Consider the following 230,686-nt stretch of genomic DNA (forward strand, 5'->3'; position numbering starts at 1 on the left):
CGACGAGCTGCGCGGGCTGATCCACCAGGGCGCCGGCGAGCAGGCCTTGAAGGCCGCCGCACGCCGCGCCGGCATGTTCAGCATGCGTGAGGATGGCGAACGCTGGGTACGCAGCGGCGCCACCGCCCCCGAAGAAATCCTGCGCGTAACACGGGACGCCTGATGAACCGATACCGCTACGAAGCCGCCGACGCCAGCGGCAAGCTGGAGTCCGGGCACCTTGAGGCAGACAGCCAGAGCGGCGCGTTTGCCCACCTGCGCAGCCGTGGCCTGACGGCCTTGCGGGTGCAGGTCGAGAACAACAGCGAGCGTGCCGGCGGTGGCGGCCGGTTCAGCGCCAAGCTCTCGGACAATGACCTGGCCTGGGCCACGCGCCAGCTGGCGAGCCTGCTCGGTGCGAGCCTGCCACTGGAGGCCGCGTTGAGCGCCACGGTGGAGCAAGCCGAGAAAAAACACATTGCCCAGACCTTGAGCGCGGTGCGCGCCGATGTGCGCAGCGGCATGCGCCTGGCCGATGCGTTGGCCGCCCGGCCCCGGGACTTTCCGTCGATCTATCGGGCGCTGATCGCGGCGGGGGAGGAGTCCGGCGACCTGGCCCAGGTCATGGAGCGCCTCGCCGACTACATCGAGGAACGCAATAACCTGCGGGGCAAGATCCTCACGGCGTTTATCTACCCGGGCGTGGTGGGGCTGGTGTCCATCGGCATTGTGATTTTCCTGCTCAGCTACGTGGTGCCGCAGGTGGTCAGTGCGTTTTCCCAGGCTCGCCAGGACCTGCCGGGGCTGACGTTGGCGATGCTCAATGCGAGTGACTTTATCCGCGCCTGGGGCTGGCTGTGTTTTGCCGGGATCGTGGGTGGTTTCTGGAGCTGGCGCCTGTACCTGCGCAACCCCGTGGCACGGTTGAGCTGGCACAGCCGGGTGTTGCGCCTGCCGTTGATCGGGCGTTTTGTACTGGGCCTCAACACCGCGCGGTTTGCCTCGACCCTGGCGATTCTCGGCGGGGCGGGCGTGCCGTTGTTGCGCGCCCTGGAAGCGGCGCGCCAGACCTTGTCCAACGACCGCTTGAGCCAGTGTGTCAGCGACGCGACGGCCAAGGTGCGCGAGGGCGTCAACCTGGCTCCTGCGCTGGCGGTGGAAAAGGTCTTTCCGCCCGTGCTGATCCACCTGATCGCCAGCGGCGAAAAAACCGGCTCGCTGCCGCCAATGCTCGAGCGCGCGGCGCAAACCCTGTCGCGGGATATCGAGCGTCGGGCGATGGGCATGACGGCGTTGCTTGAGCCACTGATGATCGTGGTGATGGGGGCCGTGGTGTTGGTCATCGTCATGGCCGTGCTGCTGCCGATCATCGAAATCAACCAACTGGTGACCTGACTGCTGACGAAACGCGATCAAAAATGTGGGAGCGGGCTTGCTCGCGAAAGCGGTGGATCAGGCGCGACATGTGTTGACTGACACACCGCTTTCGCGAGCAAGCCCGCTCCCACATTTGAACTGCGTTTCTTCAAGACTATTTTCGCGCGCCCGACACGCGGGTCCCAACCTCGGGTTCCTCATTCTGTCATCTGCCCAACCCCACCACACGGCCCGTAACGCCTCCAGCCCGGTCCTCGAAATCCGCGCTGAAACCTCGCTGTCACCTCACCCCCAAACCGCTCAAAAGTGTGACCAAAACACCCGAGAATCTTTTTAAAAATCAAGCCGTTCCTCCCGAGGTTTTTTCCTTTAGCTGTCATCGGATGCTGCGAAATTTCATACCCATGGCCTCACCCCTGGGTACCCCCCGGAACACAGCCCGGGACCGAAGCCATAGCGTCATCTACCCCAACGTACAAACACGACGAAAGGAGCTTCTTCATGTTTAAGCGCAACGTTCTCGCGGTATCCATGACCCTCGCTGCACTGTGCTCGGCCCAGGCTGCCATGGCAGACATCAACGGCGGCGGCGCCACCCTGCCACAACCGCTGTACCAGACCTCCGGCGTATTGACCGCCGGTTTCGCCCCGTACATCGGCGTGGGCAGCGGCAAGGGCAAACTGGCGTTCCTGAACAACGACTACAGCCAGTTCGGCACCGGCACCAAGAACGTTCACTGGGCGGGCAGCGACTCGAAGCTGACCTCGACTGAACTGTCCACCTACGCCTCCACCAAACAAGCGACCTGGGGCAAGCTGATTCAAGTGCCTTCGGTCGCCACTTCGGTTGCCATTCCATTCAACAAGGCCGGTACCAACGCAGTTGACCTGAGCGTTGATCAACTGTGCGGCGTGTTCTCGGGCCGCATCACCACCTGGAACCAACTCCCGGCTACCGGTCGCACCGGTAACATCGTGGTGGTTTACCGTAACGAAGCCAGCGGCACCACCGAGCTGTTCACCCGTTTCCTGGCGGCCAAGTGCGTCAATGAGTCCAAGAAATTTGTGGTCACCACCAACTTCGCGGACAGCTTCGGCGTGCCACCAGGCGCCGTGCCTGCCGTGACCAGCCAAGGCGTGATGACCGCGCTGAACGCCGGTGATGGTCGCATCACCTACATGAGCCCGGACTATGCCGCGCCTACCTTGGCTGGCCTGGATGACGCCACCAAAGTGGCCAAGGTTGCCGGTGTTTCTCCAGCCCCTGATAACGTTTCCGCCGCCATCGCTGCTGTGCCCGTACCGGCTGCTGCCAACGTCGCCAACCAGAACGCCTGGGTTCCGGTGTTTGCTGCCGCCGCCGATGCCAACGATCCAAGCGTCGTGCCTTACCCAAGCAGCGGTTATCCGATCCTGGGCTTCACCAACCTGATCTTCAGCCAGTGCTACGCCGACGCCACCCAGACCTCGCAAGTGCGTGCGTTCTTCACCCGTCACTTCGGTGCCAGCGCCTTGAACAGCAACGACAACGCGATCAAGGCCAACCGCTTCGTGCCACTGCCAGCTGCCTGGAAAGCCGCGATCACCAGCAACTTCGTTACCGCAACCAGCGCGCTGAGCATCGGCAAGTCTGATGTCTGCAACGCCATCGGTCGTCCGCTGTAACCCACGCTTTTACCGACCGGCAACACCCGATCAGCAACGGCCTGTGCCGTTGCTGATTTTTGCGTTTGCGGCTCGGCTATCAGCCTTACATGAACTTTCCATGACAGAAGTTCAGTCCCGCCCCTCGCCAACCGCCTAACTCCCATACGTGACGCACGTCGCCAGTTCCCCATGGGCAAAAAAAAGAAGGAAGCTTCCTGATGGTCCGCTGCAAACCACCGGTCAACCTGAATGCCCAAGGCCCTGGCGGCCAGACGATCCTGCGCCTCAAACCCCTGGCCCAGGCGATTGCCTTGTTCATGGTGGCAGGCAGCGCCCACGCGGCGACAGCGTTCAGCTCCGGCTGGTTTGCCGACAAGGGTGCCTCCCAGGCGGCGACAGCGGCCCGCCTCAACGGGGCGCAGGTGCCGGGGATTCCGTCGTTGAATCAGCAGGCGCGGGCGAACCAGCAGTTGTCACGTTCCATCAGCACGCTCAACAACAGTGTCGCGGCGATTGCGGCCCAGCAGGCCGCCCAGGCCGCTGGCCGGCAAGCGGCGCTCGGCCAGGTCTCGACGATTCCCGACGGCCTCGGCAAGGGCGGCTTGCAGGTGGACAACAGCCTGACTCAGGGCTGGACCAACGCCAAGGGCCCGACCCAGAGCCAGTCCGGTGGCAAGACCACGGTGACCATCGAGCAGACCGCCGACAAGGCGATCCTCAACTGGGAAACCTTCAACGTCGGACGCAACACCACGGTCGATTTCCAGCAGCAATCGAATTGGGCCGTGCTCAACCGTGTCAACGACCCCAACGCGCGCCCCAGCGAAATCCAGGGCCAGATCAACGCCCCTGGCACAGTGATGATCATGAACCGCAACGGGGTGATCTTCAGCGGCAGCAGCCAGGTCAATGTGCGCAACCTGGTGGCGGCCGCCGCCGCCATCACCGATGACCAATTCACCCAACGCGGGATCTATGTGGATGCCAACGGCACCCAGCCGACTTTCACCGACGCGGCGGGCAAGGTCGAGGTGCAGCGCGGCGCGTTGATCCAGACTCACAACCCGGCCACCTCTACCGACGCCGGTGGCTACGCCCTGCTGCTCGGCTCGGAGGTCGAGAACGCCGGCAGCATCATCACCGCCAGGGGCCAGGCCACCCTGGCCGCCGGCGACAGTTTTTATATCCGCAAGGGCGTCGGCACCACCGGCAACGACCGCTCCACCACCCGTGGCAATGAAGTGGCCACCAGCCTCAAGGCCGGCAGCACGTCGGGCAAGGTCAGCAACAGCGGCCTGATCATGGCGTCGACCGGCGACATCACCCTCACCGGGCACCAGGTGCAGCAGAACGGCGTGGCCCTGGCCAGCACTTCGGTGGATACCCGTGGCACGATTCACTTGCTCAACGCCGCCAGCGATGCCACCGGCAGCGTGACCCTAAGCGAGGGCAGCACCACGGCGATCCTGCTGGACGCCAGCGGCAGCACCGCCCTCAACAGCCAGAAGGACAACGGCCTGATCAAGCTCGACGGCTTGCCTGCCAACCTGATCACCGGCCAGTTCAACAACCTCAGCGCGGTGGCCGACCGCACTGACCAGTCGCGGATCGAGATCGTCAGCGGCGGCACTGTGGATTTGCGCAAAGGCTCGATCACCCTGGCCACCGGCGGCCAGGTGGCGGTCAGTGCCGGCCAGCGCAGCCTGGTGCGTGACGGCGCGATGATCGACGTGTCCGGCGCGATTGGCGTCAAGGTGGCGATGGAAGCCAACAACATCAAGATCAACGTGCAGGGCAACGAACAGCGCGACGCGCCCGCCAACCGTGACGGCGGGCAATTGATCAACAATGACGTGTGGGTCGACCTGCGGGACCTGGTGTTCGTCCCGGCCGGCACCAACGGCTATGCGACGGACCGCTGGTACACCGCCGGCGGGCTGCTGGAAGTCGGCGGTTACCTGGGCACCCAGGGCCACTCGGTCGGCGAGTGGATGGCCCAGGGCGGCACTGTGACGTTCACCGGCAAGGACGTGGTGACCCAGCAGGGTGCCCAGGTCAATCTGTCGGGCGGCACCGTCGATGTGCAGGCCGGCTACATCCGCCAGACCTGGCTCAAGGGGCCTGACGGCCAGCTCTATGAGCTGTCGAAAGCCCCCGGGGACATTCTCTACGCGGGGATCTACAAGGGCTTTGAAGACACCAGCGTCCGCTGGGGCCGCAGCGATTTCTACTACAACCCGCTGGTGGCCCAGCAAAGCCGCTACGAGGCGGGCTACACCGTGGGCCGCGACGCCGGCAAGCTGGTGGTGGGCACCACCAACGCGGTGCTGGAAGGCCAGTTGATCAGCGATGTATTCCAGGGCGATCGCCAGACCCAGGCACCGAATATCAACCTTGATGGTTATCAGCAGTCACAGCAGGCCATGGCCCAGCGGGCGCAGTTGATCATTGGCCAGTACACGCCGGTGTACAACAAGGCCACCGGCACCTTGCGCTACGCCTTGACCCCGACCATCGACCAGGTGCTGATCGAGAGCAGCACGCAAAAAATCGCCGACGGCCTGGACCTCGCCACCGCGCTGCCGACCGAACGCCAGGGCAAACTGGTGCTCGACAGTGACCAGCTCAATGGCTACCGGTTGGGCGCGATCAAGGTCGGCGCAAAGCAGCAGATTGACGTCAATGGCGCACTCAAGGTGGCTGACGGCGGCGACATCACCCTGTTCGGCCCCGTGGTTTCAGTCAATGCCAACCTCACGGCCCACGGCGGCAGCATCAACGCGGGCAACCTGCTGAACCAGGTCGACCTCAATCGCTCCAATGTCGTTGGCGATGTGATTCTGCCGGGCATCGGCCGGCTCGATGTGGCCGCCGGAGTCAAGCTGGACAGTTCCGGGCGCTGGAATAATCTGGCGCTGGACCCTTCGGCCACTGACGGGGTGGCGTATATCAACGGTGGCAAGGTGTCGTTGCGCAGCTCCGGCGACGTGAACCTCGCGGCGGGCAGCCTGGTGGAAACGTCGTCCGGGGCAACCATCGGCCTGGATGGCAAAGTCCGGGGCGGCAAGGGCGGCGACGTGACCGTGGGCGCACTGGGGGCTTTGGACCTGGGCGCCGCGATTCGCGGCTATGGCGTCAGCGCAGGCGGCACCCTGACCTTGCAGGCCAACAAGGTGCAGATCGGCCAGAGCCCGCAGGCGCCGGATGCCAAGACCTTGCAGTTGGCCGGGGATTTTTTCAACAAGGGTTTTTCGGCCTATGACATCACCGGCAACGAAGGATTGCTGGTCGCCGATGGTACTCAGGTGGATGTGAACGTGCCGGCCTACCGGCTCTCGGAGCAGGCCGCCACGACGCCGGGTGGCGGCGATGCGGCCAGCGTGATGGAGCGCTGGACCCCGCCGCTTTACCAGGAAGACGCCAGCAAGGGCGTACTCGGCCAACGCCGTGGCGCCAGCCTGACCCTTTCCGCCGGCCACCTGGAGTCGCCTGCCGAGCAACTGCCGACAACCGCGCTGGTGGTCGGCCAGGGCGCGGTGATCAGCGTCGACCCGGGCCAGTCGATCAACCTGCGCAGCATCGGCCAACTGACGGTCGACGGCACGCTCAATGCCTGGGGTGGCAGCGTCAACCTGAACGGCCTGACCACGCGCGCGTTCGAGCCGGCCAACGCGGTTGGCCACGGCCGCTCCATCTGGCTGGGTGAAAACGCACTGATCGATGTCGCCGCCCGGGCCGCGACCGCCGTGGACAATCGTGGAAGCCAATACGGGTTGGTCCGTGACGGCGGCACGATCAGCATCGGTGGCGAGATCAACCTGAGCACCGGCACGGTCACTGCCAGCGACCTGTTTGTGGTGGTACGCGAGGGCGCCCGGCTGGACGCGTCGGGCACGCAAGCGGTGTTGGATGTGCCGGGGCAGGGCGCAACCCGGGTGGCCAGCAATGGCGGCAGCATCAGCCTGGCGTCCAACAATGGCTTGTACCTGGACGGCAGTCTGGTGGCCCGGGCCGGCGGTGCCGGCGCAGCGGGCGGCAGCCTGAACGTAGCGCTGGACAGCCCGTATTACACCAAGAGCAGTGTCACGGATCGCGTGCTGAAGGTGCGTGAATTGGTGCTCGGCCAGACCCATCAGGCCCACACGCTCGCCGGCACCGCCGCCGACGCGGCCGACAGCCTGGAATACGGCCACGCTCGCCTGGGCGTCGACCAGGTCAGTGCGGGCGGCTTCGACAACCTGGCATTGATGAGCAACGGCCTGTTGAGTTTCGACGGCGATGTGTCCTTGAACATGGGCCAGAGCCTGCGCCTGTACAGCGGTGCCTTCAACCTCAGTGAGGGCGCGGCAGCCAATGCCCGGGTGAATCTGTCGGCACCGTCTCTGCTGCTGTCCGGCATGGATTCGCCGGCCCGGGAGTTCTACGTGAACCCGGTGTCGGTGTTGCCGTTACCCTCGCTGCGCGCCACCGAGGCGCAGTTCAATGCCAGCGGCAGCTTGATCGATGTGCGCGGCAGCGTGTTGTTTGGCAGCAAGGGCAAACTGCGCCAGGCCGACGACAGCCTGGTCGGCCTTGAGCGTCGCGGCTTTGATCAGGTCAACCTGACCAGCCAGGGCGATCTGCGCTTCCTGGCGGGTGCGAACCCGGACGGCGTGGCCTTGAGGGTCAGCACCCAGTTATTGACCCAGGGCGACATGACCTTGCGGGCGGCGCAGTTGTATCCGGCCACGGAGGTCGGTGCGCGGGTCATTGCCGGCTACCTGAGCGAATTCAACAGCCTCAACATCACGTTCGACCCGCTGCGCACCCTGACCATTGGCCGTACCGGCAACACGGATGCCGCGGTGCCTTACTCGGCATTCGGGCGCCTGCAACTGGGCGCCGCGACGGTGCGGCAGGGCGGTGTGGTGCGGGCGCCCCTGGGGTTGATCGATATCGGCAGCATGGGCAGCAGCCAGGTGCAATTGCTGCCGGGCAGCGTGACGTCGGTGAGCGGCAGGGGCCTGGTGCTGCCGTATGGCGGCACCCTGGACGGGCAGGTCTATAAGTACAACGGCAAGACCGTGACGTTTGTCGGCCAGGGCGGGCTGGTCAACCAGGACGCGGAACTCAGCGTCGGGGTGATTCTCGGCGGCCAGTCGGTGCAGGTGCAGCCTGAGGCTACCCTGGATCTGTCGGGCGGCGGCGAATTGCTGGGGGCCGGTTTCGTTTCCGGGCGCGGAGGCTCTACGGATGCGCGCTACAGCCCACTGGTGCAGTTTGGTGCCAATGGCGGTTTTGTGTTGCCGGGCCTGGGCACCAACCCGATTTACGCCATCGTGCCCGGGGTACAGCCCGGCGCGGCACCGGTGGCGCCGGAGAAGGGCGCAGTCGATCCGTTGGTGGGCCAGCAGGTCACCATCGGCGCCGGAGTGCCGGGGCTGCCGGCGGGCACTTATACCCTGATGCCGTCCACCTACGCCTTGATGCCCGGCGCTTTCCGCGTCGAGATCAACGGCCTGGCGGGTCTCGGCAGTGATGCCGCCACCCAGCGCATGCGCAATGGCTCCTGGTCCACCGCCGGGCGCTTGTCCATCGCCAACACCGGGATCGGCAACAGCGTTGCCAGCCAGTTGATTTTGACCTCGGCCGATACCTTGCGTCGCTATTCCCAATACAACGAAACCAGCTACGCCCAGTTCGCCATGGCCGACGCTGCGAAACAGGGCGTGCCACGCCCGATGCTCGCCGTCGACGCCAAGACCCTGAAACTGGCCTTGCGGCCAGGGGGCGGCGCTGATGCGTTTTCGTTCCAGGGCATAGGCCGTTTTGAGGCCGCGGCGGGTGGCTATGGCGGCGCGGTGGCGGTGATTGATCCAGGCAAGCTTGGTATTGAAGTCGTCGCGGCGGGCAGTTCCGCAACCAGCGGTTTTTCCGGCATTACCTTCAACGATGACAGCCTCAACGCCTTGGGAGCCTCGCGTTTGATGGTGGGGGGGATGACGGCAGTTACGTATGGCCAGTCCGGGAATTACATCGTCCTGGCGGGCGGTACGAGTCGGGCCAACAGCACCGTCACGCTTCGGGAAGGTGTGACGCTCGCAGCGCCGGAAGTCTTTTTGTTGAGTGACACCAACGCGATCGTCCTGGAGCAGGGCGCATCCATCAACACCATCGGCTGTGGCAAAGCCAGCTACGACGCTCGTGACGGTTTTATCTACAAAGTCACCAATATGCTGGCGGCGTCCAACGGCTTGCTCAATGTCATTGCATTCAATACGACGGTGCCCAGCGGCGGGATCAGCATCGGTGTGTGTGACACGGGCCTGTGCAGCGGGCAAACCGGGCTGTACTCCGAAGGCAGCATCGTGGCGTTGACCAACAATACCTTCCAGTTGGGCGACCAGGTGCGCTACGGCACCCGTCATCTCAACCTGGGGGTCAACACCATTAACCTCGGCAGCGCCCAAGCCCTGGCCGCTGCCGCTGCGGCCAATCAGTTGCCGGCCGGCCTGACACTCACCCAGGCGCTTCTTGATCGCCTGCTCAAAGGTGATTCACAGTTCGGTGCGCCGGCCCTGGAAACCCTGCAGCTCTCGGCGCGGGACAGTTTCAACTTCTACGGCAGTACCTCCCTGGACACCTATGACCCACTGACGGGTAAGTCGCGGCTGAGCAACCTGATGCTCTCCACTCCGGCGATCTACGGTGCCGGTGGCGCTGGCGACGTGGCCAACATTCATACCGCCAACCTGATCTGGCAGGGCGCGACCACCCCACCGGGCTCGGTGATCGCCGGCGGGGCGGGCACTGGCAGCGGGCGCCTGGATATCAACGCCGAGCGTATTGAGTTCGGCTACGGCGCCTTTGCCCAGACCAACACCGTGAGCAGTTTCGATCGCCTGGCTTTGGGCTTTGCCAGCGTGAACCTCAATGCCAGCGAGCGCATTACCGCCAACCACAAGGGCAGCCTCTCGGTGTATCAGAGCCAGGGCGCCTATGACCCGGTGAAGGGCTTCCAGTACAGCGGCGGCGACCTGAATATCCTCACCCCGCTGATGACCGGCGAAGCCGGTTCGATGAACCGCATGACCGCAGGTGGGGCGATTGATATTGCAGCGTCCGCGGGGGCGCGTGGCAAGGCCGACGGCCAGGGCGCCGAACTGTCCCTGCAAGGCGACAGCATTCGCCTGGCCACGGCGGTAGTGCTGCCCAGCGGCAAAGTCAGCCTGGGCGCCCGGGGTGATGTGGTGCTGACGGATGCAGCGTTGATCGACGTGGCCGGTCGCGCCACTGTGTTCAACGATGTGACCCAGTACGGCGCGGGCGGCACGGTGCTGCTGGACAGCCGCAGCGGCAACATACTGCAGGCTGCCGGCTCGACCATCGACCTCTCGGCCAAAAACAACCAGGCCGGCAAACTGCGGGCGGTTGCGGTGGACGCGGCGGGCGGTATCGTCGACCTGCAAGGCACGATCCTCGCCGGCAGCAGTGGCTATTACGATGCGGGCGGGACCACGATGCCTTATGAGGCCGGTACCGTGGAAATCCAGGCCCAGCGCCTGGGCAGCAGCGGTTCACTGGACCAGCAGTTCGCCGACCTCAACCAGCGCCTGAATCAAGGCCAGGTGTTCGGCACACGCAGCTTCCAACTCAAGCAGGGCGACTTGACCATCGGCAATGGCCTCAAGGCCGGCACCGTCAACGTCTCCGTGGACAACGGCAGCCTGCGGGTCACCGGCCTGGTGGACGCCAGTGGCGAGCGCGTCGGCAGCATCAACCTGGCCGGCAAGCACGGCCTGACGCTGGACGGCGGCGCGGTACTCGACGCCCATGGCAGCAAGCTGCGGGTGGACAGCTACGGCAAGATCATCGACTCGCCCAACCGGGCCATGGTGGTGCTCGGCTCCGGCACCGGTCAACTGACGCTGGCCGATGGCGCACGCATCGACCTGCGTCACGGCACCGAGGCGGTCCAGGGCAATGACGGGCGCAACCGCGGCACCCTGGAACTGAATGCACCACGGCTGATCAACGTCGATGGCACCAGCAACGACATCAACATCGATGCCCATGGCCGCCTGACGATCCAGGGCGCGCGCTCGATCACCCTCAACGGCATGATCAGCTATGACGATGCGCCACTGGTCACCGATCCGACGGCCAGCGGGCGGCCTTACCAACAGATCGACCAGGCCTACCTGGATGGCAAGCATGTGCTGAGCACGGCCTTTATCAACGGTGCATTGCTCAACCAGAACCTGCTGCAAAACAAACTCGCCGGGCTTAACAATGCAACCTACGCCGATGCGTTCCACCTGCGCCCGGGCGTGGAAATCGTCAGCAAGACCGCGGACGGTGACCTGGTGGTGCAGGGCGATCTGGACCTGTCCGGCTACCGCTACGCCAGCCTCAACCCCAACAGCCAGAAAACCTCGGTGTATGGCTCCGGTGAGTCGGGCAGCCTGACCCTGCGCGCCGGTGGCGACCTGAATATTTACGGCAGCATCAACGACGGTTTTGCACCGCCACCACAGACCGTCGATGACAAGGGCTGGGTGTTGTTGCCGGGTATCGACTTTACCGGGGGCACGATCATCGTGCCGGGTAACGGCATCACCCTGGCGGACGGCACGACCTTCCCGGCGGGCACCGTGCTCAACTACGACCTGCCGATCAAGGCCGTGGGCGTGGCCGCCGGTACGCGCTTGCCGACCCGGGCGACGCTGAACCAGGACCTGACGCTGCCTGCCGGTTCGGTACTGGCCGCAGCAGTGTTCGACAGCGCGGGCAATGTGCTGTTTGCCGCAGGCACGTTATTGAGCCAGGCACACACCCTGGCGGCCGGCTCACAGCTGGACGCCGGCAGCCTGCTGACCCAGGACACCCGGCTCGGGGCGCTGACCTGGCCCAAAGGGGTGCCGTTGCCGACGAACTACGAGGCGCTTAACCCGACGCAAAACTACGTGACCCTCAATGGCGACATACCGCTGCCGCGCGGCGCGTTGATTCCTTCCGGCACCAACGTCAAGTTGCCGGGCGGGGCTGAGTCGGTGGCGTTGCGCCCGGAAGTGGCGGGGCGCCAGGGCAAGCTGTGGGCCCTCTCGCCGATGCTGGCAGAAGGTTCGCAATCCTGGTCGCTGCGGTTGGTTGCAGGTGCTGACACCGAGGCGGCCGACAGCCGCATCCTGCAAGCCCATCCGCGCAGCGGCGACCTGCGTTTGGCTGACAGCCACTACGGCATGTTTGCCAAGGAGATGCCCGCCAAGGGCAAGTTGACCTGGACCGCCTTCGCGGTGGAGGACTTTGCGGCCAATGGGGTGGTGGTCAAGGAAGGCGACCCGATCGACCAAAAGATCCTCGATGATTTCGGGCTGGGTTCGATTGATGATTTCTGTGGGGGCAATCCGGCGTACTGCGCCGTGAAAGTTGGCTATGTCTGGACCGAATTCGGCGCCAAGGACCTGGCGGACAACGGGATTATCGTCACCGTCGGAACGCCGATCGAGCAAAGCATCCTGGACCAGTTCGGTATCCCTTCCATCGATGAGTTCTGTGCAAGCTCGCCCGCCTACTGCCAGGCCCAAAGCGGCAAAGAGTATGCGGCGACCCCCTCCAGCAGCCGTTTCAGTGTGATTCGCACCGGTACGGGCGACCTCGAACTGCTCAGCGCCGGCAACTTGAGCATGGACTCCCTGTATGGGGTCTACACCGCCGGTACATCGTCCACTGCAACCGGTGCCGGTGACCCCTACAACCAGCCCAAGGCGCTGAACAGCGCGAAGACGGTGCTGAACGATACCAACAGTTATTTTGAACAGTTCGTCAACGGCTCATCTGACAGCCTGTACCGTGCCTGGTACCCGGAGGCAGGGGGGAATTTGAGCGTGAACGTGGGGGGCAACCTGACGGGGAATATCCTGGGAGGCGTCTTCAACCCAAGTCGGCCCAACCCCTTGGATAACGGCATCGACTCCGCCGATGTGGCCAACTGGCTGTGGCGCCAGGGCAGCGGCACGGTGAACACCGGCGGGCAGGCGCAGCCGACGGCCTGGTGGATCAATTTCGGTAGCTATACCGCCAACGCCTCCAAGGCTGATGCGTTCGTCGGGTTTACCGGTTTCGGCACCCTCGGCGGCGGTGACGTGGATGTACAGGTAGGCGGAGATGCCGGTGTGCTTCGGCGCATGGACGGCAACCCAATGTCGGCCTCTGCCAACCCGCGCAGCCAGGGGCTGGTGCTGGCGGTCGGCAGTACCGGGCGGGTTGCCGGTGATGGCAGCCTGCAGTTGACGGGCGGTGGTGATTTACGGGTGCGTATCGGTGGCGCCCTGAACCCTGGCAGCGTGGTTGATGTAAACGATCAGAACGGCCAGTTGGTGAATATCCGGGGCAATGTCCAACTGCAAAGTGCGACCACGGGCCGGATCGACCTGACCTACGGCAGCAACAGCTCTGAGCAGAGCCCGGGCGAAACCCGCGCATTCGATCCGTTCCAGGCGACCCGTGGCCGGGCAGTGGGGGGCATCACCCTGGTGCCGGGGGATGCCACATTCAACCTGACCACATTGGGTGACCTGGTGCTGCAGCAAGTGATTGACCCGGGCCGTGTCGTCCTGCTGAACAACTCATCGTTTACCCGTGGCGGGACGAGTGGGACCGGCGAAAGTTGGTTCTCGTTATGGACCGGGCACACGGCAATCGACCTGTTTTCAGCGGGGGGCAACTTGACGCCATCTGTCTCCGCCGCAGCGTCCGACCTGGCAACTGTCTACCCATCGATCGTTCGAGCGACGGCGGCTGGCGGCAGTATTTATTACGGAAGCGCCGTCCTGGGGTACCAAGCCGATACGAGTCCGATAAATGCCTTGGTGCTCGCCCCCGGTGCCAGCAGCCAGTTGCAATTCCTGGCCCATGACTCGATTTATGCGGGCGGTATGTTTGTCACGCCTTCCGGGGCCGACCCCAGCATCATGGCCACACCTTGGCGGCCGGCGTTCGTCGGGACCATTGATGGTCAGGTGGTTGCCGATGGCAACAATCTGTCGGAGAACGGTAGCTCGTCGGGTTCCATTCCGCGTCCTTTGTTTGCCTTTGGCTCCGCCACGGCGTCGGCAGCCGCTTACGCGCCAACGGAACCGGCGCGGTTCTATGCCTTGACCGGCGATCTGGTGGGGGTCAGCAGCGGCCGGACCCTGACGTTCAATTCTTCCCCCACGTTTTTGCATTCGGGGCAGACCTGGTACGAGGGCAACGGGCCGGTTTGGATGATGGCGGGGCGAGACATTGTCAGCAGTGGCAGCCGTTTTAATACGGCCCCCGGTGCGGTCAGCGAGCAGTCGACCGGCAACCTGTTCATCCACAACAACCCCACTGACATCTCCATCGTCTCCGCCGGGCGCGACATTCTGTACAGCAACTTCCAGGTTGCCGGTCCTGGCCTGCTGGAAGTGACGGCGGGCGGCAATATCCTGATGTCCGGGCGTGACCCGGCGAAGGGCGGCGAAGTCAGCATCACCAGCCTGGGCCCGGTGGTCGCGGGCGACAACCGCCCTGGCGCAGGCATCGTCATGCAAGCTGGCGTCGGCCCCAACGGCCCGGATTACCGGCGCTTTGTCGAGGCCTACCTGGACCCGGCCAACCTCGTCCAGCCAGGCGAAGCCCTGTCGATCCAGGGCGGCAAGGTCGCCAAGACCTATGAGAACGAACTGGTCACCTGGCTCGCCGAGCGCTTCGGTTTCGTCGGCACCCGCGAGCAGGCCCGCGCGGTTTACGCCGCACTGCCCGCTGAACAGCAACGGGTGTTCGCCCGTGATGTGTACTTCGCCGAACTCAAGGCCGCCGGCCGTGAGTACAACGCGGTGGGCGGTGTGCGCCAGGGCAGCTATGTACGGGGGCGTGCGGCGATTGCCGCGCTGTTCCCGGACAAGGACGTGGCCGGCAACCCGATCACCTACAAGGGCGATATCACGTTGTTCGGCGGCTCCGGTGTACACACCAATTTCGGTGGCTCGATCCAGATGCTCACCCCGGGCGGTGGGCAGACCTTCGGCATCGAAGGCGCGGCACCGCCGTCCACCGCCGGTGTGATCACCCAGGGCGCCGGCGATATCCAGCTGTATTCCATGGGCAGCATCCTGCTGGGCCAGAGCCGCATCATGACCACCTTCGGCGGCTCGATCATGGGCTGGTCCGGCGAGGGCGACATCAACGCCGGTCGCGGATCCAAGACCACCGTGGTGTACACGCCGCCCAAGCGTGTCTACGACAACTGGGGCAACGTGACCCTGTCGCCGGCGGTGCCGAGCACCGGGGCGGGGATTGCCACCTTGAACCCGATTCCCGAAGTGCCGGCCGGAGACATCGACCTGATCGCCCCGCTGGGCACCATCGATGCGGGTGAAGCGGGGATTCGGGTCTCGGGCAACATCAACATTGCCGCGTTGCGCGTCGTTAATGCCGCCAACATCCAGACCCAGGGCAAGTCGTCCGGGGTGCCGGTGTCGGCGGCGGTAAACACCGGGGCCATGACCTCGGCGAGCGCAGCCGGTGCGGCGGCGTCCCAGGCGGCGGAAGATGCCGCGCGCAGCCAGCAGGCGGCGGCCAAACAGGGCCGGGCGTCGATTGTCACAGTGGAAGTGTTGAGCTTTGGCAGCGAGCCAGTTGAGCGCAAGCCGGAGGATGGGCAGAAGACCTCGGGCTACAACCCCGACAGCCCGGTGCAGGTGCTCGGCGCCGGACCGTTGAGTGACCAGGCGCGGGCGCGGTTGACGGATGAGGAGCGCCAGCAGATCAGCTTGTAGTTTTAGAAAAGGACCTCTCGTTGTATTTGGGGCGATCATTGATCGCCCCTTTTTTTCGTCTTGGGGCCCCGGCTTTCCCCGGTGGATGGTGGCGCGGTCGAGCCGGTAGTCACTGAGGCCGGGATGAGTGATATCTCGGCCACCAAGTGCGAGCTCTATCACCCTGATCTGTCAGGCCAGGAGCTGGAGGCGATTAAAAGTACGAAGCGCTCAGCATTGGAAACCTACAGCGTTTCACAACTTTGGTCGGTGGCATGGACTGAGTAAATTGGTCAGGCGCTTCGCTCGTGAATTATTCAGCCAGTTGTTTGAATTGCCTCGCCAACTCCAACACGACTCGGCCGCTATTCGCGGTGGGCACCAAATGGGTAAAGGGAATATCGATCATCCGGTTCTCCCGCACCGCCCGCAAACGCGACAGCACCGGGTCGGTGGTCAGCAACTGACGTTTGCGGCTGGCCGGTGACCACAGCGCATCTGCCAGCAAAATCACATCCGGGTCACTCATCAGCAGGGTTTCGCTGCTCACGGTGACGCGGTATTGGTTGATCCCGGCAAATAAATTGCGCGCACCAGCAGCCGCCACCAACGTGGTGACAAAACCACGCCGACCCTCGCTGTCCAACCCGTTGACCTCACTGTCCAGGTAAAACACCGACAGCGGTTTACCCTCACCAGCCAGCGCCTGGGCACTGGCCAGGTCGGCGTCCATGGCATCGCTCAACGCCCGCGCCCGTGGCTGTTTATGCACCAGGGCGGCAAGGGTGAACAGGTCGTTGCGGATATGCCCGAAGTAATCCAGCGAATGCCCGTCGCACGCCGACTCCAGCAAGTACGACCCAACCCCGTTGCCTGCCAACCCTGTGCGGGAGGTGACACCAGTGCCAAAGGCAGTGGCGAATCCACCGACCACCAGATCCGGTTTCTGCGCATAGAGCACTTCGCTGGACGGGTACTTGGGCGCAATCACCGGCACGCCGAAATACTCGCCGTGTCGGTGGGCCACACCGTTGTCATCCAGATACGCCACGCCCACCAAGGCCGGGCCGACATCCAGCGCCAACAGCAGGTCTGCGGCATGCTGGTTGAGGGCCACGATGCGCGAAGGCGGTGAGTGGGCGGCGGTCCAATCCTGGTTGCAGTTGCGAAAGCTGTCGGCCAATACCGATGGCGCGCAGAGCAGGGCGCCCAGCAGCAGCCACGAGGCCTTCATGGGCGCTCCTTGATCAGCAGATCCTCGACGACTTCGCCGCCCACCAGATGCACCTCCACCAGCCGTTGCACATCGTCTTTGTTGTGCACGCCGTACCAGCAAGTGTCCGGGTACACCGTCACGATCGGCCCCAGGTTGCACGGGAACTGGCAGTGGGTGCGGGTCAACAGTACGCCGCCAGGCATTTCGATGCAGTCGTGTTGCAGCAGGTGGCGGCGCAGGGTTTTCCACAGTTGCAGCGCGCCACGCTGCGTACAGCGTGGGCCAGTGCACAGGAACACGTGACGGGCGTGGTCAGGCACATGGGACCAGTCCGGATGAGTTTCCACGGGCGTACTCATCAGAAGCGATACGTGTAGCGTACTTCGGAGGTGAACGGCCGCCCGAGGTTGTCGACGTTGCTGGCGCGGCTGGTGACGTAATCGCGGTCGAACAGGTTCTCTACCAGCAGGCTCACGCGGTGTTGGTGGGCGTTGTCGAGATAGCGATAGGCGTCGGCATCCACCACGGTGTAGTTGCCGTATTCGACCTTTTTCGAGCTGACGATATCGCCGATGTAACGCACGGCGGTGCCGGCGCCCCACAGGCGGTCCGCCGATTCATAGCCGACCCGCGAGCGGGCGAAGAAGCCCGGGATATCGTTGATGGTGACACCCGCACGGGACTCGGTGAGGTTGCGGGTCATGTCGGCCTGCACGCTCCATTGTTCATTGAGCTGCAGCTTGGCGTCGGCCTCGAAACCACGCATCTGGATCTGCCCCTGGCCGTTGACCCACTGGATATCGTCCAGGGTGATCAGGTCGGTGATCTTGCGTTTGAACAGCGTGACGCTGGCGCTGAAGTCCCGGGCCAGCAGGCTGCCCTTGTAGTCGACGCCCAGTTCGGCGTTGCGGCTCTTCTCCGGCTTGAGGTTGCGGTTGCCTTTCTCATCGTCTTCGTTGACGAACAGTTGCTCGGCATTCGGCAGTTTGTAGGCAGTGCCGTATTGGCCGCGCAGGGCCCAGTTGTCGTTGAGGTCGTAGAGCGAAGTGAGCATGCCGACGGTGGCGCTGTCGCCGCCGCTCATGGCTTCGTGGCGTACGCCGATGCTCGGGTGCCAGTTCGGCAGGGCTTCGATATTCGGGCGCAGTTGGGTGTACAGCGCGTGGGCCTGGGCCTTGTTGTCGTCGATGATCAATACATCGTCCTGGCCCTTGAACCACTGGTTATCGGACCCGAATACCAGCACGTGCTCGCCGGGCAGTACGGCCTTGCCTTCGGCCTGCACGCCCCAGTCGGTGAAGCCCCAGTAGTCGTTGTGGTTGATGGCCCGGGTGCCGCCGCCTTCGATATTGTTGATGCGGGTATAGCGCGTGTCCCAATCGTTGATATGCCCTTTGACGAAGTAGCTCAGGCGCTCGTTGAGGGTTTGCTCGAAGGTGGCCGTGGCGATTTGTTGTACGCGGTCGTTGGTGGTCTTGTGGTTGTCCACCGGCCGGGCGAAATCGAGGTTGGCGTCGGCGTACTGGTAAAACAGCTCAAGGCGCGTGTCATCGCCAAACGACTGGATCGCCTTGGTGCCGAAGGTGGTGACTTCGTAGGAGCGTTTCTTGTCGCTTACGTTTTTCATGTCGCGGTTGCGAAACGGCTGGTAGCCCTCGGAGACGTTGCGGCTGACGTAGGCCAGCAAGCCGAGGTCGCCAAAACCGTTGTTGAAGATCTTCTCGACCCGGGCATCGCCGGTGGTGCCGCCGAAGGTGTCTGCGCCCAGGTTCACCTCGCCGGACGCCTCGCGGGTTTGCGGGCTGCGGGTAACGATGTTGATCACCCCCGACACCGCCTGGGTGCCGAACAGCAGGCTCTGGCCACCCTTGAGCACTTCGATGCGCTCGATGGCGTTGGCGGGCAGGGTGTCCAGGTACAGGCCGCCGTACAGGCGGTTGTTCAGGCGCACGCCGTCCAGCAGGATCAGCGTGTCGTCGTTGCGCCCACCCAGCAGGGAATAAGTGCCGTAGTCGAACGGGCCATTCTTGGGTGCCACGTACAGGCCGGGGATGAACATCTGCATCACGCGCGACACATCGGCGGCGGGGCCGGCGCGTTCGATCTGTTCGCGGGTGACGATCTCGACCTTGCTGCCGTACTGGGCCATGTCGGCCACGGTGGTGGATTCCACCGACGGTGCGGAAATGATCTGCTGCTTGAGCTCAAGGGGAGGGTCGTCGGCCAGCAGCAGGGGGCTGAACAGGCAGCCGAGCAGCAGGCTGAGCACGGAAGTATTGTAAGGTCGAATCATAGTCTTCTCGGAAAAGTATCTTTCGCGAAAAGCACGCACGAGTAGGCACCGAGCACACGCCAATACCGGCCCATGCCCGCCCACCGCAGGATTTTGCCAAACAGAATTCCAGGCCGGTCTCCGGGCTCACGCGTATGGACACCTTCACCTTCCCATGGCGCGCAGGCCACAGTGGTGTGTCGAAGGGGTCACGCGTCTACCGTTGCGGGGGCAGCACCGGACTGGCTCGAAAAGAGCGGCACCGGTTTCCCGTTTCACCCCATGCACGGCGGCATGAGGCACCTGAAACAGGCCGGCATCTGAACATTCGAAAGACCGTTCGTCAACTTGGCGGGGACTTTTCTGGTGGCTGCATGGGAAGCGACTGACGGATATTGCCAGAAAATTCCCACAGGAGTACAAATGTACTCCATGACGAATCTAACGCCCCGCCGTACCGCCATCCTGACCTTTATCCGCGACCGTATCGCGCAGCAAGGCCAGTCCCCCAGCCTCGCCGAGATCGCCGAGGCGTTCGGCTTTGCCTCCCGCAGCGTGGCGCGCAAGCATGTGCTGGCGCTGACCGAGGGCGGCTTTATCGAGGTCAACCCCAACCAGGCGCGCGGCATCCGCCTGCTCAATCAACCGGCGCGGCCGGAGCTGCTGGATATTCCGGTGCTCGGCCGGGTGGCCGCCGGTTTGCCCATTGGCGCCGATGCCGAAGTGCACAACCGTCTATTGCTCGACCCGGGCATGTTCGCGAAAACCCCGGATTACCTGCTGCGGGTGCAGGGCGATTCGATGATCGAAGACGGCATCCTCGATGGCGACCTGGTAGGCGTACGCCGCAGTGCCGAGGCCTTGAACGGGCAGATCGTGGTAGCGCGCCTGGACGGTGAAGTCACCATCAAACGTTTCGAACACGTGGGCGAGCGCGTGCGCCTGCTGGCGCGCAACCCCGCCTATCAACCCATCGTGGTGCGGCCCGATCAGGACCTGGCCATCGAAGGGGTGTTCTGCGGCCTGGTGAGGCAAGGCTGATGGGCGCCGTCGTTGCACTGGACTCGCTGTTCAATGGCGGCCGGGTCTGGAAAGGCCGGCCCGCCGCGCCGCCGGCCAGCTTCCATCCCACCGGGCTTGCGGCCCTGGATGCGGTGCTGCCCAGCGGTGGCTGGCCGGAAGCGGCGTTGAGCGAAATCCTGATGGCCAAGGAGGGCGTGGGCGAGTTGCAGTTGGTGTGGCCGACCCTGGCACGGTTGGCGGCGGCCGGTGAGCGCATCGTGCTGGTGGCGCCGCCCTACACGCCGTACCCCCACGCCTGGCAAAACGCCGGGGTGGATGTGCGCCAGCTGTCAGTGATCCAGGCCGATGAACGCGATGCCTTGTGGGCAGTGGAGCAATGCCTGCGTTCCGGCAGTTGTGGCGCGGTGCTGTGCTGGCCGCGCAGGGCCGATGACCGCGCCTTGCGCCGCTTGCAGGTGGCGGCGGAAACCGGCCAGACCCTGGCCTTCGCCTGGCGCTCCTTGAGCGAGGCCATCAACCCGTCACCGGCCGCCTTGCGCCTGGCGGTTGAGGCGAGCCCGGCGCAGGTGCGGGTGCTCAAGTGCCGGGGTGGCCTGGCCCATCCCGCGCCCATTGCGCTTGGGCACTGAGGTTGGCATGCGCTGGGTGTGTATTGTGTTCCCGCAATTGGCGCTGGACGGGGTGCTGCGTTCGCGCCCCGAACCGGACCAGCCGTTGGCCCTGCTGGCCGGCACGCCGCAGCGGCGGGTGCTGCAAACCGTCAATGACGCCGCGCGCAAACTCGGCCTGCGCCCCGGCCAATCCCTGACGGCAGCCCATGCCTTGACCAAGGCGTTTGCCTGCGCCGAATACGACCCGGCGCAGATCGAATACTGGCAACAGTTTCTCGCCGCCTGGGCCTACCGTTTCAGCTCCCAGGTCAGCGTGTTCTACCCACGGGCGTTGCTGTTCGAGATCGAGTCGAGCCTGGGCCTGTTCGGGCCGTGGCCGTTGCTCGAAGCGCGCTTGCGCAAGGAGCTGACCGAACTGGGGTTTCGTCACCGCATCGTCGCCGCGCCGAACCCGGCGGCGGCGCGGATATTGGCGAATGTCTACGACGGCCTGGCCGTGGCCGATGAGCAATACCTGCAACACGCCCTGGCACCGATCCCCATCGACCGCGCCGGCCTCGACCCGCAAGCTGCCAGCGCATTGTCGCGCATGGGCTTGCGCACCCTGGCCCAGGTGCAGGCGTTGCCTCGGCATACCCTGGCCCGGCGCTTCGACGCTGCGCTGCTCAAGCACCTAGATGCACTGTGCGGCCAACGGCCCCTGGCGCTGGCGTTCTACCAGCCGCCGGACCGGTTTGATGTGCGCATCGAGCTGAATTTTGATGTGTTGTCCCACCAGGCCTTGCTGTTTCCCTTGCGCCGTTTGACTGGCGACCTGTCGGCGTTCCTGTGTGGCCGCGACAGTGGCGTGCAGCGTTTTGACCTGCACCTGGAGCACGCGGCCGAGCCCGACAGCGTGATCAAGGTCGGCCTGCTCAGCGCCGAGCGTGACGCGGCGATGCTGTTCGAACTGGCCCGTGGGCGCCTGGAGCAAGTGCAAGTCACCTCGCCGGTGCGCGGCTTTCGCCTGGTGGCCGAGGACCTGCCGGTGTTTGTGCCCCAGCGCCAGGACCTGTTCGACGAGCGCCCGCAGCAAACCCTGCCGTGGGAACAACTGCGCGAACGCCTGCGGGCGCGGCTGGGGGATGAAGCGGTGCAAGGCCTGCGGTTTCACGCCGATCACCGCCCCGAATGCGCCTGGCAAGCCGGCGCCGACACTCGCCCGTGCACCCCCTCAAATAACGTGCAACGCCCGGGCTGGTTGCTGCATGAACCGACGCCTCTGGCCGAGCAAGGTCTACACATCCTGATGGGCCCGGAACGCATCGAGTCCGGCTGGTGGGATGGCGCCGATGTGCGCCGCGATTACTACCTGGTGCGCACCCGCGCCGGCCAGCAGGGCTGGGCTTACCGCACCGTGGGCGAAAGCGGCACGCTGTGGCTGCAAGGCTGGTTTGCATGAAGTACGCGGAGCTGCACTGCCTGTCCAACTTCAGTTTCCAGCGGGGCGCCTCCAGTGCCCGCGAGCTGTTTGAACGGGCCAGGCAGCAGGGTTACGAGGCGCTGGCCATCACCGATGAATGCACCTTGTCGGGCATCGTCCGTGCCTGGCAGGCGGCCAAGGAAGTCGGGTTGCCGCTGATTATCGGCAGCGAGATGCGCCTGGAAAACGGCCCCAAGCTGGTGCTGCTGGTGGAGAACCTGGAAGGCTATCAACACCTGTGCCGGCTGATCACCATCGCCCGTCGCCGTGCGGAAAAAGGTCACTACCGGTTGCTGCAGGAAGACTTCACCGCGGTACACGGCTTGCTCGCGTTATGGATGGTCGAAGACACCGATACCCAGGCCCATATCCAATGGCTGTGCAGCACCTTCACCGATCGCCTGTGGCTGGCGGTGGAACTGCATTGCGGCCAGAACGATGCCCGTCACCTTGAGCAACGCCTGAACCTGGCCGCCAGCCTGCACCTGCCGGCGGTGGCCTGCGGCGATGTGCATATGCATGTGCGCGGTCGCCGTGCGTTGCAAGACACCATGACCGCAATCCGTCACCACGTCCCGGTGGCCGAAGCCGGCGCGCGCCTGCATCCCAATGGTGAACGGCACTTGCGCAGCCTCGATGCATTGGCCGCGCTGTACCCGGCGCACTTGCTGGAAGAGTCCCTGAACATTGCCCGGCGTTGCACCTTTGACCTCGGCCAATTGCGCTATCAATACCCCAGGGAGTTGGTACCTGAAGGCCAGGATGCAAAATCCTGGTTACGCACCTTGACCGAGCAAGGCATCGCCCAGCGTTGGCCGAAAGGGGTCGACGCCAAGACCCTCCAGCAGATCAATAACGAACTGGAACTGATCAGCGACCTCGGCTACGAAAGCTACTTCCTCACCGTACACGACATTGTGCGCTTCGCCCGCAGCCGTTCGATCCTGTGCCAGGGCCGCGGCTCGGCGGCCAACTCGGCGGTGTGTTTTGCCCTGGGCATCACCGAGATCGACCCGAGCCTGATGAACATGCTGTTCGAGCGCTTCCTGTCTCGCGAACGCAACGAGCCGCCGGACATCGACGTGGACTTCGAGCACGAACGCCGCGAAGAAGTGCTGCAATACGTCTTCCAGCGCTACGGGCGTACCCGCGCCGCGTTGACGGCGGTGGTCAGCAGCTACCACGGCGCCGGCGCGGTGCGCGACGTGGCCAAGGCCCTCGGGTTGCCGCCGGATCAGGTCAACGCCCTGGCCGACTGTTGTGGGCGCTGGAGCGACGAAGCACCGCCCCTGGAACGCCTGCGCGAAGGTGGTTTCGACCCCGACAGCCCGGTGCTGCGCCGGGTGCTCACACTCACTCAGCAACTGATCGGCTTCCCCCGGCACCTGTCCCAGCACCCCGGCGGCTTCGTGATTTCCGAACACCCGCTGGACACCCTGGTGCCGGTGGAAAATGCGGCCATGGCCGAGCGCACCATCATCCAGTGGGACAAGGACGACCTCGACGCCGTGGGCCTGCTCAAGGTGGACATCCTCGCGCTGGGCATGCTCAGTGCGATTCGCCGCTGCTTCGACCTGCTGCGCCGCCATCGCAACCGGGACCTGAGCCTGGCTTCGGTGCCCAAGGAAGATGCGGCAACCTACGCGATGATCAGCAAGGCCGACACTATCGGCGTGTTCCAGATTGAGTCGCGGGCGCAGATGTCGATGTTGCCCCGCCTGCGACCGGAAAAATTCTACGACCTGGTCATTGAGGTCGCCATCGTGCGGCCGGGGCCCATCCAGGGTGGCATGGTGCATCCGTACCTGCGGCGGCGGAACAAGGAGGAAGAAACCACCTACCCATCGCCGGAACTCAAGTCCGTACTGGAACGCACCCTGGGCATCCCGCTGTTCCAGGAACAGGTCATGCAGATCGCCATGGTCGCCGCCGATTACACCCCCGGCGAAGCCGACCAACTGCGCCGTTCCATGGCCGCCTGGAAACGCCACGGCGGCCTCGAACCCCATCAGCAACGCCTGCGCACCGGCATGCTGAAAAACGGCTACAGCGAAGCCTTCGCCGCGCAGATCTTCGAGCAGATCAAGGGCTTTGGCAGCTACGGTTTTCCCGAGTCCCATGCCGCCAGTTTCGCCTTGCTGACCTATGCCAGTTGCTGGCTCAAATGCCATGAACCGGCAGCGTTTGCCTGCGCCCTGATCAACAGCTGGCCCATGGGCTTCTACAGCCCGGACCAGATCCTGCAGGACGCCCGTCGCCATCATTTGCAGATCCGCCCGGTGGATGTGCAGGCCAGTGACTGGGATTGCAGCCTTGAGCCGATCGAAGGCCAGCAACCGGCGATTCGCATGGGCTTGCGCATGATCTCCGGGTTTCGCGAAGAGGACGGCCGGCGTATCGAAACGGCGCGCCAGGCCCGGGCGTTTTTTGATATTGCCGACTTGGGCGAGCGTGCCCAATTGGACACTCGCGCCCAGGAACTGCTGGCGGATGCCGGTGCCTTGCGCGGCCTGGCCGGGCATCGGCACCGGGCGCGTTGGGAGGTGGCCGGGGTGCAGAAACAACTGGGCCTGTTTGCCGGTATCGCCAGCCCGGAAGAGGCGGTGGTGGAGCTGCCGCAACCGACAGTCGGCGAAGATTTGTATGCCGACTACGCCAGCGTCGGCACCACCCTGGGCCCACACCCGTTGGCGCTGTTGCGCGATGAACTGCGCGCGCGGCGTTGCCGCAGTTCCAGGGAATTGCTGCAGGTTGAGCATGGCCGCAACGTCAGCGTCGCCGGCCTGGTCACCGGTCGACAACGCCCTGGCACGGCCAGCGGCGTTACCTTTGTCACCCTGGAAGATGAGTTCGGCAATATCAATGTGGTGGTCTGGCGCGATCTGGCCGAGCGCCAACGCCAGGCGCTGGTGGGCTCGCGGTTGCTCAAGGTGGATGGCCGCTGGGAAGCGGTGGGGGAGGTTCGGCACCTGATCGCCGGGCGCTTGACCGACCTGACCCCGTTGCTGTCGGGCATCAGTGTGCGCAGCCGGGACTTTCGCTGAGCCGGCCCTTGCTCCTTCCTGCCGGCATAAGCAATATGCGATGAAACCAACCGCCGCTGCCGGGCTCAAAGTTTTCATCGCCGCCCACCTTTTATCTTTTGCAGAGCCGACCGATGCAGTTTTTATCCAATACCCACGGCTGTGAGGGTTGGGCTGGGGAAATGGCCCAGAGGATTCGTGCTTTCGATTGGTCCACCACCGACCTCGGCCCGATGAATGCCTGGCCCTCCAGCCTGACCAGCGCCGTGCAGATGATGCTGGCATCGCCCATGCCCATGGTGATGCTGTGGGGGCACGCCGGTTACATGATCTACAACGACAGCTATTCGGTATTTGCCGGCGGTCGCCACCCTTATCTGCTGGGTGCGCCGGTGGAACTGGGCTGGCCGGAAGTCGCCGACTTCAACCGCAATGTGGTCGACACCTGCCTGGCTGGCGGCACCTTGTCCTACCGCAACCTGCCCCTGGAACTGTTGCGCGACGGCCGCCCGGAAGAAGTCTGGATGGACCTGTATTACAGCCCCGTGGCCGGTGACGACCAACGACCGGCCGGGGTCCTGGCGATTGTAGTGGAGACCACCGAACATATGATCTCCGAGCGCCTGCGCCAGGAACTCACCCACAACCTGGAGCAGCGCGTGGCCGCGGAGGTGCAAGCCCGTTCCGCCGCCGAGGAACAGTTGCGCCAATCACAGAAGCTGGAAGCCATTGGCGGCCTGACCGGCGGCGTGGCCCACGACTTCAATAACCTGCTGCAAGTGGTCTCCGGCAACCTGCACCTGCTGGCCCGGCATGAACCGGACAACCCCCAGGTGCAGCGCCGGGTCAGCGCCGCCATCGCGGCAGTGGAACGTGGGGCCAAACTGACCTCGCAACTGCTGGCCTTCGCCCGTCGCCAGCCATTGTCACCGGCGGTGTACAACCCGCTGCGCATCTATGAAGGCCTGGGCGAGCTGCTGCAGCGGGCGCTGGGAGAAACCATCCACATTGATGTGCAACTGCCCCAGGATCCGTGGTGCATTAACGTCGACCGCAACCAACTGGAAAACGCGCTGCTCAACCTGGCGATCAATGCCCGGGATGCCATGAAAGGCGAGGGGGTGATCCGGATCACCGGCGAAAACATTATCCTCAACCCTCCGGATTGCGCCGGTAAAAGCATCAACCCCGGTGAATACGTGCGCCTGGCCGTCGCCGACAGCGGCGCCAGCATGTCAGCGACGATCCTGGCACGGGCCTTCGAACCGTTTTTCACCACCAAGCCGAATGGCCACGGTACCGGCCTGGGCCTGAGCATGGTGTTCGGGTTCGTGCGCCAAAGTGGCGGGCATGTTGAGGTCGAGAGCGTGGAGGGCAGCGGTACCGTGGTGCAGATGTATTTCCCGCGCAACCTGGGAGAGCCGGAAAACCACGATGCGCCCGTCGAGCTCACACAACCCACCGGCGGCCATGAGACGATCCTGGTGGTTGAGGACAACGAAGGCGTACGCGCGGCCGCGGTGGAATTGCTCGAACAATCCGGCTACACCGTGCTCACCGCCGAAGACGGCGACCGGGCCATGCTGATGCTCCAGGCCGGCCTGCAACCGGACCTGATCTTCACCGACGTGGTGATGCCGGGCCGGGTCAAAAGCACCGACCTGGCCGAGTGGGCGCGCAGGCAAGTGCCGGCGATAGCGGTGCTGTTTACCTCCGGGCATACCCGCGACATTCTTTCCAGCAACCACCTGCTGGGCAACGACATTCACCTGCTGAGCAAACCCTATGGCCCGGATGACTTGGCGCAACGGGTGCGCTCGGTACTGACCTCCCGAATGATGTGACGAATGAAGATCCAGCCAGCAACACCAAACCACTGTGGGAGCCGGGCTTGCCCGCGATGGCGGAGTGTCAGGCACCCCATCCGGTAACTGGCACACCGTCATCGCGGGCAAGCCCGGCTCCCACAGTTGATCTTCACTGCCTTGAACACACCGATAAGGTTACCCATGACTTCCCAGCGCAACCTGCCACCAGACACCTCACTCACCACCCAACGCCCTGGCTTCGTGCGGGTACGAGGTGCCCGGGAACACAACCTGCGCAACGTCGACGTGGACATCCCCCGCGACGCCCTGGTGGTGTTCACCGGCGTGTCAGGCTCCGGCAAGTCCTCGCTGGCATTCTCCACCGTCTACGCCGAAGCTCAGCGCCGCTACTTCGAATCCGTGGCGCCCTACGCCCGCCGCCTGATCGACCAGGTCGGCGTACCGGACGTCGACGCCATCGAAGGCCTGCCGCCCGCCGTGGCCCTGCAACAACAGCGCGGTACACCCAGCACACGTTCATCAGTGGGCAGCGTCACCACCTTGTCCAGCCTGATCCGCATGCTCTACTCCCGCGCCGGCAGTTACCCGGCGGGGCAACCGATGCTCTACGCCGAAGACTTTTCCCCCAACCTGCCCCAGGGCGCCTGCCCGCAATGCCACGGCCTGGGCCGCGTGTACGAAGTGACCGAAGCCCTGATGGTGCCCGATCCTTCCCTCACCATCCGCCAACGCGCGGTGGCGTCCTGGCCACTGGCGTGGCAAGGCCAGAACCAGCGCGACATCCTCGTCACCCTGGGCTACGACGTCGACATCCCGTGGCGCGACCTGCCGAAAAAGCAGCGCGACTGGATCCTCTTCACCGAAGAAACCCCCACCGTCCCGGTGTATGCCGGCTTCACACCCGCCCAAACCCGCGACGCCCTCAAACGCAAACTCGAACCCAGCTACCAGGGCACCTTCACCGGCGCCCGGCGCTACATCCTGCACACCTTCACCCACTCCCAAAGCGCCCTGATGAAAAAGCGCGTGTCGCAGTTCATGCAAGGCAGCCCGTGCCCGCTGTGCGAAGGCAAACGCCTGAACAAGGCCGCGCTGTCGGTGAAATTTGCCGGCGTGGACATTGGCGAACTGTCGCAAATGTCTCTGCTGCAACTCGCCGAACTGCTGCGACCGGTGGCCGAAGGGCAGGGCGATAAAAAGCTCTCCGTGGAAAAACGCCTGGCCGCCCAACGCATCGCCCAGGACCTGCTCGAACGCGTCAGCACCCTGACCGACCTCGGCCTCGGCTACCTGGCCCTTGAGCGCAGCACACCAACCCTGTCCTCCGGTGAACTGCAACGCCTGCGCCTGGCCACCCAGCTGGGCTCGCAACTGTTCGGCGTGATCTACGTACTCGACGAACCCTCCGCCGGCCTGCACCCTGCCGACGGCGAAGCCCTGTTCGCCGCCCTCGACCGCCTGAAGGCCGCCGGCAACTCGCTGTTCGTGGTGGAACACGACCTCGAAACCATGCGCCGCGCCGACTGGCTGATCGACGTCGGCCCGGCTGCCGGCGAGCACGGCGGCCAGGTCCTGTACAGCGGCCCACCCGCCGGCCTCGCACAGATTGAAGCCTCGCAAACCCGCGAATACCTGTTCGCCGAAAAGCGCCCCGTCAGCCAACCACCGCGCCAACCCACCGGCTGGCTGAGCCTGGAAGGCGTCACGCGCAACAACCTCAACGACCTCAGCGTGGACTTTCCCCTGGGCTGCTTCACCGCCGTCACCGGCATTTCCGGCTCGGGCAAATCCAGCCTCGTCAGCCAGGCGCTGTTGGAACTGGTAGGCGCAGGCCTGGGCCGCGTGGTGGAAACCGAAGACGAACCCAGCCTCGAAGACGACGCCCCGCAAACCAGCGGCGGCCGTATCAGCGGCGGGCTGGAACACATCCGCCGCCTGGTGCAGGTGGACCAGAAACCCATTGGCCGCACACCGCGCTCCAACCTCGCGACCTACACCGGCCTGTTCGACAACGTACGCAAACTATTCGCCGCCACACCCGCGGCGAAAAAGCGGAATTACGACGTCGGGCAATTCTCCTTCAACGTCGCCAAAGGCCGCTGCCCGAACTGCGAAGGCGAGGGGTTTGTCAGCGTTGAATTGCTGTTCATGCCCAGCGTGTACGCGCCATGCCCGACGTGCCACGGCGCGCGGTACAACCCGGAAACGTTAGCGATCAAGTGGGAAGGGCTGACCATCGCCCAGGTGCTGGGGCTGACGGTTGAACAGGCGGTAGAGGTATTTGCCGAAGAGCCGGGTGTGCTGCGCTCGCTGCAAGTGCTGCGGGATATTGGCTTGGGTTATTTGCGCCTTGGCCAGCCGGCGACCGAGTTGTCAGGCGGGGAGGCGCAGCGCATCAAGCTGGCGACCGAGCTGCAACGCAATGCCCGGGGCGCGACGTTGTATGTGCTGGATGAACCGACGACCGGGCTGCATCCGCGGGATGTGGATCGGTTGTTGAGCCAGTTGAATCATCTGGTGGAGGCGGGGCACACGGTGATTGTGGTAGAGCATGAAATGCGCGTGGTGGCCCAGAGTGATTGGGTGATTGATATTGGGCCGGGGGCTGGGGACAGAGGCGGGAAGGTGGTGGTGAGCGGGACGCCGCAGAAGGTGGCGAAGAGTAAGGGGAGCCGGACTGCGCCGTTTTTGGGGCGGGAGTTGGGCTGAGTTTTGCTCGACATGCGCCAGGTTCGCCGGCAGCTTCGTGATTGCCCGAGCGTTCGGTAGGCTGCCCCGATTTTTTCTGATTTCCCCATCTTGTGAATAAATGGCCCTATGAGATACGTCGAAAATGGATCTTTTATCGATCCATTTCTCTTCTTATAGTCGACCAACGCCCCAAGCAATTAACAGCGGTCATTAGTTCTGCTGTGGGGTTAGGTTTCTCATTTGCGGAAGTTGATATGAATTATAAAAACGGCTCTATCGGTATCGGGGTGTCTGCACTTTTAGTGCTGTCAGTTCTGCGTTTATCCACTAACCAACCCCCAACCCGGGAAGAGTTTGTAAAGTATCCATCTCTCCGGCAGAAGTGGTTCACGATATGCGACGCTCGCAGCAACCTTGCCGAGCTCAATGATGAAGGCTGCAAGCATTTACGCGAATGGCAGGCGGCCACCAAATTTCCCGTACTGGACAATTTGATGAATCAAAACCTGGGTAAATAGCTGGCGGCCATATGACTTTTTCAGTTGGCTGGAGCATCCAGCTGAAATCCGGAAGTCATCATCGCCCCCTACCTGCGCCCCTCAATGCTGCGCACCAACGCCCCAAAAAGCTCACCCCGCGGCATCTTGCTCAAGGGAATATTCGCCTTCTCGAACCACTCCCGATCCGCCTCTGGGTGCGGGCCGCTCAGCACCACTACCCCGTTTTCATAGGTGTAACGCGCTGCCGCCACATCACCATTCCGGTAGGTCGCAATGGTTGAAGAAGGCGAGGTCGCGTCAGGCTTGGGGAAGTAAGGCCCATCCTGATAAAAGACGCTATCGGCTTTCCCATCCCACACAACCTGCACCGCCGCGTCCGCAATGCCCGCGACCTCAAACCCAGGCCTGCCCGCCTCTGAATCAAGGTCGTAGGGTATCAGGCCAAAGTTGCTGTCGTCGGCCAGATAAGCACCCATACAAAGCCCCAGGTAGCGCCCACCCTGGGCGACAAAGTCACGAATGGCCTGCACCCGCGCATCCCCCAAACTATCAAGCGCCGCAGGGATGTCCTGACCGCCACCCGGTTGAACGTAGAGGTCATAACGAGCGAGGCTTTGCGGCGTGATGTCGATCGATTCATCGGCACCTACAAAGTCAATCTGCGCATTCGGGCGGACGCGCAGCAGGGCTGTTTTGACATTCTCTGAACATCCCTCGCAGCCCGCCGGGCCTCGGTAGATAGCGACATGGGCGATGGGGGTTGCGGCGTGCACTGAGGAAGGAAGCAGTGTGAAAAACGCAAAAAGCGTCGCGGCGATGGCGTGCAGATTCATGGTTGTAGAGTCGTCTTAGAGCTGATTGGGTCCGATCGGACTTTGTGATTCGAAGCCTAAAGCCAATAGCCAGTTGAAGGAGTTAACATTTGTAAATCGGCTAGGAACAATCGGGGTTGATGATCGCAACGACGGTTTTCCCATTCATATTTATGGGTTTTCCTTTAGTGCATAAATATCGAAGAGAGCGTTTCTTCCATTTTCAATCCCCGGAATTTTTCAGGCTGTTTGAGTCAGCTCTCGGCCATGCGCGAATGCCATCGGCCAATATCACACACTCAAGTATCGACTATGCTTGGAGCGATTCAGCCCTGTACCTGAAGGATCTAAACAATGGGGTACCTTGTCGTTGCGCACGCGATGAATGTGAAGCCGGAGTTAGAACCACTTTCTACGTTGCCGGTGAGCATTGGTTGGTCATTGCACCAGGATGAAAACGCCACGTCGTTCTACTTAGACACGTTCAAGGCTGGCGAAGAACGGAAATGGCCCTTTACGTCTATGCCACCCATCAAGGATGTACCGCTTGAGCTTCCTCAAGAATTGGCAGCGCTATCGCGGATATACAAAGTGCTTAGGGATGCTCAGCTAGCCGACTACTTCAAGAGAGCTTTCCTGAATGTGAATTTAGCGCTGAGTAAAAGCCTTCAATTACACGTTTGCAGCTTTTGCACGGATGACGACGGGCTGGATTTTGTGTGTGTATCGTCGAATGGTGAACTGCAAAGACTGCGTTGCGTTTGCGGTGATCTGGATATCACCTACGAGCTTGGGACGGTCATGATCCAGCCGCTTCTGATAGATGGGGTTGAAGGCACCGACGCAAGTGGTCTGCATGACCCAGAGAACGGCATTCACGTCTTGAGTCGGAATATAACGCCCTCATCGTTACTGCATGCGGTGGCTTCAGCAGAAACCACTCGCTTTCTACAAGCAGAAAGCCCCCCTCTGGGTCTAGGTAGCTTCGATGGTCTGGACGTCGCACCGGTAAAGATTGCTGGCTCTAAGATCGCCTCGCTGAAGCCTGAGGTGGTTGCTCAGAAAGCGTGGTGGAGGCGGTGGTAGTTGTATCGACGACTTCGACCCAAGCCAGGAGGTTTTCCGGGGAAAAGTAGCCAATTATCAGCATCGAAAAATTGGGGCCGATAATGGGGGCCAGTTTTCAAGAAGCTACCCGTCATGATGGGCTGCAATCGGCCAGAAGCAGTCGGTCGCGATCAGAAAGGTTTGACGACAACGAGTCGCTCTCGCACTCTGTTTATAACCCATTCATTCATCAGGTTCCCGCATGTCATTAGCGACCGTAGTGCTGCTCGACTCCTGGCCACAGCCAAGTACGTCGCCTGAACCAGTGGTGTTCGCCACGGACACGCAACTATGTTTACGGTATTACACCACCGGAGAAGAAATAGCTGTGGTTCATTTTCCGCTAGTAAAGAAAATCCAATTCGGTTCGCCAAACGACGAAGCTTTGGGCGGCCATCCGCTCATTGGACTTGGCCTAAAGCATTACCAAATTCATCGAATAGATAATTCGCCTTGGTTAGCAGAGCTTGAGCAAAGGAACGCCATTCATCCTCGACACGACAAACAGCGGTTCATGAAAGATGCTATCCACTATGTCTTTACGTTTCAGGACTCTACCTTGGAATGCATCGTAATCGAGGGGGCGTTCTGGCATCCCAAAGTGCAAGTCTTTACCTCGGAGCAGGAGGCAAAGGATGGCTGGCGCACACTGGTGAATGACGTGGGTGCATTAACCCAATAGTCAGGAGCGGATGGCTGCGTTGGGTCGGTAGCTGACGCTCATGAACGACCTCTTTCGACCCTAAGCCGCCATTCCAGGTGCCTAAGAGGCCAGGGACGATTTAGGCTTCAATCTAGACTCTGGGATAGGCGCCCCGGGACGTGGGTCGATCATCGTCATCATAAGGATCTGGGGCTTGATTGAGAGCAATAGAATCATCAGGATCAGGTAGCATCGGTCTCGTCTGTGGAGCATTTGGACTCACAGGCCGAAACCAACTGCTGAAGGCTAACGCTTCCTCTTGAAGAAAATGCTCAATCCGCTTTTGCTGAATAGCGTTCAAGTAGCCCCCAGCAAAGCCTCGTCCCAGGGAGCGGAGTAGTAAGTCGAGCTTCTTGGGATCCGGTTCATCGAAAATCCCCACGCTCTTGGTCCGTAAATCAGCATCATCAATCCATTGCTCAAGATTGCCTCAGTACGAATCGCAGAGAAAATTCGCGCGAGTCGTGTGGTTTTATCGCCACCAGCGGGGATGCTTTTCAACCAGTCAAAAAGTGTTGTGTGCTTTGGATAGTCTGGGTACGCGAGTATCAACATAGTAACTTTGCAATAATAACGTATTGGATAAAAAACAAGAAAACTATAAATCTTGCTTAGGCTCTATCGGACTGCGCAGCCTTTTAGTTCGTCCTAAGGCATCCCATTCAATAAGCTGCACGTACTTTTTTCGTACCGAATAAAAACAGAGCTCCGCACCATCGAGATGCTTCATTGATGGAGGAGGCTTTTCGCCCTGAATCAAAACAGCGATTGTCTCCTCAGGCTTTGAAAATGCTCGTGGTGCAGACTGTATACGAACATGAATTAACTTTGTTTCCGCTCTGCATGCATCGATAGCGGCCTGTCTCTCAGGAGACAATGCGCTAGCGTACAGAGAAAACAATGTGCTTGTTCCCAAAAGCACAGTGACAATTAAAAGCTTAATCATGACCCCACCTATTTATTGTATCTTCACCAAAAAACTAATAGAGCTTCCAGGGAGCCAAGGTATCCTATCTGCATACAACACTGCAACTCGAATTCATGAACGTTACCCTTAAGCCGCTATAAAAAACATTCGACGCATAAAAATCAAATAAATCACAATGCTGGCCTGGCCATAGATACAAAAAATCTTCAATTGTAATGCAATCGCAAGCATGTGGACATAATACTGCAACATATCCAACAGTAAGGTTGAAGAGTGCGATAGGAATCCGCAGCAAGCTGCCATTAAGATAGTTAGTCATTTAGGGATCTTGGTATTTGGAACCGCTATGTCGATTATGGAAGATCAAGCGAAGTTATTTAGAAAAGAATCTCTACCCAACACATTAGAAAATACGAGCGTCGCAGCAAGATCCGAAAGGATTGGCAGTATTAAGCCATGGGCAGCTTCGATAGCTTTAATGCTATGTGTTTTTTTTATTTTGTTGCAACCCTATACTAGAAGAGTAGACGTAAATTTTATCACAATAGCACTGTCTGGAAAGCAGCGTGTTGAGGCTACATCAGAAGGTGTGATATCTGAGATATTTGTGGAGCAGGGAGACTTCGTTCATCGAGGGCAAAAACTAATAGCCTACACACGAGAGCAATTCGGACGGAGCGGTTCTACCAATCTTCAAAAAAGAAATCTTCTTAGTCAAAATCTTATACAGCTAAATGAATTGTCTGTAAAAAACTCCCAGAACTATCAAATTAGTATAGAAAAGCTAGGGCTCCAATCTAAATTTTCGGAATTACGGGCCGCTGAGTTGGAGGCCCGAGTGCATGGCTTAGTCAGTGCGCGGAAAATTCTAGAATCAAAAATTGTGGTAGGTAATCATTTGCTGGCTGAGGGCGCTGTAGCCGAAAGTTATATTCAGGATCTTAAAGATAAAGTCTTGAATATCGACAATTTATCTTATTATGCAAAACAAAACTTGATAAAGGAGCAGCAGTTTCTCTCTGAAGCTCCCAACCTGGCAAAGCAATATAAAAATGAACTAGAAATTCAGATCAACCACAATAGATCTGAGGCTATAGAGATTGAACGAGAGCTGATTGATATTGAAAGCCAAATCTTATCATATATTGTCGCCGATTTTGATGGCGTCGTCGCGGCAGTGAGTGCTTCAAAGGGAAGTAGCATCAGGAAATCGGACAGCCTTATTGTGGTTGAAGCAGAAAAAGGAGAACCGACTGCACGTATTTTAATACCTAAGCAAGCAGCTGCATTAGCTAATCTCGGACAGAAAGTCACTCTGCGATATGATGCTTACCCGTTTACAAAATTCGGAACAGCTCAGGCGGAAATAATACAAATTGATAATACAGTAACCAGCACGAAAGACGTATTGCGTACGCTAGGTTTGCAAGCCGAAGAGCCCGGTTATTTAGCGACTATAAAGATAATTGAATCTAGCAACTCGAATCTGGAGATAGACTACCAAAAAGACGGACTTACCGGTCGAGCCTCAGTAATGCTTGAAGAGCACTCTCTTATCAGATGGATATTTGACCCATTGATAAATTCTGTAGTACAGGCGGGGCAAGGAAAACTAAATGAATATTAAAAATTTTCAGCTCATACGCCAGCAAGAACAATCTGAATGCGGATTGGCATGTGTAGCAATGATCTGCGAGCACTATGGAGTAGACATTTCACTTAACTCCCTGCGTGCTGACTTTGCAACAGGGGGACGCGGAATAAATTTAAAGAACTTGTCAGATTTGTTATCTAAGATTGGTTTCAGGTACCGACATCTAAGGCTTGAGTTGGAACAAGTTCGTACGTTAGAGTTGCCATGCATTCTTCACTGGCGCATGAATCATTTTGTTGTGCTTACAAAGGCAAGTAAAAATAGATTCACAATTTATGATCCTGCCGAGGGCGTTTATCGGTTTAACAGAAGTGAGTTTTCAGCAAGTTTTACTGGTATAGCTACTGAGCTTTTTTACACAGCAGATTGTAAGTTGGCTTCAGGCTCAGCCCGTAAGGTAGGCATATTTCAGCCCGGGCTCAAACGTGATAAATCGTTGCTGATTTACGTGTTACCCATAGTAATAGAGCTCCTTACGCTAGCATCACCTTTTTATATTCAGCTAGCAGTGGATCAGGTAATGGAGAGCAATGACCAAAACCTTATGTTCGTTATTGCGATGTTATTTGGTGCATTATGCTGTATTCAATATCTGCTCCAAACAATCCATCTAAAAAACACTGTCAACACGGCAAGGTCATTAGCAGACTCTTTAGGATATGAAACGTTTCAGAAAGCCGTTAGCTTGCCCGTTTCGTTTTTTTCAACGAGGACATCGAACAACATAATTTCGAAGTTCACGTCCCTTCTAGCTATTGTAAGTTTTGAACACAAATATCGTAGTACGGCACTTGTAGCTGCATGGCTGATTGTCGCAGCTCTGATAGTATCATCAATTATCTCAATCCACTTAGCGCTGTGCACAGCTGCATTCGGGATTGTGTATGGGGTGAGTGTAGTATTTATCTCGAAAAACCAACGACATGCGTTGCGGCAGAAGAGCAAGATGAAAACTCGCTCAGATAATATAGTCCTAGACACGATACGGAATATAAAGCAGATACAGTCTGCCAGGGTTCAGGAAGAAAGCAAAGAAAGGTTCTTCGCGAATTATTCTAGTTATAACTATTATGATGCAACCGCCCAAAGCATCACACTAAAAAGCGTAGGGTTGCTAAATTTGTTATTGAATCTGCATAGGATTTTCGTCGTTGTGATAGCTGCAGGCCAAATATCCAATGGCTCCCTAAGCATCGGTGGGATTTTTGCATATTTGCTTATTAGCTCAAGGTTCTTCGTTAATCTGAGTTCCATTTCTAACTACTTCATCCACAAGCACGAAAATCAGTATCATCTGGACAATCTTGAAGATTTATATAGTTACCCAGCTGAAGTGACTCAATTTAGAAGGCGCATCAGGCTTGAGAAACCCGATATCGCATTGAAAGATGTTTGCTTTAGGCATTCACCTTCAACGAAATGGATTATGTACAATTGCGATATCTCGATAAGGTACGGTGAAAAAATCTTACTTCGAGGAAAGTCGGGGGGAGGCAAAAGCACACTAATCTCTTTATTAAGCGGAAATTTAAAGGCAAATTCCGGGAAACAAATGTTAAGCGGTTTCCTGCTCGAAGAAACAGGTCCCGATTCATTTCGATCTCATTTTTCCATCATGATGCAAGACGATCAGATCGTATCGGGCACTATACTGGACAATATAATATATTCACGTTCGAACATAAGCTTTGACAATGTATTTAGTGCAGCAGAAGCGGCGTGTATTCATGATGATATTATTACAATGCCTATGGGTTATAACACTCTTCTTTCGGGGGCCGCTAATATTTTATCTGCGGGGCAAAAACAAAGAATATTATTAGCAAGAGCACTGGCCGAAGACGCGCCTGTGCTAATGCTTGACGAGGCAACTAGCAATTTGGATTTAGATAGTAAAAAAAACATACTGAAACACATATTAAACCTTGATAAAACTGTAATAGTTATCTCTCATGATGACCTAGAAGATAATTTCAGTCGCGTGATCGATCTAGATGCCCTAAATAGACTTTAACCTGGTGGGCAATTTCTATTGTGGCCTTCAATCTATAGATACTTAATTCATCAATATACGGCGAGGAGGTAAAAACCAAATATACTCAGATGGAATATCAATTTTAATTTATATATTACGTGAGGATATAAAGATGCGTGAATTGACAGCAGAAGAACTCATTTTGGTATCTGGGGGTGATGATACCAACGGAGCGGATGAAAATTGGGGGGATGATATATCTCACGATCCAGGTGAACATCCAGATGACGGCATGGCGCACGATCCTGGGGACGTGTCCCCGGGGGACACCGTTAGCTTTTGACTCAAATGCATGGCTCACTGCAGTGAGCCATGCATCGGTTCAGAGATTGTCTTATTCTAGATGGCTCCTAAGCTATTGGTCTGTGGATTTAGATATTATTAGTTTTCTGTCTTGCATTGCAGTAGACGATAAGGAGTGGATAAGTAGCAACTCAACTTTCCAAACGAACAATTATTGTAATAGTGTTTCTCAAGGCCAAGTCAAAAACGGAGGTAGAACATATCTGTTTTATCTTTCCAGTGGAGCATGCAAAAAAGTGATTATTCGTACTTTAAATACCATTGCATGGAAACCTTTGGACCCCAACTCAGTTAATTGGGACGCGTTGGGCAGTTTGCCTTTGTTACTACATGCAGCGGAAGTCCTACCTTTAGCTAGATCCGCAAAATGGCCCGATTCGCTTGAAGTCGCAAAATCAGTAGCAGTCTGCCAAGACTATAGCTTTGAGCACTATCTGAGCAAATATTATGCTGATAGAAATCATACAGAGTACCCATCGATGCGGGCTGTCGAGGAAAAGAAAATCCTAACTGTCTTGCCCCACTTAAGTTCTGATTACCTTAATAAAAACTGCTCTTTACAATTAATAGATACTATTCTAGCCATAGCCTCAGAACTATCTGGTGCTGCTTCTGAAATTCGCGCTGTGGACGTTTATACTAATTCAGATAGTCATCATGTTCGAATTAAATACCCTTCGCCTGAAAGTATACCAAGCACTCTGAAATCAATACAAAAGTGCATTGATAATTGGAGGGGGTCGCGGTTGCTATTAGCTATCATGGTATCGATCTCTTTTGTCGCATGCCATCCATTTATCGATTGTAATGGAAGAATCTCAAGGATTTTATTTAACTATATTTGTGGTTTAAAAGGGGATGCATACATCCCGTTAGCAGAAATTAACTTTTTTTCCCGAGGAGGATATGAGATCCGACTTCGGAAAGCTGTAATGTTCGGAAGCTGGGTTGAAATTGTTGAATATTTTAGTGCAGTTATCTGCTTGGGTGAAAAAAATTCTGAGCTAGAGCAACATGTGTGATCTATCGCTCAAATAATGGCCTGCTATTGTTTTTCAGTGGTGATAGATATCTGGATTTTAACTGGCGGATTTTACATGAATTTTAGGGCGCACACTTATCTGCTCTCCATTTTTTTAGTATGTCTTTGTGCAGGCGCGAAAGGTGAGATATTACCGGAACCTATAAAGTCGCCGAGTGACAGAAATAACTACCGGTCGATACGGTTACAGAATAACATTATCGCTTTACTTGTGAATGATCATGCTGCAACTAAGTCAGCTATTGCGATAACAGTAAATGCAGGTAGCGATCAGGACCCTGAGTCTCTACCAGGATTGGCGCACCTTACCGAGCATATGGTCTTTTTAGGCAGTAGGCGCTACCCTGATCCTAATGGAATCTCCAAATTAATGGGCCTTGTTGGAGGCACTTTTAACGCTAAAACCAATAGGCAATATACAGATTATTATTTTCATGTTCCAGCACCAGCGCTACCCGTAGCAATGGCCCATCTGGCTGCTGCTCTGAGTGAGCCATTATTTGATAGAACATACGTTGAGTCTGAACGAAAGGCTATTGATGCAGAATATCGGATGCTCTCAGACAATGAAAAATTTCGTTTTCTGGAAGCAGTTGGCAATGCCGTTAGTCCGCGTCATTCTTGGGCGCGCTTTCGAATCGGGAACTTAAAAACGTTAGGTGGTGATTCCGAGAAAATCGCAAGTGAAGTCGCAAGGTTTCACAAGCTCTACTATTCTTCGGAAAGGATAAAATTAGTTGTAAGCGGGCCCCAGTCTCTAGATGAGCTTCAGCATTTAGTCGAGCATAATTTTCTGAGCTTCAATAGTGGCTTAAATTTGCCCACACCCGATCATATCGACTTGTGGAAAAAAAATGCCGAGCCGCTAATCGTACATGTGCAGCCAAAAGATTCACGGAACAAGCTAACGTTAATTCTTACTGTTCGAAATGAGGCCGGAGATGAGTTCAGCAAGCCGCTTAACTTTATACTCTCATTGCTCAATGCAAAAAACGAGGGGGGCTTGCAATCTCAGCTACAGAGACATGGGTTGGCGAAACAGGTTAGTGTTAACGTGATGGAGTGGCGCAAAAATCAATCTATAATAGGTGTCCATATCGAGATGGCTGCCGGTGCTCCTCCAGAAATTAGCGCTATCAAAGAGGCTATCTATGACTCCATTGAGTTAGTTCGAACGGCTGGTTTAGATCGTTGGAGATATGATGAGCTCGCTGCTTTGAGCAAGCAACGTTTTTTGTATAAAGAGAAAAAGCCCCCCTTGGCTATGGCTAGGTCATTAGTAAGCAATATGCGCCGCTATGAACCTGAGGACTGGTTGTATGGGCCGTTTCGAATGAATGGTATCGCCCCCCAAAGGATTGATTCTTTGTTGTCGGATATGGCCTCTAGCAATACTCTGTTGGTATGGGAGTCGCAGGCCGCTCCGACCGATCACGTCTCTAAATGGCTAGATGTACCTTACAGTATCCAACAAGACACCACGTTGCCTAGTCATACTCAAATCTACACATTTTCTCTTCCTAAAAAAAATCCGTTCCTTGTGGATGATTTGAATCTGGTTGACGTTAACGAATCTGAACCGCTGTCAATTTTTAATAAATCTGGAACCCGAGTTTGGTATCGCCCCGAAAAAGAGTTCAATATGCCGATGACTGCATGGAGAATTTCTATAAAAAGTAATTCTGAAGTGGGCCTGGAGGACCATGTAAATCTTGCATTGCTTATAACTTGGCTGAATTACCGTATGCAAAATGTTCTTCAACAGGCATCTTACGCAGGTTTGTTCGGTGAAATAAAAATAGCTGAGCAGGGTATCGAGGTGGGCCTACATGGTTTGCGTCAGCACCAGGATCTGCTCCTGCAGGAGGTGTTGCGGACGTTAATGAATGAGCCAATAAATCGTCATGAGTTCAATACTGTCGTGGCTCGTATGGAGCGGTATTGGAGGTCTCAAGAGAGTAAGATGCCTTTAGCTGCTGCAAATGATGCTCTGCGAATTGCAATATACCCCGAAAACTGGCCATCTAATGAAAGCCTTTCTGAACTCAATAAAGCCTCGATAGACAGTTTTAATCGCTGGCGTGATAGATGGCTAGAAGATATACATTCAGATGCCCTAGTTGTAGGCAATTTATCCTTGGATACCGCCCAAAAAACAGGGTCTATGATTCATGAGGTTTTGAAAACCACAGCACGGACCCGCTATTTTGTTTACTCCGGCCCTCGCACTTTAGACGAAAATTTACCGCCCATTCGTGTCCGTTCATCATCTCACGATAGCGTACTTATTACATATGTGCCTTTTTCGAGCAGTACGCTCAGCGCGCAGGCCCATTCAATGCTGATCAGTCAATTTGTTGCTAGCCGTTTTTTTCAAAAGATAAGAACCCAGCAGCAAATAGGTTATGCGGTTTCTGCATATCCGAGCAGTGACTGGCGTAAACCAGCCTTAATATTATCAATACAGTCTAGCAATTATGGAAGTGGCGATATCCAGTCTAAAGTTTTGGAATTCCTTGCTTCGCTAGATAGAGAGTTTTGTGAATTGGATGACACACAGCTCAACAAGTTGAAAAGCGGGGCATCTAATAAATTGAAACTTGATCACGGTGGGTTAATGGAAATGACTGAGGGTTACTGGGCGGACATATCACGACTAGACTACAGTTTTAGCACGCGCCAAGAGCTTCTTGAAGTTGTTAATAAAGCAACTGTTACTGACATTCGTTCAGCTTGGAAAAACCTGATTTCCGGACCGAAGCTATGGATAACACTAGATCCAAACCGAGCCTCTAACTCTCGGCCGGTTGGAGTCGACCCATAGCCTATGACATCGTGCCCGTGACCTTAAATGTAAACGCCGTATTCAATCTGCCCCCAGCAGTTCGTGGACCGAACACCTGGTTTCGTAGGCATGCGACGGCAGCTTTTGGCCGATAGCAGCCGGTCGTTCCGTAGGCTGCACGCCATCTGTGAGCTGGCAGTATCGGCCCGAGGAGGGGAGATCAAAGTTGATCCAGACGCGGCCATTTGCATGTGGAACAGCAGGATCAGTCATGTGATTGCCCTTATCGGCTCGTACTGTCCGCCTTCAATCGTCAATTGTCCTGGTTCCAACCGGGACGTGCTTAACCACCATTAGCCCGGTTGAACTGCCAACGCGTGGAACGACCCGCTATGCCGGCAAGTCTACCTGTTGAATCGCCCCGGGTTTCGTAGACACCTCCATGCCTTAAAATGAGGCCCATTAGGAGGTGCCATGAGCAACCAGCGTTATCCCGAAGAGTTCAAAATCCAGGCGGTCAACCAAGTGACCGAAAAGCAGCTTCCTGTCTCGGAGGTGGCTGCCCGATTGGGTGTGTCCGTGCACAGCCTCTACGCCTGGATTAAGCGCTACACCAAGCCCCAAGAGCAGCGCGTTCAGGAGGACGATCAGAGTGCCGAGCTTCGCCGTCTACGTGCTGAGCTAAAGCGGGTGACGGAGGAGCGAGACATCTTAAAAAAGGCCGCCGCGTACTTTGCCAAGGAGTGCGGCTGAAGTACGCCTTTATTAAGCAGCTTGCGGGTGACTACTCCATTCGACGTCTTTGTCTGACGCTGAAGGTTCATCCCAGCGGCTACTACGCATGGCTATCCGAACCAAAATCTGCGCGAACCAAGGATGATCAACGACTGCTCGGTTTGATCAAGCATTCCTGGCTGGAAAGCGGTGGTGTTTATGGTTATCGCAAGATCCATGATGACCTGCGCGAGGTCGGCGAGAGCTGTGGCCGCCATCGGGTGGCTAGGTTAATGCGCCTTGAGGGTTTGCGTTCTCAAACTGGGTATCGGCGACGCCCAGGAAAATCTGGCGGCAAACCAGCGGTTGCCTCACCAAATTTATTGAAGCGCCAGTTCGATGTCAGAGAGCCCAACAAAGTCTGGGTCACCGACATCACCTACATCCGAACATATGAAGGCTGGCTGTATTTGGCCGTGGTGCTCGATCTGTTTTCACGCCAAGTCGTTGGCTGGTCAATGAAGTCACAAATGACGAGCGACTTGGCCATCGATGCACTGCTAATGGCGGTGTGGAGGCGTAAGCCGAAGCAGGAAGTAATGATTCACTCTGATCAGGGCAGCCAGTACAGCAGCTCTGATTGGCGCAGCTTTTTAAAGGCCAACAACCTGGTCGCCAGCATGAGCCGTCGAGGTAACTGCCACGACAACGCCGTAGCTGAGAGTTTTTTCCAGCTGCTGAAACGGGAACGAATCAAGAGAAAAATCTACACCACGCGGCAAGATGCTCGTGGGGATGTATTCGATTACATCGAGATGTTTTACAACCCAAAACGACGTCATGGTTTCAACAATCAACTGTCACCGGTAGAGTTTGAAAAGCGTTACACAGCGAGCTTGGAGAGTGTCTAGAAAACCCGGGGCGATTCACTGTATCTACTCATGGGTAAGGTACAGCGCAATGGATAAGACAATCACCGTCGATCAACTAGCGACCACCGACCTTGGATCAATCAACGAAATATGGCTTGGCGAGACGCATACCCAGCTATGCCTATGGCGTGGCGAACAGGTCTTCACCCACGAGATGATGAGCGAGGGCACCCACGATCAGAATGTCCAACGCCTGTGCTTGCAGTTGGTCAACCCTGACGATCAAACCGCCGTAGCCAGCGTCGAGGTAATTGTGCGCGAACGGCTGAAAAAAATGGGGAAGGAGGGCGAGTTTTATCCCGCAGAGGAGGCTGATACTCATCAATAAGAAGATGAGTATCGGCCATTTATGGGGAGTCAATCCAAGGCCTGTGCTAGATGAGCAAGCCCCGCGCTACAACACTGGCGATGAAGACCTACAAGCACGGGTTTGCGCAGTCGCACAGGCGATCTCCGGTCGGACGCATTTGTAGCTCCGTTATGTGGAATGAGCTCCGTGCGCAGTAAAAACTGAATAGCCCCTGATTTCATAGACGCGTTCCAGTGTTTGCGGCCACATCAGGTCCTGTCTGGCCGCGTGAGCGTCATGCAAGCGTCCACAAGTAAATCCTGAAACTGTGGCTGCATCTCGACGTTGGACACGGTGAGGATATAACCGTCCGCATCAATGCCACGAGTTTGGAGTCGTTCCATGAAGCCGTGCGTGAGTTGTTGCGCGCCCAATTCATCGGGATAACCGCCACGGCGATGGCCCCGACCATCACCAAGGCGAGTGACGGGTCCCAGGCCCCGGTCACTGTGCCGTGATCTCGATCTGTGGCAAGACGCTAAACAGCCCCCGCAGCAATGGCGCAATCACCAGGCCAAGCAGAAACAACGCTTTCTCGCCCCAGCCCTCACTGCCAAACCGCATCACGCTGCCCAGCAAGCCGCTGATACCTGCGACAACTTGATCCAATCAATGCTCATTCTGCAGTTCCTGCACAGGAGAGTGGGTGAGGGCTGTTGATCAGCGAACCATCATAACCATCCGGGCGGGTCGGGGTCTGCGCAAGTCAGATTTTGCTGCCGCCCCCCATGGAATGGGTGAAGCCCTGCTTCCAGTACTAAAGGAGGTGTCAATGCCCGCTAAAGGACCATTTCGGTCTGACGCCATAGGTTTAGGCTCAGCTTTGTGATCGTCAACGATGACAACAAGACGCGCCGCATCACCTGCGAGATGAGTAGAAAACCTCACTGACTCCCGTGTCTCCATAATAAAAAGAGGATTTATCATGAGTAGCACCTTCTTCATTCCTTCCGTGAACATGATGGGCATTGGCAGCCTCGACGAGGCGATGCTCGCAATCCGCAAGTACGGGTTCCGCAAAGCCTTGATCGTCACCGATGCCGGCCTGGCCAAAGCCGGCGTGGCGGCCAAGGTCGCCGGCCTGTTGGCCCAGCAAGACATCGACTCCACCCTGTTTGATGGCGCCAAACCGAATCCGACCGTCAGCAACGTGGAAAAGGGCCTTGAGCTGCTGGCCCGCAGCGACTGTGATTTCATTATTTCCCTGGGCGGCGGTTCACCCCATGACTGCGCCAAAGGCATTGCCCTGTGCGCCGCCAACGGTGGGCACATCAGCGACTACGAAGGCGTCGACCAATCCGCCAAGCCACAAATGCCACTGATCGCCATCAACACCACCGCCGGCACGGCGAGTGAAATGACCCGTTTCTGCATCATCACCGACGAAGTCCGCCACGTGAAAATGGCCATCGTCGACCGCAACGTCACCCCCCTGTTATCCGTCAACGACCCCTCGCTGATGGCCGCCATGCCCAAAGGCCTGACCGCCGCCACCGGCATGGACGCACTGACCCACGCCGTCGAAGCCTACGTGTCGACGGCGGCCACACCGATCACTGATGCCTGCGCACTCAAAGCCATCGAATTGATCTCGGCCAACCTGCGCACCGCCGTTGCCCAGGGTGACAACATGACCGCCCGGGAAAACATGGCCTACGCGCAATTTCTTGCCGGCATGGCCTTCAACAATGCTTCGCTGGGTTACGTGCACGCCATGGCGCACCAACTGGGCGGTTTCTACGACCTGCCTCACGGCGTGTGCAACGCGATCCTGCTGCCCCATGTGTCGAGCTTCAACGCCAGCGTATGTCCGGCCCGGTTTAAGGATATCGCTCATGCGATGGGGGTTGAGACTCAGCAACTGGATGCGGAGAAGGGCGCTGCGGCGGCTATCACGGCCATCCGTAAACTGTCTGCGGATGTGGGGATTCCGAGTGGGCTTGTTGAGCTGGGTGTGAAGGCTGACGATATTCCGACCCTGGCAACCAATGCCATGAAAGATGCCTGCGGCTTTACCAATCCGCGTCCTGCCAATCAGGATGAGATTGAGCAGATTTTTCATACGGCGATGTGATTGATGTGAAGTGATGCTGGAGAGAACGCCCCGCCTTTGGTTGAAGTGCGGGGTGTTTTGGTTTTGTTCGCCGATAGGGTTGGAGTGGCTCACTGGCTTGGCTGGAAGTGGTCTGTCATGAGCGGCTACTGTCGGCCATTAGTCCATGCGCTGCATGGAACCGGTCATCTGGGCGATTTCCGCCAGTTGGTGGCGCGCGCCTTTTTTGAAGGTGCCGCTGGCGTGAGCCAGCTCCTGACCCAGTTGGCCGAGGCCGTGGGAGTCGCGGGCGACGCCGTCGATCAGGCCGGTGATCTGGGTCAGAAAGTGATCGAAACGGGTGGCAAGGGAGACATGCACTTTTTCCGGACTGCCCTTGACGGCCTCACCGCTGAACTGCGTGGTGACGGCGAGCATTTTTTCGAGCATTTCCTGGCTTTCTACCGCTTCTGTCTGGCTGTGCACCGCGAGGTAGAGCAGGGCGACCGTCTCCATCACCACGTAGAACGCGTGGACGAAAATCATGCTCCAGCCGCCGTGATGCTCCATCACAAACACCGGGAAACCCTGGTGCTGCAAGGCATGAAACACCACGTGGTGTACCGCGATGGTGACAGCGGCCACCAGGATAGGCAGCCAGTCGCGGTAGAACGTCAGCACCGCCAGCAGCGCGAAGATACCGAAGTGCGATTCGATGACACCCTGGGCCTGGTTGATGTGCAACGCCGCCATGACCATCAGGCCGACGCCAAGGGCGCAACGCATCAGGCGGGTGCCGCCGATGACGCGATAGGCCAGGGTCAGCACCACGCTGGTGCCGCCGCCTATGAAAAGCGCTTGAAGCAGCGTGTCGTGCCAGAACGCCAGGCCCAGGGAGAAGAGGGTCATCAGCCAGATCAGGGCGAGCATGATGCGGTCGGCTTTGCGGTAGTGCTCGATGAAACGGGCTTGGGCAGGCATTCACTCGTACTCCATGTGGACGGGCCGGGGTGAGGCAAGCTTGCGACGTGCCATACGAGCATGCGGGGAGCGAATCGGGTGTAGGGGAGCGGGGGTTGATTGATGGTAGGAGGTTATCGGCGTTTTTGGGTGGGGCTTTAGGGGGGATAAGCCAGAAGCTGCTTGTTACGAGGGGCAGCAATCGGCTTGCAGCCGGTCGCGCCCGACGCAGTCGATCAAAATCATCTGCTCATTCACGGTTTGAGGGGGCGGGAAAAATTCAGACGCCTTGAAGGTCGATGACTCAGCTCTTGTAGAGTAACGCCTCAACTACAACGCCAAACGCTGACGAATGTTCACGGCGATTGGGGTAGTAGAGATGGTAACCGGCAAAGGGTTGGCACCAATCTTCCAACACCCGCACAAGGCTACCGTCGGCAAGCTCCTTCGCCACCATGTCCTCTGGCAGGAAAGCCAAGCCACATCCCGCCACGGCCGCACGCAGAATGGGCACGCTGCTGTTGAATGTCCATTGGCCTTCGACGCGGGCCTTGAGTTCGTGGCCATCCTTTTCGAAATCCCATTGCATCAGGCTGCCGTGAGTCGGCAGGCGCAGGTTGATGCAGTTGTGCGCCGCCAGATCTCTCGGTTCCATCGGGTAAGGCCGCTGCTGGAAATACTGCGGTGAGCCGACAACGGCGATGCGTAACGATGGCCCGATCGGCACGGCGATCATGTCCTTGGCCACCTGATCACCCAGTCGAACACCAGCGTCATAGCGCTGCGCGACGATGTCGGCGAGGGCGTAATCGACGGTGATTTCGACCTTGATGTCCGGGTAGTCGGGCAGCACCTTCAGCAGCTTCGGCCAGAGAATATTGTTCGCCGCATGCTCGGACGCCTGAATCCGCACATTGCCGGCGGGGGTATCGCGAAACTCGCTGACTGCCGCCAGCTCCAGTTCAATTTCTTCAAAGCGCGGCGCCATCGCTTGATACAGGCGTTGGCCCGCCTCCGTTGGTGAAACACTGCGTGTAGTCCGCGTCAGCAAGCGCACGCCCAGCCGGGTTTCCAGTGCCCGCAGAGTGTGGCTCAGCGCTGACTGCGAAACGCCCAGTTGCGCGGCAGCACGGGTAAAACTGCCTTCGCGGGTGATGACCACGAAGGCTTGCAGGTCGTTGAGATTGGGGCGGGACATTTGATGAAAACCTCTCATGAGGAGCGCGTGATTATTCCATGAAAGCAGGTCGCGCACGGATGCGCGACCCTTGGTGCGCTGATCACAAGGTGCGTGAGTAAAAATCCGTCAGTTTGTCGATCGCCGCATCGACATAACGCGGCACCCAGTAGGTTTCAATGTGGGTGGCGCCATCGAGGATGAACACTTCCTTGTCGGTGGTGCCGGTGGCTTTGGGGAACGCATCCTGAGTCATGTACAGGCTGTCGGCCTTGCTGCCGGCGATCATCAGCAACGGTTGATTGATCAACTCGATATGGTCGGTGGCGTCGAAACGCATCAGGTCAATAAGGCTGCTGGTGGTGTATTTGAAGGTCGAGTTCGGGTGCGCGTGGGTTTTCCAGTAGTACTCATAACCTTGGCGATACAGTTCGAAAGGCAGTTTGGCAATCTGCTCATCGGTGAGGTTGGCATCCCCCGAATACAGCACCGCGCCCCGCGCTGCTTCTTGCGCGCGGGCTGCTGATGCCTGTTGCAAACGTTGCTGGATGCTGTCCATTTGCGAGTCGTTGTAGCCGTTGCGGCGTACTCGACCCGAGTTGAACATGCTCACCGTTGCCAGGGATTTGAAGCGTTTGTCGGTTTGCGCCGCCGCCAACGAATAACCACCGCCGCCACAAATGCCGAGCAGGCCCAGACGATTGTCATCCACGCCAGCGAACTGGCTGATGAAATCGGCCATGCCGTGAATGTCTTCGATGCGATACGCCGGTTTATCGATGCTGCGCGGCTGACCACCGCTGGCGCCCTGATAGGCCGCATCGGCCGTGATGGTGATGTAGCCCTGTTCGGCGAGGCGCTGGGCATACAGACCGGCGACTTGCTCCTTTACGCCGCCATTTGGATGCGCAACCACCACGGTCGGGTAGGTCTTCTTCGCGTCGTAGTTGGCAGGCGTGTAGACGTTGGCGGCGATGTCCAGACCGTTGAGCTTATAGCTGACCGGGTGGATGTTGACCCTGCCCGGTTCGTTGCGGGTGATCGCGCCGTCGTAGGCGAGGGTGAATGGGTTCTTCTTGTAGTCGGCGGCCAAGGCTTCGCCTGCCGAGAGGCCGACCAATGCCGACATGAACGTGGCTTTGAGGGTGTTCTTCACGTGAAGCTCCTGAGCAAAAAAAGGACGGCAGTTGCGAAAGTATTTGGGTCAGTCCAGCTGTTTTTCTTTGAGGAACTGCGCGACCAGGTCAGCGATCTGCACGTTGTTCAGATCCGACATGGGGAAATGGGTATTGCCGTGAATGCCAATCTCCGGCAGGTGTATCAGTCGCACATCACCGCCATGGCGATTGACCGCGTCACGCCAGAGCCGGGCCATTTTCAGGCGTGCGCGCCAACTGTCCTGAGCGGGCAGATCGACTGCCTGTTCCGGGATGTTGTCGCCGTACAGGATCAGAATCGGAATGCGCGTCAGTGCCATGAATTGCTCCATCGGCACCGCTGCGCCTTGCACCGTGTCGAACGCGCTGGGGATCGGCGCCGGCACTTCACCGTCAGCAAACACGAAACTGCTGCCCGGTTCGAACGCCACGATGGCTTTGACCTTGTCGTTCTTGATCGCCGTCAACCAGCCCGGCCCGCCGCCCTGAGAATGGGTAAACAGGATGCCGGGGCCGATTTTGTCGAACAGCGCCGACACACCATCGGAGACCACGCCCATGTCAAACGGCCCGGTGTTCGGTGTCATAGCCCTGAAAAACTGCTCGCGGGTCTGGGCGTCCTGTGCCACTTGCACGCCGTTGAAGTAGCGGGGCCAAAGGCCGATACGGAACTGGTTGAACCACAGTTGTTCGTCCGGCACAGGCTTGATGGTAGTCTCGACCATGCTGCGCCCGGCATCACCACGCCGGGGTTGATCGATCAGATAGACGCCGTAGTGGCGGCGCAGAAAGATGTTCTGAAAACCCTCGCGACCATCGGCGGTGGTTTCCCAGGTCTTGGAAAACTGACCTGCGCCGTGCCACATGACGATGGGCAGTTTTCGCGCGTCCACCGGGATTTGATAGAAGGCGTAGGCGTGGTCACCGTGGTAGGTCTGACCGTTGGGCGTCATCGGTTGGCGCGGGTTGAAGGTGCCCGGTGCCGTGGTCATCGTTCCGCCGGCGGCGAAGCTGCCTTGTTTCTGGATCAGCAGCGGGCCTTCGGAGTGGTTCGCGCAGGCCGCCAACAGGCTCAACAGCATGACGCTCAGCAGACGTTTTGCAGTTCTCATGTCACTTCCTCGACGCCGCGAGGGCTTGGACCAGCGCTGCGTTGGCCCGCTCGGCAGTCTGTGCATCGCCATGCTTTTTCAGCAGTTCGGTGACTAGGTGCAACTGTGCTGCGCTGAGCCCGACGCGCAGGCTCGCCGCCATGTGCGAGCGCAACTGAGGCTCGACCCCCGGCGTCGCTGCCAGCGCTCCGACAGTCGCCAATTCGCGACTTTGCCAGTCGAGGTTGTCGCGCTCGAAGATGTCGCCGAACAGGTGCGTTTGCAGGAACTGGTTGATCACTGGGGCGAACTCGAACACCGGGCCTTTGACCGGGGCGCCGGAGATTTTCGTTTGATTCGCCGTACCCGCTGCCAATAGCTCATCCCCCACCGGTATCACCCGGCTCGGCTCACGCCCCGGCGCATCGTCAAGGCCGCGTTGTTTGCGCGCCTGCACCACGGTCATCAATTCATTCAAGGCGTTGAGGCTGCGCGGGAAGCCGACGTAGGCGTAGAGCTGCACGAGGACTTCGCGGGTTTCGCTAATGGTCAGGCCGGCATCAAGCCCTTGGTTGAGCGCCGTGTTGAGGTTGGGCATGTCGCTGGTCGCCATGAACGCCGCGATCAGTGGAATGGCTTGTTGCTGGCTCGACAAGCGGGCTGCGCTGGCGGGTGTGCTGGTCATGGTGGGCGAAGCCTCGGCTGCTTGAGTGGTGACGCTGAACATCGCCCCGACGCTCAGGCAGAGCGCCATGAGTGTGGGGAGGGCAGTGCGGTTGCGGGTGTCAGTGATCATCGTGAAGGGCTCCATCCATTGCGGGGCGCTGCGGTGTTGCTGGATCGTAAGGAGGATGGTTGTGGCGATTAACCCCGAAATAGCGCATGGACTCATGAGCAGAACTCATGAGTCGACGTGCGATAACCGCTGGAATCCCGGTGCGGGCAGGTTGTTACGGGGCATTGAGGTTACGTGGCGGTTCGCCGCGAACGTGCCGGTCGAGCAGCTTCGACACATTCCGTAACTTTATTGGCCGGCGTATTGCGCCTCCGAGACCTGCTCCGCCCAGGTGACGGTCTTGCCATCCTCGGCTTCAGCGATGGCGATGTGGGTCATGCCGTTGCTGGCCGTGGCGCCGTGCCAGTGACGGGTGTTCGGTGGAATCCAGACAGTGTCGCCCGGATGGATCTCCTGACGCGCGCCACCCTCTTGCTGCACATAGCCGACGCCGGCAGTGACGATCAGCGTTTGTCCCAGCGGATGGGTGTGCCACGCCGTGCGTGCGCCGGGTTCGAAGGTCACCGTGCCGCCACCGATGCGCGCGGGCGCTTCACCTTTGAACAGGCCATCGACGCGTACAGAGCCGGTAAAGTTTTCCGCTGCGCCCTTGATCGAAGGCTGGGATCCGTTCGGCGTAACGCGGATTTCGCTGGCGGCCTGGGACTCTGCCGCCATCAGTGACAAAGCAACGAGTGGCGCAATCAATCGGTTCATCGGATGAGTTCTCCGGTCAGACAGAGAAAGCGACGCCGCACATGGCGCCGCGTCGGGCAGACTCAGAGTCCGGTCATTTTCAGTGCCGACTCCGGCAGACGTTCGCCGTGCACCCGAATCTGTGCCATCTGTTCGTTGATCACGCGCAGATCGTCGCCGTTCAATTGCAGCTCGACCGCGCCCAGGTTTTCTTCCAGGCGATGCTGTTTGGTCGTGCCCGGTATCGGCACAATCCACGGTTTCTGTGCGAGCAACCAGGCCAGTGCCACTTGCGCCGGCGTGGCGTGTTTGCGTTGCGCGACGGCTTTCACCACATCGACCAACGCCAGATTGGCCCTGCGCGCTTCAGGGGAAAAGCGCGGGACGAAATTGCGGAAATCGCTCGCGTCGAACTGCGTGTTCTCGTCGATCTGACCGGTGAGGAAACCGGCGCCCAGCGGGCTGAACGGTACGAAGCCGATCCGCAGTTCTTCCAGCACGGCTAGCAGTTCCAGCTCCGGGCCACGCCAGAACAGCGAATATTCGCTTTGCACCGCCGTGACCGGTTGCACCGCGTGGGCCCGGCGAATGGTTTCCACACCCGCTTCAGAAAGGCCGAAATGCTTGACCTTGCCCTCGGCGATCAGATCCTTGACGGTGCCGGCCACGTCTTCGATGGGCACCTGGGGATCAACGCGGTGCTGATAAAACAGGTCGATGCAATCGGTGCGCAGACGCTTCAACGCCGCTTCGGCCACGGCGCGTATATGCTCCGGGCGGCTGTTGGTGCCGCCGCCACGTGCGCCGGTGATCAGGTCGATATCGAAACCGAACTTGGTGGCGATGACGACCTGCTCGCGGATCGGCTGCAAGGCCTCCCCCAGCAGCTCTTCATTGGCGAACGGGCCATACGCTTCGGCGGTGTCGAACAAGGTGACGCCTTGCTCGTGGGCCGAACGAATCAGCTTGATCATGCTGGCTTGGTCGGCTGCCGGCCCGTAGGCCGACGTCATGCTCATGCAGCCAAGACCCAAGGCGGACACTTCCAGGCCATTACCCAACGTGCGGATTTTCATGGAGTTACTCCGTACAGAATTCGATTAGTGCGTGAGAGGGTGATCTTTCAGCCAGCCGTTCACGCGTTCCATGGTCTTGCGCTCCTGCTCACCCTCCATCACAAAACCTTCCAGCACTTTGGCCTTCGGCGCATGCTTGACCAGCACACGGCGGCTGTTGCCCAGGCCATATCCACCATGGGTGTTGAAGGGGATGAGGGTCTTGCCGGTCAGATCGTGGGCGCTGAGGAATGCGCGCACGATCGGCGGGGCGGTTTCACCCCAGATCGGAAAGCCGAGATAGATCGTGTCGTAGTCGCTGAGGGCGTGAACCGTGTTTTGCAGCTCGGGTTCGAAGCCACTGTCACGTTCCTGGCGCGCCTGTTCCACGGTTTGCAGATAGTCCTCGGGGTAGGCGTGGACGGGGCGAATCTCGAACAGATCGGCACCCAGTCCACGCTGGATCAGCCCGGCGACCACGCGGGTATTGCCCGAGCGCGAGAAATACGCGACCAGAATCCGCGAGCCCGAACGCGGTGTTTCACTGGCGCCTTGCGCGTCGGCGAGCGACAGCAGCGGGGCGCTGGCCAGTGCGGCGATGACCGTGCGCCGCAGCGGATCGTGATCGGTACTCATCGACCGACGCGCGCCTTGAGAGCCTCGGGATAGCGCTCGCCTTCGATGCGGATCTGCGCCAGCGCGGTATCAATGGCCTTGAGTTCGGCAGCGTCGAGGGTGATGTTCGCGCCGCCGAGGTTTTCTTCCAGGCGATGCAGTTTGGTCGTGCCCGGAATCGGCACAATCCACGGTGCCTGCGCGAGCAGCCAGGCCAGCGCGATCTGGGCCGGTGTCGCTTGTTTCTGCGCAGCAATCTGACGGATCAACACCACCAGACCCTGATTTGCCTGCAGCGCCGACTGGCTGAAACGCGGGACGATGCTGCGGAAGTCGTCACTGCCATAAGTGGAATCGGCCGACACCGTGCCGGTGAGAAAGCCTTTACCCAATGGACTGAACGGTACGAAGCCGATGCCCAGCTCCCAAAGGGTCGGCAGGATTTCCAGCTCAGGCTCGCGCCACCACAGCGAGTATTCGCTTTGCAGCGCCGTGACCGGCTGTACCGCATGGGCGCGACGAATGGTTTGCGCGCCTGCCTCCGACAGGCCGAAGTGCTTGACCTTTCCTTCGCTAATCAGGTCTTTCACCGCCCCGGCAACGTCCTCAATCGGCACGTCCGGATCGACGCGGTGTTGGTAGAGCAAATCGATGTAATCGGTCTTCAGTCGACGCAACGAACCCTCGACGGCTATTCGAATACGTTCGGGCCGGCTGTCCAGAGCCTGTTTTGTATTGTCGGTGCCGACGGCGAAGCCGAATTTTGTAGCGATCACAACCTGGTCGCGAACTGGCGCCAGCGCCTCGCCGACTACTTGTTCATTGATATAGGGGCCGTAGAATTCGGCGGTATCGAAGAATGTGACACCTCGTTCAACGGCTGAGCGGATCAGTGCGATGGCTTGTTCGGTATCCGTGGCCGGGCCATAGCCATGGCTCAGACCCATGCAGCCGAGGCCGAGGGCGGATACTTCGAGTGAACTGTTGCCGAGTGTGCGTTTGTGCATGTCGATCTCCCGTTGGGCGTGGGGAGACAGTAAGCGCGCTAACGACTGAGGACTAGACGGGTAAATCGGCAAGGCTTCATGAGGTTTGCTCATCAGTCCCGGAAGAGGGGCGGTGGCGACTGTCGAATGAAGGCTTGCCTCACGGTAGGCCATCACCGCTCGTACACAAAAAATCTGACACTCTCTTGATCGTTCGCTTTTGGCTGTTCTCTGCCGATCAAGGTTACAGCCTGTGATGGTCAGCTGCGCCGGCGGTATACTGGAGGGATTCCAATATACCCCGCGCCTCGCGCCCAGGCAGACCAGGGACGGTTGAATGATCCGCATCAGAACCAATTTGGCTCCTCGATGGAATCGGCAGATCCGAGAAGCCACCACGCCTCTGACAGTGCTGTCCCCCTACATCACAGAAAACAGCACGCTTAAGCTCTTGGCCAACAAGCAAGCAACGTTTTACACACGGTTCGAGGTAAGGGACTTCGTCTGTATGGCGTCAACAATCGCTGCCTTCAAGCTGTTGCTCATCAACAAGTGCACGATTTACGAGGTGAAGGACCTTCATGCGAAAGTCATCATGGACGAGGCTGACTTCGTCACACTTGGCAGCCAGAACCTTACCTTCAGGGGGGCCTCGAAAAATAAGGAGTTGAGTGTTTGTTTCGATAACAGTAAAGCCAATTCTTGTGAGCGAGTTCGGAGCGTGGTCAATGATTGGATTGACGACCCGGATCTGGAATTGATCGACTGGGCCAGGGTGTTGCGGATGGAGAAGGATGTTCGCTTAGCCAAAAAGGCTTTCGAAGAATTCAACGAAGCGATGTCCAAGATTCAGGGTAAAGCCGATACCTACCAAGCCAAGCGAGTCCAGGTTGCTCGGGATCAGCAGGAACAAGAGAGAGCTGCACGAAAGGCTAAGAACCTAGCTGCAATTGGTGCTGCCGTTCGGTCTGGCGCACCTTCCGGCACGAAATACACCGGAACAGTAAAGCCATCTGAGGGCTCTGCACGACTGAAATTTGATGCGAAGGTTGACCTGCTCCAGTGGACCAGGAAGAACGGCATCGTGCTCCCCCGGATGATTAAGTCGAGCCGTTGCCTATGCGTGCTCAATCAACAGAAGGTCGGCTGGGCAAGGCTTGCGAGCCAACAAATCACGAAATTCGCTCAAAGCATGACCATTGGTGGGATTCTGCCTAAACCGTTCGATCGGGTGGATGTGACACTCTCCGTCACCCCAAAAGATCTTGCTCGGGCGCCTTCCGACACGACTCTTGTTGCCATCTTGAAGAACGAGAACGGGACCGAACTGTGCATGGTCCCGGTTCTCGACTCAATCGACGAGATCAGCGTTCTCGACACGCTAGGACCCAAGCGAAAGCCGTCGGGTAAAAAGCTCAAGCCAATCGAGCAGCTCAGAACCGATCTGAAGAGGTGGATTGATAGCAATAGGGCTGACTTTGAAAGCCTACTGAGCCGCCACATCACCAGTACTACCCCTCTGAAGAAACGGCTCGATGGGGTCAACGCGGATGTGTTTTTTGAGGGAATGGATACGGTGGTCGATGTGACAATGGTCTTTAAAGGGCGCAACGGTACAAAGCCCATTCTTGTCGCGACCACCAGAAGCTGAAATCCCACACCTGCCTGACATCAGTGGAGTGTCCGTTTGGAGTCGAAAACGGCGTTTCGTAATGGCGGCAAATGGCCTGAAACCGCTATTGAGCGCAGCATGAGCGGCGACTTACTCAACTAAAGCGGCATCGTCGTCGCTGAGCCGCCGTAGATGCCTACAGCGCCTCGGCGATCAGTCGATTGAGCTAGTTGAGTAGCCTGGACAGCGTCCGGTTTCAGCTAGACGGCACCTCCCGATCCATCAACTTACCCATCAACATCACCCCCAACTCACTGAGTTGATGAATAGCCAACGCCACATCACGGTCTTTCCCGCTCAGCTCGTCCGACAGATCAAGCAGCAACGCGCTGACCGAGGCAAAGGTTTCATAGCTATTGGTGATCAAACTTTCACTGCTGGCATCAGCAGCCACACTGAACAGCGCACCCGACGGCGGGGCGGTTTTGGCGGAGGAGGGATTGAGATAGTGATCCAAGGCACGTTGCGCGGCTTGGTTGAGTTTCAAATCGGGAGATCCCGGAGGATTCGGCGTTACCTTGAACATATCAGTAGTTTTCCTGAGCAGGGCCCTCACCACGTCGCTACTAAACGAAATGGGGTGGCGGCTGTACGCAGGTTAGTAGACCGGGGAAACTACAAAAGCCGGCGCGTCCGAAGACGCCCTGCGCACAGCCACCATCAAGCACAGACAAGAAGGTCTGATAGATGCTGCTTATGCACTTGCAGTTAACCTCGGGCTACTAAACCCGATCACTGAGGTTTCAGCGACCGAGCAACCTTAGAGACGCCAACCCAGGTGCACAAGCCGGCGGATTCTGCCGCAACTGTAGGCAATGGAGCAAGGTGCGGTGCTCACTGCCTCCAGCCACGGGACTGAATTCAATCAGTCCCGTTTTCCTCGATTAAGCAGGCTGGGCCGCCAGGCTATTACTCACCTTGCGCCCCAACACCAGCACCGTCACAAACCCGGCGCCCACCAACGCGGTCGCCAAACTCAACAGCACCGAAGTGCCCATCTTGTCGACGATCTGCCCGCCAAAGAACGAGCCCACGGCAATGATCACCTGAAACAACGCGACGAACAGCGGCATGCCACGCTCCACATCCTTGGGCGCAACCACAAACATCCAGATACTCGCACACGCCGGGAAGGCACCGAAAGCAAAGCCCCACAGTGCGATCAGCATTACTGCGCCGCTCATGCCGGTGGCGAAGTAGGGGAACAGGGCGGTGCTGGTGCCGATCATCAGCGCCACCAGCAGCAAGGTGTGGCGCACGCTGCGGTTGGCGGCAAAGCCGGCGAAGACGTTGCCCATTACGCCGGCCACGCCGTAGAGCAGCAGCAGGGAGCCAATGGTCGGGCCGTCGAAGCCGGAGCTGTTTTTGAAGAACGGCGCGACGTAGGTGTACGCGGCAAAGTGGGCCAGGCCGATCAGCAATACGGCGATCAAGCCAACCCGTGCTTGTGGGTTGATGAACAGGGCCGGCAGGTCGGCGATGCGAATGGCTTTTTCCGGTTCGAGGCGGGGCAGCAGGAACATCTGCGCCAGCAGTACCGGGATGCCCACCAGCGCGGTGACGAGGAAGGTCATGCGCCAGCCCATCAGGCCGCTCAGCCAGGTGCCGACGGGTACGCCGAGCACGGTGGCCAGGGTCACGCCCATCATGATGATCGAGGTGGCTTTCGCGACGCCCACGCCCTTGGGCGCCAGGCGGCCGCTGAGGGCGATGGCGGTGGCCCAGAAGCCGCCGATGCTGATGCCCAGCAGGACGCGGCCGAACAGCAGCAGGCTGAAGTCGCTGGCGTAGGCCACCACCATGTTGGCGATGATCATGATCAGGGTCAGGCCGATCAGCAGGTAGCGACGGTCCATGGCGCCAATGCCCACCGACAGCAACGGGGCGGCGAGGGCGGCCATGATGCCGGGCAGGGTGACCATCAGCCCGGCGTGGCCGGCGCTGATGCCGAGGTCGGCGGCGACGTCGTTGAGTACGCCTACCGGCAGGAACTCGCTGGTGACCAGGGCGAAGGCGCCCACGGCCACCGAGAGAATCGCCAGCCACTGCTGCAGGACGGTTTGTTGATTATGTTCGGGGAGGCCGCTAGGGGCCCGGCTTGCGCTTGGCATGGTGTTGGGTTCCGGGAGGAGATTTCGCCTGCGGACAGACGGGAGGGAGAAAGTGGAGGCGATTATAGGAATGGGTTTTGGTAAGCCAATAGGCGACCGGTTCGATAGTAATCATCAGTCTCGTTGATAAGACTGCCTGCGTAGAGCGTTTTCTTCCGTGTAGACCCTCTCGATTGCCCATGGCCCGACTCCGCGCGTAATCCGGCCCGATCCCGCGCGCCAGAAAAAATCCCCCGCTGCATCCTGAGCCTAGGCATGTCGGTTTTTGCTGATGTGCCGAAGCGTTTCAAGGCCGATCAAACAATAATAAAGAGGTGCTTATGCCCGTGCTTCATTGCTCTTCATCCCTGGTTGAACGCAGCGCGCTTCACGTGTTGGTGTGTGCGTCGACACTTGCGCTGTCGTTGACCGCCTGCGCGGCCACCCCGGATCCCGCGAAGCCTTATCCCCATGCACAGGAACCGATCGGCGACGTGCAGGCCATCTATGACGGCAGGCTCAGCGAGGACTTGGCGGTCACTACCTTCCGTAATACCGACCGATTGTTCCCGACGCGCACGATCAAGGCGGGCGGCCATCCGTTCCCGTTACCTCGTAGCAGCCAGCCACTTGGGCCGGTTGCCTTTGACTATAAAGGCAAGCATTACAGCCTCGATGACTACGTGGCGATCAACCGGGTAACCGGGCTGTTGGTGCTCAAGGACGGCAAGATCGTTGATGAGCGTTATGAAAAAGGCAACACCGCCGACACCCGGTGGATGTCGATGTCGGTGGCCAAGTCCATCACCTCGACGCTCGTAGGCGCGGCGCTGCAGGACGGCTCCATCAAGAGCCTGGATAACAAGGTCACCCGTTATTTACCCGCGTTGGCCGATAGCGGTTACGACCAGGTCACCGTGCGCCAGATCCTGTCCATGCGCTCCGGGATCAAGTGGAACGAGCAATACACGGACCCTACCTCGGACGAGCGCCACTTGATCAAACTGCGTAGTGAACAAGTGCCCGGGTCGCTCCTCAAGTTCATGGCCAGCCTGCCCACCGCCGCGCCGCCTGGCACTCGCACCAACTACAGCACCGGTGAAACTCAAGTGTTGGGGCAACTGGTGAGCGCTGCGGTGGGCAAGCCACTGACGCAATACCTGAGCGAGAAGATCTGGGCGCCTTACGGCATGCAAACCGATGCCAAGTGGTGGCTCGACGGCCTCAATGGCAATGAAGTGGGCGGCAGCGGTATCAGCGCGACGCTTGAGGATTACGGGCGTTTTGGGCAGTTCGTGCTCAGCGGCGGCAAGGCCGGTGGGCAGCCAGTATTGCCTGAAGGTTGGTTGAGTTTTGCCAGCGCGACTACGGGTTCAGATGCGGCGTACGGTGACTTTGCGTCCATGTGGTGGCCAGGTTGGACCGACGCCTCCAAAGCGGATAAAGCCTTTACGGCGGCCGGTACGTTTGGTCAGTACCTCTACATCAATCCGACCAGGAATGTGGTGATCGTGGTGTGGCAGGCGCAGACCAAACCCACGGGTGGCAAGGTGATCGACGATATGTTTGCCTTTGATGCGGTTGCCAAAGCGCTTCAATAACCGCGAAGTACCTGTGGCGAGGGAGCTTGCTCCCGCTGGACTGCGCAGCAGGCCCATTTTTTGGGGCCGCTGCGCGGCCCAGCGGGAGCAAGCTCCCTCGCCACAGGTTATGGGCTACTCAGGTAGTGTGTACCTCACATCGCCGCCCGCAACGACCGTGGTGAAAGCCCATAATGTGACTTGAACCTCACCGCAAACCGTGACGCCGACGCATACCCGCACGCACTGGAAATCTCCCCGATGGAATCCCTGGAGGTTTGCAGCTGTTGCAACGCCGCCCCCAGCCGAACATTTTCCAGGATGGCCCTGAAGCTCGCATCCTCATTGGCCAGCTGCCGACGCAACGTCGATTCCCCCAGATTCAACTGCTGCGCGACCGTGGCAACGGTCCAGTCCCTGGACAGGTTGCTGCCGATCAACCGCTGCACGCGTTCACTCAAGGGGTCGTTGCGATCCATCAGCAACGGTCCCGCCTGGCCGGCCAGGCACAGGCAGAGCAACACGGCCTCGCCATAGTGGGTGCACAGGGCCGACGGGGCGCCGGTGCTCAGTGCGGTCAGCAGTTGGTCCCAGGCTTGTCGGGTCTGTTTGTCCAGGCGTACGCACAGGTCGGCATGCATGCTGCCCTTGAACTGCGCGCCATACCGGGCAACGAAGTTACGCAACACCGGCACCGGAAACGACACCACGTCGGCGATGTAGTCACCCTGGGCACCGGGAAAGTTGGTCACCCCAAGCTCGCGGCCCGCCGGCAGTAGAATCAGGTGTTGTGGGCCGGCGCGCATTTCGCGCTCATCCCACTGCATCAGTTTTTGCCCCTGGCGCACGCGGCACAGGGCGCTCATGAAGATCGGCACGCGTTGCAGGGTATGGTGTTGCCGGGCCCTGATCACGCAGCTTTCGATGATGCTTTCCCGGTGCCGCAGACCTTCGTGAACATCCATCGTGACTAGCGTCCGTAAGGGGCCGTGATTGTGGCCTTGGCCAAGCTGTTGGCATTGAGCATGTAGCCGACCAGGGCGCCGCTGGATTGATTGTCGATCGGCAGGGTGGTGACTTTCAACGCCCACACGGTGAATTGATAGCGATGCGGTTTATCACCCACGGGCGGGCAAGCGCCGCCGAAGCCGGGTTGGCCGTAGTCCGTGCGGCCTTGCACTGCCCCGGCCGGCAGGTGGGTGCCGACATTGCTCGGCAGGCTGGAGACGGTGACGGGCAGGTTCACCACCGTCCAGTGCCACCAGCCGCTGCCGGTCGGGGCGTCGGGATCGTAGACGGTGATGGCGAAGCTTTTGGTGCCCGCCGGGGCGTTGGCCCAGGACAGGGCAGGGGAGGTGTTGCCGCCGCTGCAGCCGAAGCCGTTGAATTCCTGCAGGTGCGTCAGCGGGCGTTGGTCGGCAATGTCCGGGCTGTTGAGTGAGAAGCTGGCGGCGTGTCCGCTGGCGGCCATGAACAGGGTAATCGCGGGGGCAAGTGCTTTGAGTTTCATCGCGGTGGTGTCCAGGCGTGGTTTGAGCCTTGATCCTAAACAGCGCAGGGGCACGGCACTGCGCCGAAGCGCTCGATGATTGTGCCGAAACGCTCTGCCCACTAAGGCTGAACCCTCAGCGTCCGGATGATGAACGCATGCAGGCTATTGACCGCCTTGGACCCGCGGGACGCCCGGCTACGCAGAATCGAAACCTCCATGGGCTCAATGCTGCCCAAACCGTGCTCGTCACCGAGTACCTGAAGCGAATCCTGCACGGTGCATTGAGTGATCGCGGCAATCGCGAGCCCGCCCTCGACGGCGGCCACCTGGCCGGCAAGGCTGGAGCTGTTGTACACCACCTTGAATTCGCGCCCTTGCTGGGTGAGTGCGTTCACCGCATACCGCCGGGCGAGGCTTGCGCTTTCGTAGACGGCGATGGGGATCGGGTCGCGCCGCCACAGTTCGAACTGGGGTGAGCCTACCCACACCATGGGCTCCTTGAACAGGAAGGTGCCGCTTTGGGGCGAGTCCCGAGACACCAGCGCCAGGTCAAGATCGCCGCTGCGCAACTGTGGGATCAGCGTGGTCGACTGTTCACAGGTCAGTTCGATTTCCACACCGGCGTAGCGCGGCGAATAGCGTTTGAGCAGCGGCGTGAGGTACCGGGCCGCGTAGTCTTCGGCAACGCCAAGGCGGATGCGCCCGGTCAGCTCTTCACCGTGAAACGCCGCCTGGGTTTCAGCGTGCAGGGCGAGCATGCGCCGGGCGTAGCTCAGCAGCGTCTGGCCATCGGCAGTCAGTTGCAGGTGCCTCGGGCCGCGACTCAAGAGCTGTCGTCCAAGGGCGGCTTCGAGTTTCTTCATCTGCATGCTGACGGCGGACTGCGAGCGGTTGACCTCGTGGGCGGCGCCAGACAACGAGCCGGCATCCACCACGGCCACAAAGCATTTGAGCCAATCGAGTTGCAAATCGCTGGCGGGCATCGCGCTGACCTCTATTCGTTAATCGAATGGCTAAGGCCTGAATTATGCGCTTTTCATGGACGCTTGTTCACCCGCAACATTCTGCCTTGAACCAACACCTTCTGGATCGGATCCATGCCCTTTGATACCTGGTTGCTTTACCTGGTCACCTGCTTCGGCATCGCGGTGGTGCCAGGGCCCAATGCGTTATTGGCGCTGACCCACGGTGCGCTTCACGGCAGCCGCAAAACGCTGTTCACCATCAGCGGCGGCGTGCTCGGTTTTGCGATTGTGCTGGCGCTGTGTGCGTTGGGGTTGGGTGCGCTGATCCAGGCGTCGGCCAGCCTGTTCACGGCCTTGAAGGTGGCGGGTGGGCTGTACCTGATCTGGCTGGGCTTCGGGCTGTGGCGGGCGGCACCGGTCAGCCTTGAGGCGACCGGCACTACCAGCTCGCGGAGCTGGCCGCTGTTCCGCCAGGGGCTGGTATCGGCGATCTCGAACCCCAAGGCCTTGCTGCTGTTCACCGCGTTTATTCCACCGTTCCTGGACCCGCACCGGAGCATCGTTGCGCAGACGCTCACCATCGCCCTGACCTACGCCGTGGTGGAGTTCATCGTCGAGTACCTGGTGGCCAGCGCCGCGCACCGGGTACGGCCCTGGCTGGCGCGAACCGGGCGCCGATTCAATAAAGTCTGCGGCGGGTTTTTTGTGCTGTTCGGGTTGGCCCTGCCTATCCATGCCTGAGGGCACATCCCCGCGGCTTAGGGATGTTCGATCACCATCACCGCCGTGGTATCCGCCTCAAGTGCTTCGAACACATGGGGCGCATTCGCCAGGTAGCTGATGTAGTCGCCGGCGTGCAGCAGCACAGGCGCACCGGCCGGGCCGATATTCGCGCTGCCGCTGCACAGCAGCACGTGCTCGACGGTGCCGGCAGGGTGGGGCTGCGACAGGCGCACTTCGCCCGGCTGTACCTTTAGCCGGTAGATATCGCGACGCACGCCCGCCGGGCAATCCGCAAGCAGTGTGGCCGCGTAGTGGCCGGTTTCGGTATAGGTGGTCAGGCCCTCGTTGGCGCGAATTACCCGCAGGTGTTGCTGGGGTTGTTCGAAGAACCGCGTCACCTGCAAGCCCATCGCCGTGGCCAACGACCACAGGGTCTCGATGCTGGGGTTGCCGATGCCGGACTCCAGCTGGGACAAGGTCGACTTCGCCACGCCTGCGCGTTTTGCCAGTTCAGTCAATGAAAGCCCCGCAGCCTGGCGTTCGCGCTTGATCGACAGGGCCAGCAGGTCGATTCGGCTTGGATTGAGATTGTTCGTTATGTCGGTCATTTGTTCTTCAAATCATCCATAAATGGGTTGACGCTTTGTCGTCGGGTGTTCAGCATAGCAATCATTCGTTCATTATAAAAACCGAGTGTCGAATGATCTGGTGCGTGTTCCACCTCTGCGACTATTGGCCGTGGCTGCTCTGGCGGGCGCTCTCCTACGACCTTGAAGGGTGGCGCAGCCTGCTGGTGGCGACGCAATTGGCGCAGCAACATTGCCGGGGACTATTCTGCGGGCCGCTATGATTCCTTTTCGCCATCCTTCGGGATCGGGCTATGATCGCCCAATCCGAACCAGACGCTCCCCAGACCTATGCCCGTTGACCTGCAAGCCCTCTATCCCAAACTGATCCACTTGATGCTGGATACGGTGTTCGTGGTCGACAGTGAAAATCAGATCGTGTTTGTGAGTGATGCCTGCGAAGCGCTGCTGGGGTACCGCGCCGAGGAACTGACCGGCACCCTGATCACCCACTACATGCACCCTGAAGACCTGGCCCGCACCCGGGCGTCGATTGTGCGGGTCATGAATGGCAAGCCCCACGTCGACTTCCGCAACCGCTATATCCGCAAGGATGGCAGTGTGGTGCACATTCTGTGGGCGGCCTTCTGGTCCGAGGAAGTGGGGGCGCGGATCGGTGTTGCGCGGGACGTAACCGCCCTGACGCAGGCGGAGGAAGAGCTGCGTTTCCTCGCCCATCACGACCCGTTGACGGCCCTCACCAATCGCTCGCTGTTCAATGACCGGTTGGACGAGGCCCTGCAAGCCGCTCACCACCACAAAAGTCCTCTGGCCTTGCTGTTTCTGGACGTGAATGACTTCAAGGCCATCAATGATGTGCACGGGCATGCCGTGGGCGACCGCGTGCTTTGCGTGATTGCACGACGGTTGGAAGGGTGTGTGCGTGAGAGCGACCTGGTAGCCCGGATGGGTGGGGATGAATTCACCGTGCTGCTGACGGATATTCAGTCACCGGAAGCCGTGTCGGCCAAAGTGCAGCAGATAGTTGCGGTGATGACCCAGCCCCTGAGCGCTGAGTTTGGCGCGGTCAAGATGCCGTCCTGCAGTATCGGCGTAGCGTTTTACCCGGCGGATGGAGCAGATGCCGACAGCCTGCTCAGCCACGCGGATGGCGAGATGTACCGGGTTAAAAGGCAGCGGTTTGCAACCGATTAACGCTGCTGGAAAGCAATCTTCAGCCCCAATCCCATGAACAACGTCCCAATGATCTTCCCCTCCCAACGGCGCAGCCTTGAAAGGCCCACCATCCATTGGCTCAACGGACGAATCGCCAGCGAAATCAGCGTGGTGTACACCGCACTGAGCCCCGAGAAGATCAACCCCAACACCGCGAACTGCGCCAGGGAAGAACCCGATTCCGGGTGAATGAATTGCGGCAGGAAGGCCAGGAAGAAAATCGCGGTTTTCGGGTTCAGCACTTCGGCAACCACCGCCTGGAAATACGCCTGGGTCGAGGTCACGGTGGGCAGGTCTTTGCGCGTGGTGGCGCCAGGCTTGGCCATGAAGGCGCGTACGCCCAGGTAGATCAGGTAACAGGCGCCGACGATTTTGACCACGTTAAACGCCACGGCCGAGGTCATCAGGATGGCCGACAGGCCGAGCGCCGCGCACAGCGTATGGATCAGGTCGCCCGAGGCCACCCCCAGCCCGGTGGCAATCCCGACCTTGCGCCCACCCTGGAGGGTGCGGGTGATCACCAGCAGCACGGCTGGGCCGGGAATCAGGAAAAGGCCGATGACCACGGCGACATACGTCAGGATGGGGGCGAGTTCGAACATGCTGTGTTATCTCAATGCCGGATGCGTCCTACAGTAATCCTCATCCCGGGGATTAACGCAATACAGATGAACACCCGCCGGAACCGCCTGGCCTTTTACTTCGCGAACGCGTATGCGCCACCCTGTTCCAGCGCCTTGCGATACGCCGGCCGTTCCTGAAAGCGTTGCACCCACGCCGCCACATTCGGGTAGGCCTGCAGCTTGCCCTGAGCCCGGGCGATTTCGCCGATGAAGCTCATCTGGATATCCGCGCCGGTCAATTCGTCACCCACCAGGTACGGTGTGAGCCCCAGTGCGTTGTCCAGATAACCCAGGTAGTTCGCCACCTCGGATTCGATACGTGGGTGCAATGGCGCACCCGCGTCACCCAGGCGCCCGACGTACAGGTTGAGCATCAGTGGCAGCATGGCCGAACCTTCGGCGAAGTGCAGCCATTGCACGTATTCGTCATAGGTTGCAGTGGCCGGATCCGGTTGCAGGCGGCCGTTGCCATGGCGGCGAATCAGGTAGTCGATGATGGCGCCGGACTCGATCACCACGTGGGGACCGTCTTGAATCACCGGTGATTTGCCCAGGGCATTGATCGCCTTGAGTTCAGGGGGCGCGAGGTTGGTTTTCGGGTCGCGCTGGTAGCGCTTGAGCTCGTAGGGCAGGCCGAGTTCTTCGAGCAGCCACAGGATACGTTGCGAACGGGAGTTGTTGAGGTGGTGGACGATGATCATGGTGGCTCCGCTGGGCGAGAATAGAGGCGTATAGGGACAGACCGCGGTGGCGCTGTGGAGTGCCGTGAATTAAATCTGCTTCGATAAAGGCATGAAAGATGGATAATCACGCCGGCAAGCACTGATTACACACCGGATAGAAAACATGAATCGTCAAAAAAAACTACAGCAGCTGTTCAAGGCCAAGGCCAAAAAGGCCAGCGCCAAATTGGCACCGGCCAAAAAGGATAAATACATCAGCAAGGCAGACCGATTGAAGCTGGCTGCCGAGTCCGGTGATGAGCCTGTTGTTACCTCTGAGAGCTGATCCAGAAGGCCTAAGCATTACCTGATAGGGAATCGACGGAAAAACCATGAACACTGCTCAACTCGCGATTCAGCACTACATACTCGCCAAGGACGGCAACCGCCCGCATTTGCTCAGCCGGGCGTTTGTTCCCGAGGCAATCCTGGACATGGTGGTGCGCACCGGGTCCATCTCGTTTCCGCCCCACGTCGAAGGGGTGGGCGGCATCGGCGATGTGCTGGTAAGGCGGTTCGGGCAGACCTTTGAAAACGTCTATACGTTTTGCCTGGGGCAGCCACCGCAGGCGGGGGCCAAAACCTATCAGTGCAAATGGCTGGTGGGGATGTCCGACAAAAACTCCGGCGAAGCCCGGGTTGGGTGTGGGGTGTATGAGTGGCAGTTCAGTGTTGAGTCGGGGCTTGTTGAAAAGCTCACCATCACTATCGAGCATATGAAGACGCTGCCCGCTGCGGATTTGGGGAGCGTCATGAAGTGGGTGTCAGGTCTGAGTTACCCATGGTGCAACTCGGAAGCAGCAGTGAGCGATGCTCCCGATATTGACGCGATGGGCGAGGTGATCCAGTACCTCACTGTCTGACGGCGACTCAATGCGCATCAACGGCACCAGCAACACGGCCACAACAAAACACACAGTGATGATCACGAGCGCGTCTTCGCTGCAGGCTTGGCGGCTGAAACGGGCTTGCCAGCCCTTGGATCAACGGGTTTTGAAGTGACAGCCAGCGCTGTTACCGGTTGTACGGTGAGTTCGACACCGATTGCGGTCATCAGCTTCCTTATGGTCTCAAATCGCGTTTTCGAGCCGGCTTTCAGCACCTTATAAAGGCTTTCACGATTGACCCCCGCATCCTTGGCGACCTTATTTACGCCTTTGGCTTTTGCGACCTCGGCCAACGCATGAATAAGGCCCTCGGTATCACCGGTTTTCAGACTTTCAGCCAAATAGGCCGCCATTGCTTCCGGGCTATCGAGAAAGCGCGAGGCTTCGTAATGAGTCGTACCCGTCGTGTCGAGGCTGAGGATTGGCATCTCCTCGGGATTGAATTTATCGCTCATATCATTTACCTCTCAGGCCAGCGAGTATTGCTTTAGCTTTTTGTATGCCCCGTTTTTGATCCGTTTTATCGCTCCCGCTGAGCATCAAGTACTCTGCGATTCCCGAGCGCACATAGTAAATTCTGTAGCCCGGGCCAACAAAAACACGCATTTCGCTCATCCCATCGCCAACCGATTCGCAATCACCAAAGTTGCCCGCTCCGGCACGATCCAGTCGGGTCAGAATTGCCGCTTTTCCCTGAGTGTCCTTCATACGTTTAAGCCAGCTCTCGAACTCGGGTGTTTGGTGGATCTCGTATATTTTTTTCTTGTTGATCATAGTTCCATTTGTAGCTAGATGGCTACATCTTGTCGACGCGAGGTTGAGTACAGGTAAAGGGGTATTCAGCGCCTGGGCAACCTTAGAGAGGTGCCTCCCAGATGCACAAGCTGGCAAATTCCGACGCGACTGTAGGCAATGGAGCCGGGTGCTGTACTCACAGCCTCAAACGTTGTGACAAGTCCTCTCTAATGCGCATCCGCCGTCGGCTGCTTCGGCGGTTGCACCTTGCGCATCAACGGCACCAGCAACACGGCGACGACGAAGCACACCATGATCATCAGGAATGCGTCCGCATAGGTCAGCGTTTGCGCCTCGCGCCAGGTCAGCGCCCACAGCTGACTCAGCGCGAACTGGCTCGAATCCAGACTGTTTTGCCCCAGCAACTGGGCATTCCCTGAAAGCTGGTCAAGCCAGACATTCATCGACTCGTTCCGGATGTTCAGGTGCTCGGCCAGGCGCAGGAAGTGCAGGTTGGTGCGGTCATTGAGCACCGTGGCGCAGGCGGCGATGCCGATGGCGCCGCCGAGGTTGCGCATCAGGTTGAACAGGCCCGAGGCGAGCTTCAGGCGGTCGGGGGCCAGTGCGCCGAGGGTCAGGGTGACCACCGGCGGCACTGCCATTTGTTGAGCAAACCCGCGTATGGCCTGGGGCAGCAGCAGCTCCTTGGCGCCCCAGTCGTGGGTGATGGGGGAGAAGTCCCACATCGACAGGGCGAACAGCGATAACCCGAACATCAAAATCCAGCGCAGGTCGAAACGATTGGCCAGCAAGGCGTACACCGGGATCGCCAGCAACTGGAACACCCCCGTGGAAAACACCGCCAGGCCGATATCCAGCGAGCCGTACCCGCGCACCCGCCCGAGAAACAGCGGCGTGAGGTAGATGGTGGCGAAAATGCCGATGCCGGTGATAAATGAAAACAGGCAGCCCAGGGCGAAGTTCCTGTCCCGAAGCGCGCGCAGGTCGACGATCGGCTCCTTGATTTCCAGGCAGCGCCAGATAAACAGCCCGCCGCTGATGGCGGCTATCCAGGCCGTGGTCGAGATGGTGCTGTCGCTGAACCAGTTCCAGCGCGGGCCCTCTTCAAGGGTGTATTCCAGGCAGCCGAGAAACACCGCCATCAACGCCATGCCGATATAGTCGGCGCCCTTGAGCAATGACGGGTTGGGGCGGTCGACCTTGACCAGCATCGGCACCGCAAAGGTCACGAACAGGCCGGGCAGCAGGTTGATGTAGAACAGCCAGTGCCAGGAGGAAATGTCGGTGATCCAACCGCCCACGGCCGGGCCCAATGTGGGTGCCAGGGACGCGATGGCGCCGATGGTGGAGGCGGCGATCACCCGCTGCTTGCCGTTGAAGTACATGAACGCGGTGGTGAATACCAACGGAATCATCGAGCCCCCCAGGAACCCCTGCAAGGCGCGAAACGCGATCATGCTCTGGATGTTCCAGGCCATCGCGCACAGCAGGCTGGTCAAGGTGAACCCGGCCGCCGACGCCGCGAACAGCCAGCGCGTGCTCATCACCCGGGAGAGCCAGCCTGACATGGGGATCACGATGATTTCCGCGATCAGGTAGGCGGTCTGCACCCACGCCGTATCGTCCGCGCCGGCAGACAACCCGCCGCCGATGTCCTTGAGGGAGGCGGAGACGATCTGGATGTCGATCAAGGCGATGAACATGCCCACGCACATGGTGGCGAAGGCCGCGACCTTTTGTGCGGTGCTGAGGGCGGGCAACGGGCTGTTCATAGCTGGGCCTTGAGGGCGCTGGCCTGGTCCTCGAACGCCTCATCGGTGTTGACCTTCGCCATCACCGACAGGCCCGGGCGCAGGGCGCCGAAGTCGGCGTCATTGCTGTCGAGGCGCACGCGCACCGGCACTCGCTGCACGATCTTGGTGAAGTTGCCGGTGGCGTTTTCCGGCGGCAGCACACTGAATTGCGCCCCGGTGGCAGGGGCCAGGCTCTCGATGTGCCCGTGGAATTCACGGCCGGGGAGGATGTCGGCGCGGATGCTCACGCTTTGCCCGACCTGCAGGCGCCCCAATTGGTCTTCCTTGAAGTTGGCATCCACCCACAACCCCTTGGCGGGCACCACCGAGATCAGTTGGCTGCCGGCCGCGGCGTAGGCACCGACCCGGGCGCGGCGGTTGCCCACGTAACCATCCACCGGTGCCCGCAGTTCGGTATAGCTGATGTTCAACTGCGCCTGGTCGCGTTCGGCTTGGGCCTGTTGCAGCGCTGCGCGGGCCTGGTCGCGCTGGGTTTCAATCACGTCGATTTGCCGACGCGCCGCCATCAACCCGGCCTGTGCCCGGGAGTGGTCGGCGCGGGCGGTCTTCCATACGGCGCTGACCCGCTGTGCGCTTTCGACCGATACGGCCTGGCTGCGCACCAGGTTCTGGTAACGCGTTTGATCGTCGCCGGCCCGTTGTGCTTCGGCATCGGTGGCGTCGATCTGTGCCTTGGCCTGGTTGATCACCGCCAGTTGCAGTTGTTCGGTGGCGTCGAGGTTGGCGAGCGAGGCCTGTTGCGCGGCCACGGCGCCGTCGGCCTTGGCCAGGGCCGTGCGGTAGTCGCGCACATCAATGCGCGCCAGCACGTCGCCGGCCCGTACGAACTGGTTGTCCTGCACCGTCACTTCGCTGATGTAGCCCGGCACTTTGGCGCTGATCACCGTCACATCCGCCCCGACATAGGCGTCGTCGGTGTCTTCGATAAACCGGCTGACCAGCCACCAGTGGCTGGCGTACCACACGCCGCCCGCCACGGCCAGGGTCAGCAGCCCCAGGCGCAAAACCTGTTTGCGCCGGGATGGTTGGGTGGGTTCGGGCACAGCGCTGACTGGAGCGTCCATGACGAAATGACCTCGTTGAGTATTAGTGGGGGAAGGGGCTGACCAACTGGTCTTTTTCGGCGTAGGCCCGGCCGGTTCGTGCGCGCCACAGGGTCAGCGGTTCGGCATCGGCGCTGACATGTACGCGGTGGCCCGCACGGGTGATGGGGTTGCCGGTGTTGGCATCCATCAACGCCAGCACCACCGGGCGCCCGGTGGCCTCATCGGCGAGAAACACCTTGGTCGAGCCCTCGGCATGCCGCGCGCCCCAGGCCATCAGCGTGAGGATGACCTGGCGCAAGTCCCGGCCCGCTTCGGTGAGGTGGTACTCATGGCGCGGCGGGTTGTCCTGGTACGGGCGCCGTTCCAGCAAGCCGCCGGCCACCAACGCATTCAGGCGGCGGGTCAGGGTGTTCGAGGCGATCCCGAGGCTCTGCAGGAACTCGTCGAAACGGCGCAGCCCGTAGAACGCATCACGCAGGATCAACAGGCTCCAACCATCACCGATGTGCTCCAGGGCACGGGCGACCGGGCAGGACATGGGTTGGAAGCTGGCTTTCTTCATGAGGGACTCCGGGAACTGTTGCTAAATATTACGCAAGTAATATTGCACAGTGGATTTCATAATGAAAGTCACTAGTTGAAATTTTTTGCAGCGATGGATGGCGGCCAGGCAGACGCAAAAAAGCCCCGGGATTCGGGGCTTTTCAGAGGGGAGGGTGTAGGGGGGCGTTTAAGCGCGGCTGTCTTTATGCCTGCGCCGGTTCCTGGCAGATACGTGAACCTGCGCGCCGCGAGCGCCAGCCAAGGCCTAGCACCATCAGCAAACCCAGGGCCGCCATGATCGCGCCAGCCAGCGAAATGGCCGGGTAGCCCAGCCCTGCGTTGATCACTGCTCCCCCCAGCGCCGCGCCAATGGCGTTACCGAAGTTGAACGCACCGATGTTCATCGCCGAGGCCAGGTTGGGCGCATCCTTGGCGGCTTCCATCACGCGCATCTGCAGGGGAGGTACCAGCGCAAAGCTGGCGGCGCCCCACAGCAGGATCGACAAGGCGGCGGGCAGCGGCCATTGCATGAGCACAGAGAAGGCCAGCAGCACGGCAATCAGGACCACGAGCGACGTTATCAGGGTGCGGTCCACCGAACGGTCCGCAGACTTGCCGCCCCAGACGTTGCCGAGGGTCAGGCCGATCCCGAACAGCACGAGCATTGCAGTGACGAAGTTGGTCGAGGCGTGGGTGACATCCCGCAGAATCGGCGCGATATAGGTAAACACCGTGAACATGGCGCTGGACCCCACCACGGTCAACGCCAGCGCTGCCAGTACCGGCCCGCGGCCCAGTACGCGGATTTCGGCCATCAGGCTTGCCCCTTTTGGAGCGGGCGTATTCGGTAGCGCCCACCACAGGGCCACCATCACGAACGCCCCGAGCCCGCTGATGCCCCAGAACGCCGTACGCCAGCCGAAGTTCTCGCCGAACCAGGTTGCCAGGGGCACGCCACCGATGGTCGCCAGGGTCAGCCCGAGGAACATCGCGGCGACGGCCCCCGCGCGTTTGTCGGGCGCCACCACACTCGCTGCCACGATGGAGCCGATGCCGAAGAATGCCCCGTGATTCAGCGATGTCACCAACCGGGCGACCATCAGGGTCTGGTAGTCGGTGGCCAGGGCTGACAGCAGATTACCCAGGGTGAAAATGGCCATCAGGCCCACCAGCAGATAACGGCGCGCCACCCTGGCTGTCGCGAGGGTCATGATCGGGGCGCCGATCAGCACGCCCATGGCATAGGCGCTGACCAGCAGCCCGGCGGCGGGAATGGAAACACCGAGGTCGGCGGCGATCCCGGGCAACATGCCCATGGGGGCAAACTCGGTGACCCCGATGCCGAAGGCGCCGATGGACAGTGCTACAAGGGGTGGGTTGATACGCATAGGTGACTCCTCATCTTTGTATCAAATGCTACAATCACGACTTTTCAGGCGGTAGCCATCGGCGGGGCACTACAGCTTTGCGTGGAGATCACAAGTGGACATAGGCGGTCGGTCGGGGGAGATGGCGGTGTTCGCCATGGTCGCGGAGCAGGGCAGCCTCTCGGGGGCGGCTCGGGTGCTGGGCCTCACGCCGTCATCCATCAGCCGCATCATCACCCGCATCGAGGGGCGCATAGGCACCCGCCTGCTGCTGCGCACCACCCGGGCGATCACGCTCACCGCCGAAGGCGAAGCGTATTTGCGCGGCGCCCGGCGGATCCTGGCGGACATGGCCGAAGTCGAGGATGCGATCACCGACCAGGGCGCGCCACGGGGGCGGCTGAGGGTCAGCGCGGCGCTCGCACACGGGCGGCTGTCGATCGTGCCGCTGGTTGCCGCGTTCAGCGCGCGCTACCCGGCCATCGTGGTTGAGTTGCGGCTGGAGGATGAGGTGGTGGATATCCTGGGCGGGCAAGCGGACGTTGCAATCCGCTTCGGTCAATTGGCCGACAGCCCCTTGACCGCTCGCCTTATCGGCTCCATCGGCGAGGTCATAGTCGCTTCCCCGGACTACCTGGCGCGTCACGGCACGCCGCAGGTGCCGCAGGATTTGCTCAACCACAACTGCCTGCGTTTCAACTTCCGCCGGGCAGCGCCCGACTGGCCGTTTCGCGTGGACGGGCGCGATTTTTCGCTGCAGGTGTCGGGTACGATCGAGGGTAACAGCGGGGAGGTATTGTCCCAGCTGGCCAAGCTGGGTGCCGGCATCGCGCGCATTGGCGCATTCAGCGTGGCTGATGACCTGGCCAGCGGTGATCTGGTGCCGTTGCTTGAAGCGTACAACCCCGGAGACCAGGAGCCGATTCACGCGGTGTTCGTCGGCGGCGCGGCGATGCCTGCGCGGGTCAGGGCATTTGTCGACTTTCTGGTGGAACACCACCCGGCGTGACCGCCACTGACACCACGGGCCGCTCCCCCTGACGCAATCCTCTTGAATACTTGCCTAATCCTGCGATCTTGCCCACCCCTGCATAGCGCCTTGATGAACCAGGGTCTAAAGTCATTCCCATCGCCCGCTAGACTAGTCAAACCACGCGCGCGCGAACCAGACGGGCCATCGATGCCCAGCGGCGAGGCCCCGTCTTGCCGTCTAAAAATACTAAAAAATGCAACACCAACCGATGATCAGCGGGTGAGCCATGGAATTACGAATTAACCAGCAGACCCACCAAGTCGACGCCGAACCCGACACGCCCCTGCTCTGGGTCATCCGCGACAACCTGGGCATGACCGGCACCAAATACGGCTGCGGCCTGGCGCAATGCGGTGCGTGTTCGGTGCTTGTGGACGGCAATGTCGTGCGTTCCTGCGTCACGCCCGTTTCCGGCGTGGTCGGCCGCGAAATCACCACCATCGAAGCCATCGAGTCCGATGACGTCGGCAAGCGGGTCGTCGCCACCTGGGTCGAATACCAGGTCGCCCAATGCGGCTACTGCCAATCCGGCCAGGTAATGGCGGCCACCGCGCTGCTCAAGCACACGCCCAAGCCCAGTGATGCACAAATCGAGGCCGCCATGGTCAACCTCTGTCGCTGTGGCACCTATAACGCCATTCATGCCGCCGTGCATGACCTTGCGCAGAAGGGAGAGGCCTGATGAACATTCGCATTGATCCCACTGCGCTGCCCTTGGTCGCGGCGCTGACTGACCCGGTGAACCTGTCCCGCCGTCGCTTCCTGGCCAGTACGGCCGTGGGCGCGCTGGTGATCGGTTTTGGCCTGCCGTTGGGGTCTGGCCGAGTGCAGGCGGCCACCGCCGCGGCCACCGCCGAACGCGGTACGCAGGTGCCGGCCTTCCTGGAGATTCGCCCGGACAACACGATTCGTTTGCTCAGCCCGTTTATCGAAGGCGGCCAGGGCACGTTCACCGCGATGGCGCAGATTGTCGGCGAGGAGTTGGACGCCGACCCGGCCACGTTCCTGGTTGAGTGTGCCCCGCCCGGTGAAGCCTTTGTGGTGATGGAGAACGGCATGCGCATCACCGGCGGCAGTATGTCGGTGCGGATGAGTTACCCCACGATGCGCCGGCTGGGTGCGCTGGCCCGGGCGATGTTGCTGGAGGCCGGGGCGCAGGCGCTGAAGGTACCGGTGAGCGAGCTGTCGACCGAGCCGGGCAAGGTGGTACACGCGGCGTCCGGGCGTTCCCTTGCGTATGGCGAGTTGGCCGGGCGGGCGATGGACCTGCCGGTACCGGATGTGTCCAGTGTGAAGCTGCGCGACCCAAGCCAGTTCCGTTGGATCGGCAAGCCGGTGAAGCGTCTTGATGCGTATGACAAGTCCACCGGCAAGGCGCTGTACAGCATTGATATGAAGGTCGACGGCATGCTCCATGCCGCCGTGCAGCATGCGCCCCGGCTCGGCATGACCGTGGGCAGCCTGCGCAACGAAGACCAGGTCAAGGCCATGCCGGGCGTGCATTCGGTGCATCGCCTGCCCGGTGCGGTGGCGGTGGTGGCCGAGCGTTGGTGGCATGCCAAGCGTGCGGTGGAGTCGATTCAGGTCGACTGGCTGGAGCCGACGGCTGATTCCAAGGTGCGCGGGATGCCGAAGGACTTTTCCAGCGACGAGCATTTCAAGCGCCTGGCCGCAGAAACCGGCCCGGCCCGTGATGATGAGAACGAGGGCGACGTGGCCGGCACGCTGGCCAATGCCAAGACCAGGGTCGAGGCCACTTACCACAACCAGTACCTGCACCATGCCCAGTTGGAGCCGCCTTCGGCGCTGGCGCGCTTCAACCCTGACGGTTCGCTGGAGATCTGGCTGCCGAATCAGGCGCAGGACATGTTCCTGGCCGATATCGCCAAGCGCACCGGCCTGGCCCCGGAGCGGATTACCCTGCATTCGCCGTTGTTGGGTGGTTTTTTCGGGCGGCACTTCCTGTATGACTCGGCCAGTCCTTATCCGCAGGCCATCGAGTTGGCCAAGGCGGTGGGGCGCCCGGTGAAGTTGATCTGGAGCCGCGAAGAAGAATTCCTGCGGGATGTGCTGCGCCCGGTCGCAGCGGTGAATTTCCGTGGGGCGCTGGACAGCGACGGCTGGCCGGTGGCGATTGAAGCGGTGAGTGCCACGGAGGGGCCAACCGAGGCCCTGGCGGGGAAGCAGGGCGAGAAGCTCGACCCGACGGCCCTTGAGGGACTGTCCGGCAAGTCCTATGCGATTCCCAACAAGCGTATCGCGCAGATCTATGTGAAGGGCCCGGTGATGCTGGGCTACTGGCGTTCGGTGGGCAATTCGCTGAATGACTTTTTCTACGAATCCTTCCTGGATGAACTGGCCGACAAGGGGGGCAAGGACCCGTTCGAGTTGCGCCTGCATCTGTTGCGGGATAACCAGCGGCTGACCACCCTGCTGAAGGCGGTGGGCGAGTTGTCGGGTGGCTGGAAACGTGGGCCGTTTGTTGCCGAGGACGGCAGCAAGCGCGCACGCGGGGTGGCGATGGCGTCACCGTTCGGCACCCAGACGGCGGTGATTGCCGAGGTGTCGATCGAGAACGGCCAGGTCAAGGTGCACGACATCTGGCAGGCAATCGACCCGGGCAGCATCGTCAACCCGGCGATTGTCGAGGCGCAGGTGAATGGGGCGGTGTCGCTGGGCTTGTCCCAGGTGCTGTTGGAGGAAGCGGTGTATGTGGACGGCTTGCCTCGGGCGCGTAACTACGATTTGTACCCGGTGCTGCCGCCTTCGCGGATGGCCCGGGTGCACGTGCGCGTGATCGAGAGCGGGGAAAAAATGGGCGGTATTGGCGAACCGCCGCTGCCCGCCGTGGCGCCTGCCGTGGCCAACGCCGTCGCGGCGTTGACCGGGCAGCGCGTTCGCAGCATGCCGTTAAGCCGCCACTCCTTCACCTGACCGGGGCCTGAGCACTTATGAACAACCGTCGATTCGCAAGAACCGTTGGCTGGCTGGCGCTGCCGTGCCTGGTCGCCGCAGGCCTGCTGGCCTGGTATGTCACCCGCGAGCCTGTCTCGCCGCTGGGGGCCGAGCCCGTCGCCACGGACCCGGCGCTGGTCGCCCGAGGCGAGTATGTCGCCCGGCTCAGCGACTGTGTGGCGTGCCACAGCGTGCCCAACGGCAAGCCCTTTGCCGGTGGCCTGGAAATGGCCACGCCGCTGGGGGCGATCCACGCCACCAACGTCACGCCAGACCCGGAAACCGGTATTGGCAGCTACAGCCTCGCCGACTTCGACCGCGCGGTGCGCCAGGGTGTCGCGCCGGGTGGGCGCCGCCTGTATCCGGCGATGCCGTACCCGTCCTATGCCAAGCTCAGCGACGATGATGTGCGCGCCCTGTACGCGTTCTTCATGAAGGGCGTGGCGCCGGTGCAGCAGGCCAATATCAAGAGTTCGATCCCGTGGCCATTGAATATGCGGTGGCCGATCGCGCTGTGGAACGGCGTGTTTACCGACAGCAAGCCGTATGTCGCGAAGGCCGGGAAGGATGAACTGTGGAACCGGGGGGCCTACATCGTGCAGGGCCCGGGGCATTGCGGCAGTTGCCACACGCCACGGGGCCTGGCCTTCAACGAAAAGGCTCTGGATGAAAGTGGCAAGCCGTACCTGGCCGGTGGCTTGCTCGACGGCTGGTACGCACCGAGCCTGCGGGATGATCCCAACACCGGCCTGGGGCGCTGGAGCGAGCCGGAAGTGGTGCAGTTCCTCAAGACCGGTCGCAACAAACATGCGGTGGTTTATGGCTCGATGACCGAGGCGTTCAACAACTCCACGCAGTTCATGAGCGACGATGACCTGGCGGCGATTGCGCGCTATCTGCGGTCATTGCCGGGCGACGAGCAGCGCGACGGTGCGGCCTGGCAGTATCAGGCGGTGTCGGCTGCGCAACGCCTGGATGCGCCGGGTGCGCATACCTATGTGACCCGCTGCGCCTCGTGCCACGGGCTGGAAGGCAAAGGGCAACCGGACTGGATGCCGCCGCTGGCGGGCGCCACCTCCGCACTGGCCAAGGAGGACGCCTCGGCGATCAACATCACCCTCAATGGCTCGCAGCGCGTAGTGGCGGCCAATGTGGCGGACGCTTATCGCATGCCGGCGTTCCGTGAGCAGTTGTCGGACCAGGAGATTGCTGAAGTGCTGACGTTTGTGCGCGGCACCTGGGGCAATCAGGGTGGGGCGGTGGATGCCAAGGCGGTGGGCAAGTTGCGTGAGCACACGGGCCCGGCGAGCAGCAGCCCGATCATTCTGCAAATGCGCTGAGGGAAATGCGCCTTGTGAGGGAGGCGCTTTGTGTAGGAACTGCTTTATGTGGGAGCGGGCTTGCTCGCGAAGGCGGTGTGTCAGTGAAGAACTTGCTGACTGACACACCGCCTTCGCGAGCAAGCCCGCTCCCACATTTTCAGGCGCGTTTCGGCAGCTTCCAGTTGGGTCGGATGAAGTGGCAGGTGTAGCCATTCGGAATCCGCTCCAGGTAATCCTGATGCTCCGGCTCCGCTTCCCAGAACGGCCCCGCCGGTTCGATTTCCGTCACGACACGGCCTGGCCACAACCCCGAGGCATCCACATCCGCTGCGGTGTCTTCAGCGATGTCGCGTTGCTGTTCGCTCAGGTAATAAATCGCCGAACGGTAGCTGGGGCCCAGGTCGTTGCCCTGGCGGTTGGGCGTGCTGGGGTCGTGGATCTGGAAAAAGAACTCGAGGATCTGCCGGTAAGTGATCACCGTCGGGTCGAAGACGATCTCGATGGCTTCGGCATGGTTGCCGTGGTTGCGATACGTGGCATTCGGCACATCGCCGCCGGTGTAGCCGACCCGCGTGTGCAGCACGCCGGGGTAGCGGCGCAGCAGGTCTTGCATGCCCCAGAAGCAGCCGCCGGCGAGCAGGGCGGTTTCGGTCGGGTTGGTCATGGTCTGTGCTTCCCCTTGTTGGATACCTCGCTAGTTATGGGGGCAGGTTGGACGATTCCAAGGTCGACGGGCGCGCCTTCGATCGGCTTCGTCCGCGTTGCCCGCAGCGCCATCAACAGCGCCAACACGGGTGCCAGGGTAAACAGCGCGAACAGCCAGCGCGCGGCATGGGCGATGCCGCCATTGCCCGCCACTTCATTGATGCCCGCCATGTTCGAGATCACCCCCGCCAGCGCCGCGCCCATGGCCATGGCGAACAGTTGCAGGGTGGTGATCGACGAAGCGGCCGTGTCCTTGTCCTGTTCCGAAGCCACTTGCAGGATGCGCGTCAGCAGGTGCGGCCAACCCAGGCCGATGCCGAACCCCACCAGGAACAGCCCCAGGCAGATAGGGGCCAGCAATGTCCATTCGCCCTGGCTGGCGATGGGCGTAGTGATCGCCAGCATCATCAAGCCCGCCACGATAAACAATGGCCCCGCGATGATGGCGCGATGTGGACCGCGGCCGGTCCAGCCGGAGCTGATGATTTCCGAGACCGTCCAGCCGGCCGCCATCAGCGCGGCCATGTAACCGGCGATCAGCGGCGACTGGCCATGCAAGTGCTGCAGAAAGTACGGCATGAAGATCTCGCTGCTCATGCCGATCACCAACAGGCAGGTGGTCGCATAAAGCGCGCAGAGCGGGGTGCTGAACTTCAATGCATCCCGGGGCAAAAGACGCACGGTGGCGCTGGACTCCTTGCGGATCAACAGCACCACCAGCACGACGCAGGTGGCGATACCCAACAGGTTCCAGCTCGGCAGCGCCGAGACGCTGCCGGCACACACCGCCAGCACCGCGCCCGCCAGCAGCACCAGTTGCGGCACCGGCAAACGAGCGGTGGCGGTCGCCGTGGTGTCGCGCGGGGGCAGGGCGCGGCTGGTGAGTACCATGTACGCCAGGCTCACCGGCACCATCGAGCCGAAGGCCAGGCGCCACGCGTCCATCTCGGCAAACACGCCACCCACCGCCGGCCCGACGAGCGTCGCCACGCCCCACATCCCCGACACCAGTGCCATTGCGCGCGGCCACAGGCGCTCTTCGAACACCAGTTGGATCATCGAGTAACACAGGGCCAGCAAGACCCCGCCGCCCAGCCCCTGGATGGAGCGCCCCGCGAGCATCACCGGCATGTTCGGCGCCAGGGCACAGATCAGCACGCCTACCATGAACACCAGTGTGGCCAGCGCATACGCCAGCCGTGGACCGGTGCGTTGCAACAGCTTGGAGGTGAGGGCGGAACCGAGGATCGAGGCCACCACGTACAGTGTGGTGCTCCACGCATAAAGCGCCAGGCCGCCGATTTCGGCCACCACCGACGGCAGGATGGTGGTGGCGATATAGGTGTTGGTGGCATACAGCGCGATGCCGCCTGAAAGGGCAATGGAGCGCGTGGCGTTCTTGCCGCTAAGCAACTCGCCCCAACTGCTGTCTTGGGTTTGCATCAACGATTCCTTGTAATGCGTTCGCGGTATGGAAGCCGGCGAAGGGCATAAGCGCCAGGCTTGAGGTAATTAACCAAGCAATTGCTTTTAATATTGCGTTGAGGCGAATTATTTTGCAAGGAATGACTTGTCAGGTGGCTGAGTCGCTATGGCAGCCGAGGCAGAGCGTGAGGCGCGCGGTTTCCCACGGCCGGCAGCACTTCACACCATCAGTTTTCGGCTGAACTTGGTTTCCATCACGATATGCGAAGCGGTGTGCGCCACCCCTTTGATCATGTTGATCCTGATGAGCTCGGCATTGAGTTCGCTCAGGGTGGCGGTGGCCAGGTGAATGATGAAATCGGATTCCCCCGAGACCGCGTAAACGGCCTGCACCGCTTCCATCCTGCGCAGCGAGGTCATCACATCGGTGTAGCTCTTGTTGGTGCAGGAGGTCATGGTAAAGCAGGTCACCGTCTGCTGAAGCCGGTCCTGGTCGATGCGCACGCTGTAGCCGGTGATGACGCCGGCCTTTTCCAGGCGGGTAATCCGCTCCTGCACCGCAGAGCGCGAGACCCCGAGCTTGCGGGCCAATGACGCGGTGGGTTCGCGTGCGTTGGCTTGCAGCAGGCCAAGCAATTGCCTGTCCTTGTCGGTGAGGTTAAACAGTGGACCGGGATTCTGCGTATCCATGGACACGTCCTTGACCCTCGCTGGGGTTCAGTTTTTATGAGTCGCCCTGTGTTGCGAGCGCTTTTCCTGAAACATATCCATCATTTTCAGGCCGGCGTAAACCGTTTGTGCGGCCGCCGGGCCCAGGGGGCCGCCATTCCATTCCAGGCCGTAGGCATCGAACAGGCGGTAGCGATCGGTTTCGCCGCAGATCGCCTCGGCGATGACGCGTGCGCCGATCGGCGCGGTGTTCATACCATGGCCACCAAATGATGTACACGCCCACAATCCCTGCCCCAGCGGGCCAATGTGCGGCATCTTGTGCCGCGCATAACCCATCAACCCGGACCAGGCCTTGTCGATCCTGATGCCGCGCAATTGCGGATAAACGTCGAGGATATCCTGCGTCAGCAATTGCCCCAGGCGTTTCTCATCCTGCAGGTTGCGCGTGGTAATGCGGCCGCCCCAGAGCAGGCGGTCGCCCTCGACGATGCGGTAATAGTCCGAGGCCCGGCGGTTATCGCCCACGGCATCGGAGGTACAGACCGCCTCGGCCAGGCGATCGCCCAGGTGCTCGGTCAGCACTGCATAGGTCGCGATCGGCAGGAAGGCGCGGCGTAATTTGCCGAACTCAGGCCCCCCATAGCCGCCGCAGCAGTACACCACGTGGGCACAATCGACAGTGCCCTGATCGGTGATGACCCGGTGTCGCCCGTTGCGGCTTTCGACGGCGGTCATGGGCGAGCGTTCATGGATTTTGCCACCACTTTGCTCGATCAGTCGGGCCAGGCCGAGGCAATAGTTCAAGGGGTGGAAGTGAAAGCCATGGTTGTCGCGCAGCGCCTGGAAATACCGCTCGGTCTTGAGCTTTTCGCGCACCGCCTGGCGATCCAGGTAGTCGAGGTGAAAGTCGAAATCCGCGGCCATTTTGTCCCGCACGCGCTGCAGGTTGTCGCCATCTTCGTAGCGCACCACACTCAGTTTTCCCGGGGTTGGCGTGCAGCCGGGCAACTGATGATGGGCGATCATGCCCCGAACAATCTCGACGCCTTCAAGCGACAGTTTGAACAGCGCGGCGGCCGTCGGTTTGCCGCAGCGTCGCTCGATGGCGGCCAACCCTTCGGACCAGCCCTGGAGCACGAAGCCACCGTTGCGCCCCGACGCTCCCCAGGCCACGCGACCGGCATCCAGCAGCACCACCGACTGCCCGCGGGAGACCAGCTCCCACGCCGTGCTCAGCCCCGCCAGCCCGGCGCCGATCACGCACACATCGGCCCGGGCGTTGCCACACAGCGCCTGGCGTTCAGTCGTGTCGCGCATCGTGGCGGTGTAGTAATTGTTGTTATAGGTGTACATGAAGTCGGTCGTCCTTTTTTCGCGGCGCAGGCATACAGCGCGCCGCATCGGGGACGGGGCGCCTGTACGGCCTGTGAGGGTTTTTACTGCACCTGGGTGAGGTCGGCGCCGTACCATTTCTCTGACAATTGCTTGAGCGTGCCGTCGGCTTTCATGTCGGCGACGATCTTGGTCAGCGCGCTGTTGAACGCCTCATCGCCCTTGTCCACGGCGATGGCCAGGGGTTCGTAGTAGGCGGGTTTGCCTTCCACCCTGACGATGGGGTAGCCATTCTTGACGGCGGCGACGATGGTGGGCAGGGCGGACAGGGTTGCGTTCAGGCGCACCCCGTCCCCCATGCGCAGGTCATCCAGCGGGCCCATGCTGTCGCCGTACGTGCGAACCTCGCCGGGGGTGACTTCGTAAGTGAAAGGCGGCACATCGGCGGCGTCGATCTTGAGGCGGCGGTTGATATAGTCCTCCGAAGTCGTACCGGCTTCGACGCCGATGATCTTGCCGTTCAGGTCCGCCACTTTGGTCTCGGCCGCGTCCTTGTGCACCGCGAATACATACGGCGTGTAGTAGTAGATCGCGGGGAAGTCGAGCACCCGGGTGCGCTCGGTGGTCGGGGTCATGGAGCCGACCGACAGGTCCCAGCGGCTCGACCAGCGCCCGGCGGTGATGATCCCGTATTCGGGCGTCACGAAGTCGACTTTGCTGCCCAGGCGTTTGCCGATTTCGCTGGCGACGTCGATATCGAAGCCTTGCAGCTTATTGTCCGGGCCCAGGAACGATTGCGGTGGCCAGTTGGCCGAGGTGGCCACCTTGATCACCTTGGTTTCATGGATGCGGTCGAGGGTCGAGCCCGCCCAGGCCGCGCCTGTGAGGCTGGTGAGGGCGGTGGCGACAGCGGCTGCGGTGAAGAAGCGAGTGAACGAGATCATGGGTAAGCCTCCAGTATCTTGAGTGCGGTGCCTGTTGTTTTTATCGGTGACTTCGCAAGGTTCGACGGTGCTGCTCAGTGGCTGAGAATCTGCGACAGGAATTCCCGGGCACGCTCGTGCTGCGGGTTGTCAAAAAACTCGGTGGGTTTGGCTTGCTCGATGATGCAGCCCTGGTCCATGAAGATGATCCGGTCGGCCACCCGCCGGGCGAATCCCATCTCGTGGGTGACGCAGACCATGGTGATGCCGTCCTGGGCCAGTTCGCCCATCACGTCCAGCACTTCCTTGACCATCTCGGGGTCAAGGGCCGACGTGGGCTCGTCGAACAGCATGATGCGCGGGCGCATGCACAAGGCCCGGGCAATGGCGACGCGCTGCTGCTGGCCGCCCGAGAGCTGGCTGGGGTATTTGTCGGCCTGGTTCCCGATGCGCACTCGGTCCAGGTATTCATAGGCCAGCTCGCGGGCCTGGGGCTCGCTGAGCTTGCTCACCAGACGCGGTCCTACCATGAGGTTCTCCAGCACCGTCATGTGCGGGAACAGGTTGAACTGCTGGAACACCATGCCGACCTGGCGCCGTATGCCCGCCACGCAGGCGGCATCACGGGTCAACTCGGTGCCCTCGATGAACACGTGGCCTTTCTGGAAGTCTTCCAGCAGGTTCAGGCAGCGAATCAACGTGGACTTGCCGGAGCCCGACGGCCCGCAGACCACCACGATTTCACCGCTGGCAATGTGCAGGTCGATGCCCTTGAGCACATAAAAATCGCCATACCATTTGTGCATGTCCTGGATCGATATTGCAGGGTATGGAGCAGGGACTATTGAGGGCTGATTCATCGTCATGCTCCTGGTTCAGCGATGGGCGCGGTTGAAGTGCTTTTCCAGGCGGGCCTGGACGGTTTCCAGCACGATCGACAGCAGCCAATACAGCACGGCGGCGGTGATCAGCATTTCCAGGTGCCGGAACTCGGCGCGTCCCTGGGTTCGTGCCAGGAACATCAGCTCCCAGACGCCGATCACCGACACCAGCGAACTGTCCTTGAGCATCGAGATGAACTGGTTGCCCGTTGGCGGAATGATCAAGCGCATGGACTGCGGGAGAATCACCCGGGTCATCGTCTGGAACGGGTTCAGGCCAATCGCCCGCGAGGCTTCCCACTGGCCCCGCGAGATGCTGCTGATACCGGCGCGGAAGATCTCCGTCATGTAGGCGCCATAACACAGCGAGAGCGCCAGGATCCCGGCTGGAACCGCGCCGACGACATAGCCGAGCTGGGGAATGCCCAGGTAAATCAGATAGATCTGGATCAGCAGCGGAACACCGCGGAAAAACGAGGTGTAGAAGCTCGCAATCGCAATCGCGAAGCCGTTGGAAGACAAGCGCGCGGTGGCGCCCAGCAGCGCCAGGACGAACGCAATCGCAATCGAAATCGCCGACACGTAGACGGTGGTGAACACCCCCTGGGTGATCATGAAGCCGATTTTGGTCGCGATGAAACTGTAGGAAAGGTTGAAGGTGTCGAAGAACAACAGGAACAGCACCAGCAACTCGCACCAGACCGTGATGATCTGCGCGCGTAAGGGAAAGCGGCCAAGGATGAACAGGTTCAGCACCACCGTCAGGGTGAACGTGCCGCCCACTGCAATATCTCGTGCCAGTGGTGCCTTCAGGTCGAGAACGATGGGGCCCATCAAGTGGGAGAGGCGGCCTTCACCGACGCCGCAGGCGAGCGTGATGATGAAAATCACCACGGCCACCGCGCCCATGAATACCGCGCTGTCCGTCATGCGAGTCTTGACGATATGGTCTCTGTACATGGCTTACACGCCCCGGGGTGAGCCCCTTTATTGTTGTAAGCCCATTATGGGTTGACGAAATGCCGGGCGGCACCCTGCGGATTGTTGGGATTTGCGGTTTTTATGAGCGTATGAGGGGAGGGGAGCCGTACATATGCCGGACGGAGTCATCAGGCTTTCGCCAGCAATCATTTCGCGCCAGACTCATGGGCATTCATCGCCCCAAGGTAGCCACCATGATTTCCCATGTGTTTTTAGGTACAGGTGATTTTGATCGGGCTTTTGCTTTCTATTCGAAGGTGATGGCTGAGTTGGGCCTCAGGTTGAAATTTTGCGATGCGGATAAACCGTGGGCCGGTTGGGTGGCTGAAACCGAACCTCGCCCGATCTTCGTCATTGGGGCGCCATTTGATGGCAACCCGAGTGCACCCGGGAATGGGCAGATGGTGGGGCTACTTGCGCCCAGTCGGGAAGCGGTTAGAAGAAGTTATAGAGCGGCGTTGGCGCTCGGCGGGATATGTGAAGGAGAGCCTGGATTAAGGCCTCACTACCACCCCGATTATTACGGCGCGTATTTTCGAGATACTGATGGCAACAAGCTGTGCGTGTGCTGCCATGATCCACAAGCAAATTACCCTCGGTGAGGGTGAGTTGAACGAGCAAAAGCTGAGGCTGGGAACGCTGAACAGGGCTGAGGGCGTTGGGGCGGGTTTGGAACTGGGATTGAGGTAGTGATCCATGGCGCGCTGGGCGGCCTGGTGGAGTTTTGGATCGGAAGTTCCCGGAGGATTAGGGGTAACCTTGAACATTGTCTGGATGCTCCATTTTGGCCCCCGCCTTATCGCCACTAAACGAAAGGTGGCAGCTGTGTGCAGGTTAGTAGAGCGGATATTCCAGACAAAACCGGCGCGCCCGAGGGCGCCCTGCACACAGCCACCATTAAGCACAGACAAAGACGTCTGACAGATGATGCTTATGCACATTGCCTAGAATACTTCGGGCTACTAAACCCGATCACTGAGGTTTCAGCGACCGAGCAACCTCAGAGCCCCATACCCAAGCGCACAAGCCGGCGGATTCTGACGCAACTGTAGGCAATGGGGCAAGGCACCTCACGGCTTGCTATAGGCCATGTACTCATTCTGCAAGACAATATGGTCGGCCACGTACTTCGCATCATGCCAAACCCCGTAGATAAACGAAGACGCGCGGTTCACCAGGTTCGGCAAACCCAAAAAGTAAATCCCGCTTTCCGCCGAAATCCCGCGCTTATGGAAAGGCTCACCTTTCTCGTCGAACGCATTCACTTTCAACCAACTGAAATCAAAACTGAAACCCGTGGCCCACAGAATCGTGGTCACACCAGCCTCAGCCAAATCCAGGCTCAGGATCGGATTCACCAGGCACTCCGGGTCAGCCAACAATTCCCACGCTTCCGACTCCGGCTCAAACGGCAGGCCGTTCTGCTCGATATAGGCGTCGGCATCCCGCAGCACATCAAAGTAGGCACGGTCACCTTCAGCCACGTTAGCCGCCAGGCCGGGCTCAAACTCCATCACGCCTTCATTCCACGACCGAGTAACACCCACCAGCGTAATGCCCATGTGCGCCAGGCGGCGGAAGTCGACGGTCTTGCCGCCTTCATAGCCACTGACGGCAAACGCCACATGCTTCTTCTTCGGCTGGATTTTGACCTCGTCCCACAAGCCCAGCGCGCCCAGCCACCAGCAGTAATCACGGCCACGATACGAGCGAGGAGGGCGATAGTGTTCGCCCACCGAGAGGTACACGGTCTTGCCGGCCTTTTGCAGTTCCTCGGCAATTTGTGAACCCGATGCGCCAGCGCCCACCACCAACACAGCACCCTCGGCCAACTGGCCGGGATTCTTGTAGGCCGAGGAGTGCAGCTGTTGAACCGTGGCGTGTGCGGGCACCAGATTCGGAATGGACGGACGTTGAAACGGGCCTGTCGCCGCAACAACGTTGGTGGCCTCGATCACACCCGCCGAGGTGGTCACCTTGAACCCGGGGCGACCCACGTGGCGTTCCACTTGCTGCACTTCAACCCCGGTGCGCACCGGAGCCTTCAGCATGTTCACGTACTCTTCAAAGTAGGCCGCCATGCGCTCTTTCGGCGGGAAGCTCTCGGGGGAAATGCCTTCGAATTTCATGCCGGGAAAACGGTCGTGCCAGGCCGGGCCGTTGGCGACCAGCGAGTCCCAGCGCTCGGACCGCCAGCGCTCGGCGATGCGGTTACGCTCCAGCACGATGTGCGGCACGCCCATGAGTGACAGATGCTCGCTCATGGCGACCCCCGCCTGGCCTGCGCCCACCACCAGGGTGTTGATCTTTTCAACTGACATGTGAGCTTCCTAAAGATAAGCGACCATCGACCGGTATCAGTGTGATCAAGCAACCGCCAGCCGGAAATTATGCTTTTTGAACGTAGAGGTTAGGCAAAACCAAAGCCCTTCAATCGGCCTCCAGCAGCTCGGCCACCGCCGTCAGGGCCAGGCGGTAGCCCAGCGCGCCGAGGCCTGCGATCACGCCGGTGGCGGCTTTGGACACATAGGAGTGATGACGGAAAGCCTCGCGCTTCCAGATGTTGCTCATGTGCGCTTCGATGATCGGGCCGTCGAACGCCAGCAGCGCATCGAGAATCGGCACCGAGCTGTAGGTCAGGCCGGCGGCGTTGATGATCACCGCGTCGGCGTTGAGCCGGGCCTCCTGAATCCAGTCCACCAGCACCCCTTCATGGTTGCTCTGGCGAAAATCCAGGGTCAGGCCCAGTTCGATCGCGTGGCGCTGGCAGCACGCTTCGATGCTGGCGAAGCTTTCGCTGCCGTAGGTGCCGTTCTTGTCCAGACCGTACAGGTTGGCGTTGGGGCCGTTGAGGAAATACACAGTGCGGGGCATGGCAAGCTCCAGGTGGCTCATGGTTGCTGGTTGGGGTTCCAGTCATCCGGCACCACCGCAATCACATCGATCTCCATCAACCACTCCGGCTGGCCCAGACCCGAAATCACCAGGCCGGTGGAGATCGGGAACACGCCCTTGAGCCATTTGCCGACCTCCTGGTACACCGGTTCGCGGTAGCGCGGGTCGATCAGGTAGGTGGTGGTCTTCACGATGTGCGACAAATCGGAACCGGCTTCCTCCAGCAGTTGCTTGACGTTTTTCATTGCCTGTTCGGCTTGCGCGCGCGGGTCGCCGAGGCCGATCAGGTTGCCGTCGAAGTCCGTGCCGATCTGGCCACGTACATAAATGGTATTGCCGGCGCGCACGGCCTGGCACAGGTCGTTGTCCAGCGCCTGGTTGGGGTAGGTCTGCTTGGTGTTGAACATGCGGATACGGGTATGGGTGGGCATTGCTGGCAACTCATGAGGCGCGGAATAAATCCAGCTTCACATTGGCCTCGCCCGCGCGAAACCAGCATTTGCGCGAGGTAATGCTTAGGCAAAACCGAAGCGCCATCCGCCGGCGTCAGCGTCGGGCTAAAACAGCAATCGGCATGAACCATGCAACGCTGTGTTTGAGGCAGGCGGCGCCGGCTTGGCGTCAGCTTATTGATGATGTGGAGGCGTGATGCTCAGTCGTATTACCCAGCGCCAACTGGAATATTTCGTGGCTTCCGGTGAGGCAGGCAGCATCAGTGCGGCGTCTGAGCGCATTCATGTGTCGTCGCCGTCTATCTCGGCTGCGATCACCCACATGGAGGCCGAGTTGGGCATCCAGCTGTTTGTGCGGCATCACGCCCAGGGCATTTCCCTCACGGCAGTGGGGCGCCAGGTGATGCAGGAGGCCAAGCTGATCCTGGAGCAGATGACCAACCTCTACACCATCGCTTCCGAGTCGCTGAACACCGTGCGCGGACCGCTGCGGGTGGGTTGCCTGGAGTGGCTGGCGCCGATGATCACCCCTGAGCTGGTGTTTGGTTTTGGCCGCGCGTTTCCAGGTGTACGCCTCACGCAAGTGGAGGGCAACCACGAGGAAATGCTGGAAAAACTGCGCAGCGCCGAGATCGATATCGCCCTGACCTACGACCTGGTGACCAGTGACGACATCGACTTCCAGCCGCTGGCGCAATTACCGCCGTATGTGATGGTGGGTGAGTACCACCCGCTCGCAAGCCTGTCGGCGGTGAGCATGCTCGACCTTGAGGATTACCCGGTGGTGCTGCTGGACACGCCCTGGAGTCGGGAATATTTCCTCAGCTTCTTTATGCAGGCCGGTACCACACCGAACATCATCATGCGCTCCAGCAACCTTGAAACCGTGCGCTCGATGGTTGCCAATGGCATCGGCTATTCCTTCGCGAATGCCCGGCCCAAAGCCAATCTTTCCCAGGACGGCAAGCGCTTGATCCGCCTGCGCTTGTCCGGCCCGCACCGGCCCATGCAGCTGGGCTATGCCACGGCGAGCAATACCCAATTGTCCCGCGTGGTGTCGGCGTTTGCCGAGCGTTGCCGCATGTTCGTTTCAGACCAGTACATCCCGGGCATGGCGGCCCCGAGCTTTTTTGATGCCCATGCGGTGCGCACCCTGAACGGCGCGGGCTGAGCCGCGTGCTTTCCTGCTTTTCTGTGGGAGCTGGCTTGCCTGCGATGCAGGCACCTCGGTCTTCCAGGTACACCGGGGCGATGCTATCGCAGGCAAGCCAGCTCCCACAGGGGATCGCGTTTGCTTCGCACCAAGATGTGGCGCTGATTGCCTGATGGGCGAGGTGTCGCCCCATTAAGAGACAGGCTGTTTTACCAGTCCAGTCGTCACCCAGGGAACGGTGACGCTGCGTAGGTTCTCCCTACCCAATAGGCCGGCTTTTACGAATTGACCCCAAGGGCCTCTCCCCACGAATCTCAGTCCATCGGTGCAGATCAGGGTTCGACCTTCACGTTGAGCATTCGGTGGGCATTTTCATTTTTTTGTCGAGCACAGTGACGATGACTTTCAACTGGAATTACATGTTTGGTTTGCTGGCCGATGCCGAGTTCTGGCGGGCGACATGGACGGTCATCCAGCTCAGTTCGTTGACATGGGTCCTGAGTATCGCGCTGGGCTTCCTGCTGGCCCTGGCCAAGCAGTCAAAGCACGCGCTGATTAGCCTGCCGGCGCGTGGCTATATCTGGTTGTTCCGCAGCCTGCCGCTGCTGGTGCTGCTGATCTTCATCTACAACCTGCCACAGGCGATTCCCGCCACGTCGGTGATTCTGGCGGACCCGTTCTGGGCCGGCCTGCTGGCGCTGGTGATCTGCGAAACCGCCTATGTCGCTGAGATTCACCGGGGCGGCCTGCTGTCGATTCCCAAAGGTCAGGGCGAGGCCGCGCGGGCACTGGGGCTGAAGTTTTTCGGGATCCAGTGGCGGGTGGTGATCCCGCAGGCATTGCGGGTGGCGCTGCCGTCGCTGGCCAACGAATACATCTCCATCGTCAAGCTGACCTCGTTGGTGTCGGTGATTTCGCTGACCGAGATCCTGATGGTCGGCCAGCGCCTGTATTCGCAGAATTTCCTGGTGATCGAGACGATGGCGGCGGTGGCTTTTTTCTACGTGTTCATCGTCACGGTGTTCGACTTCCTGCTCAAACGGCTCGAGCGTTTTCTCGACGTCAATCAACGCAACGTGTCCCGGGTACCTGATGCCGAGGTGCTGGCGCTGGCGACCCGACAGCACGTCGCCCTGCAACGCCCTGTCAGTACCGAAGGCCCGGCGCTGCAGGCCAGCCGGCTGCACAAGGCCTACAACGATGTAGAGGTACTGGGCTCGGTCAACCTGCAGATCCAGCCCGGCGAAGTAGTGTCGGTGATCGGGCCTTCGGGCTCCGGAAAAACCACCCTGATTCGCCTGCTCAACGGTCTTGAGCAACTGGACAACGGCGAGATCCAGATCAACGGCCAACCCTTTATTCACCTGAACAAAGTCGGCGCGCAGAAGCCGCAGTATGTCGAGCACGCCGAGCATCGCCTGAACATCGGCATGGTGTTCCAGAGCTTCAATCTATTCCCGCATCTGAGCGTGCTCGACAACTTGCTGATGGCGCCGAAGTACCACCACCTCGGCAAGCTGGATGAGCTGAAGCAACAAGCCTACGCGCTGCTGCACAAGGTCGGCATGCTCGATCACGCCTGGAAGTACCCGCATCAGCTTTCCGGTGGCCAACAGCAGCGCGTGGCCATCGCCCGCGCCCTGATGATGCGCCCGCAAATCATGCTGTTTGACGAGCCCACCTCGGCCCTGGACCCGGAAAAAGTCAACGAAGTCCTGCAGGTCATCGAGGCCCTGGCCCAGGAAGGCATCACCATGGTGATCGTCACCCATGAGATGAATTTCGCGTTCAAGGTCTCCGACCGGATCGTGTTCATGGAGAGAGGCCGTGTGGTGTGCGACGACACGCCGCAGGCGCTGCGCAGCGGCGAAAACCCACGTGTGGAGGCGTTCCTCAAGGACGTCTCGCTGGCGTAACTCCTTTAACGTTCGAGCGACAAGAGAGCCACAACATGATCGAGCAAGCGCAAATTGAACAGTTTCACCGGGACGGTTTTCTGGTGGTGCAAGACGTGCTGTCGGCTGAAGAAGTCGCCGCGTTGCAGCACGACTTCGACCAGTGGGTAGAAGACAGCCGCAGCCACGAACAGGGCTGGGGTGAAACGGCAGATGGCCGTGCGCGTTTCGACCTGGAAGGCGACCATCGCCCGGATCATCCCTCGCTGCGCCGAGTGAGTTCGCCCACCGAAATTTCGCCGGCATACCAGCGTGTGGCGTTGCATTCGCGGATGGCAGCGATCTCCGCGCAACTGATCGGGGGCGGCGGCACGCGTTTTCATCACAGCAAGATCAACTCGAAACTGCCCCACACCGCCACGCAGGTGAAGTGGCACCAGGACTTCCTGTTCACGCCCCACAGCAATGACGACATCGTCACGGCCTTGCTGATGGTCAGTGAAGTCACACCGCAGAATGGCCCGTTGAATGTGATTCCCGGCAGCCACAAAGGCCCGTTGTGGTCCCACTGGCGCGACCAGCGTTTCACCGGTTCGGTGGACGACACGGTGGTCGACGACCTGTGCCACGACCCGGTCGCCTGTTATGGCCCGGCCGGTTCCGTGTGCTTCATGCACACCCGTCTTTTGCACGCTTCAAGCCCTAACGAGACCGAACTGCCGCGCACCCTGTTCATCAGCGTCTACGCCGCTGAAGACGCGCTTCCATTCGGCGAAAACCCGCTGCCCAGCGCGCACGCCGGCCTGATAGTGGCCGGTGAAGAAAGTGGGCTGGTGCGTTCCACGGAAAACCACCTGCGCTTGCCGCAGAAGCCCCGTGGCGCCTCTTTCTTTGTGCAACAGGCCGGCCAGGATTCAGTCACTGCCTAACCTTCTTCTCACCTTGCAGGGTATTACCATGACAGCGTTTCAGATGATTGCTCGCCCTATTGCCGTGTGCCTGCTGGGCGCTGCGGTTGCAATGACGTCGTTGGCGGCTTCGGCTTTCCAGAAAGACGGGAAAATCGTCGCAGGTTCCGATGTGACCTTCTTTCCCTATGAATACATGGATAACAACAAGCCCGCCGGCTTTGATATCGAATTCATGGATGGCCTGGCCAAGACCATGGGGCGCACCGTCGAGACCCTCGACACGCGCTTTCCCAACCTGATCACCGGCCTGCAGGCGGGGCGATTCGACGTGACCAACTCTTCGATGTACATCACCGCCGAACGGGTGAAAGTCATCGATATGATTCCCTACCTGAAAAGCGGTGAGTCGATCCTGACGCTCAAGGGCAGCGACTTCCAGCCCAAGACCCCTGAAGAGTTCTGCGGCCACAAGATCGGCTCTATGGGCGCCACCTCCTGGCTGGCGCAGATGCACAAGCTGTCGGATGAGTACTGTGTGAAGAAAGGGCTGAAGCCGATCGCGATCAGCGAGTACAGTACCGACCCGCAAACCACCCAGGCCTTGCTGGCTCATGCTGTTGAAGCGCAGATCACCGATGCGGCCGTGGCCCGTGGCGCAGTGGAAAAACTCGGCGGGCGCGTGGTGATTTCTTCCGATACCTTGATCTACCCGGTGTTGAACGGCTTTGGTGTGAAGAAGGGCAATGACGAGGTCAAGAACGCCTTGATCGAAGGCATCAAGAAGTTCAGCGCCACCCCTGAATACGCCGCCTTGCTCAAGAAATACAACTTCCAGGCGCCTACCGATGCCGACATCGCCGAGCTGATGCCGAAGTCCTGACCGGAAACTGTTCACTTAAGGAACACGCCATACCTGTGGCGAGCGAGCTTGCTCACTACAGATTATGGGGTACTTGTCCTGCGGAGAAAGCTACATGGCGTTATCACTTGAAGAGCAAACCCGCATCGACCTGGCGGCAACTTTCCGCATCGTTGCGCACCTTGGCATGCATGAGGCAGTGGCCAACCATTTCAGCGCGGCGGTGTCGGCCGACGGCAAACAGTTCCTGCTCAACCCGAAGTGGAAGCACTTCTCGCGTATCCGCGCCAGTGACATGCTGCTGTTGAATGCCGACGACGCCGGCGGTGCCGATCATCCGGAGGTAGACGCTACCGCCTGGTCGATCCACGGGCAGATTCACCGGCTGTTGCCGCAAACCCGCGCCGTGCTGCACCTGCACCCGGTGTACACCACGGCGGTAGCCTGCCTGGCCAAGCCGCATATCCCTGCGATCGACCAGAACACCGCGCGCTATTTCAATCGCGTGGCGGTGGACGAGCTGTACGGTGGCATGGCCGACACCGAGGCCGAGGGCGAGCGCCTCGCCGGTTTGCTGGATGGCAAGAGCCGCTTGTTGATGGGCAACCATGGGGTGATGGTCACAGCCACCTCCATCGGCGAGGCATTCGATGATATCTGGACCCTGGAGCGCGCCTGCCAGATCCTCGTCACGGCGTGGTCCACCGGCCAGCCGCTGCGGATACTGTCTGACGAAGTGGCTGAAAAGACCGCGCGGGGATGGGAAGGCATCACGGATTTCTCGCAACGGCATTTTGAAGAAATGAAGCAGTTGATGATCGACGCCGACCCTTCGTTGCTCGACTGATTTCACCCCTCACAGGCAGGAACCCCCATGACCTTTTCGGTTGTCGCCCGCTGTGCCGAAACCGGCCAGTTGGGTATCGCTATCAGCTCGTCGAGCATTGCCGTGGGCGCCCGTTGCCCGTGGCTGCGCCCCGGCGTGGGCGCGGTGGCGTCGCAGAACATCACGTTGCCGGCCCTCGGCCCGCAAACCCTGGACCTTTTGGCCCAGGGCATGGCCCCGAGCGAGGCGCTGGCCACCGCGCTCACCCCGCAGAGCCGTAGCGAATATCGCCAGGTGACAGTGATCGATAGCACTGGCCGAACCGCACACTTCAGCGGCGCGCAGACCCTGGGCATCCACCACGCGGTCAGCGGCGAGCAATGCGTGGCGGCAGGGAACATGCTGGCGAATACCGGTGTGATCGAAGCCATGGTGCGCGCCTTCGAAGATACGCCCGGGCATCTCGCCGACCGGTTGCTCGCCTCCATGCAGGCGGGGGCGGCGGGAGGCGGCGAGGCGGGGCCAGTACATTCTGCCGCGCTGGTGGTGGTCGGTGACCACCTGTGGCCCATCGTCAACCTGCGGGTGGACTGGGCCGACGTGGATCCGATCGGCACCCTGGACCAACTCTGGCAGGCCTATCGCGGGCAAATGCAGGACTATATCGACCGCGCCATCAACCCGCAAAGCGCCCCTGGCTACGCGGTGCCGGGAGATGACCGATGAGCCGCAGCCGTGACCTGCTGGCGCACCTGGTCAGCTTTGACACCACCAGCCGCGAATCCAACCTCGCCCTGATCGACTTCGTGCGCAACTACTTGCAGCACCATGGCGTGAGCTGTGAATTGTTGTTCAACGAGCAAAAGAGCAAAGCCAATCTGTTGGCCACCATAGGTCCGGCGGAGGTGCCCGGTATCGTGCTTTCGGGCCATACCGACGTAGTACCTGTAGACGGTCAGTGCTGGAGCGTTGCGCCGTTTGAACTGACCGAGAAGGATGGCAAGCTGTACGGGCGTGGCACCGCCGACATGAAGGGCTACCTCGCCTGCGTGCTGGCCAGCGTACCGGCGCTGGTGCAGGCACCGCTGCGCATGCCGGTGCATATCGCGCTGTCTTACGATGAAGAGGTGGGCTGCCTGGGCGTGGGGTCGCTGATCGAAGCGTTCCATGCAAAAACCGTCAAGCCGTTACTGTGCGTGATCGGCGAACCGACCGAACTCAAGCCGGTGCTGGGCCACAAGGGCAAGCTGGCGATGCGTTGCGAGGTACATGGCGCGGCGTGCCATTCGGCGTATGCGCCGTCGGGTGTGAACGCCATCGAATATGCCGCGCTGTTGATCATCGAACTGGGCCGGCTCGGTGAAGAACTCAAGGCGCCGCAACATCACGACGGGAGTTTTGATCCGCCGTTCTCCACCGTGCAAACCGGCATGATTGCCGGTGGCAACGCCCTGAATATCGTCCCGCAAAACTGCAGCTTCGACTTCGAAGTGCGCTCACTGCCCGCACAGAATCTCTGGCACGTCGCGGACCAACTGCGGGGTTACGCCGAGCACACCTTATTGCCCGCGATGCAGGCGGTGAGCGGGCAGTGTGCAATCCACTTCAGTGAGCTGTCGAGTTACCCAGGGTTGTCGACATCAGCGCAGAGCCAGGCGGCTGAATGGGTTGCCGACTTCTGTGGCTCTCAGGCATACGGCACAGTGGCGTTCGGCAGCGAAGGCGGGCTGTTTGATCAGGCGGGCATTCCCACCGTGGTATGTGGACCGGGCAGCATGGACCAGGGGCACAAGCCTGACGAGTTCATCAGCGTTGCGCAGCTTGAGGCCTGTGACCGGATGCTGGAGAAAGTGTTGGTGTTTGCCAGTCGGCAATCCTGATTCAGCAAGCACCCATCCTGTGGAGAAGGAACTTGTTCCCGTTGGGCTTCGAAGCAGCCCTAAACCCTGCAATCGATATCGACCTGACGGACTACCAGTGCCTGTTTTGGGGCCGCTTCGCAGCCCAGCGGGAGCAAGCTCCCTCGCCACAGGTTGTCGGCCGCCCTCACGCTTGCGGTATTGGTCAGACGGTTACCGTTCTGCCACCTGCGCTGAGTGCTTTCGCCCCATTTTCGCGCACGGCACAGCGTGTTTTGCACGACGTCCCGCCTATCCAGCGGGCCCGACAACAGCGGTCCGTTTCTTGCTAGAGCCAGCTTAATCAATGACATGGCATTTTGCCGTCAATCATTTCAAAGCTTGATTCGCCGCACAGGCGAGTGGTTCTAGGAGTAGTCGGACATGCAAAGTGTGTTGTCGCCAGGTATCCGCCTGCTCGGACGTTTTGGATTCGCGCGCAAGTTCCAGATCCTGTTTTTCCTGTTCATGCTGCCCCTGGCGGGCAGCCTGTGGATGATCGCGCAGGAGTACCGCACCAAGCTGACGGTGATTTCCAATGAGCAATCCGGGGTGCGCGAACTGCTGGCGCTGGATGCCCTGGACGCCCAACTGACCGCCCAGCGCAACCTGGCGGCGCGCTGGAAAGCCGCCGACATCCTCCACGACCAGACACCCGCGGCCAAGGCGGCCATGACTGCGGTCGATACCAATTTCCCGCTGATCCTGCAAAGCGTGCAGGCCCTGGGCGAGGCCCTCAAAGTCCAGAACGCCCGCCCGGACACCCTTGCACGTTTTGAGGCATTGCAAGCCTCGGTCACCGGCATGGATTCCCAACCCCTGCGCACCGTGGGCTGGTGGCCGGATGGTTATGACCGCTTCACGTCTGCGCTGAGCGCGATGCAAACCCTGCGCGAACAGATCACTATGGACACCGGGTTGATCCTCGATCCGTGGCTTGAAACCTATTTGCTGATGCAGATTTCCACCCAGCAAACCCCCGACCTGATCGAGCGTATCGGGCGTATGGCGAGCGTCGGGCAGTCATCCATCGCATCGGGGCAGTTCACCCTGCAAAGCCGTTTGCAGATGCGTGATTTGCGCGGTCGCATCGGCGATGCAAGGGACCAGTTGGTCAAGGCCGCCGCATCCCTCAAGGCCAAGCAATACCCGGGGCTGCAAACCTGGATCGCGCCATACGACGACAGCTTGCAACTGCTGGACAACGAACTGAAGACCCTGGACGAAGGCGTGTTCGGCGGCACCATCAAGCTCGATACCACCGGCTTCGAACGCAGTGTGGATGGCATGCTTGGCGCCCTCGGCGCGTTGCGTAAACAGTCGCTGACCTCGCTGGACGCGCGCCTGGGTTACTACCGCGACAGCTCGCTCAAGCAATTCATCCCGGTGGCGGTGACGTTCAGCGTGCTGGCCCTGGCAGCCCTGTACCTGTTCGTGTGCTTGCAGGCATCGATTCGCCGCAGTGCCAGCAGCATCACCACCCTGGCCGAATCCCTGCGTGACGGTAATCTGTGCGTTGAAGTGGCGGTGGAAGGGCGCGATGAACTGGCGGCCATCAGCACGGCGCTCAACGTGGCGGTGGTGCAGTTGCGCACCAGCCTGCTGGGGGTCAATCACGAGACGCAGCAGTTGGGCTCTGCGGTGCTGACACTCAATTCGCAATCGGGCAGCACGCTGACCGAAGTGGAAGACCAGCAACAGCAGATCAGCCAGATTGCAGCGGCCGCCACACAGTTGGCCGCGACCTCCATGGGCGTCGCCAAGAGCTGCGAGCAGGCCTCCGGCAGCGCGCAGAAAACCCGGCAGATTGCCGAGGACAGCAGCCGCGACAGCCAGCGCACCACCGCGAGTATCCAGCAACTCAACCAGCGCTTGACCGACACCTCCGATGCATTGGAGCGCGTCAGCCAGCAGGGCCAGCAGATCCAGTCGGTGGTTGACACCATTCGGGGTATCGCCGAGCAGACCAACCTGCTGGCGCTGAACGCTGCCATCGAGGCTGCGCGGGCCGGTGAACAGGGGCGGGGATTTGCGGTGGTAGCCGATGAAGTGCGCAGCCTGTCGCAACGGACCCAGGCCTCCACGGCGCAGATCGCCGGCACGGTCGACAGTTTGCGCGCGACGGTGAGCCAGGCGGTCACCCTGATGGGCGTGGCCTGTGAGCAGGCGGTGACCGATGCCGAGTCCGTCACGGGCCTGGGTCATCGCCTGGGGGAGATCGCCAGCGCGGTGCAGAGCGTCACTGACACCCTGGCGCAGATCGCCACGGCGGTTGAGGAACAGGCAGCGACGGCGGATGAAGTGAGCGGCAATATCCAGCAGGTTGACCAGGCCGCCGGGCGCTTGCTCGACGGCGCGCGGGCGGTGAACCAGGCGGCGGATATGTTGAGCAAGGGCAGCCGGGCGTTGAGCGACAACACGGCGCGGTTCCAGCTGGGTTGAGGGGCGGCCTACAGCGCAATGGATAGATGTTCTATCATGAGCATCTATTCATAAACGGTGAAGCAATGCCATGAGAGACCTGCCACCCACCTCGACATTGCGCGCCTTTGAGGTTGCCACACGCCACGCAACCTTCACTTCGGCTTCAGAAGAGTTGCATGTCACCCAGAGTGCCGTCAGCCATCAGCTCAAACACCTTGAAGAACTCTGGGGGTTGCAGTTGTTCCAGCGGGGCAAGTCACTCAGCCTGACGCCTGCCGGAGCAGCCCTTGCGCCGATCGTGCGCGAGTTTTTCATGAACCTTGAGGCGACACTCGCGGACCTGCGCGAGCAAAAGGGCAGGGTCCGGCTCAAGGTCAGTACCACCTATTCCTTCGCGCTGAAATGGCTGCTGCCCCGATTGCCGAGCCTGGCCCAACGGCACCCTGAAATATTGGTCACCCTCGACTCCAGCGACAAGATCATCAACTTTTCAAGCGCGGAGGCTGATGTTGCGATCCGCCTGGGCAACGGGAATTACCCGGCGCTGTACTCGGAGTTCCTGTTCCGCGAGCAGATTTTTCCGGTGGCCAGTCCCGATCTGTTGAAACGCTTTGGCCGGCCACACACACCCGCCGAATTGCTGCGCTATCCCTTGCTGATGCGCGACGGCGCCGACCTGGTGCCGAAGTGGGAAGTATGGTTCCAGCACGTCGGGCTCGCGATTGCGCCGCTCAAGGAAAGTGTCAGGTTTGCGGACACCAACATGACGATCGAGGCGGCTTTGCTCGGCCAGGGCATTGCATTGGCGCGCAGTGGGCATGTGGAGTCAGAGCTGAGCGATGGCAGCCTGGTGAGGCTGTTCGATGTGCCGTTCCCGTCACCGGTCGCTTATTACTTTGTCTGCCCCAAAGGCATCGAGTCCCAGCCGCATATCGTCAGCTTTCGTGATTGGCTGATGCAGGAAGCCGTAAACGCCGGACTGGCTTACGAATAAAGCATGAGGATTTGCTCATTCTTCAATGAGCAGACTTCGCTTCAGTTAAGGCGCCGGTTTGCTTAGGATGGGCGCATGCCTTATCCCATTATTCTCTTGGTCCTCTTCGCTGCCTTACTGCACGCCAGTTGGAATGCGCTGCTGCGTGGCGGCGCCGACCGGCTCTGGTCGATGACGGTGATGTGCCTGGCGGTCGCTATCGCCAGTGGCGGCGTTGCGGTGTTCCTGAACCCTCCGGCGCCAGCCAGCTGGTTTTATGTGGTGCTGTCAGCGGTGCTGCACGTGGGCTACAACCTGTTCCTGGTGCGCAGCTACAAAGTCGGAGACCTGGGGCAGACCTATCCGATTTCACGGGGCTCCTCGCCGGTGCTGATCACTTTGGGTGCCGCCGTGTTTGCCGGGGAGAGTGTCTCGGCCAGCTCGCTTCTGGGCATTGCCCTGGTGTCGGGCGGCATCATTTCCCTGGCGTTCAGGGGGCGCCGGCTCGCCGTTCCCAGCCTGCCATACGCCCTGGGCACCGGCTGTTTCATTGCCGCCTACAGCGTGACAGACGGCATCGGCGCGCGCCTGTCGGGTGCGCCGATGGCCTACACGGTATGGATGTGCGCCTTGTGGGGCGTGTTGATGCCGGCGGTGTATATCGGCCTGCGGGGCCCGAAAAGTCTGTTCAGCCTGCGGCCCGGGTTTTTCACGGCCTTCGCCGGTGGGCTGGTGTCGCTCCTGGCCTACGGAATCATTATCTATGCCATGGCCGGTGCGCCCATGGGCGCGGTCTCGGCCTTGCGCGAGACCAGCGTGCTGTTTGCGGCACTGATCGGCTATTTCTTCCTGGGCGAGACACTGACGGTCCGCAAGGTGCTGGCGTGCGTGGTGATTGCCACGGGCACCATCCTGATCGGCTGACAGCAGGCAAAGCATTTTCCACCACCACATGAAGGTTCGCGCAATGGATACCGTCCCGCAGGCACCGCTGATTCTGATAACAGGTGGAAGTCGTGGCGTTGGCGCCGCCACCGCGCGGCTGGCCGCCGCACAAGGTTATGACGTGGCGATCAGCTTCGTTTCCGATGAGTCTGCCGCCCTCGCGGTGGTGGCGGATGTAGAAGCGGCAGGGCGCCGGGCGTTGGCCGTACGCGCGGACAGCGCAGACCCGGAGCAGGTCGTCCAGTTATTTGCGGCGATAGATCGGACGTTCGGGCGCATCGATGTGCTGGTTAACAACGCCGGGATCAACGCGTTGCAGTCCCGGGTCGAAGACTTGCCGTTCGAGCGGATGCAGCGGATTTTCGCGGTCAACGCGATCGGGCCGATGCTGTGTGCCCAGCAAGCGGTGAAGCGCATGTCGTTTCGTCACCAGGGGCGGGGTGGTGCCGTGATCAATATCTCGTCGGCATCCGCCCGACTGGGCAGCCCCAACGAATATGTCGACTACGCCGCATCTAAGGGGGCTCTCGAGACCTTCACCATCGGGTTTGCCAAGGAAGTGGCCAGGGAGGGAATACGCGTCAACTGCATCCGCCCGGGGCATATCTACACCGACATTCACGCCAGTGGCGGGGAGCCAGGGCGGGTTGATCGCGTGAAGGATTCGATCCCCATGGGCCGCGGCGGTCAGCCTGAAGAAGTGGCTCGGGCGATCCTGTGGCTGGCAGGCGCCGAGGCGTCCTTCATCACCGGTACGTTCCTGGATGTCACCGGCGGGAAATGAGCAGCAGGGCGCGGCCTACCGAGGTTTCCCTCGGTAGGCCGCGCCCGGCATGCATGCACTGGGTCAGCTGTTGAGCCTGACTTGCTCCTTCGCCAGCTTCACCACATTCTCCAGGGTAAAGCCGAACTGGGCCTGCAACTTGGCCAAGGGTGCCGAGGCGCCAAAGCTGTTCATCACCACCTTGGCCCCGGTCTGCCCGACGTAGCGGTCCCAACCCAACGGGCCGGCCTGTTCCACCACCAGTCGTGCCTTCACTGCGGGTGGCAGCACGCTGTCGCGGTAGGCCTGGTCCTGTTCTTCGAACAGTTCCCAGCTCGGCATCGACACCACTTGCGCCGCCACGCCTTCAGTCTTCAGTTGCTCATAGGCTTCCACCGCCAGGCTGACTTCACTGCCGGTGGCCATCAGGATCACCTGGGGCTTATCGGCGCCGGCCAGCACATAAGCACCACGGGATGTACCCGTCGCCGCTGCGTATTTCGTGCGGTCCAGGGTCGGCAGGTTCTGCCGCGACAGCACCACGCAGGTCGGCCGATGGGTCTGGGCCAGGGCGATCTTCCAGGCTTCCAGGGTTTCATTCGCGTCGCCCGGGCGCAGGGTCAGCAAACCCGGGGTGGCCCGCAGTTGGGTCAGGTGTTCGATGGGCTGGTGAGTGGGGCCGTCTTCGCCGACACCAATCGAGTCATGGGTAAACACGAACACCACCGGCAGTTCCATGATCGCCGCGAGACGAATCGGCGGTTTCATGTAGTCGCTGAACACCAGGAAGGTCGAGGTGTAGGGCCGCAGGTATGACAGCGCCATGCCGTTGGCAATCGCGCCCATGGCATGTTCACGAATGCCGAAGTGCAGGTTGCGCCCGCCGTAGTTCTCGGCGCTGAAGCGCCCGGCGTCGTCGAACGTCAGGTTGGTCTTGGTGGACGGCGACAAGTCTGCCGAGCCCCCCAGCAGCCACGGGATCTGCTTGGCAAACGCATTCAACACCTCGCCCCCGGCGGCACGGCTGGCGACGCCCTTAGCATCAGTGGCAAAGCTCGGCAGTTGCTCCTGCCAATGCTCGGGCATCTCGCCGGCACGCATGCGGCGCAGTTCATCGGCCAGTTCCGGTTCGTACTGTTCGAGATGGGACAGGGTTTCGGTCCATTGCTCATACAGCGGCTTGCTGCGCTTGAGCAGTGCATCCCGCAGGACCGTGCGCGCTTCATCCGGCACCAGGAAGCTTGAGTCTTCGGGCCAGCCGTACGCGGCTTTGGTCAGGCGGATTTCTTCTTCGCCCAAAGGCTCGCCATGGGCCGACGCGGTGTTGTGCTTGTGGGGCGAGCCATAGCCGATCACGCTGTCGACCACGATCAGCGTCGGTGCCCCAGTGTTTTTCTGGAACGTGCTCAGCGCGTCGCTCAGGGCCAGCAGGTTGTTCGCATCGGTGACGTGCAAGGTGTGCCAGCCATAAGCCTGGAAACGCTTGATCACGTCTTCGCTGAAGGCCAGTTCAGTGTGGCCTTCGATGCTGATGGTGTTGTTGTCGTAGATCCAGCACAGGTTCTCCAGCTTCAAGTGCCCGGCGATGGACGCGGCTTCGCTGCTGATGCCTTCCATCATGTCGCCGTCGCCGCACAGGGTGTAGACGTTGTAGTCGAACAGCACCTGGTCGTCACGGTTGAAACGCTTGGCCAGCCAACGCTCGGCCATGGCCATGCCGACGCTGTTGGCGCACCCCTGGCCGAGGGGGCCGGTGGTGGTTTCCACACCGGTGGTCATGCGGTATTCGGGGTGGCCGGGGGTTTTGGAGCTCATCTGCCGGAACTGCTTGATGTCGTCCAGGCTGATGGCCGGTTGGCCGGAGCGCTTGCCGTGGGCATCAATCTCCACCACACCGGCCAGGTGCAGCAGCGAATACAACAGCATCGAGGCATGGCCCACCGACAATACGAAACGGTCACGGTTGGGCCAGTCGGGGTGCTCGGGGTGATAACGCAGGAAGCGGCTCCACAAGGTGTAACCGACGGGCGCCAGGCCCATGGGCGTGCCGGGGTGGCCGGAGTTGGCCTTTTGCACAGCGTCCATGGCGAGGGTACGAATGGTGTTGATGCACTGGGTGTCGACAGCGTTGGCAGCGTGATTCATGGAACCTGTTCTCCATCGGGTGACGATCTACAGTGGAGGGCAGCGTGCGCCAAAGGTTTTATGAAATCGTCTGCCCCGCGACGAACGGGGACGCAAACGCGACAGGTTGATCTCAAACATGACAAGAGCCCGCCGGATGGGCTAGCTTCAAGGGGTATTCAGTCAATGATCAACTTGCGGAGGTACTCCATGCCAGTGAAACACGACCTGTATCAGGACCTGGGTTTGAGCAAGGAAGCTATTCATGAACGCAGGGCGAGCGATAACCGATTGGATTCGCTGCTCCACCAATACGACAGCGCCGACAAGGAGGTGCTGGAGCTTGAGTCCTCAAGCGGCGGTGACGAGGAGCTGGAGAAGCTGAAGAAGAAACGCCTGTTGATCAAAGACAAGATCGTCGAGCAACTGGAGAAAGCGACGGCCAAGTAGAAGATTTGTTCAGAATTGCCCGAAAGACAGCAGCACCGCCGCTGCCTATCATGCCAACCGTTCGCCCGGCACTGGGGCTCTTAGACGGCGCATGGAATGCGCTGTGGCCGGGCGAACTCTCTCTTTCAAGCCAGCAGCGCGCGCTTGCATTCGTCAATCGAGCGCTGCTGGGTTTCACCGTACAACTTCAACTCGTCGATAGTCTGGCGACCCAAGGCCTTTTCAAACTCGGCCTGGTTGGAGTTGGCCGCGTAGTGACTCTGCGCCGCATCCCCCAGGTTCGACTGGAAAATCCCCGCCGCACTCACCGGCAGAAAATCTTCGTACACCAACGGCTCCACGTCCACGTGGCCGGCGGCGATCAGTTCGTCCAGGGTTTTAAACTTGTCCTGGGCGGCCAAGCCTTTCTCGGTTACGAAGTAGCGGAAGTACGCCAGCTCCTGCTCACGCATCTGCTGGTAATTATCGGGAAACGCCTGGAAGTGCTGCTCCATCAATTCGGTGTAGCGCCCGGCATTGGCCTCATTCGGAAACGCGCCCAATTCATCCCGTGCGGCATTCAGCAATTGGTCGTACAGCGCGCGGCCCTTGGGGGTCAGCGCCACGCCGCGTTGTTCGATTTCACCAAAGCGCGCGCTGTGGCTGCCCTTGGCATCGGTAAAGGCAATGGCTTCATCCAGGGCCTTGAAGCTGGTCTGGCGCAGCAGGATCGGGCACTGGCGGCGGGGCGGGCCTTCGATCACGGCCTTGGGGGTGATGCCTTTGCCGGGCATCGCGGCCTGCACCTGGTCGATGTCCAGGGTGCGCGGTGTCAGGTGGTTGATGTGCGGGCCCTTGAAGGCGACCACGTCGGCGATCAGCCGGTGCTGGTCGCTCAGTTGCTGGTATTGCGCGGCCGTGACGGTGGCGGTGTGGTGCCAGCGGAAGGTTTCCAGGGCTTGCTGGATAAACTCTTCGGCATGGGCGACGTCGAGGCCGCCGTCGGCTTCGGCTTGCTGGATCAACTCAAGGGCGCGTGGGGTGAAGATCGAACGCTTGGCCAGGGCTGACTGGGCGAAGGCCCGCAGTTCCGGGTTTTCGATCAGCTCCAGGCGCAGCAGCGAAGTGAACACCCGGAAGGGGCTGGTTTGCAGGGCGCTTTCATGCACGGCGCGAAAGGCGGTGGAGTGCACCGGTACCCCGGCCGGCGTGAGGTCGTAATAGCCCACCGGCTGCATGCCCATCACCGCAAACAGGCGGCTGATGGTGGCCAGTTCTTCAGCGGTGCCCAGGCGGATGGCGCCGTGGCGCTCCCTGTCCAGGCGCTGGATTTCCCCGGTGCGCTTCAGTTGGTGCGCCAGCGCGGTGTCGGTTTCCAGCACCCGGGCATTGGTCTCGGCCACCAGTTCCATCAGTGCGCCATACAGCGGCACTTCATCACGGTACATGTCGGACATGGCTTTGGAGAAGCCTTTGCGAATCTCGTCAGGGCTGACGGTGGGCATAGAAAAATTCCTGGCGGCTATAGAGAGGAAAAGCACGGATGCCTGATTTTGTTGGGCCTGCCGGCGCCTTGCAAACGAAGATTCCTCTGGACTTCATTCTGCAAATGAATGAGCTGGATGACGCCAGCTTCACGTGCATCTCACCGTATAAGGGCTCTACACTGGCCGTCACCTCTGAACGCGACGGAAGACTCGATGACGGCACAGCCTGCGACGAACATTCTGGAAACGATTGAAGGCCAGCGCCTGGCCAAGCCTGACGGCGAGCGCTGGCGTGACTGGGGCCCCTACCTGAGCGAGCGGCAATGGGGCACGGTGCGCGAAGACTACAGCGCCGACGGCGATGCCTGGCGCTACTTCCCCCACGAACATGCCCGCAGCCGCGCCTACCGCTGGGGCGAGGATGGCCTGGCGGGCTTCAGCGACAAGGCCCAGCGCTGGTGCCTGGGCCTGGCGCTGTGGAACGAGCGCGACGCGATCATCAAGGAACGCCTGTTCGGCCTGAACAACGCCGAGGGCAACCACGGCGAAGACGTCAAGGAACTGTACTTTTTCGTCGATGGCGTGCCGAGCCATGCCTACATGCGCATGCTCTACAAATACCCTCACGCGGCCTTTCCCTACGATGACCTGATCACCGAGAACGCCCGCCGTGGCCTTGGAGATGCCGAATACGAGATCCTCGATACCGGGGTTTTCGAAGACAACCGCTATTGCGATGTCACCGTCGAATACGCCAAGCACCAGCCCGATGATGTGTTCATGCGCATTACCGTGCACAACCGTTCGGACCAATCCACACGCCTGCAGGTGTTGCCGCACCTGTGGGCGCGCAACGACTGGAGTTGGACCCACGATGCGCCCAGGCCCGAGTTGCGCCTGGAGGGCGAACAGGTGGTGGCGCGGCACCATGAGCTGTTCGATCGCCACCTCAGTGCCTGGGGCCAGGACGGGGTGGAATGGCTGTTCTGCGAGAACGAAACCAACTACCCCAGGCTGGACGGGCAACCGGCGCCGGGGCCGTTCAAGGACGGGATCAACGACTATGTGACTACGGGCCTGGAATCGGCGATTCGCCGGGATTCGGGCACGAAAGTGGCCGCGCGTTTCATCCTGGAACTGGCGGGCCAGGAAAGCAAAACCCTGTACCTGCGCTTCGCCCCGGCGGAGGCGCCGTGGATCAATGCGCGCAAGCTGTTCGAAGAACGCCGTCAGGAGACTGATGATTTCTACGCGGCGCTGCAGCAGGACATCGCCGATGAAGACGCACGCAACGTGCAGCGCCAGGCTCTGGCGGGGTTGTTGTGGTCCAAGCAGCTGTACTACTTCGACGTGAATCAATGGCTCGACGGCGATCCGGCCCAGCCCGCGCCGCCGCCCGAGCGTTTGCATATCCGCAATACCCATTGGCGGCACTTGTCGAATTTCGACATTCTCTCGATGCCCGACACCTGGGAATATCCGTGGTATGCCTCCTGGGACCAGGGGTTCCAGGCGGTGGCCGTTGCCCTGATCGACCCCGGTTACGCCAAGCAGCAACTGTTGCTGTTGGTGAAAGACCGCTTCATGCACCCCAACGGTCAGTTGCCGGCCTACGAGTGGCGTTTTGACGACGCCAACCCGCCGGTGCATGCCTGGGCCAGTTGGCGGGTGTATCAGCAGGACAAGGCGCTGAATGGCGTGGGCGACATGGATTTCCTGGAGCGGATCTTCCACAAGCTGCTGCTGAATTTTTCCTGGTGGGTTAACCGTAAGGACGCCGAGGGCCGCAACCTGTTCCAGGGCGGATTTCTTGGGCTGGACAACATTGCGCTGTTCGATCGCTCGGCTGATTTGCCGCCGGGTTATCAGTTGGACCAGGCGGACGGCACAGCGTGGGTTGCGGCGTACGCGCTGGACCTGATGCGTATCGGTCTGGAGTTGGCCAAGCGCAATGTCGTGTATGTGGATATCGCGGTGAAGTTCTTTGAGCACTTCCTGTACATCGCCGGGGCGATCAACCGCGTTGACGATGGCGCTGACGGCTTGTGGGATGAGCAGGATCAGTTTTTCTATGACGTGCTGCATCGTCCGGGCGGTGAAAGTGAGCCGGTGCGGCTGCGTTCTATCGTCGGCCTGATGCCGCTGTTTGCGGTGCTGGTGCTGGAGCAGCGCGAGCATGAAGGGCTGGAGGGGCTGCGCGAGCGGTTGCTGGGGTTTATGAAGCATCGGCCGGACCTGGCCAAGTTGGTGTCGCGCTGGAACGAGCCGGGGCAGGGGAATCGGCTGTTGCTGGCGTTGTTGCGGGGTGAGCGAACCAAGGATTTGCTGCGGCGCATGCTGGATGAGTCTGAGTTTCTCTCGACGTTTGGTGTGCGGTCGCTGTCGAAAGCGTTTGCCGAAGAGCCGCTGGCGCTGAAGATGAATGGCAATACGCTGTGTGCCCGTTATGAGCCGGCAGAGTCGGATTCGCGGTTGTATGGGGGTAACTCCAACTGGCGTGGGCCCTTGTGGATGCCGGTCAATTACATGCTGATTGAGTCGCTGCGGGAGTTTCATCGGTACTACGCGGATAATTTCTCGGTGGAGTATCCGGCGGGGAGTGGGTATCTGGCGTCGCTGGAGGAGGTTGCCGATGGGCTCAGTCAGCGGTTGACGCGTTTGTTTCTGAGGGATGAGAACGGTTCGAGGCCGTCGATGGTGGGGTATGCACAGTTGGAGGCGGACCCGGCGAGCCGCGACCTGGTGTTGTTCCATGAGTATTTTCATGGCGAGACCGGGCGGGGGTTGGGGGCTTCGCATCAGACAGGGTGGAGTGCGTTGGTGGCGCTGTTGTTGCAGCCAAAAACCTGAAAACAGCACAATCAAAATGTGGGAGCGGGCTTGCTCGCGATAGCGGTGGGTCAGCCAACAAATCCTGCGCTGATACACCGCTTTCGCGAGCAAGCCCGCTCCCACACGGGTCTTGCCAGGGTTGCCCTGATCAGGCCGGGAACAGCTCGCTCAATTTCATGGCCAGCATCATGTCGCCTTCAGTGCGCAGTTTGCCGCCCATGAATGCCTGCATGCCGTCGGTTTCGCCGCTGACGATGCCTTTCATGGTGTCGCCGTCCATCACCAGGGTGACTTGGGCGTCCGGGTTTTCACCTTCCAGCAGTTCGCAGGTGTTGTTTTTCACAACCAGCGAGAAGTTCTGGGTGTCGTCGATACGGAAACCGAACACCAGGTCCAGGCCGTCGGCAGCGGCTGGGTTGAATTTGGCTTTCATTGCTTCTACGGCTTTAGCTACGTCAGTCATGGTTTCGATCCTTTTATGGTGAGTCCAGTGACCTTGGGGTCACGGTTGGCCGCAATTCATCGGAAAGTGATGAGCTGCGGCGCCTTCAACAGTTGCAAGTGGGTATGGCTGTTGAAGGAAGCCAGTGCCACCTCGCGACCACGGAATTTCAGCTGGTTGAGCGAGGTGTTAACAATTTGCCAGTTCAGTTCGAAGGCCTGTGCGGCAGGCATTCGGGTAATCAGGTGGAGCAGGGCCGTGATGGTGCCGCCGGAGGTGAACACGGCGATCTTGTCACGGTTGTCGGCGGCTTCGAGGATGCGTTGCAGGCCACCCTGGACACGTTCGACAAATCCCAGCCAGCTTTCCAGGCCCGGCGGGTCGTAGGTGCCGGCCAGCCAGCGTTCGATGATCAGGGAAAAGATGCGCTGGAATTCGCCACGGTTTTGCGCGGCGTTGCGCAGGATATGCAGGGCTTCGGGTTCGCTGTGCAGCAAGTCCGGGAGCAGGGCGCGGATGATCGCCTCGGCGTCGAACTCGTTGAACGCGCTGTCGATTTCCAGCGTGGGTACCGGCAGGCCGAGGGCGCTGTATTGTTCGAAGGCGGCGGTGGCGGTGTGCTGCTGGCGGCGCAGGTCGCCCGACACGCAGCGGTCGAAGCCCAGGCCCAGTTCCGCCAGGTGGCGGCCCAGCACTTGCGCCTGTTGCACACCGATGGGCGACAGCACGTCGTAGTCGTCTGCACCGAAGGAGGCCTGGCCATGTCGAATCAGGTAAATGCTGCCCACGTCCGTTTTCCCGGTACGTTGAAAGTCTGGCGAGGTTATGAGGATGCCGGGAAGCTGTCAATGAAAAAACATACGCTTGTTTTAAAAGGTCGTTAGAGGCCCGCTGCTGGCGGTTTGATCACTGGCCCCATGGCGGTGGCGTCGGTATGCTTGGACAATCCGCGCCTGGCGCACTGCACTTGTAAGGAGTCACATGGATTTTCTGGCCGAGTACGCTACTTTCCTGGCTAAAACCGTCACCCTGGTCGTCGCCATCCTGGTGGTGCTGATCAGTTTCGCCGCACTGCGCAGCAAAGGCCGCCGCAAAGCTGCCGGCCAGTTGCAGGTCAGCAAGCTCAATGACTTCTACAAGGGTTTGCGTGAGCGCCTGGAGCAGACCCTGCTCGACAAGGACCAGCTCAAGGCCCTGCGCAAGTCTGAAGGCAAGGCCGAAAAGAAGAAGGGCAAGAAGAAGCCAGAAGCCAAGCCACGGGTGTTCGTGCTGGATTTCGACGGCGACATCAAGGCCTCGGCCACCGAAAGCCTGCGCCATGAAATCACGGCACTGCTGAGCCTGGCCACACCCAAGGACGAAGTGGTGCTGCGCCTTGAAAGCGGCGGCGGCATGGTTCACAGCTACGGCCTGGCGTCGTCGCAACTGGCGCGTATCCGCGAGGCGGGCGTGCCGTTGACCGTGTGCATCGACAAGGTCGCGGCCAGCGGCGGCTACATGATGGCGTGCATCGGCGAGAAGATCATCAGCGCACCGTTTGCCATCCTTGGCTCGATTGGCGTGGTGGCGCAGTTGCCCAACGTCAACCGCCTGCTGAAGAAGCACGACATCGACTTCGAAGTGCTGACCGCCGGTGAATACAAACGCACCCTGACCGTGTTTGGCGAAAACACCGAGAAGGGCCGCGAGAAGTTCCAGGAAGACCTGGACATCACCCATCAACTGTTCAAGAACTTCGTGTCGCGCTACCGCCCGCAGCTGGCGATTGATGACGTGGCCACCGGCGAAGTCTGGCTGGGTGTCGCGGCGCTGGACAAGCAACTGGTGGACCAGCTGCAAACCAGCGACGAATACCTGGCGACCAAGGCCAAGACCGCCGAGGTGTTCCACCTGCACTATGCCGAGCGTAAAAGCCTGCAGGAGCGGGTGGGCCTGGCGGCCAGCGGTTCGGTAGACCGGGTGCTGCTGACTTGGTGGAGTCGCCTGACCCAGCAGCGTTTCTGGTAACCCTTCAACTGACTGTCGAAGATCAAAATGTGGGAGCGGCGGTGCGACGATTCGACTTGCTCGCGAATGCGGTGGATCAGTCACAGATGTATTGACTGATCCACCGCATTCGCGAGCAAGCCCGCTCCCACATTGGGTCGTGGTGGTCGCATTATCGAGTCAGTAAAGAGACCTGCGGCACCGCCGGTATGGGGTGCCGCATCAACGAGCCCACCACCAGCGCCCCCAGCAAACCCAACAACCCCGCCACCCACAACACCACGCTGAACCCACCGACAAACGCCTGCCGCGCCAGTGGCTGCACCGTGTCCCGCGCGGACTCGGGCAGCAACGCCATGGCCGCCGGCATATCGCCAGCCACTACCCGTGAAGCAATCCCTGCCGCCTGTTCCTGCCACTGGGAGCCGATGCTCGTGTGCAGCAACTGTTCGCTATGGCTGCTCAACAACGCCCCATACACCCCGATCGCCAACATGATCGCGCTGAAGCGCATGGTGGTGCTCATGCCCGACGCCATCCCCGCGCGGTCCCGTGGCACGCAGGCCATGATGTTTTTCTGCGTATCGCCATTGAGCAATCCCGCGCCGGCCCCCGTGACGGCAATCGCCAGGGCGAACGGCAGATAGCCGCCGATATTGACCGCCCAGGCACTCAGCAGGTTGCCGCACCCCACCAACGCCAGCCCCGTCGCCATCAGAGTGGCCGGGGCAAAGCGGCCGGCCAGGCGTGCGCCTATCCGCGGACAAATCAACATGGTCAAGGCAAACGGCAACATGCCCAGCCCGGAGGCAATCGCGGAGAAGCCCAGGCCGTTTTGCAGGTAGAACGGCAGCAGCGTCATCATCACCTGGGCACAGCCGGCGTAGGCGAACATCCCCAGCAGTGCGCCGATAAAGCGCGGGTGCCTGAACAGTTGCAGGTCGACCATGGGCCGCTGTTGCAGGCGTTCGGCGAGTACAAAAACACCCAGCAACGCAGCGCCTCCCAGCAGCCGTGCATAAGTCAGCGGGTTGTCCCAGCCGATACGGTTGGCTTCGATCAAACCCCAGATCAGGCACAGCAGGCTGGCACTGAAACTCAGGCTGCCCCAAGGGTCGAGCCTTGCAGCCTGGGCATCGCGGGATTCCGGAATCGCGCGCAGCACCAGTCCCATCAGCACCAGGCCGACCGGCAAATTCAGATAGAAAATCCAGCGCCAGCCCAGGTATTGGGTAATCAACCCGCCGAGGGTCGGCGCGGCGGTCATCGCCACGCCCATGCACGCGCCCCAGAAGGCCCAGGCCTTGGCGCGTTCCACTTCGTCATGGAAGGTATGGCCGATGGAGGCCAGGGCCGAGGTCAGCAGCAGCGCTGCGCCGACACCTTTGACGGCGCGAGCGATATCCAGGAACAACGCATTCGGCGCCGCACCGCAGCCGAGGGAGGCGAGGATGAAAATACCCAGGCCCCAGACCAGGGTCTTCTTGCGGCCAAAGCGGTCGGCAATGCTTCCGGCCGGCAATAACAGGGCGGCGAAGGCCAGCATATAAGCGCTGACCACCCATTCGATATCGGCAAAATTCGCCCCCAGGTCCCGGGCGATGCTCGGCAGGGTCACGGCGACGATATTGGTGTCGAGCACGATCAGCGAACAGACCCCGGAGGCGGTCAGCAGCGTCAGGCGCGGGCTGACCTTGCTCATGGCTGCACCGAAGCCACCGCCGCGAGGGCGATCTCGTCATCGTGGGCCGGAGTATCTGCGCTGATGCCGATGGCGCCCACTACCTGGCCTTCAAGGATGATTGGCTGGGCGCCCTTCATCATCAACAGGCCGGCGGTGATGGCTGCCGGGCGGCCATTGTTGATGGCGTTTTCCAGGTCCCCGGACGGCCGCTTGAAGAGCGCTGAAGTGCGCGCCTTGCCTTGGGCCAGCTCGATACCGGCCACCACGGGAGCGCCATCCATGCGCAGCGTCAGGATCGGCCAGCCACCGTCATCGACGATGGCCACGGCGCAGGGCCAGCCCTTGTCGGCGGCGACCTTGCGCGCGTGTGCGGCGATCTGCTGGGCCGTTGCCAGGCTCAGGATTGCCTTGTGGGCAATGCTTGCGGGGGCTTCTGCGGCCAGCGCTGCGGGCACGGTGCAAAGACCGGCAAGCACCAGGACCAATGATTTGACGAGCATGGGAAAGCCTCTCTACTGTGAACGTACCGCGAGCTTATCCCCGGCAGGTGGCGTCCTTGTTAGGCGCCATACAGAACTTCATTACCTTTGAGCTAATCCTGTGATGGAAATACGTCATTTCCGCTACTTCCTGGCGGTTGCCCGGCAACGCAATTTCACCCGTGCTGCCGAACAGCTGGGTATCGCGCCGCCGACCCTGAGCCGGCAGATCCAGGACATGGAAACCACCCTCGGTACGCGCTTGTTTATCCGCCGCCAGCGCGAGGTCAGCCTGACCGAGGCGGGCGCGGCCTTGCTGATCGAGGCAGAGGCCACCGTGCGCCAGTTCGAGTTTGCCCAACGCAATGCCCAGCGCGCCGGGCGTGGCGAGATCGGTCATATCGAGCTGGGTTATGTGGCGTCGGCGGTGTATTCGGGGTTGTTGCAGCGCCAGGTGCAGTCGTTCTGCGCGGACTGCCCGGACGTGAGCCTCAGCGTGCGCGAGAGTCCCATGGCGGTGTTGCCGGGGTTGGTGGCGGAGGGGCGTTTCGACATTGGTTACATTCGTTCGCCGATGACCTTGCCTGATGGGGTCGAAGCGGTGCGGTTGAGCAGTGAAGGGTTTGTGCTGGCGTTGCCCCAGGATTCGTGGCTGCTGGGGTTGAAGGCAATCAGTTGCGAGCATCTGCAGAACGAGACGTTTATCTTGCCCGAGCAGATCAGCGGCACGCTGCACGTGGCAGCGCAGGGTGGTTATGCGCCGCGCCTGGGGCCGCAGCCGGGTGGGTTGGTGGCGGTGATTGCGTTGGTGTCACTGGGGCAGGGCGTGGCGGTGGTGCCGGAGTCGGTGGTGGGGCATGTGAGCTTGCCGAATGTCGTGTACCGCAGCATTGAAGGCAGCGAGGCGTCGTCCTGGTTGTCGCTGATTTACCGGCGCTTTGAAAAGGCGCCGGCGGTGGCGCGGTATATAGAGCAGGTGAAGCAGGTAGCCAGTTTGAAGGTTTGATCGCGGCGGGTTAGGTGCTTGACGGGTTAATTGTGTTGCTGCCTTCGCGAGCAAGCCCGCTCCCACCTTCGACGGCATTCCAAAGATGGAATTCGGTCGAAGGTGGGAGCGGGCTTGCTCGCGAAGGGGTCATTTCAAGCACTGCACCAACCGCGGTTGAACCGAATCCGCCAATCGCGTCAGTATCAAGCAGCACGATACCGCTCCGGCATCCAGTACACCCAGTGAGCGCTCGCCCAGGCGGCTGGCGCGGCCGATTTTTGCCACCAGGTCCCTGGTGGAATCCCGCCCCCGCGAAGCAGCACTTTTCATCGCCTCCAGCGCATCGCTGAATGACGCTCCTGACCCATGGGCCTGTTCAAACGCCTCCACCGCCGGAATCAAGGTGTCCATCAAACACTTGTCACCCACGCCGGCTTCGGTGATGTCCTGCAATGAGGTCAGCCCGCCCCGCAGCAAATGGGCAAAGGTCGCCGCGTCAATCTGTTCGCTGCCGCGCACCTCATCCGCCATGCCGATAAACAGGCTGCCATACAACGGCCCCATGGAGCCGCCGATGCCTTCCATCAGGCTCAGTGTCAACTCATCCAGGGCTTCGGCCAGGGTCAGCTGGCGGCCTTCAATCGTGCGCCCGCAATGGGCAAATCCCTTGGCCATGTTGATGCCGTGGTCGCCATCGCCAATGGCGCCGTCGACTTCGCTCAGGTATTCGCGGTTGGCAACGATCACGCTGACCAGGTCGGCGACGATGGCGCTGCCGTCGTGGGTGGAGAAATGCTGGCTCATGGTTTATTCCGCCTGGGTCATGCCGATGGAGCGGCAGGGTTGGTCGATCAGGGATTTCAGCTCGGCGTCCAGGCCCAGCAAGGTCAGGGTCACGCCCATCATTTCCAGGGAGGTGAAGTAGTTGCCCACGTAGCAGCGGTGAATCTTCAAGCCCCTAGCTTGCAGCTGACGTTCAACCTCGGCGTAGAAAATGTAAAGTTCCATCACCGGCGTCGCACCCAGGCCCGAGACCAGCACCACCACGCTGTCGTCCTGGCTGAAGTCGCGGTCGGCGAGGATCGGCGCGAGCATGCGGGCCGCCATGGCCTCGGCGGATTCGATCGGGATGACTTCAATGCCAGGCTCGCCGTGATGGCCGATGCCCAACTCCATCTGCCCGTCGGGAATCTGGAAGTTCGGCTTGCCCACCGCTGCGATGGTGCAGGGCGTGAGGCCGATGCCGATGGAGCGGCAGTTGTCGACTGTCTTCTGGGCAACACGAATCACCCCGTCCAGGTCGTAATGCTGGGCCGCGGCCGCACCGCCGACCTTCCACATGAAGATCTCGCCTGCCACGCCGCGACGCTTGGCGATGTCGGCCTTGGGCGCCGAGGCCACGTCGTCGTTGGCGACCACGGTGCGGATGCGCATGTCCTTGCTGGCGGCCATCTTCATCGCCAGCTTCACGTTCATGTTGTCGCCGGCATAGTTGCCGTACAGGCACGCCACCCCGGCGCCGTGGTCGGCGGCGCGGAAGGCGTCGAAGAAGCTTTTGGCGGTGGGCGACGAGAAGATTTCGCCGACGGCCACGGCGTCCACCAGGCCCGGGCCGACATAGCCGAGGAACGCCGGTTCATGGCCGGAACCGCCGCCGGTCACGATGCCCACCCGGCCCTGTGGTGACGGCTTGGCCTTGCCGATCACCCGGGGATTGGTTTCGTATTGGCGCAGCTCGGGGTGCGCGACCAGAATACCCCGCAGCATGTCCTCGACCACCTGGTCCGGATCGTTTATCACTCGATTCATAACGCGGTTTCCTGTGTTCTTGTTCTTGGTGTGGGAGCCGGGGGCTTTTGTGGGAGCTGGCTTGCCTGCGATTGCATCGGCTCGGTGTCACAGACAGACCGAGGCGTCTGCATCGCAGGCAAGCCAGCTCCCACAAAAAGCCTAAGCCCGGCGCCCGCAGGGTTTTGTGTTATTGGGCCAATCAGGGTTCCAGGACGACTTTAAGCGACTTGTCCCCGCGCTCCATCACCGCAAACGCTTCCTTGAAGTCCGCCAGGGCAAACTTGTGGGTCACCACGTCGCGCATGTCGATCTTGCGGTTGCCGATAAAGTCGATGGCGCGCGGGTACATGTAGGGGCCGAGGTGCGAGCCCAGCACGTCCAGTTCCTTGCGGTCACCGATGATTGACCAGTCCACCGTGGCCTCGTCGTTGAACACGCTGAATTCCACGAAGCGCCCCAGCTTGCGCAACATCGCCAGGCCCTGGTTCACCGCCTTGTGGTGCCCGGTGGCTTCGATGTAAATGTCGCAACCGTAGCCGTCGGTGATCTCGCGAATCTTCGCCATCACGTCGACTTCAGCCGGGTTCCACACTTCATCCGCACCCATGCGCAGGGCGAGGGCAGCGCGTTCGGGTTTCATGTCGAGCACGATGAGTTTTTTCGGGTTGCGCATGCGCACCGCACCGATGATCCCCAGGCCCAGGGTGCCGGCGCCGGCCACCACCACGATGTCGTCGAAATCCACATTCGCCCGTTCCGCCGCGTGCAGCGAACAGGCCAGGGGTTCGATCAGGATGGCTTCGTCCGGGGCAATCGAGTCCGGTACTTTGTGGATGATGCCTTCCTTGGTGAAGATCATGTACTGGGCCATGGCGCCCTGGACGTTGTTCTGGAAGCCATACAAGTCGTGTTTCTGGCACATCCAGTACTGGCCGTGGTTGCAGAAGCGGCAGCCCCAGCACGGCACGATCTGTTCGGAAATCACCCGGTCGCCGACCTTCACCCCGCGCTTTTCCGCGCCGGGGCCGAGGGCGACCACGCGGCAGACAAACTCGTGGCCGGGAATCATCGGCGGCTTCACGTAGCGCGGCTGCTCGGCGTCGCCCCAGAACGAGGGCGCGCCGCGGTAGGTCTTGATGTCGCCCATGCAGATGCCGCACAGCTCGACCTTGGTGAGGATCTCGTCGGGGCCGGGCGTCGGCACGTTGACGGTCTCCAGGCGATAGTCTTCGGGGCCGTGACAGACCACGGCCTGCATGGTTTTCGGAATGACGGGGGACAGTTGTTCGGCAGTGCGTTCGGTAACGGTAGACATGACGATAAACCTCACGACAAAAGATCAATTACTGGATGCTGTAGCCGCCGTCGATCACCACGTTTTCCCCGGTGATCATCTGTGCGGCGTCGCTGAGCAGGTACAACGCCAGCCCGGCGATTTCTTCCGGCTGGGCAAAGCGGCCCGCCGGGATCTGCAATTTGGCCCGTTCCCCCAGCTCGCCCGCCCAGGCCTTTTTACCGAGGGCGGTTTCGACGATGGTCGGGGAGATGGCGTTGACGTTGATATGCGGCGCCCATTCCATGGCGAGCACCTTGGTCATGCCGACCACGGCGGCCTTGCTGGCGCAGTACGCGACGTGACGGTCCAGGCCGATCACTGCCGCTTGGGAGGCGAGGTTGACGATGCGCCCGCTGCCCTGGGCCAGCATGTGTTTGGCGCAGGCCTGGGCCACGAAGAAACTGGCCTTGAGGTTGATGTCGAGAGTGGTGTCCCAGGCGTTTTCGCTGACGTCCAGGGCCTTGTCCAGCAGGGCCACGCCGGCGCTGTTGACCAGGTAATCCAGGCGTTTGAAGTGATCGAATACGTAATCGATGGTGCTGTGCACCTGGTCGAGTTGGCGCAGGTCCACGGCGATGCCGATGTTCCCGGCGCCGAGGCTGGCGGCGACTTCGACCACGGCCGGGTCGCGGTCCAGCAGGGCCACCCGCGCGCCGCGTTCCACCAACAGGCTGGCACAAGCCAGACCGATCCCGGCGGCCCCGCCGGTGATCACGGCGCAGCGGCCGGTGAGGTCAAAGGCTTGATTCCAGAATCCAGACATGAACATGACTCCATTTTTCAGATCGGTGGAGATCCAATGTGGGAGCGGGCTTGCTCGCGAAAGCGGTGTATCAGGTGGCACATCTGTTGAATGATCCACCGCTTTCGCGAGCAAGCCCGCTCCCACACTTGACCGGGTTTCAAGTCAAAACTTACTTCGTACCGCTCACCTGCTGGTACAGCGCATCCGCATTCGCATTGGTCACCGGCACCCACGGCAGGATGTAGTTCCTGGCGGTGCCGTCACCCCATTTCACGTCCTTGCCATAACGTTCCCAGATCACCGACTGCGGCTTGTAATCCTTGCCGGCCAGCGCCCGCAGCGCCACATCCAGCGCGCCTTGAGACTGGGCCTGGGCGTCCTGGAGGAAGGTGGTCACTTCATCTTTCTTCGCCGCCTGGATCGCATCCGGCATGCCGTCGATGGACGTCACCGGCACATCCTTGGACGTCAGCCCATGGGACTTCAACGCCTGCACCGCACCGAGGGCCATGTCATCGTTTTGCGCGATCACCCCGTTGATGCCCTTGGGGTGTGCGTTCAGCCAGTCTTCGGTCAGGGCCAGGGCCTGGGCGCGGTCCCAGTTGGCGGTTTTCTTCTCGATGATCTTGATGTCCGGGTGCTTGCCCAGTACTTCCATCTCGCCCTTTTCGCGGTCGATCTGCGCCGACTGGCCAATCGGGCCCTGGATGATCACCACGTTGCCGCGGCCCTCGAGTTTGTCGACCATGGCCTGGGCCTGCAGGCGACCGCCTTCCACGTCATCGTTGCCAACATAAGGCACGTTGGCGTCCGCCACCTTGGTGTTGGAGGCGATCACCACCACGTCATTGCTCATGGCGGCCTTCACGGTGCCGACGCCGGCCTTGGTGTCGATCGGCACAAACAGGATCGCGTCGTAGTGCTGGGTCACCATGTTTTCAATCTGGTTGTTCTGGGTCAGTGCGTCATAGTTGCCGTCGAACACGGTCAGCTGCACGGTGCCGTCCTTGACTGCGGGGTGTTCCTTCAGCTCGCGCACCCAGTTCTGCATGAACTGGCCCTTGAGCCCGTACACGGCGGCGCCGATCTTGTAGGTCTTGCCATCGGCGGCCAGGGTGATACTGCTGGCGAGCAGGGAGAGTGCCGCGACGGCGGCCAAAGTCGTACCAGGTTTCATGAGAGAACTCCGTTATTGTTGTAGTGGTAGTTTTCAGAACTAGCGTTTCTTCTTGCGCCACACGTCAATCAGTACTGCGAACACGATGATCAGGCCCTTGGCGACCTGCTGGTAATAGGAGGACACGCCGAGCAGGTTCAGGCCGTTGTTGATCACGCCGATCAGCAATGCGCCAAACAGCGTGCCGACAATCGTGCCGGTACCGCCCGACAGGCTGGTGCCGCCGATTACCACGGCGGCAATCGCATCCAGCTCATACGAAGTGCCGGCCTGGGGCAGGGCAGAGGTGGTGCGCGCCGACAGCACCACACCGGCCAGCCCGGCGAGCAGGCCCGAGACCACGTATACCGAAAACATCACCTTGCGCACGCCGATCCCGGAGGTGCGCGCGCTCTTCTCGTTGCCACCCACCGCGTACACATAGCGGCCGTAGGTGGTGTAGCGCAGCACCATCCAGAAGATCAGCGCGACCACGGCGAAGATCACGATGGGCACACCGATCGGGCCGATCTTGCCGATACCCAGCGCCAGGTAGGCGTCGGGCAGGTCAGTGATCGGGCTGCCGTCGTTCAAGATGAAGGTCATGCCCCGGGCAATGCTCAACATGCCCAAGGTCGCGACAAAGGGCGGGATCGACAGGTTGGCCACCATAAAGCCGTTCACCACCCCGAGCATCGCCCCGGCGAACATCCCGGCGCTGACCGCCGCCAGCACGCCATAGCCCTGGGTCGCGACCATGGCGCTGCACAGCCCGGCAAACGCCAGGATCGAGCCCACCGACAGGTCGATGCCCTTGGTCAGGATCACGTAGGTCATGCCTACGGCGAGGATCCCGTTGATCGAGGTCTGGCGCAGGATGTCCATCCAGTTGCGCCAGGTCATGAAGTATTCGCTGGCGAAGGCCATCACCAGGCACAGCAGGATGAACACCAGCGGCAGGCCGAAGCGGTCGAGGGACAGGCGCAGGCGACTGCGGGGTGCGGTCGTGACGGGGGCGGCTGCAGGTGTAGAAAGTGATTTGGCATTCATGAGGCAAGACTCAACAAGGCTTCCTGGGAAAGGGCGGTATCGCTGCTGATGGTCACCAGCCTTCCGCCTTTGAACACGGCAATACGGTCACTCAGGTGCAGCAATTCAGGGGCTTCGGACGACACCACAATCGCCGCGCCGCCGGCGCGCACGAACTGGTCCAGCAGGTGATAGATCTCCTGCTTGGCGCCTTCGTCGATGCCCCGGGTCGGCTCATCGCACAGCAGGCAGATCGGCTGGGTCGACAGGCATTTGGCGAGCACCACTTTTTGCTGGTTACCGCCGCTCATGGATTCCACCGGCAGGTCCAGGGAGGTGGTCTTGATCTGCAGGCGCTTGACCATGTCCTGGGCCAGTTGGTTTTCCTTGCGGGCATTGATCAGCGACCAGCTCGACAGCTGCTTGTACGCCGACAATGCGATGTTCGAGAGGATGCTGCCGCTGAGCACCAGGCCGCTGTCCTTGCGGTCTTCGGTGACCAGTGACATGCCGGCCTGGATCGTTGCCTTGGGCAGGCCGATGGGCATCGGTTTGCCTTGCAGGGTCACGCTGCCGGAGTCCGGCGTGGTGAGGCCGTAGATGCAGTTGAGGAATTCGCTGCGGCCCGAGCCCATCAGCCCGTAGATGCCGAGAATCTCGCCCTGGCGCAGTTGCAGGCTGATGTCCTGGAATTCGCCGGCGCGGCTCAGGCTGTCGACGTCCAGGCAGCATTCGGCGGCGCATTCGCGGCCGACCTTGTGGTCGATGCGGGTCAGTTCCTGGCCGACGATGCCGCGCACCAGGTGGGCGCGGTCGATATCCGCCATGCACCCGGTCTCAACGAAGGCGCCGTCGCGAAAGATGCTGTAGTCGTCGGCAATCTGCGCCAGTTCACTGAGGCGGTGCGACACATAGATGATGCCGGCACCACGGGCGGTGAGGCGGCGGATGGCCTTGAACAGGGTTTCGGCCTCGCGCTCGCCGATGGCCGAGGTGGGCTCGTCCATGATCATCACCTGGCAGTCGTGGCTGAATGCCTTGGCGATCTCCACCAACTGGATCTGCGCCACGCTCAGGCGATGCATGGGGCTGGTGGCGTCGACATCGAACTCCAGGCCTTCCAGCAGTTCGCGAGTGCGCCGGTTGAGCTCCTTGCTGTCGACGATGCAGCCGGCGCGGCGCGGTTCGCGGCCCAGCCAGATGTTTTCGGCGACGGTCATGTAGGGAATGGGTTCCAGCTCCTGGGTGATCATCGCGATCCCCGCCGCGAGTGCTTCGCTGGGGCGGTTGAACTGGACGGGGGAGCCGTTGAGCAGGATGGTCCCGGCGTCACGCTGGGTGATGCCCATCAGGATACTCAGGAAAGTCGATTTGCCTGCGCCATTGCCGCCGCACAGGGCGTGGACGCTGCCGGCCCGCAGAGAGAGGCGCCCCTCACGCAGGGCAGGAATCCCGGCGTAAGCCTTGGCGACGTGTTCAGCCTGGAGCAGTAATGGCGTGGCCATCGGCGTGTCCTCGTGCTGTGAATTCTTATTAGGTCGCACAGTCATGTTTCGCTGTGAGCATATGTGTATCAAATGAAATTCTGATCAGTCAATCTCTTTCACTGAAAAGTTGTAAATGGATGGATTTGCGCAAAGTGCGCCGGTTTAGAGGGCTTTGACTGGGAGGTCAGCTAAATCCTGCTTGACAGGGCGACTGGAATATCCGAGAAATGACTGAGATAAATTTCATCGAGTGATCATATGATCACTCTCCAGTACCCAAAACGGCAGCGGAGCCAAACGCCATGAACACACCTTTCCCGGTGGCTATCGGATGCGATGAAGCGGGTTATGAGCTCAAAGAGCTGTTGAAGCGCCATATTGAGGCGCTGGGTTACCCGGTGACGGACTTCGGCACCCATTCCACGGCGCCGGTGCTGTACCCGGACATTGCCCTGGCGGTGGCCACGGCGATCAATGCCGGCGAGCAACGCTTGGGCGTGCTGGTGTGCGGCACTGGCATCGGCATGGCCATCTCGGCCAACAAAGTCCTGGGGATTCGTGCGGCCCAGGCCCATGACACCTATTCGGCGGAGCGGGCACGCAAGAGCAACGATGCGCAGATCCTGTCCATCGGTGCACGGGTGATCGGCGCGGAACTGGCCAAGAGCATCGTCAAGTCGTTCCTGGAGTCGGAGTTCGAAGCCGCGCGTTCCGGGGCCAAGGTCGACCGCATCAACGCGATCGAGCGTGACGGGCATCAGTAGTGGACGGAACGGGGCAAGAGTCGGGAGAATGCGCCTTTGACACCGAAACGGAAGCCCGTGCCCATGAGTGACAGTACCCAGCGCATCGCCAGCGACATCGACCTGATGACCGAAGTGGCGATGCTCTATTACCTTGAGAACGTCACTCAGGAAGCCATCGCCAAGCGCTTCGACCTGTCCCGGGCAAAAGTCAGCCGCCTGCTCAAACGCGCACGGGATGAAGGGATTGTCGAGGTGCGGGTGTTGCAGCACCCGGCGATGAACAACGAGCTGGAACAGGCGCTGGTGGAGCGCTTCCAGCTGGACCGCGCCTTGATTGCGGTGGACCACAGCGACCCGGACACCCAGCGCTCGGCGGTGGCGAGCCTGGTGGCCAACTACCTGAACAAAACCCTCAGCGACGGGATGATCGTCGCGGTTGGCATGGGGCGTAATGTCGGTGCGGTGGCCGATAACGTATTTTTGCCGGTGACCCGCAACTGCACGTTTGTTTGCGCCATTGGCGGTTCGCTCAAGGCGGGTGAATACATGAACCCCGACCATATTTGCCGGCGCCTGGCCCTGCGGTTTGGTGGCGAGAGTGAAAGCCTGTACGCCCCGGCGCTGGTGGCCAACCCGGAACTGCGTGGGGTGTTGATCAGCAACGATACGGTGCGTTCCACGCTTGACCGTGCCCGCCGTGCGGACATGGCGTTGATCGGCATCGGTGACATGAGTGAAAACAGCAACATGGTGCGCATGGGGTGGTTTTCGCCCCAGGAAATCGCCCAGGCGCGGTTGTCCGGCACCGTGGGGGACATGATGGGTTATGACTTCATCGACATTCATGGCCAGCCGGCGGTCAACGCGATTCAGGGGCGGGTGATCGGGTTGACGGTGCAGGAGCTGTTTCGGATTCCGGATGTGGTGGCGATTGCCAGTGAAAACACCAAGGCGGCGGCAACGCTGGGGGCGTTGCGTTCGGGAGTGATCAATACCCTGGCGACCACGGTGACCAATGCTCACACCATCCTTGCGCTGGATGACGCGACGCGTAAAAGCTGACACCGCCGATAGTCCAGGCCCTGAACATCACCTGTGGGAGCTGTCGAGCCTTGGCGAGGCTGCGATGGCATCACCGCGGTATGACTGGAGTACCGAGTTGTCTGCATCGCGGACAAGCCCGGCTCCCACAGTTGACTGCCTCAGGGTTTCCACACCTGCACATCCTGCGCATCCACCGCCTTGGGCAACAACCCCGCCTTGAAGAACGCATCCGCAATTTTCTGCTGTTCCCCCAACTGATCCAGCGTCACCGGTTGCACCTCATAGCTGCGATGAGCATTGGCGGCCTCGACAGTCTCCACATCCAGGTTGCCCCACAATGGCCCCAGCACTTTCGCGGCATCACGCGGGTGGCTTTTCACCCACTCGCCAGCCTGGTGCAACTGCTCGTACACCAGCTTCAGCACTTCGGGATGCGCCTGGGCATAGGGCGTACCCGTCAGGTAATAGCGCTTGTAACTGGCCAGCCCGGTACCGTCCGCAAGGGTGCGGGTGGGCAGTTGGCGCTGCACGCTGGTGAGGAACGGTTCCCACGTGACCCAGGCATCAACCTTGTTGTTTTCAAACGCAGCGCGGCCATCGGCGGGCGTCAGGTACGCCGGCTCGATATCGGAGAAGGCCAGCCCCGCCTTGTTCAAGGCAGCGATCAATAAATAGTGAGTGCCGGCGGCCTTGGTCACGGCGATTTTCTTGCCTTTCAAATCCGCCAGTTGCTGGATCGGCGAGTCCTTGCGCACCACGATCGCCTGGGCTTGGGGCGAGGGCGCTTCCTGGGCGAAGTAGGTGAGCTTGGCCTGGGCGGCCTGGGCGAAGATCGGCACGGTGTCGGCCACGTCAGCGCTGATATCCACGTTACCGACGTTGAGTGCTTCCAGCAGCGGCAGGCCACTGGGGAACTCGTGCCAGGTGACGTCGATGCCGTCGGCCTTGAGGGCTTTTTCCAGGGTGCCCTGGGTTTTCAGCAAGGTGATCAGGGTCGAGGATTTCTGGTAGCCGATGCGTACGGTTTCCTGGGCTTGTGTGCTCAGGGTGGTGCAGAGGCCCAGTGTGGCAAGGCCTGCGATGAAAAGGCGATGGAGCGAAAACTGGGGCATGGCGTGCTCGACTCTTAATGGATTAAGGTGAGCTTATTGTTCTAAAAAACATTAGATAAATAATTTTTCGATCTTAGCTTAGGCCTTTATCGGGTGCGCCGGTCGCGGCCTTTCAGCGTCAGGATGAAGGAGGGCGGTATGCAGTTGTATGTTGTTCGTCACGGCGAAACTCAAGCCAATGCCGAGGGGCGTTACCAGGGCTCGCTGGACATTGATCTCAACGAACGGGGCGTGCTGCAGGCGCGGGAGTTGCGGGAAAAATTGCCGGCGCAGATCGACGCCGTCATCGTCTCGCCGCTGCGCAGGGCTCAGCAAACGGCGGCCATTGTGTTTGCGGATGATGGGCTGCAACTGCCTACGCTGGATGCGTTTCGTGAGCGCGGCGTGGGGGTGTTTGAGGGACTGACCCAGGCGGAGGCGGCGCAGCGTTATCCCGACCTTTGGGCGCAGAATATTACCCGGCAATGGGAGCGGGCACCCACGGACGGTGAGTCAATCTCGCAGTTCGTCGAGCGCATCCGGGGCGGATTGAATCAGTTGCTGGTGAACCATGGGCAACAGGTGGTGGTGCTGGTTGCCCATGGGGTTGTCGCCAAGGCGATTCGCGCATTGGTTCGCGATGATTTCTCAGACTTCTTCGCCTGGCAGTTGCGCAATGGCGAAGTGCTGAGCCTCAACATCGACGCAGAGCCCAATGTGGCGAGGGAGCTTGCTCCCGTTGGGGGGCGAAGCGCCCCCTGGTAGGCCGCTGCGGTCTTTCAGGATGGGCCGGTCAATGCTTTTGGGGTTGCTGCGCAACCCAGCGGGAGCAAGCTCCCTCGCCACAGTGTGGGTGTGAGTCATGTCTACAGGGGAACGCTCAACGCCTGCGCAAACGCCTGGGGCGTAGGGCTTTCCGGCCAGGTCGGAACACCCTCCGCCAGCGTTACCCACGGCTGCTTGTGCCGCAGCCAGATATGCGCCACCGGCTGCACGGACGGGCTCTCATCCAGTGTCCCGACCCGCAGCACAACCAACCCCGGCGCGGCCGTCGTGGTGTTGCAGATCCGCGTATGGCACACCCCGCACAACCGATGTTCCGAGCGCTGCCCATCAACGTCATAGGCATATTCCGTCAGCGAACCTTCAACCTGCAGCGCATCCGCCGGCAACAGCGCATGCAGGGCAAACGCGCTGCCGCTCCAGGTCTGGCAGTGGCGGCAATGGCAGGCATACACCGCCAGCGGCGCGTCGTTATCGAGGGTGTAGGTCACGCGGGCGCAGCGACATTGGCCGGTGAGTGTCATCAAAAACGATCCTGTGCAAAGTGAGGGCGAAAGCCCCATCGGTTATGCTCGCCAGCATGCCGCAGCCCCCGAACAAAGAACATCCGCCAAAACTGCCCAGCGGCTCACAGGAAATGTATGAACGCCCCGCAACTCCAATGGGAAACCCAGCGCGCCTTCCTCGCCGTGTTGCGCACCGGCAGCCTGTCGGGCGCGGCCCGTTTGCTGGGGATTGCCCAGGCCACCGCGCGGCGACGGATCGAGGCCCTGGAGCAGAGCGTCGGGGTCAGCCTGTTTATCCGCTCACCCGCCGGGCTATTGCCCACCGACACGGCCAAGGACCTGATCAGCCACGTTGAAGCGATGGCCGTTGCCGCCAACGCCTTCAGCCGCGCAGCCTCGGCCGACACGGCCCTTGCCGGCGGCACGGTGCGGCTCACCAGCGGCAAGCTGCTGAGCGTTGAAGTGCTGCCGCCCATGTTGCGCAGCCTGCGCCGTGATCATCCGCAATTGGCCATCGAACTGAGCGTATCCAATCGGCTGCAGGCACTTGCCCGGCAAGAGGCCGACGTCGCCGTACGCATCCGTCGCCCGGTTGAATCCACGGTGGTCGCGCGCAAGGTCGGCGACCTTCACGTAGGGTTGTACGCCGCACCCGAACTGTTGGCAGAGCAGGGCACGCCGGACACCGTTGCGCAATTGCACGGCTACCCGCTGATCGGGCCGGACCGCAACTTGCTGGAGATCGAATTCCTGGGTGAGCGCGGTTTCGACTGTTCGGCGCCCAGTACGGTGATTCGCACCGACGATCACCTCGCGCAGTTGGCCGCTCTGCGTGCGGGGCTTGGGATCGGCGTGTGTTCAGCCCAGGTGGCACAACGTCACGGGCTGGTGCGGGTGTTGCCCGCGCAGGTGGATTTCAAGGTTGACGTGTGGATCGCCATGCATCAGGACATGCGCAAGGTTCCGCGCATCGCCGTGGTGTTCGATGGCTTGGGCGCGGCCCTGACGGACTTCCTTCAGCCGCGATAACGCAGCGCGTCAACCAACAATGCAAATGCGGGCCAGCCCGTGCGGGCCATTCGCCCCGGCGACACGGTATGGATTGCACCCGGGGTCAAGCATTGGCATGGCGCCACGGCGAACACCGCCATGACCCATATCGCGATCAACGAAATGCTCGACGGCAAGGTGGTGGACTGGATGGAGCAGGTCAGCGACGAACAGTACGCCGCGCAGTAATCGGTCTCACCGCCGCAACTGCGGCTCGCCTTCAATGCAGCTCACCAGAAACTCCATCACCACCTTCACCGAAGGCGAGCGGCGCATATCCGGATACACCGTCAGCCAGATATCGCGAACCGGGCCTTCGGTGGTCGTTGCCAGGCGCACCAATGCCGCGTCGTGATCTCCCACCAGCGTGGGCAACACCACCGCACCCACCTGGGACCGGGCGGCCATTTGCTGGGTGATCAGGTCGCTGGCGGCGAAGGCAATCGTGCGGTTGCCGCGCACCTGATGCATCCACGCCTGTTGGGGCAGATGGTCGCGGGTGGCGTCATAGGCAATGAACGTCCACTGTTCAGCGGGTAACTGCTTGAGCTCGGGCGTGGCATAGAGCCCGAAACGCACGGCGCCGACCTTTCTGCGTACCAGCGCCTCTTCATCGGGACGCACCGTGCGCAGGGCAATGTCGGCTTCGCCTTTGTCGAGGGCGGCCAGCGTCGTCGAGGACATCAACACGATATTCAGCTTGGGATACTGCGCCCTGAAGCGTGCGACATGGGGCGCGATGCAGTGGATGGCAATCGACGGCGGGCAACTGACCCGCACGGTGCCGGCCACTTCGATCGAGGCCACGCGGGACAGGCGCATCACTTCGGTGGCCATCTCGCCCATGCCGGCCGCCAGCTTCGCCAATGCCAGGCCTTCCTCGGTGAGCGGCCGGCTGCGGGGCAGGCGATCCACCAGTTTGACGCCGAGGGCTTTTTCCAGGGCATCGACGCGCCGGCCAACAGTGGCGTGTTCCACCTGCAGTTCGCGGGCGGCAGCCGACAGTGATTGGGTGCGCGCCAGCACGGTGAAGAAATACAGATCCTGCCAGTCGAACATCGGGTTATTTTCGCACGGAGGGTGGGAGGTATTGGGGAATTCTCGTACAGAGTAGCGTCTTTTACCATGGCGCATTCCCACTGCAAACGGAGTTGTCCCGCGATGAAAGCCCTCACCCTTGAAACCTACGGCGGCCCGGAAGTTGTTCAACTGCGTCACGATGTCCCCACACCTCAGGTGACACCCGGCCATGTGCTGGTCAAGGTGGCCTGCGCCGGGATCAATTTCATGGATGTGCACACCCGCCAGGGCAAATACGCCAGCTCGGTGACCTACCCGGTACGGCTGCCGTGCACCCTGGGCATGGAAGGCGCGGGTGTGGTGGTGGCGGTGGGCGAGGGCGTGAGCCATTTGGCGCCGGGTGATCGGGTGGCCTGGTGCATTGCCTGGGGCGCGTTCGCTGAATACGCCAGCGTACCCGCCGCGCGGGTGGCGCAAATTCCCAATGCGATCAACTTCGATCAGGCGGCTGCGGCGATGTTCCAGGGCTGCACGGCTCACTACCTGATTGAAGACGTCGCGCGGTTGCAGGCGGGCAACAGCTGCCTGATCCATGCCGCGTCCGGCAGCATCGGCCAGTTGCTGGTGCAAATGGCCCGGCGACTCGGTGCCACGGTATTCACCACCGGCAGCAGCACTGAAAAATGTGCGATTGCCCTTCAGCGTGGTGCTGATCACGCCTGGCCATACGACGGGTTTGCCGAGCGAGTCTTGCAGGTAACGCAGGGGCGGGGTGTGGACGTGGTGTTCGATTCGGTGGGTAAGGCCACCTTGCGTGAAAGCTTCAAGGCCTGTCGTACGCGGGGGCTGATCGTCAATTACGGCAACGTCTCCGGTTCGATCACTGACCTCGATCCGATGGAGTTGGGGGAGGCCGGTTCACTGTTCCTGACTCGCCCACGGCTCAACGACCACATGGCCGACGGGCCTACGGTGCAGAGGCGTGCCAATGCGGTGTTTGCGGCGATACTTGAAGGTTCGCTGACGGTGGATATCGAAGGGCATTACGCCCTGGAAGAGGTGCAGCAGGTGCACGCGAGGATTGAGGCACGGCAGCAGATTGGCAAGGCGGTGGTGTGGCTGGACCGTGAACTTCACTAATGGCCAGAGAGCTTGTGTGGCGAGGGAGCTTGCTCCCGCTGGGCTGCGAAGCGGCCCCAAAACCTGCCAATGGTGTCTTCCTGGAGAAACGCAGTGAGTTCATTGGGGCTGCTGCGCAGCCCAGCGGGAGCAAGCTCCCTTGCCACAGGGGTCGTGGCGCTTGTGAGGATCAGTTAACAGCAGGCGAAAAAAAGCCGGCTGATCAGGCCGGCTGGGGGTGAACCGCGAACGACAGGGGTTACGCGCGGTTTTCCATCAGGCGGTCAGCGCCACCTTCAGCTACACGGTTTTCTTGAAGACGGTCAGCACCACCTTCGGCTACGCGGTTTTCTTGAAGACGGTCAGCGCCACCTTCAGCTACACGGTTTTCTTGAAGGCGATCAGCACCACCTTCAGCAACACGACGTTCCAGCAGGCGATCAGACCCGCCTTCAGCAACGCGGCGTTCCAGCATACGGTCAGACCCACCCTCAGCCACGCGGCTGTCCATCAGGCGATCCGCGCCGCCTTCAGCGAGGGCAGGTTGGGTAAAGGCGCTTACAGCAAGTACCGAGAAAGCGAGGCTAAGCAAGAGTTGGCGTTTCATGAGGGTGTGCTCCGGGAAAGTCGTTGGTTGGTATGGATGCGATGTTACGCGGCAGATTTTTTAAGAGAACTTCATTGGGCTGATGGTGACTATCGACGCCAGCGATGGCCCGTTTTCCCGGGCCATCGCGTCGCTCATCACGGCATTTCTGGCAGTTCCCGAGGGCGCAGGTCGAACACCAGCACCTCGGCGTCCTCCCCATGGCTCAGGTGAATCTCCCGCTCATCGCGCACTCGGGCGCCGTCGCCTTCGTGCAAGCGCTGGCCGTTGACTTCAACGCTGCCCCGCGCCACATGGATGTAGGCGTAGCGTTCCGGGGCCAGCGGCAGGCTGGCGGTTTCAAAGCCGTTGAACAGCCCGGCATACACCCGCGCGTCCTGGCGCACGCCGAGGGAGCCGTCGGTGCCTTCCGGCGAGATGATCAACTGCAACCGGCCGCGTTTTTGCGCCTCGGTGAAGTGCTCCTGCTGATAGCGCGGTTCGGCGCCCGCCACATCCGGCACGATCCAGATTTGCAGGAAGTGCACGCCCTGGGTGTGGCTGTGGTTGAACTCGCTGTGGGCCACGCCGCTGCCGGCGCTCATCAGTTGCACGTCGCCGGGGCGAATCACCGAACCGGTGCCCAGGGTGTCCTTGTGTTCCAGGGCGCCTTCGAGCACATAGGAGAAAATCTCCATGTCGCGGTGCGGGTGTTGGCCGAAGCCCTTGCCGGCGGCAACCCGGTCATCGTTGATCACCAGCAGGTCGGAAAAACCCTGTTCCTTGGGATTCCAGTAGTTGGCGAACGAGAAGGTGTGGAACGACTTCAACCAACCGTGATTGGCGGCGCCGCGTTCCGAGGCTTTGCGAAGGGTCAGCATGGGGTGTTCTCCTCAAGGGAAGCCTGGCTGCGAGATGCAGGGCTTCGGTGTGAGGAGAAGATTACTGGTTAACGATAGGTTGATTAAGAAGCTGTAATCGGAATAACTGTCTCTTTTAGGTTGACGATCGCCAGCTGTGCCGTCCGCAGATGATGGCGGTAGCGCAGCTGAAGTTTGCGCCAGGCCATTGGGTTCACGCCTTCGCTGCGGCTGAACAGGTGACAGAAGTGCGCCTGGTCGCAGAACCCGCATTCCTGGCTGATCTGCGTCAGGCTCAGGGCGGAGCCGGTGATCAGCACCTTGGCCTGCTTGATGCGTTGCTGGCGAATCCATTCCTGGGGCGATACACCGGTGGTGCGCTTGAAGGCCCTGGAGAAATGGCTGCGGGACAGCTCACAGGCGCGAGCCAGTTCCGTCACCTCCAGGGGGCCAGCAAGATTGGCGAGGATCAATTGCTTGACCCTCTGTTCCCGCTCTGAACACAGGGTTCCGGTTGCAGCTGCTGGTTGAGCCATGATCGCTATCCGTGGTCGATGGGCGCTTGTTTTCACACACCTTACCGGTGAATGAATCCCCAGTGTAGACCGCTGCAAGCATCTGTTGAACTGAGCACATGCATGCAATTTTTCTGGATCGGGCCGTCGCACACTAGCGCGAACGTTCAAGCATCCAGGGGAAGGGCACGATGGACTCAACAGCACAAGGCGGGCCGGACGAGGTCGTGACCCTGGTGGTCAAGCACCGCATAAAACCCGGGCTTGAAGCCGACTACGAAGCCTGGCTGCGACGCATCGTGCGTATTGCCGGTGAGCGTCCCGGCCACCTCGGCGTTGACGTGGTGCGCAGCAAGCAGGGCGGCCTTGCGCTGTTCACCTGCGTGCTGCGTTATCGCTCCACCGAAGACCTGGAGCGCTGGCTCGATTCGCCGCAGCGCCTGGAGCTGATCAACCAAGCCGCACCGATGCTGGCCGACGGCGACCAGACCGAAGTCGGCGCGGTCAACGAGTTCTGGTTCTCGCCCCTGGCCGATGCTGCCGCCAAGCCGCCGCGCTGGAAACAGGCAGTGGTCACGCTGCTGGTGATCCTGCCGCTGACGTTGCTGGTGCCGATCATCTGGGGCCCGGTACTGCGGCTGCACCCGTTCCTGTCCAGCTACATCGTCGCCACCTTCCTGGTCACCCTGACCATCGTTGTACTGGTGATTTACCTGCTGATGCCGGCGGCCACCCGCCTGTTCGCGCCCTGGCTTGAAGCCTCTGTAAAGGAAACCCTATGAACGCCGACCTGATTCTGTTCAATGGCCAGTTCCACACCGTGGACCGTGAAAATCCCCGCGCCACGGCAGTTGCGATCCACCAGGGACGCTTCGTCGCGGTGGGCACCGACGGTGAAGCCATGGCCCTGCGCGGCAGTGGTACCCAGGTCATCGACCTCAAGGGTCGCACCGTCATCCCTGGCCTCAACGACTCGCACCTGCACCTGATCCGTGGCGGCCTGAACTACAACCTCGAACTGCGCTGGGAAGGCGTGCCGTCACTGGCCGATGCCCTGCGCATGCTCAAGGATCAGGCTGACCGCACGCCCACGCCGCAGTGGGTGAGGGTGGTGGGCGGCTGGAACGAATTCCAGTTCGCGGAAAAACGCATGCCCACCCTCGACGAACTCAACCAGGCCGCCCCCGACACGCCGGTGTTCGTGCTGCACCTGTATGACCGCGCCTTGCTCAACCGTGCCGCCCTGCGGGTGGCCGGCTACACCAAGGACACGCCGAACCCGCCCGGCGGCGAGATCGTGCGCGACCATAACGGCAACCCCACCGGCATGCTGGTGGCGCGGCCCAACGCGATGATTCTCTACGCGACCCTGGCCAAGGGCCCGAAACTGCCCCTGGAATACCAGGTGAATTCCACCCGCCAGTTCATGCGCGAACTCAACCGCCTGGGCCTGACCAGTGCCATCGACGCCGGCGGTGGTTTCCAGAACTATCCCGACGATTACGCCGTGATCGAACAGTTGGCCAAGGACCAGCAACTGACCGTGCGCATCGCGTACAACCTGTTCACCCAGAAGCCCAAGGAAGAACTCAGCGACTTCAAGAACTGGACCGGCAGCGTGACCCTGCATCAGGGCGACGACTATCTGCGCCACAACGGCGCCGGCGAAATGCTGGTGTTCTCGGCGGCCGACTTCGAAGACTTCCTCGAGCCACGCCCGGACCTGCCGCTGACCATGGAGCAGGAACTGGAACCGGTGGTGCGCCACCTGGTGGAACAGCGCTGGCCGTTCCGCCTGCACGCCACCTACAACGAGTCGATCTCGCGGATGCTCGACGTGTTCGAGAAGGTCAACCGCGACATCCCGTTCAACGGCTTGCCATGGTTCTTCGATCACGCCGAAACCATCACCCCGCAGAACATCGAGCGCGTGCGGGCGCTGGGCGGCGGCATCGCGATCCAGGACCGCATGGCGTTCCAGGGTGAGTACTTTGTGGAGCGCTACGGCGCCAAGGCCGCCGAGGCCACGCCGCCGATCAAACGCATGCTCGCCGAAGGCGTGCCGGTGGGCGCTGGCACCGACGCCACCCGGGTGTCGAGCTACAACCCCTGGACCTCGCTGTACTGGATGGTCAGCGGCCGCACCGTCGGCGGGCTGGAACTGCACGCCGAGGGGCTGCCCCGGCTGACGGCCCTGGAACTGTTCACCCACGGCAGCGCCTGGTTCTCCTCCGAGCAGGGCAAGAAGGGCCAGATCAAGGTCGGCCAACTGGCGGACGTGGCGGCACTGTCGGCGGACTTCTTCAGTGTCGACGAGGAAGCCATCAAGTGGATCGAATCGGTACTCACCGTGGTCGGCGGCAAGGTGGTGTACGGCGCCGGCGACTTTGAAGATTTCGCACCACCCAGCGTGCCGGTGCTGCCGGACTGGTCGCCGGTGGTCAAGGTACCGGGCCACTGGCGCCCGGCGTCAGCGCTGCAAGCCCAGGTGCACCAGTGCAGCGGCCCCTGTGGCGTGCATGCCCATAGCCATGAACGGGCGCGTCTCTCGAACGTGCCGGTCAGCGACTTCCAGGGTTTCTGGGGCGCGTTTGGCTGCTCGTGTTTTGCCTTCTGAATCTAACCCCAAAAGAGTATTCCCATGACTTACAAACGCCTGAACAAAGATGACGCCGTGGTCCTGCTGGTGGATCACCAGACCGGCCTGATTTCCCTGGTGCAGGACTTCTCGCCCAACGAGTTCAAGAACAACGTGCTGGCCCTGGCGGACCTGGCCAAGTTCTTCAAGCTGCCGACTATCCTCACCACCAGTTTCGAAAGCGGCCCCAACGGCCCGATGGTGCCGGAGCTGAAAGAACTGTTCCCGGACGCGCCGTACATCCCGCGCCCTGGCCAGATCAACGCATGGGACAACGAAGATTTCGTCAAGGCAGTGAAAGCCACCGGCCGCAAGCAACTGATCATTGCCGGTGTGGTGACCGACGTGTGCGTGACCTTCCCGACGCTGTCGGCCCTGGCTGAAGGGTTTGAAGTGTTTGTGGTCACCGATGCTTCGGGCACCTTCAATGAGACCGTGCAACAGGCGGCGTGGGCACGCATGACGGCGGCCGGTGCACAGCTGGTGAACTGGTTCTCGGTGGCCTGCGAGCTGCAGGTGGACTGGCGCAACGACATGGAAGGCTTGGCGAATCTGCTGTCGCCGCGTATTCCCAACTATCGCAATTTGATGAACAGCTACTCGGCGCTGACGGCCAAATAAACCGCTCTCTGATATGCAGGTAATCCAATGTGGGAGCGGGCTTGCTCGCGAAGGCGGTGTGCCAGTCAATACATGTACCGACTGACCCACCGCCTTCGCGAGCAAGCCCGCTCCCACATTTTGATTTGTGGTGTGGCGACTGACCGGCTATAAAACAGCCCAGCGTCCACCGAGAAGCGACAATGAACCCCTTCGAAGACATGCGCCTGTTTTGCCAGGTCATGGAATCCGGCAGTTTCACCGCTGCCGCCGAGCATCTTGGCCTGTCCAAGCAATTTGTCAGCCGCCGCCTGATCCAGCTGGAAGAGCGCCTCGGCGTACGCCTGCTCAACCGCTCCACCCGCCGCCTGGACGTCACGCCGCTGGGCCAGAGTTACTACGAATCCGCCCTGCGCCTGCTCAGTGAAGTCGAGCAAGTGGAGCAGGGCATCGCCGGGCAAAACACCGAGCCCCGAGGCACCATTCGCCTGAGCGCGCCGTTGTCGTTTGCCATGGCGCACCTGGGTTGCCTGTTGCCGCTGTTCCTGCAACGCCACCCTCATGTCACCGTGGAAGTGGACCTCAGCGACCGCCCGGTAGACCTCATCAGCGAAGGCTACGACCTGGTGCTGCGCATCGGCACCCTCGAGGATTCGACCCTGATCGCCCGACGCATCGCCAATGTGCAGCGCGTCTACTGCGCCAGTCCCGACTACCTGGCCCGCCACGGCACGCCGCAGAGTCCCGATGACCTGGCCGATCACGCATGCCTGCCTTACGGCCATGGTCGCCAGGTGCAATGGCACTTCAAGGTCGATGGCAAACCCCACACCCGCAACGTCAGCGGGCGCATGCGGGTCAACAACGGTGAGTTGCTGCGGGATGCCGCCGTGGCCGGGTTGGGCATCACCTACCTACCCAATTTTATCGTTGCCCAAGCCTTGCAGGACGGCCGCCTGGTGACGCTGCTGGAAGACTGTGCGCCCGAACCCCTGACCCTTTCCGCCGTTTACCCCCAGCACCGCCAGAGCTCGCGCCCGGTGCAGGCGTTGATCGAGTTCCTGCGTGAACGCCTGGCCGGCGGTTGTTGAATCAGAACGCGTACTGCACCCGGCTGTAGTAATACCCGCCGGTAAACCCGAACGGCGAATAGCTGCCCCAGTTATCGCCGAACGACGAGTTCTTCACGCCGATGTGATCCGGGTATTTGTCGAACAGGTTCTGCGCACCTACGGCCACCGTCAGCTGTTTGCTGATCGCGTAGGCCACGTCGAGGTCAGTGATCCACTTGGCCGAATACGTGCGGTCCAGGCTCGCGTCGCTGGAGCTGTTGACCTCGGTGTAGGTGCCGTAGCGAGTCAGGCGCAGGTTGACGTCGAAGTCGTGGATCGCCCAGTCGGCGGAGAAGATCATCTTGCTGCTGGGTGAGGTCTTGGTGATCAGTGCCCGTGACTGGCGACCCATCAACTGGAAGTTGCCCAGGGCGGCGAGCTGCGCCGGGGTGTCGTTGACGCTGAGGATCTGCGTGTGGTTGTAGTTCAGCGCCGCCGTCCATTTCACCGAGCCGTAGCGGTCGAGGTTCTGCCGGTAGTTGCCCACCACGTCCACCCCGGAGGTGCGGGTGTTGGCGCCGTTGGTGAAGTACTGCGCGCCCGCCGTGGCCGGTACGCCGATGCTGTCCAGCAGGGAGGCAATGCCCGGGCCCTGGAAGCGTTCGCTGAGCACCAGGCGGTCCCGCAGGTTGATCACGTAGCCGTCCACCGTGAGGCTCAAGTCATCGCTTGGGGTCACGGCGAAACCGAGGCTGAAGTTGGTCGAGCGCTCCGGCTTCAGTGACTTGGCACCCAATGCCTGGGCGCCGGCGGAATCCACCGGCAGGATCACGTAGTTATACGACTGGTACACGCCATTGATGGTGTCGAACCCGGTGGAGCGTGCGGTGAAGATCTCGTTGGCCAGGGACGGTGCGCGAAAGCCGTTGCTCACGGTACCGCGCAGGGCGAACACCGGGTTGAACGCATACCGCGTGCTGAGCTTGCCGCTGCGGGTACCGCCGACGCCTTCGTTGTAATGTTCGTAGCGTCCGGCCACGCCGACGTACCACTGCTCGGTGGGGTAGAACCCGAGGTCGACATAGCTGGCGACGCTGTTGCGGCTGACCTTCTGCGCGTCTTCCGGACGGATGCCGTTGGTGACCTGGGCCCCCGGATCGGGACGCTGCCCGGCACGCGGATGGCCTGCCGGGAACACGTAGCCGCCATCGATATAGGAAGCCTCGGAGCCGGCGCGGGTCTCGTAGCTTTCGCGCCGGTGCTCCAGGCCGAACGCCACGTCCAGCGGCTTGGCCAGGCCGATCTCGTAGGTGTTTTTCAGGTCGAGGTTGGTGGTGAGCTGGTCGGCGATGTAGATCCCGGAGGTGAACTTGTTCGGTGTGCTTTCGCCCAGGGACGGGTTCTGGTTGTCGTAGGTGCGCTGCTTGGCGTAGTTGCGACCGTAGGTGCTGCTCAGGTCCCAACCCCAACCGCCGCCAAGGTCGTTGCCCTTGGCACCGAAAGCCGATTGGAAGTCCGTCTCGTTGACCAGCCAGTACGGGCTGTAGCCGTCGGGGTAACCATTGGGCCCGGTGGTGATGGTGTTGCGGCCGTTGGGCAGGCGGAAGTTCTGGCCGTCGTTGTTCTCCCGGGTGGCCAGGGTGGAAAACGAGTACAGCGTCAGGTTGTCGTTCAGCGGCAGGTCGAGGTTGTACGCCACATCGCCCAACTGGCTGCGGGGCGAGCCGTAGCCTTTGTAGGTGTGGTGGCTGGAGGTGGCTTCGCGCGGGTCGGGGGAACCGTCCGCCAGCGGGTAGTAATGGCTGCTGTAGCCGTTGCTGCCGGCCTTGTTGTCGCGCTCCTGGTAGCGGGTGTCGAGGGACACGTTGAGCACCCCGGCTTCACCCACCTGGAAGCCATAGTTCAGCGCCTCCTGGCCGGTGCCGCGCTTGCCGTCGTAGTTCTGGCCCAGGGTGGTGTCGGAACTGCCGCCGGTGGTCTGCTTGAGGATGATATTGATCACCCCGGAAATCGCATCCGAGCCGTATTGCGCCGCTGCACCGTCGCGCAGCACCTCCACATGGTCGATGGCAGCCACCGGGATCAGGTCGAGGTCGCTGGGGGCCGCGCCGCTGTTGATGCCGTTGATGTTCAGGGTGGCGCTGGTATGGCGGCGTTTGCCGTTGACCAGCACCAGTACGTGAGAGGCGGTGAGGCCGCGTAGGGTGGCCGAACGCACCACGCCGCTGGCATCCCAGCCGGCGCGGTCGGGCAGGTTGAACGAGGGGATGAGCTTGCCCAACGCTTCGAGCAAACTTGGCTTGCCCACGGCCCGCAGTTGTTCGCCGCTGATCACATCAATCGGCGTGGGGCTGGTGGTGACGGTGCGTTGTTCGGCGCCACGGTTGCCGGTGACCACCACGGTGTCGAGGGTGGGGGAGCGGTCTTCGGCAGATTCGACGCCGAAGGACGCCAGGCCGCACGCCAGCGAGAGCGGCAGGAGTTTCAGATGATTGTACCGGTGTAGCCTTTTACGATGAGCGAGCTTGCTGTGGCCAGGGAGCTTGCTGTGGTGAGGAAGCTTGCTGTGGCGAGGGAGCTTGCTCCCGCTGGGCTGCGTAGCAGCCCCAATACGGTCTTCCGAGGAAATTGCGGAGTCAGGCTTCAGGGCCGCTGCGCGCCCCAGCGGGAGCAAGCTCCCTCGCCACAAAGGTGCCGTCAGCCAGTTGAATTTTCGCATGAGAGTGGAGCTCCTTGGTCTCGAGTGATGTCCCTGTCAGCGTTTGCGCGCGGCAACCGCTTCGATTTCTACCAGCCCGCCGGGCAATGGCAACGCGACGACTTGCACCGCGGTGCGCGCCGGTTTTTTCGGCTGCTCGGCACTGCCGAAGAACGGCGTGTAGCCTTCCTGCAACCCGGCAAAATCAAGCTTGCCGCCCTTGGCTGGATCGCCCACCAGAAATATCCGCAGCTGCACCACATCTCCCAAATCCAGGCCCTGGCTTTGCAGCACACCCTTGAGCTTGTTGAGGATCGACGTGGTCTGGATGGCCGTGTCGCCATAGGCGGCAAACGAGTCTTTCGGCGCCTTGGGGTCATGCAGGTCGGCCAGCAACCCACTCACAAACAGCAGCTCGGTCTGCGGCGGCACCGACACCGCCAATGAGATCGGGAAATTCGAGTTCGGCAGCGGCACGCGCTTGATCTCATCGGCGTGGGCGGCAAGGGTGGTGGCGGTCATCAGCAGTCCTGCAAAAAGCGTCTTCATCGGTTCATTCCTTGAGAGAGAAAAGTCAGGCGGCGACGCCCGGTTGCTGGCGTTCGGCATGCCGGCCGATCAGCGAGACGATGCGCCGCGCCGAATCGGCGGCGCTGTTCTGCCAGATGCCGACGCCGCCGTGGGCGAGGGCGTCGCTGGCCAGGTACGTGCGGCCCTGGGGCTCGTTGAGCAGGCGGTAGGCGCTTTCGCCGACCTCGTCGTTGACGATCCACGGGCCCTTGCTGTAGCTGACTTTCGACCAGTTGATCGCCACCGGTTTTTGCAGCTTGGCGCTGTGGCCGGGGTGCAACAGCTCCACCGCCTGGCGTGACGAGGCGAACTGTTCGGCCAGGGATTTCTGGCTGAAGGCCTGGGCCGATTCACTGGTGTTGTAGGCCGCCACCAGAATCCCCTGGGCGCTGTTGAGGCGGTCGCTGGGGTACCACAGGCCTTTGACTTCATGGTCGAGGTACGACAGGCCGCCGTAGATGTTGAAGTCGGTTTCCCAGAAGCGCGGCGCCTGCCAGGCCACCTTGTTGGCCTGGTCGCTTTGCGCGGTCTGGATCGCCTGCTTGAAGGGTGCCGTGAAGTTGGTTGGCAGCTTGGCCAGCAGCGGCAAGGGCACGGTGACAATCGCGTAGTCGGCACTCAGCACCTGGGTCTTGCCGCTGATACGGTCGCGGTAGGTGATCCGGCTGCCTTGCTCCGAGGTCTGGATATCGCTGACTTCGGCGTTGAAGCGCACCGCATTTTTCAGATGCTCGTAGAAGGCATACGGAATACGGTCCATGCCGCCCACCGGCTGGAACATGGTGGAGGAAAACTCCGGGATTTCATCGAACACCAGCGCGCCCCACAGCTTGGGATTGAGCAAGGTCTGCAGCTCCAGCGGCGCGCGGGTCACGCCGGTCTGGTCGCCGGCGCCGGGCACGCGGGTGTAGCCGGAGCGCACCGAACCCTTGTATTGCAGGTCGCCGTTGAGGTCGCCGTACACCTTGAGGAAACTCAGCAGCGCCTTGCGGTCATCCACGCTCAGGTCCTGGTCCAACGCCTTGCGGCTGACTGTGCGGGCCAGCAGTTCCGAGAGTTGGCCGCGGGTGTCGTTGACCGCCTGGCGCAACTGAAACGCCGGTTGCTGCGTATCCGGCCGGGCCAGGGCGTTGCGGCTGCTGTTGACCAGTACTTGCAGCTCCACACCCAGCTCGCGGCAGTAGCCGAGGATCGTCTGGTGGTGGCTGGGAATACGCGCGGGGCCGGCGTTGAAAAACTGCCCGTCATCAAAGTCGACGGTCTGGCTGACGCCGTCGTCGAAATCGACCTTGGTGCCTCGGCGCAGGGTCCAGTTGCGTCCACCCACCCGGTCGCGGGCTTCCAGGATCGTCACGTTGAACCCGGCCTTGCGCAGCTCATAGGCGCTGACCAGCCCGGAGATCCCGGCGCCGACCACCACCACCTGCTTGCCTTTGCCGGTGCTGCCCAATTGCAGCGGGGTAAAGCTCGATGCCACCGCCTGAGGCGTCAGCCCCAGCGCGCCCAATGCGCTGACAGCGGCGGAATAACCGCCCACGGCGGCAATACGGGAAATCAGTTCCCTGCGGGTAAAAGCCATGATTCGCTCCTTGAGATAGCGGTTTGTCAGAGGTCGTAGCGCACGGTCAGCAACAGGGTTCGCGGGTCGTTGACCGAGTAGTAGCGGGCGCCGCTGGAGGGCACGTAGCCCACCGACTGCGGGTAGGCGCGGTCCAGCAGGTTTTTCACCGCCAGGGTGGTGGTCCAGTGGCCGTCGCCACTGATGTAGCGGGTGTTGGCGTTCCAGAAGGTCTGTTGCGGGATTTCCTGGATGTCGTCGTTCAATGCGTTGGCGTAGGACTTGGTCTGGAACTGCGCATCGGTGCCTGCCAGCCAGGTACCCGGCAGCCCGGCCGGGATGGTGTAGTTCAGGCCAACGCTCGCGTTCCAGCGTGGCGAGAACACCAGTTGCTTGCCGTTGGCATCCACCCCGGCACCGCTGGCGTTCTGGAAGTCGTCGTACTTGCTTTGCAGGTAGCCGACGTTGGCGGTCAGTTGCAGGTCGCGGCTCAGGGCGGTAAGGGTTTCCAGCTCCATGCCGTAGGTGTGGGCACGGCCGACGTTGGTGCGCAGGCTCACCCCCAGCGCCGGGTCATAGGCGTTGGTTTGCAGGTCTTTGTAGTCGTTGTAGAACAGCGCGACGTTGGCCCGCAGGCGCTGGTCGAAGAAGTCGCCCTTGACCCCGGTTTCCCAGGTGGTCACGTCTTCCGGGGAGAACGCCTGTTCGGCGGCGGCCTGGGTGGGGGCGCGGTTGTCGTAGCCACCGGCCTTGAAACCCTTGGCGACGTAGGCGTACTGGTTCAGGTGCGGGGTCCAGGCGTATTCGAAGCCGATCTTCGGGCTGGTGGACTGCCAGGATTTGCTCGACTCGGCGGTGAAGTTGGTGCCGGTGATTTGCCGGTCGGTGTTGATCGCGTAGTTGGTGAAGTCGAAATTCTTGTGCTCGCGGGTAAAGCGCAGGCCGGCGATCAGCGACAGTTGTTGCGTCAGCTTGTAGGTGCCCTGGCCATACAGCGCATAGCTTTCGGTGTTGGTGGTGCTGTATTGGCCCTGGCCGATCACCCGATTGCGGGCGATGGAATAGGTAAGGTTGTCGCGGTCGGCGTCGAACTTCTCGCGGTACAGGTACACCCCGGTGCTGAAGCTGAAATCGTCGTAGTCGCCGTTGAACTGGAACTCCTGGGTCGCATAGTTCTGCTTGTACAGGATCAGGTTGTTCTGGATCAGCGCGGCTTGCCCTGAGTTGTCGTAGTCCACCGGTTGGTGGAACGCCGAGTAGGCCGTCACTGATTTGAAGTTCAGGTTGTCATTGATCGCGTAAATCGCCCGCAGCACCGAGCTGCCCTGGTCCAGGCGGTTTTTTGGGTCGAGGCTGCTGTAGCTCTTGAACTTGTCGAAATGCCCGTTGGCGTCGAAGGGCGTATAGCTGGTGGTGTCGCCCCGGTCGAAGGTACCGGCCAGGGTCAATTGCACATCCCAGGGCGAATCCACCGGCTTGTAGCGCAGCTTGCCGCGATAGGACTGGATGTCGACGTTGTTCACGTCCTTGCCCCGGGTGGGATCGGACACGGTGCCGTCGCGGCTCAGGCGAATAGCGGAGAAACTGCCGAACAGCGCGTTGTCCACCAGCGGGCCGCTGATCAGCAGGCGTGCGTTCTGCGCATCGTAGTTGCCGGCGCCCAGCTCTACAAAACCACGGGTTTCCTGGGTCGGATCGCGGGTGATCACGCGGATCGCGCCGGCGCTGCTGTTGCGTCCGTACAGGGTGCCCTGGGGCCCGCGCAGCACTTCGACACGCTCCACATCGTTGAAGTCGAGCATCGACGAAATCGCACGCGGGATGTACAGGTCATCGGCATACACGGCGACGGCGGCTTCCTGGATCGGGTCGGTTTCACCGATACCGCGAATGCCGTAGGTCTGCGCGCTGTAGGAGATCGACTGGCGGCTGAGTGTCAGGTTCGGCACCTGGCCCGAGAGGTCGCGCACGCTGTTGATCTGCTTGTCTTCCAGGGCCTTTTCATCAAACGCGGAAATCGCCAGCGGGGTTTTTTGCAGGTCTTCGCTGCGGTGCTCGGCAGTGACGTTGACCACCGGCAGGGCGGCGTCGTCGGCGTGAACGGCGAGGCCGAACAGGGCGAGGGAGATGGCCAGTGCCAGGCGATTGGGTACGGCGGTAGGACTCATGATGGACCCCTGAGGTGGTTGACGGTTTAGGCAAAATTGGGCCTCCACCTGGTCAGGGGTCGGTACTGGATGTAACAGTATTTGTATAAATGCCGGGCGTAAAAGTCCGATTAGTTATAAGTTAATTATAAAAAACAGGTATGTATTGGTTTGAATGTGATGCGTAAGGCTGATGATATTTTTCAGCCGACAAAAAACAAATGTGGGAGCGGGCTTGCTCGCGAATGCGGTCGCTCAGTCAACATTGATAGTGACTGAAACACCGCATTCGCGAGCAAGCCCGCTCCCACATTTTGATCTCTGTTGGGTTTAGTAACCGCGTTGGGTATCAGCGAGGTTTTCCAGCGGCCGATCACTCAGATACCTTTCCAGATTGCCCAGGAAACTGTCCGCAATGTCATGCCGGCTATTGGTCGAAATCGCCGACGTATGCGGCGACACCCTGACCCTCGGATGCCCATACAACGCATGCCCGTCCGGCAATGGCTCGGGCTCGGTCACATCCAGCGAAGCCAGCCCGATATGGCCGCTGTCCAGCGCCTCCAGCAGCGCCTCATGATCCACCAATCCTCCCCGGGCAATATTGATCAGGTGCAACCCTGGCTTGGCATTCGCCAGCGCCTCCCGATCGACGATATGCCGTGTGGCCTCGGTCAGTGGCGCTGCCAGCACCAGGTGATCGGAACGAGCAAACAGGTCATGGATATCCCGCGCCGCTTCCACACCCTCTACGTCAAACGGCGTGTCAGTTTGGCGTAATGCCACCACCTTGATCCCCAACCCATGAGCCTTCTGCGCCAGGCTGCGGCCAATCGCGCCAAACCCGAGAATCCCCAGGGTGGTGCCCTTGAGCGGGCGCAACGGGGTGAACTGCCATTGGGCATCCTTTACCCAGATATCCGGCAAATGCTTGGCCGCCGCGAAGATTGCCGCGAGGGCGAACTCGGCGAGGTTTTCGGCGGCGCTGCCCCGTGAGGTGCTCACCGGCGGCCCGTTGAACAGCCACCTGGGATAGAAGTCGATGCCCGACGACACCACCTGGATCCACTGCACGCCGTACGGCCAACCCGGTGGCGGTGTGTCCGGCGCGGTGTAGCCGCGCACATTGATCGGCCGGGCCAGCAGGATATTGGCCTGGGCCGGCAAGTCGCTGGGCACACCGGCCGGCACACTGATCACCTCTGCACCGGGGTGCGTGAGGGCCAGGCGCTGGCGGATGACTTGATTGAAATCTTCGTCCAGCTGGCTGGCGATAATCACCTGGCTCATGGGCGTTCCTTGTGTCGTTGAGCGAAGACGGCCTTGCCGACGCCTTGCAGCACCGCGTCGTTCTGCGGGGTATGCACGCGGCTGCACAGCACGTCGCGGTAATGCCGCTGCAGTGGGCTGTGTCGGGACAGGCCTGGATTGCCGGACGCCTCGATGGCCAACTCGACGGCACGGATCGCGTTGCCGGTCACCAGGTATTTGATCTGTGCGGCGTGGGCTGCCGGGGTGTGCCCGTCGGCGGCGGCGTCCAGCAGGCTGCGGTTGGCAAACAGCAGAGTGTCGATATGCCCGACGGTCTCCTGAAAGCGCGGCAAGGTCGACAGCGCGGCGCCGAGGTTGGACGGCTTGCGTTGTTCCAGCCAGTCCACCAGCCAGTCGCGCGCGGCCTGGGCCACGGCGTCGTACACCGATGAGAGCAGTACCGACATCCACAGGAACCCGTCACCGTCCAGTTCCGCCTGCGGTGCGCTCCAGGGGCTGACGCTGACCGCGTGGTCCAGCGGCACCAGCACGTTGTCGAACACCACTTCATGGCTGCAGGTGGCGCGCATGCCGAGGTGGTCCCAGGTGTCGATGATGCTGATGCCGGGGCTGTCCCTGGGCACCAGCCAGGCGCCTACCAACGGGTCTTCATCGCTGCTGCGGGCCCACACGCTGAACCAGCTCAGGCCATGGCTGCCGGTGGAGTAGATCTTGCGCCCGCTGATGCGCCAGCCGGCGGCGGTACGCCGGGCGATGGTCGCGGGCAGGCCGCCACGGGCCGGGGTGCCGAGATCGGGTTCGACGCGCAGGGCATTGATCAGCGCCCCATTGCGCACAGCGTCTTCGGCGACCTGGGTGCGCAGGGCGGGCGGCCAGGTTTTGCTGTCTTGCAGGCGCGTGTGTTGCAGGTACTGCATCACCAGGATCAACGCGGTGGACGGCTCGCCCTTGGCAATCGCGCTGATGGCCTTGCGCGCCTGGCTCAGGTTGGCACCGCCACCGCCGAGGGCCTTGGGCACGGTCAGGGCGACGAGGCCGTGTTCGTGCAGCAGCTTGAAGTTGTCGTGGGGGAAGGTGCCGCTTTCATCAACGATGTGTGCAGTGGCGGCGAGCTGGGCGCTGAGGCGTTCCAGCAAGGCTTCGAAATTGGCCACTTCCACGGAGCGCAGTGACGGTTGAGAAGAAAGGCTCATGATGGGTGTACTCGTTCAAAATGTGGGAGCGGGCTTGCTCGCGAAAGCGGTGTGTCAGGTTGCACATCCGTTGGCTGATCCACCGCTTTCGCGAGCAAGCCCGCTCCCACATGGGTTATTCGGCGTTTTCGAAGGCGGGTTATATCGGCAGCAACTTGAACTGCCGGTCCCACAACGGGCTGACATCCAGCCGCTCGTTCAATACCCCGGCATTGAAGAACAGGTCCGCCACTTCCTGCTGCGAAGCGATGGCCTGGTCGTTCACCTCGATCACGCTGTAGGGCTGGCTGCGGTTGTTGTACACGTCGAGGAACACTGCCTTGTCCACACCGAGCAACTTCGCCGATTTTTCAGCCCACGGCTCAGGGTTGTTGTTCATCCATTCCAGCGTGCGCGCCTGGCGCTGCAAGTAATCCTGGATCGCCTGTTTGCGCAGCGGGTCTTCCAGGGCGGCGGGGCGGGCGCCGATCAGGTAGTTGCCGGAGAGGTAGCCGAGGGCGGTTTTCAATACCCGGGCGCCGCTGCGGAATTTCGCCAGCTGGATAAACACCCCGTAGATCACCCAAGCGTCCAGCTGGCCACTCTGGAACGCGCTGAAACCGTCCTGTGGCGTGAGTGCCACGGGGGTGATGTCGTTGAAGGTCAGCCCTTGCTCCTTCAAGGCCTTGATCAAGAAGTAGTGCGAAGTGGTGGAGCGCACATAGCCCACACGCTTGCCTTTCAACTGGGCGATGGATTCAATTTTCGACTCCTTGGGAATCAGGATCACCTGGTTATTCACGTCACCTTGCAGCACCGCAATCAGCTTCGGCTCGCGGTGGCTCTGGATCGAGAAGATCGGCGGGATCTCGCTCATGCCGCCAATGTCCAGGCTGCCGGAGGCCAGCGCTTCGACGATCAGGTTGCCGCCGGCGAACTCGGCGTAGTCGACTTTATAGGGCGTGTTGGAAGTGCCGGCGTCGTCGGTGAAGTACGAGTCCTGGCCACGGTAGGTGGCGACGGCCAGGGTCAGGTCCGAGAGCTTCGCAGGTGCAGCGAAAGCCCGGGGCACCAGCGAGGCGAGGCCCAGCGCGCCAAGGGCAATCGAACTGGCGCCCAGGAAGCCGCGACGATTGAACTGTCCGTGTTTGATCGTGTTCGTCATGGTCGTGCCCTGGTCAGATGGCGATCTGCGTTGGTTGAGTTTCGAACGGGGTGCTGTAGCGGTTCGCCGGCACGTCCAGGCCAAGGTTTTCCCGCAGGGTGGCGCCGCTGTATTCGCTGCGCAACAGCCCGCGTTGTTGCAGCACCGGCACTACCAGCTCGGTGAAGTACTGCAAGCCGTCCGGCAGCAGTGAATTGATGATGAAGCCGTCGGCCGCGCCGGCTTCGAACCAGGTCTGGATCGCGTCGGCGACCTGCTCCGGGGTACCGACAAAATCGCGCTTGGGCCGGGAGAACCGCAGGGCCACTTCCCGCAGGGTCAGGCGTTCATCGCGGGCCAGTTGCTTGATGCGGTCGGAGCCGCCTTTCTGGCTGTTGGAGCCCAGGTCGCCGAGTTCCGGGAAGGGTTCGTCCAGCGGGTACTTGCTGAAATCGTGGTCGTTGAACGGGCGGCCCAGGGCGACGATTGCGTCTTCGACGGTCACCAGCTCCACAGCTTGCTGATAGCGGCTTTCCACCTCGGCTTCGTCGCGGCCAACAATCGGCCGAATGCCCGGCAGGATCGACAACTGATCAGCATCACGGCCAAAACTGCGGGCGCGTTTCTTCAAGTCCTGGGCGTAGGCCTTGGCTTCGTCGAAGGTCTCGGCATGGACAAAAATCGCGTCGCTGTTTTCGGCGGCAAAATTGCGCCCGTCCTCGGAAGTGCCCGCCTGGAAAATCACCGGCTGGCCCTGGCGCGAGCGGGCGATATTCAGCGGGCCCTTGACCGAGAAAAACTCGCCTTTGTGTTCCAGTGCATGCAGCTTGCCAGGGGTGAAAAATTCGCCGCTTTGCTTGTTGTACGCGAAGGCATCGTCTTCCCAGGAATCCCACAGGCCCTTGACCACATTCACGTGCTCCCTGGCGATGCGGTAGCGCACGGCGTGGGGCGGGTGCTCGGCCTTGCCGAAGTTGTCGGCGGTGCCGCTGAGCCACGAAGTCACCACGTTCCAGCCGGCGCGGCCGCCGCTGATGTGGTCCAGGGAGGCGAACTGGCGTGCCACCTGGAACGGTTCGGTGTAGCTCACGGTGACGGTCGCCACCAGGCCGATGTTCGAGGTCAGGGCCGCCAGGGCCGAAAGAATGGTCAGCGGCTCAAAACGGTTGAGGTAGTGCGGGCTGGATTTTTCATGGATATGCAGGCTGTCGGCGATGAACACGAAGTCGAACTTCGCGCCTTCGGCCAGTTGCGTCTGATGCTTGTAGAACCCGAAGTTGACGCTGGCATTGGGTTGCGCCTGCGGGTGGCGCCATTCGCCCCAGCCGTGACCGACGCCGTGCACCATGGCACCGAGTTTCAGTTGGCGTTTGCTCATGTTCTCTCTCCTTTTAGCGGGAAGCCTGGGTAAGCGGGGCACGTTTGGCGTTGAAGCTTTTGTCGAAGCCTTGGGAGACGTCGATGTGCTTGGTCAGCAGGCCTTCGTCCTGATAGATGTCGGCGGTGGTTTGCAGGCCGCTGATCACCGAGTCGTCAATCGCCACCGGTTGCATATGGGTGGCGTTGGCCACGGCTACGTGCACCTCCAGCGGCAAGCCGGTGATTTTGGCCATGGCGGCGGCGAACGCCTGCGGGTGATCGTTGCTCCAGCGGTAGGCGCGGTCGACCCGGGCCACGAAGTCGTCCAGCTGCACGCGCTTGTCGGCAATTGCCTTGCTGGTGGCGGCGAGGTACAGGTGATTGCTCAGCAGGTTGTTGCCGCTGGCAAGAACTCTTGCCTGGCTCTGGCTGGTGACCACGGTGGTGTAGGGGTCCCAGGTCGACCAGGCATCGGCGGTGCCGTTATCCAGCACCAGCCGTGACTCGCTGGGCAGCAGGAAGATGAACTGCACGTCGTGGGTGGAAAGGCCGGCGCTGCGCAGCGCCTTGATCGCCAGGAAGTGCCCGATGGAGCCGCGGGTGGTGACGATGCGCTTGCCCTTGAGGTCGGCAAGATCGTGGATCGGAGAATCTTTCGGAACAATCAGCGCGGTGGTGTTGCGGCCTTCGGCGTGGATGATGCTCACCACCTTCAGCGGTGCTCCGGCACCGAGGGCGAACACGTAGGGCGCATCCCCCAGCGCGCCGATGTCCACGGCCCCGGCGTTGAGGGCTTCGCCCAGCGGTGCGGCGGCGGGGAACTCGGACCACTGGATTTCGTAGGGCACATCCCGGGTTTCGCCGGCGACTTCCAGCAGCGCCTTGATGGTGGATTTCTGGTTGGCCACTCGCAGGGGCTGCAGGTCGGCGGCCTGGCAAGTCGCACCCAGGGTGAGGGTGGCCAGTAAAAGGGCAAGGGTAAAGCGCATCAGGCGGGCTCCAGGCTAGGTCTTGCGTTCAGTCGCCTCCGCCTGGAGAAGGGGTCGGCTGGTAGTGGGAAGAGGAGCGAGCGGGCTCGCTCCTGGGGGTGTTCAGATCACATAAAACCCGTGGGTGCCGTCGCGGGCCAGCTGGTCCACCAGGCCGAACTCCCAGTCGAGGTAGGCCTGCATGGCTTCCTTCGGATTGTCGGTGCCTTCGTACGGGCGGCGGTAGCGGTCGATGCGCGGTGAAGCGAGGCGGGTCTCGCCTTCCTCCAGCGGCAGTTGCGCGGCGATCCAGCTGGCAGTGCCGTCCTGCAGCAGGAACACGGGCTTGCCGGTCAGCGCTTCGACTTGCGCTACCGCGAGGCGCGCCAGCTGGCTGCTGCCACAGGTCAACACGTAGCGTTCGGCAGCAGGCACCTTGCGCAAGGCTTCGGGCAACTGCCCGCGCAACGCCCACCAGGCACCGGGAATGTGGCGCTTGACGTAGTTGGCGCTGGCGGTGAAATCCAGTACTGCGGTGTCGCCATGAGCCTGCCATTCGGCGAGGGTGTGCGGGCTGATCAACTCGGCCTGTTGCGGCGCCGGGACGGGGGCAACCCAGGCCCCCGGTTCGCTGAAGTGCGCAGGTTGCAGGTCATCCAGCACATGCACTTCCCAACCCAGTTGTGCGAGCCAGGACGCAGACATATTGGCCCGCACGCCGTCGTCATCCACCAGTACCAGCCGGGCGCCGCGTACGCTGGCGACGTGATCGGTTTCCTGCACCAGTTGGCCGCCCGGTGTGGAGCGCGAGCCGGGCAGGTGGCCGGCTTCGAATTCTTCCGGGGTGCGTACGTCGAACAGGTAAGTGGTGCGCGCCGCTTCCTGCTGCCAGCGTTGCAGGTCGGCGAGGGTGGCGCGGCCTACGCGGGCCTTGTCGGCGACTTGGCGGGCGTCCCTGGCGGCGATCTGGCGGTGTTCTTCCGAGGTCGGCGCGAAGCGTCGAGCCTGGCCGTGTTGCAGCTTCTGCCCGGCCAGGGTCCAGCCGATGGTGCCGTTGCGCAGGGCAGACACCGGGTTGGCGATGCCGGCATTGATCAGCGACTGGGTGCCGATGATGCTGCGGGTACGCCCGGCGCAGTTGACGATAATGCGGGTGGCCGGGTCCGGTGCCAGCTCACGGGCGCGCAGCACCAGTTCGGCGCCGGGCACGCTGATGCCGGTGGGAATGCTCATGGTCTGGTATTCATCGAAGCGGCGGGCGTCGAGCACCACCACGTCGGCGTTGCTGTCGAGCAACGCCTGCACTTCTTCAGCCGCGAGCGACGGTGTGTGGCGCTGGCTTTCCACCAGCTCGCCAAAGGATTTGCTTGGCACGTTGACGTCGATAAACAGCTCGCCACCGGCGCTGCGCCAACCGTCCAGGCCGCCTTCCAGCAGGCTGACCTCGGTATAGCCGAGCGCCTGCAAGCGCTGGGCGGCGATCTGTGCCAGGCCTTCACCGTTGTCGTACACCGTCACCTGGGTATCCCGGCGTGGGATGCGTGAATACACTTCCAGTTCCAGTTTCGACAGCGGGATATTCGCGGCGAACAGCGGGTGGGATTCGGCGAAAGGCGCTTCCTCGCGCACATCCACAAGGGCGACTTCTTCACGGTCCAGCAGGGCCTGGCGAATCTGGGCGAAGCTGCGGTTCGATACAGTCATGGGGCAGGGCTCTCTTTGGACAGGGCGTCTTTGGACAAATCCCAGATGTTCGGGAGAAAAGCGTTGGAATAACCGGAGATAAACAGTTTCTCGCTGCCGTCCGGCTGGTACACGGCGCGGCGTACCGCACCGATGTTGGCGCCATACACATGAATGCTGATGGACACCTGGTCACTGAAGGCATTGCTGACTTGATGGATGTCACCGATCTTCGGCGACACGGCTTCCACCTGGCCGGGTTCCAGCTGGATGCGCTTGCCGTCGGCGACCAGTGCGCCCTCGGCGTTACGCTCAAAGCCCTGGGAATACTCGGAACCGCGCAGCATGCCGATCAGCCCCCACACGCGATGGTCATGGATCGGCGTGGTCTGCCCCGGCCCCCACACAAAGCTGACGATGCTGAAGCGCTGGCGCGAATCGGCGTGCAGCAGGAATTGCTGATAACGCTCGGGGTCGGGTTGGGCAAACTCGTCCGGCAGCCAGTCATCGTGGCTGACCAGTTGCGCCAGCAGCTTGCCGCCGCGGTGCAGCAGGTCGCCTTCGCGAGGGTTGCCGTCGATCAATTCCGCCAGGGCGCCAATGAATGCTCTGAGTCTCTCCGGGTGTCGGGCCTGGGTCATGACAATTCCATCGTGGGTGGTTCGTGGTGATGGGTTTATCTAAGCATAATGTTTATAGTTAATATGCTATTTTTTAATGATTAGGTTATAGCGGAAAGTAATTTAGAACCGGTTTGAATAGCGTTAGACGTTATCGATCCGGGGGTTGGGCTATCCAGCCACCGTTTATGGAACTATGCTTTTCACACATCTTAATGACTGTTCTCTATGTGCGGCCCAAATGAAAATTGACGATATCGATGCCTTTGTCGAAGTGATTCGTTGCCAGTCCATCAGCCATGCCGCCGAGTCGCTGCAACTGACCCAGCCGGCCATTACCCGTCGCGTGCAGAACTTCGAGCAGGCGCTGGGGGTGGAGTTGTTCGACCGCAACACCAAGCCGCTCAAGCCTACTTTGATCGGAACGCGGGTGTATGAACAGTGCCGTTCGATCCTTCGGGAAATGGACGCCCTGCGGGAACTGGTGGCCACCGACGCGCCGCCCACCGGCCTGCTGCGCCTGGGGGTGCCGCAGACCATTGGCGACGTGGTGTTGCTGGACGCCCTCAAGCACCTGCGCAGTGAATTCCCCGAGCTGCGGGCCCAGGTGGCTACCGGCTGGGGCAGCCAACTGGTGGGCAAGATCGAGCGCGGCGAACTGGACGCGGCGGCGGCGCTGTTTCCGGCGGGCAAGATCTTCCCGGACAACATCGTCGGCGAGTCCATCGGCAAGATGGAACTGGTGGTGGTGTGTGCCAAGGCTCAACTGCCGAAGAAGCCCTGCAAGCTGGCGGACGTGTACCAGAATGGCTGGATCCTGAACCCGGATGGCTGCGGTTTCCGTGCCGGGTTGCAACGCACCCTGTCGGACCAGGGCCTGGCGTTGCGGGTCAACCTGGAGACCTTCGGCACCGAGCTACAGTTGGGCCTGGTGGCTGACGGCCTGGGCCTCGGCCTGGTGCCACGCCCGCTGCTGGAGCGCAGCGCCCATCGCGATCAACTGGCGGCCATGCCACTGAAGGACTTCAAGCCGGTGATGGACCTGTGGCTGATCTACCCGCATTTCCTGGGCAACCTGCAAGGGCCGGTGGACGCGTTTGGCAAGCTGGTGGCGGCGTCGTTGCACAAGGTGCGCAATGCGGCGTGATATGAAAAAAAATAATAATTAGCTTAGATTAAAATGTGCTTTTTATTATTTTTGGTCATCCCCTAGGCTTGCCTGGAAGTCCTTAAGGCCATCCAGGAAGTTTTGCCATGAGCAGCGTCACCTCGATCTCCAGTGTCTCGAACAACGTCCGCCAGCGGGTTACCCCGGAAGAGTGGGAGGTGCGCGTTAAACTTGCGGCGGCCTATCGGCTGGCGGCCTTGTACAAGTGGACCGACCACATCTACACGCACTTCTCCGCCCGGGTGCCGGGGCCTGAGGAGCATTTCCTGATCAATGCCTACGGGCTGTTGTTCGATGAGATCAGCGCTTCGAATCTGGTCAAGGTGGATATCGACGGCACGATTGTCGATGACCCTACGGGCCTGGGGATCAACTATGCGGGCTATGTGATCCACAGCGCAATCCATGCGGCTCGCCACGATTTGCAGGCCGTGCTGCATACGCATACGCGCGACGGTATTGCGGTGTCGGCGCAGAAGGACGGGTTGTTGCCGATCTCCCAGCATTCCATCGGGTTTTCCGGGCGCGTTGCGTACCACGGGTATGAAGGTGTGGCCCTTGACCTGGATGAGCGTGAGCGGTTGGTGGCGGACCTGGGGGACAAGAGTGTGATGATCTTGCGCAACCATGGATTGCTGACGGCGGGGGTGAGTGTGGAGCATGCGTTCCAGCAGCTGCAGGGGCTGGAGCGGGCGTGCAATATCCAGATTGCGGCGCAGGCGGGGGGGAATGCCGAGTTGATCTTTCCGCCGGCGGAGGTGGTGGCCAAGGTGGAGAAGCAGGCAGAAGTGTTCAAGAGCGGGGATGGGCCGGGAGTGGCGCGGCACTGGAATGCGTTGATTCGGCAATTGGAGCGTACGGATACTGATTACAAACTTTGACGTTGTGGGGTTGGTATTTACGCTTGGTTGTGGGTGTATATCCGTTATTTGGGTGATGGCCGCCATTGGTTCCGCTCTTACAGCGGCTCACTTTTGAACAGCGCAAAAGTAAGCAAAACGCTCTTTCCCCACCACTCGGCACCTCGCCTAGGCTCGGTGTGCCCTCACTCCGGCATTACTCCGCGGGCCGCCGCGACGGGGCGTCCCTGCCCCGTCGCGGCTAAACCGGCGTCCTGCCGGTTTACCCGCTCCGTAATACCTGCGTTCGGCCAGCGTGGTTTAACGGGGCGCCTAAGATCAAAATCAAGATCAAAAGCAGATCAAGAGCACAGCGGCCTACCGGCCGGCTTGAGTGTTTAAAAAGCCAAATCAAAAGCTAAAGCGGGCACGGTCCACTGTAGGCGCTGGCTTGCCGGCGATGGCATCACCTCGGTGTACCTGCAAGACCGAGTTGCCTGCATCGCCGGCAAGCCAGCTCCTACAGAAAAACAGAACCACCCCCCCACAGAAAAGCAGAGCTGCATCAGCTTCAGATTTGGCTTTCGCTCTGGATCTTGCCTTTGCTTTTAACACTCAAGCCGGCCGGGAGGCCGCTGTGCTGTTGCTTTTGATCTTGATCTGCGGGCCCCGTCAACCACGATGGCCGCAAGTAGGCACGGTGGAGCGGGTAAATCGGCAGGGAAGCCGATTTAGCCGCGCCGGGCCATGGATGGCCCGTCGCGGCGGCCCGCGGAGCCGTGCCGGAGTGCGGGCATGCCGAGCCTAGGCGAGGCACCGAGTGGTGGGGCAAAGACCTTTTGGTTACTTTTGGCTGGGCCGGCATTCCGGGCGTTTGCCAAAAGTGACCCGCTGTAAGAGCGGAACCATAAGCCGCCGTTACCGAAGAAACGGATATGTACTCGGTCCCCCTCCCTCAGGCCACTTTTCCAGCCGCCTGGCGCTCCCGCTCAGCCACCAACTGCCGAGTCAGCGGAATCAGCCTCTTCCCGTAATTAATAGCATCATTCAGCGGATCAAACCCACGAATCAAAAACGTCGTGATACCCAGGTCGTAATAATCCAGCAACGCCTCGGCCACTTGATCGGCCGTACCCACCAGCGATGTAGAGTTACCCTGCGCCCCCAGCAACCCCGCAATCCCGGTCCACAACCGCTTATCCAACCGCGACCCCTGGGCCGCCGCCGCCAACAGCCGCCGCGACCCCTCATTCGGCGGTTCACGCCTCACAAACCCATTCTTCTCAGCCAACGCCGTCGCCTGCTCCAGAATGCTATCCGCACGCTCCCAAGCCAGCGCTTCAGTCTCTGCCAGAATCGGCCGCAACGACAAACTGAAGCGAACCGTACGCCCATGCCTGGCCGCCTCAGCCCGCACATGGGCGACCACTTCCTTCACCTGCTCGTAGGTCTCACCCCACAGCGCATACACATCCGCATGCTTGCCCGCCACCGCAATGGCCGCCGCTGAAGACCCGCCAAAATACAACGGTATATGCGGCTGCTGCGGCGACTTCACCGTCGAAAACGCACCCTCGTACCGGTAGTAAGTGCCGTGATGGTCGAAGGGCTTTTCACTGGTCCATTCCTGCCGCACCACGCTCAAGTACTCGTCGGTGCGCGCATAACGCTCATCCTTGTCGATATGACTGCCATCGGCCCGCAGTTCACGGTCGTCGCCGCCGGTGATGATGTGCACCGCGGTGCGCCCGCCGTTGAACACATCCAGCGTGGCGAACTGTCGCGCAGCGAGGGTGGGTTGGACGAAGCCGGGCCGGTGGGCAATCAGGAACTGCAGCTTTTTCGTCACGCTGGCCGCATGGGCAGCGATCAACGTACTGTCCGGGCTGTTGGAATGGAAGGCCACCAGCGCGCGGTCGAAGCCGGCCTCTTCGTGGGCGCGGGCCACGGTCTCCACGTAGTCGGGCTGCAAGGTCGGGCCGCTGCGAGGGTGGATCTCGGAGGCGTGGTGGCCGCCGATATAGCCGATAAATTCGATGCTCATGGTCAGTCCTTGTTGAGGGCAGGAATAAAGCTGCTATCGAAAATAGGGGCCGCACCCGGGCCTGTAAAATGCCGATTGGTTCTATCCTAATTATAAAAATACAGAATCATAGTTTTAGATCGTTATCAGTAATGCGCATTTTAATCGTATTAGGTTATTCCCAAATAGAATTTCACTGAGGTTTTTTATGCGAATAGCATGAAACCGCAGCGGCGCTCCTGGCCGTGTTCTTGATGAGGAAGGAAGCCCGATGACTGAAAAGTCCGTTAACGCCAGTTCGTTTTCCGTCGACAAGGCCGAGGGTCAAGCCGGTGTTGCATCCCGCTTGATTCCGCGCTGGCTGCGCAACTGGCGCACCCCCGATGTGTTGCTGCGGCTGGTCAGCCCGATTGTGTTGCTGTTGCTGTGGGAACTGGCCTCCGAGCTGGGCTTGATCCCGGCACGGATCATCGCCGCGCCTTCTCAGATTGGCGGCACCCTGTGGGCGATGATCGTCTCCGGAGAGCTGGGCAAGCACCTGCTGGTGTCCCTGCAACGGGCGCTGCTGGGCTTGAGCATCGGCGTGAGTATCGGGGTGGTGGCCGCGTTGATCACCGGCCTGTCGAAGCGCGGCGAGGTAATCCTCGACTCACCGATGCAGATGCTGCGCACCATTCCTTCCCTGGCACTGGTGCCGTTGTTCATCCTCTGGTTCGGCATCGGCGAGTTCACCAAGATCGCACTTATCGTTACCGGTACCACCTTTCCGGTGTACCTCAACCTGTTCGCCGGCATCCGCAACATCGACCCCAAACTGATCGAGGCCGCCAACACCCTCGGCCTCAACCGTCGCGAGCTGATCTGGCACGTGATCCTGCCGGGCTCGTTGCCTTCGTTTTTTGTCGGCCTGCGCTATTCCCTGGGCATCTCCTGGCTGGCCCTGGTGTTTGTCGAGCAAATCAACACCACCGCCGGTATCGGCTACCTGGCCAGTGATGCGCGGGACTTCATGCGCACCGACGTGATCGTGATCTGCCTGTTGATCTATAGCGTGCTGGGCCTGCTGATCGACGGCTTGATCCGCACCCTGGAACGTTTTGCCCTGGCCTGGCGCCCATCGTTTGTGAGGAACTGACATGTCGATTCTCGAAGCTTCAACAGCACCGGTGCAGTTGCGCAATGTGGTGCGCCAGTTCGGCCAGCAGCGGGTCATCGACGGCCTGGACCTGGATATCGCCCCGGGGGAGTTCGTTGCGTTGCTGGGTGCCAGCGGTTCCGGCAAGACCACTTTGCTGCGCAGCCTCGCGGGCCTGGACAGCATCGACAGCGGCCAGTTGCGCGTGCCCAAGGCCCGGGCGGCGGTGTTCCAGGAGCCGCGCCTGATGCCGTGGAAGCGCGCCTGGAAAAACGTGATTCTCGGCCTGCGGGTTCCCGACGCCAAGGCCCGTGCGGTGCAGGCGTTGACGGAAGTCGGGCTGGCCCATCGGCTGGAGGCGTACCCGGCGACCCTCTCCGGCGGCGAGGCCCAGCGCGTGGCATTGGCCCGCGGCCTGGTGCGCGAGCCCAAGCTGCTGTTGCTCGACGAACCCTTCGCCGCGCTGGATGCGCTGACCCGCATCAAGATGCATCGCCTGATCACCGAACTCTGGCGCAAACACACGCCGGCCGTGTTGCTGGTGACCCACGACGTCGACGAAGCGATCCTGCTGGCCGACCGCGTGATCGTGCTGGCGGAGGGCAAGATTGCCGAGCAACTGCGCATCGACCTGCCCCGTGCACGGGATACCGGCCAGGACGGTTTCCAGGCGATTCGCGCGCGCTTGCTGAACCTGTTGGGGGTTGAAGTGGACGCCCCTGCCGCCCAGCCTGCGAACGCCAGCGTCAGGCGGTTTGCCCATGGTTGAATTCAGAACCCTTTGCCTGTTGGCGGCTGCACTGCTGATGGGCGGCTGCGACAAAGCCGCTGAAGCGCCGAAGTCAGCATCGGATCTGTCGGGTGTGACCTTGATCCTCGGTGACCAGGCCAAGGGCTTGCGCACGGTGGTGGAGGCCGCCCACGCCCTGGATGGCATCGACTACAAGGTCCAGTGGGCCAACTTCCAGGGCGCCGCGCCGCTGTTCGAAGCCTTGCGCGCCGGCGCCGTGGACCTCGGCCCGGCCGGGGATACGCCGGTGCTGGCGGCTGCCACCGGAGGCTCGCCGCTGCGTATCGTTGCGGTGCGCCGCAGTCAGGCGCGCAGCATTGCGATCCTGGTGCCGCCCGATTCACCGATCCACAGCGTGGCCGATCTGAAAGGACGCAATGTGGTGGTGTCGTCGGCCCGTGGGAGCATTTCCCAGTACCTGCTGATCCGCGCCCTGGCGAATGCCGGCGTGGATGAAAAGGACGTCAACGTCGGCTTCGTGCTGCCCACCGATGCATTACCTGCGTTCAACGCCGGCAAGATCGAAGCCTGGGCGACCTTCGGGGTGTACCAGGCGTTCGCCGAACAGCAGGGCGCGCGGGTGCTGATCAGCGGGGAGGGCATCAATACCGGCCTGACGTTTATTACCGCGTCCGATGAAGTGCTCACCGACCCGCTCAAGCGCCAGGCGTTGCGTGACGTTTTGCAGCGGTTCGCCAAGGCTTTTGAATGGGCGCAGCAGAACCCCGAGGAATACGCACGGGTGTTTGCCACGGTCAACGATATCCCGCTCAAGGTTTCACAGTTGCTGCGCACATGGGGTGATGAGTCGCTGCTGCCGGTAGAGGAGCGGGATGTGCAGGCGTTGCAGCAGGTGGATGATTTGTTTGTGGAAAAGAAGATTTTCCCGCACCGGGTAGAGGTACGGAAACTGACGGATACCGAGGTGTTTTCGCCGCAATCGCTGGCTGGCGCGCCCTGAAGTCGTTGTGTTTTGCCCGGACCTGAGGTCTCATGGGTCCGGGAAAAACTTGCGGGTAGGGAACAGCACTTGATACGGGAAGAACTGGCGCAATATGGCGGTATCACCGTCATGATTCCGGCCGCAGTGGTGATCGCCGTCTGGCTCTGGTATTCCCGGCCCCAGGCGGTCAAGTGGTGGCTGATGACCATCGCCTGCACCTATTCCATCGTGGCGTTCAGCAAGTTGCTGTTCAAGGGCTGGGGCGTGGCGCTCCAGCAGCTGGATATTGCGGTGCTCAGCGGTCACGCCATGAATACGTCGTTGATGGTGCCCGTGGCGATGAGCCTGGTGGCGCGCCGGGTCAACCCCGAGTGGCGCTGGCCCGCAGCTATCGCCGGGATGTTGATCGCCGGCTGGTTCAGTGCCTATTGCGTGGCACCCTATATTCACCCACTCAACGAAGCACTGGCCGGTGGCTTTTTGGGCGGCATGGCGGCACTGGCGTTTCTGTGGCGCCTTGAGGTGGTTGAAGTGCGGGTTTCCCCATCGTTGATCGGTGGGGGAATGGTGATCCTGTTGTTAAGTGCGATGGCACCCAAGTACAACGCCGAGAAGCTGCTCAACCATGTGGCAGTGGCCGTATCAGGTGCCGACCAGGCCCATCAGGAGCCTTCCTGGCGGGCCTCTTCCATGCAGTTGAACGCCGAGTAAGTGGCCAGGTCCAGGGCCAGGTTACTTTCCACCAGCAGCTCCAGCAGGACCGTCTGGCAATTGAAGCGCCGGGCATCGCCACGGCGCTGCGAACGCTTCATCTGCTTGAACAACGTGTCGGTTATGTCCTGCGGTGAGTTGCCGCGCAACTGATCCAGCCAGTGGGACATGATCCGGGTGTTGTGCGCATATTGCTCCGCCGGCAGTTGTTCGTGCGGTGCCAGGCCCACGAAACCTTCAAACGTGTTCGTCAGCCTTTTCAAGGCGTAGGCCCGTTTCAGATCCTCATAAATGCTCATGGCCGCTCCTCGGTGCAGGAAATATTCGCCAATAGTTCGGCCGTCTTCATTTGCATCAGGTGGCTGTCGCCGCGGCTCTCCACGCACAGGCAGATGGACAGGGGATTGCTCACCTGCAACTTGAAGCGCCAGTCGGCGAACACCATTGAAAGCCCGGTACAGGATTCGTCACTGTCCAGGGAATGGCCGGCGTATAACACCTGCATGCGTTCTACAACGGTGGTTGAACTATTAACCTTGACGTGAATGTTTCCCGAAGAAGGAAACAGGCCGATACGCTCTACCAATAGCTTTGAACTTTTCATGGCCGTCCCTCGCTGTTAATTCACGTATTACTTTATTCTCAAGAGGTGAAAAAGTAAGCGGATGTTATTTTTAGTCTGTTATTAAGTTGAATGTTATTTCTTGTCTGTTCAGCGCCGCTATCAGTCACTTCTTTGCACTCGGCTGATTTCTGCCAATGGCAAGTTGATGCGTTGTTCCCGTTGCAGGAAGTTCATCAGCAACACCACCCGTTCCTCACCGTCCATGGCCAGGAAGACCGCTTCAAGTTCGGCAAACGGCCCTTCATTGATGCGCACGCTTTCGCCGGGCTGCAACAGGGCGCTCACCACGGCCTGGTGGTCGCGCTCCTGGAGTTCGTCCACCAGCGTGTCGCTGATGGGCAACGGGTGCGCGCCGAATGCCACGACCCGCGACACACCGCGGGTCGAGCGCAGTGAGCTCCAGCTGTCCTGCTGGCTCATTTGAATAAACAGATAGCCTGGAAACAACGATTCACGGGTGGTCCTGCGCTGGCCCTTCAACAGCCGTTCGCGTTTATAGGTAGACCGGAAGCAGGTATAGCCCTGGCGCTGGAGGTGCTCCTCGGCGCGCTCGTCCTGCCGGGATTTGCACTGGACCAGGTACCAGGCTTTGTTGGCATTTGCGCTCATGGGCGTTCCTCTTCCTATATTAGGGCGATACGTGACAAGGCTGTAATTTAAAGCCGATGGGGGTGACGAAGTAATGAATGTTATAAATTGTCGTGTTGAAGGCGGTGGTTGTTATTTTTCGTCCGGAGATAATTTTGGGGGAAGTAAGGGTTACGTGTTAATAAATACTGCCGTGAAGTAATGAAGTTGAAGAGGTTGCTTCATGGGGTAATGGATGGCCCGGGGATAGTGCCTTGTTTAAAAGAGTGTTGATTGTCTGTATTGGCAATGTTTGCCGTAGTCCCACCGCGGAAAGTCTTTTGCGTGGCGCACTCCCGTGCTCCGATATCAAGATCAGTTCTGCAGGCATTGCCGCGTTGGTCGGCAAGCCGATTGAAACCACCGCCCGTGCGGTACTCGAAGCCCACGGTCATCCGGCCGACAAGCACCAGGCCACCCAGTTGGCGCCACAGGCGATCAGTGAAGCCGACCTGATCCTGGTCATGGAACGACAGCACATCAATGCCGTACTCAGCATGGCGCCCGAGGCACGAGGCAAGGTCTTGCTGCTGGGCAAATGGCAAAACGAGCGAGAGATCAGCGACCCGTACCGTCAAGGCAAGGCCGCGTTTGTGCACGCTTATGCGTTGATCGAAGAAGCTGTAAACGCATGGGCGCAGCGTCTTGCACGCTGATCGCCACTACTTTTTGAATCGAAATAAAGGCTAAGAATCCGACTTATGCAGCAAACGCCAGCAGTCACCGTACAGGAAGACGATAACGGGGAGATTGATCTCCTCGGTCTGTTTGGAACACTGATCGACCATAAATGGCTGATCGCTGCGGTGACCGGTGCCTTTATGGTCACTGGCGCCGCCTATGCGGTGCTGGCAACCCCGGTCTACCAGGCGAATGCCCTGCTGCAGGTCGAAGCGAAAAAGAACGACTTGCTGGGCTTCTCGGACATCGGCGGGATGCTGGGCAAGGAGTCGCCGTCGGCCACCGAGATCGAGCTGATCCAGTCCCGCTACGTGATTGGCAAAACCGTCGACAACCTGAAACTCGATATCGTCGTACAGCCGATGTACTTCCCGGTAGTGGGTGAGTTCCTGGCGCGCCGCTTCCAGAAGGCCAACCCCGGTGCAATCGCCGAGCCGCTGCTGGGCCTGGACAGCTTCGCCTGGGGCGGCGAGTCGCTGAAGATCTTCAAGCTGGACCTGCCCGACGGGCAATTGGGCAAGAAGCTGACCCTGACCGTGGGTGAAAACGCGCACTACACCCTGGTGGATGAAGATGACCAGGTGCTGGCGGCCGGCGAGGCCGGGCAGCCGTTCGAGCAAAATGGCGTGGCATTCCAGATTGAAGAACTGCGCGCCAAGCCCGGCACGCGTTTCCGGGTGATCCGCAATGCGCGACTGACCAGCATCCTCGACTATCAGGAAAACCTGGATGTGGTCGAGCGAGGGAAGGAGTCGGGCATGATCGGCCTGGCGCTGGAAAGCACCGAGCCGGACCAGGCGATCAAAATTCTCAATCAGATCGCGGCGATCTACGTGCGGCAGAACGTGGAGCGCACCTCGGCTGAGGCGGCGCAAAGCCTGGCGTTTCTCAAGGAGCAACTGCCGGAGGTCAAGAAGGACCTGGAAAAAGCCGGGAAGGCCTTGAATGAATACCAGACCCGCAGCAAGTCGGTGGACATCACCCTGGAAACCAAGGCGATTCTCGACCAGATCGTGGGCCTCGATACCAGCATCTCCGAGCTGAAGCTGCAACAGGCCGAGATGGACCGCAAGTTCACCCGCCAGCATCCCGCGTATCGCGCATTGCTGACTCAGATCGGCGAGCTGACCAGCAAGCAGCAGAGCCTGGCGAGCCGGGTCGAGAGCCTGCCTTCCACCCAGCAGGAACTGCTGAGCCTCACCCGGGATGTCGAGGTCGGCACGGCCATTTACACCCAGTTGCTCAACAAGTCCCAGGAACTCGATGTGATGCGCGCGGGCACCGTGGGCAACGTGCGCCTGATCGACACCGCAGACGTCAATTTCTTCAAGCCGATCAAGCCGAAAAAGATCCTCATCGTGCTGATCGCGACGCTGCTGGGCGGCTTCCTGGCGGTGACGCTGGTGCTGCTGCGCAAGGCGCTGAACCGTGGCCTGGAAAGCCCCGAGGCCATCGAGCAACTGGGCTTGCCGGTGTACGCGTCGATTCCGTACAGCACGCTGCAAAAGGTCGAAGAAGACAAAATCAGCCGCGGGCGTGGGCGTGCCGATGCCGGTTCTTCATTGCTGGCCATCAGTCACCCCACGGACCTGGCAGTGGAGGCCTTGCGCAGTTTGCGCACCAGTTTGCACTTTGCGATGCTCGAGGCGCCGAATAACCGGATCATGATTTCCGGCCCCAGCCCCGAGGTGGGTAAAACCTTTGTCTCGGTGAACCTGGCGGCGGTCATCGCGCAAACCGGGCAGCGCGTGTTGTTGATTGACGTGGATATGCGACGGGGCTACCTGCACAAAGTGCTGGGTGTGCCGGCCAAGGATGGGCTTTCCGACATCCTCTCCAATCAATGCACCCTTGAATCCGCCATCCACAAAACCGGCATTGAAAACCTCGACATCATCAGCCGCGGGCAAATACCGCCGAATCCTTCCGAGCTGCTGATGCACCGCAACCTGACCGAGCTGTTGGCGCAGGTCAGCGAACGGTATGACCTGGTGATTCTGGATACGCCACCGCTCTTGGCCGTGACCGACGCAGCCATCGTGGGACGGCAATCGGGGACCAACCTGATCGTCACCCGCTATGGCTTGAACCCGGCAAAAGAGATCGAGCACACCATGCGCCGATTTGCCCAGAACGGCATCGTGCTCAGGGGCGCGATCTTCAACGGCGTTGAAAAGAAAGCGTCGGCCAAATATGGCTACGGCAACTATGGGTATTACCAGTACGAGTACCAGGCTGATCGGAGCTGATTCACCACTGTAATTGCAGGATAGAGGTCACGTTTTCAGGAAATGAACGAAAAATCCTGGGGCGGTAGCGTGCCAAATTCAAATCAGCATAAAGAATACCCAGCCATGTTTTACCTGTTATCCCTTATCGCGCTGTCAGCGGGTTTGCTCGCGGCGAAAAATCCAAAATACTCAATCGTAGTGTTCGGGATAATGCTGGCTGTTATTCCCACGGGTAACTCCTACAGCGAAATAATCTCGCTCAAGGGTATCTACTTCTTTGACTTTTATATCGTGGGCGGGCTGGGCGCACTGCTGGTCCGGCAGGTGGCTACACAGAAGAAACAATTGACGGTACCGGGCGGCCTGCTATTTGGTTGCGGGCTGTATGTGGTGTTACTCGCCTGCGGCCTGCTGGAGTCCTCGAACAAGTACCTGTTGAAGGATGTTCGGCCGTTTATAATGATCCTGTCATTTATCGTGCTCTCGAACATCGCGACCCTTGCCGCAAAAACGCTGAAGTTGCAGACAGTGCTCCTGCTATTGATCGCGATGACCGCCTTCAATGTGCTGGACATTGCCTGGTTACGCTTGGGCTTGTACAAGTTTCAAGACGTCTACTATGAAGAAAACGCCTACCGCTACCTGGACGGCGGTACGTACGCCGCCGTGGCCTATCTGATTTATTACTTCATAGACCCACGGCTGTTCGAACACAGGAAAAAGCTCGCAAGCATTTGCCTGGCCACTTCATTCATCTGTTTGTTCATTGCCAACTCTCGCTTCATCTTTGTCTCGGTGTTTGCGGCGATCATCATCCACCAATACACCCGGCCGGCCCGCATGATAGGCGTTGCCCTGGCCGGGGCGGTGGTGCTGATGGCGTTCATTGGCATCAGCAATATGATCGGGGCTGATCGAATCAATGATGGTTTGTCGTCCGAAGGCATGGCCGCCCAATTGGCCACGCGCTTCAGCCCGGCGCTGGAGTTGATCCGCGGCATGAACCCGCTGCATTACTTTGTGGGACTGGGCGCGGGCACGCCGTTCGAGATTCCCTGGTTCGAGTACCGTGGCCTCGATGACAAGAACTCGAATATCGACAGTGCCTACCTAACCTACTTCGTTAAGTACGGGCTGATCGGCGTGTACTTGCTGTACGTGTTCATTACCTCGATTACCCAGCACATGAACAGCCGGGTGGCGGTTTCGATCGCCATCTTTCTGGGGGTGATGTTCGTTGTCTCGGCCACGCCTTATCAGCCGTACGCCATCGGTATCGCGTATGGCGCGATTGTGCTGCGGGTCTGTTCCGAACACACCGCCAGGCAACGCAAAAAGACCCTCAAGCCTGGCCAGCCGCTGATAACCACACCCTTGCAGGTGAATGCCGGATGAACAGCACACTGTTGAAAAAGTTCGTGTCCAGTACGGCATGGAGTTTCGTTTCTGCCGTGGCCACCAAAGTGTCGGTGGTCATCACCGGCATCCTGGTTGCCCGGGTATTGGGTGCGCAATCGTTTGGCGAGTATGGCTTGATCCAGAGCGCGATTGTGATGCTTGCCAACGTCGCCGCCCAAGCCACCACCACGGCGACGGCCAAGCATATCGGGCAGTTCAAGGAGACCTGTCCCGAGAAGACCGGCAGGGGCATTGCGCTGACGCTGCTGTTCTCGGTTGTGTTCAGCGGGATGATCATCGGGACAGCGCTGTTTTTCCCGCACTTTTTCTCCAGCGTTATCCTGGGGGCAGACAGCCTCAGCGCTGCATCGCTGATCGTATTGAGCACCATCACGTTGATTATCCTGTCGGGATGGACCCAGGGCTGCCTGACCGGTTGGGGCCAATACCGGACAATCGCGACCATCAACGGAATCATTGCGATTGTCGCGATCCCGGCGACGTACTTCCTGACCCTGCAGTTGCGACTCAATGGTGCGCTGCTGGGCTTGGCCGGTTCTCAATTGCTGATCGTGTTCTTCAGCGCACTGGCCTGCTGGAAGACTTTGAAGGCCCGAAATACCACGCTGAGTTTCAAAGGTGCAATGACTGAAAAGCACGCAGTGCTGTCGGTTGGCCTGCCGGTATTGCTGACGGGGTTGATGGTCGCCCCGATGAACTGGTTCGCCAACAAGTTGCTGGCGGAAACAACTAACGGCCTTGCCGCATTGGGCATGTACGCCGCCGCGATGCAATGGAACGCGATCTTTTCCCATGTTTCCGTGGTGTTGGGCTCTGTGCTGGTGCCGATGCTGGCCGCCGCGCTGGGCGGTAAAAGCCGCAAGTTGGACGCCTTGAACTTTCTGTCGGGCTGGCTGGTGGTGTTGGTGATCATACAGCCGGTGATCATGTTCCCCGAGTTGCTGGCCAAACTGTATGGCAGCAGTTTCCTGGGGCGGGATTTTGAAGTGACGTTGGTTCTGGTAATCCTGGGTTCGCTGCTCAGTGCATTCAAGTCCGGTATTTCAAGAAAGATGATCGTGATGAACCTGGCCTGGTTCAGTGTGATGAGTAACATTCTATGGGGAGTGTTATTCATTGCCGGAGCACTGTGGCTTCGGGAAGAAGGTGCAATCGGGATTGCCAAGGCATTTATCGGCTCGCAGTTTATTCACTTCCTGCTGGGACTGCCGTATTTCGTCTACAAGAAGATATTACCTCTGGAGTTGCTCGTATCTCCCAGGATCCTGATCTTGTGGACATTGCCTTTCATCAGTTTCATATCAAGCGCCTATGTCGAAAGTGTGCTGTATCGATTGATGATCATGGCGCTGATATTTATCTACATTCTCGCAACAACGTTTGCCTTGAATGCCGTGTTTAATGACCCCGTGGAAAATGGAAGCCCAGCATGAATGTCAGCAAAGTATATATCCGGGGGGCATACGGTCCTGGTAATTTGGGTGATGACGTATTAATGCTATGCGTGATCAATATTCTGAAAAAACGCTTTAAAGAATCGGATATAGCGGTGGGTGTCGATCATCCGCAGATCGCCAGGAACTTCAACCCGCGTATCAAGTGGCTGCACATCAAGGAGCCGGTCAAGGCTGACCTGGTGGTGTTGGGCGGTGGGGGCCAGTTCTTCTCGTTCATCCCACCGGCCAAAGAGGCGGCTGCCAACAAAGGCATCGTGGCGAAGCTGTGCAAGAGCATCAAGGCGCAGACCGACCTGAAGTCCACGCTTCTGCGTTTGTATGTCGGGTTGCGCGGTGGTGTCGACAGGATCTATTTCCACCGGCGCCTGGCAGCGTTCTGTATTGGCCTGGGCCCCTTCGATGGCGGCGGCAAGCTGCTGACCCGCGCCGTCAGCGTGATCAATCGCTGTGACTACATTTCCGTGCGGGACGGTACCAGCCAGCAGCATTGCAAGGCCTTCGGAAAGTCCGACGTCGAGGTGTACACCGACCCCAGCCTGCTTTCCGACCTGTGGATCTCCAGCAAAGACCTGGAGGTCGGCAGCCTCAAGAAGGGCAAGTACCTGTCCTTCATCCTGCGCGACTGGCCCCATGACGCGAACGGGCAACAGTTCATCAAGGCGATGGTCCAGGCCGCGGATGAGCTCGCCAAGCGTGGCGAGCAGGTACGCCTGGTCTCGCTGTACAAGGAACGTGACCAGCACCTGATCGACAAGTACCACACGTTCGAATGGTTGTGCTGGGACGCGGCGGGCGATACGCCCGAAACCTTCATGGCGAAACTGATCGTCGAGTCCGACGTGATCATCAGCGCCCGTGCACACGGTGTACTGCTGCCGGCTTCCCTGGGCTTTCCCACCATCGCGGTTGAAATCGAAAACAAGCTGAAAAAAGTCCATGAAATGCTGCCGCAGGGCACCCGGCTGGTCAGCACCCCAGACCCTGAGGTGATCAAGGCCACCATCAGCGAATTTCGGCAATCCAAGGCGCAAATGGCCGAGCACCTCAAGCAGGAGATCGCCCAGCGTTCTTCCCTTGCGCAAAAAGCGGTCGACGACTTTTTGAAATGGGTCGATGAAAAATAAAGTGGAGGGGCAACCGACGTGAAAAAGACAGCCTCGACGCTACTCATTGTGGCGTTCGCCCTGCAGGTGGCTGCCAGCGGCGCATCTGAGTTGAACGACCGTTGCGAGCCAGGCATCAAGAACATCTACCCGTCACTGCCGGACGTTTCGCAGATGGCCGACGGGCCCCAGGCGCAAAGCAGCATAAAGGGCAGGGCCAATCTGACGAACAAGGCCTACAGCCAAAAGATCAAGGACATTGCCGTGCATTTTCCGGCCGGCTCCTATGACCCGGGTTCGATGGTGCGCCTCGGGTTGCCCTACGGCGGCATTGAATTCAAATCCCCACTGCCGCAACCGGGCAGGGAATGCCTGGTACTGACCTATGAGTTGAAGTTCGACAGGAATTTCGACTTTGTAAAAGGCGGCAAGCTCCCGGGCCTCTACGGTGGCACCGGCAATACGGGCGGCAAGATACCGAACGGCCATGACGGCTTTTCCACGCGCTACATCTGGAAAGAAAAGGGCGCCGGCGCCATTTACGCGTATTTGCCCACCAGTAAAACCTGGGGCACGGCAGTCGGGTTGGGTTCCTGGATCTTTACGGTGGGGCAATGGCACAGGTTGGAGCAACTGGTGAAGTTGAATACGCCGGGGCAGGCCGACGGTGTGATTTCCATTTGGTACGACAACCAGCTGGTGCACTCGGAAACCGGGCTGACGTTTAGAGACACGCCGGAGATTACCATCGACGGCTTGCTGTTTTCGACGTTCTTCGGTGGCAATAACCCGTCTTTCGCCACGCCGGTGAGTACCAATATCCGCTTCAGGAATTTTGTGATGAGTTCACAGCGCGTAACGGATACTTCAGGGCAGGGCGAGTAGATGAAGAACCTGAAACTGAACATCAAGAAGGCCGCTGTTGCGCTGTTCAATACGCTGCTCAGCCTGGCGTTGTTTTTCAATCTGCGACGCGCGTTGCTCCGGGCAACCGGATGCCGGGTGGGCGCCCGGACTACGATCCACCGCAACGTGGTGTTTTTCTCCTTCGGCAACTTCTCGGTCGGGAAAAACTGCACGGTCAATTACGACTGCTACCTGGATAACCGGGCGGGCATCCGCATCGGCGACAACGTCAATATTTCCCATAACACCCGGATTTATACGCTGGGCCACGATATTGATGACCCCATGAGTTGCCTGGTGGGGAAGCCGGTGTTGATTGAAGACAATGCCTGGATCTTTCCCAATGTGATGGTGATGCCAGGCGTCACCATCGGAACAGGCGCGGTTGTTTATCCGGGCAGTGTGGTCACGCGCAACGTTGCAGCGTATTCGATCGTGGGAGGCAATCCGGCCAAACATATCCGCTTCAGAAACAACACTATTCGATACAACGCCGACTTTCCGATCTGGTTTGCAGTGTAAGCAATCTCACTGGCCCCACCTTTATTTATGCAGGACTCTGACGTGAAATCATTAATGATTGCATGGATTGGCTATCAACGACGCGCCGATACCATGAAGCAATACTGGGCGTATGACATTCTGCATCTGCCCAACCAGTTCAAGAAGAAATCCGCGCGGCCGCTGGATTACGTGATCAAGTCGTTTAAAACCCTGAAGACCCTGTTGGCCGGTTCGCCTGACGTGCTGTGGGTGCAGTTGCCGCCGAGCCCGGTATTGCATATAGCACTGGCCTACAAGTTTATATTCAACCGGCGGCTGAAGATTATCGCCGATGCCCACAACAGCCTGTTGCGCAAACAATGGATAGGCTTTCCGGGCACGGTAGCGCTGTTGAATAGAATCGATGCCGTCGTCGTTCATAATTTTAAAGTCAAAGAGGAGTTGGCCGGCCTGGGCGTCAAGGACACCAATATCTTTATCCTGGAAGACTTGCCGTGTGACTTTCACGCGGCGCCCGCCAGTGAGCGCGAGACACCCTATGTACTGTTTCCGTGCTCGTTTGATATCGATGAACCGATCGAGATCGTGATCAACGCCGCCCGGGAAATGCCCGGTGTCGACTTCCTGATCACCGGCAAGCATCAGGGCAAGCTCTCCGAGGAGCTCGTGGCGTCACTCCCCGAGAACATCAAGCTGACCGGCTTCCTCAGCAAGGCGACCTTTGAACAGCTGCTGTGCGACGCGAATGTGGTGCTCGGCCTGACCACCCGCGACAACGTCCAACTGAGCGTGGCCAACGAAGCGGTCAGCGCCGGCAGGCCGATGGCGCTTTCCAATACCACGGTACTGCGCTCGTTGTTTTCCGAGGCGGCGGTGTTTGTCGACACCCTGGACCCGCTGTCCATCAAGGCCGGCGTCGCGCAGCTCATCGCCAATCAAGAAACCTATAAAGAGAAATCGGCCTTGCTCAAAGCCAAGCGAATAACCCGCTGGAAAGGCCAGGCCCAACTGTTAAGAACTGCCGCCACTATTTAATGATGTCTATTACACCTGACAGGAAGGGAACCGTCATGAGTCAATCAAGTGATGTTTTATTGATTTGTTCTGGAGGTGGGCACTGGGTACAAATGAGCAAGTTGCTGCCTGCCTTCGACGGTCAAAAAGTTACCATCGCCACCGTGGATATCAGCATTGGCTCGCAGTATCCAACCCATGCCTTCGCGCAAGTCCCGGACTTTAATCGCAGTGAACCGTTGAAGATCATCAAGGGCTTTTGCCAGATCTTTGCGATCGTTTACCGCAGCAAGGCCAGGTACGTGATCTCCACCGGGGCGGCACCGGGGTTGCTGGGGCTGGTCGCGGGAAAACTCATGGGCAAAAAGACCCTGTGGATCGACAGCATTGCCAATCCCAAGAAGCTCTCGTTGTCCGGCAGGATCGCTGTGTATTTTGTCGATGAGTTGCTGACCCAGTGGCCCACGCTGTCGCAAAACAGCCGGGCCCAATATAAAGGGAGGATTGTATAAATGATATTTTGCAGCGTTGGCACTCAAGCACCCTTTGAAAGAATGCTCGGCTACTTGCATGAGTGGAGTCATGCAAACCCGCAGGTCCCGATTGTTGCCCAGGTGGGCAATAACGAAAATGACTTGGGGCGCATTACGGCTTACAAGACCATCGCCGAGCCGCTGTTTTCCAAAAACTTCAATGCGTCAAAGGTGATTGTTTCCCATGCGGGCATGGGCAATATCATTCGCTCCCTTGAACTGGGCAAACCGATTGTTATTGTCCCGCGCGACAGTCGGCGCGGTGAACACATCAATAATCACCAGTACGACACCGCCGAAAACTTTTCAGACCTTCCCTCTGTGTTTATCGCCCATGATAAAGATGCGTTCTTTTCGGCGATTGATTCGGCGCTTAACTACAGTAGTGCCGAAAGTTCACTGGACTTTACCGAAAGGGACCGCTTGATCAGTTATGTGAAGTCATTCACTTCTTAAGTTTCGGCTGTTTGTCAATCCGCTCTTATTGCCTTTAATCATCGAGTAATCGTTATGATCCCAGTTATATTGTCTGGCGGTTCAGGCACGCGCCTGTGGCCGCTTTCAAGAGCGCTTAAACCAAAGCAGTTTATTGCGCTGCACGGTGACTTGAGTTTGTTTCAAGCCACCTTGGATCGCATCAAGAACCTGTCGATAGAGGGCGAGACCGTCAGCCCGCCGATCATTGTGTGCAACGAAGAACACCGTTTCATCGTGGCCGAGCAAAGTCGATCACTGGACGTGATCCCGCAGAAAATCCTCCTTGAGCCGACCGCCCGCAACACCGCCCCGGCGATTGCGGCGGCAACCCTGTCGGCGCTGGCGGATGGGGACGATCCGATCCTGCTGGTGCTGGCGGCGGACCATGTGATCGGCGATACCCAAGCCTTTAATGCGGCCTTGACGCTGGCCAAGGTGGAAGTCAACAAAGGCAAGATCGTCACCTTCGGGGTTGTGCCCACCAAGCCGGAGACCGGCTACGGCTATATCCGTACTCAAGCGGCTGCGGTGGACGGCGCCGCGCATGTCGATGCCTTCGTGGAAAAGCCCGACCTGGCGACCGCGCAAGGCTACCTGGAACAAGGCAACTACTTCTGGAACAGCGGCATGTTCATGTTCCGCGCCTCGGTGATGAAGGCCGAGCTGGAGCGCCTGAGCCCGGAGATCATGGTGGCCGCGGAACTGTCCCTCTCCAACGCGGCCCATGACCAGGATTTCACCCGGCTCAGCCAGGTGGATTTTGTGAACGCGCCCAACGTGTCGATCGATTACGCGGTGATGGAAAAGACCCACATCGCGTCGGTGGTCATCCTCGATTCGCCGTGGAGCGACCTGGGTGCCTGGGACTCAGTGTGGGAAGCGGGCCTCAAGGATCAGAACCAGAACTGCACCCAGGGTGACGTGCTGCTGCAGGACGTCACCAACAGCTATGTGCATGCCAGCCACCGCCTGGTCACGGTTGCAGGGATCAATGATGTGGTGGTCGTCGAGACCGCCGACGCGATTTTGGTGACCACCAAGGACCACGCGCAAGACGTCAAGAAAATAGTCGCGCAGCTGACTGAAAAGCACCGGATCGAGAGCACCAGCCACCGCGAAGTCTATCGGCCGTGGGGCAAATATGACTCGGTGGACCAGGGCTATCGGTATCAGGTGAAGCGGATCACGGTGAAGCCGGGGCACAAGCTGTCGGTGCAACTGCACCACCACCGGGCCGAGCACTGGATCGTAGTGTCCGGCACCGCGAATGTGCAAATCGCCGACAAGCAAGTGCTGCTGACCGAGAACCAGTCCACCTACATCCCCATTGGCGTTGTGCACTCCCTCGAAAACCCGGGGCGAATCCCGCTGGAGCTGATTGAAGTCCAATCGGGTTCGTACCTGGGCGAGGACGACATCATCCGCTTTGAAGACCGCTATGGCCGCCTCGAGCTTGTTTAAAGGAAGATTGAAATGAATGTAACTGTATTTGGAATCGGCTATGTGGGTCTGGTGCAGGCAGCGGTGCTGGCCGACGCGGGGCATGAGGTGTGTTGTGTCGACGTGGACGCGACCAAAGTCGAGAACCTCAAGGCCGGCATTATTCCGATCTTTGAACCCGGGCTGAGTGCGCTCGTCCAGAAGAACCATGATGCCGGACGCTTGCACTTCACCACCGACGCCGCGCAAGGCGTGCGGCATGGAGAGGTGCAGTTCATCGCCGTGGGCACCCCGCCTGATGACGATGGCAGCGCCGACATCAAGTACGTGCTCTCCGTTGCCGCGACCATTGCGCTCAACATGACCGAGCCGAAGATTATCGTTAACAAGTCCACGGTGCCGGTGGGAACGGCGGACAAGGTCCGGGCGAAGGTGTCCGAGGTGTTGACGTCGCGGGGGCTCGAGGTGGAGTTCCACGTGATCTCGAACCCCGAGTTCCTCAAGGAAGGTTCGGCGGTCGCCGACTGCACCCGGCCCGACCGGATCATCATCGGCAGCGACAGCAGTTACGCCGTGGACCGCATGCGGGAGCTGTATGAACCCTTCAACCGCAACCACGAAAAGATCATCACGATGGACATCAGGAGTGCCGAGCTGACCAAGTACGCGGCCAACTGCCTGCTGGCCACCAAGATTTCCTTCATGAATGAAATGGCCAATTTCGCCGAACGCTTGGGCGCCGACATTGAGGCGGTTCGTAAAGGCATTGGCTCCGATCCACGGATCGGCTACGACTTTATCTACCCAGGCTGCGGTTATGGCGGCTCGTGCTTCCCGAAAGATGTGCAGGCGCTGGAGCGCACCGCGTCGTCGATCGGCTATCAGGCAACGCTGTTGTCTGCCGTCGAGGAAGTCAACAAGCGCCAGAAGCAGCACCTGTTCGGGCATATTCACCACCACTTCGGCGGCCAGCTGGAGGGCAAGACCTTCGCCATCTGGGGCCTGGCCTTCAAGCCCAATACGGATGACATGCGCGAAGCCTCGAGCCGCGTGTTGATCGAACAACTGCGCAGCGTGGGTGCCAGGGTCCAGGCATTCGACCCCGAAGCGATGGCCGAGACCCAGCGCATTTACGGGATGAACGAAGACCTGTTGCTGATGGGCACCAAGGAAGCGGCGTTGCAAGGTGCCGATGCGCTGGTGATCGTGACCGAATGGCGGGAGTTCAAGGCCCCGGACCTGGACTTGATAAAAGAAAAACTGAGCACGCCGGTGATCTTTGACGGCCGCAATATATTTGATCCGCAGCGTATGAAAGCCAATGGTTTCGAGTATTACGGTATTGGTCGCGGGTTATCGGTACGCCCCGTTGTTTAATCCTGACGATTATTAACATTGGTGGTTTGAGCTATCCACAAGTGAGATGATTTCGAGGAGGTTAAGTGCGTGATCCAACAGGATCTTTGCGCAGTTTGCATAGCCTGTTTATCTCCGTTCCATCACTACGCCCTTATTGCATTATTTGATAAGGGGTAAATATCGAGAAGGAGTCTGATATGAGGAAAATACTGTTGGCCGGCGTGCTGGCCTTTAGCAGTACTGCGGCATTGGCGGCAGGTGAAGTCGCGAGCGAGGCCTTGAGCGATGCGGCCGGCGCGAGCGAGCCCCTGTCGTTGAGCACCCCGCTCGTGGGCGGCGTGACGCTCGGTGAAACCGTCGGGGTCGGTACCGCGGTAGTCGGCGCTGCGGCGGCGGCTTCCAACTCGGGCGGCAGTTCCAATGGCGGTACTTCCGGCACCGGCGGCACCACCGGTACAGGCGGTACCACCGGTACCAACTAATAACCCGCAATGTGTGTTGTTCAAGATCACCCGGAACTTCTGGGTGATCTTTTTTAGACTCGCCCTCGACTAGCGTAGTGCCATTATGATTCGTAGGTTACCTGTTCTTTTGCTGGCAAGTTTCAGCTTGCACGGCTGCATGTTTTCGCCTGGTCAACATATGGACACCAGTCAAATGTCCAGTGAGGGTTCTCCCGAAAGTACTCGGGTAGAGTTGATTCCCATCACCCCCAAATTGATTGCCATGGATGCCGCCACGCATGTTCGTGAATCCGTGCCGGCAGAACTGTTGTCTTATGTACCCGGTGGCTATCGCGTCGGTGCCAATGACCTGTTGTTTATCACGGTTTGGGACCATCCCGAGTTGACGGCACCGTCCGGGCCGCAACAGCAGATCGACGCCAACGGGCGCCTGGTTCGCCCCGATGGCACGTTGTTTTATCCGTATATCGGCAACGTCCCGGTGGCCGGCAAGACCATCGAAGAGCTGCGGGCCTTTATCGCCGGGCGCTTGTCGCAATTTATTGAAAGCCCACAGGTCGACGTCAGTGTCCTGCGGTTTGCCAGCCAGACAGTGGTGGTGACCGGGGCGGTGATCAAGGCCGGGCAACAGCCGATCACCACCACGCCATTGAGCGCCGTCGAGGCCATTGGCGCCGCCGGTGTCGACCCCACGAATGCCGACCTCTCGAGCCTGACCCTGACGCGCGACGGCCGTGAGTACACGCTTGACCTGGACAGCCTCAATCGCCAGGGCTCGCAACTGCAGGGCATCTACCTCAAGGGCGGCGACCGGTTGTACCTGCCCTATAACGACCAGAAACGTGTCTACCTGATGGGCGAAGTCAATCAGCCCCGGGCCCTGAGCTTCAAGGGCAAGTCGATCAACCTGACCGATGCCCTGGGTACCGTAGGCGGCTTGAACCAGACCACGTCCAATGGCAATGCGGTCTATGTGATTCGCGGCGTGGACAACCTCGAAGCCGAACCGGCCAAGGTGTTCCAACTCGATGCCCAGTCGCCTTCCGCGCTGGTGCTGGCCACCCGGTTCGACTTGCAACCCCAGGACATCGTGTACGTCGGGCCGGCCGGCGTGACGCGCTGGAACCGCCTGATCAGCCAGTTGCTGCCGACCGCCAGTGCCATTGGAATTGGTGCCCGATCGGCCAATGACCTCAGCGAAGTCAACAGCAGATAAGGCGTTATCCCGTGGTGAAAATGTTGCCTACCAGCGCCTGCCTGTCGATGGCGCTCTTGTTGTGCGGGTGTAACCCGTTGATGAGGGCGTCGTGGTACACCCTCGAAACCTCTGTGACGGGCCCGGCCCCGATCAACGTGACCCGCGCCCAGGTCGACGCGGTGCCATACCCGCAGATCCTGGTGACCACCGCCGTCAGCGAGGGCGTGATGGCCATGGCCCGGCGCCGGGGCGACCTGCAGTTCTGGGTCGCTTCCGGCAAGCAAGTGGTGATGATGCGTGACGGCCTGGTGGTACGCACTGTCGGGCTGGGTGTTTCCCTGGATGGCACGCGTTTCAGTGGCGAATCGCCGTTCAAGCGCGGCCTCCAGCATCTGCCCGACGGCTACACCGGCACACGCTGGATCGACCTCTACGACGGCAACCGAATCGGTATCGCGGTCAACAGCCGTTTCAGCAGCCACGGTATCGAGACCCTCCGCATTCTGGACAAGGATTACGCCTTGCTGCGCATCGACGAGCAGGTGGACGCTCCCACCTTGAATTTCCGCGCCACCAACCATTATTGGGTCGACCCGCAGGATGGTTTCATCTGGCGCAGCGAGCAGCATTTGACGCCCCGGTTGGCCCTGAAAATCGTGCAGTTGCGTCCCGACCGGGAGGCAGCCCGATGAAGTGTTCGAAGCTTTTATGGCTGGGCCTGTTGCTGATCGGCCCCGGCACTGGCCAGGCGGCCGTTACAGTCAGTGGCGATGTGCGCAGCCCTGGCGCCTTCGAGGTCAAGCCGGGGGCGCGTTTGCTGGACGTTATTCGTGTGGCCCAACCCAATGCAGAAAGCTACTGGTTGGGCGCCGCGTGGCTGCACCAGTCGTTGGTGAGCACGCAGGAACGCTTGAAGGCAGGGGTTTTGTTCGATCTGAAACTGCTGCAACGAGGGGCCTTGCTGGATGACCGTGGCTCCCGGGCGGACTTGAGTGCGCGTCTGTATCGACAGGTCGAACAGTTGCCGGTCACCGGCCGCCAGGTGCAAGTGCTGGACCCGATCGCCGTGGAGACGGGGTTCGCGCGCAACGCATTGCTGGATGACGGGGACCGGCTGGTCTACCCCGTGAGGCCGTCCACCGTGCAGGTGCTCGGGGCGGTCGCGCAGTCCTGTGATGTGCCGTACCGGGCCATGCGCGAGGTGCGGGATTATGTTGGCGACTGCACGGTCCTCGATGACGCCGAGCGCGATGACCTGTGGCTGATCCAGCCCGACGGCCAGGTACGGCGCGTGGGCGTGGCGGCGTGGAATCGCGAGGACGGCGTGGTGGCGGCCCCCGGCAGCAGGATCCTGGTGCCGATCCGCAGCGACGACCTTGAGACGCCGACCCCTGATCTCAACCAACAACTGGCCGAGTTTTTCGCCACTCAACCGTTGGCTGAGGTGAACCCTTGAATTTACGTTTTGCGGCTGTACTGCTGTTGCCTTGCGGGTTGGCTCACGGTGACCCCCGTTACACCCAAAATGATTTCGGCGGCGTGGGCCTGCTACAGACCCCCACCGCACGCATGGCCCCGGCGGGAGAGTTGAGCGCCAACGCCAACCGCACCGATCCCTACTCGCGCTACAGTTTTTCCCTGCAACCGTTTGATTGGCTGGAGGGTTCGTTTCGTTATACCGCCATCAGCAACCGCAGGTACGGCGCCGAGGCGTTGAGCGGAAGCCAGAGCTTCAAGGACAAGGCCATCGACTTCAAGGCGCGGCTCTGGGAGGAAAGCCGGTGGGCACCGCAGGTGGCTTTCGGTGCCCGGGACATCGGCGGTACCGGGCTGTTTTCCAGCGAATACTTTGTCGCCAACAAGCGCCACGGCAACCTGGATTTCAGCCTCGGCATCGCCTGGGGCTACCTGGGAAACCGAGGCGACTTCGGCAACCCGCTGTCGGTGTTCGGCAGCAAGTTCAACGACCGGCCCAAGAGCACTGCGGTCGTCGCCAGGGCAGGGGATGTGAACTCCAACGCCTATTTCAGGGGCCGCCCTTCGTTGTTCGGCGGGATCGCCTATCAAACGCCCTGGGAACCCCTGAGCCTGAAGCTCGAATACGAGGGCAATGACTACAAGCACGAGCCGTTGGACAACCCGATCAAGCAGGACTCGCCGGTAAACATTGGCGTGGTCTATAAGCTGGCTGACAGCGTCGACCTGAGTGCGGCCTGGGAACGCGGGAATACCGCGATGTTCGGCATCACCCTGCACACCAACTTTGTCAGCCGCAAGGCACCGGTCAAGACCTATGACCCGCCCGCCGAACCGTTGCCGGCGCGCATGCCCACCACCCCGGCCGACCAGGTCAACTGGGCCAACGTCGCCGACAGGCTGCAGCAGAATGCCGGCTACAAGGTGGAGCGCATTGCCCGGCGCGGCTCGGAATTGATGGTGTATGGCGAGCAGCAACGCTACTTCTATTCAGCCAAGGCCGTGGGACGCGCCAGCCGGATTCTCGACAACAGCGCCAATCAGGATATCGACTGGTTCACCCTGGTGAACAAGCGCTATGACATGCCCATCGAAGAAACCAGCGTGCCCCGTGACACCTTCCGGGCCGTGGTGAACAACCAGCAACCGTTGACGGACCTGCACCGTAATACCGAGGTCAATCCGGCGATTGCCCATCGGGAAACCACGCTCTACAGCAGACAATCCGAGCCGTTCAACTATGGCCTTGGCCTGGGTTACAAACAGAACATCGGTGGCCCCGACGGCTTGCTTTATCAGTTCACTGCCGACGCCGACGCGGAGTACCGTTTTACCCGCAATACCTGGTGGAGCGGCTTGCTCAGCGCCAACCTGCTGAACAACTACGACAAGTTCACCTACGACGCACCCAGCGGGTTGCCGCGAGTACGCACCGACCTGCGCCAATACATGACCACGTCCGATGTGACGATGCCGAACTTCCAGGTCAACCATGCGCAGCGCCTGGACCGCGACCTGTATGGCATGGTCTACGGCGGCTACCTGGAGTCCATGTACGCCGGGATGGGCGGCGAGGTGTTGTTCCGGCCGGCGGGCAAGCACTGGTCAGTGGGCGCAGACCTGAACTTCGTGCGCCAGCGTGATTTCAACCAGGGCTTCGGCCTGCGGGATTACCAGACCATCACCGGCCATGTCACCAGCTATACCGAGCTGCCCTATGACACCCTGGCCGCCGTCAGTGTGGGGCGTTACCTGGCGCGGGACTGGGGCACCACCGTCGACATCTCGCGCCAGTTCAAGAACGGCGTGAAGTTTGGTGGCTGGGTGACGCTGACCACCGCCTCGAAGGAAGAATATGGCGAAGGCAGCTTCGACAAGGGCATCTATATTTCCGTCCCCTTCGACGAATTGATGAGCACCTCGACGATGCGTCGGGCCAACGTCGTATGGGCGCCACTGACCCGTGACGGCGGCGCACGCCTGAACCGCGGCTATTCGCTGCAGACCATGACCGACGGGCGTGACAGCGAGTTGTTCTACAACAACTTCGAGAAGATCACGGAGTGACGGTGCGGCATCTGCCGACCAGGTTGTCGACTGCCCGGCGTTGAATGCGCCGGGCAGTCGCCACGCCGAACGCTACAGCGCCAGGTGCAATACCGGCGCGCAACATTTGCCTGACTTTCCTCTTTGATGACTATGCGAATGGCCCGGGCCCGTGCGTTTCTGTGGGCGCTATCGTTGCGCCTTGCGGGGAGTGGTGGCGGGGAGGGCGCAAAGCGCGCCTGGTGCCCCGCGCCGCCGATGCAGCGGCACGGGGAAGGGCGGGGTCAGTAGATGTCTTTGGACAGCAGGGTAAACGGCGTCTTGAACAGGATCTTGATGTCCAGCCACAGCGACCAGTTGTTGATATAGCGCAGGTCGATATCGACGCGTTGCTGCATCTTCTCCAGGGTCTCGGTTTCACCCCGGCAGCCATTGACCTGCGCCAGGCCGGTGATGCCGGGCTTGATGCGATGCCGCGCCATGTACGCGCGAATCTTGCCCGAGTAGTAGTCATTGTGGGCGACGGCATGCGGGCGTGGGCCGACCAGTGCCATATGCCCTTGCAGCACGTTGAACAGCTGGGGCAGCTCGTCGATGGAGGTGCGGCGGATAAAGCGCCCTACGGGGGTAATGCGTGAGTCGTTGCGGCTCGCCTGGCGCACTTCGTGGTCGTCATGCACGCGCATCGAGCGGAACTTCCAGACCTTGATCACCTCGCCGTTCCAGCCGTGACGATCCTGCTTGAAAATTACCGGGCCGGGAGAGGTAAGTTTGATCAGCAGGGCGAACAGCAGCAGCAACGGGCTGAGCAGGATGATCGCCAACAGGGCCAGGCTCTTGTCCAGCAGCGACTTGCTCAGTGCTGCGGTCGGCCGGCTGGTCAGCGGGCTTTCATTGAGGAAGATCGCGGGCAATCCATCCACCTCGGCCACGCTGTGGTTGAGCAGCAGCATGTTGTTGAGGTCGGGCACCCAGATCACGTCCACGCTGATCTCCAGCAGGTTGAGGTACAGCGCCTCGATGTGGGTCGCTTCCTGGAGAGAGTGAGTGATGTACAGGCGGCGGATACCGTGCTGGCGGATCAGCGCGGGAAGATCGGGCAAGTCACCGAGGATCTGAGGCTGGGTGCCGGCCTGGGGGGAGGTGGTGCGGGGACCTACGAGACCGACCAGAGGGGAGCGTTTTTGCCTGGCGAGAGTATTGGCCAAGTCGGTTGCAAGTTTTCCCGTACCAATAATCAGCGATTTCTGGCGCTCATGTAGTTGCCGGTGGTAGTACCTGGATAGACTGTGAATGGGAATGTAGCAAAGGGCTAGTATTGGATAGCTGACAGCGGCCCAGAGTAGCAGGATCTCGAAGGGAAACAGCGAACTGGCATTACAGGCTATGCCGACCGCGAACAATATGCCCAGGGTCAATAACCAGCCGGTGAATAATCGTCCCAGCCCAACAAAAAAGTCATCTTTTTTGCTATAGACGTCACATAACATGTAGGCCGGTATAGAGGCCAGTATTGTAATGGCTGCCAATATCCGGTAGTGGGATTCCAATTGCCCGGTCTTGAAAAGTACCAGTGAAAACAAAAGTACAACGACCACACTCAGGGCAATTGCCCACTGTCCCCAAAAGGTCAGGCCCTTGGGTGTAAGGTTACGATGCATTCTTCTGTTGTTAAGCATACTTCTGCTCCCTGTGGTATCCACTCACGTGCTGGCAGGTTAAAGCGAGGCGTGGTTTTAATGACTATCAAATGGCAGGCGCACGCGTAGGCGTGCGTATTGATAGTAATAAATGGCAGGGAGCAATGGCTGACGACTTATAACGCGGTCATGTTGTTATAAAATGGCAGATAGAAAGGCGTTCTAATAGGCAGGGTGAATTGTAATTTTTATGAAATAATTATTGTTCTGTGACGTTTGCGCGACTGCTCAGCGGGCTCTTTATTTTTTGTGTCAGGCAGTAGCCACGGTTACGCACCGCGCGGAACAGGCGTTCGCCATCATTCACGCGCTTGAACTTGTCCTGCAATCGGCTAAGACACATTTCAAGCCCGCGATAGAGGTCGGGCTCACGTCCGATGTTGCGGATAAGTTCTTCCTTGCTGACCACACGTTCTTCATGGTTCAACATTTTCTTGATCAATGCCGACTCAATAGTGGTCAAGGAAATGCGTAGCCCACCTTTCACCAGCGCACGATCTTGCTGGGTAAGTAGCCAGACATCGGGGCCGCGTAATGCAGAGGATGAGTTAACTGTTTCCGTGGTGGTGTTATTCAGGTCCGGGTGTGTGACGTCTGATTTTAGAGCCGTGATGTTAGGTTTTTTTGATGCGTCGTAAAGTTGTCGGGTCAGTCGATTACTGGCTTCGTAAAGTCTTTTGGCGGCGACATAGTTACTGAGCCACAGATTGAAATTCTGCTCTTTGGTAACGGCGTAGGAACTGGTCGAAGCGTCCGATGTTTTTTCCACGGTTTCGATCAGCGGCCCGCTGTCGACGTCGTAATGTAAAAATGCCACATTTGGCGTGAAATCGTGCAGTGCGATTGACGGGTACGTCGATGTAAATGTGTGTTTCTTGAGAGAACTCATGGCATTCACCGATTCCAGGAAAGTACGGGGGTTCATAAACTATCAGCAGGGGAGAAGTAGGGGCCCTGAAAATAGTCAAAAGGCAAGCGTCTGGCGAGAAGTGCGCTGTCGGCGTGCTCGACGTTGTCGGCGATGAAGGAGACCCGGGTGGTGCTCATCAGCCCCAGCATCTGGTCGTAAAGCCGGTCGAACAGGCCCGAGCGGGTGTTCAGACTGAGCCTGAGGGCCGAGTCTGGAAAAGGCATTTTTATATAGTCATAAAGACTCAAGTCGATCAGCAGGTCGGTGTCTTTTGTATTTAATGTGTAATTGTTATAGGCAAGCTTCAGGTTGCTCCGGTCTTTCAGGCTATACAGTTGACGGATCATGCTCCGGCGTTCCAGCGGGCCCGGAAGGGTGTCCAGTGTGTTTCCAACGCTGACAATGAGTTGTTGTCTGTTTTTTTCCAGCGTGTGTGAAGTATCGATAATTTCCTTGAGCAGGTCCTCATTCATCAACAGCGATTGCTCAACTCGGAAAAACTTGTGGAGGCCCGGGCTTTTATCCGCGCGCAAACGTTTACTTGTGCGGGCAAATGAACTCGGCCTGGCATGTTGCAGGGCTTCGCTGTAGGCGTCTTTAAGTTGTTCGGAATAAAACGGGCAGGCGTCATCACGCGGGCTGTCGAGCGCAGGCTCGGCGTGGACGCGGATCTCACTGCCCCACAGCGTGCAACTTCGTTCAAGTATCGCTTGCCGCGAAAAGGTGAAGCAGGCTGACGCCTCACGTAATAAGGTTCCGCTATTCACGGTTCGACCGCTCCCTGACGGGGTGGATATGATTAACCGAAGCCAGCCCTCTGCTTAGTTTGTAGCCGTAACCGCGAATGCTCTGAATTATATTGCTTCCGTAATGTGATTTTATTTTGCCACGTAACCGGCTAATCGATTTTTCGAGGGCCCTTGAATCATAAAATCGGGGATTCAGCCCCATTACCACGGCGATTTCATCATGGCTGAGCAATCGATTATGAATGAGCGCTTCCAGTACTTTCATTTCGACAAAGGACACTTCGAGCTTTTTGCCACCCCCGTAGATGCACATGCGGTCCTGATCGAGTAGCAAATCAGTATTACTTAGCCAGTATGTCTCGCTGAGGAACGCGGCAAACAGGGCAAGTTTTTTCTCGGGCGAGCTCTCGACGACCTTTATGCAGTAATCAGCGCCTGCGAGATAATATTTGGTTTTGCTTAGTGTAGTGGCGAAGGTGACAACCAGGAAAATGGTGCTGCCAGGATTTTCCGATCTGGTTTTTTTAATGATGTCCAGCGTTTGGGTGCTGGCAGAGGGGGTGTCGATCTCTATGATGATGGCACGGTAATGTCCATGGCTTGCATAGGGACCGATTAGTTGGCCGTAGGAGCGTGTATCGACTTTTAGATTTTTCGGTACAGTACGAACTATAAGCTCGCTGAAGTCCTCGGATTTCGATGGGGTCCGTGCAATAGCGAGGACGTTGGAAAAATGCATCACGTTGCTCCCTTTTCCGGCATGCGAGGCCGTCAATTCAATCGCTGCAGGCGTTTAGATGTTAATCGAATTGAATACGCCAAAACGTGACAAATTTTAACATTCGGCACTTTATTTGCGGGGGGTAAGGCGGATTTCAGGCGGGTGTTGAGAGCGGGTTTGTGGACCGGAGTACTCATATGCTAGTGCAAATTTTTTAGTGTGCGATAAGTATTTTAGGCGGGTTGATTTTTTTTGGCTGGAATGATTTAAGCCTTCTAGTCCCTTAGCTCTAAAAATGCTTATACGTGACTATTTATAATAATCCAGCAAGGCGATAGCGGGCGTCGTGTGCTGGGGGATGCTCGCGCGGTCGGCCAGGTAGCGCGCCGGCGGTTGGCCGATGGCCTTGCGGAACATGGTGATAAAGCCGCTGGCGTTTTCATAGCCGAGGTCCAGTGCCACCGTCTGCACACTTTCGCCTTTCGCCAGGCGCTGCAGTGACAGGATCACATGCAGTTGCCTGCGCCAGCGGCCGAAACTCAGGCCGATCTCCTCCAGCAACAAGCGCGTCATGCTGCGTTCGCTCATGCCGATGCGTACGGCCCATTCGCCCAGGGTGGCCTTGTCGCTGGGGTTGGCCAGCAAACTGTCGGCCAGGCGCCGCAGCCGAGTGTCCCGGGGCATGGGCAGGTGCAGGGCCTCCACCGGTGCCAGTGCCAGTTCGTCCAGCAGCGTGGCCACCAACCGGCCCTGGGCGCCCTCGGTGTCGTACAGCGGCGGGAAGCTGACGGCCTTGCTGATCAATTCGTGTAACAACGGCGATACCGCCAGGGTGCAGCATTGCCGGGGCAGGGCGCCGGCGGCGTCGGGGTCGACCAACAGACAGTAGATATCCGCTGCCCCCGACCCGCGCGCGGCATGGGAAAGGCCGCCCGGAATCCACAACGCGCACTGGGGGGGCACGATCCAGATACCTTCTTCGATGACGCAATGAATCACCCCGCGCAATGTGTACATCAACTGGCCCTTGCGGTGCTGGTGCGGTGCGTGCTCCCAACTCGCAGAGGTGCTTGAAGCGCTCACTGCAACCACCGCACGGGGAATTGCATCGGCGAGGGCCGGGCGCAAGGGGTCACGGGTTTCGAGGCGGTGGTTGTACATGGCGGCGCGGCGTCTTGGCTGGAATGCGAAACATTCTGGCCATTCTGTGCAATGGCGTCCAGTGATGGCATGGCTATCATGAGAAACATTCTCGTTAAAGGAGCTTCCCATGCAACTCGACAGTTCAACATTCCCCGTGGTGAAAATCGTGTTTGACGCCCCCAGCGACACCCCCCCGCAAGATACCTTTGGCGCATTCGAGGCCTTGTTGCAGCGCGAGGAACCCTTCGTCCTGCTGCACGAGAAAGCCGTGGATGAAAGCACTCACGAGCATTCACACGAAGAACGCAAACAGGCCTCGATCTGGATGAAGAAGCACAAGGTGGCCCTGCGTACTTTCGTCAAAGGCATGATCCAGGTGGAGCCCAGCGCAGCCAAGCGCCTGGCGCTCAAGCCGTTTGCCGTGATGTTCGGCAAGGCGTGGGGCTACCCGTTGCTGGTGGTGGAATCCACGGATCAGGCCTGGGCATTGGCGCGGGACGTGCTGGATACCCAGGTGTCGGATGTGGCGCACTATTGAGTGTGGGGCGCTGCCGTGCTGCCGCGTACTGTGAGTTCGAACGGCACTACAACCTGACGCTCCGACAGCGGCGTTTTCTCGATCAGTGCGATGAGCATCTCGACGGCCTTGCGGCCGAAGATTTCGGCAGGCTGGGCAATGGTGGTCAGCGGCGGGTCGCAGTAGGCCGCGAAGGGGATGTCATCAAAGCCCACCAGGGAAATATCCTGGGGCACGCGCAGGCCCTGTTGCTTGATGCGCTTCAAGGCGCCGATGGCCATTTCGTCGTTCTCGCAGAACAGCGCAGTGGGCCGCTCGGGCAGGGCGAGCATGTTGCCTGCGCCCTCGAAACCGGCGTGCAGGGTGAAGTCGCCGTGGCAGATAAGCGCCGGGTCGCGGGGGATGCCCGCCGCGAGCAAGGCATCTTCATAACCGGCCACGCGGTCACGGGTCAGTGGGCTGCTTTTCGGGCCTTTGATCAAGCCGATGCGGCGGTGGCCGAGGTCGATCAAGTGCTGGGTCATGGCCCGGGCGGCGCCACGGTTGTCGAGGCTGATGGTGGGGTGGCGACCGTCCTGGATCACCTCGCAGGCGTTCACCAGTGGCGGTGAGTCGCTGCAGTCGCTGAACGGGTCCGAGGCCCGCAACTGAATCACACCATCGGCCTGATGGGCGTGGACCAGTTCGGCGAACTGTTTTTCGATTTCTGCCTGGCCCCGGGTGTCGCACAACAGCAACCGATAACCCGATGCCTGCGCCGCTTGCTGTGCACCGCTGATGACCCGAGCGAAAAACGTGTTGGCAATCGCCGGCACCAGGATCACCAGGTTGCCGGTGCGCCGCGAACGGAATTGCACCGCCATGCGGTTCGGCCGGTAGCCGGTCTGTTCCACGGCGGCGTTGACCTTGTCGCGGGTCTCGGGCAACACGCGTTCAGGGCTGGCCAGGGTCCTGGACACGGTGGCCACCGAGACCCCGGCCAGCCGGGCGACTTCACGAATATTGGACAAGACCACCTCGTTATCAGAACAGCAGCCTGCAAGTTTACCGCAGTCGGGGTTTGACACCGCGAGCAACCAGGCCTAAATTTCCGGCACGATGTAACCGGTTACATCATGATCGGTAATTGCCCATAAAGAGAAGACTTGCGATGACGGTTGCTGTGCAAAAAATAAGAATGGGCTTTGTTGGCGGCGGCGAAGGCGCCTTCATCGGCCAGGCTCACCGCCAGGCGGCGGGGCTGGATGGGTGTTATGAACTGGTGTGCGGTGCCTTCAGCCGTGAGCCCGAGAACAACCGGAGCACCGGCAATGCGCTGGGCCTGCCCGCGTCCCGCTGTTACAGCGAATGGCAGCAGATGCTCGCCGCCGAACAGGCGCTCCCGGCCGAGCAGCGCATGCAGCTGCTGGTGATCGTCACCCCCAATCATCTGCATGCACCGATTGCGACCCAGGCGCTGCAGGCGGGCTTCCACGTGTTCAGCGAGAAGCCGGCCGCGCTCAATCTTGCTGAAGTGCAGGCGCTGGCAGACGTTGTCAAAAACAGTTCCGGGCTTTATGGGCTGGCACACACCTACCTGGGTTACCCGATGGTGTGGCAGGCCCGCGACATGGTGCGCAATGGCGTGATCGGCGCGTTGCGCAAAGTGATCGTCGAGTACCCACAAGGCTGGCTCAGCCAGGACGTGGCCGGGCAGGGCAACAAGCAGGCGGACTGGCGCAGCCGGCCCGAGCTGTCGGGAATGGGCGGCTGCATCGGCGACATCGGCACCCACGCCTTTTCCCTGGCCGAGTTCATCGCCGACCAACCGATCGAACAGCTTTGCGCGAACCTGGGCATCCATGTACCCGGCCGGCAACTGGATGACGATGCCGCCATGCTGTTCAAGATGGCCTCCGGCGCCAGCGGCGTGCTGATCGCCAGCCAAGTGTGTGCCGGTGAAGAGAACCCGCTGAAGATCCGCCTCTATGGCGGCAAGGGCGGCCTGGAATGGCGCCAGGAAGAACCCGCCAGTCTGATCCATCGTTCCCTCGACCAACCGCTGCGCATCCTGCGTTCCGGCGTCGGCCAGCCCTGGCTGTGCGACGCGGCATTGCAGCGCATGCGCCTGCCCGCCGGGCATCCCGAGGGTTACCTGGAAGCCATGGCCAACCTCTACCGCGACTTCGCCAAGGCCATTCGCCAGGGCACCGAGGCCGTTGGCGTACCCGGCATCGAAGTCGGCGTGCGCGGCATGGCCTTTATCGAAGCCGTGATCGCCAACCATCGCGGCGAGGCGAAGTGGACCACCCTGGCGAACCACCCATGAAGGAGACTACAGACATGCGCGGCCCAGGCATTTTTCTCGCCCAGTTCATCTCGGACGAAGCGCCTTTCGACACCCTGGCCAACATCGCCCAATGGGCGGCGTCCCAGGGCTACAAGGCGATCCAGTTGCCCACACTCGGCACCCGCTACATTGACCTGGCCCGCGCTGCAGAAAGCCAGGCCTACTGCGATGAACTCAAGGCGACCTGCGCCCATGCCGGCGTCGAAATCAGCGAGCTATCGACCCACCTGCAGGGCCAACTTGTGGCCGTGCACCCGGCATTCGACACGCTGTTCGACGACTTCGCCCCGGCCCATCTGCGCGGCCAGCCCCAGGCACGGACCGAGTGGGCCATCGACCAATTGAAACTCGCCGCCCGCGCCAGCCAGCGCCTTGGCTTGACGGCCCACGCGACCTTCTCCGGCGCGCTGCTCTGGCCGTACATCTACCCCTGGCCACAACGCCCCAGCGGCCTGGTGGAGCAAGGCTTTGCCGAGTTGGCCAAGCGCTGGCTGCCGATTCTCGATTGCTTCGAGGCGGCCGGCGTCGACCTGTGCTACGAAATCCACCCCGGCGAAGACCTTCACGACGGCGCCTCTTTCGAGCGCTTCCTCGAAGCCGTCGACCACCATCCCCGGGCCAACATTCTCTACGACCCCAGCCACCTGCTGCTGCAGCAAATGGATTACCTGGGCTTCATCGACCGCTACCACGCGCGCATCCGCATGTTCCACGTCAAGGACGCCGAGTTTCGCCCCGACGCGCGCTCCGGCGTGTATGGCGGCTACCAAGGATGGGTCGACCGCCCTGGCCGTTTTCGCTCATTGGGCGATGGCCAGATCGACTTCAAATCGATCTTCAGCAAGCTCACCCAGTACGACTTCCACGGTTGGGCCGTGCTGGAGTGGGAGTGCTGCCTGAAGGACGCGCAACAAGGCGCGGCAGAAGGGGCGGAGTTCATCCGCCAGCACATGATCCGCAAGACCAGCAAGGCATTCGATGACTTCGCCGGCGTGACATCCGACGAGCAATCCAACCGACGGCTGCTGGGCCTGCCCGACGCCTGAACAGCGCTTCTGACTCAAAATAACAATAAAACGGTGACCACAATGAAAGCGCGACTGAGCGTCATGATGTTCCTGCAATTCTTCATCTGGGGCGGCTGGTTCGTCACCCTCGGCACCTTCCTCGCCAGCAACCTGGGGGCCAGCGGCGGGCAGATCGGCATGGCGTTTTCCACCCAGTCGTGGGGGGCGATCATCGCCCCGTTTATCATCGGCCTGATCGCCGACCGCTACTTCAACGCCGAGCGCATCCTGGCGGTGCTGCACCTGATCGGCGCGGTGCTGCTGTACCAGCTGTACCGCGCGCCGGACTTCGTCGGCTTTTATCCCTACGTGCTGGCATACATGGTCATCTACATGCCGACCCTGGCACTGGTGAACTCGGTGGCCTTCCGGCAAATGAGCGACCCGGCCCAGGAGTTTTCGCGCATCCGTGTGTGGGGCACCCTGGGCTGGATTGTTGCGGGGCTGGTGATCAGCTTTGTGTTCGCCTGGGATTCGCAGCAGTCGATCACCACGGGCGCGTTGCGCAACACCTTCCTGATGTCTGCCATCGCGTCAGTGATGCTGGGTTTCTACAGCTTCACCTTGCCGCGTACCGCGCCCTTGAAAGCCGAGGCGGGCAAGGGTGATATCAAGCAACTGCTCGGGCTGGATGCGCTGGGGTTGCTCAAGGATCGCAGCTACCTGGTGTTCTTCATCGCCTCGATCCTGATCTGCATTCCCCTGGCGTTCTACTACCAGAACGCCAACCCGTTTCTCGCGGAAATCGGCGTGACCAACCCCACGGCAAAAATGGCCATTGGGCAAGTGTCCGAGGTGCTGTTCATGCTGCTATTGCCGCTGTTCATCCAGCGTTTTGGCATCAAGGTCGCGCTGTTGGTGGGCATGCTGGCGTGGGCGCTGCGCTATGCACTGTTCGCCTACGGCAATAATGGCGAGCTGGCCTTCATGCTGTTTACCGGGATTGCGCTGCATGGCATCTGCTATGACTTCTTCTTTGTCTCGGGGCAGATCTACACCGACGCGAAAGCGCCGGAGCGCTTCAGGAGTTCGGCGCAGGGGCTGATTACCCTGGCTACGTACGGTGTGGGCATGTTGATTGGGTTCTGGGTGGCGGGGCAGGTGACCGACCACTATGTGGCGGCGGGTGGCAGCCATGACTGGCGCAGCATCTGGTTGTTTCCGGCGGGGTTTGCGCTGGTGATCTTTTTTTGTTTTTCGCTGGCGTTCAAGGGGCGGGAGCGGGTGGCGGGCTGACTGAGTACGATGTCAGGCCAGCCAAAATCAAAGGTGGGAGCTGGCTTGCCAGCGATAACATCGCCTCGGTGCAACTGATACATCGAGGTGTCTGCATCGCAGGCAAGCCAGCTCCCACACTGATTCTCTTTGCCTGTTTGAGCGTGTTGTTGGCTGGTGTGGAACTCAGGCTTTACCGGGGCTCTTGAACAGATCAAGCATCAGCAACAACGCACCCAGAGTGATCGCGATATCGGCGAGATTGAACACACCCGTATGCAGCGGGCCGACATTCACCACCAGATAATCGACGACATGGCCGTCGCGAAAGACCCGGTCAATCAGGTTCCCGGCGCCGCCCAGGGCAATCAGGAAAAGTGGTGCGGCCTTGCGCAGGGAGTGGTTCCAGTTCGTCCAGGCCCAATAACCCGCCCAGCACACCACCGCGGCCACGCCGACGATAAAGATCAGTTGCTTGACCTGGGTTGGCAGGCTAGCGCCCAAGCTGAGGAACGCACCCGGGTTCAAGCTCAGCTCCAAGGCCATGTTGACCGGGCTTGAACCGAACCGGAACGTTGTGGCTTGAAGCGAAAACAGCGCCAGCAGTTTGATCAACTGGTCCACGGCGATAAACGCAATGCCCATCAGCACCGCAAAGCTTCGTCCTCTCAAGGCGTCCTGCTTCTTCAACGTTTCACTCCTTCATGTTTTTCGCCTGAGCCGGCGGCGCCCCGAAGATATAGCACGGCCTGCACAGCGTCCATCTTTGCACCGGCAGCCTGCCTGGCTCCGGCGTTTCAGGTATCCTCCGCGCCCCGCTCAACAACTATTCCCAAACCATGCCAGAACACAACATGCAGGCCCTGTTGGAGTCGATCCTCGACGAAGTCCGTCCACTGATCGGCCTCGGCAAGGTCGCCGACTACATCCCCGCGCTCGCCGACGTGCCGGCCCAGCAACTGGGCATTGCCGTGTATGGCAATGACGGCTCGTCCTACTGCGCGGGTGATGCTCACACCTTGTTCTCCGTACAGAGCATCTCCAAGGTATTCAGCCTGGTGCAGGCCATCGACCATGGCGGCGAAAGCATCTGGGAACGCCTGGGCCACGAACCGTCGGGGCAGCCGTTCAACTCCATGGTGCAACTGGAGTTCGAGCGTGGGCGGCCACGCAACCCGTTTATCAACGCCGGTGCGCTGGTGATCTGCGACATCAACCAATCGCGCTTTGCCGTGCCGATTTTGTCCATGCGTGATTTTGTGCGGCGGCTGTCGGGCAACCCGCAGATCCTGGTCAACAGCGTGGTGGCCGAATCCGAAGCCCAGCACGGTGCGCGCAATGCGGCCATGGCGTACCTGATGAAGTCCTTCGGCAACTTCCACAATGACGTGGATGCAGTGCTGCACAGCTACTTCAACTACTGCGCGTTGCAGATGAGCTGCCTGGACCTGGCCAAGGCATTTTGCTTCCTGGCGAATGAGGGGGTGTGCACCCACAGCGGCGAGCAGATTCTGACGGCGCGCCAGACCAAGCAAGTGAACTCGATCATGGCCACCAGCGGGCTGTATGACGAGGCGGGGAATTTTGCGTATCGCGTTGGCTTGCCGGGCAAGAGCGGGGTAGGCGGCGGGATTCTCGCGGTGGTGCCGGGGCAGTTTACGGTGTGCGTGTGGTCGCCGGAGTTGAATGCGGCGGGCAATTCCCTGGCGGGGATGAAGGCGTTGGAGTTGTTGAGCGAGCGTATCGGATGGTCGGTTTTTTGAAGAGACTTGATCGCTCCCACGCTCTGCGTGGGAGCGCAGCCCTGGACGCTCTGCGTCTGCCTTTGTGACGCGGAGCGTCACGGTCTGCATTCCCACGCGGAGCGTGGGAACGAGCTCAGCGCGGGCTGGTTTGCGCGCATCGATCCAGCGCTTTGTCGACCAGCATCTGCACACCTTCCAGCATCCGGCAAATGCCCAGCGCCACGTTGCGCTGGGTACCATCGACTTCGAAGGCCAGGTGAGCGGCGATGACATTGATCGACGCCAGGTCTTGCGAGGCATTGGCCAGCAAGGTTTCCGTGTCCAGGTCCGTACGCACGGTAAATAATCCATCGAACGGTAGCTCGGTGGGTTCAGGCGGTTGGGGTTGGGCGTCAGGTTTCAGATAGTGGTGAATGGCGCGGTAAGCGGCTTCTTGAAGCCGGTCGGTGTGCGGTGGGGGATTGGGGCTGTCTTTAATCATGGTGAAGCTCCTTTGTGAATGGAGCTGCCACGATTCGCGGTCAAACGATTAGGGTGGCAGCTATACGCGGGTTGACCGACCGGCCCAAAGAACAAAACCGGCATACCCGAAGGTATCCCGCGTACAGCTGCCGCGACACAATACATCAGGCGTAAAAAAAACGCCCAAGATCGGTTTTGGCGCAGTTGTTCTATGGTTGCGGACGGTCAAATCCGGTCGCTGAATTGGCAGCGACTGCGGGAGGTTAGTCAGCCCGGGTCCGACCGACAACCTGAAACAGTTGTCGGAAAAATCCGAGCATGTCTCCCTCAGTCAGAGACGGTCCGTGTCGCACAATCGTGTGGTCCTGGCCACCGCCAAGTCGGTGCTCCGGCTATTGATCGCTCCCACGCTCTGCGTGGGAGCGCTGCCCTGGACGCTTTGCGTCTGCCTTTGTGACGCGGAGCGTCACGGTCTGCATTCCCACGCGGAGCGTGGGAACGAGCTTAAAATCCGAGTGCGTCTCGCTGTCGAGGAGAGTGCTGCTACCATCGACGCAATCCCTCATCAGTCAGAGACAATCCATGTTGCCTAATCGCGTGGTCCAGGCCGCCGCCAAGTCGGTGCTACAGCAGCTCGTTACGCGGATCACGCCACAGTCCACCGAAGCCTCCATCGCCGAAATGGCGACGCAGATGCTCGCGGATTCCGGCTATCCGCAGACCTGGTATTACGACTGCCCGGCCTTCGTATTGCTGGGTTCGCGCAGTGCGCTTTCGGTGTCGGGACGCGACTATCTGCCCAGTGATGAAGCCGTTGGTTTACACAATCTGATCACGGTGGATTTGAGCCCGAGAGCAGGCAATGTGTGGGGCGACTGTGCCCGCTCTTTCTATGTGGAGGAGGGCGTGTGCCGGGCGGTGCCGGTGGGGGCCGAGTTCAGCAGGGGTTATGAAGTCGAGCACCTGCTACACGCGATGATGCGCACATTCGCCCGGCCTGAAACCACGTTCAACGATCTCCACGCGTTCGCCAATGACCTGATCGCATCCGAGGGTTTCGAGAACCTCGATTTCGCCGGCAACGTCGGCCACAGCCTCTGCGAGCAGCGTGACCAAAGGCTCTACATCGAGGCGGGCAATCATCGGCGCCTGGAGGAGGTGACGTGCTTTACCTTCGAGCCGCATGCTCGCGAGCGAGGCGGTCGCTGGGGCTACAAGCATGAAAATATCTATTTCTTCAGTGATGAGGGAAAGGTCTGCGAGCTTTGACGAAGGCGCCGGTCTCCTGAGGACACGCGGCGCCTTCGGTTTTTTCGCGAGCAAGCTCGCTCCTACAGGGAGAGGCGATCCAGCAGGCTGTACCACGCCACGCCCGCGCCGATGTAGAAGCGTTGCAAGCCATGCAGTGGCAACCGCTGCAAAGGCGTTACCGGGTAAGCGAAGTCGGAGCGGCTGTCACACAGGCGCCCGGCCAGTTGCTGGCCGAGGCTGGTGCACAAGGCAATCCCGCGCCCGTTGCAGCCCAGTGCCAGGGTCAGCCCCGGTGCAGGCTCGTGGACGTGGGGCATAAAGTCCCGGGTGATCGCGATCCGGCCCGCCCAGCGGTACTCGAAGTCCAGCTTGCCCAGCTGCGGAAACAGCAGTGCCAGCGAGCGCTCCAGGTGCGCAAAATCTGCGGGCCCGGTGGGGTCGTTGAACAACCCGCGCCCGCCCATCAGCAGGCGGCCATGGGCATCCTTGCGAAAGTAAAGCAACAGGCGCTGTGCGGTTGAGACGGTTTCTTGCCCCGGCAAAATGCTCTCGGCCCCAGGCCCGCTCAAGGGCCGGGTGGCGACGATAAAACTGTTGGCCGCCAGCACACTCTGGGCCATGCCGGGCCACAAGTCGCCGCTGTAGCCGTTGGTGGCCAGTACCACCTGGCCGGCCGACACCTGCGCGCCGCTCGCGGTCTGCAACTTCCAGCCCGCGCCCGCCTGTTGCATCGCGGTCACTGCGCTCTGCCCATGAATGCGCACGCCCGCCGCCTGGGCTGCACGCACCAGGCCCCGAGCATAGGCCAAGGGTTGGATGGCACCCGCGCGACCGTCCAGCCAGCCACCGGCAAACGCCTGGCTGCCCATGCGGGCGGACACCGCGCCGGCATCCAGGCGCTGCACCGGCACCCCGCGACGTGCCCACTGTTCGGCCCGGGCGTGCAGGCCCGCCACGCCTTTTTCGGAATAGGAAACCTGCATCCAGCCCTTGCGTGTGGGCGCACAGTCAATGCCATGGCGCTCGATAAGGTTGAACACCAGGTCGGCAGAGTTGGACACGGTGTTGATCAGTGGCTCGGCGCGCTCGGCACCGTACATCTGCACCAGTTGATCCGGGTCGTATTTGAGTGTCGGGTTGACCTGCCCGCCATTGCGCCCGGACGCGCCCCAGCCAGGCTCGTTGGCCTCCAGCACGCACACGCTCACGCCGCGCTCCGCCAGGTGCAGCGCCGTGGACAAGCCGGTATACCCGGCGCCGACGATGGCCACGTCCACCTTTAATGACTCAGCCAACGCGGGTGTTTGCGGTGCAGCGGGCGCCGTCGCCGCCCAGAGTGACTTCATGGCAGGCTCCGGGTGTTGGCCGTCGGGTGCAGCACGCGGCGCAGGAAGTCCTGGGTGCGCGGTTGTTGCGGGTTGCCCAGCACCTGCTCGGCCGGCCCGCTCTCCACGATGTAGCCGCCGTGCAGGAAGCACACGCGGTCGGCCACTTCCCGGGCAAAGCCCATTTCGTGGGTCACCACGATCATGGTCATGCCTTCGTCCGCGAGGGTGCGCATCACCTCCAGCACATCGCCCACCAGTTCCGGGTCGAGGGCCGAAGTGGGTTCGTCGAACAACATCGCATCGGGTTTCATCGCCAGTGCGCGGGCGATGGCAACCCGCTGTTGCTGGCCGCCGGAGAGTTGTTCCGGGTAGGCATCGGCCTTGGCCGACAGGCCGACTTTATCCAGCAGCGCCAAGGCTTCTTCCCGGGCCTGTTGCAGCGGTTCGCCCTTGACGTACACCGGGCCTTCCATCACGTTTTCCAGCACGGTGCGATGGGGGAACAGGTTGAAGCGCTGGAACACCATGCCCATGCGGCTGCGCAGGGCGTGTACGGTCTTGCTGCCACGTTGCACGGTTTCGCCGAACACGTTGATGGTGCCGCCATCGTAGGCTTCCAGGGCGTTGATGCAGCGCAGCAAGGTGGATTTGCCCGAGCCGGACGGGCCGATCAGGCACACCACTTCGCCCTTGGCCACGTCCAGGTCGACGCCGTGCAGCACGCGATGGGTGCCGTAGTGCTTTTGCAGTTGGCGAATCTCGATCATGCTTTTTTCCTCCGGCCCAGGTGCTGTTCCATGCGGCGCAGGCCATACACCAGCGGCAGGCTCATCAGCAGGTAGAGCAGGGCGACCAGGGTGTAGACGGTCATGTTCTGGAAGGTGGACGAGGCGATCAGTTGGCCCTGGCGCGTCATCTCGGCCACGGTGATGGTCGACACCAGCGATGAGTCCTTGAGCATCATCACCAGGGTGTTGCCGTAGGGCGGCAAGGCGATGCGAAACGCCTGGGGCAGGATCACCCGGCGCATCATCAGCACCGAGCGCATGCCCAGGGCTTCGGCGGCTTCACGCTGGCCCTGTTCGACGGCGATGATGCCGGTACGGAAGTTCTCCGCCTGGTACGCCGAGTAGGCGATGCCCATGCCGATCACACCCGCCTGGAATGCACTGAGGTGCACGCCCATGTCCGGCAACACGAAGTAGATGTAGAACAGCTGCACGATGATCGGCAGGCCGCGAATCACATTGATCACGGTGCTCGCCGCCCACGACAGCGCCTTGATCGGCGACAGTTTGAGCAGCGCCAGCACCAGGCCGATAGCGCTGCTGAGCAGGAACGACAGCACGGTGATCTGGATCGTCACCCACGCGCCTTGCAGCAGGATCGGCAGGAAGTCCTGGGCGTTTTGCAGGAATTCAGCCGGGTTCATGGCTGCACCCGGGCATCAAGCCCCCACTTCTTCAGGATCGCGTCCAGGGTGCCGTCGGCCTTGATGCTGGCGATGGCTTGGTTCAGGCGTTCGAGGGTTTCGCTGTCGCCTTTGCGCACCACCAGGCACACCTCGCCGACGTTGACCGGCTTGTAGTCGGCGGCGAGCTTCACGCCCTTGAACAGCTTCTGGCGGATCTGGTACGCCACCACCGGCTGGTCACCCACGGCGGCCTTGATGCGGCCCAGGCTCAGGTCGCGGACCATTTCGCCGATGGAGTCGTAGGTGCGGATTTCCTTGAAGATTCCCAGCTTGTTGAGCATGTCGTAGAAGATCGTGCCGGCTTGTACACCCACTACCTGGTCCTTCAAGGAGCTGAGGTCGGTATAGGTCGCGTTGTCGTCGGCACTCACGATCAGCCCTTCACCGTAGGCGTACACCGGCGCGCTGAAGTCCACCACCTGGGCACGCTCCGGGGTCTTGAGCATGCCGGCGGCGATGAAGTCGAGCTTGCCCGAGGTGAGGGACGGGATCAGCGCGGCAAAGTTGGTCTGCTCGATTTCGCTGGTGAAACCACCGGCCTTGCCCACTGCGTTGGCGACGTCGACCATCACGCCCTGGATGCTGTTGCTCTTGATATCGAGGAAGGTGAACGGCGAACCGCTGGCCGTTGCACCGACTTTGTACGAGGCTGCACCGGCGGCGTGCACGGTGGCCACGCAAAAGGTGGCGCAAAGACCGAAGGCGAGGCGGCGAAACAAGGGCGAAAGACTGTTCATCGGGTTACTCCAGAAGGAAAACGGATCGTCACTACCGCGAGCGGTTACCGAGCAAACCGCAAGCTCTGTGCCATTTCGATTAAATAAAATCGGTTTACGCTATGTAAATTAAACAAAATGAACCATTCGTATCGGTATGCGATTTTTAGTGGTCGAATTTCGCGATTTCGTGTAGAAATATCGCCACGCTTGATCGACCTGACCGCGAGTTCGCCATGTCCGAAGAACGCAACAGCTTGCACAACCAATCCCTGGAAAAAGGCCTGTCGGTGCTCAAGGCATTCAGCGCCCAGCGCCGCAGCATGAGCCTTGCAGAGGTGGCCGAGGCCGCCGGCATGACCAAAAGCTCGGCCCAGCGCATGGTGTTTACCCTCGAGAGCCTGGGTTACCTTCGGAAACACTCGCGCACCCGTCATTACCAACTCACACCACGGGTGCTGGAGTTGGGCTTCAGTTATCTGGATGCGCATTCGCTGATTGAAGTGGCCAACCCGTTCCTCTCGGAATTGACCCGCCTGACCGGAGAAACCTCGTGCCTGACCGAGCCTGCGGGTTACGACATGACGTATATCGCGCGGTTTGTCAGCTCCGGCTTCGTGCCGGTACACATGCCGATTGGCTCGCGGGTGCCGATGTATTGCACGGCGTCGGGCCGGGCGTATCTGAGTGCGTTGCCGCAGGATGAGGCGCTGGCGTTGATCGAGCACAGCCAGCGGGTGGCGCATACCAGCCAGACGTTGACGGACGTCGACAGGATCATGGAGTCGTTGCAGCAGGTGCGCGAGCAGGGCTATGCGGTGAATGGCCAGGAACTGTTCCTGGGGGACATGACCATCGGCGCGCCGGTGCTGGGGGCGAACGGTCGGCCGGTGGCGGCGGTGCATGTGGTGGCGCCGACCAGTCGCTGGAGCCGGGCGGATGCAGAGAAGCAGTTGGCGCCGGCGTTGTTGCAGTGCTCAAGGGCGTTGAGCAATTCGGCGCGTAACCTGGAGTAACCCGCTCTCAAGAACACAGCAAATCCAAAATGTGGGAGCGGGCTTGCTCGCGAATGCGGTGTATCAGTCGCCAGATGCAGTGACTGGCACACCGCATTCGCGAGCAAGCCCGCTCCCACATTTTGATCTTCATCATTCTTTGAGATTGGTGTGAGCCCCAACAAAAAATGCGCCCCTGAGGGCGCATTTTTTTGTTCGGTCAACTATCGCCTGTCAGGCAATCGCATCCCAGGCACGGTCACCGTTCTCGTCTTTGATCCGAGTCGGCAAGCCCATCACGTCCAGCGCCTTCAGGAACGGCTCAGCCGGCAGTTCCTCGACGTTGGCCATGTGCTTCACGTCCCACTCACCACGGGCAACCAGCAGCGCTGCGGCTACCGGCGGTACGCCGGCGGTGTAGGAAATACCCTGGCTGTCGGTCTCGGCGAAGGCTTCTTCGTGGCAGGCCACGTTGTAGATGAACAGCTCGCGTGGCTGGCCATCCTTGGTGCCCTTGACCAGGTCGCCGATGCAGGTCTTGCCGGTGTAGCCAGGCGCCAGCGACGACGGGTCGGGCAGCACGGCCTTGACCAGTTTCAGCGGCACGACTTCCAGGCCTTCGGCGGTGGTGACCGGTTTTTCGGAGAGCAGGCCGAGGTTTTTCAGCACGGTGAACACGTTGATGTAGTGTTCGCCGAAGCTCATCCAGAAACGCACATTGGGCACGTCGAGGTTTTTCGACAGCGAGTGCACTTCATCGTGGCCGGTCAGGTACAGGTTCTGCGAACCGACCACAGGCAGGTCGTCGGTGCGTTTGACTTCGAACATGGTGTTGCTGGTCCACTGGCTGTTCTGCCAGCTCCACACCTGTCCGGTGAATTCGCGGAAGTTGATTTCCGGGTCGAAATTGGTGGCGAAATATTTGCCATGGGAGCCGGCATTGACGTCGAGAATGTCGATCGAATCAATGCGGTCGAAATGCTTTTGTTGCGCCAGCGCTGCATAAGCGTTGACCACACCCGGGTCGAAGCCCACGCCAAGGATGGCCGTGATGTTCTTCTGTTTGCACTCTTCCAGGTGGTTCCATTCGTAGTTGCCGTACCACGGCGGGGTCTCGCAGACCTTGCCCGGCTCTTCGTGGATGGCGGTGTCGAGGTACGCCACGCCGGTGTCGATGCAGGCACGCAATACCGACATGTTGAGGAACGCGGAACCGACGTTGATGACGATCTGCGATTCAGTCTCGCGGATCAGTGCCTTGGTCGCTTCCACGTCCAAAGCGTTCAGCGCGAAGGCCTGGATGTCGGCGGGTACCTTGAGGCTACCCTTGGCCTTGACGCTGTCGATGATGGCCTGGCATTTGGAGATGTTGCGCGACGCGATAGCAATACGACCGAGTTCGTCGTTGTGCTGCGCGCACTTGTGGGCCACCACCTTGGCGACACCTCCTGCACCAATGATAAGAACGTTCTTTTTCAATTGCTTTATCTCTCCTTTATCTGTCCGCTTTACGAAAGGCTGGACAGGTAGTCGTCGTAACCAAATTCACGAACCACTTCGACTGTACCGTCGAGTTGTTTCACTACGATGGACGGCATTTTCAGGCCGTTGAACCAGTTTTTCTTGACCATGGTGTAGCCTGCCGTGTCGATGAACGACAGTCGATCGCCGATGGCCAGCGGCTGATCAAATTGGTACTCACCGAAGATGTCCCCGGCCAGGCACGACTTGCCGCACACCATGTAGGTGTGTTCGCCATTGCTTGGCGCCAGCTTGGCGTTGAGGCGATAGATCAGCAGGTCCAGCAGGTGGGCTTCGATGGAGCTGTCTACCACGGCGAGGTTCTTGCCGTTGTAGAGGGTGTCGAGCACGGTCACTTCCAGGGAGGCGCTGTTGGTGATCGCCGCTTCGCCGGGTTCCAGGTACACCTGCACGTCGTACTTCTGCGAGAACGCCTTGAGGCGCTGGCAGAAGGCGTCGATGGCATAGCCTTCACCGGTGAAGTGGATGCCGCCGCCGAGGCTGACCCAGTTGACCTTGTGCAGCAGCGCGCCGAAGCGTTCTTCGATGGTGTTGAGCATCTGGTCGAACAGGTTGAAATCACCGTTCTCGCAGTTGTTGTGGAACATGAAACCGGAGATTTGCTCGATCACACCTTCGATCTTCACCGGGTCCCACTCGCCCAGGCGGCTGAACGGGCGCGCCGGGTCGGCCAGCAGGTAGTCGGAGCTGCTCACTTGCGGGTTGACGCGCAGGCCACGGGTCTTGCCTTCGCTGCGCTCGGCAAAGCGCTGCAGCTGGCTGATGGAGTTGAAGATGATCTTGTCGCAGTTGTCGAGCATCTCTTCGATTTCATCGTCGGCCCAGGCCACGCTGTAGGCGTGGGCTTCACCTTCGAACTTCTGGCGACCCAGCTTGAGCTCGTACAGCGACGACGAGGTGGTGCCGTCCATGTATTCCTGCATCAGGTCGAACACCGACCAGGTGGCGAAGCATTTGAGGGCCAGAAGAGCCTTGGCGCCGGACTGTTCGCGCACGTAGGCGATCTTCTGCATGTTGACCAGAAGCTTCTGTTTGTCGATGAGGTAGTACGGCGTTTTGATCATTTTCAGAGCCTGCGGCGGTGCCTGCCAAAAAAGGACACGCATTGTGCCCGCACTTGGGACAGATCGAAAGGTTAGTCAGCGGAATTTGCTGGCCCGGTTATAAGCTGGCCTGTGAATATGACAGCCCGTAGGTATGATGAGCCGCTTTGATAACGGACCACGGCTTGGGCGACGAGAGGTGAGAATGGACGCATGGACGCTGCATTGGCTGGAAGCTTCGGGGAGCCTGGCGCAGTTTCGCCCGGAGTTGATCCGAGAATTTGAGGTTGCCTACGAGGCAATCGCGCAACTGCTGCCGCCGCCGCGGCTGGACATTCTGATCCAGCGGTTGCCGGGGGAGACCCTTCCGGAACTCGGCCTGGTGGGCCGTGCTTATCGCAGCACGATGTTCAGCATGACCCTTGATCCCGATAACCCGAATTTCCTCACCAGCCTGCAAAGCGGTGCATTGCGTCGACACGTGGTGCATGAGGTGCACCATTGCCTGCGCATGGCGGGCCCCGGTTATGGCTGGACGCTGGGGGAGGCGATGGTCAGTGAGGGCCTGGCCGGGCAGTTTGTGCGGCAGGTGCTGGGCAGTGAGCCGGAGTTGTGGGAGCGGGCGCTTGCCCCCCAGGAACTGCTGAGTGCCCCGGTAGACCGCCAGCTTCTCGAGGCCACGTATTACGACCACAGCGAATGGTTCTTTGGTACCGGCGCGCGGCCAAGATGGCTGGGGTACACGCTGGGCTACCAGATGGTGGAAACCTGGCTGGCAACGCAGGGCGACGTGGACGCCGCCACATGGGTCAATGTACCCGCCCAAGACATACTCGCCAACGCCGCCAAAGCGGGGTTGGTGGCCTGACTTTGAAATACAAGCCCACCAAACAACCCCTATCCCCTGTGGGAGCTGTCGAGCCTCAGCGAGGCTGCGAAGGCGGCGGCACAGCCGATAAATAAGCTGCCTGACACACCGCTATCGCAGCCTCGCTAAAGCTCGACAGCTCCCACATGACAAAAACGCACCCACACTGACATTAAACCGTCATCTCCCCCGAACGTATTCAGGCCGGTTGTCGTTGATCACCTGCATGAAGCCTCCTGATCAATTAATGATTTAGCGTGGGTTGCATGTTCGTCCTGTACCGGCTCAAACCCGCAGCGCAGATAAAAGCTTGCGCCCTCGTGGGTGTCGGTAGACAGGCGCACGACATGGAAGGATTGCGCAGCGCGTGCCAAAAGCTGGCCCACCAACGCTTTGCCCACCTGGCGTCCCCTTGATGCCCGTGCGACGTACACCCGGCGCAGCCTGCCAACCTCCGGACCGGCGTAAGGGTCATGGGACAAACCGCCAACGGCGATCAACTGCCCGTTGCTGAATACGCCCAAAAGACATTCGCCTGGCTGGTCGAATCGGTTGGCGCCGTTGTGCCACTCTGCAACGAGTCGCGTGAGAAACCTGAACCCTTCGGCGACGGCTTCTGCTTCCAATACCAGGATCTCTTCGGGCAACGCCGAGAGGGTGCGTATCGACAAACCGTCCTCTGATTCAGCCACTGCGATTCTCCAGATCCAGCCAAGCGGCCTTGGAGTCAACGCAGGAGTGCTCCTGCTTGCCAGGCAAGAGCGGCGTATCGAGTGTAGCGATTGCTATCGAGACCCAGTCTGGGTAAACACCATTGATATCGGACCAGAACATCGACGAGCCGCAGCGTGAGCAAAACTCACGAAACACACCCTCGGAAGATTCATAAGCCTTGAGCGTTTGCAGCGAAGACTCGATGTGCACCGACGATTTCGGAGCACTCGCGTATGTCGCGAAGGCGGAGCCATGACTCTTTTGGCATTTTTTGCAGTGGCAATGCGTCACAGCTTTCAGCGGTGTCGATACTCGGTAGCTGACCGCGCCGCACAGGCAGCTACCCTGGTGAAGTCCTTCCATGTTGATTCAATCCCAAGCTCAATGGAGTGACTATACCGCTCTCCCATGAGCCTTGAGCAAGTCCGGTTTTCGGTATCACGTATTGGTCTTCAACTTGGTCCACAACCGAGTGGCCAGCCGCGCAATCGCTGGCGGCAGGTCCTCCACGATAAACAGCTTGTCCATCACGCTTTTCGGCGGGTAGATCGCCAGGTCTTGCTTCACCTCAGGGGTCACCAGCTCATCCGCCGCGCTGTTGGGGTTGGCGTAGTGGATGCTGTTGCTAATGTTGGCAATCACCTTGGGCTCCAGCAGGTAATTCATATAGGCATAGCCGTTTTTCTCGTGCGGTGCACCCTTGGGCATCACCACCATGTCCAGCCACAATGTCGAGCCCTCGTCCGGGATCGAGTAGGCGATGCTGATACCGTTTTTCGCTTCCCTGGCGCTGGCGGCTGCCTGTACCACGTCGCCGTTAAAGCCGATCACTGCGCAGATATTGCCGTTCGCCAGGTCGCTGATGTACTTGGAGGCATGGAAGTACTGGATGTAGGGGCGGATTTTCAACAGCGCCTGCTCGGCCTTTTTGTAGTCGGCCGGTTCGTGGCTGTGGTGCGGCAGGCCCAGGTAGTTGAGGGTGATCGGCAGGATCTGCGTGGGGTTGTCGATAATCGCCACGCCGCAGGCGCTGAGTTTCTTGATGTTGTTTTCATCAAAGAACAGGCTCCAGGAATGGGTGACGTCGGTGGTGCCGAAGATCGCCTTGATCTTCTCGACGTTGTAGCCAATCCCCGCCGTGCCCCACATGTACGGGAAGCCGTACTGGTTGCCCGGGTCGTTGGTCTCCAGCTTTTTCATCAGCAACGGGTCGAGGTTTTTCCAGTTGGGCAGTTGGCTTCGGTCGAGCTTCTGGATCGCCCCGGCCTTGATCAGCCGCGAGAGGAAGTGGTTGGACGGGCTCACCACGTCATAACCGGTATTGCCGGTCATCAGCTTGGATTCCAGCACTTCATTGCTGTCGTGAATGTCGTAGGTCGCCTTGATCCCGGTCGCTTTGGTAAAACTGGTCAAGGTGTCATCGGCGATGTAGCCGTTCCAGTTGGAAATGTTCACTTCTTCGGCGGCGTACACAGCCGGCGGGAGCGCGCTGAGGATGACCGCCAGGGACAGACTGTTGATGTGCATGTGAATCACCTTTATCGAGGTTTCTTGTTCTAGATTTCTGTCCGCGCTCGAACCGTTTCCACGCCCATACGCAGCATGGCACCGATGTCGAACAACGGCCGGGGTGGCAGCCAGCCGGGCTGTGCCCTGTGCATCACAGAGTGCAGGAGCGAGGAAGTCTGGCCCGACGCCCACTCGGCCAGCAGTCGACCCCACAGCGTGCCGCGGGCCACGCCTGAACCGTTGCAGCCCGCGACGGCATACAGGTTGCTTTCGACCCGCGCGAAATACGGTTGGCCGCTGCGGGAGGCGCTCAAGTGGCCGGTCCAGGTGTAGTGGATGTCTTGTTCGGTCAGCCACGGGAAGCGTCGCTGCAAGCCCTTTACATGGTGTTGGCGCCGGTGCAACAGGTCGCCGTTGGACAAGTCCTGGGTGCGGTACTCCGCTGTGTTGCGGATCATCACCCGATGGTCCGGTGTCAGGCGCACCGTGGCACCCAGTGGCCGCGTGGACAGCACGCCCCACGGTTCCACTGCGCCGATCCGGCGGTATTCCTCATCGCTGAGAGGGCGGGTGAGGCTGGCGCTGAGTTCCATCGGGAACGTCGCACTGGCCTCAAGGCCCACCCGTGGAATAAAGGCGTTGAGGCACACCAGCACCTGGCCGGCTTCAATGCAGGCGTCCAGGCCGTCGGCGCGAATGCCGCCATTGGCCATGCGCTCAAGGCCGGTGATGTCGGTGTTCTCATAAAGCGTCACGTTGTCCGGCAGCGCTTCGAGCAAACCCTTCACATACTTCGCCGGTTGCAGCAAGGCGTTGCCGTGGCCGCACCAGATGGCGGCCTGGTAATGCTCGGTGCCGAGTGTCTGCGCGAGTGCGGCACCTTGCAGGAACTGCGCTGAAGCACCCGCGGCACGCAAGGTCGCCAACTTGGCATCCACATGCGCAAGCTTGTCGCGATCGTGCACGGCGAAGTAGTAGCCGCTGTCCCGAAAGTCGCAGTCGATGGCATGGCGGGCGATGCGCTCGCGCACTTCATCGCTGGCTGCGCGGGAGATCGCGGTGTCCACCTCAAAGTCAGCGAAGCCTGCGTTGCCCATCAGTTCACTTGCAGCGGGATGCTCATGGGCCACCACAAAACCGGAATTACGCGCTGAGGCACCTTGGGCGGCGCGCTGGCGGTCGACGATCACGATGCGCGCCTCGGGGTGCATCTCGGCCAGGTTGTGGGCCGCACACAAACCGGTGATGCCGGCGCCGATCACCAGCCAGTCGGCTTTTTGTAGGCCGGTGAGTCGGTCCCGGGCGGGGAGGCTTTCAGTCTGGGCAATCCAGCCACATGTGTTTTCCATGAAGATCCTCGGCTGTATGCGTTGCTGGCATAAATAAGTTCGGGCTGCAGCTGGAATCTATAGGGCCTGCGGTGATACAACCAACGTTATAAAATCATCCAGCCATTCGGAAAACGCATGGATAACATCCGTCACGTGCCTTCGCTGCAGGGCCTTCAGGCGTTGGTTGAAGTCAGCGACTGCGCGAGCTTCACCGTGGCTGCGCAGAAGCTGTGCCTGACCCAAAGCGCGGTGAGCCGCAAAATCCAGCAACTGGAAAGCCATTTCGGCGTGCCGATGTTCACCCGGACCAGCCGCAGCCTGCGCCTGACCTCCGAAGGTGAGCAGGTGCTGGCCAGTGCCCGGAGCATCCTGGCGCAACTGAAGGGGCTGGAGGATCGGCTCTCGCCTCGTAAACGTCCGTTTCGCATCCGCCTGCATGTGTCGCTGGCGGTGCGCTGGCTGCTGCCCAAGCTCAGCGATTTCTATCGCAACCATCCCGATATTTCCCTGGCAATCGAGACCGTCGCCACCGAGGTGGTCGAGCCGGCGAGTGACAGCGATGCCTACATCCTTTACCTGCCCAAGCCCGACAACGATCCTGCGCGGCTGACCTTGTTCCACGAATCATTGGTGCCGGTCTGCGCGCCGGGTTTGGGGCCACTGGCTTCCGTGGAACAGCTCGAACACTTTGCGCTGCTGCATCGTTCAGCCGACAAGCAGGACTGGATGACCTGGCTGGCGGCCAATGGCGCGCGGTCGCTGGACGACTACCGGCATATCCCGTTCAACCTTGACGAATTGGCGCTGGATGCCGCCGCGCGCGGGCTTGGGGTGGCGATGACGGATCTGACGCTGGCGGCCGAGTCGATCGAACGGGGTGTGTTGGTGGTGCCGTTTGGTCAGCCGCTGGTGACCGGCGGAGTGTATGCATTGTGCTTGCAGTCATCGGCGGCGTCACACCCAGGCTGCGTGCTCATCATGCAGTGGTTTGGTCAGCAGGCGCGGCATGCTAACGTCACGTCTTGACTCTCTATCGCCAGCCCATCCATGAAAATGCCCGATATCGACGCCATCCAGGCGTTCGTCCTGGTCGCCGAACTCAAGAGCTTTACCCGCGCTGCCGATGCCATCGGCGGCACCCAGGCGGCTATCAGCCTGAAGATAAAACGCCTCGAAGAAAGCCTTGGCCGCAAGCTGCTGGAGCGCACGCCGCGACGGGTCACGCTGTCGGCCCATGGCCAGATGTTTTTGGCCAGCGCCCGCCGCTTGCTGGACAACTACCAGGATGCGATGAATTGTTTTGGCCCGCAGAAACGCACCTTGCGCGTGGGCGTCAGCCACCACATTGTCGGCGCCGATCTCAGCCTGTGGCTGCGACGTTTGGCGACCACCGACCCGGACGTGATCGTGGCGTTCAGCCTCGGCACCTCGCGGGATATGTTGATGAACTACGAGCAGGGCAAGCTGGATGTGGCGATGATCCTGCGGCACGACAACCGTCGCCAGGACGGCGAAGTGGTGGGCATCGAACGCTTTGGCTGGATGGCTTCCCACGACTTCGAATTGCGCCAGGGCGGGGCGTTGCCCCTGGCGATCCAGCCGGAACCCTGCGGCATGCGCAGCATGGTGATGGCAGCGCTGGCCGAGCAGAACCGTGCCTGGGAAGAGGCGTTCGTGGGCAGCGGGATCCTGGCGATCGGCGCTGCAGTGGTGGCGGGAATTGGCATCGGCGCGATGGTTGGGCGAATGGCGCCCAGTGGCTGCGTTGACGTGGAGCAGCGTTTCGACCTGCCGCCGCTGCCCAGTCGTGAAGTGGTGCTGTATACGGCGCAGCGGGACTCTCAGGCGCAAGCGTTGATCCGCACCTTGAGCGCCGATATTCCCGCCGATTGAACTAGAAAATCAGACGCCCGGCCCAGGCCATCAGCAGCGCCAGGCTGCCGATGCCGAGGAGTGTGAGCCCAAGGGCTACGAAGTGAACGAGGAGGGTGGTCAGTGGCTGCTGCTGTTCCATGTGGGGGCTTCCTTGGGGCTTGGGAAGCAAAAGTATGCTGAGCGGCCGGGCACCGAAACAGACGCCGCCAGCTATTTCAGTGATAAGCAAAACGAAGGCCCACCCACTCCCGTGCGCATGGAGCGTGAGCGCCGCGCGATCACTTAAGCCTGGGCGGTGCATTTCATCATGAGTGGAACTTGTGATCATCTAAAATAAAATGAGTTTGTCTCACTATCACTCGATCCCGACAATGGCTCCCATACAAACACATTGGAGCTTTACGTCATGGCTGTTGCCCATTCCCTTGGATTCCCGCGCATTGGTCGCGATCGTGAACTGAAAAAAGCGCAGGAAGCGTTTTGGAAGGGCGAGCTCGACGAAGCCGGCCTGCGCGCCGTAGGTCGTGAACTGCGCAAGACGCACTGGGACCTGCAAAAGAAGGCCGGCATCGAACTGTTGCCCGCCGGTGACTTCGCCTGGTACGACCAGGTACTGACTCACTCGCTGATGTTCGGTGTGATCCCCGAGCGTTTCCGCCCGGCCGACGGCAAAGCCACCCTGCACACCCTGTTCGGTATGGCCCGTGGCGTCAGTGACAACTGCTGCGGCGGTGCCCACGCCCAGGAAATGACCAAGTGGTTCGACACCAACTATCACTACCTGGTCCCTGAATTCAGCGCCGACCAGCAATTCCAGCTGGGTTGGGAGCAACTGTTCGAAGAGGTCAAGGAAGCCCGTGACCTCGGCCACACCGTCAAGCCGGTCGTCATCGGCCCGCTGACCTATCTGTGGCTGGGCAAGGCCAAGGGCGGTGATTTCGACAAACTCGACCTGCTGGACCGCCTCCTGCCGCTGTACGGCCAGATCTTCCAGCGCCTGGCGGACCTGGGCGTGGAATGGGTGCAGATCGACGAGCCGATCCTGGTGCTGGACCTGCCGCAGGATTGGAAAAACGCCTTCGAGCGTGCCTACAACCTGATCCAGCGCGACCCGCTGAAGAAGCTGGTGGCCACCTATTTTGGCGGCCTGGAAGAGAACCTCGGCCTGGCAGCCAACCTGCCGGTGGACGGCCTGCACATCGACCTGGTGCGTGCACCGGATCAGTACCCGACCATCCTCGATCGCCTGCCGGCTTATAAGGTGCTGTCCCTGGGCGTGGTCAACGGCCGTAACGTTTGGCGCTGCGACCTGGAAAAAGCCCTGGCCACCTTGCAGCATGCTCATGAGCGCCTGGGGGATCGCCTGTGGGTGGCGCCATCCTGCTCGTTGCTGCACAGCCCGGTGGACCTGGACCGGGAAGACAAACTGGATGCCGAGCTGAAAAGCTGGCTGGCGTTTGCCGTGCAGAAGTGCGAAGAAGTGGCGGTGCTGGCCCAGGCCGTGAACCAGCCTGAAGCGCCGAACGTGATCGCCGCCCTGGCCGAAAGCCGTGCCGTGCAGGCGGCCCGTGCCGCTTCGCCGCGTATCCACAAGCCGGCGGTGCAAGCCCGTGTGGCGGCGATCACCGCCAAGGACAGCCAGCGTGACTCGCTGTTTGCCCAACGTATCGAGAAACAGCGTGCCGGCCTGAACCTGCCGCTGTTCCCGACCACCACCATCGGTTCGTTCCCGCAAACCGCCTCGATCCGCCTGGCTCGCCAGTCCTACAAGGCCGGCAAGTTGAGCGAAGCCGAATACGTCGAAGCCATGCACAGCGAGATCCGCCACGCTGTCGAAGTGCAGGAAAACCTTGGCCTGGACGTGCTGGTGCATGGTGAAGCCGAGCGTAACGACATGGTCGAATACTTCGCCGAACAGTTGGACGGTTATGTATTTACCCGCTTCGGCTGGGTGCAGAGCTACGGTTCCCGTTGTGTGAAACCGGCGGTGATTTTCGGTGACCTGAGTCGTCCGAAAGCCATGACCGTGGAGTGGATTCGCTACGCCCAGGGCCTTACCAACAAGGTGATGAAGGGCATGCTGACCGGCCCGGTGACCATGCTGATGTGGTCGTTCCCCCGTGAAGACGTGAGCCGCGAAGAACAGGCGCGGCAACTCGCCCTGGCGATTCGTGACGAAGTGGTGGATCTGGAAGCCGCCGGGATCAAGATCGTGCAGATCGACGAAGCCGCGTTCCGCGAAGGCTTGCCGTTGCGCCAGGCGCAGTGGAAGGAATACCTGGATTGGGCCACTGAAGTGTTCCGCCTGTGCGCCTCCGGCGTGCGTGACGAAACCCAGATCCACACCCACATGTGCTACAGCGAATTCAACGATGTGATCGAGTCTATCGCGGCGATGGATGCCGACGTGATCACCATCGAAACCTCGCGCTCGGACATGGAACTGCTGGAGGCATTCGAAGCCTTCGCTTACCCGAACGACATTGGCCCAGGTGTGTATGACATCCACTCGCCACGGGTGCCGGATGCCTCGGAAATGGCCAACCTGCTGCGCAAGGCAGCCAAACGCATCCCGGCCGAACGCCTGTGGGTCAACCCGGATTGCGGCCTGAAAACCCGTGGCTGGCCGGAGACTGAAGCGGCGCTGATTCACATGGTGACTGCGGCGCGTCAACTGCGGGCCGAACTGGCCTGATCCAGACACCCGGAATCAAACGCCGGGTGAAGATCAAAAATGTGGGAGCGGGCTTGCTCGCGAATACGGAGTATCAGCCGCTGGAGATGTCGACTGACCCACCGCATTCGCGAGCAAGCCCGCTCCCACATTGGGTCACCGGCGTTATCAAAATCATGAAATTGCCAGCATTACCCCGCGCAGACTAGAATGCGATCAATTCTTAATTACGCTTGGGCCCCACCGCCCGGCGCGCCCCGGTGATCGGCATGTCGTCTCCCCTCAATCTGCATATCCAGGACCTGTACTGCGAACACCATGGATGGTTGCACCGTTGGCTGGACCGCAAGCTGGGCAACGCCAGCGATGCCGCCGACCTGGCCCATGACACGTTCATGCGCCTGCTCACCCGGCAAACCACCGGCAACCTGGGCGCCGAGCCACGGGCATTGCTGACCCATATCGCCAAGGGCCTGATGATCGACAGCTGGCGCCGCCAGGAAGTGGAACGCGCCTATCTGGAAACCATCGCCCACCTGCCCGAACAGCATGTACCTTCGCCGGAAACCCGCTGGCTGATCCTCGAAGCGCTGTACCGCATTGAGGCGATGCTGCGGGATCTGCCGGAAAAAACCCGCCAGGCCTTCCTGATGTCGCAGATCGACGGCCTGACCTATCAGCAGATTGCCGATGCCCTGGGTGTGTCGCTGATTTCGGTCAAACGCTACATGCGCGATGCCTTCCTGGCCTGCCTGAGCGTGGCATGAGCCAGTCGATTGATCCGTTGATCCTCGGTGAAGCCGCCGACTGGATGGTGCAGTTGCAGTCCGGCAGCGCCACCGATGAGGACCGCCGCGCCATCGCCCAATGGCAGGGCCGCAGCGCCCAGCATGCCCAGGCCTGGCAACGGGCGCAGGCTATTCTGGGGGACTTCAACAGCGTGCCGGCGGCGATTGCCGGCGATACCTTGAAGCGCATCGGGCGCAAAAAATCCCTCGGCCGACGCCAGGCGCTCGGATTGTTGCTGGCGGCCGGCCCGGCGGCCTGGCTGGCGTATCGGCAGGTGCCGTGGCAGCAGTGGACCGCCGACCAGCACACGGCCATCGGCGAACAAAGGAACCTCACCTTGCCCGACGGCACACGCTTGCTGATCAACACCGGCAGCTCGCTGAATATCGCGTTCTCCGAGCAGGTGCGGCGTATCGAGCTGATCAAGGGCGAAGTGCTGATCACCACCGCCAAGGATTCGGCCCATCGCCCGTTCATCGTCCAGACCCGCCACGGTACCGCCAGGGCCTTGGGCACCCGATTCAGCGTGCGGGTGGGTGAGCAGGCAAGCCGAGTGGCCGTGACCGAAGGCGCGGTGGAGTTGCTGGCGGTGCATGCCGGCCAGGGGGTGATCGTCAAGGCGGGCGAGCAGGGCGCCTTCAGTGTTGACCGGGTAGCCGCCGTCGAGCCGCTGGACGTCAGCACCCTGACCTGGGAGAACGGCATGCTGCTGGCCCAGCATATGCGCCTGGCGGACCTGCTGGATGAGCTGGGGCGTTATCGCGCCGGCGTATTGCGCTGCCATGCCTCGGTTGCCGACCTCACGGTGTCGGGTGCGTTTCCCCTGCGCGATACCGATGCCAGCCTGCACCTGTTGCAGGAAACCTTGCCGGTCAAGGTCAGCAGCCTGACCGGGTATTGGGTGACGGTCGAGCCGCGCTGATCTTTTTCAACTTTCGCTGATACCTTTTTCGTGGTCGCCCGGTGTAGGGGAGAACCCTCAACATTGCTCCGCGCCGACAGGAATGCCCATGACCGCCAGACCGCTCCCGTACTGCCCCCGTCCGTTGAAGGCACTGAGCCTGGCGGTCGCCCTTGCCGCCGTCGCACCGTTGCAGAACGCCCAGGCAGAAGACGCTGCGCCAAGCAGTGCGGCGCGCAGCTATAACATCGCGGCGGGGCCGCTGGGGAATGTGCTGGCGCAGTTTGCGGCGTTGTCCGGGGTGCCGTTGTCGTTCGATTCCACGTTGCTCAACGATCAACAAAGCCCGGGGCTGCAAGGCAGCTACAGCGCACAATCGGGTTTTGCCCAGTTGCTGCAAGGCAGCGGCTACACCCTGCAAGGCACCGGCACCAACGGTTATACCGTGGTGCCCCAGGCCAGCGGTGGTGCGTTGGAGTTGGGCGCCACCACCATCAGCGGTGAAGCGAGCGGGGCGCAGGCAGACACGTATGCCGGTGGCCAGGTGGCACGTTCTGCACGCCTGGGCGTGTTGGGCAATCGGTCCATCAACGACGTGCCATTCAGCGTGGTCAGCTACACCTCGAAAACCATCGCCGACCAACAAGCGCGAACCGTCGGCGACGTTTTGCTCAACGACGCGTCGGTGCGCCAGTCGTCCGGGTTTGGCAACTTCTCTCAGGTGTTCACCATTCGCGGACTGCCGCTGAGTACCGATGACATCGCATTCAACGGCCTGTACGGCGTGCTGCCCCGGCAGATCATCACTACCGAAGCCCTGGAACGGGTGGAGTTGTTCAAGGGCCCGAATGCCTTCGTCAACGGCGTGTCGCCCTCGGGCAGCGGGATCGGCGGCAGCGTCAACCTGGTGCCCAAGCGCGCTGAAGACACGCCCACCCGCAGCGTCACCCTCGATTACGCCAGCGACAGCCAGGCCGGCGGCCACATCGACCTTGGCCAACGCTTTGGCGAAGACAACCGCTTTGGCGCCCGGGTCAACCTGGCGCGGCACGGCGGCGAAACCGCTGTGGATGACGAAAACAAAAGCTCGCAGTTGATCGCCGTTGCCCTGGATTATCGCGGCGAGCGCTTGCGGGTCTCCACCGACTTTGGCTACCAGAAAGAACGCATCAATAACGGCCGCTCGGTGGTCTACCTGACCGGCACCAAAGTGCCCAGCCCGCCGTCGGCCAAGAACAACTACGCCCAGGACTGGAGCTGGTCGCAGCTGGAAGACACCTACGGCATGGTCAACGCCGAATATGACTTGAACGATAACTGGACGGCCTACGCGGCAGGTGGCGCCAAGCACACTCGGGAGAACGGCCAGTATTCGTCGCTGTATGTCGCCAACGATGGCAGCGCCAAGGTGGGCTTCCTCTATTCACCCCATGACGAAGACAACAAAAGCGCCATGGCCGGCTTGAACGGGCACTTTGCGACGGGGCCGGTGACCCATCAGATGAACTTCGGGCTGTCGGGGATCTGGGGCGAGCAGCGCTCGTCCTACGAGGCGATCCTGCAAGCCAACCGCCAGCCCGGCAACCTGTACGACCCGACGCAAACGCCGCGACCTACCAACACCTATTTCGGCAGTGATATTCACGACCCGCGGGTTGTCGGCAAGAACCGCATCAAGAGTGCGGCGGTGTCCGACACCCTGGGCTTTTTGGATGATCGGGTGCTGTTGACCCTGGGCGTGCGGCGCCAGACCATCGAGGTGGACAGTTGGAACACGGCCACGGGGGCACGGGGGACACCGTACTCCGAGTCCATCACCACACCGGTCTATGGCCTGGTGATCAAGCCATGGGAGCACGTGTCGTTCTACGCCAACCGTATCGAAGGCCTGGCCCAGGGCCCGACGGCGCCACTCACGAACGTGACCAACCCCGGCGAAGTCTTCCCGCCCAAGCGCAGCAAGCAGACGGAAGCCGGGGTGAAGCTGGACTGGGAAAACTATGGCGCCACGCTGGGTGTGTACCGCATCGAACAGCCGAACAACGCGACCACCCGGTTCCCGGGCCAGAAGTTCGACACCTTCACTGTCGACGGTGAACAGATCAACAAAGGCGTGGAACTCAACGTGTTCGGCGAGCCCATCGACGGCCTGCGCCTGCTGGCCGGTGCCACCTGGATGGACACCGAACAGAAGAGCACCTCCAACGGCGCCACCGACGGCAACCGCGCCGCGGGTGTGCCGCGCTTCCAGTACAACGTCGGTGCGGATTGGGATGTGCCGGGCATCCAGGGTGCGGCGGTCAGCGCACGGATGCTGCGCACCGGTGGCGAATACGTCAACGCCGCCAACAGCCTGAGCATCCCGGCCTGGACCCGCGTCGACCTGGGGGCGCGGTATGGCTTCAAGGCGGATGACAAGTACATCACCCTGCGCGCCAACGTCGAAAACGTAGCGAACAAGGCGTACTGGTCGTCGGCGTCGACGGCCAATAACTACCTGACCCAGGGTGAGCCGCGGACAGTGAAATTGTCGGCGACGGTGGATTTCTGAGCCTGGGAAAACCTATCGGGTGAATGAACAACCCGTGGCGAGGGAGCTTGCTCCCGCTGTGCTGCGAAGCTGCCCCAAAAAAAGGACACGGTGTTCTTTCAGGTGGCTCTCGATTGCCTTATTGGGGCCGCTTCGCGACCCAGCGGGAGCAAGCTCCCTCGCCACAACAAGACCGAATGTCCCTCGGTCAACCCGCGTTCACTTCAATCCGGTCAAAGCCCTTGAGGCGATACAGCATCACCGAGATCGCCCAACTGGCCACGAAGATCCCGATGATCATGTAGCCCAGCATCCCGAAGCTGTCGTTCAGCGAGCCGATAAAGCTCCAGAACGATCCCTTCAGGTCCAACTGGTCACCCATCAACCCCAATGCCTCGATACTGCCGATCACCACCGCAACCACCACCGATACCAGGGTAATGGTCATGTTGTAGTAGATCTTGCGGATCGGCTTCATGTACGCCCAGCCGTATGCCCCCAGCATCAGGTGGCCGTCCAGCGTGTCCACCAGGGACATGCCGGCGCTGAACAGCAGCGGGAACACCATGATCGCCCACGGCGACAGCCCTTGAGAGGCCTGGGTCGCAGAAATCCCCAACAGGCCGATCTCGGTGGCCGTATCAAAGCCCAGGCCGAACAGGAAACCCAACGGGTACATGTGCCAGCTGCGGCTGATCAGGCGAAACACCGGGCGGAAAATCCGCGCCATGAAACCCCGGTCCGCCAGCAGCAGGTCGAAGTCGTCCTCCACATACGCACCGCCCTGGCGCACATGGCGCCAGGCCTTGTAGATCGCGTGCAGGATCACCAGGTTCATCAAGGCGATGACCAGCAGGAACGAGGCCGAGACCGACGTGCCGATCACCCCGCCGATGGCCTTGAACCCTTCAAACCGCGCCTGCATCACCGAGGCCGCAAACGCGACGCCAATGGATGCCAGGACCACCACCGAAGAATGTCCCAGGGAGAAAAAGAAGCCCACCGCCACCGGACGTTTCTTTTCCTGCATCAGCTTGCGGGTCACGTTGTCGATGGCGGCGATATGGTCGGCATCCACCGCATGCCGCAGCCCGAAACCGTAGGCCAGGAGCGCGGTGCCGAGCAGCACCGGGTGCTCATGGAACGCCACCAGCGCCCAGATCCAGGCGACGACGTTAATGCCGATCAACAACCCGTAGATGCCAAACAGCTTGGCGCGAACCCGGGTGCTGGAGTCACTGAAAATCTGGGCAAGGCGTAGGATCATCAACACTACCTGTGTGCGGTGGAAACATTCAGACACGTTCCGAAACTTTATAGATTTTGTTTAGAGTGATGATGAAATTTGTGGAGTGAGTGAGGAGAGGATTGTGACGACGATCGAAAATGCAGCAATGGCGGTTATTGAGTTCTGGAAACAGGCGGGGCCCAAGCTCTGGTTTGCCAAGGATGAAGGGTTTGACCGGCGTTTTCGCGAGGCTTTCTACACCACGCATTTGCAGGCGGCCCGGCGCGAACTGGAGAGCTGGATGCAAACGCCGGAAGGCGCGCTGGCGTTGCTGTTGCTGCTGGACCAGTTCCCGCGCAATACCTTCCGTGGCACGGCGCATATGTTCGCCACCGACCCGCTGGCGCGTTTGTACGCGCGGCAGATGGTCGAGGCGGGGATGGACAAGTCGATCGAAACCCCGTTGCGGGCGTTTTGTTATTTGCCCTTCGAGCATTCTGAAGATCCCGGGGATCAACAGCTGTCGGTGGCCCTGAACAAGGACCTTGATGCCAATACCTACCGCTGGGCCAAGGAGCACGCCCGCATCATCGAGCGGTTCGGGCGCTTTCCTCATCGTAATGAGGTGTTGGCCAGGGTCACGACAGAGGAGGAGCGGGCGTTCCTGGAGGACGGTGGCTTTTCGGGCTAGGCCTCGGGTTCAGCCACTAAGTCTCTGACGCCCGCCTGGCGAAAACGCCGCACCCCCTTGAGATCAATCGCCCAGCGCAACGCTTCAGTCGCCGACGGACGTTCGCCTTGGGTAATCGCCGCGTCATCGGTGGTCAGTTTATTCAGGTAGCCCTTGGCGCCGCCGCGTTCGCTCCAGTAATGGGTGTGGCTGAGCCAGGAGCTGGCGAGCCAGCCTTTCCATTTGCCCACGCTGACCGGCAGGTCCAGTACGCCGGGGCCCATCACCGGGCTGACCGGGCCGCCGACGATGTCGCCAAACAGGCCCAGGGGCGCGGGGAAGTAGAGGTTGGTCCAACGGGTCACGGCGAAGGCCGCGGCATGGTGCAAATACAGCGGTGAAAATGGGCGACCGCCCACGGTGACGGGCAGCCGGCCGCTGTAGCCGTAGCCCTTATCGTCGAGCGTCGGCGGGCAGGCGGGGGCTTCGCGGCGTTCGATGCGGCGCTTGAAGTCGCTCACGCTGCGGCCCAGCAACAGGCTGGCGTGGGCCATCGGGCTGCCGAGGGTGACGAGGTCGGTGATGCGCCACGGGTTGCCGAGGTTGCGTTGTTCGATAAACGCTTCGGCTTGCTGTTCGCGGAACCTGAGGAGGCTTTGCAGGCGGCCGTCGAGGGCGTTTCCAGCCTTTGGCAGCGTGTCCTGGACCACCGGTTGCAGTCGCTCGTGATTGGCGTAGCGGGCGGCGAGTTCCGGGCCGCCGGGGCGTAACTGATCGTGATGCTCGTGCCACAGGTAGCCGACGATGTCGTAGGCAATCACGCTGCCCAAACTGTGGCCGACGACGATGATGCGGTCGTAATCACCCTTGTCATGCAGGGCGCGCAGCAGGTCGACGCCATCGGCGCGGATCTGTTCGCGCACCACCACGTTCTGCGGGTTGGGGCTCAGGTAGCGGGCGGCATCGCCAAGGTATGACAGTGCCGAGTACTTCAGGGCCAGGCCGATCACCGCCAGCAGCACCGGGATCAGGGCGAAGGGGTTGTCGCTGTGGGGGAATCGGCCATACAGCGTCGCCAGGGTTCCGCTGACCAGCAGCACGAGCAGGGCCAGCAAGGCCCAGCGCGTGGCGCGCCAGATCGGCACGATGGCCGTCGGGATATCCCGGCGCGGGCGCTTGAAAATGTCCCATAGCCAACTGAGCAGGTGCCCGACCTTGGTGCCCTGCATCTTGTGGGCCCAGTAGTACTCGTAGAAATCGGTGGTGTTGCGACCCGCCGACTTCAACACGCGCAAATCGAAGTTGCGCGAAAACCGGTCGGGTTTGCTCCAATAGAAAGGCGTCGCCTCGGGGGTGTCCGCCGGGATCGCCGCTTCGACGAAGCCACGCAGGGTATCCATCGGGCGCTGCTCGCCGATTCCGTGGATGACGACAACCGCTTGTTTCATCTAGTGATCGTTCCTTGATCCGCTTTTCGGGGCGTTACGGGTGGGTTCAAGGGGCCATAGTATTGCCATTATCGATGGTATTCCAGCCAGGAATGCCCCCATAAAAACCGCGCATTTCATTTGCGCGGCGCGATCTCGTAGTGTGGTGCTCCCACCAAGGAGATGTCGCCGTGAACCATCGCCCGCTGAGCCTGTACGTTGACGCCCATTTCACCAGTCCCTACGCGATGTCGGCGTTTGTGACCCTGCGGGAAAAGGGCCTTGAATTTGAACTGCTCACGTTGAACCTCGACACGGCCGAGAACCAGACTGACGCGTACACGCACTTGTCGCTGACGGGGCGCGTGCCGACCCTGGTGCAGGGTGAGTTTGCGCTGTCCGAGTCATCGGCGATTACCGAGTACCTGGAGGATGTGTTCCCGCAGGTGCCGGTGTACCCGGCCGAACCCCGCCAGCGGGCGAGAGCGCGGCAGGTACAGGCGTGGTTGCGCAGTGACTTGATGCCGATTCGGCAGGAACGCTCGACCCTGGTGGTGTTTTACGGGCTCAAGGGCGAACCGCTGTCGCCGGTTGCTGAAGCAGCGGCCCACACGCTGATCAACGCGGCGCAGGCGCTGTTGGCCGACGGCCGCGACTACCTGTTCGGCGCGTGGTCGATTGCCGACGTGGACCTGGCCGTGATGCTCAATCGGCTGATCCTCAACGGTGACACCGTACCCGCCAACCTGGTGGCGTACGCCCAGCGCCAATGGCAACGGCCTTCGGTCCAGGAATGGGTCAAGCAGGCACGACCGTCGCTGTAGTCACACTCCTCAATTACAAAGTGAATCCTGGTCCATGAATATACTGTCGAGTGACTCCCGCCTGCCGTTGTATCAGCGTTTTCGGGATCATCTGATTGAGCAGATTGCCAATAATCACTGGCGTGCCGGTGCGGCTATTCCCCCTGAAGCGGTGTTGTCCACCCAGTACCAGCTGTCTACCGGCACCGTGCGTAAAGCGATCGAGGCATTGGTGGGCGAGGGCATTCTGGAGCGCCAGCAGGGCCGTGGTACGTTTGTGCGCCGCCCGAAGTTTCAATCGTCGTTGTTCCGGTGTTTCCGCTTCCAGGGCCCGGGCGGTGAATGCCAGCTGCCGCAGAGCCGGATCCTGTCGGTCAAGCCGGTGAAGGCGCCGTTGTCGGTGAGCGAGGTGCTGGGGCTGGCAGCGGATGCGCCGGTAATCTGCATCGTGCGGGTACACGTGCTGGACACCGGGCCAGTGCTGGCCGAGGAAATCTGGCTGCCGCGCGAGCGGTTCCAGGCGCTGCTGGACGTGGATCTGACCCGGCAGGGATTGCTGTTGTACCCCACTTACGAAGAAGTCTGCGGGCAAGTAGTCGCTTCTGCCGAGGAAGCCCTCACTGCCGAGTCCATCGATGACGTGTGGGCCCGCTGGTTGCAGGTGCCGGTGGGCAGCCCGGTGATGGTGATCGAGCGGCTGGCCCGGGATTACGCCGGCCAACCCCTGGAGTTGCGACGCGGCCGTGGCCACGCCGAACATTTCCGTTATCGCGTGGATATACGCTGAGCTTGAGGCGCGGTGCTATTCGGCTTTGAGCAGCACCAGCCAGGTTTGCACCACCCGGCGGTCAAGGTCTTCCCAGTCGGCCATGCCCAGCACCCGGGTGGTGTTCAAGCCGCGCAGGTAGCCACGCAGTTGCTGGGCAATCGCGTAGACCACTTCCGGTTCGGCGGCGTTGTCCAGCAGCACGTCCTCATAGTCGACCAGGTAATCGGCAACCCGCTCGCGAAACTCCGGAAGCACAGCTTCACGGATGCGATCGAAGGTTTTCTGGTGGGGCTTCATAGGCGTTCCTTATCATTTTGTGTGAGGCGGCCTGCACGACACTATTGCTCTAGATAATAGTCACCATCAAGTATTGCGAGTTCTGTTTTTCTGAAAAAGGAGGACAATTGCCATCATTGAACATGATGTGCAAGGACCCTGCGATGAGGACTTTTACCGGTTTGGCCCTGGTGGCGCTGCTGATGAGCACAATGGTTGGCTCTGCGTCGGCCGGGGGGCTTCAAGCCAGCCACCTGGCGCCAATCGTCGCCAGCCCGGTCGGGTTGCAGCATTCGCAATCGGTCGGCGTGCTCTACAGCGACAACACCCTCGACAACCTTGAGTACCTGGCGCGCTACCACGCCATGGCGGTCAATGGTGCCAAGGGCCAGCTGGACGAGCAGATTCGCCAGGCCTTCGTCGACAGTTCCGACCCGGACCTGGCGATTGACTGGCTGATGGCTTCGTTGCGGCACACCTTTGCCTCGGTCACCCGTTACGACAACCTTCATGCGCTGTTGCAGGCGCACCCGGATGTGGTGGTGATGCTCGATACCTACAACCAATTGCTGACCCAGCGTAATGATCGGGTGGAAGCGCGGTTTGTTGCCAAGTTCTATGACCTTGACCTGCAATACATCGCCAAAGCCGAGGGTTCGATGCAAATGCACTTGCCTAATGTGTGGGTACATGACAAAACGGCGCCCCAGATCGCTGCACAGATTGGGCAGCAGCGCGACGTTCAGTTGAACGCATTAAAGCAGTTCGATGCCTCGCTCAAGGCGTTGGTCGCTGCCGGTTAGCCCACTTCGTTTATTTTTCAGGAATTTTTATGCGCGTGTTGTTAGTGCCAGCGATGGCTTCTGCTTCTTTATTGATGACGGGCTGTGCATCCGCCCCCAATGCCCCAACCCTTACCCTGCAAACCGCCAAGGACCCTGAAGCCTACGTGCAGTGCGTGGTGCCCAAGTTCGAGAAAAACGGCATGACCTCCACGGTCACGCAGAATTCGCGGCATGCCCGGATCGTGGTGAGCAGCAAGATCGCCGCGGACAACATCCTCGAAGTCTACAAGTCCCAGGACGGCGGCAAGGTGTTCCTGTACGAGCGCAAGCCGTTGGCATCGACGTTCAAGCCGTCGCGGTTCGAGCATGCGGCGCAGGATTGCCTGTAATCGACGAGCGAGGATCTGATGTGGGAGCTGTCGAGCTTTAGCGAGGCTGCGATGGCATCGCTGCGGTATGACAGTGACACCGAGGTGATCCCATCGCAGCCTCGCTTAAGCTCGACAGCTCCCACAGTTGGTCTTCATTGTCTGAGTAAATGATTCAGCTCGGCTTTGGCTCGCTGCTGAACGTATCGACCGCTTTCACCAACCCCTTGGCCGCCAACGCCACCAACTCACCGCCTTTTTGCGGGTTGGCCAGCGCCGGGTCTGAACCCATGCGCCCATCCGGGAATCGCGCGCGGAAGTCGCGGGCTTCGCGGATCGGGCCGGTGTTGGCGATTTGCGGCGAGTAGTCAGCCGACTTGATCGCATCCGGGTAGGCCCATTGGGTCACGGCAATCTCCGACGGCGTGGCATGGCTGCCATGGCCCACCGGGAACTGCTGGTGCGCCAGCTCGTTCACGCCTTCCAGGTCCCACCAGTTGCACAGTTTCAGCGCATAACCCGACGGGCGCCCGCTGAAGCTGGCTTCGGCATACAGCTCGGAGAACGCCGCTTCGATCGAGGCAATATTGCCGCCGTGGCCATTGAGAAACAGGATCTTCTCGAAACCATGGCCTGCCAACGAGCGTACCCAATCGCCAATCGCCGCGATAAAGGTCGAAGGGCGCAGGGAAATGGTGCCCGGGAAGCCCAGGTGATGCTGGGCCATGCCGATATTGAAGGTCGGGCCGATCAGGATGTCGGCGTTCTTCTGCGCTTCATGGGCAATGATTTCCGGGCACATCCAGTCGGTGCCCAACAGGCCGGTGGGGCCGTGTTGTTCGTTGGAGCCGATGGGAATCACGATGCTGCGGCTGCGTTCCAGAAACTGGCCAATCTCGATCCAGGTGGATTGATGTAAAAGCATCTCAGGTTCTCTCTCTCATCAAGCCCAGGAACACGGTGGAGTTCCTGGTGGCGTGAGCCGCATGGTGCACGGCAACAGCGAGAGCATCAACCGCCTTTGACAGTACCGGCACTCGCCATCTGGCGCGGCTTGCAGTTGAGGTAAGCCGAGGACTTCAGCCAGCGCTGGTCGGGGTACCAGGAAAACATGAACTGGCCGTCCTTGAGTTTGTCCACCACCTGGCGCGCTACCTGCGGGCGTACGGCGGGGCAACCCTGGCTGCGGCCGATACGGCCTTCGCGCTTGCTCCACAACGGGCTTACATAGTCGGCGGCATGGATCACGATGGCGCGGTCCCGTGCACGGTCATTGAAACCCGGCTCCAGGCCGTCCATGCGCAGCGAGTAGCCGTGGGCGCCTTCGTAGCTCTCCTGGGTGCGGAACAAGCCAATGCTGGACTGGTAACTGCCTTCACGGTTGGAGAACTGGGTGGCGAAGTTTTCGCCGGATTTTTGTCCGTGGGCCACCAAATCCCGCAGCACTAATGTCTTCTTGCGCAGGTCGAAGATCCATAGGCGACGAGCGGTCGAAGGTTGGGAATAGTCGATCACCGCCAGCCGGTCGGACTGTTCGATGCCATTGCCCACCGCGCATTGCATGGCGCTCAAGGCTCTTTTCAGTACATCGGGGTTGAGTTCTGGAGCGGCGTGGGCGAGGCTGCTATACAGAGTAAGAGGTTTACCCGTGTCTGCGAGCGCAACGGTGCTCAGCGAGGCAAAGGTCGAGATGATCAGGCCGAGTCGGCAGCAAAAGGTCAGCATGTATAAAGCATCTCCGCCGTGGATGGGAGCTAAGCGATTGTTCAAAAAACACGCATGTTACTTGAGCATTTGCCTGCTCGTTGCACCGCTGGTCGCGACAGCCGAAGACCTGTTGGTGGTGTCGCCGGCCCCGGTGCAATTGGCGCTCTCGCAATTGTCGACCGTTTGCCCAGGCCCGGCCGGGCAGGTCGATGCGCCTTCCCTGGCGCGTTTGCAGGCGTTTTATCAGCAGCAGGGCGACGTGGTGCTGTGGTCCGAGGGGGATCGCCGCGCCGCATTGCTAGCCCAACTGCAGTTGCTGGCCGACGATGGCCTGGACCCGACTCACTATAGACTGCCCCCGGCGGATGCCGCGGGGAACGTGCTGTGCATCGACATCGGTACCAGCCAGCAGTACCTGCAAGCCCTGCAGGACCTGCATTTCGGCCGCTTGCAGCAGTCGCGCTTCGAGCCCGTCTGGCATTCGCAACCTGCCCCGGACCCCGACACCCAATTGCTGGCCATGGCCGAGGCCGGCATGCAGAACGTCGCCCAAGCCTTCGACCAGGCCCGCCCGAGCGCGCCGCTATACCTTGGCCTGCGCAGTGCCTACGCCGCCTTGCGCCAGCAACCGTTGCAGCATTGGGAAGCCGTGGCCAGCGGCCCGTTGTTGCGCCCGGGCATGGACGATTCGCGAGTGCCGCAACTGGCGCGGCGAATGGTCAATGGCGGCTACCTGAGCGCCACCTCCGCGGGGACGCAATACCGTGGCGAGTTGGTCAACGCGGTCAAGACCTTCCAGCAAAGCCATTCCCTGCAAGCCGACGGCGTGATCGGCCCCGGCACGGTCACCGAGCTGAACATCAGCCCGGCGATTCGCCGCGAACAATTGCGCATCAACCTTGAACGGTTTCGCTGGCTGTCCCGGGACCTGGAACCCGAGGGCGTGCTGGTGAACGTGGCCGCGGCGCAACTGAGCTTCTACCAGGGCGGCGTGCCCGTGTGGCAAACCCGCCTGCAAGTCGGCCGCGCCGACCGCCAGACGCCGCTGCTGAAGTCGCGCATCACCCGGCTGACCCTGAACCCCACCTGGACTATCCCGCCCACCATCATGCGCGAGGACAAGCTGCCGGCGATCCGCCTGAACCCCGAATACCTGCGCCAGCAGAACCTGCAAGTGCTCGACAGCCAGGGCAACCCGCTGGCACCGGAACAGGTCGACTGGTCGCACCCCGGCAACATCCTGCTGCGCCAGGGCGCCGGCCCGCGCAACCCGCTGGGCCGGATCGTGTTGCGCTTTCCCAACCCGTATTCGGTGTACCTGCACGACACACCGAGCCAACCGCTGTTCTCCAAGGGCCCGCGGGCTTTCAGTTCGGGGTGTGTGAGGGTTGAGCAGCCACTGCTGCTGCGGGACTTGCTGGTGAGCCCGGCGGAGAAGATCCGCACCGAAGAACTGCTGGCGACGGAAACCACCCACGAGTTCCGGCTCGCGGCGCCGGTACCCGTGTTGTTGGGGTACTGGACGGTGCAGGTCGATGGCAAGGGCGCGTTGCTCTACGCGCCGGACATTTACGGGCGGGACCCGGTGTTGATGAAAGCGATGGAGAGTGCGCTCTAGGCGCTTAGCTGAGCGTTGATCATCGTCAGCGCCTCATGGGGAGGCAAGCGCGCCGTATCGACGGTCAATGGCGACTCGGCCCATGGCTCATATTCATGGGCCAGGACGGACTGCCAGGTGGGCGGCGTGAGCCCCGGAATATCGCTGGTGCGTGATTCCACGCGACGTTGGTGTTCGTGTGGGTCGGAGCACACCACCTGGATATTCACCAGCGGCTTACCGGCGCTTAGCGCAGTGTCGCTCCACGCCTGACGACTTTCAGCCACCGGGTTAACGCAATCGACGACAACCGTGTGGCCCAGCAACAGGTTGCTCAACGCCAGCGCATTGGCCACCTGGTAACCGCTGCTGCCCACACCTTGCTCCAGTACCCCTGCATCGCGGATGGCCTGCTCGATGGTGTCGATGCGCAGATACACGGCGCCGGATTGGCCGGCAAGGGCCTTGGCAATTGTGGTCTTCCCGGTGCCGGGCAGGCCGCTGAACACAATAAGCATGGTCGATCCTTCGAAGGGGTGAGTCGGCTCAGTCTACCGGGCGACTCACTTCAAATAACAGGCGCTGATCCAGTCCGAAGGCTTGGGCGCGAGTTGTTCGGCCACTGGCAGATACCGGGCGTCCAACTGCGCCGCCAGCCAGTACAGCGTATTGCTGCTTTTCGGGTTCCATTCGCCGCTGTAGCCAGGCTCACCTACGCGGGCCCGGTCCCGGTCGAACTGCACGTGGGTATGCACGAACTCTTCGTGGCTGCGCTGGCCTTTGGCATACGGCGCAAGCCAGTCCAGTGCTTCGCTCAGCGAGCCGCCGTGGGGCGCGGTGACGTCCAGCCAGTTGCCGCCAATGCCGTAGGGCTTGGCCGCCAATGCGGCCTGCACCAGCGGCTCCAGGTCGTAGACCACATAGTGCAGGGCGTCACGGTCCTGGAAGTCGCTCACCGAGCCGTCGGGCAGTACGTTGTCGTTGATCTGTTGCCGGAACAGCTGGAAGGCCTGTTCGAGCATCTCGCGGTCGCCCAGTGCGGCGGCGGCCACCGTGACCAGTTTTACGCGGTGGCTCTGCCAGTTATTGGTGTTGGTGGCTTTCTTTTCGCCGTGGAACTGCTTGATGCGCTCGATATAGCCATTGCCCAGGTTGGTCAGCAGCGCGCGGGTGGCGTCGCGGGTCTGGGGGCGAAGGTCGCTGGCGGTGAGGGCGTAGGCGCTGATCAGCATGTCGAGGTTGGTTTCGTCGATCGGGTTGAAGTCCGGCTGGTAGGTGCTGGCCCACGCGCTCAGGTAGTCATCCACTTGCTTGAGGTAGCGCGTGTCACGGCTCATGCGCCAGGCCAGGGCCGCCTGGCGCATGACTGGCCAATCCTTCTCGGCGGCGATGCTTTGCTCGCGGATGCCGTGGTTCGGCAGGGTACCTTCGGTGTGCAGATGGGGCAGGGCGTCGGGCTGGTCGCCGAGGTGGCGCTGGGCGGCAGCCAGCAGCGATTTGGAGGTCGGATTCGAGGTGGCGGGCTGGCAGGCACTCAGGACCTGGGGCGCGGCAAAGGCGGCGTTGGCGAACGCGGCGAGCAGCGCGGCGAGGGCCACGGTGTGCAGAGGGCGTTGGAGCATGCTGTTCCTCAGGGATGGATTGACCCGATCGGGGCGCAGCCACGCTACCATGCCCGTGATGGGAATTTGATGAAATACCCGCCAGCCCCCTATCCTAGCCCGCCAAGCCCGGTCGAGAACAGGACGCCCCATGACTTTGCAGTTCGTGAAGATGCACGCCCACGGTGATGATTTCATCGTGATCGACCGGCGCGGCCAGGATGACCCGATCACCGCTGAAATCGCCCGCCGCCTGGGTGACCGTCATCGCGGCATCGGCTTCAATCAATTGGCCGTGGTGCTCGACTGCACTGACGCGGCCGCCCGTATCAAATTCTGGAACCCCAACGGCACCCCGCTCGACACCTGCGGCAGCGCCACCCGCGGGGTTGCAGACATGCTGATGCGCGAAGCCGGCACTGCCACCCTCGTGCTGCGAACCAACCGGGGGCTGCTGACCTGCGTGCGCGAATCGGCGCAGCGGGTGTCGGTGGACATGGGGCGGCCGTCAGTGGGCTGGGAAGCTATTCCGCTGGCGCAAGCGATGGACACCGAACGCTTGCCGCTGGAGGGCAACCCGGCGGCGTGCAGCATGGGCAACCCGCACTGCACCTTCTTTGTCGATGACCTGGCGACGGTCGATATTGCAGCGGTTGGCCCGTCGCTGGAAACCCACCCGTTGTTCCCCAACAAGACCAATGTGCATTTCGTGCAGGTACTCGACCGGGGTCATATCCGCCTGCGCATCTGGGAACGGGGCGGCGGTATCCCGCAGGGCTCGGGTTCGTGCTGTTGTGGCGCGGTGGTCAACGGGATTCGTCGTGGGCTGCTGGATGACACCGTCGACGTGCAATGCGATGGCGGTACCGTGACGGTGCATTGGGATGGGCGTGGCGGCGTGGTGTTGACGGGGGCTGTCCAAACCGTTGTTCACGGCACTGTGGCTGCCGCGCTCATGGGTGGCGCAATGGAAAGTGCACACTGAAGGTGGTGCCCCGGTCCGGGTTTGAGCTCACCGAAACACCTCCATCATGGGCCTTGGCAATTTCCCGCACGATAAACAGCCCCAGGCCAACGCTACGCACCTCACTGTCCTGCTCCGTGCCTCGGGTCATGGGCTCAAACAAGCCAGCCATCAACGCTTCGGGAATCGCCGGGCCGTGGTTATGCACCGAGAGCCGGCTCTCTTGCGCGTCCTGGTGCGAGGTGATGGTAATCGGCTGTTGCAGGTCGCCGTACGCCACGCTGTTGGCCACCAGGTTGCCGATGATTTGTTGTATGCGGTCGGCATCCAGGAACGTGCGGGCGCTGCCCGTGGCGTGATGTTCGAGGGTCGCCGTGGGGAACGCCACCCGCAACTCGTCGAGACTGTCACGGGTGACGGCGTGCAGGTCGAGTGCTACGGGATTGATGCTGATGCCCTGGCCGACTCTGGCCTGGGTGAAGTCCAGCAAGTCGGCGATCATCCGCTGCGCCCGTTCGGTGGACAGGCCGATATGCCCCAGGAGTTGGCGCTCCTTGGGGCTGCGCTCGCCACGGGCGAGGAACTCCGAGGCCATCTTGATTGCGGTAAGCGGGTTCTTCAGGTCATGGCTGACAATCGCGACCATCTGCTCGGCAAACAGCGCCCGGCGCTGGGCGATTTCATAGGCGCTGCTCAGTTCGGCCTGGGCCTGCTGCAGCGCGACTTCAGTGGCGGTCTTTTCCTGCAACAAGGCTTCAGCCAGTTTGCGGGCATTGAGCAGTTCACGCTCGTACTTGTCGCGGTCGGTGGTGCCGAAGAGGGCCAGTTCGTTATAGGCAATGCCGGCATGTTCGTACCTGACGCCGTTGAGCAATACCGTGACGGTGCGCCGGTCACGGTGCAGCAGGTCGAGTTTCACTTCGGCGATGGAGCCTTGCATTTTCATCAGCGGCCCCAGGTGCGTCTGATGGAAGATCCGCCCGCCCATCGTCAGCAGGTCCTGGAACCGTCGTTCTTTCAACTCATCGACGCTGAAGCCGGTCCAGTCGCTGAAGCACTGGTTGGCCTGCACGATGGTGCCGTCTTCCCGGGTGACTACCAAGGCGCAGGGCGCACCGTCGAACAAACGTTGAGAGTCCGGCAACGACAGGTTATCGGCTGGCATCGGCACCCACCCATGGCAACAGGAAACTGTCCATGGCCGCTGAACAGGCGCCGGGTGCGCTCATGTGCGGGCAATGCCCCACGTTATCGACCAGGCAGTACGTGCTGGCGGGCAACGCGGCATGCAGGTACTCACCGACGCACACCGGTGCGATCAAGTCGTCGGTGGATTGCAGAATCAGGGTGGGGGTCATCAGGCCGGCGATGTCCTGGCGGTTGTCCGACAGGAACGTCACCCGTGCGAAGCGCTTGGCGATGTCGGGCTCGGTGCGGCAGAAGCTGTTGGTCAGCTCTTCGCCGAGGGCCGGTTGCCCAGGCGCGCCCATGATTACCGGGGCCATGGTGCTGGACCAGCCGAGGTAATTGCTGTCGAGGGTATCGAGCAACGAATGGATATCGTCGAGGGTGAACCCGCCCGTGTAGTCACCGGAATCGATATAGCAGGGCGAAGGACCGATCATCACATGGGCGGCGATTGTTCCGGGCGCCTGGCGATCGGCCAGGGCGCCGATCATCGCGCTGACGGAGTGCCCCACCAGCACCACCGGGCCCACGGCGTATTCATCAACAATCTCGCCTAGGTCATGGGCGTAGCCGGCGAGTGAGCTGTATTTTTCGCTGTCGTACGCGCCCAGGTCGGACTGGCCAGCCCCCACCAGGTCATACAGCACCACACGGAAACGCCCGGTGAAGTGAGGAAACAGATAATTCCACATGGTCTGATCACACCCGAAGCCATGGGAGAAAACCAGGGTCGTGGGACCGCTGCCATACACCCTGACGTTGTTGCGCTGCTGAAGGTCCATGGCGTTCTCGTGTAGGGCGTGTGTGGGGGTGGCGTAAGTCTAGATAGTCGGTGGCGTCGGGTCACCTGTTTATAGCGTCGATAGGGTAAAGTCGGCCGATTCAGGATGAAACTTCAGGTAACAAAACATGATGGTGTTCCTACGGCAATGTGTCTTGGGCTTGCTACTGATCGTTTCCGGCTCGCAGGTGTGGGCCGAAACCGTTCCCCCGGCGCCGGTCACGGTTGCGCTGGACCAGCGCGTGATCGACCTGACCCAAACCCTCGACGCTGCCACTCAATCCCGCATGACCACGCAACTTGCCGGTCTGGAACAACGCAAGGGCGCACAGGTGGCGGTGATGCTGCTGCCGAGCACCCAGGGCGTTGGCATTGAGGACTTCGCCAACCAACTGTTCCGTGCCTGGAAACTGGGGCGCAAGGACGTCAACGACGGCATCCTGCTGCTGGTGGCGAAGGACGATCGCAAGGTTAGGATCGAAGTCGGTTACGGCCTGGAGGGCGTGGTCACCGACCTGCTGGCCCACCGCATCATCGAAGAACACATCACCCCGGCCTTTCGCCAGGGCGATTACGCCGGCGGCGTGCAGCAGGCGGTGGACGACCTGACGCTATTGGTGGACGGCGGCAACTTGCCCGAGGTGGCCAAGGCCGGGGTTGCGCCTGAAGCGTATGCGGTGCTCCTGGCGTTCATGTTTGGCGGGGTGGTCGGGGTATTGATGGGCGCCGAAAAACTCCCTTGGCGCCGGGCCCTGATGGCGGTGGTCGGTGTCACCGTGGTGCTGGTCGCGGTGGCGGGCGGCAAGGACTGGCCGGTCTATTTGCTGTTGCTGCCCCTGTGCATGTTGATCGGTGGCGCTACTTTCGGCGCGTTGTGGCAGGCGAGGGCGGCGTTTTATACCGTGCTGGTGCTGTTGGGCTACATCGCCGGCGTGCTGCTGACCGATAACTTCGTACGCGAGATATCCTTGATCCACTGGCTGGCTTATCCATTCGCAGGGTTGCTGGTCCTGGGCCTGTATCTCGGCCTGTTCCTGGTGATGAAGAGCATGTGGCAAGAGAGCCAGGTGGGCTTTATCGCGCGGCTGTTGGCGGTGCTGGTGTTGTACGGGGTCGCTGGGGCATTGATTGACAAGGGCGCCACGGGATGGCTGTTGGCGTTCCCATTCGCTTCGTTCGCGGCGCTGTTCATCTTTGCCCACGGTATCAGCGGCGGGTCGGGGTCGGGGTCTGGTGGGGGCTCCAGCTCCTCCGGTTCGAGTTCCAGTTCCAGCAGCAGCTCATCGGGTGGTGGTGGTTCCAGTGGTGGGGGTGGGGCGTCGGGGAGTTGGTAAGCCTCCCCCGGAAGCTAGGCGGGCTTGTACGCAACCCAGCCCTTGAAGCTGAAGCCCGCGTAGAACAGTTCCACACCTTCGAAGCCTGCCTCCCGTAGCAGCGCTTCATCGTCGTTGGGTGACAGCACCGGCAAGTGGCTGCTGATGGCGGCAACCGCCCGCTGGGCATCTTCAGCCGGTACGCCGGAATCCACGGCATAGGCCGCATAACGCTTCAGCCAGCGCGCTTTTTCCTCTGGCGACGACTGCGGGAAGCTGTGATGCGCCGCAATCAAAGGCGCGCCCGGCGACAAGCGCCGCCACAGTTCTTTCAGGGTGTGCAGACGCTCTTCGGCCGGGATGAAATGCAAGGTCAGCAAGGACGTGGCGGCATCGAACGGCCCCTCGGGCGCGGTATCGATATAGCCTTCATGCAACTGCACCCGGGCCATCAGCGGACCCAAGGTGGCCTCGGCCAGCTTCAGCATCTCGGCAGACGGGTCCACCCCCACAAACTGCCACTCGGGCTGGCTGTCGGCAAACTTCTTCAACTCCAGGCCGCCGCCTGCACCGAGTACCAATACCTTGCCGGTGGCTGGGACGCTTTCGCGCAGCAACAGGGTGGTCATGCGCTGCAGGGACTCGAAACCCGGTACCAGCCTCACCGGGCCTTCGGCGTAGCGGGCAACAGCGTCGGGGTCTGAAAACCAGGTCATTGCTGGCTCCTGTTGGCGGGGGAAGCGATAACCCTACTGGGGCGAATTCAGGCTGGCAATTGCAGAGATGTGCAGTTGTGTTAAAACGTTGCCTTTGCTGATTTTGAGAGTACCCCTCGAATGCTCCCCGACATGCTTATCCGCGATGCACGACCTGAAGACGCGTTATGCATTGGCGTGCTGGGCATGCAGGTTTTTCTCGATACTTACGCCACCGAAGGCATTCGCGACTCAATCGCCGCCGAGGCGCTGCAAGCGTTTTCGCGCCAGACGATTTCCGCGCTGATCGCCCAGCCGGGCACGGCCATCATCGTCGCTGAAGCCAATGGGCATCTGGTGGGGTTTGCCCAAGTGGCGATGGACACCGGCCATGCGCTGATCTCAACCCCGAAGGCGGCGGAGTTGCAGCGGCTCTACATCCAGGAACGGTTTACCGGACTCGGACTCGGCTACCGTTTGCTGCAAGCGGCTGAACAGCGCGCAGGGCAGGGTGGCGCTTCTTTGTTGTGGGCGACGGTGTGGGTCGGCAACGAGCGGGCGCTGGGTTTTTATCCGCGTCGTGGTTATGAGTTGCTGGGAGCGCCGACCTACACGTTTCAGAATGAGAGCCATGAAAATCGGCTGTTTGGTAAAAGACTTCAGTCTTAACGCGTGAGCAATTGCACTTAAGAAAATCGAAATAATGTCGATATGATGTCATCGCTCACAAGGACCGTTTATCCGATGAAAGTGTTAAAGCTCGCCGTTGCCTGTGTATTCCCGCTGCTCGGCGCCTGTTCCGACTACCACTACAAGAACTACCAAGGCGATTGGGCCCCGGAAAAAATGCAACCGGTCGACCTCTCCGACAACCACCCGAATGCAGCGCTGGTGTACTTCGAAACGTTCCGGGTACGTGAACTGGGCGTGCCGTTTCACCGCTTGGTGTTGGCCACGGAAGTAGACGGCGTTGCGCTCCCGGGCGCCGGTCGACGTTCAATCCTTGATGTGTCCGGTGAACAGGCGCTCAAGTTGGCTCCGGGCAAGCATTCATTGCGCTGGTGCAACGTGTCGATGAACGCCTTGGGCACCGGCGGCGCCTTCTGCAACAAAGGCGCCGATGATGTGGTGTTTGCCGGGGGCCAGCGGTATGTCGTGACCTTCCGCATGACCGCCAGCACCAAGGGCTACCCGGGTGCCTACAGCGTGGAGTACCGCACGTACTCGACGATCAAGAACCTGGATACTCAGGAAGTCATTTTTCCGTTGGAAGGACAGGGTGATGGCTGAGCGCCTCGCACTGGAGAAGTTGGCTTATCTGGAGTTCCTGCGCCTTCTTGAGGCGAGTCATTTTGAATCGCAGCGCACCGGCCAAGCGTTCTACAACCACTTCGACTTGCACCGGCTTTCGGATCAACAAGCGCTAGCTGGGTTGTATGCGGCGGATGGGCGTCAGGCGATAAAGCTGATTGAGCGTATGTTCGACATCGAGTGAAGTAAGTTCCTCAGAGCATTTTGCTCAGGAACACCCGGCTGCTGCCTTCCGGGTCGCACGGGATTTCACCAAACCGCACCCAGCCATTCTTCTCGTAAAACTCCGGGGCCTGGAAACTGAGGGTGTACAGCATCGCCGAGCGGCAGCCACGATGACGGGCTTCGTCTTCGAATGCTTTCAGCAGCGTTGTGCCCAGGCCTGAGCCACGCAGGGCCTCGGGCAGATAAAACAGGTCGAGAAAGGCCATGCCGAGGCTGGTTTTTCCGGTGATGCCGCCGAGGGTTTCACCGGTGTCGGGATCCTTGATCAGCACCGTCAACGGACGTCGGTCATTGGACCCGGTGACGTGCTCGTTGAAGGCGGCGAGGCCGCTGCCCAGGAGCTGCTCGGCTTTGGCGTCTGGCTGGTCGCCGACCTCAATCAGATGCGGCTTCATAGATCCATCACCATCTCATGCCACGCCATCCCGCCATGGTCCGACGCCGACGGCTGCACATAGCGATAGCCCATGCGCTTATACAGCTCCACATGGCGGTCCTTGCACATCAGGTGAATGGTCTTCTTGCCCATCGCCTGCATGCGCTGCACGAACTCCGTCATCAAGCGCGTGGAGTAGCCCTTGCCTTGCTGGGCGGGATCCACCACCACCGACATGATCACCACATTCGGCGCATCGGCTGAATGCCCGACCAACTCCTTGAAGGCCTCATCCGACATCACCACTTCATCGGCGCAACCGCAGTTGATGAAACCGACCACAACACCATCCGCCTCCAGGATCAGAAAGCCTTGCGGGTACAGCGCAATGCGCGTGGCGATCTTTTCCAGGGTCGCGGCTTCATCGCCTTCGTAGGCCGAGATTTCGATCTCGTAGCAACGGTTGGCGTCTGCGGGGTTGGCGTTACGGAAGGTGAGGGCGTGCATTGGGTTACCAGAGAAATTGAACGACAGCCCCCATGATAAAGAAAGAACACCCCGACAGCACCGCCGAACACAAAACCCACTCACACCACCGACCCCCTATGGGAGCCGTCGAGCTTTAGCGAGGCCGCGATGGCGGCCTTCCTGGCACCATCAATATTCGCCAAGCCGGATAACTGGAAAACCCGCAAATGCGGGTTTTCTCGTAACTGAGCCAGGCTCTATTAAACCCCACCCACCAACTTCCCCCCCTCCAACCGCCGCTTATACGCACTGTCCCGACTCGCCAACCAGAAATACAACGGCGACGTCACCACCAACCCCACCAACCAGGACAAATCCGCCCCGTTGATATGCGCCGAAATCGGCCCGACATACAGCGGCGTATTCATAAACGGAATCTGCACCACAATCCCCACCGCATAGGCCACCAGCGCCTGGGGGTTGTACCGGCCATAAATCCCGCCATCCACGCGAAAGATCGAACCGATGTCGTACTTGCCCTTATGGATCGCGTAGAAGTCGATCAGGTTGATCGCCGTCCACGGCACCAGTACCACCAACAACACCAGCACCATGTCCACGAAGTGCCCGATAAAATCCTTCGACGCAAACACCGCCGCAATCGAGCACGCCGCCAGCACCAGCACCGAGATCACGGCACGCGCCTTGGCGGTCGGGATCCAGCGGTAGGCAAAGGTCTGTACCAGGGTGATCAATGACAGCACGGCGCCGTACAGGTTAAGTGCGTTATGGCTGATCACGCTGAGCAGGAACAGCAACAGCATCAGCGGGCCAATGGAGCCGGTCGCCAGTTTGACTGCGTCCATGGTGTCCATGCCCACCGGCGTAGCCAGTACCGCAACCGCACCAAAGATGAACGACAGGCTGGAACCGAGCACGGTGCCCAGATAGGTGGTCCAGAAGGTCGACGCCACCGGCACATCCGCCGGCAGGTAGCGGGAGTAGTCAGACACATACGGCGCAAACGCGATTTGCCACAGCGCGGCCAGCGACACGGTGGCCAGCCAGCCGGAGATGTTGAAGTTACCGCGCGTCAGGAAGTCGGCCGTCTGCACATGGGTGAAGATGTAGCCAAAACCCAGCACGATGCCCGCGCCCAGCACCCAGGTACCGATGCGGTTGAGGACGTGGATGAAGCGGTAGCCGATGATGCCGATGATCCCCGAGCCGATGGCGCCGATGACGATGCCTACCGGTACCGGGATCGCGTCGACGACGCCGTGCAGGGATTTGCCCGCCAGTACGATGTTGGAGGCGAAGAAGCCGATGTACATCACGCCGGCGATCACCACCACCAGCAGTGCGCCAAGGGAGCCGAACTGGGCGCGGCTCTGGATCATTTGCGGGATGCCCATTTGCGGGCCCTGGGCCGAGTGCAGCGCCATCAGCACGCCGCCGACGAGGTGG

Annotated in this window: 206 protein-coding genes, 5 pseudogenes and 1 riboswitch (2 of these 212 only partly in view); of the genes and pseudogenes, 106 read left to right on the forward strand and 105 right to left on the reverse strand. The window is 60.8% G+C overall.

Annotated features, from left to right (window positions below):
* The 4 genes from gspE to V6607_RS13510 form a co-directional block, all read left to right on the forward strand.
* Positions 1-163, forward strand: partial view of a type II secretion system ATPase GspE gene (gene gspE, locus V6607_RS13495; protein ID WP_008432561.1) — the final stretch only. 1,256 nt of this gene lie to the left of the window's left edge; only the last 163 of its 1,419 coding nucleotides appear in the window; its start codon lies off the left edge, out of view; its stop codon occupies positions 161-163.
* Positions 163-1,374 (forward strand): type II secretion system inner membrane protein GspF, encoded by a 1,212-nt coding sequence (gene gspF / locus V6607_RS13500; protein WP_134326284.1) that lies wholly within the window; start codon positions 163-165, stop codon positions 1,372-1,374. Before gspE ends, gspF begins: the two co-directional genes overlap by 1 nt.
* A 483-nt stretch (positions 1,375-1,857) precedes the next feature.
* Positions 1,858-3,021 (forward strand): substrate-binding domain-containing protein, encoded by a 1,164-nt coding sequence (locus V6607_RS13505; protein ID WP_003210472.1) that lies wholly within the window; start codon positions 1,858-1,860, stop codon positions 3,019-3,021.
* Positions 3,022-3,221: 200 nt separating this feature from the next.
* Positions 3,222-15,785 (forward strand): filamentous hemagglutinin family protein, encoded by a 12,564-nt coding sequence (locus tag V6607_RS13510; RefSeq protein ID WP_134326285.1) that lies wholly within the window; start codon positions 3,222-3,224, stop codon positions 15,783-15,785.
* Positions 15,786-16,077: 292 nt separating this feature from the next.
* On the opposite strand, the gene V6607_RS13515 is transcribed toward V6607_RS13510, so the two are convergent.
* From V6607_RS13515 to V6607_RS13525, 3 genes are read right to left on the reverse strand one after another with little or no spacing between them, the layout of a single operon-like run.
* Entirely contained in the window at positions 16,078-16,998 is a 921-nt protein-coding gene (locus tag V6607_RS13515) for an ABC transporter substrate-binding protein (RefSeq protein WP_134326286.1), read from the reverse strand.
* On the reverse strand, positions 16,995-17,327 hold the full coding sequence (locus V6607_RS13520; RefSeq protein WP_134326287.1) for a (2Fe-2S) ferredoxin domain-containing protein: 333 nt from the start codon (positions 17,325-17,327) through the stop codon (positions 16,995-16,997). Before V6607_RS13520 ends, V6607_RS13515 begins: the two co-directional genes overlap by 4 nt.
* A gap of 11 nt (positions 17,328-17,338) precedes the next feature.
* On the reverse strand, positions 17,339-19,273 hold the full coding sequence (locus V6607_RS13525; RefSeq protein WP_134326288.1) for a TonB-dependent receptor: 1,935 nt from the start codon (positions 19,271-19,273) through the stop codon (positions 17,339-17,341).
* A 93-nt stretch (positions 19,274-19,366) separates the two neighbouring features.
* Positions 19,367-19,574: riboswitch (cobalamin riboswitch) on the reverse strand.
* Positions 19,575-19,675: 101 nt separating this feature from the next.
* Between V6607_RS13525 and lexA the strand changes: the two genes are divergently transcribed.
* The 7 genes from lexA to V6607_RS13560 all read left to right on the forward strand — a co-directional run bounded on the left by lexA (position 19,676) and on the right by V6607_RS13560 (position 30,409).
* On the forward strand, positions 19,676-20,293 hold the full coding sequence (lexA, locus tag V6607_RS13530) for a transcriptional repressor LexA (protein WP_134326289.1): 618 nt from the start codon (positions 19,676-19,678) through the stop codon (positions 20,291-20,293).
* Positions 20,293-20,904, forward strand: coding sequence for a translesion DNA synthesis-associated protein ImuA (imuA, locus tag V6607_RS13535; protein WP_134326290.1), 612 nt, complete (start codon positions 20,293-20,295; stop codon positions 20,902-20,904). The genes lexA and imuA overlap by 1 nt, the downstream gene beginning before the upstream one ends.
* Positions 20,905-20,911: 7 nt before the next feature.
* A complete protein-coding gene (locus V6607_RS13540; protein WP_008432578.1) occupies positions 20,912-22,327 on the forward strand; it encodes a DNA polymerase Y family protein in 1,416 nt (471 codons plus the stop codon).
* Entirely contained in the window at positions 22,303-25,392 is a 3,090-nt protein-coding gene (locus tag V6607_RS13545; protein ID WP_218571479.1) for an error-prone DNA polymerase, read from the forward strand. Before V6607_RS13540 ends, V6607_RS13545 begins: the two co-directional genes overlap by 25 nt.
* A 113-nt stretch (positions 25,393-25,505) precedes the next feature.
* Positions 25,506-27,215: an ATP-binding protein gene (locus V6607_RS13550; RefSeq protein WP_338743950.1), complete on the forward strand. Its 1,710-nt coding sequence runs from the start codon at positions 25,506-25,508 to the stop codon at positions 27,213-27,215.
* A 165-nt stretch (positions 27,216-27,380) separates the two neighbouring features.
* Positions 27,381-29,909, forward strand: a complete 2,529-nt coding sequence (gene uvrA, locus V6607_RS13555; RefSeq protein WP_338743951.1) for an excinuclease ABC subunit UvrA — start codon at positions 27,381-27,383, stop codon at positions 29,907-29,909.
* A gap of 236 nt (positions 29,910-30,145) precedes the next feature.
* The gene (locus tag V6607_RS13560) at positions 30,146-30,409 is read left to right on the forward strand and encodes a hypothetical protein (protein WP_083853185.1); all 264 of its coding nucleotides are present in this window, start codon (positions 30,146-30,148) and stop codon (positions 30,407-30,409) included.
* 68 nt (positions 30,410-30,477) lie between these two features.
* Here the strand turns inward: V6607_RS13560 and V6607_RS13565 are convergent, their stop codons facing one another.
* Positions 30,478-31,224 carry a BPL-N domain-containing protein gene (locus tag V6607_RS13565; RefSeq protein WP_102605744.1) on the reverse strand — a complete coding sequence of 249 codons (747 nt, stop codon included), beginning with the start codon at positions 31,222-31,224 and terminating at the stop codon, positions 30,478-30,480.
* A 333-nt stretch (positions 31,225-31,557) separates the two neighbouring features.
* On the opposite strand from V6607_RS13565, the gene V6607_RS13570 reads away from it, so the two are divergent.
* The 9 genes from V6607_RS13570 to V6607_RS13610 all read left to right on the forward strand — a co-directional run bounded on the left by V6607_RS13570 (position 31,558) and on the right by V6607_RS13610 (position 43,734).
* Complete coding sequence (locus V6607_RS13570; protein WP_102650708.1) at positions 31,558-32,289, forward strand: hypothetical protein; 732 nt, start codon at positions 31,558-31,560, stop codon at positions 32,287-32,289.
* Positions 32,290-32,512: 223 nt separating this feature from the next.
* Positions 32,513-32,992 carry a hypothetical protein gene (locus tag V6607_RS13575; protein ID WP_023659022.1) on the forward strand — a complete coding sequence of 160 codons (480 nt, stop codon included), beginning with the start codon at positions 32,513-32,515 and terminating at the stop codon, positions 32,990-32,992.
* Positions 32,993-34,287: 1,295 nt separating this feature from the next.
* Complete coding sequence (locus tag V6607_RS13580) at positions 34,288-35,568, forward strand: HlyD family efflux transporter periplasmic adaptor subunit (RefSeq protein ID WP_134326295.1); 1,281 nt, start codon at positions 34,288-34,290, stop codon at positions 35,566-35,568.
* Complete coding sequence (locus V6607_RS13585; protein ID WP_134326296.1) at positions 35,558-37,609, forward strand: peptidase domain-containing ABC transporter; 2,052 nt, start codon at positions 35,558-35,560, stop codon at positions 37,607-37,609. The genes V6607_RS13580 and V6607_RS13585 overlap by 11 nt, the downstream gene beginning before the upstream one ends.
* A 133-nt stretch (positions 37,610-37,742) precedes the next feature.
* The gene (locus V6607_RS13590; protein ID WP_157222888.1) at positions 37,743-37,913 is read left to right on the forward strand and encodes a hypothetical protein; all 171 of its coding nucleotides are present in this window, start codon (positions 37,743-37,745) and stop codon (positions 37,911-37,913) included.
* Positions 37,914-37,995: 82 nt separating this feature from the next.
* Positions 37,996-38,955, forward strand: coding sequence for a Fic family protein (locus V6607_RS13595; protein WP_157222887.1), 960 nt, complete (start codon positions 37,996-37,998; stop codon positions 38,953-38,955).
* Positions 38,956-39,030: 75 nt separating this feature from the next.
* Positions 39,031-41,799, forward strand: coding sequence for an insulinase family protein (locus V6607_RS13600; protein ID WP_166742155.1), 2,769 nt, complete (start codon positions 39,031-39,033; stop codon positions 41,797-41,799).
* 435 nt (positions 41,800-42,234) lie between these two features.
* Positions 42,235-43,385 (forward strand): IS3 family transposase gene (locus V6607_RS13605; RefSeq protein ID WP_134326149.1). Its coding sequence is split into 2 segments (ribosomal slippage): positions 42,235-42,469 and positions 42,469-43,385, totalling 1,152 coding nucleotides; the frame shifts between segments, so codons are not numbered across the junction.
* A 49-nt stretch (positions 43,386-43,434) separates the two neighbouring features.
* Positions 43,435-43,734, forward strand: a complete 300-nt coding sequence (locus tag V6607_RS13610; RefSeq protein WP_134326299.1) for a hypothetical protein — start codon at positions 43,435-43,437, stop codon at positions 43,732-43,734.
* Between the two features lie 239 nt (positions 43,735-43,973).
* Here V6607_RS13610 and V6607_RS13615 read toward each other — a convergent pair.
* From V6607_RS13615 to V6607_RS13625, 3 pseudogenes are all read right to left on the reverse strand, one after another.
* Positions 43,974-44,099: pseudogene (locus V6607_RS13615) on the reverse strand (nucleotidyltransferase domain-containing protein); the annotation flags it as partial.
* Between the two features lie 14 nt (positions 44,100-44,113).
* Positions 44,114-44,203: pseudogene (locus V6607_RS13620) on the reverse strand (DUF6691 family protein); the annotation flags it as partial.
* 8 nt (positions 44,204-44,211) lie between these two features.
* Positions 44,212-44,352: pseudogene (locus V6607_RS13625) on the reverse strand (YeeE/YedE family protein); the annotation flags it as partial.
* Between the two features lie 328 nt (positions 44,353-44,680).
* Between V6607_RS13625 and yiaY the strand changes: the two are divergent.
* Positions 44,681-45,829: an L-threonine dehydrogenase gene (yiaY, locus tag V6607_RS13630; protein ID WP_076016933.1), complete on the forward strand. Its 1,149-nt coding sequence runs from the start codon at positions 44,681-44,683 to the stop codon at positions 45,827-45,829.
* A 141-nt stretch (positions 45,830-45,970) separates the two neighbouring features.
* Here the strand turns inward: yiaY and V6607_RS13635 are convergent.
* The 9 genes and pseudogenes from V6607_RS13635 to V6607_RS13675 form a co-directional block, all read right to left on the reverse strand.
* Positions 45,971-46,768 (reverse strand): annotated as a pseudogene (locus V6607_RS13635) (methyl-accepting chemotaxis protein); the annotation flags it as partial.
* Between the two features lie 283 nt (positions 46,769-47,051).
* On the reverse strand, positions 47,052-47,945 hold the full coding sequence (locus tag V6607_RS13640; RefSeq protein ID WP_003209726.1) for a LysR family transcriptional regulator: 894 nt from the start codon (positions 47,943-47,945) through the stop codon (positions 47,052-47,054).
* Between the two features lie 82 nt (positions 47,946-48,027).
* A complete protein-coding gene (locus V6607_RS13645) occupies positions 48,028-49,080 on the reverse strand; it encodes an alpha/beta hydrolase (protein ID WP_134326300.1) in 1,053 nt (350 codons plus the stop codon).
* A gap of 48 nt (positions 49,081-49,128) precedes the next feature.
* The gene (locus V6607_RS13650) at positions 49,129-50,073 is read right to left on the reverse strand and encodes an alpha/beta fold hydrolase (RefSeq protein WP_173406085.1); all 945 of its coding nucleotides are present in this window, start codon (positions 50,071-50,073) and stop codon (positions 49,129-49,131) included.
* Positions 50,074-50,194: 121 nt separating this feature from the next.
* Positions 50,195-50,968, reverse strand: coding sequence for a carboxymuconolactone decarboxylase family protein (locus V6607_RS13655; protein WP_003209734.1), 774 nt, complete (start codon positions 50,966-50,968; stop codon positions 50,195-50,197).
* A gap of 228 nt (positions 50,969-51,196) precedes the next feature.
* Positions 51,197-51,664: a cupin domain-containing protein gene (locus V6607_RS13660; protein WP_008432610.1), complete on the reverse strand. Its 468-nt coding sequence runs from the start codon at positions 51,662-51,664 to the stop codon at positions 51,197-51,199.
* A 62-nt stretch (positions 51,665-51,726) separates the two neighbouring features.
* Positions 51,727-52,719, reverse strand: coding sequence for an aldo/keto reductase (locus V6607_RS13665; RefSeq protein WP_008432612.1), 993 nt, complete (start codon positions 52,717-52,719; stop codon positions 51,727-51,729).
* 24 nt (positions 52,720-52,743) lie between these two features.
* Positions 52,744-53,334, reverse strand: a complete 591-nt coding sequence (locus V6607_RS13670; protein WP_134326301.1) for a flavodoxin — start codon at positions 53,332-53,334, stop codon at positions 52,744-52,746.
* Complete coding sequence (locus V6607_RS13675) at positions 53,331-54,320, reverse strand: aldo/keto reductase (RefSeq protein ID WP_003209745.1); 990 nt, start codon at positions 54,318-54,320, stop codon at positions 53,331-53,333. Before V6607_RS13675 ends, V6607_RS13670 begins: the two co-directional genes overlap by 4 nt.
* A gap of 316 nt (positions 54,321-54,636) precedes the next feature.
* On the opposite strand from V6607_RS13675, the gene V6607_RS13680 reads away from it, so the two are divergent.
* On the forward strand, positions 54,637-55,950 hold the full coding sequence (locus V6607_RS13680; protein WP_134326302.1) for a phospholipase D family protein: 1,314 nt from the start codon (positions 54,637-54,639) through the stop codon (positions 55,948-55,950).
* A gap of 217 nt (positions 55,951-56,167) precedes the next feature.
* Here V6607_RS13680 and V6607_RS13685 read toward each other — a convergent pair whose 3' ends face one another.
* Together V6607_RS13685 and V6607_RS13690 are read right to left on the reverse strand one after the other, a co-directional pair.
* On the reverse strand, positions 56,168-56,497 hold the full coding sequence (locus tag V6607_RS13685; protein ID WP_134326303.1) for a DUF6124 family protein: 330 nt from the start codon (positions 56,495-56,497) through the stop codon (positions 56,168-56,170).
* A gap of 358 nt (positions 56,498-56,855) precedes the next feature.
* A complete protein-coding gene (locus tag V6607_RS13690) occupies positions 56,856-58,082 on the reverse strand; it encodes an MFS transporter (RefSeq protein WP_003209751.1) in 1,227 nt (408 codons plus the stop codon).
* A gap of 320 nt (positions 58,083-58,402) precedes the next feature.
* On the opposite strand from V6607_RS13690, the gene V6607_RS13695 reads away from it, so the two are divergent.
* The gene (locus V6607_RS13695; protein WP_338743953.1) at positions 58,403-59,662 is read left to right on the forward strand and encodes a serine hydrolase domain-containing protein; all 1,260 of its coding nucleotides are present in this window, start codon (positions 58,403-58,405) and stop codon (positions 59,660-59,662) included.
* Between the two features lie 134 nt (positions 59,663-59,796).
* Here V6607_RS13695 and V6607_RS13700 read toward each other — a convergent pair whose 3' ends face one another.
* From V6607_RS13700 to V6607_RS13710, 3 genes are all read right to left on the reverse strand, one after another.
* Positions 59,797-60,606 (reverse strand): AraC family transcriptional regulator, encoded by an 810-nt coding sequence (locus tag V6607_RS13700; protein WP_134326305.1) that lies wholly within the window; start codon positions 60,604-60,606, stop codon positions 59,797-59,799.
* A 5-nt stretch (positions 60,607-60,611) separates the two neighbouring features.
* Positions 60,612-61,151, reverse strand: coding sequence for a YbhB/YbcL family Raf kinase inhibitor-like protein (locus V6607_RS13705; protein WP_134326306.1), 540 nt, complete (start codon positions 61,149-61,151; stop codon positions 60,612-60,614).
* A gap of 101 nt (positions 61,152-61,252) precedes the next feature.
* On the reverse strand, positions 61,253-62,116 hold the full coding sequence (locus V6607_RS13710; protein ID WP_008434736.1) for a LysR family transcriptional regulator: 864 nt from the start codon (positions 62,114-62,116) through the stop codon (positions 61,253-61,255).
* A gap of 114 nt (positions 62,117-62,230) precedes the next feature.
* Here V6607_RS13710 and V6607_RS13715 point away from each other — a divergent pair, with 114 nt between their 5' ends.
* Entirely contained in the window at positions 62,231-62,839 is a 609-nt protein-coding gene (locus tag V6607_RS13715; RefSeq protein WP_134326307.1) for a LysE family translocator, read from the forward strand.
* 17 nt (positions 62,840-62,856) lie between these two features.
* Here V6607_RS13715 and V6607_RS13720 read toward each other — a convergent pair whose 3' ends face one another.
* The gene (locus V6607_RS13720; RefSeq protein WP_102368771.1) at positions 62,857-63,429 is read right to left on the reverse strand and encodes an XRE family transcriptional regulator; all 573 of its coding nucleotides are present in this window, start codon (positions 63,427-63,429) and stop codon (positions 62,857-62,859) included.
* A gap of 309 nt (positions 63,430-63,738) precedes the next feature.
* Here V6607_RS13720 and V6607_RS13725 point away from each other — a divergent pair, with 309 nt between their 5' ends.
* Positions 63,739-64,602, forward strand: coding sequence for a sensor domain-containing diguanylate cyclase (locus V6607_RS13725; protein WP_008434731.1), 864 nt, complete (start codon positions 63,739-63,741; stop codon positions 64,600-64,602).
* On the opposite strand, the gene V6607_RS13730 is transcribed toward V6607_RS13725, so the two are convergent.
* Both V6607_RS13730 and V6607_RS13735 read right to left on the reverse strand, forming a co-directional pair.
* Complete coding sequence (locus V6607_RS13730) at positions 64,599-65,225, reverse strand: LysE family translocator (protein ID WP_134326308.1); 627 nt, start codon at positions 65,223-65,225, stop codon at positions 64,599-64,601. The two genes, V6607_RS13725 and V6607_RS13730, sit on opposite strands and share 4 nt — an antisense overlap.
* A 95-nt stretch (positions 65,226-65,320) precedes the next feature.
* Entirely contained in the window at positions 65,321-65,947 is a 627-nt protein-coding gene (locus V6607_RS13735) for a glutathione S-transferase (protein ID WP_102368774.1), read from the reverse strand.
* Positions 65,948-66,092: 145 nt separating this feature from the next.
* Here V6607_RS13735 and V6607_RS13740 point away from each other — a divergent pair, with 145 nt between their 5' ends.
* Both V6607_RS13740 and V6607_RS13745 read left to right on the forward strand, forming a co-directional pair.
* Positions 66,093-66,254: a DUF2986 domain-containing protein gene (locus V6607_RS13740; RefSeq protein WP_008434728.1), complete on the forward strand. Its 162-nt coding sequence runs from the start codon at positions 66,093-66,095 to the stop codon at positions 66,252-66,254.
* Between the two features lie 46 nt (positions 66,255-66,300).
* Positions 66,301-66,831 carry a hypothetical protein gene (locus V6607_RS13745; RefSeq protein WP_134326309.1) on the forward strand — a complete coding sequence of 177 codons (531 nt, stop codon included), beginning with the start codon at positions 66,301-66,303 and terminating at the stop codon, positions 66,829-66,831.
* Between the two features lie 62 nt (positions 66,832-66,893).
* On the opposite strand, the gene V6607_RS13750 is transcribed toward V6607_RS13745, so the two are convergent.
* The 6 genes from V6607_RS13750 to V6607_RS13775 all read right to left on the reverse strand — a co-directional run bounded on the left by V6607_RS13750 (position 66,894) and on the right by V6607_RS13775 (position 72,402).
* Complete coding sequence (locus V6607_RS13750; protein ID WP_008434724.1) at positions 66,894-67,310, reverse strand: addiction module antidote protein; 417 nt, start codon at positions 67,308-67,310, stop codon at positions 66,894-66,896.
* A 1-nt stretch (position 67,311) separates the two neighbouring features.
* Complete coding sequence (locus V6607_RS13755; RefSeq protein WP_008434722.1) at positions 67,312-67,629, reverse strand: type II toxin-antitoxin system RelE/ParE family toxin; 318 nt, start codon at positions 67,627-67,629, stop codon at positions 67,312-67,314.
* A 188-nt stretch (positions 67,630-67,817) separates the two neighbouring features.
* Positions 67,818-69,383, reverse strand: coding sequence for a DHA2 family efflux MFS transporter permease subunit (locus V6607_RS13760; RefSeq protein WP_134326310.1), 1,566 nt, complete (start codon positions 69,381-69,383; stop codon positions 67,818-67,820).
* Positions 69,380-70,489, reverse strand: coding sequence for an HlyD family secretion protein (locus V6607_RS13765; protein ID WP_087694676.1), 1,110 nt, complete (start codon positions 70,487-70,489; stop codon positions 69,380-69,382). Before V6607_RS13765 ends, V6607_RS13760 begins: the two co-directional genes overlap by 4 nt.
* A 22-nt stretch (positions 70,490-70,511) precedes the next feature.
* On the reverse strand, positions 70,512-71,033 hold the full coding sequence (locus V6607_RS13770) for a helix-turn-helix domain-containing protein (protein ID WP_102368778.1): 522 nt from the start codon (positions 71,031-71,033) through the stop codon (positions 70,512-70,514).
* Positions 71,034-71,217: 184 nt separating this feature from the next.
* Positions 71,218-72,402: an MFS transporter gene (locus tag V6607_RS13775; protein WP_134326311.1), complete on the reverse strand. Its 1,185-nt coding sequence runs from the start codon at positions 72,400-72,402 to the stop codon at positions 71,218-71,220.
* A gap of 94 nt (positions 72,403-72,496) precedes the next feature.
* On the opposite strand from V6607_RS13775, the gene V6607_RS13780 reads away from it, so the two are divergent.
* From V6607_RS13780 to V6607_RS13795, 4 genes are all read left to right on the forward strand, one after another.
* Complete coding sequence (locus tag V6607_RS13780) at positions 72,497-73,390, forward strand: LysR family transcriptional regulator (RefSeq protein WP_023658741.1); 894 nt, start codon at positions 72,497-72,499, stop codon at positions 73,388-73,390.
* Between the two features lie 250 nt (positions 73,391-73,640).
* Positions 73,641-74,096 (forward strand): (2Fe-2S)-binding protein, encoded by a 456-nt coding sequence (locus V6607_RS13785; protein ID WP_003215609.1) that lies wholly within the window; start codon positions 73,641-73,643, stop codon positions 74,094-74,096.
* Positions 74,096-76,348: a molybdopterin cofactor-binding domain-containing protein gene (locus V6607_RS13790; protein ID WP_008434712.1), complete on the forward strand. Its 2,253-nt coding sequence runs from the start codon at positions 74,096-74,098 to the stop codon at positions 76,346-76,348. The genes V6607_RS13785 and V6607_RS13790 overlap by 1 nt, the downstream gene beginning before the upstream one ends.
* A gap of 17 nt (positions 76,349-76,365) precedes the next feature.
* Positions 76,366-77,709, forward strand: a complete 1,344-nt coding sequence (locus V6607_RS13795) for a cytochrome c (protein ID WP_003215611.1) — start codon at positions 76,366-76,368, stop codon at positions 77,707-77,709.
* A gap of 139 nt (positions 77,710-77,848) precedes the next feature.
* On the opposite strand, the gene msrA is transcribed toward V6607_RS13795, so the two are convergent.
* The 7 genes from msrA to V6607_RS13830 form a co-directional block, all read right to left on the reverse strand.
* Positions 77,849-78,355 (reverse strand): peptide-methionine (S)-S-oxide reductase MsrA, encoded by a 507-nt coding sequence (msrA, locus tag V6607_RS13800; protein WP_087693735.1) that lies wholly within the window; start codon positions 78,353-78,355, stop codon positions 77,849-77,851.
* Complete coding sequence (locus V6607_RS13805; protein WP_134326312.1) at positions 78,352-79,839, reverse strand: MFS transporter; 1,488 nt, start codon at positions 79,837-79,839, stop codon at positions 78,352-78,354. Before V6607_RS13805 ends, msrA begins: the two co-directional genes overlap by 4 nt.
* A gap of 201 nt (positions 79,840-80,040) precedes the next feature.
* Positions 80,041-80,511, reverse strand: coding sequence for an Lrp/AsnC family transcriptional regulator (locus V6607_RS13810; RefSeq protein ID WP_003215617.1), 471 nt, complete (start codon positions 80,509-80,511; stop codon positions 80,041-80,043).
* Between the two features lie 27 nt (positions 80,512-80,538).
* The gene (locus V6607_RS13815; RefSeq protein ID WP_008434708.1) at positions 80,539-81,846 is read right to left on the reverse strand and encodes an FAD-binding oxidoreductase; all 1,308 of its coding nucleotides are present in this window, start codon (positions 81,844-81,846) and stop codon (positions 80,539-80,541) included.
* Positions 81,847-81,929: 83 nt separating this feature from the next.
* A complete protein-coding gene (locus tag V6607_RS13820; RefSeq protein WP_003215621.1) occupies positions 81,930-82,769 on the reverse strand; it encodes a transporter substrate-binding domain-containing protein in 840 nt (279 codons plus the stop codon).
* A gap of 74 nt (positions 82,770-82,843) precedes the next feature.
* Complete coding sequence (locus V6607_RS13825) at positions 82,844-83,608, reverse strand: amino acid ABC transporter ATP-binding protein (protein ID WP_023658742.1); 765 nt, start codon at positions 83,606-83,608, stop codon at positions 82,844-82,846.
* Between the two features lie 15 nt (positions 83,609-83,623).
* Positions 83,624-84,589 carry an amino acid ABC transporter permease gene (locus V6607_RS13830; RefSeq protein ID WP_008434702.1) on the reverse strand — a complete coding sequence of 322 codons (966 nt, stop codon included), beginning with the start codon at positions 84,587-84,589 and terminating at the stop codon, positions 83,624-83,626.
* A gap of 215 nt (positions 84,590-84,804) precedes the next feature.
* Between V6607_RS13830 and V6607_RS13835 the strand changes: the two genes are divergently transcribed.
* A complete protein-coding gene (locus tag V6607_RS13835; RefSeq protein ID WP_083853205.1) occupies positions 84,805-85,212 on the forward strand; it encodes a VOC family protein in 408 nt (135 codons plus the stop codon).
* Between the two features lie 468 nt (positions 85,213-85,680).
* On the opposite strand, the gene V6607_RS13840 is transcribed toward V6607_RS13835, so the two are convergent.
* The 3 genes from V6607_RS13840 to V6607_RS13850 form a co-directional block, all read right to left on the reverse strand.
* A complete protein-coding gene (locus V6607_RS13840) occupies positions 85,681-86,931 on the reverse strand; it encodes an NAD(P)/FAD-dependent oxidoreductase (protein WP_008434698.1) in 1,251 nt (416 codons plus the stop codon).
* Between the two features lie 109 nt (positions 86,932-87,040).
* Positions 87,041-87,484: a type II 3-dehydroquinate dehydratase gene (locus V6607_RS13845; RefSeq protein ID WP_023658744.1), complete on the reverse strand. Its 444-nt coding sequence runs from the start codon at positions 87,482-87,484 to the stop codon at positions 87,041-87,043.
* Between the two features lie 17 nt (positions 87,485-87,501).
* On the reverse strand, positions 87,502-87,936 hold the full coding sequence (locus V6607_RS13850) for a RidA family protein (RefSeq protein WP_003215629.1): 435 nt from the start codon (positions 87,934-87,936) through the stop codon (positions 87,502-87,504).
* Positions 87,937-88,153: 217 nt separating this feature from the next.
* On the opposite strand from V6607_RS13850, the gene V6607_RS13855 reads away from it, so the two are divergent.
* From V6607_RS13855 to V6607_RS13905, 11 genes are all read left to right on the forward strand, one after another.
* The gene (locus tag V6607_RS13855; protein ID WP_008434694.1) at positions 88,154-89,128 is read left to right on the forward strand and encodes a LysR family transcriptional regulator; all 975 of its coding nucleotides are present in this window, start codon (positions 88,154-88,156) and stop codon (positions 89,126-89,128) included.
* A 380-nt stretch (positions 89,129-89,508) separates the two neighbouring features.
* Entirely contained in the window at positions 89,509-91,026 is a 1,518-nt protein-coding gene (locus V6607_RS13860) for an amino acid ABC transporter permease/ATP-binding protein (RefSeq protein WP_003215631.1), read from the forward strand.
* Between the two features lie 35 nt (positions 91,027-91,061).
* Positions 91,062-91,934 (forward strand): phytanoyl-CoA dioxygenase family protein, encoded by an 873-nt coding sequence (locus V6607_RS13865; protein ID WP_008434690.1) that lies wholly within the window; start codon positions 91,062-91,064, stop codon positions 91,932-91,934.
* Between the two features lie 28 nt (positions 91,935-91,962).
* Entirely contained in the window at positions 91,963-92,796 is an 834-nt protein-coding gene (locus tag V6607_RS13870) for an ABC transporter substrate-binding protein (protein ID WP_023658745.1), read from the forward strand.
* Positions 92,797-92,890: 94 nt separating this feature from the next.
* A complete protein-coding gene (locus V6607_RS13875) occupies positions 92,891-93,622 on the forward strand; it encodes a class II aldolase and adducin N-terminal domain-containing protein (protein WP_008434687.1) in 732 nt (243 codons plus the stop codon).
* Positions 93,623-93,649: 27 nt separating this feature from the next.
* On the forward strand, positions 93,650-94,327 hold the full coding sequence (locus V6607_RS13880) for a DUF1028 domain-containing protein (protein ID WP_008434686.1): 678 nt from the start codon (positions 93,650-93,652) through the stop codon (positions 94,325-94,327).
* Positions 94,324-95,481, forward strand: coding sequence for an acetylornithine deacetylase (gene argE, locus V6607_RS13885; protein WP_003215645.1), 1,158 nt, complete (start codon positions 94,324-94,326; stop codon positions 95,479-95,481). The genes V6607_RS13880 and argE overlap by 4 nt, the downstream gene beginning before the upstream one ends.
* A gap of 402 nt (positions 95,482-95,883) precedes the next feature.
* Positions 95,884-97,941: a methyl-accepting chemotaxis protein gene (locus V6607_RS13890; RefSeq protein ID WP_134326314.1), complete on the forward strand. Its 2,058-nt coding sequence runs from the start codon at positions 95,884-95,886 to the stop codon at positions 97,939-97,941.
* Between the two features lie 70 nt (positions 97,942-98,011).
* On the forward strand, positions 98,012-98,917 hold the full coding sequence (gene gcvA, locus V6607_RS13895; protein ID WP_087693730.1) for a transcriptional regulator GcvA: 906 nt from the start codon (positions 98,012-98,014) through the stop codon (positions 98,915-98,917).
* Between the two features lie 75 nt (positions 98,918-98,992).
* Positions 98,993-99,820 carry a DMT family transporter gene (locus V6607_RS13900; RefSeq protein ID WP_338743954.1) on the forward strand — a complete coding sequence of 276 codons (828 nt, stop codon included), beginning with the start codon at positions 98,993-98,995 and terminating at the stop codon, positions 99,818-99,820.
* A gap of 43 nt (positions 99,821-99,863) precedes the next feature.
* Positions 99,864-100,625 carry an SDR family oxidoreductase gene (locus V6607_RS13905; protein ID WP_003215653.1) on the forward strand — a complete coding sequence of 254 codons (762 nt, stop codon included), beginning with the start codon at positions 99,864-99,866 and terminating at the stop codon, positions 100,623-100,625.
* 63 nt (positions 100,626-100,688) lie between these two features.
* On the opposite strand, the gene tkt is transcribed toward V6607_RS13905, so the two are convergent.
* The gene (gene tkt, locus V6607_RS13910; protein WP_134326315.1) at positions 100,689-102,749 is read right to left on the reverse strand and encodes a transketolase; all 2,061 of its coding nucleotides are present in this window, start codon (positions 102,747-102,749) and stop codon (positions 100,689-100,691) included.
* Positions 102,750-102,938: 189 nt separating this feature from the next.
* On the opposite strand from tkt, the gene V6607_RS13915 reads away from it, so the two are divergent.
* Positions 102,939-103,178 (forward strand): DUF465 domain-containing protein, encoded by a 240-nt coding sequence (locus tag V6607_RS13915; protein ID WP_003215657.1) that lies wholly within the window; start codon positions 102,939-102,941, stop codon positions 103,176-103,178.
* A 125-nt stretch (positions 103,179-103,303) separates the two neighbouring features.
* On the opposite strand, the gene V6607_RS13920 is transcribed toward V6607_RS13915, so the two are convergent.
* Positions 103,304-104,662, reverse strand: a complete 1,359-nt coding sequence (locus tag V6607_RS13920) for a VOC family protein (protein ID WP_134326316.1) — start codon at positions 104,660-104,662, stop codon at positions 103,304-103,306.
* 38 nt (positions 104,663-104,700) lie between these two features.
* On the opposite strand from V6607_RS13920, the gene V6607_RS13925 reads away from it, so the two are divergent.
* The gene (locus V6607_RS13925; protein WP_134326317.1) at positions 104,701-104,898 is read left to right on the forward strand and encodes a hypothetical protein; all 198 of its coding nucleotides are present in this window, start codon (positions 104,701-104,703) and stop codon (positions 104,896-104,898) included.
* A complete protein-coding gene (locus V6607_RS13930) occupies positions 104,858-107,494 on the forward strand; it encodes a glucosidase (RefSeq protein WP_134326318.1) in 2,637 nt (878 codons plus the stop codon). Before V6607_RS13925 ends, V6607_RS13930 begins: the two co-directional genes overlap by 41 nt.
* Before the next feature lie 130 nt (positions 107,495-107,624).
* On the opposite strand, the gene V6607_RS13935 is transcribed toward V6607_RS13930, so the two are convergent.
* Together V6607_RS13935 and V6607_RS13940 are read right to left on the reverse strand one after the other, a co-directional pair.
* Positions 107,625-107,939, reverse strand: coding sequence for an SCP2 sterol-binding domain-containing protein (locus V6607_RS13935; RefSeq protein ID WP_087694874.1), 315 nt, complete (start codon positions 107,937-107,939; stop codon positions 107,625-107,627).
* A 56-nt stretch (positions 107,940-107,995) separates the two neighbouring features.
* Positions 107,996-108,706 (reverse strand): histidine phosphatase family protein, encoded by a 711-nt coding sequence (locus V6607_RS13940; protein WP_102605149.1) that lies wholly within the window; start codon positions 108,704-108,706, stop codon positions 107,996-107,998.
* A gap of 193 nt (positions 108,707-108,899) precedes the next feature.
* Here V6607_RS13940 and sohB point away from each other — a divergent pair, with 193 nt between their 5' ends.
* Positions 108,900-109,925, forward strand: coding sequence for a protease SohB (gene sohB / locus V6607_RS13945; protein ID WP_008434663.1), 1,026 nt, complete (start codon positions 108,900-108,902; stop codon positions 109,923-109,925).
* 151 nt (positions 109,926-110,076) lie between these two features.
* On the opposite strand, the gene V6607_RS13950 is transcribed toward sohB, so the two are convergent.
* Together V6607_RS13950 and V6607_RS13955 are read right to left on the reverse strand one after the other, a co-directional pair.
* Positions 110,077-111,606 (reverse strand): MFS transporter, encoded by a 1,530-nt coding sequence (locus tag V6607_RS13950; protein ID WP_134326319.1) that lies wholly within the window; start codon positions 111,604-111,606, stop codon positions 110,077-110,079.
* A complete protein-coding gene (locus V6607_RS13955; protein WP_134326320.1) occupies positions 111,603-112,088 on the reverse strand; it encodes a heme-binding protein in 486 nt (161 codons plus the stop codon). Before V6607_RS13955 ends, V6607_RS13950 begins: the two co-directional genes overlap by 4 nt.
* Positions 112,089-112,191: 103 nt before the next feature.
* Here V6607_RS13955 and V6607_RS13960 point away from each other — a divergent pair, with 103 nt between their 5' ends.
* Complete coding sequence (locus tag V6607_RS13960; protein ID WP_134326321.1) at positions 112,192-113,073, forward strand: LysR substrate-binding domain-containing protein; 882 nt, start codon at positions 112,192-112,194, stop codon at positions 113,071-113,073.
* A gap of 129 nt (positions 113,074-113,202) precedes the next feature.
* Here the strand turns inward: V6607_RS13960 and dhaL are convergent, their stop codons facing one another.
* From dhaL to V6607_RS13995, 7 genes are all read right to left on the reverse strand, one after another.
* Positions 113,203-113,859, reverse strand: a complete 657-nt coding sequence (gene dhaL / locus V6607_RS13965; RefSeq protein ID WP_134326322.1) for a dihydroxyacetone kinase subunit DhaL — start codon at positions 113,857-113,859, stop codon at positions 113,203-113,205.
* A 3-nt stretch (positions 113,860-113,862) separates the two neighbouring features.
* Positions 113,863-114,864, reverse strand: coding sequence for a dihydroxyacetone kinase subunit DhaK (locus V6607_RS13970; RefSeq protein WP_134326323.1), 1,002 nt, complete (start codon positions 114,862-114,864; stop codon positions 113,863-113,865).
* A 181-nt stretch (positions 114,865-115,045) separates the two neighbouring features.
* The gene (locus tag V6607_RS13975) at positions 115,046-116,161 is read right to left on the reverse strand and encodes an alcohol dehydrogenase catalytic domain-containing protein (RefSeq protein WP_134326324.1); all 1,116 of its coding nucleotides are present in this window, start codon (positions 116,159-116,161) and stop codon (positions 115,046-115,048) included.
* Between the two features lie 28 nt (positions 116,162-116,189).
* Positions 116,190-116,945 (reverse strand): SDR family oxidoreductase, encoded by a 756-nt coding sequence (locus tag V6607_RS13980; RefSeq protein WP_134326325.1) that lies wholly within the window; start codon positions 116,943-116,945, stop codon positions 116,190-116,192.
* 151 nt (positions 116,946-117,096) lie between these two features.
* Positions 117,097-118,104, reverse strand: a complete 1,008-nt coding sequence (locus V6607_RS13985; protein WP_134326326.1) for a substrate-binding domain-containing protein — start codon at positions 118,102-118,104, stop codon at positions 117,097-117,099.
* 39 nt (positions 118,105-118,143) lie between these two features.
* Positions 118,144-119,133, reverse strand: a complete 990-nt coding sequence (locus tag V6607_RS13990; protein WP_003215711.1) for an ABC transporter permease — start codon at positions 119,131-119,133, stop codon at positions 118,144-118,146.
* Positions 119,130-120,617, reverse strand: a complete 1,488-nt coding sequence (locus V6607_RS13995) for a sugar ABC transporter ATP-binding protein (protein WP_134326327.1) — start codon at positions 120,615-120,617, stop codon at positions 119,130-119,132. The genes V6607_RS13990 and V6607_RS13995 overlap by 4 nt, the downstream gene beginning before the upstream one ends.
* A 284-nt stretch (positions 120,618-120,901) precedes the next feature.
* Between V6607_RS13995 and rpiB the strand changes: the two genes are divergently transcribed.
* Both rpiB and V6607_RS14005 read left to right on the forward strand, forming a co-directional pair.
* The gene (rpiB, locus tag V6607_RS14000) at positions 120,902-121,363 is read left to right on the forward strand and encodes a ribose 5-phosphate isomerase B (RefSeq protein WP_003215716.1); all 462 of its coding nucleotides are present in this window, start codon (positions 120,902-120,904) and stop codon (positions 121,361-121,363) included.
* Positions 121,364-121,426: 63 nt separating this feature from the next.
* The gene (locus V6607_RS14005) at positions 121,427-122,407 is read left to right on the forward strand and encodes a sugar-binding transcriptional regulator (protein WP_003215718.1); all 981 of its coding nucleotides are present in this window, start codon (positions 121,427-121,429) and stop codon (positions 122,405-122,407) included.
* A 140-nt stretch (positions 122,408-122,547) separates the two neighbouring features.
* On the opposite strand, the gene V6607_RS14010 is transcribed toward V6607_RS14005, so the two are convergent.
* Positions 122,548-123,501: an aliphatic sulfonate ABC transporter substrate-binding protein gene (locus tag V6607_RS14010; protein ID WP_134326328.1), complete on the reverse strand. Its 954-nt coding sequence runs from the start codon at positions 123,499-123,501 to the stop codon at positions 122,548-122,550.
* A 138-nt stretch (positions 123,502-123,639) separates the two neighbouring features.
* On the opposite strand from V6607_RS14010, the gene V6607_RS14015 reads away from it, so the two are divergent.
* A complete protein-coding gene (locus tag V6607_RS14015) occupies positions 123,640-124,245 on the forward strand; it encodes a histidine phosphatase family protein (RefSeq protein ID WP_134326329.1) in 606 nt (201 codons plus the stop codon).
* A 101-nt stretch (positions 124,246-124,346) separates the two neighbouring features.
* Here V6607_RS14015 and V6607_RS14020 read toward each other — a convergent pair whose 3' ends face one another.
* On the reverse strand, positions 124,347-124,787 hold the full coding sequence (locus tag V6607_RS14020) for a GFA family protein (RefSeq protein ID WP_134326330.1): 441 nt from the start codon (positions 124,785-124,787) through the stop codon (positions 124,347-124,349).
* Positions 124,788-124,904: 117 nt separating this feature from the next.
* Here V6607_RS14020 and V6607_RS14025 point away from each other — a divergent pair, with 117 nt between their 5' ends.
* Positions 124,905-125,798: a LysR family transcriptional regulator gene (locus V6607_RS14025; protein WP_134326331.1), complete on the forward strand. Its 894-nt coding sequence runs from the start codon at positions 124,905-124,907 to the stop codon at positions 125,796-125,798.
* A 30-nt stretch (positions 125,799-125,828) separates the two neighbouring features.
* A pseudogene (locus V6607_RS14030) lies at positions 125,829-126,008 on the forward strand (cupin domain-containing protein); the annotation flags it as partial.
* 6 nt (positions 126,009-126,014) lie between these two features.
* Here V6607_RS14030 and V6607_RS14035 read toward each other — a convergent pair.
* A complete protein-coding gene (locus V6607_RS14035; RefSeq protein ID WP_134326332.1) occupies positions 126,015-126,878 on the reverse strand; it encodes a LysR family transcriptional regulator in 864 nt (287 codons plus the stop codon).
* Positions 126,879-126,980: 102 nt separating this feature from the next.
* Here V6607_RS14035 and V6607_RS14040 point away from each other — a divergent pair, with 102 nt between their 5' ends.
* Complete coding sequence (locus V6607_RS14040; protein WP_338743955.1) at positions 126,981-127,979, forward strand: quinone oxidoreductase; 999 nt, start codon at positions 126,981-126,983, stop codon at positions 127,977-127,979.
* Positions 127,980-128,217: 238 nt separating this feature from the next.
* On the opposite strand, the gene V6607_RS14045 is transcribed toward V6607_RS14040, so the two are convergent.
* The 3 genes from V6607_RS14045 to V6607_RS14055 form a co-directional block, all read right to left on the reverse strand.
* Complete coding sequence (locus tag V6607_RS14045) at positions 128,218-128,565, reverse strand: hypothetical protein (protein WP_087694860.1); 348 nt, start codon at positions 128,563-128,565, stop codon at positions 128,218-128,220.
* A 137-nt stretch (positions 128,566-128,702) separates the two neighbouring features.
* Positions 128,703-129,425, reverse strand: a complete 723-nt coding sequence (locus tag V6607_RS14050; RefSeq protein ID WP_008434624.1) for a pirin family protein — start codon at positions 129,423-129,425, stop codon at positions 128,703-128,705.
* A gap of 83 nt (positions 129,426-129,508) precedes the next feature.
* Positions 129,509-129,940 (reverse strand): AraC family transcriptional regulator, encoded by a 432-nt coding sequence (locus V6607_RS14055; protein ID WP_134326334.1) that lies wholly within the window; start codon positions 129,938-129,940, stop codon positions 129,509-129,511.
* Between the two features lie 170 nt (positions 129,941-130,110).
* Here V6607_RS14055 and V6607_RS14060 point away from each other — a divergent pair, with 170 nt between their 5' ends.
* The 4 genes from V6607_RS14060 to V6607_RS14075 all read left to right on the forward strand — a co-directional run bounded on the left by V6607_RS14060 (position 130,111) and on the right by V6607_RS14075 (position 134,248).
* Positions 130,111-130,701, forward strand: coding sequence for an antibiotic biosynthesis monooxygenase (locus V6607_RS14060; protein WP_134326335.1), 591 nt, complete (start codon positions 130,111-130,113; stop codon positions 130,699-130,701).
* Positions 130,698-132,536, forward strand: coding sequence for an amidohydrolase (locus V6607_RS14065; RefSeq protein WP_003207313.1), 1,839 nt, complete (start codon positions 130,698-130,700; stop codon positions 132,534-132,536). The genes V6607_RS14060 and V6607_RS14065 overlap by 4 nt, the downstream gene beginning before the upstream one ends.
* 18 nt (positions 132,537-132,554) lie before the next feature.
* The gene (gene ycaC, locus V6607_RS14070; RefSeq protein WP_161635723.1) at positions 132,555-133,178 is read left to right on the forward strand and encodes an isochorismate family cysteine hydrolase YcaC; all 624 of its coding nucleotides are present in this window, start codon (positions 132,555-132,557) and stop codon (positions 133,176-133,178) included.
* A 182-nt stretch (positions 133,179-133,360) separates the two neighbouring features.
* Positions 133,361-134,248, forward strand: a complete 888-nt coding sequence (locus V6607_RS14075; protein ID WP_134326336.1) for a LysR family transcriptional regulator — start codon at positions 133,361-133,363, stop codon at positions 134,246-134,248.
* A gap of 1 nt (position 134,249) precedes the next feature.
* Here the strand turns inward: V6607_RS14075 and V6607_RS14080 are convergent, their stop codons facing one another.
* From V6607_RS14080 to V6607_RS14130, 11 genes are all read right to left on the reverse strand, one after another.
* Positions 134,250-136,928, reverse strand: coding sequence for a TonB-dependent receptor (locus V6607_RS14080; RefSeq protein ID WP_256662410.1), 2,679 nt, complete (start codon positions 136,926-136,928; stop codon positions 134,250-134,252).
* Between the two features lie 36 nt (positions 136,929-136,964).
* Positions 136,965-137,456 (reverse strand): RidA family protein, encoded by a 492-nt coding sequence (locus V6607_RS14085; protein WP_093197996.1) that lies wholly within the window; start codon positions 137,454-137,456, stop codon positions 136,965-136,967.
* Positions 137,457-137,481: 25 nt separating this feature from the next.
* Entirely contained in the window at positions 137,482-139,056 is a 1,575-nt protein-coding gene (locus V6607_RS14090; RefSeq protein WP_134326338.1) for an FAD-dependent oxidoreductase, read from the reverse strand.
* A 26-nt stretch (positions 139,057-139,082) separates the two neighbouring features.
* Positions 139,083-141,203: a TonB-dependent receptor gene (locus V6607_RS14095; protein ID WP_134326339.1), complete on the reverse strand. Its 2,121-nt coding sequence runs from the start codon at positions 141,201-141,203 to the stop codon at positions 139,083-139,085.
* A gap of 309 nt (positions 141,204-141,512) precedes the next feature.
* Positions 141,513-142,472 carry a D-isomer specific 2-hydroxyacid dehydrogenase family protein gene (locus V6607_RS14100; protein WP_003211305.1) on the reverse strand — a complete coding sequence of 320 codons (960 nt, stop codon included), beginning with the start codon at positions 142,470-142,472 and terminating at the stop codon, positions 141,513-141,515.
* Entirely contained in the window at positions 142,469-143,647 is a 1,179-nt protein-coding gene (locus V6607_RS14105) for an acyl-CoA dehydrogenase family protein (RefSeq protein WP_003211304.1), read from the reverse strand. The genes V6607_RS14100 and V6607_RS14105 overlap by 4 nt, the downstream gene beginning before the upstream one ends.
* Before the next feature lie 139 nt (positions 143,648-143,786).
* Positions 143,787-144,791, reverse strand: coding sequence for an ABC transporter substrate-binding protein (locus tag V6607_RS14110; RefSeq protein WP_003211303.1), 1,005 nt, complete (start codon positions 144,789-144,791; stop codon positions 143,787-143,789).
* 13 nt (positions 144,792-144,804) lie between these two features.
* Positions 144,805-146,148, reverse strand: coding sequence for an LLM class flavin-dependent oxidoreductase (locus V6607_RS14115; RefSeq protein WP_008434605.1), 1,344 nt, complete (start codon positions 146,146-146,148; stop codon positions 144,805-144,807).
* A gap of 13 nt (positions 146,149-146,161) precedes the next feature.
* Positions 146,162-147,118 carry an ABC transporter substrate-binding protein gene (locus V6607_RS14120; RefSeq protein WP_134326341.1) on the reverse strand — a complete coding sequence of 319 codons (957 nt, stop codon included), beginning with the start codon at positions 147,116-147,118 and terminating at the stop codon, positions 146,162-146,164.
* Positions 147,119-147,220: 102 nt separating this feature from the next.
* A complete protein-coding gene (locus tag V6607_RS14125; RefSeq protein ID WP_102368807.1) occupies positions 147,221-148,801 on the reverse strand; it encodes a rhodanese-related sulfurtransferase in 1,581 nt (526 codons plus the stop codon).
* Positions 148,798-149,421 carry a cysteine dioxygenase gene (locus V6607_RS14130; protein ID WP_008434600.1) on the reverse strand — a complete coding sequence of 208 codons (624 nt, stop codon included), beginning with the start codon at positions 149,419-149,421 and terminating at the stop codon, positions 148,798-148,800. The genes V6607_RS14125 and V6607_RS14130 overlap by 4 nt, the downstream gene beginning before the upstream one ends.
* A 220-nt stretch (positions 149,422-149,641) precedes the next feature.
* Here V6607_RS14130 and V6607_RS14135 point away from each other — a divergent pair, with 220 nt between their 5' ends.
* Positions 149,642-150,547, forward strand: a complete 906-nt coding sequence (locus tag V6607_RS14135; RefSeq protein WP_008434597.1) for a LysR family transcriptional regulator — start codon at positions 149,642-149,644, stop codon at positions 150,545-150,547.
* Positions 150,548-150,654: 107 nt separating this feature from the next.
* Positions 150,655-151,449: a class II aldolase/adducin family protein gene (locus V6607_RS14140; RefSeq protein ID WP_003211295.1), complete on the forward strand. Its 795-nt coding sequence runs from the start codon at positions 150,655-150,657 to the stop codon at positions 151,447-151,449.
* A 913-nt stretch (positions 151,450-152,362) separates the two neighbouring features.
* Here the strand turns inward: V6607_RS14140 and V6607_RS14145 are convergent.
* On the reverse strand, positions 152,363-153,451 hold the full coding sequence (locus V6607_RS14145) for an LLM class flavin-dependent oxidoreductase (protein WP_134326342.1): 1,089 nt from the start codon (positions 153,449-153,451) through the stop codon (positions 152,363-152,365).
* Between the two features lie 250 nt (positions 153,452-153,701).
* On the opposite strand from V6607_RS14145, the gene V6607_RS14150 reads away from it, so the two are divergent.
* The 4 genes from V6607_RS14150 to V6607_RS14165 all read left to right on the forward strand — a co-directional run bounded on the left by V6607_RS14150 (position 153,702) and on the right by V6607_RS14165 (position 157,009).
* On the forward strand, positions 153,702-154,565 hold the full coding sequence (locus V6607_RS14150; protein WP_134326343.1) for an ABC transporter permease: 864 nt from the start codon (positions 153,702-153,704) through the stop codon (positions 154,563-154,565).
* A gap of 1 nt (position 154,566) precedes the next feature.
* Positions 154,567-155,334 (forward strand): ABC transporter ATP-binding protein, encoded by a 768-nt coding sequence (locus V6607_RS14155; RefSeq protein ID WP_134326344.1) that lies wholly within the window; start codon positions 154,567-154,569, stop codon positions 155,332-155,334.
* The gene (locus tag V6607_RS14160) at positions 155,327-156,316 is read left to right on the forward strand and encodes an ABC transporter substrate-binding protein (RefSeq protein WP_134326345.1); all 990 of its coding nucleotides are present in this window, start codon (positions 155,327-155,329) and stop codon (positions 156,314-156,316) included. Before V6607_RS14155 ends, V6607_RS14160 begins: the two co-directional genes overlap by 8 nt.
* A 69-nt stretch (positions 156,317-156,385) precedes the next feature.
* Positions 156,386-157,009, forward strand: a complete 624-nt coding sequence (locus tag V6607_RS14165; protein WP_087694216.1) for a hypothetical protein — start codon at positions 156,386-156,388, stop codon at positions 157,007-157,009.
* Here V6607_RS14165 and V6607_RS14170 read toward each other — a convergent pair.
* The 3 genes from V6607_RS14170 to rfaH all read right to left on the reverse strand — a co-directional run bounded on the left by V6607_RS14170 (position 156,961) and on the right by rfaH (position 158,243).
* The gene (locus V6607_RS14170) at positions 156,961-157,308 is read right to left on the reverse strand and encodes a hypothetical protein (protein WP_134326346.1); all 348 of its coding nucleotides are present in this window, start codon (positions 157,306-157,308) and stop codon (positions 156,961-156,963) included. The two genes, V6607_RS14165 and V6607_RS14170, sit on opposite strands and share 49 nt — an antisense overlap.
* The gene (locus V6607_RS14175) at positions 157,305-157,613 is read right to left on the reverse strand and encodes a hypothetical protein (protein ID WP_023658750.1); all 309 of its coding nucleotides are present in this window, start codon (positions 157,611-157,613) and stop codon (positions 157,305-157,307) included. The genes V6607_RS14170 and V6607_RS14175 overlap by 4 nt, the downstream gene beginning before the upstream one ends.
* 120 nt (positions 157,614-157,733) lie before the next feature.
* Positions 157,734-158,243, reverse strand: coding sequence for a transcription/translation regulatory transformer protein RfaH (gene rfaH, locus V6607_RS14180; protein ID WP_003211330.1), 510 nt, complete (start codon positions 158,241-158,243; stop codon positions 157,734-157,736).
* Between the two features lie 245 nt (positions 158,244-158,488).
* On the opposite strand from rfaH, the gene V6607_RS14185 reads away from it, so the two are divergent.
* The 17 genes from V6607_RS14185 (at position 158,489) to V6607_RS14265 (ending at position 176,590) form a co-directional block, all read left to right on the forward strand.
* Positions 158,489-158,917, forward strand: a complete 429-nt coding sequence (locus V6607_RS14185) for a low molecular weight protein-tyrosine-phosphatase (protein WP_134327655.1) — start codon at positions 158,489-158,491, stop codon at positions 158,915-158,917.
* A gap of 45 nt (positions 158,918-158,962) precedes the next feature.
* Positions 158,963-161,191 (forward strand): polysaccharide biosynthesis tyrosine autokinase, encoded by a 2,229-nt coding sequence (locus V6607_RS14190; RefSeq protein WP_008435478.1) that lies wholly within the window; start codon positions 158,963-158,965, stop codon positions 161,189-161,191.
* A gap of 105 nt (positions 161,192-161,296) precedes the next feature.
* On the forward strand, positions 161,297-162,568 hold the full coding sequence (locus V6607_RS14195; protein ID WP_134326347.1) for a DUF6369 family protein: 1,272 nt from the start codon (positions 161,297-161,299) through the stop codon (positions 162,566-162,568).
* Positions 162,565-164,025 carry an oligosaccharide flippase family protein gene (locus tag V6607_RS14200; protein ID WP_134326348.1) on the forward strand — a complete coding sequence of 487 codons (1,461 nt, stop codon included), beginning with the start codon at positions 162,565-162,567 and terminating at the stop codon, positions 164,023-164,025. Before V6607_RS14195 ends, V6607_RS14200 begins: the two co-directional genes overlap by 4 nt.
* Positions 164,022-165,173, forward strand: a complete 1,152-nt coding sequence (locus V6607_RS14205) for a polysaccharide pyruvyl transferase family protein (protein WP_134326349.1) — start codon at positions 164,022-164,024, stop codon at positions 165,171-165,173. The genes V6607_RS14200 and V6607_RS14205 overlap by 4 nt, the downstream gene beginning before the upstream one ends.
* Positions 165,174-165,191: 18 nt before the next feature.
* Positions 165,192-166,037 carry a polysaccharide lyase gene (locus V6607_RS14210; RefSeq protein ID WP_256662413.1) on the forward strand — a complete coding sequence of 282 codons (846 nt, stop codon included), beginning with the start codon at positions 165,192-165,194 and terminating at the stop codon, positions 166,035-166,037.
* Complete coding sequence (locus V6607_RS14215; RefSeq protein ID WP_102368815.1) at positions 166,038-166,580, forward strand: acyltransferase; 543 nt, start codon at positions 166,038-166,040, stop codon at positions 166,578-166,580. It abuts the gene before it with no gap.
* Between the two features lie 54 nt (positions 166,581-166,634).
* Positions 166,635-167,597: a glycosyltransferase family 1 protein gene (locus tag V6607_RS14220; RefSeq protein ID WP_134327657.1), complete on the forward strand. Its 963-nt coding sequence runs from the start codon at positions 166,635-166,637 to the stop codon at positions 167,595-167,597.
* 35 nt (positions 167,598-167,632) lie between these two features.
* Positions 167,633-168,088, forward strand: coding sequence for a hypothetical protein (locus V6607_RS14225; RefSeq protein ID WP_023658755.1), 456 nt, complete (start codon positions 167,633-167,635; stop codon positions 168,086-168,088).
* Positions 168,089-168,565 (forward strand): glycosyltransferase, encoded by a 477-nt coding sequence (locus V6607_RS14230; protein WP_003211352.1) that lies wholly within the window; start codon positions 168,089-168,091, stop codon positions 168,563-168,565.
* Between the two features lie 54 nt (positions 168,566-168,619).
* Complete coding sequence (locus tag V6607_RS14235; protein ID WP_134326350.1) at positions 168,620-170,047, forward strand: mannose-1-phosphate guanylyltransferase/mannose-6-phosphate isomerase; 1,428 nt, start codon at positions 168,620-168,622, stop codon at positions 170,045-170,047.
* A 12-nt stretch (positions 170,048-170,059) separates the two neighbouring features.
* Entirely contained in the window at positions 170,060-171,403 is a 1,344-nt protein-coding gene (locus V6607_RS14240) for a UDP-glucose/GDP-mannose dehydrogenase family protein (RefSeq protein ID WP_003211357.1), read from the forward strand.
* 179 nt (positions 171,404-171,582) lie between these two features.
* Entirely contained in the window at positions 171,583-171,867 is a 285-nt protein-coding gene (locus V6607_RS14245) for a hypothetical protein (RefSeq protein ID WP_003211359.1), read from the forward strand.
* A gap of 85 nt (positions 171,868-171,952) precedes the next feature.
* Complete coding sequence (locus V6607_RS14250) at positions 171,953-173,065, forward strand: polysaccharide export protein (protein ID WP_134326351.1); 1,113 nt, start codon at positions 171,953-171,955, stop codon at positions 173,063-173,065.
* A 14-nt stretch (positions 173,066-173,079) separates the two neighbouring features.
* Positions 173,080-173,739 carry a YjbF family lipoprotein gene (locus V6607_RS14255; protein ID WP_032899416.1) on the forward strand — a complete coding sequence of 220 codons (660 nt, stop codon included), beginning with the start codon at positions 173,080-173,082 and terminating at the stop codon, positions 173,737-173,739.
* On the forward strand, positions 173,736-174,503 hold the full coding sequence (locus V6607_RS14260) for a capsule biosynthesis GfcC family protein (RefSeq protein ID WP_134326352.1): 768 nt from the start codon (positions 173,736-173,738) through the stop codon (positions 174,501-174,503). The genes V6607_RS14255 and V6607_RS14260 overlap by 4 nt, the downstream gene beginning before the upstream one ends.
* Positions 174,500-176,590: a YjbH domain-containing protein gene (locus V6607_RS14265; RefSeq protein WP_134326353.1), complete on the forward strand. Its 2,091-nt coding sequence runs from the start codon at positions 174,500-174,502 to the stop codon at positions 176,588-176,590. Before V6607_RS14260 ends, V6607_RS14265 begins: the two co-directional genes overlap by 4 nt.
* A 263-nt stretch (positions 176,591-176,853) precedes the next feature.
* Here V6607_RS14265 and V6607_RS14270 read toward each other — a convergent pair whose 3' ends face one another.
* From V6607_RS14270 to V6607_RS14290, 5 genes are all read right to left on the reverse strand, one after another.
* Positions 176,854-178,248: an undecaprenyl-phosphate glucose phosphotransferase gene (locus V6607_RS14270; RefSeq protein WP_087694227.1), complete on the reverse strand. Its 1,395-nt coding sequence runs from the start codon at positions 178,246-178,248 to the stop codon at positions 176,854-176,856.
* Positions 178,249-178,468: 220 nt separating this feature from the next.
* Positions 178,469-179,158 (reverse strand): winged helix-turn-helix domain-containing protein, encoded by a 690-nt coding sequence (locus tag V6607_RS14275; RefSeq protein WP_008435430.1) that lies wholly within the window; start codon positions 179,156-179,158, stop codon positions 178,469-178,471.
* Positions 179,159-179,190: 32 nt separating this feature from the next.
* A complete protein-coding gene (locus tag V6607_RS14280) occupies positions 179,191-179,946 on the reverse strand; it encodes an EAL domain-containing protein (RefSeq protein WP_134326354.1) in 756 nt (251 codons plus the stop codon).
* Positions 179,939-180,667, reverse strand: a complete 729-nt coding sequence (locus tag V6607_RS14285; RefSeq protein ID WP_003211381.1) for a winged helix-turn-helix domain-containing protein — start codon at positions 180,665-180,667, stop codon at positions 179,939-179,941. The genes V6607_RS14280 and V6607_RS14285 overlap by 8 nt, the downstream gene beginning before the upstream one ends.
* Positions 180,668-180,958: 291 nt before the next feature.
* A complete protein-coding gene (locus V6607_RS14290) occupies positions 180,959-181,810 on the reverse strand; it encodes a helix-turn-helix transcriptional regulator (RefSeq protein ID WP_003211383.1) in 852 nt (283 codons plus the stop codon).
* A gap of 109 nt (positions 181,811-181,919) precedes the next feature.
* Between V6607_RS14290 and V6607_RS14295 the strand changes: the two genes are divergently transcribed.
* On the forward strand, positions 181,920-182,330 hold the full coding sequence (locus V6607_RS14295) for a hypothetical protein (RefSeq protein ID WP_003211385.1): 411 nt from the start codon (positions 181,920-181,922) through the stop codon (positions 182,328-182,330).
* Here the strand turns inward: V6607_RS14295 and V6607_RS14300 are convergent.
* Positions 182,324-183,319: a LacI family DNA-binding transcriptional regulator gene (locus V6607_RS14300; RefSeq protein ID WP_087694229.1), complete on the reverse strand. Its 996-nt coding sequence runs from the start codon at positions 183,317-183,319 to the stop codon at positions 182,324-182,326. The genes V6607_RS14295 and V6607_RS14300 overlap by 7 nt on opposite strands.
* Positions 183,320-183,486: 167 nt before the next feature.
* Here V6607_RS14300 and V6607_RS14305 point away from each other — a divergent pair, with 167 nt between their 5' ends.
* Genes V6607_RS14305 through V6607_RS14315 form a run of 3 tightly spaced genes read left to right on the forward strand, consistent with a single transcriptional unit; the run spans position 183,487 to position 186,941 of the window.
* Positions 183,487-184,617 carry a Gfo/Idh/MocA family oxidoreductase gene (locus V6607_RS14305; RefSeq protein ID WP_177437413.1) on the forward strand — a complete coding sequence of 377 codons (1,131 nt, stop codon included), beginning with the start codon at positions 183,487-183,489 and terminating at the stop codon, positions 184,615-184,617.
* Positions 184,618-184,631: 14 nt separating this feature from the next.
* The gene (locus V6607_RS14310) at positions 184,632-185,684 is read left to right on the forward strand and encodes a sugar phosphate isomerase/epimerase family protein (RefSeq protein ID WP_087694231.1); all 1,053 of its coding nucleotides are present in this window, start codon (positions 184,632-184,634) and stop codon (positions 185,682-185,684) included.
* Positions 185,685-185,726: 42 nt separating this feature from the next.
* Positions 185,727-186,941: a nucleoside permease gene (locus tag V6607_RS14315; RefSeq protein WP_134326356.1), complete on the forward strand. Its 1,215-nt coding sequence runs from the start codon at positions 185,727-185,729 to the stop codon at positions 186,939-186,941.
* A 165-nt stretch (positions 186,942-187,106) separates the two neighbouring features.
* On the opposite strand, the gene V6607_RS14320 is transcribed toward V6607_RS14315, so the two are convergent.
* A complete protein-coding gene (locus V6607_RS14320; RefSeq protein ID WP_134327658.1) occupies positions 187,107-187,565 on the reverse strand; it encodes a signal peptidase II in 459 nt (152 codons plus the stop codon).
* Positions 187,566-187,774: 209 nt separating this feature from the next.
* Between V6607_RS14320 and glsB the strand changes: the two genes are divergently transcribed.
* Positions 187,775-188,683, forward strand: a complete 909-nt coding sequence (glsB, locus tag V6607_RS14325) for a glutaminase B (RefSeq protein ID WP_003211397.1) — start codon at positions 187,775-187,777, stop codon at positions 188,681-188,683.
* A 115-nt stretch (positions 188,684-188,798) separates the two neighbouring features.
* Here glsB and V6607_RS14330 read toward each other — a convergent pair whose 3' ends face one another.
* Positions 188,799-189,146, reverse strand: coding sequence for a DUF6124 family protein (locus V6607_RS14330; RefSeq protein WP_003211399.1), 348 nt, complete (start codon positions 189,144-189,146; stop codon positions 188,799-188,801).
* 563 nt (positions 189,147-189,709) lie between these two features.
* On the opposite strand from V6607_RS14330, the gene V6607_RS14335 reads away from it, so the two are divergent.
* Positions 189,710-190,396, forward strand: coding sequence for a M24 family metallopeptidase (locus tag V6607_RS14335; RefSeq protein ID WP_338743956.1), 687 nt, complete (start codon positions 189,710-189,712; stop codon positions 190,394-190,396).
* A gap of 62 nt (positions 190,397-190,458) precedes the next feature.
* On the opposite strand, the gene V6607_RS14340 is transcribed toward V6607_RS14335, so the two are convergent.
* Genes V6607_RS14340 through V6607_RS14355 form a run of 4 tightly spaced genes read right to left on the reverse strand, consistent with a single transcriptional unit; the run spans position 190,459 to position 193,917 of the window.
* Positions 190,459-191,724 carry an FAD-binding oxidoreductase gene (locus V6607_RS14340; RefSeq protein ID WP_134326358.1) on the reverse strand — a complete coding sequence of 422 codons (1,266 nt, stop codon included), beginning with the start codon at positions 191,722-191,724 and terminating at the stop codon, positions 190,459-190,461.
* A complete protein-coding gene (locus tag V6607_RS14345; protein WP_087694235.1) occupies positions 191,721-192,473 on the reverse strand; it encodes an amino acid ABC transporter ATP-binding protein in 753 nt (250 codons plus the stop codon). Before V6607_RS14345 ends, V6607_RS14340 begins: the two co-directional genes overlap by 4 nt.
* Complete coding sequence (ehuD, locus tag V6607_RS14350) at positions 192,470-193,138, reverse strand: ectoine/hydroxyectoine ABC transporter permease subunit EhuD (protein ID WP_008435412.1); 669 nt, start codon at positions 193,136-193,138, stop codon at positions 192,470-192,472. The genes V6607_RS14345 and ehuD overlap by 4 nt, the downstream gene beginning before the upstream one ends.
* Entirely contained in the window at positions 193,135-193,917 is a 783-nt protein-coding gene (locus tag V6607_RS14355; protein ID WP_134326359.1) for an ABC transporter substrate-binding protein, read from the reverse strand. The genes ehuD and V6607_RS14355 overlap by 4 nt, the downstream gene beginning before the upstream one ends.
* Before the next feature lie 215 nt (positions 193,918-194,132).
* Here V6607_RS14355 and V6607_RS14360 point away from each other — a divergent pair, with 215 nt between their 5' ends.
* On the forward strand, positions 194,133-194,912 hold the full coding sequence (locus V6607_RS14360) for an IclR family transcriptional regulator (RefSeq protein ID WP_003211410.1): 780 nt from the start codon (positions 194,133-194,135) through the stop codon (positions 194,910-194,912).
* A 213-nt stretch (positions 194,913-195,125) separates the two neighbouring features.
* On the opposite strand, the gene V6607_RS14365 is transcribed toward V6607_RS14360, so the two are convergent.
* Both V6607_RS14365 and V6607_RS14370 read right to left on the reverse strand, forming a co-directional pair.
* The gene (locus V6607_RS14365) at positions 195,126-196,370 is read right to left on the reverse strand and encodes a saccharopine dehydrogenase family protein (protein ID WP_003211412.1); all 1,245 of its coding nucleotides are present in this window, start codon (positions 196,368-196,370) and stop codon (positions 195,126-195,128) included.
* 29 nt (positions 196,371-196,399) lie between these two features.
* The gene (locus V6607_RS14370) at positions 196,400-197,497 is read right to left on the reverse strand and encodes a carboxynorspermidine decarboxylase (protein ID WP_003211413.1); all 1,098 of its coding nucleotides are present in this window, start codon (positions 197,495-197,497) and stop codon (positions 196,400-196,402) included.
* A 184-nt stretch (positions 197,498-197,681) separates the two neighbouring features.
* Here V6607_RS14370 and V6607_RS14375 point away from each other — a divergent pair, with 184 nt between their 5' ends.
* A complete protein-coding gene (locus V6607_RS14375) occupies positions 197,682-198,344 on the forward strand; it encodes a DUF2268 domain-containing putative Zn-dependent protease (protein WP_134326360.1) in 663 nt (220 codons plus the stop codon).
* A gap of 218 nt (positions 198,345-198,562) precedes the next feature.
* On the opposite strand, the gene V6607_RS14380 is transcribed toward V6607_RS14375, so the two are convergent.
* The 4 genes from V6607_RS14380 to V6607_RS14395 form a co-directional block, all read right to left on the reverse strand.
* Positions 198,563-199,036 (reverse strand): GNAT family N-acetyltransferase, encoded by a 474-nt coding sequence (locus V6607_RS14380; protein ID WP_134326361.1) that lies wholly within the window; start codon positions 199,034-199,036, stop codon positions 198,563-198,565.
* A complete protein-coding gene (locus tag V6607_RS14385; RefSeq protein WP_003210231.1) occupies positions 199,029-199,421 on the reverse strand; it encodes a GFA family protein in 393 nt (130 codons plus the stop codon). The genes V6607_RS14380 and V6607_RS14385 overlap by 8 nt, the downstream gene beginning before the upstream one ends.
* 75 nt (positions 199,422-199,496) lie before the next feature.
* Positions 199,497-200,585, reverse strand: a complete 1,089-nt coding sequence (locus tag V6607_RS14390; protein WP_338743957.1) for a polyamine ABC transporter substrate-binding protein — start codon at positions 200,583-200,585, stop codon at positions 199,497-199,499.
* A 29-nt stretch (positions 200,586-200,614) separates the two neighbouring features.
* The gene (locus tag V6607_RS14395; RefSeq protein WP_134326362.1) at positions 200,615-201,916 is read right to left on the reverse strand and encodes an FAD-dependent oxidoreductase; all 1,302 of its coding nucleotides are present in this window, start codon (positions 201,914-201,916) and stop codon (positions 200,615-200,617) included.
* Between the two features lie 117 nt (positions 201,917-202,033).
* Between V6607_RS14395 and V6607_RS14400 the strand changes: the two genes are divergently transcribed.
* From V6607_RS14400 to V6607_RS14425, 6 genes are all read left to right on the forward strand, one after another.
* Entirely contained in the window at positions 202,034-202,924 is an 891-nt protein-coding gene (locus V6607_RS14400; protein WP_003210225.1) for a LysR substrate-binding domain-containing protein, read from the forward strand.
* Positions 202,925-202,945: 21 nt separating this feature from the next.
* Complete coding sequence (locus V6607_RS14405; RefSeq protein ID WP_003210222.1) at positions 202,946-203,791, forward strand: LysR family transcriptional regulator; 846 nt, start codon at positions 202,946-202,948, stop codon at positions 203,789-203,791.
* A 388-nt stretch (positions 203,792-204,179) separates the two neighbouring features.
* Positions 204,180-206,468, forward strand: coding sequence for a 5-methyltetrahydropteroyltriglutamate--homocysteine S-methyltransferase (metE, locus tag V6607_RS14410; protein ID WP_134326363.1), 2,289 nt, complete (start codon positions 204,180-204,182; stop codon positions 206,466-206,468).
* 248 nt (positions 206,469-206,716) lie between these two features.
* Positions 206,717-207,214: a sigma-70 family RNA polymerase sigma factor gene (locus V6607_RS14415; RefSeq protein ID WP_102606001.1), complete on the forward strand. Its 498-nt coding sequence runs from the start codon at positions 206,717-206,719 to the stop codon at positions 207,212-207,214.
* Positions 207,211-208,158: a FecR domain-containing protein gene (locus V6607_RS14420; protein WP_134326364.1), complete on the forward strand. Its 948-nt coding sequence runs from the start codon at positions 207,211-207,213 to the stop codon at positions 208,156-208,158. The genes V6607_RS14415 and V6607_RS14420 overlap by 4 nt, the downstream gene beginning before the upstream one ends.
* An 88-nt stretch (positions 208,159-208,246) precedes the next feature.
* Complete coding sequence (locus V6607_RS14425) at positions 208,247-210,688, forward strand: TonB-dependent receptor (protein WP_134326365.1); 2,442 nt, start codon at positions 208,247-208,249, stop codon at positions 210,686-210,688.
* Positions 210,689-210,875: 187 nt separating this feature from the next.
* On the opposite strand, the gene V6607_RS14430 is transcribed toward V6607_RS14425, so the two are convergent.
* Positions 210,876-211,934 carry a HoxN/HupN/NixA family nickel/cobalt transporter gene (locus tag V6607_RS14430; RefSeq protein WP_003210212.1) on the reverse strand — a complete coding sequence of 353 codons (1,059 nt, stop codon included), beginning with the start codon at positions 211,932-211,934 and terminating at the stop codon, positions 210,876-210,878.
* A 103-nt stretch (positions 211,935-212,037) separates the two neighbouring features.
* Here V6607_RS14430 and V6607_RS14435 point away from each other — a divergent pair, with 103 nt between their 5' ends.
* Entirely contained in the window at positions 212,038-212,586 is a 549-nt protein-coding gene (locus tag V6607_RS14435) for a DUF924 family protein (RefSeq protein ID WP_003210210.1), read from the forward strand.
* Here V6607_RS14435 and V6607_RS14440 read toward each other — a convergent pair.
* On the reverse strand, positions 212,583-214,013 hold the full coding sequence (locus tag V6607_RS14440) for a hypothetical protein (RefSeq protein WP_134326366.1): 1,431 nt from the start codon (positions 214,011-214,013) through the stop codon (positions 212,583-212,585). The two genes, V6607_RS14435 and V6607_RS14440, sit on opposite strands and share 4 nt — an antisense overlap.
* A gap of 170 nt (positions 214,014-214,183) precedes the next feature.
* Here V6607_RS14440 and yfcF point away from each other — a divergent pair, with 170 nt between their 5' ends.
* Both yfcF and V6607_RS14450 read left to right on the forward strand, forming a co-directional pair.
* Positions 214,184-214,816 (forward strand): glutathione transferase, encoded by a 633-nt coding sequence (yfcF, locus tag V6607_RS14445; protein ID WP_003210206.1) that lies wholly within the window; start codon positions 214,184-214,186, stop codon positions 214,814-214,816.
* Between the two features lie 34 nt (positions 214,817-214,850).
* Positions 214,851-215,582: a GntR family transcriptional regulator gene (locus tag V6607_RS14450; protein ID WP_003210205.1), complete on the forward strand. Its 732-nt coding sequence runs from the start codon at positions 214,851-214,853 to the stop codon at positions 215,580-215,582.
* A gap of 15 nt (positions 215,583-215,597) precedes the next feature.
* Here the strand turns inward: V6607_RS14450 and V6607_RS14455 are convergent, their stop codons facing one another.
* The gene (locus V6607_RS14455; RefSeq protein WP_134326367.1) at positions 215,598-215,861 is read right to left on the reverse strand and encodes a hypothetical protein; all 264 of its coding nucleotides are present in this window, start codon (positions 215,859-215,861) and stop codon (positions 215,598-215,600) included.
* Between the two features lie 143 nt (positions 215,862-216,004).
* On the opposite strand from V6607_RS14455, the gene V6607_RS14460 reads away from it, so the two are divergent.
* Both V6607_RS14460 and V6607_RS14465 read left to right on the forward strand, forming a co-directional pair.
* Positions 216,005-216,643, forward strand: a complete 639-nt coding sequence (locus V6607_RS14460) for an ATPase (RefSeq protein WP_134326368.1) — start codon at positions 216,005-216,007, stop codon at positions 216,641-216,643.
* 29 nt (positions 216,644-216,672) lie between these two features.
* Entirely contained in the window at positions 216,673-217,014 is a 342-nt protein-coding gene (locus V6607_RS14465) for a hypothetical protein (RefSeq protein WP_003210199.1), read from the forward strand.
* A 154-nt stretch (positions 217,015-217,168) separates the two neighbouring features.
* On the opposite strand, the gene V6607_RS14470 is transcribed toward V6607_RS14465, so the two are convergent.
* Entirely contained in the window at positions 217,169-217,918 is a 750-nt protein-coding gene (locus tag V6607_RS14470) for a creatininase family protein (protein ID WP_134326369.1), read from the reverse strand.
* A gap of 86 nt (positions 217,919-218,004) precedes the next feature.
* Positions 218,005-218,718 (reverse strand): murein L,D-transpeptidase catalytic domain family protein, encoded by a 714-nt coding sequence (locus V6607_RS14475; protein WP_023658766.1) that lies wholly within the window; start codon positions 218,716-218,718, stop codon positions 218,005-218,007.
* Positions 218,719-218,755: 37 nt separating this feature from the next.
* On the opposite strand from V6607_RS14475, the gene V6607_RS14480 reads away from it, so the two are divergent.
* Entirely contained in the window at positions 218,756-220,318 is a 1,563-nt protein-coding gene (locus V6607_RS14480; RefSeq protein WP_134326370.1) for a L,D-transpeptidase family protein, read from the forward strand.
* On the opposite strand, the gene V6607_RS14485 is transcribed toward V6607_RS14480, so the two are convergent.
* Positions 220,315-220,815, reverse strand: a complete 501-nt coding sequence (locus tag V6607_RS14485; protein ID WP_134326371.1) for an AAA family ATPase — start codon at positions 220,813-220,815, stop codon at positions 220,315-220,317. The genes V6607_RS14480 and V6607_RS14485 overlap by 4 nt on opposite strands.
* Positions 220,816-220,860: 45 nt before the next feature.
* On the reverse strand, positions 220,861-221,919 hold the full coding sequence (locus V6607_RS14490) for an alginate lyase family protein (protein ID WP_134326372.1): 1,059 nt from the start codon (positions 221,917-221,919) through the stop codon (positions 220,861-220,863).
* Positions 221,920-222,049: 130 nt separating this feature from the next.
* Between V6607_RS14490 and dapF the strand changes: the two genes are divergently transcribed.
* Positions 222,050-222,883 carry a diaminopimelate epimerase gene (dapF, locus tag V6607_RS14495; RefSeq protein WP_134326373.1) on the forward strand — a complete coding sequence of 278 codons (834 nt, stop codon included), beginning with the start codon at positions 222,050-222,052 and terminating at the stop codon, positions 222,881-222,883.
* On the opposite strand, the gene V6607_RS14500 is transcribed toward dapF, so the two are convergent.
* Positions 222,852-224,027: a PAS domain-containing sensor histidine kinase gene (locus V6607_RS14500; protein WP_134326374.1), complete on the reverse strand. Its 1,176-nt coding sequence runs from the start codon at positions 224,025-224,027 to the stop codon at positions 222,852-222,854. The two genes, dapF and V6607_RS14500, sit on opposite strands and share 32 nt — an antisense overlap.
* Positions 224,014-224,832: an alpha/beta hydrolase gene (locus V6607_RS14505; RefSeq protein WP_134326375.1), complete on the reverse strand. Its 819-nt coding sequence runs from the start codon at positions 224,830-224,832 to the stop codon at positions 224,014-224,016. Before V6607_RS14505 ends, V6607_RS14500 begins: the two co-directional genes overlap by 14 nt.
* 127 nt (positions 224,833-224,959) lie before the next feature.
* Between V6607_RS14505 and V6607_RS14510 the strand changes: the two genes are divergently transcribed.
* Entirely contained in the window at positions 224,960-226,165 is a 1,206-nt protein-coding gene (locus V6607_RS14510; RefSeq protein WP_134326376.1) for a YgcG family protein, read from the forward strand.
* Positions 226,166-226,179: 14 nt separating this feature from the next.
* On the opposite strand, the gene V6607_RS14515 is transcribed toward V6607_RS14510, so the two are convergent.
* Complete coding sequence (locus V6607_RS14515; RefSeq protein WP_134326377.1) at positions 226,180-226,860, reverse strand: class I SAM-dependent methyltransferase; 681 nt, start codon at positions 226,858-226,860, stop codon at positions 226,180-226,182.
* Positions 226,861-226,992: 132 nt separating this feature from the next.
* Between V6607_RS14515 and V6607_RS14520 the strand changes: the two genes are divergently transcribed.
* The 3 genes from V6607_RS14520 (at position 226,993) to V6607_RS14530 (ending at position 228,334) form a co-directional block, all read left to right on the forward strand.
* Positions 226,993-227,508: a GNAT family N-acetyltransferase gene (locus tag V6607_RS14520; RefSeq protein WP_166742158.1), complete on the forward strand. Its 516-nt coding sequence runs from the start codon at positions 226,993-226,995 to the stop codon at positions 227,506-227,508.
* A 75-nt stretch (positions 227,509-227,583) separates the two neighbouring features.
* Positions 227,584-228,129 (forward strand): hypothetical protein, encoded by a 546-nt coding sequence (locus V6607_RS14525; protein WP_017475120.1) that lies wholly within the window; start codon positions 227,584-227,586, stop codon positions 228,127-228,129.
* Entirely contained in the window at positions 228,122-228,334 is a 213-nt protein-coding gene (locus V6607_RS14530; protein ID WP_087692434.1) for a hypothetical protein, read from the forward strand. Before V6607_RS14525 ends, V6607_RS14530 begins: the two co-directional genes overlap by 8 nt.
* 10 nt (positions 228,335-228,344) lie before the next feature.
* Here the strand turns inward: V6607_RS14530 and V6607_RS14535 are convergent, their stop codons facing one another.
* From V6607_RS14535 to V6607_RS14545, 3 genes are all read right to left on the reverse strand, one after another.
* On the reverse strand, positions 228,345-228,770 hold the full coding sequence (locus tag V6607_RS14535) for a GNAT family N-acetyltransferase (protein WP_087692433.1): 426 nt from the start codon (positions 228,768-228,770) through the stop codon (positions 228,345-228,347).
* Positions 228,767-229,258: a GNAT family N-acetyltransferase gene (locus V6607_RS14540; protein WP_134326378.1), complete on the reverse strand. Its 492-nt coding sequence runs from the start codon at positions 229,256-229,258 to the stop codon at positions 228,767-228,769. Before V6607_RS14540 ends, V6607_RS14535 begins: the two co-directional genes overlap by 4 nt.
* A gap of 221 nt (positions 229,259-229,479) precedes the next feature.
* A protein-coding gene (locus V6607_RS14545) for a cytosine permease (RefSeq protein ID WP_003210161.1) crosses the window boundary here: on the reverse strand, positions 229,480-230,686 show its 3' portion. The gene runs 209 nt beyond the window's last position; 1,207 of the gene's 1,416 nt are visible here — the last part of the coding sequence; its start codon lies off the right edge, out of view — the gene reads right to left on this strand; it ends in the stop codon at positions 229,480-229,482.

Source organism: Pseudomonas sp. KK18 (genome assembly GCF_037094675.1).
Lineage (GTDB): Bacteria > Pseudomonadota > Gammaproteobacteria > Pseudomonadales > Pseudomonadaceae > Aquipseudomonas.

Coding starts and splice junctions, on each gene's coding strand:
- msrA (WP_087693735.1), bottom strand. CDS start 78,355: ATGACCAACCCGACCGAAACCGCCCTGCTCGCCGGCGGCTGCTTCTGG.
- V6607_RS14375 (WP_134326360.1), top strand. CDS start 197,682: ATGGACGCATGGACGCTGCATTGGCTGGAAGCTTCGGGGAGCCTGGCG.
- metE (WP_134326363.1), top strand. CDS start 204,180: ATGGCTGTTGCCCATTCCCTTGGATTCCCGCGCATTGGTCGCGATCGT.
- V6607_RS14115 (WP_008434605.1), bottom strand. CDS start 146,148: ATGAGCAAACGCCAACTGAAACTCGGTGCCATGGTGCACGGCGTCGGT.
- V6607_RS14460 (WP_134326368.1), top strand. CDS start 216,005: ATGAGGACTTTTACCGGTTTGGCCCTGGTGGCGCTGCTGATGAGCACA.
- V6607_RS13710 (WP_008434736.1), bottom strand. CDS start 62,116: ATGCCCGCCAGCGATTTGCAACTCGATTGGCTCAAATGCTTTGTGGCC.
- V6607_RS13665 (WP_008432612.1), bottom strand. CDS start 52,719: ATGAAAATCCGCACGTTGGGTAATGGCCTGGAAGTGTCCGCCTTGGGT.
- V6607_RS13990 (WP_003215711.1), bottom strand. CDS start 119,133: ATGAATGCCAAATCACTTTCTACACCTGCAGCCGCCCCCGTCACGACC.
- V6607_RS14135 (WP_008434597.1), top strand. CDS start 149,642: ATGAAAATTGACGATATCGATGCCTTTGTCGAAGTGATTCGTTGCCAG.
- V6607_RS13705 (WP_134326306.1), bottom strand. CDS start 61,151: ATGAAACTCAAAGCACTTGCCCCCGCGATTACCCTGTTCATGGCCGCC.
- V6607_RS13935 (WP_087694874.1), bottom strand. CDS start 107,939: ATGACTGACGTAGCTAAAGCCGTAGAAGCAATGAAAGCCAAATTCAAC.
- V6607_RS13740 (WP_008434728.1), top strand. CDS start 66,093: ATGAATCGTCAAAAAAAACTACAGCAGCTGTTCAAGGCCAAGGCCAAA.
- V6607_RS13805 (WP_134326312.1), bottom strand. CDS start 79,839: ATGCAAACCCAAGACAGCAGTTGGGGCGAGTTGCTTAGCGGCAAGAAC.
- V6607_RS13685 (WP_134326303.1), bottom strand. CDS start 56,497: ATGTTCAAGGTAACGCCGAATCCTCCGGGATCTCCCGATTTGAAACTC.
- V6607_RS14515 (WP_134326377.1), bottom strand. CDS start 226,860: ATGACCTGGTTTTCAGACCCCGACGCTGTTGCCCGCTACGCCGAAGGC.
- V6607_RS13660 (WP_008432610.1), bottom strand. CDS start 51,664: ATGAACCGATTGATTGCGCCACTCGTTGCTTTGTCACTGATGGCGGCA.
- V6607_RS14310 (WP_087694231.1), top strand. CDS start 184,632: ATGCGCGGCCCAGGCATTTTTCTCGCCCAGTTCATCTCGGACGAAGCG.
- V6607_RS13820 (WP_003215621.1), bottom strand. CDS start 82,769: ATGATCTCGTTCACTCGCTTCTTCACCGCAGCCGCTGTCGCCACCGCC.
- V6607_RS13920 (WP_134326316.1), bottom strand. CDS start 104,662: ATGCCCACCGTCAGCCCTGACGAGATTCGCAAAGGCTTCTCCAAAGCC.
- V6607_RS13850 (WP_003215629.1), bottom strand. CDS start 87,936: ATGCCCACCCATACCCGTATCCGCATGTTCAACACCAAGCAGACCTAC.
- V6607_RS14055 (WP_134326334.1), bottom strand. CDS start 129,940: ATGGCTCAACCAGCAGCTGCAACCGGAACCCTGTGTTCAGAGCGGGAA.
- V6607_RS13585 (WP_134326296.1), top strand. CDS start 35,558: ATGAATATTAAAAATTTTCAGCTCATACGCCAGCAAGAACAATCTGAA.
- V6607_RS14080 (WP_256662410.1), bottom strand. CDS start 136,928: ATGCGAAAATTCAACTGGCTGACGGCACCTTTGTGGCGAGGGAGCTTG.
- sohB (WP_008434663.1), top strand. CDS start 108,900: ATGGATTTTCTGGCCGAGTACGCTACTTTCCTGGCTAAAACCGTCACC.
- V6607_RS14035 (WP_134326332.1), bottom strand. CDS start 126,878: ATGTTCGACTGGCAGGATCTGTATTTCTTCACCGTGCTGGCGCGCACC.
- V6607_RS13590 (WP_157222888.1), top strand. CDS start 37,743: ATGCGTGAATTGACAGCAGAAGAACTCATTTTGGTATCTGGGGGTGAT.
- dhaL (WP_134326322.1), bottom strand. CDS start 113,859: ATGAGCCAGCATTTCTCCACCCACGACGGCAGCGCCATCGTCGCCGAC.
- V6607_RS13785 (WP_003215609.1), top strand. CDS start 73,641: ATGGAATTACGAATTAACCAGCAGACCCACCAAGTCGACGCCGAACCC.
- V6607_RS13980 (WP_134326325.1), bottom strand. CDS start 116,945: ATGTCTGGATTCTGGAATCAAGCCTTTGACCTCACCGGCCGCTGCGCC.
- V6607_RS13735 (WP_102368774.1), bottom strand. CDS start 65,947: ATGATCATCGTCCACCACCTCAACAACTCCCGTTCGCAACGTATCCTG.
- V6607_RS13900 (WP_338743954.1), top strand. CDS start 98,993: ATGCCTTATCCCATTATTCTCTTGGTCCTCTTCGCTGCCTTACTGCAC.
- V6607_RS13770 (WP_102368778.1), bottom strand. CDS start 71,033: ATGAAGAAAGCCAGCTTCCAACCCATGTCCTGCCCGGTCGCCCGTGCC.
- V6607_RS14020 (WP_134326330.1), bottom strand. CDS start 124,787: ATGACACTCACCGGCCAATGTCGCTGCGCCCGCGTGACCTACACCCTC.
- uvrA (WP_338743951.1), top strand. CDS start 27,381: ATGACTTCCCAGCGCAACCTGCCACCAGACACCTCACTCACCACCCAA.
- V6607_RS13835 (WP_083853205.1), top strand. CDS start 84,805: ATGATTTCCCATGTGTTTTTAGGTACAGGTGATTTTGATCGGGCTTTT.
- V6607_RS13765 (WP_087694676.1), bottom strand. CDS start 70,489: ATGGACGCTCCAGTCAGCGCTGTGCCCGAACCCACCCAACCATCCCGG.
- V6607_RS14500 (WP_134326374.1), bottom strand. CDS start 224,027: ATGCCAGCCGATAACCTGTCGTTGCCGGACTCTCAACGTTTGTTCGAC.
- V6607_RS13985 (WP_134326326.1), bottom strand. CDS start 118,104: ATGAAACCTGGTACGACTTTGGCCGCCGTCGCGGCACTCTCCCTGCTC.
- V6607_RS13930 (WP_134326318.1), top strand. CDS start 104,858: ATGACGGCACAGCCTGCGACGAACATTCTGGAAACGATTGAAGGCCAG.
- V6607_RS13610 (WP_134326299.1), top strand. CDS start 43,435: ATGGATAAGACAATCACCGTCGATCAACTAGCGACCACCGACCTTGGA.
- V6607_RS14230 (WP_003211352.1), top strand. CDS start 168,089: ATGATATTTTGCAGCGTTGGCACTCAAGCACCCTTTGAAAGAATGCTC.
- V6607_RS13840 (WP_008434698.1), bottom strand. CDS start 86,931: ATGTCAGTTGAAAAGATCAACACCCTGGTGGTGGGCGCAGGCCAGGCG.
- V6607_RS13860 (WP_003215631.1), top strand. CDS start 89,509: ATGACTTTCAACTGGAATTACATGTTTGGTTTGCTGGCCGATGCCGAG.
- rpiB (WP_003215716.1), top strand. CDS start 120,902: ATGAACACACCTTTCCCGGTGGCTATCGGATGCGATGAAGCGGGTTAT.
- V6607_RS13600 (WP_166742155.1), top strand. CDS start 39,031: ATGAATTTTAGGGCGCACACTTATCTGCTCTCCATTTTTTTAGTATGT.
- V6607_RS14465 (WP_003210199.1), top strand. CDS start 216,673: ATGCGCGTGTTGTTAGTGCCAGCGATGGCTTCTGCTTCTTTATTGATG.
- V6607_RS14355 (WP_134326359.1), bottom strand. CDS start 193,917: ATGAACAGTCTTTCGCCCTTGTTTCGCCGCCTCGCCTTCGGTCTTTGC.
- V6607_RS14205 (WP_134326349.1), top strand. CDS start 164,022: ATGAATGTCAGCAAAGTATATATCCGGGGGGCATACGGTCCTGGTAAT.
- V6607_RS13915 (WP_003215657.1), top strand. CDS start 102,939: ATGCCAGTGAAACACGACCTGTATCAGGACCTGGGTTTGAGCAAGGAA.
- V6607_RS13730 (WP_134326308.1), bottom strand. CDS start 65,225: ATGTTCGAACTCGCCCCCATCCTGACGTATGTCGCCGTGGTCATCGGC.
- V6607_RS13540 (WP_008432578.1), top strand. CDS start 20,912: ATGCGCTGGGTGTGTATTGTGTTCCCGCAATTGGCGCTGGACGGGGTG.
- V6607_RS13505 (WP_003210472.1), top strand. CDS start 1,858: ATGTTTAAGCGCAACGTTCTCGCGGTATCCATGACCCTCGCTGCACTG.
- V6607_RS13810 (WP_003215617.1), bottom strand. CDS start 80,511: ATGGATACGCAGAATCCCGGTCCACTGTTTAACCTCACCGACAAGGAC.
- V6607_RS13565 (WP_102605744.1), bottom strand. CDS start 31,224: ATGAATCTGCACGCCATCGCCGCGACGCTTTTTGCGTTTTTCACACTG.
- V6607_RS14470 (WP_134326369.1), bottom strand. CDS start 217,918: ATGCTTTTACATCAATCCACCTGGATCGAGATTGGCCAGTTTCTGGAA.
- V6607_RS13880 (WP_008434686.1), top strand. CDS start 93,650: ATGACCTTTTCGGTTGTCGCCCGCTGTGCCGAAACCGGCCAGTTGGGT.
- V6607_RS14485 (WP_134326371.1), bottom strand. CDS start 220,815: ATGCTTATTGTGTTCAGCGGCCTGCCCGGCACCGGGAAGACCACAATT.
- V6607_RS13975 (WP_134326324.1), bottom strand. CDS start 116,161: ATGTCTACCGTTACCGAACGCACTGCCGAACAACTGTCCCCCGTCATT.
- V6607_RS13510 (WP_134326285.1), top strand. CDS start 3,222: ATGGTCCGCTGCAAACCACCGGTCAACCTGAATGCCCAAGGCCCTGGC.
- V6607_RS14245 (WP_003211359.1), top strand. CDS start 171,583: ATGAGGAAAATACTGTTGGCCGGCGTGCTGGCCTTTAGCAGTACTGCG.
- V6607_RS14010 (WP_134326328.1), bottom strand. CDS start 123,501: ATGCCCCAGTTTTCGCTCCATCGCCTTTTCATCGCAGGCCTTGCCACA.
- V6607_RS14195 (WP_134326347.1), top strand. CDS start 161,297: ATGTTTTACCTGTTATCCCTTATCGCGCTGTCAGCGGGTTTGCTCGCG.
- V6607_RS13760 (WP_134326310.1), bottom strand. CDS start 69,383: ATGAACAGCCCGTTGCCCGCCCTCAGCACCGCACAAAAGGTCGCGGCC.
- V6607_RS14535 (WP_087692433.1), bottom strand. CDS start 228,770: ATGAAGCCGCATCTGATTGAGGTCGGCGACCAGCCAGACGCCAAAGCC.
- V6607_RS13775 (WP_134326311.1), bottom strand. CDS start 72,402: ATGCGTATCAACCCACCCCTTGTAGCACTGTCCATCGGCGCCTTCGGC.
- V6607_RS14170 (WP_134326346.1), bottom strand. CDS start 157,308: ATGAGCATTTATGAGGATCTGAAACGGGCCTACGCCTTGAAAAGGCTG.
- V6607_RS14145 (WP_134326342.1), bottom strand. CDS start 153,451: ATGAGCATCGAATTTATCGGCTATATCGGCGGCCACCACGCCTCCGAG.
- V6607_RS13745 (WP_134326309.1), top strand. CDS start 66,301: ATGAACACTGCTCAACTCGCGATTCAGCACTACATACTCGCCAAGGAC.
- V6607_RS14420 (WP_134326364.1), top strand. CDS start 207,211: ATGAGCCAGTCGATTGATCCGTTGATCCTCGGTGAAGCCGCCGACTGG.
- V6607_RS13550 (WP_338743950.1), top strand. CDS start 25,506: ATGCAGTTTTTATCCAATACCCACGGCTGTGAGGGTTGGGCTGGGGAA.
- tkt (WP_134326315.1), bottom strand. CDS start 102,749: ATGAATCACGCTGCCAACGCTGTCGACACCCAGTGCATCAACACCATT.
- V6607_RS14525 (WP_017475120.1), top strand. CDS start 227,584: ATGAAAGTGTTAAAGCTCGCCGTTGCCTGTGTATTCCCGCTGCTCGGC.
- V6607_RS13700 (WP_134326305.1), bottom strand. CDS start 60,606: ATGGATGTTCACGAAGGTCTGCGGCACCGGGAAAGCATCATCGAAAGC.
- V6607_RS14065 (WP_003207313.1), top strand. CDS start 130,698: ATGAACGCCGACCTGATTCTGTTCAATGGCCAGTTCCACACCGTGGAC.
- V6607_RS14475 (WP_023658766.1), bottom strand. CDS start 218,718: ATGCTGACCTTTTGCTGCCGACTCGGCCTGATCATCTCGACCTTTGCC.
- V6607_RS13995 (WP_134326327.1), bottom strand. CDS start 120,617: ATGGCCACGCCATTACTGCTCCAGGCTGAACACGTCGCCAAGGCTTAC.
- V6607_RS14220 (WP_134327657.1), top strand. CDS start 166,635: ATGATTGCATGGATTGGCTATCAACGACGCGCCGATACCATGAAGCAA.
- glsB (WP_003211397.1), top strand. CDS start 187,775: ATGCAGGCCCTGTTGGAGTCGATCCTCGACGAAGTCCGTCCACTGATC.
- V6607_RS13525 (WP_134326288.1), bottom strand. CDS start 19,273: ATGATTCGACCTTACAATACTTCCGTGCTCAGCCTGCTGCTCGGCTGC.
- V6607_RS14130 (WP_008434600.1), bottom strand. CDS start 149,421: ATGACCCAGGCCCGACACCCGGAGAGACTCAGAGCATTCATTGGCGCC.
- V6607_RS14105 (WP_003211304.1), bottom strand. CDS start 143,647: ATGAGCCTTTCTTCTCAACCGTCACTGCGCTCCGTGGAAGTGGCCAAT.
- V6607_RS14015 (WP_134326329.1), top strand. CDS start 123,640: ATGCAGTTGTATGTTGTTCGTCACGGCGAAACTCAAGCCAATGCCGAG.
- V6607_RS14385 (WP_003210231.1), bottom strand. CDS start 199,421: ATGGAAGGACTTCACCAGGGTAGCTGCCTGTGCGGCGCGGTCAGCTAC.
- V6607_RS14160 (WP_134326345.1), top strand. CDS start 155,327: ATGGTTGAATTCAGAACCCTTTGCCTGTTGGCGGCTGCACTGCTGATG.
- V6607_RS14240 (WP_003211357.1), top strand. CDS start 170,060: ATGAATGTAACTGTATTTGGAATCGGCTATGTGGGTCTGGTGCAGGCA.
- V6607_RS14315 (WP_134326356.1), top strand. CDS start 185,727: ATGAAAGCGCGACTGAGCGTCATGATGTTCCTGCAATTCTTCATCTGG.
- V6607_RS13790 (WP_008434712.1), top strand. CDS start 74,096: ATGAACATTCGCATTGATCCCACTGCGCTGCCCTTGGTCGCGGCGCTG.
- V6607_RS14285 (WP_003211381.1), bottom strand. CDS start 180,667: ATGCATTTTTCCAACGTCCTCGCTATTGCACGGACCCCATCGAAATCC.
- V6607_RS14510 (WP_134326376.1), top strand. CDS start 224,960: ATGATGGTGTTCCTACGGCAATGTGTCTTGGGCTTGCTACTGATCGTT.
- V6607_RS14100 (WP_003211305.1), bottom strand. CDS start 142,472: ATGAGCCAGGTGATTATCGCCAGCCAGCTGGACGAAGATTTCAATCAA.
- rfaH (WP_003211330.1), bottom strand. CDS start 158,243: ATGAGCGCAAATGCCAACAAAGCCTGGTACCTGGTCCAGTGCAAATCC.
- V6607_RS14275 (WP_008435430.1), bottom strand. CDS start 179,158: ATGAGTTCTCTCAAGAAACACACATTTACATCGACGTACCCGTCAATC.
- V6607_RS13750 (WP_008434724.1), bottom strand. CDS start 67,310: ATGAGCGATAAATTCAATCCCGAGGAGATGCCAATCCTCAGCCTCGAC.
- V6607_RS14540 (WP_134326378.1), bottom strand. CDS start 229,258: ATGCACGCCCTCACCTTCCGTAACGCCAACCCCGCAGACGCCAACCGT.
- V6607_RS14430 (WP_003210212.1), bottom strand. CDS start 211,934: ATGATCCTACGCCTTGCCCAGATTTTCAGTGACTCCAGCACCCGGGTT.
- V6607_RS13720 (WP_102368771.1), bottom strand. CDS start 63,429: ATGACCGACATAACGAACAATCTCAATCCAAGCCGAATCGACCTGCTG.
- V6607_RS14075 (WP_134326336.1), top strand. CDS start 133,361: ATGAACCCCTTCGAAGACATGCGCCTGTTTTGCCAGGTCATGGAATCC.
- yiaY (WP_076016933.1), top strand. CDS start 44,681: ATGAGTAGCACCTTCTTCATTCCTTCCGTGAACATGATGGGCATTGGC.
- V6607_RS14250 (WP_134326351.1), top strand. CDS start 171,953: ATGATTCGTAGGTTACCTGTTCTTTTGCTGGCAAGTTTCAGCTTGCAC.
- V6607_RS13670 (WP_134326301.1), bottom strand. CDS start 53,334: ATGAGTACCGATCACGATCCGCTGCGGCGCACGGTCATCGCCGCACTG.
- gspF (WP_134326284.1), top strand. CDS start 163: ATGAACCGATACCGCTACGAAGCCGCCGACGCCAGCGGCAAGCTGGAG.
- V6607_RS14440 (WP_134326366.1), bottom strand. CDS start 214,013: ATGAAACAAGCGGTTGTCGTCATCCACGGAATCGGCGAGCAGCGCCCG.
- V6607_RS14125 (WP_102368807.1), bottom strand. CDS start 148,801: ATGACTGTATCGAACCGCAGCTTCGCCCAGATTCGCCAGGCCCTGCTG.
- V6607_RS14415 (WP_102606001.1), top strand. CDS start 206,717: ATGTCGTCTCCCCTCAATCTGCATATCCAGGACCTGTACTGCGAACAC.
- V6607_RS14050 (WP_008434624.1), bottom strand. CDS start 129,425: ATGCTGACCCTTCGCAAAGCCTCGGAACGCGGCGCCGCCAATCACGGT.
- V6607_RS13875 (WP_008434687.1), top strand. CDS start 92,891: ATGGCGTTATCACTTGAAGAGCAAACCCGCATCGACCTGGCGGCAACT.
- V6607_RS14450 (WP_003210205.1), top strand. CDS start 214,851: ATGAATATACTGTCGAGTGACTCCCGCCTGCCGTTGTATCAGCGTTTT.
- V6607_RS14150 (WP_134326343.1), top strand. CDS start 153,702: ATGACTGAAAAGTCCGTTAACGCCAGTTCGTTTTCCGTCGACAAGGCC.
- V6607_RS14340 (WP_134326358.1), bottom strand. CDS start 191,724: ATGAAGTCACTCTGGGCGGCGACGGCGCCCGCTGCACCGCAAACACCC.
- V6607_RS13650 (WP_173406085.1), bottom strand. CDS start 50,073: ATGACCACGGCACCGGGCACCTTCAACCCGCGCCAACCGATGACGCCC.
- V6607_RS14110 (WP_003211303.1), bottom strand. CDS start 144,791: ATGACGAACACGATCAAACACGGACAGTTCAATCGTCGCGGCTTCCTG.
- V6607_RS14335 (WP_338743956.1), top strand. CDS start 189,710: ATGTTGCCTAATCGCGTGGTCCAGGCCGCCGCCAAGTCGGTGCTACAG.
- V6607_RS13680 (WP_134326302.1), top strand. CDS start 54,637: ATGATCCGCATCAGAACCAATTTGGCTCCTCGATGGAATCGGCAGATC.
- V6607_RS14530 (WP_087692434.1), top strand. CDS start 228,122: ATGGCTGAGCGCCTCGCACTGGAGAAGTTGGCTTATCTGGAGTTCCTG.
- V6607_RS13725 (WP_008434731.1), top strand. CDS start 63,739: ATGCCCGTTGACCTGCAAGCCCTCTATCCCAAACTGATCCACTTGATG.
- V6607_RS14455 (WP_134326367.1), bottom strand. CDS start 215,861: ATGAAGCCCCACCAGAAAACCTTCGATCGCATCCGTGAAGCTGTGCTT.
- V6607_RS14140 (WP_003211295.1), top strand. CDS start 150,655: ATGAGCAGCGTCACCTCGATCTCCAGTGTCTCGAACAACGTCCGCCAG.
- V6607_RS13715 (WP_134326307.1), top strand. CDS start 62,231: ATGCCCTTTGATACCTGGTTGCTTTACCTGGTCACCTGCTTCGGCATC.
- ehuD (WP_008435412.1), bottom strand. CDS start 193,138: ATGAACCCGGCTGAATTCCTGCAAAACGCCCAGGACTTCCTGCCGATC.
- V6607_RS14405 (WP_003210222.1), top strand. CDS start 202,946: ATGAAAATGCCCGATATCGACGCCATCCAGGCGTTCGTCCTGGTCGCC.
- V6607_RS14320 (WP_134327658.1), bottom strand. CDS start 187,565: ATGGGCATTGCGTTTATCGCCGTGGACCAGTTGATCAAACTGCTGGCG.
- V6607_RS14060 (WP_134326335.1), top strand. CDS start 130,111: ATGGACTCAACAGCACAAGGCGGGCCGGACGAGGTCGTGACCCTGGTG.
- V6607_RS14005 (WP_003215718.1), top strand. CDS start 121,427: ATGAGTGACAGTACCCAGCGCATCGCCAGCGACATCGACCTGATGACC.
- V6607_RS13855 (WP_008434694.1), top strand. CDS start 88,154: ATGCTCAGTCGTATTACCCAGCGCCAACTGGAATATTTCGTGGCTTCC.
- V6607_RS14120 (WP_134326341.1), bottom strand. CDS start 147,118: ATGCGCTTTACCCTTGCCCTTTTACTGGCCACCCTCACCCTGGGTGCG.
- imuA (WP_134326290.1), top strand. CDS start 20,293: ATGGGCGCCGTCGTTGCACTGGACTCGCTGTTCAATGGCGGCCGGGTC.
- V6607_RS13675 (WP_003209745.1), bottom strand. CDS start 54,320: ATGCACAAACGCACACTCGGCAACAGTTCACTCGAAGTATCCGCCCTC.
- V6607_RS14305 (WP_177437413.1), top strand. CDS start 183,487: ATGGGCTTTGTTGGCGGCGGCGAAGGCGCCTTCATCGGCCAGGCTCAC.
- V6607_RS13890 (WP_134326314.1), top strand. CDS start 95,884: ATGCAAAGTGTGTTGTCGCCAGGTATCCGCCTGCTCGGACGTTTTGGA.
- V6607_RS13870 (WP_023658745.1), top strand. CDS start 91,963: ATGACAGCGTTTCAGATGATTGCTCGCCCTATTGCCGTGTGCCTGCTG.
- V6607_RS13560 (WP_083853185.1), top strand. CDS start 30,146: ATGAATTATAAAAACGGCTCTATCGGTATCGGGGTGTCTGCACTTTTA.
- V6607_RS14090 (WP_134326338.1), bottom strand. CDS start 139,056: ATGGCTTTTACCCGCAGGGAACTGATTTCCCGTATTGCCGCCGTGGGC.
- V6607_RS13970 (WP_134326323.1), bottom strand. CDS start 114,864: ATGAATCGAGTGATAAACGATCCGGACCAGGTGGTCGAGGACATGCTG.
- V6607_RS14155 (WP_134326344.1), top strand. CDS start 154,567: ATGTCGATTCTCGAAGCTTCAACAGCACCGGTGCAGTTGCGCAATGTG.
- V6607_RS14290 (WP_003211383.1), bottom strand. CDS start 181,810: ATGTACAACCACCGCCTCGAAACCCGTGACCCCTTGCGCCCGGCCCTC.
- V6607_RS14175 (WP_023658750.1), bottom strand. CDS start 157,613: ATGAAAAGTTCAAAGCTATTGGTAGAGCGTATCGGCCTGTTTCCTTCT.
- V6607_RS13815 (WP_008434708.1), bottom strand. CDS start 81,846: ATGTACACCTATAACAACAATTACTACACCGCCACGATGCGCGACACG.
- V6607_RS14345 (WP_087694235.1), bottom strand. CDS start 192,473: ATGATCGAGATTCGCCAACTGCAAAAGCACTACGGCACCCATCGCGTG.
- V6607_RS14400 (WP_003210225.1), top strand. CDS start 202,034: ATGGATAACATCCGTCACGTGCCTTCGCTGCAGGGCCTTCAGGCGTTG.
- V6607_RS13580 (WP_134326295.1), top strand. CDS start 34,288: ATGTCGATTATGGAAGATCAAGCGAAGTTATTTAGAAAAGAATCTCTA.
- V6607_RS14225 (WP_023658755.1), top strand. CDS start 167,633: ATGAGTCAATCAAGTGATGTTTTATTGATTTGTTCTGGAGGTGGGCAC.
- V6607_RS14270 (WP_087694227.1), bottom strand. CDS start 178,248: ATGCTTAACAACAGAAGAATGCATCGTAACCTTACACCCAAGGGCCTG.
- gcvA (WP_087693730.1), top strand. CDS start 98,012: ATGAGAGACCTGCCACCCACCTCGACATTGCGCGCCTTTGAGGTTGCC.
- argE (WP_003215645.1), top strand. CDS start 94,324: ATGAGCCGCAGCCGTGACCTGCTGGCGCACCTGGTCAGCTTTGACACC.
- V6607_RS14490 (WP_134326372.1), bottom strand. CDS start 221,919: ATGCTCCAACGCCCTCTGCACACCGTGGCCCTCGCCGCGCTGCTCGCC.
- V6607_RS13575 (WP_023659022.1), top strand. CDS start 32,513: ATGTCATTAGCGACCGTAGTGCTGCTCGACTCCTGGCCACAGCCAAGT.
- V6607_RS13695 (WP_338743953.1), top strand. CDS start 58,403: ATGCCCGTGCTTCATTGCTCTTCATCCCTGGTTGAACGCAGCGCGCTT.
- V6607_RS14260 (WP_134326352.1), top strand. CDS start 173,736: ATGAAGTGTTCGAAGCTTTTATGGCTGGGCCTGTTGCTGATCGGCCCC.
- V6607_RS14190 (WP_008435478.1), top strand. CDS start 158,963: ATGCAGCAAACGCCAGCAGTCACCGTACAGGAAGACGATAACGGGGAG.
- V6607_RS13515 (WP_134326286.1), bottom strand. CDS start 16,998: ATGAAGGCCTCGTGGCTGCTGCTGGGCGCCCTGCTCTGCGCGCCATCG.
- V6607_RS14505 (WP_134326375.1), bottom strand. CDS start 224,832: ATGGACCTTCAGCAGCGCAACAACGTCAGGGTGTATGGCAGCGGTCCC.
- V6607_RS14095 (WP_134326339.1), bottom strand. CDS start 141,203: ATGAGTCCTACCGCCGTACCCAATCGCCTGGCACTGGCCATCTCCCTC.
- V6607_RS14085 (WP_093197996.1), bottom strand. CDS start 137,456: ATGAAGACGCTTTTTGCAGGACTGCTGATGACCGCCACCACCCTTGCC.
- V6607_RS13830 (WP_008434702.1), bottom strand. CDS start 84,589: ATGTACAGAGACCATATCGTCAAGACTCGCATGACGGACAGCGCGGTA.
- V6607_RS14025 (WP_134326331.1), top strand. CDS start 124,905: ATGAACGCCCCGCAACTCCAATGGGAAACCCAGCGCGCCTTCCTCGCC.
- V6607_RS13960 (WP_134326321.1), top strand. CDS start 112,192: ATGGAAATACGTCATTTCCGCTACTTCCTGGCGGTTGCCCGGCAACGC.
- V6607_RS14235 (WP_134326350.1), top strand. CDS start 168,620: ATGATCCCAGTTATATTGTCTGGCGGTTCAGGCACGCGCCTGTGGCCG.
- V6607_RS14425 (WP_134326365.1), top strand. CDS start 208,247: ATGACCGCCAGACCGCTCCCGTACTGCCCCCGTCCGTTGAAGGCACTG.
- V6607_RS13925 (WP_134326317.1), top strand. CDS start 104,701: ATGCCTGATTTTGTTGGGCCTGCCGGCGCCTTGCAAACGAAGATTCCT.
- V6607_RS14360 (WP_003211410.1), top strand. CDS start 194,133: ATGTCCGAAGAACGCAACAGCTTGCACAACCAATCCCTGGAAAAAGGC.
- V6607_RS13950 (WP_134326319.1), bottom strand. CDS start 111,606: ATGAGCAAGGTCAGCCCGCGCCTGACGCTGCTGACCGCCTCCGGGGTC.
- V6607_RS14215 (WP_102368815.1), top strand. CDS start 166,038: ATGAAGAACCTGAAACTGAACATCAAGAAGGCCGCTGTTGCGCTGTTC.
- V6607_RS13955 (WP_134326320.1), bottom strand. CDS start 112,088: ATGCTCGTCAAATCATTGGTCCTGGTGCTTGCCGGTCTTTGCACCGTG.
- V6607_RS14200 (WP_134326348.1), top strand. CDS start 162,565: ATGAACAGCACACTGTTGAAAAAGTTCGTGTCCAGTACGGCATGGAGT.
- V6607_RS14395 (WP_134326362.1), bottom strand. CDS start 201,916: ATGGAAAACACATGTGGCTGGATTGCCCAGACTGAAAGCCTCCCCGCC.
- V6607_RS13640 (WP_003209726.1), bottom strand. CDS start 47,945: ATGTCCCGCCCCAATCTCAACGACCTGCAAGCCTTCGTGGTCATCACC.
- V6607_RS14040 (WP_338743955.1), top strand. CDS start 126,981: ATGAAAGCCCTCACCCTTGAAACCTACGGCGGCCCGGAAGTTGTTCAA.
- lexA (WP_134326289.1), top strand. CDS start 19,676: ATGTACTCCATGACGAATCTAACGCCCCGCCGTACCGCCATCCTGACC.
- V6607_RS13755 (WP_008434722.1), bottom strand. CDS start 67,629: ATGATCAACAAGAAAAAAATATACGAGATCCACCAAACACCCGAGTTC.
- V6607_RS13690 (WP_003209751.1), bottom strand. CDS start 58,082: ATGCCAAGCGCAAGCCGGGCCCCTAGCGGCCTCCCCGAACATAATCAA.
- V6607_RS13865 (WP_008434690.1), top strand. CDS start 91,062: ATGATCGAGCAAGCGCAAATTGAACAGTTTCACCGGGACGGTTTTCTG.
- V6607_RS13825 (WP_023658742.1), bottom strand. CDS start 83,608: ATGAATCAGCCCTCAATAGTCCCTGCTCCATACCCTGCAATATCGATC.
- V6607_RS14370 (WP_003211413.1), bottom strand. CDS start 197,497: ATGATCAAAACGCCGTACTACCTCATCGACAAACAGAAGCTTCTGGTC.
- V6607_RS13655 (WP_003209734.1), bottom strand. CDS start 50,968: ATGATCACTGACACCCGCAACCGCACTGCCCTCCCCACACTCATGGCG.
- V6607_RS13570 (WP_102650708.1), top strand. CDS start 31,558: ATGGGGTACCTTGTCGTTGCGCACGCGATGAATGTGAAGCCGGAGTTA.
- V6607_RS13845 (WP_023658744.1), bottom strand. CDS start 87,484: ATGCCCCGCACTGTGTATTTCCTCAACGGCCCCAACGCCAACCTGTAC.
- V6607_RS14045 (WP_087694860.1), bottom strand. CDS start 128,565: ATGAAACGCCAACTCTTGCTTAGCCTCGCTTTCTCGGTACTTGCTGTA.
- dapF (WP_134326373.1), top strand. CDS start 222,050: ATGACTTTGCAGTTCGTGAAGATGCACGCCCACGGTGATGATTTCATC.
- V6607_RS14520 (WP_166742158.1), top strand. CDS start 226,993: ATGCTTATCCGCGATGCACGACCTGAAGACGCGTTATGCATTGGCGTG.
- V6607_RS14295 (WP_003211385.1), top strand. CDS start 181,920: ATGCAACTCGACAGTTCAACATTCCCCGTGGTGAAAATCGTGTTTGAC.
- V6607_RS14390 (WP_338743957.1), bottom strand. CDS start 200,585: ATGCACATCAACAGTCTGTCCCTGGCGGTCATCCTCAGCGCGCTCCCG.
- V6607_RS13905 (WP_003215653.1), top strand. CDS start 99,864: ATGGATACCGTCCCGCAGGCACCGCTGATTCTGATAACAGGTGGAAGT.
- V6607_RS14330 (WP_003211399.1), bottom strand. CDS start 189,146: ATGATTAAAGACAGCCCCAATCCCCCACCGCACACCGACCGGCTTCAA.
- V6607_RS13795 (WP_003215611.1), top strand. CDS start 76,366: ATGAACAACCGTCGATTCGCAAGAACCGTTGGCTGGCTGGCGCTGCCG.